The organism is Serratia sp. AS12 (assembly GCF_000214195.1).
Taxonomy (GTDB): Bacteria; Pseudomonadota; Gammaproteobacteria; order Enterobacterales; family Enterobacteriaceae; genus Serratia; species Serratia plymuthica.
In genome coordinates this window covers 1,437,734-1,663,431 of sequence record NC_015566.1, presented here as the reverse complement: position 1 = coordinate 1,663,431, position 225,698 = coordinate 1,437,734, and the positions used below count along the sequence as shown (strand labels likewise).

Genomic DNA, 225,698 nt, shown 5'->3' with positions numbered 1-225,698 from the left:
CCATCACCTTTAATGCCGCCACCCAGAATGTCAGCACCTTCCAGTCGATAATTGAACTGAGTGACCGTGGCCGCGATACGCCGCGGGTATTGCTGCAGATCGATATCTGCCGCCATGCTGAAGGTCAGATCGCGCTGATCGCGGTTCACCCGGCTGGAAAGCTCCATTTGCGCCTGACGTTTGGCATTTTGCTGCAGGGTGAGATTAATATCGCGAACGTTAATCTGCTCGTTATTGGCGCGCTGCCAAATCAGCAGGCTGTCCACAATCCGCAGATTATCGATATCAAATTTCCACGGAGTATCCAGGGTCTCTTCGGTATTGCCCGCAGGAGCGACAGGTGCGTTCGGTTGATTTTGCTCTTCACTCTCGGGTGTCAGGCGAATGACGGCATTTTTCAGCATCACCTGTTTCACAAACAGCTGATGCGACAGCAACGGCAACAGTTTGACATCAAGGCGCATGTTATCCGCACTCACCACCGGCGCTTTGGCTCCGGGTGCCGTCAACGTCATGCGCCCGGCCAGAATGCTGAGCTGCGGCCAGATATGCCAGCGCAACTCGCCGTCCAGCGTCAGATGATAACCGCTCTTTTGTTCGACCTTCGTGACCATATAGGCGCGAAAATCATTCGGATTAACCAACAGCACCAGCGCGGACATTCCCGCCACCAGCACAATCAGTAAAATCACCAAAGTCGTCAGTAATCTTCTCATGCCATCCTCTTGTCAACGCCCCACCGACAGTGCTTCCAGCGCTGTTAGTCCTTGTCGATTCGACTGGCCACTGCACCCTGCTGATCGCGGTATTTTGCATCCTGCCGGCTGTTGTAAGGACGCGCCGCCGGCCCGGAAAGCGGTTCAAAGCTTAGCGCGCCAATCAACATGCCCGGGCGCAACGCCAGCGGCAACTTACCTGAATTATAGAACTCCAGAACAATTCGGCCCTGCCAGCCGGGGTCGATACGGTGCGCGGTCACGTGAACCATCAGACCCAGACGCGCCAATGAGGAACGGCCGTCAAGCCAGCCCACCAGATCGCTGGGCAACGTGACCGACTCGAGCGTGACCGCCAGCGCCAGTTCGCCCGGGTGCAGGAAGAAGGCTTCCCCTTCCGGCAGCACAATCTCGTCACTCATCACGCGGTCCAGCGCCGCGCTGACTTCGTCTTTTGGCCCGCTGAGATCGATAAACGCGGCAGTATGGCCGCGAAACACGCGAAACTGATTGCCTAAACGGACATCCACTGTAGCCCCGTTAATACGCTCAATCGGCGGACGCGGCGAAATCACCAGTTTTTCACTATCCAGCCAGGCTTCTATATCACGGTCGCACAGTCTCATTTCTTTATCTCCATCAGGCGTGTCACTAAAACAAAAATTGCCACACAACGGACAAAAGGTCTACGCCACGGCGTAAATACTTGCCCGTCGGCCGGAAACACAGATTTCCCGGCCATTGAACGACATTATTCAAAGAATTGGCTGATTTTGGCTTTCAGAATATCGATCGCAATGCGGTTTTTGCCGCCGCGCGGAACGATAATGTCGGCATATTGCTTGGAAGGTTCAATAAACTGCAGGAACATCGGGCGGACAGTTTTCTGATATTGCGCCATGACCGAATCCATCGAGCGGCCACGCTCATTGACGTCACGCTTCATGCGGCGCATCAGGCAAATATCCAGCGGCGTATCGACAAAGATCGAAAAATTCATTTCCTGACGCAGGCGGATATCCGTCAGCAGCAGGATCCCCTCAAGAATAATCACCTTTTTCGGCTCGAGGTGGATAGTCTCTTTCTTGCGCGTATGTTCAGTGTAACTGTACAGCGGCAACTCTATCGCCTTACCTGATTTCAGCATTTGCAGATGCTGGAACAGCAGGTTGTGATCCATGGCGCTCGGGTGGTCATAGTTAGTCTTGACCCGTTCTTCCATGGTCAGATGCGTCTGGTCTTTGTAGTAACTGTCTTCAGGAATAACGCCGATGTGTTCATCGCCAACCTGATCGCGAAGTTCACGATATAACGTGCTGGCAATAAGGCTTTTTCCGGAGGCAGATGCGCCAGCTATACCAATAATGACGCACTGATGCGGCTTGTCAGTCATAAAATTTAAAGACCTGATTTCGAAGTGTGAGGGAGGGAACTAAAACGCGACAATTATAGGGAGTTAGCGGGCATTGCGCCACTCTATATTGCAGTCGCAGGGCCGCTATCTCCGGTTATTTCGCCAGAAACGGATCCAAGTTTTTAAGATTATTGCGTCTAGGGCAATCCGATGCGACAGGGTAAACTTCGTAGCTTGTTCATTATCCTGCTGATGGGATGAGGCATTTCACCGGAGACTGACGTGCTGGACTGGTATTTTCTGACTTTTTTTGGCGACAGCATGCTGCTGCTGCCCTGCGCGTTGATTCTTTTTGTCGCGTTAATCGCTCCGCGCGCCACCCGTACGGCGGGCTGGCAATGGGCACTGATCTTCGGCTGTGCCGGGGGTATGGTATGCATATCCAAACTGGCCTTTATGGGGTGGGGCATCGGCATAAAAAGTTACGACTTCACCGGTTTCAGCGGCCATTCGGCGCTAGCCGCCAGCATTTGGCCAGTACTTCTCTGGACGCTGACCGGGCGTTTCTCGCATGCGGTGCGCAGCGTCATGCTGGTCGTGGGTCTGATATTACCCCTCACCATTGGCCTCTCACGGTTAGCTATCCGTGTACATTCCCCGTCGGAAGTGGTTAGCGGTCTGGTGTTAGGTTATATGGCCAGTACGCTGTTCCTGCGGTTACAACGCGGTAAACCGCGCCCGCAGCTCTCCCTGCCACAGATCGCCGTTGCACTTGCTTTGCCATTGGTTCTTATGGGCGTGCGGCAGCCTGCCCCAACCCAGGGACTCTTGGAGCAAATCGCCACCGCGCTGGCACAGATTGAACACCCATACACCAGGGCGGATTTACACAAACTCCCCCTCACGCCATAAACAAAAACCCCGGACCTGCGCCGGGGTTTTGCTTTTTAATCTGCGAGGATTACAACGCGCGGAAAGAAATTTCCGTAGGAATGGCCTCACCCTGCCAGTACATCTGCGCCGCGACACGGCCGGCAAGCTGGCGATACAATTCCGCAAATTCGCTGTCCGGACGACTGATTACCGTCGGCGCGCCGCGATCCAAATCTTCGCGCAGTGAAATGTGCAACGGCAGTTGCCCCAACAAGCGGCTGTTGTACTTTTTCACCAACTTTTCTGCCCCGCCAGTGCCGAAAATCGGCTCATGATGACCGCAGTTGCTGCAGATATGCACGCTCATGTTTTCCACGATACCGAGCACAGGCACATGGACTTTTTCGAACATCACAATGCCTTTGGCTGCGTCCAGCAGGGCGATATCCTGCGGTGTAGTCACCACCAGCGCGCCGGTAACCGGAATGTTCTGCGACAGCGTCAGTTGGATATCCCCGGTGCCCGGCGGCATATCCAGCACCAGATAATCCAGATCCGGCCACAGCGTGTCCTGCAGCAGTTGCATCAACGCCTTGCTGGCCATCGGGCCGCGCCACACCATGGCGTTGTCGTCGGTCACCAGGTAACCAATGGAATTGGTCGCCAGACCGTGCGCCAGGATCGGCGCCATATGCTGGCCGTCCGGCGAGGTTGGCCGCTCATGCTCGGTGCCCAACATATTGGGGATCGACGGGCCGTAGATGTCGGCGTCCAGAATGCCGACCTTCGCGCCTTCGGCAGCCAGCGCCAGTGCCAGGTTGACGGCGGTAGTGGATTTCCCCACCCCGCCCTTGCCGGAACTGATGGCGATGATATTGCGCACGCCCTTGATGCCGGCCTGATCGTTGGCGCGTTTCAGCGTGGCGATGTCATGCTTCAACTTCCAGTCGATCGCCTCTGCGCCGGTGACGCGCAGCAGTTCTGCACTCACGCGGTCTTTCAGCGTTTCAAAGGCACTCTGCCAGGCGAACGGCATGATCAATTCAATATGCAGTACATGATCCAACAGCGTGCAGTGGTGAATAGCCTTCAGCGCGGTCAGATTGTTTTTTAACGTCGGGTGTTCAAAGGCGGCCAGTACACCGGTCACCAGGGCACGCAGAACTTCAGGGTTGGTCTGCTCGGGGGATTTTGCGCTCATCCCGGCTCCTTGATTTTGAATGGATAGCTTCCCGCTAAGCATATCAGAACTGCAGGTCCGCTGGCGTGTGTCTGTAGAAAGAAACCGCCCTAGCCGTAGAGGGCGCGATCGGGTAACATCGAAGACCCTTTTTATTCATTACAGAAAGCAAGTTCTCACTATGGCTCAAGTCGCGAAAAAATTATTGGTGACGTGCGCGCTACCGTACGCAAATGGTTCCATCCATCTCGGCCACATGCTCGAGCACATCCAGGCAGATATCTGGGTTCGTTACCAACGAATGCGCGGCCACGAGGTTCATTTCATCTGTGCGGACGACGCGCACGGCACGCCGATCATGCTGAAAGCTCAGCAGTTGGGTATCAAGCCGGAAGAAATGATTGCGGAAATGAGCCAGGAGCACCAACAGGATTTCGCCGGTTTTGGCATCAGCTATGATAACTATCACTCCACCCATAGCGATGAAAACCGTGAACTCTCGAGCCTGATATACGGCCGTCTGAAAGAAAACGGCTTTATCAAGAACCGGACTATTTCCCAGTTGTACGATCCGGAAAAAGGCATGTTCCTGCCTGACCGATTCGTGAAAGGCACCTGTCCGAAATGCAAATCGCCGGACCAATACGGCGACAACTGCGAAGTGTGCGGCGCGACCTATAGCCCAACCGAGCTTATCGAACCAAAATCCGTTGTTTCCGGCGCCACGCCGATCTTGCGTGATTCGGAGCACTTCTTCTTCGATCTGCCTTCGTTCAGCGAAATGCTGCAGGCCTGGACCCGTTCCGGCGCGCTGCAAGAGCAGGTAGCGAACAAGATGCAGGAGTGGTTTGAGTCGGGTCTGCAACAGTGGGATATTTCCCGCGACGCGCCTTACTTCGGCTTTGAGATCCCGGACGCACCGGGCAAATACTTCTACGTCTGGCTGGATGCGCCAATCGGCTATATGGGCTCATTCAAAAATCTGTGCGACAAACGCGGCGATCTGGACTTCGACGAGTTCTGGCGCAAAGACTCCAGCACCGAGCTGTATCACTTCATCGGCAAAGACATCGTTTATTTCCACAGCCTGTTCTGGCCGGCGATGCTGGAAGGCAGTAACTTCCGCAAACCGACCAACCTGTTCGTACACGGTTATGTGACGGTAAACGGCGCCAAGATGTCCAAGTCCCGCGGCACCTTCATCAAGGCCGGCACCTACCTGCAACATCTGGATGCCGACTGCCTGCGTTATTACTACGCCGCCAAGCTGTCCTCGCGCATTGACGACATCGACCTGAATCTGGAAGATTTCGTGCAACGCGTGAATGCCGATATCGTGAACAAGGTGGTTAACCTGGCTTCGCGCAACGCCGGCTTTATCAGCAAGCGTTTTGGCGGCCAACTGGCCGATAACCTGGCCGATCCGGCGCTGTACCAAACCTTCGTTGACGCGGCAGAAAGCATCGCCGACGCCTACGCCAGCCGTGAGTCCGGCCGAGCAATCCGCGAAATCATGGCGCTGGCCGATCTGGCCAACCGGTATGTGGATGAGCAAGCACCTTGGGTCGTCGCAAAGCAAGAAGGCCGCGATGCCGATTTGCAAGCCATCTGCTCGATGGGCATCAACCTGTTCCGCGTACTGATGACCTACCTCAAGCCGGTACTGCCATCGCTGACGGAACGTACCGAAGCCTTCCTCAACTGCGAACTGACCTGGGATGCAATCCAGCAACCGCTGCTGGGCCACCAGGTTAATGCGTTCAAAGCCCTGTTCAACCGTATCGATCTGGACAAGGTGAATGAAATGGTCAGCGCTTCAAAAGAAGACATGGCAGCAGCTAAAGTGGTCAGCGGCCCGCTGGCTGAAGATCCGATTCAGGAAACCATCACCTTTGACGATTTCGCCAAGGTTGATATGCGCATCGCCTTGATCAAGAGCGCCGACTTTGTCGAAGGCTCTGACAAACTGCTGAAACTGCAGTTGGATCTGGGCGGTGAGTCTCGTCAGATCTTCTCCGGCATCCGTTCCGCCTACCCGGATCCGAAAGCGCTCGAAGGCCGCCTGACCATCATGGTCGCCAACCTTGCGCCGCGCAAAATGCGTTTCGGCATCTCTGAAGGCATGGTGATGGCTGCCGGCCCAGGCGGCAAAGAGATCTTCCTGCTCAGCCCGGACAGCGGTGCTCAGCCAGGAATGCAGGTGAAGTAACCGCCGTTTCCGTTGCCTTAAGGGTCGAGCTGCTGCTCGGCCCTTTTTATTTGTGCCCCCCAAAAGACGCCAACGCAGGCAAATTTTATATGCCTCCCACAAGTGATATATTTCAGCATCATATATAGACGTCCAGACGTAAAGGCTGCTATAAATAATCCCTTACCGGGATAGCCATCACCTGCTTTTGGAGCCAATAATAATGAAAACGATAAAAACACCGCTACTGGCCATTGGCCTGCTGGCCGCCCTGCCACTGTTCGCCGCAGAATCGTCCACGCCGGCACCGGAGCCAACCGCCATTGCCCAGCATCAGGGGCCGATCCGCATTGCAGTGATCCGTAACCTGGGTTCCGACGACAACACCACTCAGTTTCTGGCCGGCGCCATTCAGGAAGGGCGTAAGCTGGGTTTCAAAGTGGATACCTTCCTCAGCAACGGTGACGACGCGCGTTTTCAAGATTTCGTGAACCAGGCCATCAGCCAAAAATATGACGGCATTATTCTCTCGCAGGGCCGCGCGCCCTATTCCACCGATTTGGTCAAACGCATTGCGGCGGCAGGCATTGCCGTCTCCGTGTTTGATACCGACGTCAGCGGCAGCATTCCCGGCGTAACGGTTTCGCAACAGGATGACGCTTCGCTGGCAAATGAGTCGTTCGGCCAACTGATTAAAGACTTCAACGGGAAAGCCAATATCATTAAGCTTTGGGTCGCCGGTTTCCCGCCGATGGAGCGCCGTCAGGCTGCCTACCAGCAGTTGCTGAGGCAAAATCCGGGCATTCACGAACTGGAATCGATCGGCGCAGTGTCATCGGACGTGCAGGGCGATACCGCCAACAAGGTTGGCGCGGTGCTGGCCAAGTATCCGAAAGGCAAGATTGACGCAATCTGGGGTACCTGGGACGCCTTTAGCCAGGGCGCCTACAAGGCACTGAAAGAAAATGGCCGTACCGAAATCAAACTGTACAGCATCGATATTTCCAATCAGGATCTGCAACTGATGCGCGAAGCCAATAGCCCGTGGAAAGTCAGCGTAGCGGTGGATACCAAGCTGATTGGTGCGGTAAACCTGCGTCTGGTAGCGAACAAGATTGCCGGCGAACCGACGCCTGCAACCTATGAGTTCAAGGCTGCGTCTATTCCGCAGGCGTTGTTGGCCAGCCAGCCGGGGCCGATCAACGTAGCCGGGCTGGCAAAAATCATTCCGGGCTGGGGCAGCAGCAGCGATTTTATCCAGCCGTGGTTCGCCACGCTACAGGCCAAATCGGGCAAATAATCTCTTTCGCTTATCCCCAGGTAGAGTATGGGCGCTGCATGCAGCGCCCATATTGATCGGGGCAACAGCAGCCTGAAAGCGGCGATATAACCTCTTTTTTTCACACAACATCTTCCCAGTCGGCCAAAATGAGCTATGTTATCAACATCGCTTAATAGCTGTATGCATAAACAGGTCCGACATGAAGGGATTCCCACCGCTGATCATCGCACTGCTGGCTAGTTCGCTGGTGTTGACCATTGGCCGCGGCGTCACGCTGCCGTTCATTACTATTTACCTCACCGGGCATTTCCACCTGTTGCCGAAAAGCGTCGGCATTATTCTGGGCATCAGCCTGGCGATCGGCATTTTCGCCAGCCTGTATGGCGGCTATCTGGTGGACAAGTTCAACAAAAACACACTGATCCTGCTTTCCATTTTACTGTTCGCCCTGAGCTTTTTCGCCATCCCGTGGATCCCGCGCCCAGGGGGTATCGTTCTGGTGCTGGCGATTCTGCATACTGCCTACTCGGTGCTGGGCATCACCATTAAGGCGTGCTTTGCCGACTGGCTGCCCGTCACTCAGCGTATAAAAGCCTTTTCGCTCAACTACACGCTGGTAAATGTCGGCTGGGCTGTGGGGTCATCTCTGGGCGTTATGGTGGCCGGGCTGAACCCGCTGCTGCCGTTCTACCTCTCCGGTGGGCTGGCCTTATTGACGGTGGCGACACTGAGCTTTCGTCTGCGTGGGCAGTTGCACGCAAGGCAACCCGCGGCCACCGAATCTGCGCCGACCACATTGCCTGATTTTCGTCAGACGCTGACCATCCTGCGCAGCGATCGTCGGCTAATCTACTTTACGCTCGGCAGTACGCTGGGGGCAGTCGTTTTCGGCCAGTTCACCGGCTATCTGTCGCAATACCTGATTATCGTCTCGAACGCCGAATTCGCGTACAAAATCATTGGCGTGGTGATGATCGTCAATGCCTGTATCGTCATCGCGTTGCAGTATCTGCTGAGCCGGGGCATGCGTCAGGAAAACATGCTGCGCTGGCTGGCGCTGGGCACACTCTTTTTCATTGTCGGGCTGGTCGGTTTCATGCTGGCGGGGCAATCCGTCTGGCTGTGGGCCGTGGCCATGGCGATATTCACGCTGGGGGAGATTATCGTTATCCCGGTGGAATATATGTTTATCGACTTTATCGCACCAGCACATCTGAAGGGCAGCTACTACGGCGTGCAAAACCTCAGTGCGTTGGGGGGCGCCATCAACCCGGTGCTCTGCGGTTTTATCCTCAGCTACGCCGCACCGCCATTGATGTTTCTGATGTTGATTGCCGCCGCGTTATTGAGCCTGCTATTCTTTTTCCTCGGCCATCGGCTGGCGCAAAAACAGCAACCGAATGCGATCGCCACCCACGTGGAATAAGGCCGCGCGCGACCTTTCGCCAGTGCTGTCAACCTGCCTAACTGGCATGGATGTCATAGAGAGAATTCATGGTGTGATTTGTGGCGCAGGTCACAGTTTAATTGTATGATGAATACATCAGTTAAACGGGAAAAGGTGATGGTCAACGTGCTTGCACTGTGCTGGAAATACCTGAGGGCAATCGTCCTTATCTACCTCTGCTTGTTTGCCGGCAATGCCATCGCAGCGCTACTGCCGATCGCCATTCCCGGTAGCATTATCGGCATGCTGATCCTGTTTGCCCTGCTCTCCAGCCAAATTTTGCCGGCGAAATGGGTCAAGCCCGGCTGTCATCTGCTGATCCGTTATATGGTGCTGCTGTTCGTGCCGATTGGCGTCGGCGTGATGAACTATTACGATGAAATCATCGAACATCTCAGCCCGCTGGTGGTTTCCTGCGTTATCAGCACCCTGATGGTGCTTATCGTCGTCGCCTGCACCTCTCATTATTTTCACCGTGAACGTAAAATCATCGGCAGTGACGATCCTGCGGAGGGTAAAAAATGATCCATGAAATCTGGTGGTCATTGCCGTTGACGCTGTTGGTCTACTTTGCGGCTCGCTGGCTGGCTCAGCGGCTGAAGATGCCGCTGCTGAACCCGTTGCTGGTTTCCATGGCGGTGATCATTCCCCTGCTGCTGCTGACCGGCGTTCCCTATGAACGCTATTTTCAGGGCAGCAAAATTCTCAACGATTTGCTGCAACCGGCGGTGGTGGCGCTAGCCTTCCCGCTGTATGAGCAGTTGCATCAGATCCGCGCCCGCTGGAAGTCGATTATCGCAGTGTGCTTTATCGGCAGCATGACGGCGATGATCAGCGGCGGCGCCATCGCGCTGTGGATGGGCGCAACGCCCGAGATTGCCGCGTCAATCATGCCGAAATCCGTCACTACGCCGATCGCCATGGCGGTAGCGGGATCCCTTGGCGGCATCCCCGCAATCAGTGCCGTCTGCGTTATTTTCGCCGGCATCTTCGGGTCGGTATTTGGTCATTCGTTGTTCAGAGGGCTGAAAATCACCACCCGTTCGGCACGCGGCCTGGCGATGGGCACCGCTTCGCATGCCATAGGCACGGCACGCTGTGCGGAAATGGACTATCAGGAAGGCGCTTTCAGTTCGCTGGCGCTGGTGATCTGCGGGATTATTACTTCGCTGCTGGCGCCCTTTGTCTTCCCGGTGCTACTGCATTTGTTCGGTTAACGGGTTATAAACTTGCGATACATCTCGCATTTATCGTTTTCATTGCATTGATTTCATCAATAAAGAGATATAAATCACACTTTATTGCTTCAAGGCTGCCTAAAATGTTATCCCGTTAACCTGTAGAGAGATTTTCTATGCATCCGCGTTTTCACACTGCTTTCGGCGAACTGTCCGCGACATTGCAATCCATCCTGCTGCCTTATTTTGATGCGCCCGATTTCCCGGCCATGTTCAGAGCGGAGCAGGTAGACGCGATCAAGCAGCGCTGCGGGCTGGATGATGATGCTCTGGCATTTGCCCTGCTGCCTTTGGCGGCCGCCTGCTCGTTAGCGCCGATCTCTCATTTCCACGTCGGTGCCATTGCCCGCGGCCAGAGCGGCAATCTCTATTTTGGCGCCAATATGGAGTTCAGCGGTGCGCCGATGCAACAAACCATTCATGCAGAACAGTGTGCCGTGACCCACGCCTGGTTACGCGGTGAACCTGGCCTGGTCTCGATCACCGTTAACTACACGCCTTGCGGCCACTGCCGTCAGTTTATGAACGAACTGAACAGCGGTGCCGGCCTGCAAATTCGCCTGCCCGGCCGTGAGCCTGCCACGCTTGGCGACTATCTGCCGGATTCGTTCGGCCCGAAAGATCTGGATATCGCCACGCTGCTGATGGACCGGGTCGATCAGGGCTACCAGTTGACGCTGTCTGACGAACTGGAGAAAGCCGCGCTGGCCGCCGCTAACCAGAGCCATGCGCCCTACAGCAACGCCCACAGCGGTGTCGCGCTGGAGGCCGAAGACGGCACGATTTACGCCGGGCGCTATGCGGAGAACGCTGCCTTTAACCCAAGCCTGCCGCCGCTGCAAGCTGCGTTGATTCTGCTGAACGTCTCCGGACGCGACTGCCGGAAAATCCGCCGCGCGGTACTGGCTGAGCCACAAACCGCTATCCTCACCCAGTGGGACGCGACCCGTGCCACCCTGGAAGCGCTGGGTTGCCAAAACGTCAGCCGCATCACTTTCTGATCCCGATCACGGCGGTGCCGCCCGGCACCGCTGTTAACAGCCCCGTAAGCCGATTACAATGGCATTCACGTCTTAAAACACTTTCTTTAGTTAAATTAGGGCGTGATCGTCGATAATTACGCCAATTTACCTCATGATCCGATAACAATTGCTGTACATATTTTCCCGATCTTTTAGGATCGGCATCATAAAAGTTATCCGATACGTTGAAGAGCAAAACAATGGAACTTGAATACGAAAGCAAACGCCCCCTCTACATCCCTTACGCCGGCCCGATTCTGCTGGAATTTCCGCTGCTGAACAAAGGCAGCGCCTTCACTGAAGATGAACGCAGCCATTTCAACCTGCACGGTTTACTGCCTGAAGCGGTGGAAACCATCGAAGAACAGGTTGAGCGCGCCTATCGTCAGTATCAGGATTTCAAGAACGATAACGACAAGCACATCTATCTGCGCAATATCCAGGATACCAACGAAACCCTGTTCTACCGCCTGCTGGACGCGCATCTGAGCGAGATGATGCCCATCATTTACACCCCGACGGTCGGTGAGGCCTGTGAGCATTTCTCCGATATCTACCGCCGCGCGCGCGGGCTGTTTATCTCCTACCCAAACCGCGATCGCATCGACGACATGCTGCAAAACGCCACCAAGCAAAACGTCAAAGTGATCGTGGTCACCGACGGTGAGCGTATTCTCGGCCTGGGCGATCAGGGCATCGGCGGCATGGGCATTCCTATCGGCAAGCTGTCGCTGTATACCGCCTGTGGCGGCATCAGCCCGGCCTATACCCTGCCGGTCGTACTGGACGTCGGCACCAACAACCCGCAGCGCCTGAACGATCCGCTGTACATGGGCTGGCGCCACCCGCGCATCTCCGGCGATGAATACCACGCCTTTGTCGAAGAGTTCATTCAGGCCGTAAAACGCCGCTGGCCAAATGTGCTGCTGCAGTTCGAAGACTTCGCGCAAAACAACGCCACTCCGCTGTTGAACCGCTATCGCGATGAGATTTGCTGCTTCAACGACGATATTCAGGGCACCGCAGCGGTCACCTTGGGCAGCCTGATCGCCGCCAGCCGCGCCGCCGGCAGCCAGTTGCGCGACCAAACCGTGACCTTCCTTGGCGCCGGTTCAGCCGGTTGCGGCATCGCCGAACAGATTATCGCGCAGATGAAATCCGAAGGGTTGAGCGAAGACGAAGCGCGCGCCCAGGTCTTCATGGTGGACCGTTTCGGCCTGCTGACCGACAAACTGCCCAACCTGCTCGATTTCCAGAGCAAACTGGTGCAAAAGAGCGAAAACCTGGCTTCGTGGCAGACGTCCAGCGACGCCATCTCTCTGCTGGACGTGGTGCGTAACGCCAAACCAAGCATTTTGATCGGCGTTTCCGGCCAGCCGGGCCTGTTTACCGAAGAGCTGATCCGCGAAATGCACAAGCATTGTCCGCGTCCGATCGTCATGCCGCTGTCCAACCCGACCTCGCGCGTGGAAGCCCGCCCGGAAGACATCATTAACTGGACCGACGGTGCCGCGCTGGTCGCGACCGGCAGCCCGTTCGCGCCAGTGAGCTATAAAGACCAGCTGTTCCCTATCGCCCAATGCAACAACTCCTATATCTTCCCGGGGATTGGTTTGGGCGTGTTGGCTTCCGGCGCCACTCGCGTGACCGATGCCATGCTGATGGCCGCCAGCCGTGCGCTGGCAGATTGTTCGCCGCTGGCGACCGACGGACATGGCGCGCTGTTGCCGGATATCGACGATATTCAGGGCGTATCCAAGTGCATCGCGATGGAAGTGGGTAAAGCGGCGCAGCTGCAGGGAATGGCGGTAGTCACCTCTGAAGAAGCGCTGTCGAAAGCCATTGAACACAACTTCTGGCGACCGCAGTACCGCAGCTACAAACGCACCTCGTTCTGATTTACGCAGGTGAAGCGCAAGGTCCGGCACGCCGGACCTTTTTTATTGTCAAAACCGCCTAAAAATGCGGCGCAATACGTGCTTCAGGCGGTGGACAGCTTGCGTCAGCCAGTCAGGTAAAGTAGCCTTGAGCCATCTTTTTTGGCCCCTGTGCGCGTAAGGCAATAACATGTGGAAACGCCTGATAATCAGCCTGTTCATCATCATTGCGGTGTTGATGCTCTCGGCGCTCGCGCTCGATCGCTGGATCAGTTGGAAAACCGCACCCTACGTCTACGACGAACTCCAGGGTCTGCCTCATCGCCAGGTTGGCGTGGTGCTCGGCACCGCCAAATATTACCGTACCGGCGTCATCAACCAGTATTACCGTTACCGTATTCAGGGCGCGATTAACGCCTATAACAGCGGCAAGGTGAAATACCTGCTGCTGAGCGGAGACAACGCCCAGCAAAGCTATAACGAGCCCATGACCATGCGCCGCGATCTGATCGCCGCAGGCGTGGCGCCCAGCGATATCGTGCTGGATTACGCCGGGTTCCGCACCCTGGACTCCATCGTGCGCACCCGCAAGGTGTTCGACACCAATGACTTCATCATTATCACCCAGCGTTTCCACTGCGAGCGCGCGCTGTTTATTGCCCTGCATATGGGGATACAGGCTCAATGCTACGCAGTGCCGTCGCCGAAAGACATGATGACGGTGCGCGCTCGCGAGATCTTCGCTCGCCTTGGCGCGCTGACCGACCTGTACATACTCAAACGCGAACCGCGCTTCCTCGGCCCGCTGATTCCCATCTCCTCCATGCATGCCGTGCCTGAGGATGCCCAGGGTTATCCGGCGGTGTCGCCAGAGCAACTGGTGGAGCTGGAGCACAAGCTGAAAGAAGAAAAGCAAAAGGCCAAGTAATCCCGCCATACAAATAACAACGGCCAGCATTTGCTGGCCGTTGTTATATCTGAAGAACGCTTATTTCTTCTTGGCGTATTTCAGTGAATCCAGCGCCACGGCGAAGATAATGATGCCGCCCTTGATGATGTACTGCCAGTAAGGGTTAACGCCAATGTAGGTCAGCCCGTAGTTGATGACGGTAAAGATGATCACCCCGGTCACTACGCCCAACACCGTCCCCACCCCACCGGCAAAGGACACGCCGCCCACCACGCAGGCGGCGATGGCATCCAGCTCATACATAAAGCCGAGGTTGTTGGTGGCGCTGCCGATACGACCGGCCTCCAACAGGCCGCCAAACGCATAGAACACACCGGACAGCGCATAGATCATGATCAGGTTCAACGGCACGTTCACGCCGGAAACCTTTGCCGCTTCCGGGTTACCGCCGATGGCGAAGATATTTTTGCCGAAGCGGGTTTTATTCCACAGGATCCAGACAAAAATAATCGCGATGATGGCGTAGAAGGTAATGTACGACAGCTTAAAGTCGCCAAAGCGCAGGAATCCCTGGGCAAAGGTAGAGAACTTCGGATCGAACCCCGCTACCGGCGAAGCGCCGACAGAATCGTAATACAGCGAGTTGATGCCGTAGACGATGATCATGGTACCCAGGGTGGTAATAAACGGCGTCACATTCAGGTAGGCGATGATCAGACCGTTCACCAGGCCGATCACCGCACCCACGGCGCACACCAGCAGGATCACCAGCGGAATCGACCAGGTTTCCATATGCGGAAACACTTTATTGACGTTGTCCATCGACTGCAGCAGCGTTGCCGCTACCACCGCCGCCAACCCAACCTGTCGCCCGGCGGACAGGTCTGTACCCTGAGTCACGATCAGCCCGGCCACGCCCAGCGCAATAATAATACGCACCGATGACTGGGTCAGGATGTTGCTCAGGTTCATTAAACTGAGGAAAGTCGGGTCCTGGATAATAATAATTGCCAGCAGCACCAGCAATACCACGTAAATGCCACCTTCTTTAAAATAGGTGAACAAAGTTTTTTTATTCAGCGCGTTCATAATTCTGATCCTTAAAGGTGCAGGGATGCGAGACGTAAAATTTCATTTTGCGAGGTCTGTTTGGTGTTAACGATGCCCGCAACCTGACCATTACTCATCACCAGTATTCTGTCGGTAATTCCCAAAAGCTCCGGCATTTCGGACGAGACAATAATGATCCCCTTGCCCTTCTTCGCCAATTCGGTCATCAGCTGATAAATTTCGAATTTGGCGCCGACGTCAATGCCGCGCGTCGGTTCATCCAGCATTAATATTTCCGGTTGGGTTAACAGCCAGCGGCCGATAATCACCTTCTGCTGGTTACCGCCGGACAGCGAACCGATATGGGTATGATGGCCCGGCGTTTTGACCCGCATGGCGTCGATTACCCATTGGGTGTCGCTTTTCATCCGGGCGTTGTCCAGCAGACCGATTTTATTTTTATAGTTGCGGATATTGGATATCAGCGAGTTGAAGCCCACGTCCAGATAGGCGTAAATCCCGGTAGAGCGTCGCTCTTCCGTTACCAGTGCAAAACCGTGGTTAATCGCTTCATTGGCGCTGTGATTGTTGATGGCCTTGCCGTGCAGCTTGATGGTACCTGCCACTTTTTCACGGATACCGAACAGGGTTTCCACAATGTCCGTGCGCTTGGCGCCCACCAACCCGGCAATGCCAAGAATTTCACCTTTGTGAAGATCGAAAGAAACATCGCGAATCGAAGGCTGGCGCAATGACGTCAGGTTCTTCACCTCCAGAATCACCTCTCCCGGCGTATTCTGCCTGTCGGGGAAACGCTGACTGAGCGAACGGCCCACCATCATCGAGATGATCTTGTCCATATCCAGCCCTTCCAGCGGCTGAGTGGCAATCCACTGGCCATCGCGCAGGATGGTGATTTCATCGCACAGCTGGAAGATCTCTTCCATTTTGTGCGAGATATAAACAATGCCGCAGCCGCGCTCTTTCAGCTTACGAATAATGGTGAACAGATGGTTCACCTCTTTTTCCGTCAGTGACGAGGTCGGCTCATCCATAATGACAATCTTGGCGTCATAGGAAAACGCCTTGGCGATTTCGATCATCTGCATTTGCGATACCGACAGCGTGCCCACTTTATCGCGTGGGTTGATATCAATATCCAGCTCGTCGAATATCGCCTGGGTGTCCTTCAACATCTTTTCCTGATCGACAAACATGCCTTTGGTCGGGTAACGCCCCAACCACATGTTGTCCATCACGGTACGCTGCAGGACCAGGTTTAACTCCTGATGCACCATTGAAACGCCATGTTCCAACGCCTCTTTTGAGCTTTTGAAATCAATTTCCCGGCCCTGAAAAACAATACTGCCGGCATCTTTTTTATAAATGCCAAACAGGCATTTTAATAATGTCGATTTCCCGGCGCCGTTCTCTCCCATTAACGCATGAATGGAGTGCGGACGAACGCGCAGGTTAACATTATCCAATGCCTTGACGCCGGGGAATGACTTACTGATATCGGTCATTTCCAGGAGGAATTCGCGTGGGCTGTCGGCCATAAATACACCTGGCTATTATTGTACCCATCGTCTTTCAAACCGCAGCGTGGTTAGCCGCAAAGTGAAATTCGTGGGTATAGGCTGTCATTTTAATAAAAAATTCCCCCGCCTGCGGCTTTCCTGGTGTTGGCGCTGAGCGCACCCCAGGCGGGGTCATTACGGGTTAGCTCAGAACTTACTTAACAAACTGAGACAAATTGTCTTTATCTACGCCAACGTAAGGAATGCGCACCACTTTATTTTCGATTTTATATTGGGTGCCGTCGGCGGCCGGTTTACCCGCAGCCAGGTTTTTCGCCAACTCGAAGGTGGCTTTAGCCTGGTTGTCGGCATCGTTCAACACCGTCCCCGCCATCGCGCCGGATTTGACCATCGCCAGAGCTTCCGGCAGCGCATCCACGCCGAATACCGGAATGCTGGATTTGTTGTGCGCCTTCAGCGCTTCTACCGCGCCCATTGCCATGGCATCGTTGTTGGCGATAACCACTTCAATTTTGTTGGCGTTCGGGCCGGACAACCAGGCGTCCATTTTGTCTTTCGCCTGAGCGGTATCCCACATGGCGGTGTCCATCTGCAGTTGCTGAGTTTTAAGACCGCCTTCGTTCAGCGTTTTCACCACATAGGTGGTACGCGCTTCGGCATCCGGATGGCCCGGTTCGCCTTTCAGCAACACATACTGAATCTGACCGTCTTTGTTCAGATCCCAGTTCGGGTTGGCTTTCCAGTGCTTGGCGATCAGTTGGCCCTGGATCACGCCGGACTCCTTGGAGTCGGTCCCGACATAAAACGCTTTGTCGTAGCTGTCCAGCGCTTTGCGGGAAGGTTCTTTGTTGTAGAACACGATAGGGATATCGTTTGCGCGTGCCTTATCAATAACCACCGGAGCGGCGGCAGGGTCAACCAGGTTAATCGCCAGCGCTTTCACGCCCTTGGCGATCAGCACGTCGATCTGGTCGTTTTGCTTGGACTGATCGTTCTGCGAGTCATTCATCAGCAGAGTGATATCCGGAGAGGCCTTGGCGTCTTTCTCGATCGCCTTGCGCACTACCGACATAAAGTTGTCGTCGTATTTATAAATGGTGACGCCAATACGGGTATCTGCATGAGCTGCAGCACCAAACATCATGGCTGCGGCCGTCGCGGCCAGGGTGAAAACCTTCTTATTCATTGTCTGTCTCCGGTTTATGTAGGTCGTACTCGGTATTGAGCCAAAGGTAACCGGCGGTGGGTGCACGACCGGGTCTGGCAGGTTCCCTGTCATCCGTGAATCATGTTATTCCTGAAAAGTGCTGTGTCAGCGCGAGATAAAAACGGCAGCGGCAAGTGCCTTTGCGCCGGAAAACGCCTAGAGCATAGACGGGGTGATGTTAATAATCTGTGAATTTTCTCACAGATTGAAAACGGTTACACAAGATTAAATCTTCAGAGAGTGACCGCCGCCTCACTTTGCCAGGGCGCATCGGAATGGCGACGTACCAGAGTGGGCATAAACAGGTGACGGGCCTGTGGCTCCAGCCCGCCAGCCGCGCCCCGCAGGGCCAATTCAGTGGCAAGAGTCGCCATGGTAACAATAGGATAGCGTACCGTGGTCAGTTTAGGGCTGGTATAGCGTGCAATGGGGATATCATCGAACCCCACTATCGAGAAATTTTGCGGCACAATGATACCGTTTTCTTTCAGCACCGCCATGGCACCGGCGGCCATCGCGTCGTTGTAAGCGAACACCGCGCTCAGGTGCAGATTGCGACCAAGCAGCTCGACCATAGCGGCCTCCCCGCCCTGCAGATCCGGCGAACCGTAAGCGCGCCAGGTGTCCGGCGTCGCCAGCCCCGCCACGCTCATCGCCTGTTCATAGCCCTGCTGACGCAGCGGCCCGTCTTCGATCGGGTGATTGGAGCCCAGGTAGCCAATACGCTGATGGCCCTGCGACAGCAGCAGGCGCATCGCCATCTCCGCACCGCTGACGTTATCCAGGCCAACGCAGCGGTGTTCGTAGCCGGTGATGATTCGGTTAATCAGCACCATGCCAGGCACCTGTTCGAGAAAGGAGATCAACTCGGCGTCACACAAGGCCTTTGCATGAACAATCAAGGCATTGCATCGCTGTCGAATCAATACTTCGATGGCATGACGCTCTTTTTCCGCCTGATGGTAACTGTTGCCTATCAGTAGGTATTTGTAGTTTTTCTGCGCCACAGTGTCTACCGCTTTCACCAACGCGCCAAAGAAGGGATCGGAAACGTCCATCACCACCACGCCGAGGGTATCGCTGCTCTGGGTGGCCAACGCCTGCGCATTGGCATTGGGCCTGTAGCCCAGTTCCGCTACCGCCTGCAGCACCCTTTCACGCGTCTGTTTGCTGGTCAGGGCGCTGTTGTTCAGCACGCGGGAGACGGTCGCCACGGACACGCCCGCGCGTTTCGCCACGTCGCGAATAGTGATTGGGTGAACAGAGGCCATGAAAGATCCTGAGGTCGGGGTAGTTGACAGTGGCGTTATCCTACCCCGTTTGTCATCCTCCTCTGCGTGAATTACGTCACAGGAAAGAAAACGTTTACATACATTTTTTTAACCTGTCTGCGCCAGATCTCAGTTCAGCGCCTTGGGTTCCGCCTGACCGGCGGCCAGATGAGTCAATTTACGCCACAGCCACTCTACCGGCCCCTGCGGGAAATACCTCAGCCACAGGTTGGAAAACAACAGGTTAGCCAGCCAGACCAGCGGCACAAACGCCAACAGTTGCAGGCGGTCAAACTGCTGATACAGGCCAAACCGATAGAACAGCGTGGTGCAGATCAGCGTTTGCAGCAAGTAATTGCTCAGCGCCATACGCCCGACCTGCGTCAACCAATGGCCGATGCGCAGGCGCGACAGCGTCGGCCAGAAACCGTAACACAGCGCCAAATAGCCCATCGCCTGCAGCGGCGAGCCCAGTTCACGCGGCACCTGCAATAAAAACCCGCTCCAGCGGTAGTCCCAGTGCAAATGCCACTGCAACGCCACCGCCGGCAATTGGATCAGCAATGAAAGCGGTATCAACCAAGCCGCCTGTCGACGATAGTAGCCCGGCGAATAAGTACCGCGTAGCCAACCGCTGCGCATCAGCCCCGCACCGAACAGCATCAGACCCGCCAGTTCCCAGCCGTATTGAGCGCCAATCGCCAGCAGGCTGGAAGACAGCAGATCAACACGGCTACGCCATGCCTCCATGCCCCCCTGCAATTTCCAGAACTTCTCATACTGCAGCTCAGCTACGCCTGGTTGCCAGAAACCGCCCGGCTCACCGTGCGAAACGAACCCCAGCAGCAGCAACACCCCAACGCCAATCAGGTACAGTACCACGCCGGTTTTCAGCAGTTGGTAAGTGTCCTTCGCGTCGCGGATCATCCGCCAGCACACCAGGCCGATTAAGCCGTAAGCCAGCAAAATATCACCGTCCCACAGGAAAATGGCATGCCCCAGGCCAAACAGCACCAACCATGACAATCGGGCACGTATCCAGCCTTTGCCGCGGCGCAGCAGCATCTGCAGGCCTGCGCCGAATAACAGGGCGAACATCGCCAGAAACTTGGCCTGCGCGAAAATATCCAGCAGCGCCCAAGTCCACACATCGCGAGACGTCGGCAGCCCCAAATAGGCAGGGTTAAGGTAGGCCGCCTTTGGCAGGCCAAAGGCGCTGATATTCAGCAGAAGAATGCCGAGAATGGCGATACCTCGCACGCAGTCCAGCGTGGCGATGCGTGGCAAGGGGGCCGGGGAGCTAGTGTTCATTATTTTACCGCTGTATGCCGGTCATTAAAAAGGCGCCCGCAGGCGCCTGTTCTTTTTTATGGCCCACCATCACCCCTGGTGATGACGTACCGCGCGCAAAAACTCCTGGCGCGTGTTCTGGCTGGACTTGAACAGCCCGCCCAGAGAGGTGGTGGTGGTGGCGCTGGTCGCGTCACGGATGCCGCGTGCCTTAACACAATAATGGACCGCATCAATCGATACCGCCACGTTATTGGTGCCGAGCAAGGTTTGCAATGCCACCAGGATCTGCTGAGTCAAACGCTCCTGCACCTGGGGGCGCTGGGAGAAGAACTGCACGATACGGTTGATTTTCGACAGACCAATCACCGCATCTTTCGGAATATAGGCCACGGTCGCTTTGCCGTCGATGGTCACGAAGTGATGCTCGCAGGTGCTGGTCAGTGTGATATCGCGCACCGTCACCATTTCATCTACCTTCATCTTGTTTTCGATAACGGTGATTTTTGGGAAGTTGGCGTAGTCCAGGCCGGAGAAAATCTCATCGACATACATTTTGGCAATGCGGTGCGGGGTTTCTGCCAGGCTGTCGTCGGACAGGTCGAGATTAAGCAGCTGCATGATTTCCGTCATGTGCTCTTTAATACGACGTTTGCGCGTTTCGCGATCCAGCACTTCACCGCGCAACGGGGTTTCCAGACCACGCTCTTCGAGCGCTGCGTGAACCAGGGCAGCTTCTTTACTTAATGATGTCATTTATTCTCTCCAACGGACTTGAACTCACCCATCCGACAGCTTTACCGGGCAGATAGGTGAATTGCATACTCTCCTGACGGCAGAAGTTTCCGTAGTTGATAACGTGAACTCGGTCAAGATTTTGCCCCCACTCTAGAGGAGAGTGAAGGGATTATCCAGTGATTGTGTTTCAACCGCAGGTGAAATATTCGCATTTAGCACAATCAGGCCTGCTGCGGGTATCCCGCGTTTTTTGTACGGAATTTAATCACGGCAGCGTCGGTTTTCGCGCCAATTCGCGCGCCGGCGTATTCACCACCAGCAGACCGGCCACGATAAGCCCCACGACCGCCACATACAGCGCCGGTTCCAGCCTGTGGGTCAATGCCGTCGACAGCGCCGACAACGTAGGGCCAACCAGTTGCCCCAGCGCATAACCGGTGGTCAACAATCCCGCCATATAACGTGCATGGTTGGGCGCCAACTCCCGGCCATGCTGGATGGAAAGCTGCACCACGCTGAGGAAACCGCCGCCGGTAAGTAGCGCTCCCAGCGCCAACCCGGCCACACCCGGCACCACTTCCGCGCACAATACCCCCAGCGCCTGCACCCACAGAGTAATAGCCAGACGTGACTGAGTGGTCAGCCGGTGGCGGGTCAGAATGCCGAGGACGATCCCCAGCACCGCCGCACCGCCGAAGATCGGCCAAACGAATTGAGCGAACAGGCTACCGGGAAAACGTGCCGCCGCCATCTGCGACAGAAAGGTCGCCGGCAGAATATAGCCAAAACCCGCCAGGCTGTAGCTCCATACCAGGCGTTTCAACGCCGGGGTCAGTTGCAGCGGCTCCGCCGCCACGTTGGGGCGATGCAACTCGCCGGCACGCGGCAGGTTGATGCTGATGGCGCCAATCAGCACCAGCGCCAATACGCCATACACCATCCAGGCCTGCGACGCCGTCAGCGCCAGGCTGTGAATACCCACGGCCATCATGCCGCTGATAAAAATCCCGGCACCTGGGCCGGCGAACACCGCAGCGCTCAGCGCCGGCCGGCCATAGTGCGCCAACCGCTCGTTGGTCCAGGCCGCTACCAAGACCATCGACCAGCCGCTGGCCCAGCCGATGACAAAACGCACCGCACCATGCCACCACTCGCCCTGCACCACGGCGGACAGCAGCGTCAAGGCCACCGCGCCCCACACGCCCAGCCACAGCCGGCGTTCAACGTGGCGGCTGGCGCGCATGGCGTCGTAAGCGCCGCACAGATATCCCAGGTAGTTGATCGCCGCCACCAGCCCGGCCCCGGTCAGAGTAAACTGGTGCTCGGCAATCATCAGCGGCACCTGCGGGGTAAAGGCGAAGCGCCCAATCCCCATGGCGACGATCAACGCAATAAAACCGCTCAGGGCAATTCTTAAGGCCATGTAGAGTTATCCAGACTGTTAAAAGAAAGTTGCCAGCATCATGCCGCAGTATTAAACTCACAAAAACTGAATAATACTCATCAAGTTCATCACGAAAAGAGAAGACCATGGATCTGACCCAGCTTCGCATGTTCTGCAGCGTCGCCGAAACCGGCTCCGTCGCCCGTGCCGCCGAGCAACTGCACCGCGTGCCGTCGAACCTGACCACGCGCCTGCGCCAGCTTGAGCAGGAACTGGGCACCGATCTTTTCATCCGCGAAAAGCAACGCCTGCGCCTTTCGCCGATGGGCCACAACTTCCTCTGCTACGCCAACCGCATTCTGGCGCTCAGTGAAGAAGCCATGAGCATCACCCATGCCGGTGAGCCCGCGGGGAACTTCGCTATAGGCTCGATGGAAAGCACGGCGGCCACCCGCCTGCCCAATCTGCTGGCGGCCTACCACCAGCGCTTTTCGCAAGTCTCACTGTCGTTGACCACCGGCACTTCGGGCGAAATCACCGAACGGGTGCGCGCCGGTACGTTGGCGGCGGCGCTGGTCGATGGGCCGGTTCAGTATGACGAACTCAACGGCTGTATCGCCTTCCCCGAACACATGGTGGTGATCTCCTGCCTCGACCATCTGCCGATTCATAACGCTAAAGACGCCAAAGGCGAAACGCTGTTTGCCTTCCGGGCAAGTTGCTCCTACCGCTTGCGGCTGGAGTCCTGGTTCAAACGCGAAGGCGCCTTGCCGGGCCAGATTATGGAAATTCAGTCCTACCACGCGATGTTGGCCTGCGTTGCCAGCGGCGCCGGGCTGGCGATGATCCCGCACTCGGTGTTAAGCCTGCTGCCGGGCCATGAACGGGTGAAAGTGCATGCTCTGCCGGATGACATCGCCCAAACCGCCACCTGGTTATTGTGGCGCCGCGATGCGTTCGGCCCGAACGTGCGCGCGCTGAAAGAACTGATTATTGAACAGGCGGAAACCGCCGCTGTTGACGACACAAACCTCGTTTCATCAGACGCTATCGACATAGCCTGATTTAAAAAATAGACCACTGGAGACTATGATGGAAATGATCAAAACCCGTGCCGCCGTTGCCTGGGGCCCGAACCAGCCGCTGAAAATCGAAGAAGTCGATCTGATGCCACCGCAAAAAGGCGAAGTGCTGGTGCGGATCGTCGCCACCGGCGTATGCCACACCGACGCTTACACCCTGTCAGGGGCCGATCCGGAAGGCGTGTTCCCGGCGATCCTCGGCCATGAAGGCGGCGGCGTGGTGGAAGCGGTAGGCGAAGGCGTCACCAGCGTGGCGGTCGGCGATCACGTGATCCCGCTGTACACCCCGGAATGCGGCGAGTGCAAATTCTGTAAATCCGGCAAAACCAACCTGTGTCAGGCGATCCGCGCCACACAGGGTAAAGGCCTGATGCCGGACGGCACGACCCGCTTCTATAAAGACGGCCAGCCAATCTTCCACTACATGGGCACCTCAACCTTCTCCGAATACACCGTGGTACCGGAAATCTCGCTGGCGAAAATCAGCAAAGAAGCGCCGTTGGAAGAGGTCTGCCTGCTGGGTTGTGGCGTCACCACCGGCATGGGCGCGGTGATCAACACCGCCAAAGTGCAAAAAGGCGACACCGTGGCCATCTTCGGCCTCGGCGGCATTGGCCTGTCGGCGATTATCGGCGCGCAGATGGCCGGCGCAGGCCGCATCATCGGCATCGATATCAACACCAGCAAGTTCGATCTGGCCCGTAAACTGGGCGCAACCGATCTGATCAACCCGAAAGACTACGACAAACCTATTCAGGACGTGATCGTTGAGCTGACCGACGGCGGCGTCGATTTCTCCTTCGAGTGCATCGGCAACGTCAACGTGATGCGCTCCGCGCTGGAATGTTGTCACAAAGGCTGGGGCGAATCGGTGATTATCGGCGTAGCCGGTGCCGGCCAAGAGATCTCTACCCGTCCGTTCCAGTTGGTCACCGGCCGCGTCTGGCGCGGTTCCGCCTTCGGTGGCGTCAAGGGCCGTTCGCAACTGCCGGGCATCGTCCAGCGTTATCTGGACGGCGAATTCGCACTGAATGACTTTATCACCCACACTATGGGGCTCGATCAGATTAATGAAGCGTTCGATTTGATGCACGAAGGCAAATCAATCCGCTCGGTTATTCACTTCGACAAAAAATAAGCCAGGAGGCAGAGATGAACTCGTCATTAGAACTTCTCGAAGAGCACCGCATGTTCGGTGGCTGGCAACAGCGTTACCGCCATGCAGCGCAGAGCCTGAATTGCAACATGACTTTCAGCATCTATCTGCCGCCGCCGCGTGATGATAACCCGCCGCCGGTGTTGTACTGGCTGTCGGGGCTGACCTGCAATGATGAAAACTTCACGTTGAAGGCCGGTGCGCAACGCATCGCCGCCGAGCTGGGCCTGGTACTGGTGATGGCCGATACCAGCCCGCGCGGCGACGATGTGCCGAACGATGAAGGGTACGATCTGGGCCAGGGCGCCGGGTTCTATTTGAACGCCACGCAGGCGCCGTGGGACAAGCATTTTCGCATGTACGATTACCTCAGCGATGAGCTGCCGGCGCTGATCAATCAGCATTTCAGCGTCAGCGATCGCCAGTCGATCTTTGGCCACTCCATGGGCGGCCATGGCGCGCTGATGCTGGCGTTTCGTAATCCGCAGCGCTTTCGTTCAGTGTCGGCGTTCGCGCCGATCGTCAACCCTTGTCAGGTGCCCTGGGGGCGTAAAGCCTTCACCGCCTATCTGGGGAACGACGAAAGCCAGTGGCTGCAATACGACAGTTGCCACCTGCTGGCTAACGGGGCGGAAAAAATGCCGGTCCTGGTGGATCAGGGCGACGGCGATCAGTTCCTGGCGGATCAACTGCAACCGGCGAAACTGGCCGAGCTGGCACGCCAGCGCGACTGGCCACTGACGTTGCGTATTCAGCCAGGCTACGATCACAGCTACTTCACCATCGCCACCTTTATCGAAGACCACCTGCGTTTCCACGCCGAACATCTGTTCCGCTGATAAAAAAATCCGGGCGGTTTAGCCGCCCGGATTTCATCTGATACCGTCGAAAAGAAAATCTATTGCGGCTTTCACCTTGGTTCGGTATTGGGAAGCATCGCAAAATTCAGCGCCCAGGATACGAACGGGAATACTTGCCATCTCATGAGTCATAACGGCGTACTCGTTGTCATCCACCAGCCTGACCAAAGGGTTCAAGCGTTCCGGGCGAGTACTGGCCGGATACTTTTCAATGGGTAATAACGGGATCATAACTCGGCGATTTAATTGCTCGATGATATCGTTCGTCACATCAAGCAGCAGAGGATAGACTGCGCTTTTCCCCGTATTCGCGTATACCGTAAATTGCATCGCTAAAACGTCCTGTATTCGTCACTGAAACAGCCATGTTCTTCATGAAAACGATTTAAAGCATCGATCGCTTCTCGGTTTTCTTCCTTCCATTTCCTCATCTCATGCTGACGCAATTCGGCATCCAAAGCAGTATTCAGCGTAGTACTGAGGTTAATGCCCGCCTCACGTGCACGGCTCAGTAAACTGCGTTCCATCGCCATGGTAACGCTTTGGGTCGTTCGTTGTTTTACTGGCATTAGCACCTCCCGCAATAATCTTCATGCAAACAACACGGCTTATTGAACGAAAAATAACACCCAGGAACGGTGTCAGCCCATTCAAATGTGCGCCACGCATCATGGCGAAACCGGCCTGAACGCGCAAAGGCAACAGACCCAAAGTCACCCCTTCAGTTTCGGATCCAGCGCATCGCGCAGCCCGTCGCCCAACAGGTTGAACGCCAGCACGGTGAGGAAAATCGCCAAACTGGGGAAAATCGCCACGTGCGGCGCAATCACCATATCGGCTCGCGCCTCGTTGAGCATCGCGCCCCACTCCGGCGTCGGCGGCTGCGCGCCCAGGCCGAGGAACGACAGGCTGGCGGCGGTAATGATGGACGTGCCGATACGCATGGTGAAATACACCACAATCGACGAAAGAGTGCCCGGCAAAATATGCCGCATGATGATGGTCCAGTCCGAAGCGCCGATGCTGCGTGCCGACTCGATATAGGTCAGGTGCTTCAGCACCAGGGTGTTGCCCCGCACCAACCGGGCAAACGCCGGAATGCTGAAAATGGCCACCGCGATAATCACATTGGCCATGCCGCTGCCCATGATCGCCACCACGCCAATCGCCAGCAGGATGCCGGGAAACGCGAACAACACGTCGCAAATGCGCATGGTGATCCGATCCCACCAGCCCTCATAATAGCCCGCCAACAGGCCCAGCAACGTGCCAATCAATCCGCCGGCCAGCACCGAGAACACCCCGGCGGCCAGCGAAATGCGCGTACCCATCAGAATACGGCTAAAAATATCCCGCCCCAGCGAATCCACGCCCAGCCAATGCACCAGCGAAGGGCCTTCGTTCAGGCGGTCATAATCAAAATAGTTTTCCGCATCAAAGGGGGCCAGGTACGGCGCAAACAGCGCTGCCGCCACCAACAGCAACACAAACAGTCCCGCGATCAACGCCACATGCTGCCGGCGGAAACGCCGCCAAAACTCATGCCACGGCGTGCGCACCGCGTTAGGGTTGATCGTCGGCATCGCCTTCAATGCAGCGTTACGTCGCCAATGCTTAATCATGCAGCGCCCTCATTTGTAGCGTATCGCCGGGTTGATTGCCGCATACAGCATGTCCACCAACAGGTTAATCAGAATGAACTCCAGAGAAAACAACAGCACCTCGGCCTGGATCACCGGGTAATCGCGCATCTCGACGGCATCGACCAGCAGCCTGCCCAGCCCCGGCCAGTTAAAGACTTTCTCCACCACGATAGAGCCGCCAAGCAGAAAGCCGAACTGCAACCCCATCATGGTCACCACCGGGATCATCGCGTTGCGCAGCCCGTGTTTCACCACCACCATGGTTTCTCGCACGCCCTTGGCACGCGCGGTGCGCATATAGTCCTCTTGCATAACCTCAACGAATGAAGCGCGGGTAAAGCGCGCCATCACCGCCGCCACCGCCGCGCCCAACGTAATCGAGGGTAAAATATAGTGCCGCCAGCTGTCGGCGCCCACCGTCGGCAACCAGCCGAGGTTGACGGAAAACACCTGCATCAGCAGCATACCCAGCGCAAAGGCGGGGAATGAAATGCCGGAGACCGCCAGCGTCATGCCCAGGCGATCCGGCCAACGGTTACGCCACACGGCGGACACCATGCCAATGGCCATGCCGAAGATCACCGCCCACAGCATGCTGGTGAGGGTCAGCCACAGCGTTGGCATAAAGCGCGAGCCGATCTCTTCGCTCACCGGGCGCTTGGATACCATCGAGGTGCCGAAATCGCCTTGTAGCGCATTGACAAAAAAATGGACGAACTGCTGAGGCAACGGCTTATCCAGCCCCAGATCCTTGCGCACCAGTTGCACCACCGCTTCGTCGGCATCCGGCCCCGCCGCCAACCGCGCCGGATCGCCGGGCAGCAGATGAACGAAAAGAAACACCAGCACCGCGACAATCAGCAGCGTCGGGATCAGACCCAGCAGTCGTTTCAGAAAATAATTAAGCATGTCGGGTTAATCCCCTCACCCCGCCCCCGGATAGAGGGCGGGGATTGGCGCCTTATTTGAGATCGGCATTATCAAAGTTGAACGAGGTATCCGGCATCACATAGAAACCGCTTAGCTGTTTGTTGTTGGCCGACAGCAGGCGCTCTGTGGCCAGGAAGATCCACGGCGCGTCGGCCCAGATCCGATCTTGCGCATCCTTGTAGAGTTTTTGCTTCTCGGCGCGATCGGTGGTCGCCAGCGCGCCGGTCAGATCCTTGTCCACCTGCGGATTGCTGTAAAACGCGGTGTTGAACTGCTTGGGCGGCGCAGCCTGGGTGGCGAACAGCGGCGACAGCGCCCAATCCGCCTCGCCGGTCGACGCCGACCAGCCGGTATAGAACATGCGCACGCCGGTATCTTTCACCCCGACGCTTTCCACCTGCGCGGCACGCTGGCCGGCATCCATCGCGGTCACCGTCACTTTCACCCCAACCTGCGCCAGCTGCTGCTGGGCAAACTGCAGCACTTTCTGCGCGGTGCTGTGGTTATGCGAAGACCACAACGTGGTGGTGAAACCGTTCGGATAGCCGGCCTCTTTCAGCAGTTCGCGCGCCTTGGCCGGATCGTACGGCCACGGCTTGTAGCGGGTAGCGAAGTCGATCGCCGGCGGTACCGGGCCTTCCGCCGGTACCGCGTAGCCGGAGAACGCCACTTTGATCAGCGCATCCTTGTTGATGGCATAGTTCAACGCCTGGCGCACTTTCGGATTATCAAACGGCTTCTGGGTGACGTTCAGACTGATATAACGTTGCAGGATCGACGGTGCAGCCACTACGTCGAGCTTGGCATTGCCTTCCAGCACCTTGGCCTGCTCGTAAGGGATCGGGAAGGCAAAGGTGGCTTCGCCGGTTTGCAGCATCGCCGCGCGGGTGTTGTTGTCCACCACCGGGCGCCAGGTGATGCTGTCGAGCTTCGGCAACCCTGGCTTCCAATAGCCGTCGAACTTCTTCACCTTGACGAAATCGGTCTGGTTCCAGGTCACGAACTGATACGGCCCGGTGCCCACCGGATGGAAGCCAATATCTTTGCCATACTGCTTCAGCGCCGCCGGGGAAATGATCGCCGCCGCCGGGTGCGCCAGATTGTTGATAAAGGCCGAGAACGGTGCCTTCAGCACGATTTTCACCGTATTGGCGTCCACCACTTCGGTTTTGTCGATCATCTTGAACAGGTTGTAACGCTTGAGATGGCTGTCCGGGTTGCTGGCGCGATCCAGGTTCACCTTCACCGCTTCGGCGTTGAACTCGGTGCCGTCGTGGAATTTCACCCCCGGATGCAGTTTGAGGGTATAAGTCAGGCCGTCTTTACTCACCTCGTAACCGTCCGCCAGCACGTTAACCAGCTTCATGTCCTTATCGAAGCCGAACAGCCCCTGATAGAAAGACTTGGCCACCGCCTGAGACAGCGTGTCGTTGGCGTCGTACGGATCCAACGTGGTGAAGTTGGAAGCCACGGCAATCACCGCATCCTTCGCCGCCCAGGCCGGGCCTGCGCCCACCGCCGCCAGCAGCACGGCGGCCACCAACGCATTACGTTTGAATGTGTGCTTCATGTCGCTTATCTCTCCTGAGGTCTTTAATAAGCACCGGCGATAGGGTGGCGGGCAACAAAGTGCCCCGGCCCAACCTGTACCAGCGGTGCGGTAACGGGTTCATCGCCCAACGCGCGGATCGGGCTGGGAATTTCATCCACCAACAACGGTTGGCGTTTATGGACATGTGCCGGATCGGCCACCGGCACCGCCGCCATCAGTTTGCGGGTGTAAGCGTGCTGCGGGTTGTCGAACACCGCCCGACGCGGGCCAATTTCGACGATCTGGCCGAGGTACATGACCGCCACGCGATGGCTAATGCGTTCCACCACCGCCATATCGTGCGAGATAAACAAGAATGCGATGCCGAGCTCACGCTGCAGATCGAGCAGCAAATTGACGATTTGCGCCTGAATCGACACGTCAAGCGCCGACACCGACTCGTCGGCAATCACCACCTTCGGGTTCAAGGCCAGCGCACGCGCAATACAGATACGCTGCCGCTGACCACCGGAAAACTCATGCGGGTAACGCCGCGCATGCTCAGGTTTCAGCCCTACGCGCTCCAGCAACCAGGCCACACGCTCCTCCGCCGTCTTGCCACGCGCCACGTTATGCACCAACAGCGGCTCCATAATCGAAAAACCGACGGTCAACCGCGGGTCCAGCGAAGCGTAAGGATCCTGGAAGATAAACTGGATATCGCGCCGCAGGTGCTGCAACGCCGAGCCTTTCAGTTGGTTAATCTGGCGGCCGTCAAAGGTGATGGTGCCATGTTGGCTGTCCACCAGCTTTAGCAGCGAACGGCCGGTAGTGGATTTGCCGCAGCCGGACTCCCCCACCAGCCCCAGCGTCTCGCCGGGATAGAGATCAAAACTGACGTTTTCCACCGCGTGTACCCGACGGGTGACCCGGTTGAAAATACCGCTGCGCAGGTCAAAGCGCGTGACCAGGTTTTCCACCCGCAGGATCGGTGCTGCGCCGGGCGGCACGGTGTCCTGCGGCAATCCATTGTCTTCGCCGTTGGGCTGCGGGAATTTGGCCGGGAAGTCTTTATCTGCCATCGAGCCCAGTCTGGGTACCGCCGCCAGCAACGCCTGGGTGTAGGGCTGCTGCGGCGCGGCGAACAACTCGCGCACCGGCCCTTGCTCCACTTGTTCGCCCTGATGCATCACCAGCACCCGATCGGCAATTTCCGCCACGACGCCCATATCGTGGGTGATGAAAATCACCCCCATCTGCATTTCCTGCTGCAATACGCGAATCAGTTGCAAGATCTGCGCCTGAATGGTGACGTCCAGCGCGGTGGTCGGCTCGTCGGCAATCAGCAGCGCGGGTTTGCAAGATAACGCCATGGCGATCATCACCCGCTGGCGCATGCCGCCGGAAAGCTGGTGCGGATAACGGTTAAGCACCTCTTTGGCTTCGGGAATGCGCACCAGATCGAGCATGCGCAAGGCTTCTTGTTTCGCGGCGCGGCCGCCCATCGCCTGATGCAGCCGCAGAGACTCGGCGATCTGCTCGCCTACCGGAAACACCGGATTCAGCGACGTCATCGGCTCCTGAAAAATCATCGCCATATCGGCGCCGCGCAGGGTTCGCAAGGTGCTCTGACGCGCTCGCGCCAGATCCAGCACCTCGCCGTTGCGCCGGCGAAACGGCATGACGCCGCTGACGATAGCGCCGCCGCCCTGCTCGACCAACCGCATCAACGCCAGAGAGGTCACCGATTTGCCCGAACCGGACTCGCCGACGATCGCCAGCGTTTCACCGCGATCGATGTCAAATGACAGGTGCCGCACCGCCTCGACGGTGTCGCCTTGCTGGTTAAAACTGATGCCAAGATCGCGTACCGACAGTACGCGCTGCGGCGGCAGAAATAGCCCGGAGTCCGCCGCCGGCGGCATTGAAGTATCGGTCATGCACCCTCCTGGTGATCGGTTAGCGATAAATCCCTATGGACGGCGCATCGCCGACATAACCGAAGCCGCGGTACATCCCTTCGCTGTTGAAAGGCAGGGCCACGTTGCCGTGGCGGTCGATGGCGATCAGCCCGCCACTGCCGCCCATTGCCGGCAGTTTTTCCATCACCACCCGGTCGCTGGCCTGCTGCAGGCTCAGACCGGCATACTCGATCAAGGCAGAAACGTCGTAAGCCGCGACGCTGCGCATAAAGATTTCGCCGGTGCCGGTGCTGGAGACCGCCACCGTGGCGTTGTTGGCATAGCAGCCAGCGCCGATGATCGGCGTGTCGCCTATCCGGCCGGCCTGTTTATTGGTCATACCGCCGGTTGAGGTGGCGGCCGCCAGATTGCCTAATTCGTCCAGCGCTACCGCACCGACGGTGCCGAATTTGCGATCGGGGTCTATCGGATCGCCGGTCTGCGCCGCGCCGTCGTGATCGAGCAGCACCCGGCCCTGCTCCGCCTGAGCGCGGTGCAGTTGATCAAAACGTTCCTGGGTAAAGAAGAAATCGGGGGTGACCATTTCCAGTCCGTGGGCCGCGGCGAATTTCTCTGCGCCTTCACCGGCGAACAGCACATGTTGGCTGTTTTCCAGCACCGCACGCGCGGCCAGCACCGGATTGCGTATCCGGTTAACGCCCGTCACGGCGCCGGCATCGCAGGTGCGGCCGTCCATCACGCAGGCATCCAGTTCGTGGGTGCCCTGATGGGTGAACACCGAGCCCAAGCCCGCGTTGAAGAGCGGGCACTCTTCCAGCAACCTCACCGCCTCGGTGACCGCATCCAGCGCGCTACCGCCCTGGGCCAAAATATTCTGGCCTGCGGCGACAATGCCGGACAGCACCTGAATATATTCTTGTTCCTTTTCTGCACTCAACGCCGCACGGGTAATTGCGCCCGCACCGCCATGAATGGCAATCACTGGTTTGCTCATTTGCCTGACACCCTGTGTTAATTCCAGCCCTTTTCCAAGACGCCTATCCCCTATGGATTTCAAGTTGCAGCCAGGCGGCCAGCTCGGGAGCCGCCAGGTATGCTTGAAATACGACGGGTGTAATTATTATTCAGACTTTTTTCGACTATATTTAGCCCGGCAATCGAAGTAAAGCATAAAGTCGCCGTTCAGCATTTAGCGTAGCCTTCTTAGACCATTTTGCACCTTGAAATAGCTTAGTGGAATAAAAACAGGGCGTTAGATCAAAGCATTCACGCAACAAGTCATTTCTGATATTTTTGGCAAGCGCCCTACTTGATGGACAGTAATTTTCCGAAAAAATAACCGATAGCTCTGGATAAATAGCCGTGAAGCGTTCAACCTGCGGTTTTTTCGCCGGTTGAAAGCAGATAATCAATATTCAGAAACCCGACCCTGGCAACAGCAGAAATGCCTCTTCTTCCGGCGTACTGATCCGGCCTAATATCGCATTGCGGTGCGGATAACGGCCAAAACGATCAATGATCGCCTTATGCCGTAATTCAAATTCCAACTGATCGCCATTATTCAGTTCGGTATACAACGCCAGTGCCTGCTGATGAATCACCGCCGATTCCGAATGCATAAAGGGTAAATAGAGAAAACCGCGCTGTTCGCGGCTGAGTTGTTCACATTGCCCGGAGCGGATCGCCTCTTGCGCCAGCACCAACGCCATGCAGTCGCTGGAAAATGCACGGGGCGTACCCCGATACAGATTACGGCTGAACTGATCGAGCACGATCACCTCCGCCAACCGCCCTTCGATAGTTTCGCGCCAGTGCGCCAATTCCCCCGCCGCCGCCGCGTGCCACAATTCGCCAAAACGCACCTGCAACCGGTTGTCGAAATCATCGTCTTTCTTGAACCACATCACCGGATCGATCTCCTCGAACCAGAAATCTATGACCTGTTTATGCATAACCTTTCTCCCTTGTTTTACTCAGTGTAACCCGTTCTCCCCTTCGGCGTTATCTGCCATAATACTCCCACTTTGCCGCTGTTTTTCGCGCACCCTGATTACGGAGTTCCCTTTATGGATCATTGCCATACTTCCGATCTCATTTCCCTTGAGCAGGCGCTGGAGAAGATGCTCGGCCAACTCTCTCCCCTGCAGCAGACCGAATCCATCCCCCTGAACGCCGCCGCCGGCCGCATTACCGCCGCGCCGGTGATTTCACCGATCGACGTGCCGCCATTCGCCAATTCGGCCATGGACGGTTATGCGGTGCGTATCGCAGACCTGCATGCCAACGCTCCGCTGCCGGTCGCAGGCAAAGCCTTTGCCGGTACGCCGTTCAACGGTGACTGGCCGGCCGGCACCTGCGTACGCATCATGACCGGCGCGCCGATCCCAACCGGCGCCGAGGCGGTGATCATGCAAGAGCAGGCCGAGGTGAACGATGCCGGCGTTCGCTTCAATGCCGCAGTACGCGCCGGGCAAAATATCCGTTTGGCGGGAGAAGATATCCAACAGGGCGCCGGCGTGTTGCCTGCCGGCGTCAAACTGGGCGCCGCGCAGTTGCCGTTGCTGGCCTCGCTCGGCGTCGCCGAGGTGCTGGTGATCCGCAAGTTGAAGGTCGCGGTGTTCTCCACCGGCGACGAGCTGCAGCCGGTAGGCCAGCCGCTAGAAGCCGGGCAAATTTATGACACCAACCGCTTTGCGGTGCGCCTGATGCTCGAACAATTGGGCTGCGAGACTCTCGATCTGGGCATTATCCGTGATGACCAGAACGCGCTGCGTAACGCTTTTGAGCAGGCGGACAGCCAGGCTGACGTAGTGATCAGCAGCGGCGGCGTGTCGGTGGGTGAAGCCGACTACACCAAACAAATGCTCGACGAGTTGGGCGAGGTCAGTTTCTGGAAACTGGCGATCAAACCCGGCAAACCCTTTGCGTTTGGCAAGCTGAAGCACGCCTGGTTCTGCGGCCTGCCGGGCAACCCGGTTTCCGCCGCCCTGACCTTCTACCAGTTGGTGCAGCCGTTGCTGGCAAAACTGGCCGGCCACAGCGAGTGGCACCTGCCACCGCGCCTGCACGCACGCGCATTGACGCCGCTGAAGAAGGCGCCGGGTCGTCTTGATTTCCAGCGCGGCGTGTTTGGCAGCAATGCCCAGGGCGAGTTGGAAGTGAGCACCACCGGCCATCAGGGCTCGCACGTATTCAGTTCATTCAGTCAGGGGAACTGTTTCATCGTGCTGGAGCGCGAACGCGGTTCCGTGGCGGTTGGCGAAACGGTGGAGATCGAGCCATTCAACACCTTGTTGAGGAACTGAACATGCTGCCGGAATTAACCGACGCCGAAACGCTGCGCTATAACCGCCAGATTATCCTGCGCGGCTTTGACTTCGACGGCCAGGAAAAGCTGAAGGCCGCTCGAGTGCTGATTATCGGCCTAGGCGGGCTGGGTTGCGCTGCTGCGCCATACCTGGCCGCGGCGGGCGTCGGCCACTTGACGCTGGTTGATTTCGACACCGTCGCCCTCTCCAACCTGCAACGCCAGATCCTGCATCGCGATACACGCCTTGGCATGACGAAGGTCGAATCGGCTCGCCTCGAGTTGAGCGCCATCAATCCGCATATCCGTATTGATGCCGTGGACGGGCAGTTGAACGACGAACAGATGGCGGCGCACATTGCCGCCTGCGATCTGGTGCTGGACTGCACCGACAACGTAGCGACACGCGATCTGCTCAACCGCCAGTGCCATGCGCAACGCAAACCGCTGGTTTCCGGCGCGGCGATCCGCATGGAGGGGCAACTCAGCGTATTCACCTACCAGCCGGACGAGCCTTGCTACCGCTGCCTGAGCCGGTTATTCGGCGAAAACGCCCTGACCTGCGTGGAGGCAGGAGTAATGGCACCGCTGGTGGGCACGATCGGCACGCTACAAGCGATAGAAGCGATTAAGCTGTTGACGCATTACGGCCAACCCCTCACCGGAAAACTGCTGATGTTCGACGCCATGACGATGCAGTTCCGCGAGATGAAGTTGCCGAAAAACCCGCAGTGCGAGGTGTGCGGCGGGGAATAGCAAGCATTGGCCAAATGGGTAACCATGCCGAACCGCAGAGCCCCCACGTAAGCCCCCATTCTGATGAATAACATATAGGGTGAACCCTCATAACTTTGGTGGGTCGCCCTATATTATGCCTGACCCAATCATCTTCTGAATCTGATCGATGCTATCCGCCCCAAACATCTTTTTGAAACCTTGCCCAGCCAATTGCCTGGATTTCCGCGAGAGAAAAACTATTCCCAGAAGGTTGCCATGGCCCGATCAAACCAGGATTATAATTAGGGTTGTAGGACCCTAATCCTTGTCCAATGCCGGGGGCGGTTTGGTGACCATGTTGTATCCCACTGTATAATTCACTAGCGACATAGCCCCCCAATGCTCCAGCGTAAGGATTACCACCAGAGGCCCAAGTCCCTACTAAAGTGCCGCCCAGTTGAGCCAGTTGTTCACCACCAGCACCCGATATCTGAGCAATTTCGCGCAAACCAAGCTCTTTCATTTTTCGTCATCCTTTACATTGATAATGTTGAAAAAAACAAAGACAAAGCCGCCCACAAGGCATAAAAAAACAATCAATAAAAAGAAATAAAAATTCCCACCATGAATACTGTCACCAATATAATTCACGGCAGTAAATATCATAAATATGTATGTAGAGCAGCGCATCCATTTTCGAAAAAATATGCCATTAGTTCTAACAGACTGCATTAATTACCCCTAAAATACTGAAAAAAGCCTCTCATCATGTGTGATAACGATTATTAATAACGTTTGCGCGAGGAAATATCAAGATATTTTCAGCCTTATTAAAAATAAGGTAAACAGACTAAAACTAGCAACTACTTAAATATATAATTCATTCGCGTAACCGATTTTTAGCGAATTTTATGGCAAGGTTAATTAATGGCATTAACGAATCAGGTAAATATGCGGGAAGCTTAAAATAATAAAACCAAGCTTCTATACTCACTTTACGATAAATAAAAGACATGCATTCCAGATTTTATACTTACGGGGGAAAATACAGATAGTGAACGATATTTGAGGAGTTTATGTCAGAATTTCAACAGAACATTTTACTCTGCACTATAACGGAGACAAAAAAGGCGGGAATGCTCCCGCCTTTTGACTGCCTAAGCAGAGTTAAACGATACCCTGGCTACGCAGGTAGTCTTCGTAGTTGCCGGTAAAGTCGACAACCTTGGTCGGCGTCATTTCCAGCACGCGCGTCGCCAGCGAGCTGACGAACTCACGGTCGTGGGAGACGAAGATCAACGTACCTTCGTACATTTCCAGCGCCATGTTCAGCGATTCGATGGATTCCATATCCAGGTGGTTGGTTGGTTCATCCATAACCAGGATATTAGGGCGCTGCATCATCAGCTTGCCGAACAGCATACGGCCCTTTTCACCACCGGACAGCACCTTAACTTTCTTCTTGATGTCGTCCTGGCTAAACAGCAAACGGCCCAGCACACTGCGCACCGCCTGCTCGTCGTCTTTTTCCTGCTTCCACTGGCTCATCCAGTCGAATACCGTCAGGGTATCATCGAACTCGTATTCGTGATCCTGAGCGTAGTAACCGATCTTGGCGTTTTCGGACCACTTCACGCTGCCGCTGTCCGGCAGAGCGTCACCCACCAGCGTTTTCAGCAGGGTGGATTTACCGATACCGTTCGGGCCCAGCACCGCCACTTTCTCACCCACTTCAACCATCAGGTTGAGCTTGCTGAACAGCGGGCCGTTATCGAAGCCTTTGGTCAGCGCTTCCACTTCCAGCGCGTTACGGAACAGTTTCTTGTCCTGATCAAAACGGATGAACGGGTTCTGACGGCTTGAGGCCTTCACTTCTTCCAGTTGGATCTTGTCGATCTGGCGGGCGCGAGAGGTCGCCTGCTTGGATTTGGAAGCGTTGGCGCTGAAGCGGCTCACGAACGATTGCAGTTCGTTAATCTGTGCCTTCTTCTTGGCGTTGTCCGCAACCAGACGCTCACGCGCCTGAGTGGCCGCGGTCATGTATTCGTCGTAGTTACCCGGGTAAACGCGCAGCTCGCCGTAGTCCAGATCCGCCATGTGAGTACAGACCATGTTCAGGAAGTGACGGTCGTGCGAAATGATGACCATGGTGCTGTTACGATCGTTCAGCACCTGCTCCAGCCAGCGAATGGTATCGATGTCCAGGTTGTTCGTCGGTTCGTCGAGCAACAGGATCTCCGGATCGGAGAACAGCGCCTGCGCCAGCAATACGCGCAGTTTGAAGCCCGGCGCGATCTCGCTCATTGGGCCGTAATGCTGTTCAACCGGGATGCCTACGCCAAGCAGCAGTTCGCCGGCGCGCGCTTCTGCGGTGTAACCGTCCATCTCGCCGTAAGCCACTTCCAGATCGGCCACTTTATAGCCGTCTTCTTCGCTCATTTCGGCCAGACCGTAAATGCGGTCACGCTCTTCCTTCACCGCCCACAGCTCGTGGTGGCCCATGATGACGGTGTCCAGCACGCTGTATTGTTCGAAAGCGAACTGATCCTGACGCAGTTTGCCCAGGCGTTCGTTCGGATCGAGGAACACGTTGCCGCCGCTCGGCACCAGATCGCCACCCAGGATTTTCATAAAGGTGGATTTGCCGCAGCCGTTGGCCCCGATCAAACCGTAGCGGTTACCGCCGCCAAACTTGACGGAGATGTTTTCAAACAACGGCTTACTGCCAAACTGCATAGTGATGTTGTTAGTGCTTAACACAGCGCTCGCTCTTCATATCATTGGGAATGTGATTTGGCGCGCATTATGCCATAACGAGGATAAGAGATCGCGGGAAGTTTCGGTGACAATTTGAGCAAAGGTGCGGCGGCAGAGGATCATGCGGTTAACCCGACATGCCGGGCCCATGGCTCGGCGCAATGCAAGCTGCTCGCTGACGGAGGGATCTCGGTGAAACTATTACCGCTTGAAGGTTGCCATGGGCACTTCCCCAAAAAATAGAGTAATTCAGTAAATACACTCACATGCATCCATGATTTAAAATGCCAAAATATAAATATTTAAATTTTTCTTTTCTTAAAATGTCTGCTTTCAATATCGAAACATCATCATCCCACTCTTTTTCAAAAATGGATTTGACGTCATTATTATTTAGTTTACCTAGTTGCTTCAATCCACAAGCTGCATAGAGTTTACTTTCTGGCGTTGCCTTGGGATTATTGGCTATTCTCAGGAAAATATCAGTTGCTCCTTTGCTTTTAAGAATATCTATTACAGCAACTTCTCCTTCACTAACCTTGCCAGCAAAGCTATTCATTCCTAAAGAAAAATAACCAATCTGGGATAAGTTGGTTTCTATAGTTTCATAATTTTTTTCATTTGCGTAGCCATAGAGAGAACATAACGAAGTGAAAAACAAAGTAGCAACGATAAAAATCATTTTCATAAATCCCACCTGCATTCACAAATCATTTACCTTATACCAACCTAACCACATAAATAAAATTATTGCAAATAGAAAACTTATAGCCGTATTAATAACATGACTCATTAAAATATATAAAATAGCTTGATTCATACACTCTTATACGTTAACTAGCCATGACCTTGCTTTTCTTCGGCCATTTTTGAAATATCCCCATTCCCCGAACATGCCGAATGCGATAATCCCCCATCCGGCATACTGACTCGTTAATCGGGAAAACAGCCGTTGATGTGCGAGTAAGGCGCTGCATCACCGAACAGCGGTTCGGAACTGCCATCGGTCAGAAAACCTGCCGCCAATCTGGCGGTGTGCGTCCAGAGGCTTTGCGGGATCCATGAGCCGACGCTCACCCGGCGTACGCCAAGCGCAGCGAGTTGCTCCGCCGGCAAAAGACCAGGCCAGGCGATCACATTAAGCAGCAGATCGGTTTGGCCGGCAATGTCACGGATCTCTTCCGGATCCGTCACACCCAAAACAAACAACCCATCAGCCCCGGCCTCGCGGTAACCCTGGGTGTGGCTGACGGTGCAGATTGGCAAAAACGGCGGCGTTATTGTGAGTGTCCATAAGGTTCTCCCGATAAAAAACGCATTCTAACCATCATCAATCTGGATGATAATAGCCGCAGATTTCAGATATTCATTCCCTGGGAGAACGAATGGAAGAACCTTCCCTGCAACTGGTAAAAGCCTTTGTCGCCGTGGCTGAGCATCAGAGCTTCGCCAGAGCGGCGCAATCCCTGAATATGACGCCTTCTGCCGTCAGTCGCCTGGTCAAAAAGCTTGAGCAGCAGGTTGATATGTTGCTTATCAACCGCACCACCCGGGCGATGTCGCTGACCGACGCCGGCCAGCGCTACTTCACAGACTGCAGCGCCGCCCTGGAACAATTGAGAATGGCCTATGAGCGAATGCGCGATGAGCAAAGCCAGCCGCAGGGAACCTTGCGTGTCAGCACTTCGCTGTCGTTTGGCCGTCTGCACGTCGCGCCGCATCTGGCGGCTTTTATGGCGCAGTATCCCCAACTGCGAATAGACCTGCTGATGACCGATCGTTATGTCGACATTGTTGCGGAACGCGTGGCGGTAGCTATCCGCATTGGCCGGCTACCGGATTCAAGCCTGGTGGCGCGCAAGCTACTCAACAACCGGCGGATCCTGGTCGCCTCACCGTGTTATCTGCAACAGCATGGCACACCGACAACGCTTGAGGAACTGCGGCAGCACCAGTGTCTGATCTCGACGGCGAGTCACGACGGCGAGAACTGGCGCCTGTTCGGGCCTCAGGGAGAAATAATGTTTCAGCCCAAGGGCCGAATGCGAGCGGATAATGGCGATGCGGTCAAACAATTTTGTATAGACGGCCAAGGCATCGCATTTCATTCCGCCGTGACGATGGCCGAATCGATACGTTTGGGGGAATTGGTGCAACTGCTGCCGCAATGGACAGGGAGGGAAACCGGGGTGTATTCCGTTTACCCGCCAGGGCCGGTGGGGCCGGCAGCGCGGGCGTTAGTCGAGTTCCTGACCCTAAGATGGCAACAGGAACCTTGTCTGAAAATGCAACAAACTGAAATTTAAGAAAAAATCAGCGGGGCTTGGCCACTACATTCAATAGTCCCGCATTTTGCACTACTGCCGCAAAGTCTATAACGGCATCAAGGCATAGGGGAGCCTTGTGCGAGACGTCTCAATATCCTGGATTACTCGTATTTCTGCCTGCGTTCGAGAAAACATATTTGTATTCACCACAACGATTATTTAAATAAATTAAATTCACACAAAATATTAATTACCCACAGGCAGGCCTAAAGAAACTATCAGGCTTATCATCTGAGTGATAGAGGTAGCCAATATTTACGTTAAACATCTCAACAAAAAAATAACGTTAACCTGCGGGTGATAAACCATTATTCCCTTGGATTAAGTAAATGCTTTGCCTTTACCCTCGCCCTCAGGCCGAGTAGCCATTTTTATTGCTACGACAGAACCTCACCACCACAGATTCCTCTCTACGATTAAAATTGTGATTCACCTCTTAAAACCCACAGGGAATCGGATCCTTTGTGTGTGGCAGGTCACTAAATCGTCAGTCTGGCTGGGTTAACCCCTTACCAGAATCCATACAAACCACTTAATAAACAATAAATTAAATTAATTAACTTCCATTTTCACACCACAAACAACCTGTATTGCATATAGTTGTACATACAAGTATATGTAAACAAGAGGTTGCAATGGTGTGATCGCAACAAACCGCATCCCTCAGGTATCACTGGTGAAACATTAACAATAAAAACATGCCGCCCATCGCGAGAGATAGAAATAATGACAAACACTGTTGAAAACGAGTTATCCGAGAATCGGACGATCGACAAGAAAACGATAAATTATAAGGTCATTTTTGGCGCCAGCCTCGGTAACGGACTGGAGATCTTCGATTTCACCGTTTACAGCTTCTTTGCAGCCATTATCGGTAAACTGTATTTCCCCAGCGACACGGCCTACGGATCTTTATTAATGTCGGTGGCCGTTTTTGGCGTCGGTTTTATTATGCGTCCGCTAGGCAGCATGGTGCTGGGCGCCTACGCCGATCGGGTCGGTCGTAAGGCTGCGATGTTAATGACCATTGTCCTGATGGGCATCGGCACGGCGCTGATTGCTTTTGCCCCCACCCATGCGCAAATAGGCCTCTTCGCGCCAATGCTGATCGTGGTCGGGCGATTGATTCAGGGTTTTGCCGCCGGCGGTGAAGTGGGGTCTGCGACCACCCTGCTTCTGGAGTCGGCCGGGGCCAACCAGCGGGGATTCTTTGTCAGCTGGCAGGCGATCAGCCAAGGCATCAGCGCCTTGCTCGGCGCCTCTTTCGGGCTGCTGTTGACCTATTTTCTGCCGGAAGAAGCCCTCTATTCCTGGGGCTGGCGCGTGCCTTTCATCATCGGCCTGCTGATTATTCCCGTCGGCGTGTATATCCGTAAACACCTGGAGGAAACCTATAGCGGCGAGGTGGTGGATCACGAACGCCCACAGGTTAACCCGGTCTGGGATGTGCTGCGCAATCACTTTAAAGACCTGCTGCTGGGGATGCTGATCATTATGTCCGGCACCGTGATGGTTTATATTGTGCTGCTGTATATGCCGACCTATATGATGCAGACCTATCATATTGCCGCCCCCACCGCCTATCTCTTCAGTTGCATTGCTTCCGTGGTGCAAATCGCCGCCGTTTATTTCGCCGGCCGTTATGTCGATCGGGTACAAAACTACAAAAAGCCGCTGCTTTTCTCTATCTTTGCCGCCCTGATACTGATTTATCCCACATTCTGGTTCCTGAGCTCCACACACTCTCTGTGGCTGGCAATCCTCTTTCGCATCTTGCTGATCGGTGCTTTAGGGGTCAATATGTTGTCGAGCACCATGCTGATCGTCTCTGCGCTACCGCGCCATGTACGCGCTACCGGCACCTCAATGATTTACGCCTTCGGCGTTACGCTGTTTGGCGGGTCGGCGCAGCTCGTCGTCACCTGGCTGCTGGATGTCAGCGGCAATCCTATGGCGCCGGCCTGGTATGTCACCGGCATGCTGACTCTCAGCCTGATTGCCGCTACGGTGTTCAAGGAGCGGCACAAAAACTGACGCAGTTCTATCCCAGGAGCGATAAAGAAGTATGGATACCCCTTATAATTTGGCATTACTGACGGGCGCAGGACTGAGCGCCATTGCGGCCCTGGTGCATGTTTGGGTGATCAAGGCGGGGGCGCGCGGATATCGTCTGTGTGGCGCCGGCGATCGCTTTATCCGCGCTGCCGAAGCCGGCAAGAAATTTCCGGACATCGCGACCGCAGGTATCGCCCTGGTGTTGTTTATCTGGGCGCTGTACGCTTTGGCCGGTGCCGGCATTATTGCGCCGCTGCCATTGCTGCGCCCCGTGCTGTGCCTCATCACGTTTATCTATCTGTTGCGCGGCATTGCCGGCCCCCTGGCGCTGCGCAATACCGGTCGCAGTGACAGATTCATCGTCATAAGTTCGTTGATTTGTCTCTGTCTGGGTCTGGTTCATCTGCTGGGGCTTGCACAGCGCTGGAACGCGCTGGCATAGCTTTCCGTTAACGCAAGAGATAACACCCGCTCTGCACCGCAGAGCGAGGTTGCTGTCGATACCGCGTTTGAAACCACGTCCCTCAAACGGGCTGACTCAGGCCTGATCGCCGTACCTGACCACAGTCAGCCGCTCTTCCTCTGAAGGGGAAACAAAGTAGTGGGTAAGCAGATCGAAGGTTTCTTCGCTTAGCACGAAAGGATGATCGCCCCGTTCATTTCTCAGTTTTATCCGGCTCTTGCATTGCACATCGCTGACGTCCAGAAAATGCAGACAATGACCAACACCGGCGGCATCCGCCAATTGCCTGGCCCAAAGACGACGATCCGGCGTGTTCATCGGAAAATCGAGCACTACCGACAGCCCATTACGCAGCAGCTGTACAATATGTTCACTCAATGCCTGCCGCAGCCGGGCCGAATAACGGGCGTAATCCTGCAATCCGGCCATCTGTTGTTCATACAGCGTCGCCAGCCAGCTGTCCTCAACAATCAGCAGCGTTTGTGGCTGCTGCGACAAAAGGTTTGCCAACGTCGACTTGCCTGAGCCGGCTTTGCCGCACATCAGATGTAAAACAGCGTGGGGGTGATTTTCCATGACGTCCTCTTGGGTGATAGCCAGCAGGAGGAGAGATTGCCCCGCCTTACTGGCGGGTTTTGGCTTGAAAGAGACGCGCTATCCCACCACTCTGAGAATGGTGATAATAATCTGCGCGAATACAAGTCGGTTTTTGTTCATCCACTATCAATAGAATAAAGCCGGGAGTGCTGTCAACAGCGAAACTAAGGCGGCCTAACAAAACCAGGCTTCACGGATAAAATCGGTAAACAGCCGCACCTTATGCTGAACATGACGGCGCGTTGGATACACCGCAAATACCTGATGCGCCTCACTGGAGAAATCCGGGAACAACCGCACCAGTCGGCCGGCGGCAATCTCCGGATCGGCGACAAACGACGGCAACGAACCAATACCTAACCCGGCGCCAATCATGTCGCGCAGCATCAGGCTGTTGTTCGCCGTCAACCTGGGATTGACCGCCACGCTCAGATTCTCTTCCCCCAACGTAAAGTGCCAATGGCCGGGCTTTTCCGCCAGCGAATAGGCCAGGCACTGATGATGCTGTAACTGCGCCACCGTTTTCGGCGTGCCATATTGCGCCAAATAAGCCGGTGCGGCGCAGATCCTCTGCTGCACCTCCCCCAGAGAACGGGCGCTCAGCGACGAATCCGGCAAATGACGGCGAATACGCAGCGAAATATCAAAACCGGCAGCCACTACGTCCAGTACCCGATCGTCCAGCGTCAGTTCCACCTGCAACTCTGGGTAACGTTGCATAAACTGCGGCAGCAGCGGCGACAACACCATCAGACCAAAAGAGAGCGGCGCATTGATCCGCAGCGTGCCGGACACCTGTTGCACGCTGGCGGCGACCGTCTGCTCCAGCGCATCAAATTCGCCCAGCAGCCGGCAAGCTTCCTGATAGTACAGTTGCCCCGCCTCGGTCAGGCTCATGGTTCGCGTCGTCCGTGCGATCAATACCGTGGCCAACCGGGCTTCCAATTGCTTGATCTGCTTGCTCAGGGCGGCGGGCGTCACCGCCAGATCCTCAGCGGCCTTGTAAAAACTGTTGCGTTCAACCACGCGGCGGAATGCCCGCATCGCCAGTAAAACGTCCATATAATTTCCTATAAGTTAATTATCAATTAAATAAACCATAGATTATTAACTTCATCAATATCAGTAGACTCCCGATCGCTCGCTTCATCTGTATGAAGTAAAAAACCGGCACTCATGGAGTTAACAATGAAAAAGACCCTCATCGCCCTACTGCTCAGCCTCAGCAGTGCAGCAACCCCCTTAGCCGCCCTGGCGCAACCGGTAACCGCCGATGCACGCCAGGCCGGTTACGTTCAACCGCTGACGGCGGACAATAGCCTGCTGCTGCTGGTCGATCTGCAGGACATGTTCGGCATGACCATCTCCTCTATCGATCAAACCAACCTGCTGAACAACGCCACCGGCATTGCCAAAGCGGCCAAGGTCTTCAACGTGCCGACGATTTTGGCTTCGGCCAATGCCAAAAGCTTTGCCGGCCCCTTTTTCCAGCAGGTGACCCTGGCTCGGCCGGATCTGAAAGTTTATGACCGCACCGCCATCAACGTCTGGCAGGATCCGCGCGTGGTTGAACAGATCAAAAAGTCCGGCCGCAAAAAAATCATCATCGGTGGCCTGTGGACCGCCAGTTGCGTGATGCTGCCGGCCCTTTCCGCCTTGGGCGAGGGGTACGAAGTGTACATTTTGTCTGACGTTACCGGTGATATCACCGCAGATACCCAACATAACGCCATGCAGCGCCTGATTCAGGCCGGCGCCACACCGGTCAACTGGGTAGCCTTGATGCTGGAATGGCAACAGGACTGGAGCCATAAGACCACCGCCGGCGGGGTATTGAAGATTGCCGGCGAACATGGCGCAAGCTGGGGCATGGGCGCCAACTACGCCGGCGCCATGAAAGTCGGCAGCGAAGCCAAATAATTCTCTCGTCGTCTTAGCCCGCGCCCTGCGGGCTTTGCACTAACCTGCGTGATAGCCGCAACTGTCCTGCGGCGCTTGATCGCGCTGATCCAAACCATAGTCGCGCACCACCTCAGCCACCCGCAGGCGGTACTGCGCCAGCACATCATGGCGGCCACGCGCCTGCGCAACCCGGTGCTGCTCGAGATTGCGCCACTGTTTTACCGCCTCTTCATCCCGCCAGAAGGACAGCGACAGTAAACGCTGCGGATCGGCCAGGCTTTGGAAGCGCTCGATGGAGATAAATCCGTCGATCTCCGCCAACAGCGGCTTTAGCTCTGCCGCCAGCTTAAGATAGGTTTCACGCTGCCCGTCGGCGGCCTGCAGTTCAAAAATAACGGCAATCATAGAGAGCTCCTGTCAGAGGTAAAATTCAGGTACGCGCGCGTTTTGCGAAACCCGCCAGTGGAAGCTGTTCAGCGCCTGCGGATCAACGCCCAGTGCGGATAAATGTTGAATGCCGTACCGCGCAATGATTTTCGCCCAGTTCGCCCCCGGACAACGGTGCGCGCCATCACCGAAAGCAAAACTTTCGTCACCCGCGCACAGCAATATCAGAATGTCTTGCCCAGCCAGTACCCTGTAGCCTGCTACCAGTGTATCCCGCAACGCGAAACGACGAGTATTTTGAATCGGAGGCGTATCAGAAAGGACTTTTTCAATCAGCGCCTGCGTATCTCCGTCGTGATTGCGCATCAACAACAGCGTCTGCCCGATCAAACCAGCGGTACCTTCGCAAGCCTGAAACATCAGCCCAATAGCATTGGACAGCACGGTATGATGCCCCATATCGCGTATAGCGCATGCCCGCTGCAGGCTAAGCCATAAAGGGCCACGACGGTTTTCAAACCGAGCCGAAAGACGCCCAGCGGCAAGTATTCCCTTCCCCCTCTGGCTTTCGCTCCCGCCAGGAGCAATGCACCGTGAAAAATCCAATACTTCATCCGCCAGTTCCGCCCACTCATCAGCACCTACGCCCAACAGTGAAGCCATAACGCACACCGGCAAGGCATAGTTAAAACGGGTGATCTGGTTAGCATCCGGCAAACAAGGTGCTATTTCTCGCGCCACGGTCAATGTCGTTTGCTGGATCAGGATTTCGTCGATGCCCGCTAATGCCTGCCGTATAGCCGCTTTAAGTTGAGGATGAACTTCACCATCCTGCATCCGCACCAACGCACCGAAAATGGATTGTGCGGGCGTGTTCAACAACAAAGTGGGGATCGGCTCGCCTGTCGGACGTACCCCCAGATCGCGGTTGTTCAAGGCCTCTCTCACAGCCAAAGGTGAAGCGGCAACCCAACTCTGCAATTGCGCTTGAAACTGCATGGGCGCCATCTGCAGATAGTCGGCGCGCGGGTTGTCAGAAGTGACGGCAGTCACTGCGCGGGTATACGGACAAAGGGTCATGATGATCTCCGTCGAACTGAACCAGGTAAGAACCGATCATAGCGATGGACGCGCAGCCATACTTCGCCTAATCTCGAACTATGAATGACATCGATATTGAAGATCGCCTGGCGGCACTGACCGCCGCTATCGCCGACCGCACCCGTGCGCGCATGTTGTGCCTGCTGATGGACGGGCGCGCCTATACCGCCACCGAGCTCAGCGCCGCGGTGGACGTCGCCGCCTCTACCGCCAGCGGGCATTTGGCGCGCTTGCAGGAGCAGCGGCTGATCGCCTGCGTCAAACAGGGGCGCTATCGCTATTTCCGCCTGGCGGGGCAGCCGGTGGCCGATGTGCTGGAAACGCTGATGGCGCTGGCCGGCGTCGAACGGCCGACGGTGAAAAGCACAACCCCCACCTCGCTGCAATTCGCCCGCACCTGCTACGATCATATGGCCGGTGAAGTGGCGGTAAAACTGCATGACCGCCTGCATCAGTTGGCCTGGCTGGTGGGAGAGGAAGACTACCGGCTGAGCGATGCGGGGCAGACCGCCCTGGCGCGATTGGGCGTCGACTGCGCGCCTGCGCCCTCACGGCGGCGCTTCGCCTGCGGCTGCCTGGACTGGAGCGAACGCAAGGCTCACCTTGGCGGCGCACTTGGCGCAGCGCTACTTAACGCCTTTATCGAGCGCGACTGGATAAGGCGCCGGCTCGATAGCCGCGAGTTGCAACTCACCGCCACCGGCAAGAATGCTCTGAAAGCACATTTTGACCTCACGGTTTAACCCCGCAACGCGTTAGCTTTGGTGCAATACTCAATAGGCAAACCGTCAACCCGAGGACTCTTCATGCTCGATCAAACCCAATTCCCGATTATCAAACGCTGGCCCGCGCAGCACCCGGAAAGGCTGCAACTTTATTCCTTGCCGACGCCAAACGGCGTAAAAGTGTCCATTATGCTCGAAGAGATCGGCCTGCCTTATGAAGCGCACCTGATCGATATCGGCAAGAATGAAACCTGGACACCGGAGTTTTTGTCGCTGAACCCTAACGGTAAAATCCCTTCGATTATCGATCCCGATGGCCCAGGCGGTAAGCCGCTGGCGCTGTTTGAATCCGGTGCCATCCTGCTGTATCTGGCAGAGAAAAGCGGTCAATTCCTGCCACAGGATCCCGCGCAGCGCTATGAAACCATCCAATGGGTATTTTTCCAGATGGCGGCGGTCGGCCCGATGTTCGGCCAACTCGGCTTCTTCCACCGCTTCGCCGGGCGTGAATACGAAGATAAACGCCCGCTGGAGCGTTATAAAAATGAATCCAAACGCCTGCTCGGCGTGCTGGAAAGCCGCCTCGAAGGTCGCGAGTGGATCATGGGCCAGGATTACACCATCGCCGACATTTCTCTGCTGGGCTGGGTGCGCAACCTGATCGGTTTCTACGAAGCGCGCGAACTGGTGGAATTCGACAGTTTCCCACGGGTGGGGCAATGGCTGGAGCGCGGGCTGGCACGCCCGGCAGTACAACGCGGCCTGAATATTCCCGCTCGTAACGAATAATTTATTGCCTGGGATAGCCGCTGGCTATCCCATTTTCGCTCCCCGCATCGTCATAAAAGTGTCACACCTCTGCACTACTCTCCCTGCGTAACAAACTGATGCTATTTATGTTTTATTATTACGACAAGGAGTTTTCCCATGCTGCAGCCCGTTTCTTTGATCGCTGGCGCCGTACTATCCGCCCTGCTTTGTTCCACCGCCTTCGCCGATGAAACACCGGCCAATACCGCGGGTCTTTCCGAGCGCGCGGCGCGCGGTAACATCGTGGAGCCGGGCGGCGCACGCCGTCTGAGCGGCGATCAAACCGCCGCGCTGAAAGCCTCGCTGTCTGACAAAACGGTCAAAAACGTGATTTTGCTGATTGGCGACGGCATGGGCGATTCTGAAATCACCTCGGCGCGCAACTACGCAGAAGGCGCGGGCGGCTATTTTAAAGGCATTGATGCCCTGCCGCTGACCGGTCAATACACCCATTACTCGCTGGATAAGAAAACCCACAAGCCAGATTACGTGACGGATTCCGCCGCCTCGGCGACCGCATGGTCAACCGGCGTAAAAACCTATAACGGCGCGCTGGGGGTTGACGTCAACGGCAAGGATCAGCCGACGCTGCTGGAAATCGCCAAGGCGGCAGGTAAAGCCACCGGCAACGTCTCCACCGCCGAGCTGCAGGACGCCACACCGGCAGCGCAGGTCTCGCATGTCACCTCTCGCAAATGTTACGGCCCGGAAGAAACCAGCGAAAAATGCGCCACCAACGCGCTGGAGAATGGCGGCCGTGGCTCGATCACCGAGCAATTGCTCAAAACCCGCGCCGACGTCTCGCTGGGCGGTGGGGCGAAATCCTTTAATCAGCTGGCGAAAAGCGGCGAATGGCAGGGAAAGTCATTGAAAGACCAGGCAACTGCGCTGGGTTATCAGTGGGTGGAAAACCTTGACGGCCTGAATGCCATCAGCGTAGCCAATCAGCAAAAACCGCTGCTGGGGTTGTTTGCCGCCGGCAATATGCCGGTGCGCTGGCAGGGCCCAAAAGCCTCGCATCACGGTAATATCGACCAACCGGCGGTCACCTGCGAGAACAACCCGGCACGTACTGCCGACATCCCAACGCTGGCGGCAATGACCGAAAAAGCGATAGATCTGCTGAAAAATCAGCAAAACGGTTTCTTCCTGCAGGTGGAAGGCGCATCGATCGACAAGCAGGACCATGAAGCCAACCCTTGCGGCCAGTTCGGCGAGACGGTCGATCTGGATGAAGCGGTACAGAAAGCGCTGGCCTTCGCCCGCGCCGACGGCAACACGCTGGTGATTGTCACCGCCGACCACGCCCATTCCAGCCAGATTATTGCCGTCGATGCCAAAGCGCCAGGCCTGACGCAAACGCTGACCACCAAAGATGGTGCGCCAATGACCATCAGCTACGGTAACTCGGAGGAAGGCTCTCAGGGACACACCGGCACCCAGTTGCGCGTTGCCGCCTACGGCCCGCGTGCCGCTAACGTCGTGGGACTGACCGATCAGACCGACCTGTTCTACACCATGCGTGACGCCATGGCGATTAAGTAAGTCGGTTGCCCGGTAGCTTGCTCTATCCCTTCTCCTCCTGAATATCAGGGGGAGAAGCGGCTTTAACAGGTTAAAAATGATCGATTAACGGCTATATTCACCCTTGCGTCTTCACTTCGCGCCAAAGCGCCCAGATGAAAAGGATGAGCCCTTGCAGTTGATTAACCTGCCATTTACCACCGAACGTCTGCGGCTACGCCGCTTTACCCCTGCCGATCTCAACGCCTACGCGGCTTATCACCGCCTTCCGGAGGTTTATCGGTATTTGTACGCCCCCACGCCGAGCGATGCGCAGTTGGAAGAACAGCTTTCCCAGGCAGTGGCTTCGCGTTTCAGTGAGGATGGCGATATCTTTTACTGTGCGGTCACTCTGCAAGACAGCGGGGAATTGATCGGTGAAGTGCTGCTGAAACTGGCCAACCGCGCGGCATTGCAAGGAGAGATCGGTTATATCTTCAACCCGGTCTACGCCGGTAAAGGCTATGCCGCAGAGGCGGTGCGTGCAGTGCTCGATCGCGGGTTCAGCGAGGTGGGTTGCCACCGCATCTTTGCCCGGCTCGATGCCGCCAATCAGGGCTCGATCGGCGTGGTCGAGCGGCTGGGCCTGCGTAAAGAGGCCCACCTGCGGCAAAACGACCGTTTCAACGGCGAGTGGGGCGACGAGTTTATTTACGCCTTGTTGAACGAAGAATGGCAGCGCAGACAACCGTAGCGCGTTCTAGGCATCTGCCAGCACCTTCGCCGCCATTTGCTTATAGCTCTCCACCAGTTCGCGGCCCTCATCGGGGCCGGTACTGACCGCCAGGCGCATCGTCGCTTCTCCCAGATGCATCAGCAGAAAAGCGGCATTTTCAACCGCAACCGGATCCGCCTGTGGCCGCAAACGCCGTATCGCCGCCGCCAGCAACGCACCGTTCAATCGGCTTTCCGCCACCTCTTCTTCGCGCAGCGTTTTGTTGGCCTGCGTTGCCGCCCAGATATCCCGCATGACGGGCTCAGCCATAAACAAGGCGTAATATTCGTCAATCAGGCAGCTAAAAGCCTCGATCAGTTGTGTAAAATTCTGTACTTCAGTTAAACACTGCTCAATGCATTCGCGCGCTTCCTGGTTATAACGCTGTGCCAACACGCGCACGATAGCGGTCTTATCCGGGAAGTACTGGTACAGCGCCCCAATGGAAATACCGGCATTGAGCGCCACTTCGCTCATTCGCATCGCATCGCTGCCCTGCTGGGCTATCAGCGCGGTGGCGCAATCCAGGATCAGCTCCACCTTCTCACGGCTCCGCGTCTGGCTGGGTTTACGCCGTAACGCGGGCGGATTTTTTTGCTTGTCATTCATCAGCATCGTCCTTTGAACCAAAAACTACCTTGACAATAATACGAGGGTTTATCATATTTACAAAACATGAGTAACACTCACATTTTGGAGATGAACGATGGATAACAGCGATATGACCTCACCGATACTGGTTTTAGGCGCCACCGGTAAAACCGGCAGCCGTGTAGCAGCGCGTTTGCAACAGCAAGGCGTGGCCGTGCGCCCCGGCCACCGTGGCGCCGCCATTCCTTTTGACTGGGAGGACAGCGGCAGTTGGCAACCGGCCTTACAGGATGTGAAAAAGGTGTATCTCAGCTTCCAGCCCGATCTGGCGGTGCCGGGCGCCATCGACACCATTGAACGTTTTTGCCGACAGGCGGTAACGGGGGGTGTGCAAAAGATCGTGTTGCTCAGCGGGCGCGGAGAAGACGAAGCTCGCCAGGCAGAAGAAATGGTAGAGCGCAGCGGCGCGGACTGGACGATATTGCGCGCCAGCTGGTTTATGCAAAACTTCAGCGAAAGCTTTATTTACGATGAGTTGCTGAACGGCACGGTTTATTTGCCGCCGGGCGAAATTCCAGAACCCTTTATTGATGCCGATGATATCGCCGACATCGCGGTCGCCGCTCTCACTCAGCCCGGCCACAGCAATAGGGTATATGAACTAACCGGCCCGCGACTGATGACATTTGAACAGGCCATTAGCGAGATTGCCGCCGCCAGCGGACGTGAGATTCTCTATCAGCAGGTGCCGATAGCCGATTATGTCGGTTATCTGCGCGAAGCGCAGTTGCCGGAGGAGATGGTCAGCTTGCTGGAGTATCTGTTCAGTACGGTACTGGATGGGCGCAATGCATCACTGACCGACGACGTTCAACGCAGCCTTGGGCGCCCGGCGCGTGATTTCAGCACCTATGCCGCCGACACCGCAACCCGCGGTATTTGGCAACCGCGCTAATCGGATGCTGGCCGCCACACGGCGGCCATTTTCGTTTTGTTACCGGCTACCCTTTGCAATTCATCGCTAAATATTGTGTGATAATGAAATATCGTTTAAATCAACGGCAATTAAACCCTGCTAATTTAGCGGTTATATTTAGCCCGCAATAATAAATGAATTATTCCTGCCTATATTTCTCTTTTTTTAGTTACAAAAGTAGTTTTTAACATTCTTGCAAACAATAATATCCCCTCAGTAACCTGAGTTGAACAATCCGCCTCCAGGTAGCCTGTAATAATCCACTTTTCGTTAAAGAAAACTATTAACAAAAAGACATTATCACTGTAATTCGGCTCATGCCGGGCGGTCTGTTTTGGCTTATTTCCAGGGTAACTCCCGATAAATTCTTTCACCTGCAATGAGTAGAATTTACACCTAAGAGATTTGATTTAATGAGAAAATTACTCGTCCTGATCTTCTGTCTGAATCTGTTCGGCATCACGCAACAGGCTGCAGCAGAAGAGAACAAGACCGTCGATGTGGTACTGATTGGCGGCGGCATCATGAGCGCCACCCTGGGGACTTACCTGCATGAACTGGAGCCGAATTGGTCCATCGACATGTATGAGCGCATGAACGGCGTTGCGGAAGAAAGTTCCAACGGCTGGAATAATGCCGGTACCGGCCACTCCGCTTTCGCCGAAATGAACTACACGCCAGAGAAAGAAGACGGCACCATTGATATCAGCAAAGCCGTGGTGGTTAACGAGTCTTTTGAAATCTCTCGTCAGTTCTGGTCTTATCAGGTAAAAAATAACGTCCTGAAAGATCCAAAATCCTTTATTAACAGCGTACCGCACATGAGCTTTGTCTGGGGTGACGATAACGTCAACTTCCTGCGCAAACGCTATGAGGCGCTGCAGCACAGCACCCTGTTCCGTGGGATGGAATACTCCGAAGACGCCAACCAGATTAAACAGTGGGCGCCGCTGGTAATGAACGGCCGCGATCCGGCGCAGAAAATTGCCGCGACCCGCATGCCGCTGGGTACCGACGTCAACTTTGGCGTGATCACCCATCAACTGGTGGATACGCTGACCAAAAATCCTAACTTCAAGCTGAACCTGAGCCATGAAGTGCGCGATATCAAACGCAACGCCGACAACACCTGGCGCGTCACCGTGGCCGATCTGAACCGTGACGGTAAAGAAACCACCGTTAACGCCAAATTCGTGTTTATCGGGGCAGGCGGTGCCTCTCTGACACTGTTGCAGAAATCCGGCATTCCTGAAGCTGACGGCTACGGCGGTTTCCCGGTCGGCGGCCAGTTCCTGGTGACCACCAATCCGGAAGTGGCGAATCAGCATCTGGCCAAGGTTTACGGTCTGGCCAGCGTAGGTTCGCCGCCAATGTCGGTTCCGCACCTGGACACCCGCATGCTGGATGGCAAGCGCGTCGTTCTGTTCGGGCCATTCGCCACCTTCTCCAGCAAGTTCCTGAAAAACGGTTCGCTGTTCGATCTGCTGCACTCTCTGAGCACGTCTAACCTGATGCCGATGACCCATGTCGGGCTGGATAACTTCGACCTGGTGAAATACCTGGTTGGCCAGTTGATGATGAACGACGATGACCGTTTCGCTGCGCTGAAAGAGTACTTCCCTGAAGCCAAACAGGCCGACTGGAAGTTGTGGACCGCCGGCCAACGCGTGCAGATCATCAAGAAAGATGATGAGAAAGGCGGCGTGTTGCAGTTCGGCACCGAAGTGGTCAGCTCCGAGGACGGCAGCATCGCCGCCCTGCTCGGCGCATCACCGGGCGCCTCTACCGCTGCGCCAATCATGCTGCACCTGATGGAAAAAGTGTTCAAAGATAAAGTGGCGACGCCGGAATGGCAGAGCAAGCTGAAAGATATCATTCCATCCTATGGTCACAAGCTGAACGGCGACATTGAAATGACCAACAAGATCCGCGGCTACACCAGCAGCGTCTTGCAGTTGGACTATATCGAAGTGAAGCCGGAAACTCACTGATCCGACGTTTGTTCCCCCTTCCCTCAAGGCCGCCTCGCGCGGCCTTTTCTGTTTCTCCGCGGCTGGAAGAGCACGTTTAGCCACCTTTAGTCCTCCAGTTAACACTTGCGTAACCCGGTTCAGCGGCCTATTATCAAAGAACTAGCTTGGATAATTACTCTTACCCACTATGACCTGAATGCCGTACCGCGGGAGAACTTAAACAATGGATCGCGTCAATATCATTCACGATTTGCTGAACTGGATTGAAACTCATCTGGATCAACCGCTGCTGTTAGATAACGTTGCGGCGAAATCGGGCTACTCCAAGTGGCACCTGCAAAGGATGTTCCGCAGCACCACCGGCCATGCGCTGGGCAGCTATATCCGCGAGCGCCGCCTGTCACAGGCCGCGCAGGCGCTGCGTTCGACCCCACGCCCTATTCTCGACATCGCCTTGCAGTTCCATTTTGATTCCCAGCCGTCTTTTTCACGGGCGTTTAAAAAACAGTTCGGCAAAACGCCGGCGGTGTATCGCCGCACCACGCGTTGGGACGTGGTAGAGATGCGTCCGCAACCGATCGCGCCGCAGAACGGGCATCGGCACGAGTCGCCAGGCGCGCACTTGTGGTATGCGGGGAAATGCGTGGATGGCGCCTGCACTCATTGGATGGGCCAGCGCTGAGGCGGATAAAAAGCAAAAAGCCAATGGGCAATCCCATTGGCTTTTTTAATGCCCGCAATACTCAGTTGTATTCGATGGTAAAGGTTGCGGTCGACTGGATATTGCCGCCTTTGATCGTAGTGCCGGTACGGTAGTAACGGGCTTTCAGCGGCAGGGTCAGGGTGTTGGCCTGGTTCGGTACGGTGCGGCCTGCGTTGACCGCATCACCGTTCTTGATAGGCTGCGTGGTGCTGCCCGTCAACAACTGTACGGCAACGCCGGAAGCCGTATTGGCGCCAGATTGCGATTTGATCACGCCAGGCGCATTAGAACTGTCCGGAGTGTAGTCAAAACGCACATTCACAATCCCCTGCCCGGCATTGCCTGGCAACAGATTTTCACCGACGCCGCCAACGCAGTTAATGTTGATATCAAACGCCTTCTCACCCTGGGTTGAGCCGACACCGCCAAAAGAGGCTGCCGTGACGGTATCCAGATTAACCACCTTGTTTTTGGAACCGCTGTCCACATTGCAGGTTGAAGTGACAATCGTCAGGCTGTTGGCATCGACAATCGATTGCAGCAGTGGCAACCCAGGACCGGTACCGTCCATGTAATAGTTGGTATATAGCCCGGTAGTCAGCTGGCCGGTGCCTGTTTGGGCCGCGGTTTTAACGACGTCAATCTTGAAGTAACCGCCGTTAAGGGTAACGTTGGAATTACCAGAAAAGTTCAAGGTATGAGGGTAGAAGTTACTCACCGAGCCGGCCTCACGGTATAAACGAATACCGATACCCGGAATATTGGTACTCCACACATTGGTGAAGCTGGTGGCGCGGCCCTGCATGATCGAACCAATCGCGCTGCCGCCTCTTGAGCAACTGGCGATATTACTGACTTCATTGATTGGAAACTGGCCGGTAACCAAAGTGTCGCCCACCTGGCTGCCTGGGGTCACCAGCACACGCCCAAGCTTCATATTGATCACCTGCGCCTTGTAACCACTTCTGACAGAACAGGCGGCATAAGCACTTTGACCGCCCACCATCATCAAGCCGAGCAGCATCAAGCATTTCGCTGACGTTTTATTCAGTGACAGAACACGCGTTAATTTTATCATTTGCAACTCGCTTCAATAATTTCGTAGTCAGTATTGCCCTGCGCTTTCGCCTTGTAGCTATAGCTGACAGAACACTGCTGCGTAGGCTGCGTGCCCCATTTCACCTGTAACAGCCCTTTTTGCGCTTCCGTACGCAAGTAGATGCGGCTGCCCTGGCCGACGATGCCCACCACCTGATTGCGGGTGTCCAGCACTTCAGAACCAAATGGCAACGCGTTGCCGTCCGGGCCGAGAGCATGAATGATCAACGCCTGGCCTTTGGTGGTTTTGAACTCCAGCCGTGCGATGGCACCGGCGTAAGGCGCAATCTGCTGACTGCTGCTTTCCAACTCCACATCGCGCGACATGCCGCTCGGATCGAGCGTTACGTTGGTCATGCGGTATGGCGCCACGTAAGGCACTACCGCATAGCCGTTATCATCGATACGCACGCCCGGCGAGTTGGTCACGATAGCCCCGGCAGCGTCCGGCGCCTCTACCAGCACCATGGTCTGGCCGCGCTGCGGCGTCATGGTCACCCCACCGCTGTGAGCCACTACGCTGCCCGACGCCCCGATCGACGACTGACGATAATCCTTGCCGTAGCTGTAAGAACCGTTCAGCGTCGAGAACCGGCTACGGTATTCGCCGCTTACGCTGCTGTTGGTGCCGCCGGATTGATCGTTAGCCAGCGCCGCGCTGTAGCTGAGGTTGTTGTCTTCACCGGTAGAACCGTTAATGCCCACGCGGCTGCTGTCGTAGCCGTTATCGGTATAGCCCAATGAACTGTTCAGGCTCAGCGTCTGCGAACCGACGCTGAACGGAATCGACAGCGTCAGGTAATAACGGGTTTCATCACGGTTATACATGTCCGAGGTGCGCATGGCGGACAGGCCATAGGTGACGCGACCATAATAGTTGTTATAACCCACCTGATACTGCTTGGTGCTGCCGCCCCGGTTCCAGTAATCGCGAACCGAACCGGTGATATACAACGCGCCAAAGTCATCGCCCAGCCCCTGGTTGAGGGTCAGTTGGTATTCGCTGCGCTGGCGGTTAACGGCGTCGGCACTCAGGTTCTTGCGTTCGTTGTCTCGCGAGTAAACGGCGTCACGCAACGAAAGGTAACCGGAGGTGGAGTAGCGATAAGCGGCGATGGTGAAGTTGGTGTTGGTTTCAGTCATCAACTTGCTATAGCTGAGCTTATAGCTCTGACCGGATTGGTCGCCCTGCTTCAGGCGGGTATTGGCCTGAGTCACGTCCAGAGCAAAGGCACCGATCGGCGTCGCTACCGCACTGCCCAACAACACGGCACCATAGCCGTCACTGGCGATAGCGCCGGTGTAGCCGGTGATGATATTGGTAAACCCGCGCTGATAAGTCGCCTGGAACATATCGGGTTCCTTGCTCAAATTATCATCGCGCACTCGGCCTGCGGTCAGGGCATAACGCTGGATCCCCGGGCGCAACATCTGCGCTACCGAAGCGTAAGGCACGCTGAACTGGCGCTTGCTGCCGTCGGCCTCGTTGATGGTGACGTTCAAGTCGCCGCCGTAACCGGTTGGATAAAGATCGTTAATCACGAATTCGCCGGGCGCAACGGTGGTCTGGTAGATCAACTGGTTATTCTGACGGATCTCCACCAGCGCGTTACTTTGCGCCACGCCACGCACCACAGGCGCATAGCCGTTCAGAGAGTCAGGCAACATGCGGTCATCCGTCGCGACCTGTACGCCGCGAAAACCGATAGAATCAAAGAAGTCGCCGCTGGTATAGGTATCACCCAACGTCAGCATGCCGCGTACGGCCGGGATGGCACGCTGCGCGTAAGTGGCGGTGTTTTGCCAATGGGTGCTTTCGTTGGAGCGCCAGTTGACGTTAGAGTCATGGCGCAACTGCCAACCGGCCACGTTTAACCCGGCGTTCAGGGTCAAATAAGCGTTGGTTGAATCCGCGTTGCTGCCGTTGGCGGAACTGTGGGTATTAAAGGCATTAAAATTATACGAAAGGCTGCCGGCGGTAATGCCACGATCCCAGAATTTCGGATCGACATAGCCACGCGCACTCCGGCGCAGCGACGACTGCGGGATACTGATATCCATTCGCAGCGAACTGGTATCAAGGCGATAATAGGCTTCCGGCACCCACTGCGGCAGGCTTTTACAGGTATCGGTAGTGACCGAAGGATCGCTGCTCAATGCCGCAGTATCCACACCGAATTCATCCAGCGACAGCAGAGAGAAACAGGTGTCGGCGCTGTTTTTACCCGGCACGTTTTTGAAATCGATACTCTTCTTGCCTTTCCACTCGCCGTTAACATAGACGTCGAGTGAGTATTTGCCGGCAAGAATAGGGTTGCCGTCGCGGAAACGCGAAAGATCGACGCCTTGCGCCTCCCCAATCAGGAAGCTGCTGTTGAAGGAAGCTTCAACCGGTGCGGTGGGCTTTTTGTTGTCGGTAACGATTTCCGCCAGGGCAAATCCAGGCGCCGCCAGGCAAAGTGCGCCGCCGGTCAACAACAGAATCGACTTATAGTTAAATAGCGCCCGTTTAATGGCCGCAGAGATAGGCAACTCTTTCATATAAAAGCATTCCTTTACCAAATTAAGCTCACCCCACCGACAGCTTGCGCTCTGGGGTATGAGTCTCTCTTCCAAGAGTTACTTTTGCTTATTCTTAGTGCGGGACACGCGTCCGCCAAAATCGTTAATGGTGGTAAATGCAACGTCGGCGATGCGCGAGCTGTCACCGGAAAACGACAGCGTTTTTTCCTGGCCTGGGGCCAGCATGTCGCCGTGGGGTGCCAGCGGCACGTTCTTCTGGTTGACGACGGCATTGATTTCGGTAAACGACACGTAATACGGCGTTGGGTTTTTCACGCTGACGCCGGCGCCGCTAAAGCGCCACTGCAGTTTTTCAGGTGCATCGTTCGCTTCGCCAGTCAGGCCGGCCGGACGATACAGCAGTTTGACGCGGGTGCGGAAAGCCACCTGTAAAAAGTTCTCAGGCGTACTGCTGCTTGCCCCGGTCGGCGCAGGAGGGATCTCCAGTACGTTCAACCAGAACAGGGATTCTTTGTCTTGTGCCAATGCCGACGTGGTCAGTGAAACACGCAGCGCCTGGCCGGTAGCCGGTTCAACGCGGCTGATTGGCGGGGAAACGATAAACGGTGCCTTGCTGTTTTCAGGCGTGGTTTTCGCATCGCCTTCGTCAATCCAGGATTGGATCAATGCCGGTGAAGTTCCATTATTTGATAATTGGACGGTAACTTCCCGTTGTTTTCCCGGATAAATAATACGAGTACCGTTAATGATGACACTGGAAAAAACGCTGCTGCTGAATAGCGTGGCAATCAGCAATACACTGTATTTTTTAAATGAATTTTTCATTATTTTATCACTACGGTAGGGAAAAACGGCGGAGGTATTCCCCCCGCCAGAATAAAAATATTACTTATTGATAAATGATGGTGTACTGAACGCTTGAAGTCACATCACCAGCGCCGGCAGCGTTGGTCGCGTAATATTCAGCGTAGTAGTTCAGGTCAGCAGAATCGCCTTCGTTAGCAACGGTAACCCACTGAGAGTTGTTCTGCGCGCCGTTGGTGCCGGCGGCCAGAATTGGCAGGAACTGGTTGTTGCTGCCCAGCAGCTGAATTTGCACGTTGGTCGCTGCATCAGTCTGCGCCTGGTTGTTCAGACGGCCAGTATTGAAATCAACAGTTGCGCCTGGCTCGAAATAAGTGGCTACCTGGCCTTTAGAACATTTGGTCAGGTTGATTGCGAATGGAGTACGGCCGGCAGTTGCGCTCTGAGTTGCCAAAGTTGAAGCAGAAACAGTTGGCAGAGTAACGGTGAAGTCTTTACCGCCTGGGGTGCTGATAGTACAAGTCTGGTCAGTCACTTTACCGTTGAAAGTAATAGTACCGTCAGTCGCTTGTGCAGAAAAAGAAGAAATAGTAGCGGCGCTTACAGCCAATGCCAATACGGCAGACAGTTTAGAAATTTTCATATTTAGACTCTCGATGAATTAATACAACTATTAAGTACATTCAGCGATGCTACTCCTTGTCAGGAATGAAGCCCCGATGAATCCATTGCCCGGCGAAATATAGACCAGGCTTATTCTTATTGTTAAATCGTTTATAACATTCATATCACCCCTCTTGATAGGAAAAAACTATCAACAAATACCTATCGATCGATGTTGACGATTCAACTGAATAGGAATAATCTGTGTTTTGAAAAGCCAGGCAGTTCAATACATTGCTTTAAGTCATAATTATCAGGATATTATCCTGTAAATTTACATTTTGTTACCCTTGAAATCATTTGGACTTCACGACAAATTGCGCGTTTAATGGTCTGGGGGCGACATGACACGTCTTGGTTGAATTAAATAAGATAATTACCAATAAAAATCACTTATTAACTTTTATTACCGTTAAAAAACAAGAAGTTACATATCAGTCAAAGGATTGAGGAATGAGCGGTTCTTTTAGAGCGAAAAATAACGGGATTAATTATGTTTTCCAGCCAATGTTCGGAAAATCCGGACAATTGCTGGCCGTTGAATGCTTGTCCCGATTCCCTTTCAATAGCGAATATGCTCATTTTTCCCCTGAGCAGTTTTTTCGATCTGCCGATAGTGCAACCCGAATTGAGATTCTGTTAGAACAGGTCAGCCTGATAGAAAAATATAATCACTGGTTTCGTGATAATCAGGTTATAGCCACATTGAATGTGGACGACCATTCGTTGCGATGGCTGGCCAGTGACCATTTTGCAGAAAGAATTCGCGCCACTCGGTGTATTCATTTTGAAATCAGCGAAAACTCAACCCGACTGGTAAAAGATCGCGTTCATGGCGATCCCTCGCTGAAAAGTTATTCATTTTGGCTCGATGATTTTGGTTCTGGCTACGCCGGTTTTTCCGCGTTGTATAACAGCCAGTTCCGCTTCGTTAAGCTAGACCGGTTTTTGTTATGGAATTTTATGGAAAAATCTGGCGGTGACGGCTTAATGCGCGCTTTATTGCGATTTTTTTACCTTAACCATTACAAGGTAATTATCGAAGGGGTTGAAACTCCCGACCATAAAAAATGGCTGGACGAAATGCCATATTACGCACTGCAGGGAAAGCTGTGGAAGGAATCCGACATCAAGGATTTGAACTCGCTTCTTACAGCTGAATACTTTTAACTCATTATTGGTGTCTGCCATTATGTCTAAAAACAATGTCCTTGTTATTAGTGAGTGTAAGTACAGCTATGTCGGCCTTTCGGTGTTAGTGAAAAAACATTACGGCAAGTACGATATCAGACTGTTTTCGGATTTTATGCAGGGGGGATCCAAGGCGGAAAAGATAATTAAGCACGATATCGCGCTGATATTTACCTCGCAAAATCTGGAGCAAAGTGTCAACGTCATTGAAAGTCTGGTGTCAATGCATCAGCAATACAACACCAAAACGCGGATCCTGGTATTTTATGATGACGAACGCGTAGTGAAACTGCTGTCGATACTGGGTATTTCCGTTGAATTAGTCTCTACCCGTATCCCACTTTATTCGCTGCAGGAAAAAATACAAAATCTGTTGGAAAGCAAAGAGTCAGGCGGGATAAAAATGCAGAAAACCCGCGAACTCAGCCCTGCGGAAAGCGATGTCATCTTCAACCTGCTGCGTGGCGATAGCCTGCTGCATATTGCCCAGAAGCGCGGCACGCATCCCAAAACCATTTTCTCGCAAAAATACAGCGCGATGAAAAAGCTGCGTTTGCGCAGCATGAGCACCATCTTCGTCGCCAGTAAATAACCCTTCAGGCTGCTACCCGGCGGCCTGCTTTCGTCGCGCCAGGTTAAATTAATGTAACAATGAGCGACATAGCAGCAACAGTCACATAACACTCCTGTCTATTGGTTACGATTTGGCCGTGGGGCTTTCCCACAAGTCGTGTCGTATGGATTAAATAAAAACATCAGGAGATGTTATGAAATCATCCTTGTTCAGCCGTTATACCTGCTTTGTTTTGAGCATCTTGCTTGCGCTGGCGTCATTGGCACTGTTGCCGCAACGACCCTGGTTTTGGTTGCCGACAATCCTTTTCGGGTGTCTGAGCGCACTGGGTATTTACGATCTGACTCAGCAACGCCACGCCATCTGCCGCAACTATCCGATCATCGGCCGCCTGCGCTTTTTCTTCGAATTTATCCGCCCGGAAATACGCCAATATTTACTGGAAGAAGATAACGCCCAGATCCCGTTCTCACGTACTCAGCGCACGCTGGTCTACCGCCGCGCCAAAAATGAGATGGGCGACAAGCCATTCGGTACCCAACTGGACGTTTATCAAACGGGTTATGAATGCATCGGCCATTCCATGCGCCCGGTAGCGGCATCCGATCCCACCAGTTTTCGCGTGGCGATCGGCGGCCCGGACTGTAGCCAACCCTATTCCGCCTCAATCTTTAATATCTCCGCCATGAGCTTCGGCGCGTTGTCGGCCAACGCCATTCGCGCCCTCAATCTTGGTGCAGCGAAAGGTAATTTCTATCATGACACCGGCGAAGGCAGCATCAGCCGCTATCACCGTGAACACGGCGGCGATCTGGTGTGGGAACTGGGCAGCGGCTATTTCGGCTGCCGCGCCGCCGACGGCCATTTCGATCCGCAGCGCTTTGCCGAGCAGGCAAAAAACCCGCAGGTAAAAATGATTGAAATCAAACTCAGCCAGGGCGCAAAACCGGGCCATGGCGGCATTCTGCCGGCAAAAAAAGTGGATGCGGAAATTGCCGCCACGCGCGGCGTGCCCGAGGGGGAAGACTGCATTTCTCCGGCCTCGCACAGCGCCTTCACCACCCCGGTGGAAATGATGCATTTTATCCAGCAACTGCGCGAACTGTCCGGCGGTAAACCTGTGGGTTTTAAGCTGTGCATCGGCCACCCGTGGGAATTTGTCGCTATCGCCAAGGCGATGCTGCATACCCATATTTTGCCGGACTTTATCGTAGTAGACGGTAAGGAAGGCGGCACCGGTGCCGCACCGCTTGAGTTATCCAACTATATGGGTATGCCGTTGCGCGAAGGGCTTTTGTTCGTCCACAACACTCTGGTGGGCTGCGGGCTGCGCGACAAGATCAAAGTCGGTGCCAGCGGCAAAATCATCAGTGCCTTCGACATCGCCAGCGTGCTGGTGCTGGGCGCCGACTGGGTGAACTCGGCGCGCGGCTTTATGTTCGCCGTCGGCTGCATCCAGTCGCAAAGCTGCCACACCAACCACTGCCCGACCGGCGTCGCCACGCAGGACCCGCTGCGCCAGAAGGCACTGGTGGTGCCGAACAAAGCCGAACGCGTTTACCACTTTCACCAAAATACGGTCAAAGCGCTGGCGGAAATGCTGGCAGCGGCCGGCATCAGCCGCCCGGAGCAACTGACGTCTCACCATATGCTACGCCGCATCACCTCAACCGAAATCAAGGTCTATGCGGATATCTATTACTACCTGGAGCCGGGCGCATTGCTGGAAAAAGAGATCCAAAGTGATTTTTATGCGCGTATGTGGCGCATGGCGACGCCCAACAGTTTCGATCAGGCGATCTCGCTGCCGGTTTAACAGAAGAGGGAAAGTATTGCCCCCTCGCCTCGGGGAAGAGCATTGGAGAGGGGGTGCTTGCTACAGCAGCCCTCCCCCTCAGCGGCGAGAGGGCATGTAGGTTACGGCTTGCGCGCCGGGGCGTCGCCGGCCACGTAATACTCTGCAGTACTGCGTGGCAACGGCGCACGCTGGCGAATGTTGTCGGCAATCTTCTCGGCAATCATGATCGTGGTGGCGTTCAGGTTACCGGTAATGATCAGCGGCATGATGGAGGCATCCACCACCCGCAGCCCTTCCATGCCGTGAACCCGGCCCTGGCCGTCGACCACGGCCATCTCGTCTTCGCCCATTTTGCATGAGCAGGAAGGGTGAAAGGCGGTTTCAGCATGCTCACGCACAAAGGCGTCCAGCTGCTCGTCGGTCTGCACCTCCGGCCCCGGGCTGATTTCGCGACCGCGGTATTCGTCCAGCGCCGGCTGCGCCATGATTTCACGCGTAATTCGGATCGCGTCGCGGAACTCCTGCCAGTCTTGCTCTGTCGCCATATAGTTGAACAGGATGCTCGGATGCTGACGCGGATCTTTCGATTTCACCTGCACCCGGCCACGGCTCGGGGAACGCATCGACCCGACATGAGCCTGGAACCCGTGTTCTTTGAGCGCGTTGCTGCCGTTGTAATTAATCGCCACCGGCAGGAAGTGATATTGGATATTCGGCCAGGCGAACTCCTCGCGGCTCCGGATAAAACCGCCGGCTTCAAACTGGTTACTGGCGCCAATACCGGTGCCGTTGAACAGCCACTCTGCGCCAATCTTCGGCTGGTTGAACCATTGCAGCGCCGGATACAGCGACACCGGTTTTTTACAGGCGTACTGCAGATACATTTCCAGATGATCCTGCAAGTTCTCACCGACGCCCGGCAGATCGTGCACCACCTTGATATCCAGGCTTTTCAGCAACGACGCAGGGCCGACTCCGCTGCGTTGCAGGATCTGCGGCGAGGCAATCGCCCCGGCGCACAACAGCACTTCGCGCCGCGCGCTTGCGCTGGCGATCTGATTGCCGTCGCCCTGCAAGTAATCAACGCCCACCGCACGTTTGCCATCGAAGCGAATACGATCGGTGAGTGCATGGGTGACAATCTTCAGATTAGGGCGTGAACGCGCCTGATCCAGATAACCGCGAGCGGTGCTGGCACGGCGGCCTTTCGGCGTCACGGTACGATCCATCGGGCCGAACCCTTCCTGCTGATAGCCGTTCAGATCTTCGGTACGCGGATAGCCCGCCTGCACGCCGGCTTCCACCATCGCGTGGAACAGTTCGTTGTTGCCGGTTTTCGGGGTAGTGACGCTGACCGGGCCGTCGCCGCCGTGATAATCGTTCGATCCGATGTCGCGGGTTTCCGCCTTGCGGAAATACGGTAGGCAGTCCAGATAGCTCCAGTTTTCCAGCCCCGGCGCTTTTGCCCAGTTGTCGAAATCCATCGCGTTGCCGCGGATGTAGCACATGCCGTTGATCAGCGAAGAACCGCCCAGACCTTTGCCACGGCCGCATTCCATACGGCGATTGTTCATGTGCGGCTCAGGATCGGTTTCGTAGGCCCAGTTGTAGCGGCGCCCCTGCAACGGGAAGGCCAGCGCGGCCGGCATCTGCGTACGGAAATCCATCCGGTAATCCGGGCCGCCGGCTTCCAGCAGCAACACGCTGACATCGGCGTCTTCGGTTAAACGGGTGGCTAATACGTTACCGGCAGAGCCGGCACCGATAATAATATAATCAAATTCCATTAATGATCTCCTCATCCCCTTCGTCTTTCAAGCCGCAGCGTTGTTGGCTGCGTACGTACCCCCCCAGTCACTTACTTAAGTAAGCTCCTGGGGATGCCCGCACTTGCCGCCTAGCTGCAACTTGAAATCCATTGGGTATAAATGTGTAGGGTCAAGAACTTGGGGGCCCCAGCATGCGGAAGCCCCGACAAGCGCAGACGCGAAAGGCGACGGGAATATCAGAACACCGAGGCGTATTCGCCCAGCTCTACCTGCACCGATTTGATCTGGGTGTAGTGCTCCAGCGTGCTCAGGCCATTCTCGCGGCCGACGCCGGATTGCTTATAGCCGCCAACCGGCATTTCTGCCGCCGACTCGCCCCAGGTGTTGATCCAGCAAATGCCGGCTTCAAGCTGGTGAATCACTCGGTGAGCTCGGGTCAGATCGTTAGTCACCAGTCCGGCGGCCAGGCCGAAAGTGGTGTCGTTGGCACGGCGCACCACTTCTTCTTCGCTGTGATAAGTGAGGATGCTCATTACCGGCCCGAAGATTTCTTCACGCACAATTTCCATGTCGTCACGGCAATCGGTAAACACCGTCGGTGCCACATAAGCCCCTTTGGCGTATTCGCCTTCGGTCACGCGCTCACCGCCGCACAGCAAACGTGCGCCGCTGTTCTTGCCGCTCTCGATAAAGCGCAGCACGGACTCCATATGCGCAAAGCTGACCAGCGGCCCAAAGTTGGTTTGCGGATCTGCAGGATCACCCAGACGAATGCGCTTCACGCGTTCGAGAATTTTCGCTTCAAACTGCGCCTGCAACGCCGCCGGGACAAACACGCGCGTACCGTTGGTACACACCTGGCCGGAGCTGTAGAAATTGGCCATCATCGCGATGTCGGCAGCGCGATCCAGATCGGCGTCGTCAAAGATAATCAGCGGCGACTTGCCGCCCAGTTCCATGGTGACTTCTTTCAGCGTGGAACCTGAGGCGTTGGCCATCACTTTCTTGCCGGTTTTTACCCCGCCGGTGAAGGATACCTTGGCGATGCCTGGGTGATCGGTCAGATATTGGCCGACCTCTGCGCCGCTGCCGGTGACCACGTTGAACACACCGTCCGGCACGCCGGCTTCGGTGTAGATCTCGGCCAGTTTCAACGCCGTCAGAGAGGTCACTTCGCTCGGTTTAAAGATCATCGCGTTGCCCGCAGCCAGAGCCGGCGCGGACTTCCACAAGGCAATCTGAATCGGGTAGTTCCAGGCGCCGATACCGGCCACCACACCCAGCGGTTCACGGCGGGTATAAACGAAAGAGGTGTCGCGCAGCGGGATCTGCTGGCCTTCGATAGCCGGGATCAGCCCTGCGTAGTATTCCAGTACGTCGGCGCCGGTGACGATATCGACCGCGGTGGTTTCCGACATCGCCTTGCCGGTATCCAGCGTTTCCAGTGCCGCCAGTTCGTCATTACGCTCGCGCAGAATATCCACCGCACGGCGCAGAATGCGCGAACGCGCCATCGCCGTCATCGCCGCCCACACCTTCTGCCCGCTGGCTGCGCTGGCAACCGCACGGTTGACGTCTTCAGCGCTGGCGGACTGGATCTCGGCAAGCACTTCGCCATTCGCCGGGTTCACTGCGTTGAAGGTTTTCCCCTCGGTACTGTCTACATAGGCACCATGAATATAGAGCTTCTGCAAGCCAAAACGGGACATAGGTTCTCCTTGGATTGTCCTCAGGGTGGCGTTTGCCCCCGGAGTTGAAACGTAATGTAATCGGTAGTGAGCGCGATCGCCTGCACCTGATTAAACGCCGCGCCGCGCAGTGCGCTGCGCAACCACAAACCGTCGATCAACGCCGCCAGCCCTTTGGCCGCCAAACGTGCCTGCGCCTGCGGCAATGCGCGGCTGAACTCGGCGCACAGGTTGGAATACAGACGACGGCCGTTCACCTGTTGCAACCGGTTAAGCTGCGGCTGATGCAGGCTGCTGGCCCAAAAGGCCAACCAGGTTTTCATCGCTGCGCTGTTGATCTGGCTGTCGTCGAAGTTGCCGGCAACGATCGCCTGCAGCCTTGCGGCCGGGCTCTGGTCGTCCAGCGCCCGTAGCCGCAGCTTCACCGCTTCCCCCAAATGGCTGATCAAATAGCGCATCGTGGCTTCCAGCAACCCGTTCTTATCCTTGAAATAGTGGCTGATGATGCCGTTGGAAACACCCGCCCTGCGCGCTATCTGCGCAATGGTGGCGTCATGCATTCCGACTTCGTTTACCGCGGCCAGCGTGGCATCAATCAACTGCTGCCTTCTAATTGGCTGCATTCCTACCTTTGGCATAATTCGACTCTCGCAAAACCGACTTCGGCCTCATCTCAGCGGCGAATTTCATCGACTTTCCGCCTGCTGAACTTGGTCTTCATGCGGACTATTAAACTTTTTTTTGATTGAACGTTCAATAAAAATTGCATATATTTTATTGCTGCCTGGTTACAAAAATGTACTTTTCGGTTGTGGAACTGGCTGATTTTTGTGAGGTATTTAACGAATCTGACCAAAATCAGTGTCTGTAAGCGGTTCCCACCACGAAACGATTTCCCGTTTCGTTAACAGGCTAAACGGCAAGCAGTGCCGCTTTTTATCCGCACTTTCCGGACGACGCCTGCGCGTCGTTCAGAGCAGAAATGTGGGCACGATTTTACTCAGTTGTTAAAAACAGAGGACGACGATGACAACCAGCGAAACCTCCTCAAAACCGCAAAAGGATCGCCTTAATCCTGTGGTTTTCTTTACCTCGGCAGGGCTGATTCTGGCCTTCTCGCTGATGACCATTTTTTTTACCGATTTCTCCGGGCGATGGATCACCCGCACCCTGAATTGGGTTTCAACCACCTTCGGCTGGTATTACCTGCTGGCCGCCACCCTGTACATCGTATTCGTGGTGTTTATCGCCGCCTCGCGCTTCGGTTCGATCAAGCTCGGGCCGGAACAGTCCAAGCCCGAGTTCAGCCTGATGAGCTGGGCGGCGATGCTGTTCGCCGCCGGCATCGGCATCGATTTGATGTTCTTCTCGGTCGCTGAACCCGTAACGCAATATATGATGCCGCCGGAAGGCGATGCCCAAACGCTGGAAGCGGCGCGCCAGGCCATGGTGTGGACACTGTTCCACTACGGACTGACCGGCTGGTCAATGTATGCGCTGATGGGCATTGCCCTCGGTTATTTCAGCTACCGCTATAACCTGCCGCTGACCATCCGTTCGGCGCTGTACCCGATCTTCGGTAAACGCATCAACGGCCCGATCGGCCACAGCGTGGATATCGCGGCGGTGCTGGGCACCATTTTCGGCATCGCCACCACGCTCGGCATTGGCGTGGTGCAGCTCAACTATGGATTGAAGGTGCTGTTCCAGGTACCGGAAAACCTGACGGTTCAAAGCGCACTGATCCTGCTTTCGGTGATTATGGCCACCATTTCGGTAACCTCCGGCGTCAACAAGGGCATTCGTATTTTGTCCGAGCTCAACGTGTTGCTGGCGCTGGGGTTGATCCTGTTCGTGCTGTTCTGCGGCGATACCGAGTTCCTGCTCAATGCGCTGGTGCTCAACGTCGGCGATTACGTCAATCGCTTTATGGGCATGACGCTCAACAGCTTCGCCTTCGATCGTCCGGTGGAATGGATGAACAACTGGACCCTGTTCTTCTGGGCCTGGTGGGTGGCGTGGTCGCCGTTTGTCGGCCTGTTCCTGGCGCGTATTTCGCGCGGGCGTACCATCCGTCAGTTTGTGGTCGGCACGCTGATCATTCCTTTCGTGTTCACCCTGCTGTGGCTGTCGATCTTCGGTAACAGCGCGCTGTACCAGATTATCCACGGCAATGCCGCCTTTGCGCAGGAAGTGATGCAATACCCGGAACGTGGCTTCTACAGCCTGCTGGCGCAATACCCGGGCTTCACCTTCAGCGCCTCGGTGGCCACCATCACCGGCCTGCTGTTCTACGTGACCTCGGCGGATTCAGGTTCACTGGTGCTGGGCAACTTTACCTCGCGCCTGGCCGACATCAATAACGATGCGCCCAACTGGCTGCGGATTTTCTGGTCGGTGGCCATCGGCCTGCTGACCATCGGCATGCTGATGACCGACGGCGTGCCTGCGTTGCAGAAAACGACGGTGATCATGGGCCTGCCGTTCAGCTTCGTGATCTTCTTCGTAATGGCCGGGTTGTATAAATCGCTGCGGGTGGAGGACTATCGCAAGGCCAGCGCGCTGAATACCAACGCCCCCATGCCGATTTCGAGCAATGACGTGCTGAACTGGAAACAGCGCCTGTCGCGGGTGATGAACTACCCTGGCACCCAGTACACGCAAAAAATGCTGGATACCCGTTGCAGACCGGCAATGCAGGAAGTGGCGCGCGAGCTGGAACTGCGCGGCGCCAAAGTGGAATTTACCGAAGTGCCGCCGACGGAAGATGAGCGTTTGAACCACCTGGAACTGCTGGTTCATTTGGGTGAGGAGCAAAACTTTATCTATCAGATTTGGCCACAGCGTTATTCGGTGCCGGGCTTCACCTACCGCGCCCGCTCAGGCAAATCGCACTATTACCGGCTGGAAACCTTCCTGATGGAAGGCACCCAGGGCAATGATCTGATGGATTACAGCAAGGAGCAGGTGATCGGCGATATCCTCGATCAGTACGAGAAGCATCTGAACTTCCTGCACATTCACCGCGAAGCGCCGGGCAATACCCTGACCTTCCCGGATATGTAACCCGGCTCAAGCACGGCAAAAAGGCGCAGCGGGTGTCACTGCGCCTTTTTTATTACTGCCCCATCGCATCCTTTTTCATGGCGTCTTTCTTCATACCGTCTTTCGCCATGTGGTCCTTTTTCATCGCGTCATGCTTCATGGCGTCTTTCTTCATGCAATCCTTGCCCATGCAATCTTTCTTCATGCCGTCTTTAGCCATGCCGTCATGCGACATCTGGCTCATGGCGTCCTTCTTCATCGCATCCTTACTCATACTGTCTGCGGCATTGGCACCAGCCACACCCAACATCAACGCGCTGCACATCATCATTGCGAATAACTTTTTCATGGTATTTCCTTCTTTCATGTCAAAGACACCTGAGGTGTCAGGGGATATTTGCGGCCGCCGTCAGCTGCCGCCAAACCAGTTATAACCTTGGTCTTCCCAGTAACCGCCCGGGAAGCGATTGGTGATTTCAATCACCTGAATGTGTTTTGGATTCTTGTAGCCGAGTTTGGTCGGCATGCGCAGCTTCATCGGATAACCGTATTTGCGCGGCAGAATCTGGCCGTCATAGGTCAGTGCCATAATGGTCTGCGGATGCAGTGCGGTGGCCATATCGATGCTGGTGTAGTAATCGTCGGCGCATTTAAAGCTGACATAGCGCGCGTTCAAATCCGCGCCAATCGCCTTGAGAAAGGTCGCAAAGGGCACGCCTCCCCATTTGCCGATGGCGCTCCAGCCTTCGACGCAGATGTGGCGCGTCACCTGGCTGATTTGCACCATTCGGTGCAACTGCGGCAATGTCCAGGCGCTTTTGTCCAGCACCAGTCCGGTGACGTCCAACCGATAGTCGTCGCCGTTGATGTCCGGCGCGTCTTCTTCGCCGTAAAAGGCGTTGAACGGAAACGGCCGGGTCATCATGGATTCGGGATAGACCGGTGCCAGATGGTCAGCGCTGAACAACCAGCCCTGCACCCGATCGTTAAAACGCGAAATGCGACTCAGTGCCTGCTCGACGTTGGCGTTGCTGCTGAGATCGCAACCGGTGAGCATCGCTATGCCGCCCAGCGTCAGACCGTTGCGCAAAAAACGGCGGCGTGACGAAGACGCCAGCAACCGCTGCGCCTCTTTGATAATCTCCTGCCCTTCACTCACCGTAATAGAGGGCTTATCCGTTTTCATTGCGATCCCCTTAACGTCCGCGCAGCATGGCCAACAAAGTGCGGGGCACCAGCGCCACCATCACCAGATGAATCACGACAAACCCCACAAGCGCCGACATGGCGAAAAAGTGGATGTAACGCGCCGCGTCATAACCGCCAAGCAGCTCGCGCAACAGCGGAAACTGCACCGATTTCCACAGCACCAGCCCGGAGAGCGCCATCAGGATACTGTCGGCCATCACGAACAGATAAGCCGCGCGCTGCACCATGTTGTAGTGGCGCAAATCGGCATGCTGCAGCCGGCCACGCAACGCGGCGCTCAGATCGGTGAAAAACTGTCTGGGGCTGAGCGGCCAAAACTTGCGTTTGAAACGGCCGCTGACCAGGTTGATCAGCAGGTAACACAGCCCGTTAAGCCCAAACAGCCACATGCCGGCAAAGTGCCACTGCAGTGCGCCGCCTAACCAACCGCCGAGCGTCAGCTCATTGACAAAGCTGAAGTTGAACAGCGGCGAAGCGTTATAAATGCGCCAGCCGCTGGTCACCATGATCAGCATCGCCAGCGCATTCAGCCAATGCGTCAACCGCAACCACAGCGGATGCACAAGCGGTGGCTTTTCCGGTGCGCGAGTCATGCTCATGATTTTCTCCTGGCGGCCAAGGTGGCGATGAGCCAAGTATTTCGCGAATTTGTTCCCCAAGACCTCACGCAAAGTTAAATAAAATGTGATAACTCCATGCACGGCGCTTGTGTAGACTTCAGAGAGAAGCGGGTCATCGGTGGCGGAAAAAGATGGAAAAACCAAAGAGAATTTTAATCGTTGAGGATGACGGCGATATCGCCGAACTGCTGCAGTTGCACCTGCGCGATGAGGGTTACAACATCAGCCACGCCGCCGACGGCAATCTGGGCATGGCGATGCTGGAACAGGGCGGCTGGGACGCCCTGATCCTCGATCTGATGCTGCCGGGCGTCGATGGGCTGGAGATCTGTCGCCGGGCACGCAATATGACACGCTACACGCCGATCATCATCACCAGCGCGCGTTCCAGCGAGGTGCACCGCGTGCTGGGGCTGGAGCTTGGCGCTGACGATTACCTGGCCAAGCCCTTCTCGATGCTGGAGTTGGTGGCGCGAGTCAAGGCGCTGTTCCGCCGCCAAGAGGCGATGAGCCGTAACCTGCGCCTGGACGCCGGCACGCTGAGCTTTGACGGCCTGACCATCGATCCCATCGCCCGCGAGGTGCAGTTGAATCAGCAGCCGATCGATCTGACGCCGCGCGAGTTCGACCTGCTGTATTTCTTCGCCCGCCATCCGGGCAAGGTATTCTCACGCTTAAGCCTGCTCAATCAGGTGTGGGGCTATCAGCATGAAGGGTATGAACACACGGTGAATACCCATATCAACCGGCTGCGCATCAAGATAGAAAGCAACCCGGCGGAACCCCAGCGCATCCTCACCGTGTGGGGCATGGGCTATAAATTCGCGGCGTCGCCGCAAGAGTAAAACATGAAAAATCTCACGCTGACACAGCGCCTGACGCTGATCTTCGCCCTGCTGCTGCTGCTCTGCTGCGCCTTCTCCGGCTGGCTGCAGGTGCGCAGCAACACCCAGTTCAGCCAGGCGACCATTCAACGGCTGTCCGGCAACCTGGCGCAGCATATCGCCGCCAGCAACCCGCTGCTGGGCCAGGACGGTTTGAACCCGCAGTCGGTGCATACTCTGTTCGATCAGCTGATGGCGGTGAATCCCAGCGTAGAGGTCTATCTGCTCGACAAAGGGGGCAATATCATCGGCAACGCCGCGCCGGCCGGCCACCTGAAACGGCAAAAGGTCGACTTGTTGCCGTTGCAGGCGCTGCTCGACGGCGCACAAATGCCGGTGTACGGCGACGATCCGCGCAGCGCCGACGGAGAAAAAGTGTTCAGTGTCGCCCCGCTGAAGGTTGACGGCCGGGTCGAAGGTTACCTGTATGTAGTGCTGCTGGGCGAGAACTACAGCGCACTGGCCAGCAACGCCCAGCTCAGCTCGGCGATCCGGCTGGCACTGTGGTCGATGGGGCTGGTGGTGCTGTTCGGCCTGCTGGCCGGCGGTTTCGCCTTCCGCTGGGTCACGCGGCCAATTCGCCAACTCACTCGCCAGGTCAGTGCGCTGGACAACGGCGGCATCGCCGCGGTGCAAGCCTATGCGGCGCAACCGCTTCCCAACGCCGGGCGAGATGAAGTCAGCCAGTTGCACCAGGCGTTTCGCGGCATGGCACAGCGTCTTGCCGAACAGTGGCAGTCGCTCTCTCAGCAGGATCAGCAGCGGCGCGAATTTATCGCCAACATCTCTCACGACCTGCGCACCCCGCTCACCTCGCTGCACGGCTATCTGGAAACGCTGTCGGTAAAATCCGCCACGCTGAGCGAAAACGATCGCCGGCGCTATCTGGAGATCGCGCTGGCGCAGAGCCGCAAGGTGGGCAAGCTGGCGCAAGAGCTGTTCGAGCTGGCGCGGCTGGAGTACGGCGTGGTGAAACCGCAAAAAGAGCCGTTCTCTCTCAGTGAACTGGTGCAGGACGTATTCCAGAAATTCGAGCTGGCGACCGAAGCGCGCCACCAGCGTTTGCACGCTGACATCGCCCCCGGCATTCCGCTGGTGTTCGCCGATCTGAGCATGATCGAGCGGGTGCTGACCAACCTGCTGGACAACGCCATTCGCCATACGCCGCAGGGCGGTGAAATCGGCGTGCGGCTGTGGCAACAGGAAGACAAAGTGCTGGTACAGGTCAACGACAACGGCCCCGGCATTCCGCAGGAGCTACGCGCCGATCTGTTCGTGCGGCCGTCTATCCTGAGTGGGACACGGCGCCACACCGGCGGGCTGGGGTTGATGATCGTCAGGCGTATTCTGCAGTTGCACGGCAGCGATATTCAGTTGGTGGATCAAGCGCAAAGCGGTGCCTGCTTCCGCTTTGCCATACCACCGCGCTAGTCGATGCCGCTGCTACCGAAAAATACCCTCAGCTCCGGCTGACAAATTTGATGACATTAATCCGCCAAATCAACATGGTGCTATCCCGTTTGTTAAACCATGCTTAACCGTCACCCCATACAAAGGAGAAGATTATGATTACCCGTCATCGTTTTGCCGGTTTACTGCTGTCCACCCTGCTGCTGTGCAGCGGCATTGCCGCCGCCGCCCCGGCTCCGGGGAAAGTCATTGCCCCACTGCGTGGCACTATCGATCAAGTCACCGACAGCAGCCTGCAGCTCACCGACCGTAAAGGGGAAAAGGTCAGCGTCAAGCTTAACGATCAAACCAAGGTGTTGAGCGTATCCAAGGGCACGCTGGACGATATCAAGCCCGACAGCTTTATCGGCACCGCCGCCGTACCGCAAGCGGATGGCACCCTGAAAGCGCTGGAAGTGCACGTGTTCGCCGCCAGCCTGCGCGGCACCGGCGAGGGCCACTCGGCCTGGGAGTCCGCCGACGGCAAGGTGGATACCATGACCAACGGCACCGTCGGCAAGCTGGTGAAATCCAATGGCCGCACTCTGACCGTGACCTACGGTAACCAGCAAAAAACCGTCACCGTGCCGGAAGACGTGCCAATCGTCACCCTGGATCCCGGCGACCGCAGCCTGTTGAAACAGGGCGCGCACATTGTGCTGTTCTCCGCCACTGACGAGAAAGGCGAACGCGTCGCCACTCGCATATCCGCCGGCAAAGACGGTACCGTTCCGCCAATGTGATTCAGGAAAAACGATGAAAACCAACGCGCCGCGGCCGGTGCATCGCTGGCCGGTCCGGATCACCCATTGGGTTAACCTGTTCGCTATGGTTTGCATGTTCATGAGCGGCTGGGAAATCTACAACGCCTCACCGCTGTTCGGCTTCAGTTTTCCGCCACAGATGACGCTCGGCGGCTGGCTGGGCGGCGCGATTGGCTGGCATCTGGCGGTAATGTGGCTGCTGGCCTTTAACGCGTTGTGCTACCTGTTGTGGAGCCTGTTCAGCGGCCATTTCCGGCGCGATCTGCTGCCGCTCAGCGTCAAGGTGCTGCGGCACGAAATCGGGCAGGCGCTAACGCTGCGGCTGAAACATCAACATGGCCGCTATAACGCCATTCAGAAACTGATGTACCTGGGCGTACTGGCGCTGGGGCTGATGCTGGTGCTCTCCGGACTGGCCATCTGGAAACCCGTGCAGTTACCAGGCCTGGTGAGTCTGTTCGGCGGGTTTGACAGCGCGCGCTACGTGCACTTTTTCGCCATGTCCGCCATTGGGTTATTCGTAGTGATTCACCTGCTCATGGTGATTATCGTGCCGCGCACGCTATGGGCAATGATTACGGGCGGCAAACATGAATGATAAACAACAGCGCCCTTCGACACCGGCGTTGGAACCGGACCAGAAGAAACAGCTGGTCAATCTGCAACGTCGCCTGATGCTGCGTTCCGGCCTGACGCTGGGCGGCATCGCCATGCTGACCGGCTGCAACATGCAGGACGGCGATCAGGTGGATAAAGTGCTGTGGGCCATGTCGCGCTGGAACGATCGGGTGCAGGCCTGGCTGTTCAGCGGCCAGCGGCTGGCGCAAACCTATCGGCCGGATCAGATTACCCATCCCTTCCCGTTCAACGCGTTTTACCCCGAGTACAACGTCCCGGAGGTGGATCTCGCCGGCTATCAGCTGGAAATTTCCGGCAAGGTGCAGAAAACCGCCCCCTGGACGCTGGAGCAGCTGCAACGCCTGCCGCAGCAGAGCCAGATAACCCGATTGATCTGCATCGAGGGCTGGAGCGCCATCGGGCAATGGGGCGGCGTACCGCTGCGCAGTTTCCTGCAGCATGTCGGGGCGGATATGAATGCCCGCTACGTCGGTTTTAAATGCGCGGATCGTTATTACTCCAGCATCGATATGGCCACCGCACTGCACCCGCAGACCCTCCTGGCGCTGGATTTCGGCGGCAAGGCGCTGCCGGCGGACTATGGCTATCCGCTGCGGCTGCGGGTGCCCACCAAGCTGGGCTTCAAGAACGCCAAGCATATCGTCGCCATTTTTGTCAGCGATACCAATCCCGGCGGCTACTGGGAAGATCAGGGCTACAACTGGTTTAGCGGGATCTAGTTCTCTGCGCAGAACAGGAAAAGAGCGTTACCCCCATCAGGGGTTTTTTCTATTTAAACCTCATTTTCTGATATCCGCCTGTAAAATCATTTCTGCACCCCGATGCTGCCCCTGTACCATGAAGAAATTGCCGGATTACGGAGCTGGAACATGCCTAAATTTGCTGCCAATTTATCGATGATGTTTAACGAGCTGCCGTTTCTGGAGCGGTTCGAGGCCGCCGCCGCCGCTGGGTTCAAGGCGGTGGAGTTTCTGTTTCCCTATGAATATCCAGCCGAACTGCTGGCGGAACAGCTGCGGCATCATGATCTGCAACAGGTGCTGTTCAATACCCCTCCGGGCAATGTTGTAGCCGGTGAATGGGGTTTGGCCGCCGTCCCCGGCCGCGAACAGGATGCGCGCGCCGATATCGAATGCGCGTTGGCCTACGCCATCGCCCTGAATTGCCCCTGCGTGCACGTGATGGCCGGTTTGGTCCCGCCGGGAGCCGACTGGCAGCGCTATCGCGAGACCTTTATCGGCAATATCCGCTATGCCGCCGAGACCTTCGCCGCACACGGCATCAAGGTTTTGATCGAAGCCCTCAGCCCACAGGTGAAACCCCACTATCTGTTCTCCAGCCAACACCAGGCCGCGCAGTTGGTCGAGGCTATCGATCGTCCGAACGTTTTCATTCAGTTTGATTTTTTCCATGCTCAGTTGGTAGATGGCAATATCAGCGGCCTGATGACCTCACTGGCCGGGCGCTACGCCCATATTCAGATCGCATCAGTGCCAGATCGCCATGAACCGGACGACGGCGAACTTAATTATCCGTGGCTGTTCGCACAGTTGGACAACATGGGTTATCAGGGTTGGATCGGCTGCGAATACAAACCTCGCGGCGAAACCGGTGCCGGGCTTGGCTGGATAAAGCCTTACCTCGAATAGCTGGCGATATCACTTCTCTGGCATACTCCAACACCGCCTTTGACTCTGTGCAGGAAAAATAATGCCGCTTATCACCACCGCGCCGCCGTTGCTGACCGAACGTTTACGCCTGGATGCGCATACACTTGACGACTTTGAATCGCTGGCCGCCATGTGGGCCGATCCCGACGTTGTCCGCTATATCGGCGGTACCCCGAGGGATCGTGAAGATTCCTGGGGCCGACTGATGCGATACGTTGGCCACTGGACGTTATTAGGGTACGGCTACTGGGCGGTACGCGATAAAATCAGCGGCGCTTACCTCGGCGGCATCGGTTTTTCCGATTTCCAGCGCGCTATTATCCCGGCACTCGACGCCCCCGAGATGGGCTGGACGCTGATAACGGCGGCGCAGGGCAAAGGGTATGCCACCGAAGCGTTGCAGGCAGCGCTGGCCTGGGGGAAGGAATATTTACCCGGCGATAAGGTGGTGTGTATTATCTCGCCGGAGAATCAGCCTTCGCTGGCATTGGCGAAAAAAGTCGGCTTTAGCGAAAGCCACCGCAGCGAATACCACCAGAATCCGATTGTAGTGATGCACTGCCCCTTATGAACGCAGGCTTTAAGGCGCCTGCACCGTCGCCAGCGCAACCTGAATAAAATTATCCCGCAACGCGTCGGGCTGCTGCGGATTCCAGGCAATTCCGACCTGCCATTCGGTCGCGTCACCGCTTAATGGCAAGATATCGATGCCCGTAGGCACAATATGGGTGACGCTGTGCGGCAACAGAGCCACGCCAATGCCTGCGGCGACCAGCGCCAGCAGCGTCTGGATGTCGCCGGCCTGCTGCACGACATTCGGCGTCAATTGATGCGCGGCAATAAAGCGCAGCGATTGATCGCTCAGACCGCGCCCGCGTTTGGGCGTCAGTTGCAACAGCGGCAAGGTGTTAAATCGCGCCATCAGGGTTTCCGCCCGCAGCGCCAGCGCCGATGGCGCCGCCAACACCAGCCGATCGCTCAGCAACGCCGTGGCCCGCAGCGGCGCACTGACCGGCAACCGCACAAATCCCACCTGCAATTCTCCCTGCAATAACAACTGATATTGCCGCTCCGAAGGCAGATCCTCCAATCCCACGGCTACCGCTGGAAAACGTTGGCGGAAGGCGGCGACCAACTGCGGCGCCAAATGGAAACTGGACAGGCCAAACCCGAGTGCCAGCCGCCCCGCAGCCCCTTGCACCACCCGCAGAGCGTGCTGCTGAAACTGCAAATGCCGGTCAACCAACGTCTGGGCTTCGGGATACAACCGCTGCCCGCTGGCGGTAAGCTGAGCGCCCTGACGGCCACGGTTAAACAGCCGGGTCCCCAGCAGTGTTTCCAGCGCCTGTATCTGTTTGCTCAACGCCGGTTGAGTGATGCACAGCCGCTCCGCGGCCAGACGATAATTGCCCTGCTCGGCCAGCACCACGAAGGCGCGCAGTTGTTTTATATCCATTCCGCCAGGTTATCGATATAGGAATTTAATTGATTATACAGTAATCAATACGCCTGCTGTAATCAACGCCAGATAACAGCCAAAGGTAACCTTATGACAACCTCTCTGCGCGCCGCGACGGTGCAATTTCAGCATCGCGCCAATGATAAAAACTACAACCTGTCGGTAATGGAGGGCTTTATCGCCCGCGCTGCCGCCGAACAGATCCAGGTATTAACCTTTCCGGAGATGTGCATTACCGGCTATTGGCACGTGCGGCACCTCAGTGCCGGCGAGATTGGCGCCCTGGCGGAACCGATCGCCGGCAGCCCTTCTCTGGCGCGCATTCGTCCACTGGCGGAACGCTATAACATGGCAATCGGTGTCGGGCTGATTGAGCTGGGCGAGGATGGCAACTATTACAACGCCTACGCCGTATGCCTGCCCGACGGCAATCTTCACGTTCACCGTAAACTGCACGCCTTCGAACATGAGGCGATAGCCAGTGGCGACAGCTTTACCGTGTTCGATACTCCCTGGGGAGTGCGGATGGGCGTTCTGATTTGCTGGGACAATAATCTGGTGGAAAACGTGCGCGCGACCGCACTGCTGGGAGCGGACGTGCTGTTGGCACCGCACCAGACCGGTGGCACCCACTCGCGCAGCCCGCACGGCATGAAACCAATCCCGCTGGCGCTGTGGCAGCAGCGTGCGGAAAATCCGCAGGCGATAGAGGCGGCATTCCGCGGCGAGCACGGGCGCGGCTGGCTGATGCGCTGGCTACCGGCACGTGCCCATGACAATGGCCTGTTTATTCTGTTCAGCAACGGCGTGGGGCGCGATGACGACGAAGTGCGTACCGGCAACGCGATGATCCTCGATCCCTATGGGCGTATCCTGGCGGAGACCTGGGCGGCAGAAGATCAAATGGTGATCGCCGACCTCGATCTGTCGCTGATCCCGCTCAGCACCGGCCGTCGCTGGATCCACGGTCGTCGGCCGGCGTTATATGGCATTCTCACGGAACCTCAGGGTTACGAACGTGATGCTCGCAGCGCCCGCTTCTCATCGCAGCCAGCGCAAAAACTGGGTAAATAACGCTGAATTTCAGGCAAAAAAAATCCGCCCGAAGGCGGATTTTTATCCGGTACGGCCAACTGCACCGCACGCTCACGCCCGTAGGCATGGAGAAATCTTAGAAACGGTAGCCTACGCCAACCATCCAGGTGCCAACGTCAACACTGCGGATGCGGCTCTGCTCGTAACCTACGTCCAGAGCAACTTCCTGGATTGGGTTGAACTGCAGACCAGCGCCGTAAGTGAAGCCGTAGTCGCTGCTGCCGTTACGATCGGTGCCGTTCTGTGCATTATCAATGTTTTTGCCGTAGCCAACACCGATCACACCGTAGATGCTTGCCCAGTCATTGAAGCGGTAAGCTGGACCGGCAGTGATAGAGTTGTACTGCGCTTTGTTGTAGTAACCGCCCTGAGAGCCGTCCTTTTCCAGATGGGTAAAGGAACCGATCACGCCCAGTGGGTTGTTGTCGAACTCGTAACGGTACTTCAGGTTGAAACCGTCGGCTTTGTTAGCAACGCCTTGGAAATCACCCTGCGCATAGCCAGCGGATACGGTGCTCTGACCAGCGAATGCGGTACCTGCGGTTACTGCTAATACACAGGCTGCTACTGCGGAAAGACATGCAATTTTTTTCATAACCACCTCAAACGCGTTATATTTTTAAGTAAATCCATTTGTTCATGCATTGAAAATATAGCAAAAATTAGCGTGAAACTCTGCCTTAAAATGAGTGTCTAACGCTTTATATCGTGTAACATAAGATTTCAAGAACAGTGTATCTACTTCTTTTCGCTCTATTTTCGAGCCGCATTCTACTCGTTTGTGTGACAAGAATCACCTATTTAATATCCAGACAATTCCGAAATAAATGCGTACTTTTTAACCACACGCGCTTGTTTTGCGTCAGAAGGCGGTAGCTTTTACCGTTTCGTACGCTTTTCGCAGACACATTTACCCCATTTCATTTACACTGCCCTCATCCAAATTTCGACTGTCTTCCCAAGGCTGTGGAAGGCGAACAAAAGGCTCATAAGGATGTCTGCGTCTACACCCGCTAAAGCGCCTTCCGCGCTGCTGCCCATCTGTTTGTTAATCATCGCCATGGTATCGATCCAGGGCGGTGCCTCGCTGGCCAAAAGCTTGTTTCCGCTGGTCGGCGCGGAAGGAATCACCACGCTGCGTCTGAGCATCGGCACGCTGATTCTGTTTATTATCTTCCGTCCGTGGCGCATGCGTTTCGCCGCCGGCAGCCGCCTGCCGCTGCTGGTCTACGGCCTGGCGTTGGGCGCCATGAATTACCTGTTCTACCTTTCGCTGCGTACCCTGCCGCTCGGCATCGCCGTGGCGCTGGAGTTCACCGGCCCGCTGGCGGTCGCCATGTTTTCCTCACGCCGTGCGATAGACTTTTTATGGGTAACGCTGGCACTGGTCGGATTGTGGTTCCTGTTGCCACTGGGCCATGACATGGGCAGTATCGATCCGTTTGGTGCAGCCTGTGCGCTGGGCGCGGGTGCCTGCTGGGCGGTCTATATTATTTTTGGCCAGAAGGCAGGCGGCGATCACGGGCCGGGAACGGTGGCAGTCGGTTCACTGATAGCCGCTTTGGTGTTCTGCCCGATTGGCGCCTGGCAAGCCGGCAGCGTATTGCTTAATGTCGATATTCTGCCCACCGCGTTGGCGGTAGCGATCCTGTCGACCGCGCTCCCTTATTCACTGGAGATCATCGCGCTGCCCAAAATCCCGGCGCGTACCTTCGGCACTCTGATGAGCCTGGAACCGGCAATGGCGGCGCTTTCGGGCATGCTGTTCCTTAATGAGCACCTGACCCTGGTGCAATGGCTGGCTCTGGCAGCGATCATCGCGGCATCGATGGGCTCGACTCTGACCATCAAATCCAAACCGCAAATCGAAAAACTGTCTTGATAATCTGATACGCCCGCATGGCTAAAGCGGAATGCTGGCGGGTTAACTGTTTTCGTACCGACAAACGGGCATACTTTTCCCGAAACAACCAACGCTTTTATGGAACCCAACCCGGCAGGGTTGATCACATGGAGAACCAAAGTGATTTATAACACTCTCTTTAACCCACGCTACGGCCGTGGAATGTCGTCAGTACTGATTAAGGCCCTTACTGCTCTGCGTCAATACGATCTGCCCGAGCTGGCGCTGGGGCGGCATGAAATCGACGGCGAGAAGCTCTTTATGGAGGTAATGACGCTGACAACCGGGCCGGCGCAGGCCAATCGCGCCGAACTGCATCAGGAATATGCCGCTATTCATCTGTTAATCAGCGGCGAGGAACGCATTGATTACGGGTTGCCGGGCGATTGGCAAAGCGAACACCCCTACGACGAAACGCGGGATCTGCAACTGTTGGATATCATCCGCCATCGCCAGACGCTGCAGATGTTTCCCGGCATGTACGCCATCTTCTTGCCCTATGAACCGCATCAACCCGGATGCCAGTTGAATGCCCCAACGGTTATCAAGAAAGCCGTGGTGAGGGTGCATTACAGCCTGCTGCTGTCGCCGATTATCCCTGAGGTAAAGAACGGATAAACGTCAGGGTCTGCCCGGGTGAACGCAGCCGAATAAAGCGGATATGTCCATACCGGGCGTTATTCATATCATCAAGGTAGCTGGCCCGGTTTTTACGGTAGGTTTTGAGGGTCCACAGAATTATCGAATCGCGGCTGAAAAAAGAGCGGCGAAAGCTCTCGCGGTTGCCGGTACCGGGCCACAATTCAGTTCGGGCCCAGGCTCGCGTAGCTGCACGACGCACAGCCTGAAACAGCGTGCGGAAGAACCCGTAGTCCACCCATACGACCCAATCTACCTCACGCCACTTGATCGACTTGGTTCGTGTATAATTGCCGTCCAGCACCCAGCCGCTGTCCGCATCGCCCAACACCTGCGCGAGACGGGCCAAAAACTCATCATCCGGCGTGCCTTGCCAGTCCTGCCGCCAAAACAACTTATCCAGCTCAATATAAGGCACAGCAAATTTTCCCGCCAACTGGCGCGCCACCGTACTTTTACCACTGCCGCTGGTTCCAACCACGTTAATTTTCATAGGTTCGCAGGCGATAAAAATGAGGAGTAGATATTCTATACGTTCCATTATCAGGCTATCAACCTGAATTAACAGCCAATTAACACAACGACACGGTAATCGCCCCCTTAAAATATATCCTGCTGGACAATTAAATTATTATGAGAAGTGTCTCCGCGTTTTTATTATTATCTGCAATCGTTAACCCCCCTGAACATTAAACAATAAAACCATTAAAATTCATACAATTAATAGAAAAAACCAAATTTATTTCGCTGCATTTTTTAATTAAAAATTCCCATTCGTTATTGCCTATTTATCCAATAGCCATTTTCACGCTGCAAGAATGAATATGGCTGCTATAATTATCCCCGTGACAAAAATAGGACAACGACCCACAAAGAGGATATCTGATATGAGTACCGCTAAACTGGTGAAAACGAAATCTTCTGATCTGCTTTACACACGAAATGACATGGACGAAAAAACGAAGCTGGCCGCGATCAAAGCCCTGAACCATCAGGTAGTGCAGTTTATTGACCTGTCGTTGATCACCAAACAGGCGCACTGGAACATGCGTGGCGCCAACTTTATTGCCGTTCATGAAATGCTGGACGGGTTCCGCACCGCGATCACCGATCATCAGGATACTTTTGCCGAGCGCGTCGTGCAGCTGGGCGGCGTGGCGCTGGGTACCGTGCAGGTGGTGAACGATAAAACGCCGCTGAAAAGCTATCCAACCAACATCCACAGCGTGCAGGAACATCTGAAAGCGCTGGCGGATCGTTATGGCGCAGTGGCGAACGATATTCGCCAGGCCATCTCCGAAGTGGAAGATGAAGATACTGCCGATATGTTCACTGCGGCATCACGCGATCTGGACAAATTCCTGTGGTTTATCGAATCCAATATTGAATAAACCCAGGTAAGGGCTATCCCCCACCCCGCATCGCGGGGTTTAAACAGGCTGCGGGCTTTATCCCGGCCTGTTTTTCTTTTTACGCCGCTTGAATTGCTCAAAAAAACGCCCATAGTAGATTTAATCAGACAGCGATTGGCCGCGTTACGTACAGAGGAATACGGCGAAGACACCGAAGTGAGGTCACCATGGCAAACGGATGGGCGGCGGATGGCGCCGTGCAGGATCAGATCGACTCCACCGTTGATGACGCTGTACAGCGTGCACGGCAAGCGCTGGGTCAAGGTGAAAGCGAGCATTATTGTCAGGAGTGCGGAGAAGAAATTCCGCTGGCGCGCCGGCAAGCGTTAAAAGGCGTGCGTTATTGTTTGGCCTGCCAAACCGAACTGGACAAAAAACAGACCGACAGCGGCTTATATAACCGACGCGGGAGCAAAGACAGCCAGTTGCGTTAAGAACGTTACTGGTTAAGGGCGCCGGGTTCTGCGACCATTTCCCGTACTTATCGAACATTCCTGCACCATATGCAACAACGATGCATCATAAAAGTTAGAGTTAGTTATCAATATTGAAGCGAAACTGTTAACTATCGGTTGTTTCCCCCCCATTATTTGGTTAATGATAGGCCAATGCACCAACACGAGACCCAAAGCACCATTTTGGGGCCTCAATTTGGTGCACAACAATAATAATACGCCTTCAAAGCACAACATTGCATCACAACTCTTTGTTTTTATAGTAGTTGCAAACATGGCACGATTTTTTCATGGTACCAACTGCAATATAAAAAATGGGTAATCCGCAACCTGTACAGGAAATTCCTCACATGAAGTCAATTTTCAAAGTCTCCCTGGCCGCACTTTCGCTGGCTTTTGCCGTAAGCTCCCACGCAGCAGACAAACTGGTCGTCGCAACCGATACCGCATTCGTTCCCTTTGAATTCAAGCAAGGCGACAAATACGTTGGCTTCGATATCGACCTGTGGGCCGCTATCGCTAAAGAGCTGAAACTGGATTACACCCTGAAACCTATGGATTTCAGCGGCATCATCCCGGCGTTGCAAACTAAAAACATCGATTTGGCGCTGGCGGGTATCACCATCACCGAAGAACGTAAAAAAGCCATCGAGTTTTCCGACGGTTACTACAAAAGCGGTCTGTTGGTGATGGTGAATGCCAACGACGATAGCGTAAAAAGCGTGAAGGATCTGGACGGTAAAGTGGTGGCGGTGAAGAGCGGCACCGGCTCGGTGGATTACGCCAAGCAGAACATCAAAACCAAAGATCTGCGTCAGTTCCCGAACATCGATAACGCCTATATGGAACTGGGCACCAAGCGCGCTGACGCGGTACTGCACGACACGCCAAATATCCTGTACTTCATTAAAACCGCAGGCGCAGGCAAGTTCAAAACCGTCGGTGAATCACTGGAAGCCCAGCAATACGGCATCGCCTTCCCGAAAGGCAGTGACGAGCTGCGCGTGAAGGTGAACGGCGCGCTGAAAACGCTGCGCGACAACGGCACCTACAACGAAATCTACAAAAAATGGTTCGGTACTGAGCCTAAATAACGGGTGAAGTCAGCCACTGTTTAACTTGAGCACGGGGGTTGTGCCTTAGCCCCTGCGCTTTGTTGTATCTGATTCCCAGCGTTGGGATCATCGGGAGAAAACACCATGCAGTTCGACTGGAGCGCCATCTGGCCCGCCATCCCCATTCTGTTAGAAGGTGCCAAAATGACCCTGTGGATTTCGGTCCTCGGTCTGATTGGCGGCCTGATCATCGGCCTTGTCGCCGGCTTTGCCCGTACCTACGGCGGTTGGCTTGCCAACCACGCCGCTCTGGTGTTCATTGAAGTGATCCGCGGTACGCCGATCGTGGTGCAGGTGATGTTTATCTACTTCGCCCTGCCGATGGCGTTCAGCGATTTGCGCATAGATCCGTTTAGCGCGGCGGTGGTCACCATCATGATCAACTCCGGCGCCTACATTGCGGAAATTACTCGTGGTGCGGTGTTGTCGATCCACAACGGATTCCGCGAGGCGGGCCTGGCGTTGGGTCTGTCGCGCCGTGAAACCATCCGCTACGTCATTATGCCGCTGGCGCTGCGCCGCATGCTGCCGCCGCTGGGTAACCAGTGGATCATCAGCATTAAAGACACCTCGCTGTTCATCGTGATCGGCGTGGCGGAACTGACCCGTCAGGGCCAGGAAATTATTGCCGGTAACTTCCGTGCGCTGGAAATCTGGAGCGCCGTAGCAGTTATCTATCTGATCATCACCCTGGTGCTGAGCTTCGTTCTGCGTCGTCTGGAAAGAAGGATGAAAATCCTGTGATTGAATTTAAAAACGTCTCCAAGCATTTTGGCCAAACCCAAGTGCTGCACAATATCGACCTGAAAATTAACCAGGGTGAAGTGGTGGTGATTATCGGGCCTTCCGGCTCCGGCAAGTCCACGCTGCTGCGTTGCATCAACAAACTGGAAGAGATCACCAGCGGCGATCTGTTCGTCGATGGTCTGAAAGCCAACGATCCCAAGGTCGACGATCGCCTGATCCGTCAGGAAGCCGGCATGGTGTTCCAACAGTTTTACCTGTTCCCGCACCTGACGGCGCTGGAAAACGTCGCCTTTGGCCCGATCCGCGTACGCGGTCTGAAAAAGTCGGAAGCGGAAAAGCTGGCGCGTGAGCTATTGGCCAAAGTGGGCCTGGCGGAACGTGCGCATCACTACCCTTCCGAACTGTCCGGCGGCCAGCAGCAGCGTGTGGCTATCGCCCGTGCGCTGGCGGTAAAACCGAAAATGATGCTGTTCGATGAGCCCACCTCGGCGCTTGACCCGGAACTTCGTCACGAAGTGCTGAAGGTTATGCAAGATCTGGCTGAAGAAGGCATGACCATGGTGATCGTGACCCACGAAGTCGGCTTTGCCGAAAAAGTGGCGTCGCGTCTGATCTTCATCGATAAGGGCCGTATAGCCGAAGACGGCAACCCGCACGATCTGATCAACTCGCCGCCAAGCCCGCGTCTGCAAGAGTTCCTGCAACACGTCTCCTGATTATCCTGCTCAGCGGCGGGCGCGTTCTGCGCCCGCCGTTTTTTAACAGGCGATACCGCTTTCTTGTGCCGCATAACCTGCACCGTCGTGATAAATACCACAACCCAAAACTCAGGCAACCAACAGATCTTCCGTTGCCACTGCACCGGTTAGCTCCACCTGTTGCGGCACATAGCGCAGTTCGCTCAGCAGCGTTTGGTGATCCTGCCCCAATAACAGAATCACGCTGTCAGCGGCATCCAGCCGATGATCGTCATTGTTGTCGATAATAATGTAGCTGCTGTTTTTATCGGCCAGTACGCTGCCCACCCCTACCTTAGCGCTGAGAGCATCAATGCTGCCCAAATCCAACAACGCCGCCAGCAGCTGGCTTGCGCTCCCGGTCTGATCGGCCGTCAACGCGCCTATCCGGGTTTCGATATCTTCACCATTGCTGGTGCCGTAATCCGCCAATGCGCTCCCACCTGCATCATTGGATAAACGTAACCCGGACATAACGTCAGTAAAGCTGTCTCGTTCCAGCGAAAAATCCCTGAGCGTCACGCCAGAAGCCGCCGTGCTTGATTGCAGGGTTAGGTTATTTTGCCCCGCTCCGGCAACGATGGTGGTATCTCCCATGATGCTGAAATGGTCATTACCGCCCCCGCCCTTCACCAGCAGTTGCTCGCCCAACAGGCCAAGCTCTCCCAATAACGGTTCCAATTTCGCCTGGCTCCCGCCGCTCAGCGGCAACAAATCCAGCATTTGAATCAAGGTACCGTTGCCGCTGCCGCCATGGGCTGAATTCAGGGTGAATGCATTGCCGGCAAACGCCGAAGCATCAATCAGGCCTACATTGGCGTATCCCTCCCCGAGCGTCAGGTCAAAACTCGCCTTGCCGGACAGCACAATGTCATGCACCTGTTCATTGCTGCCGGTCAACGTCAGGGCGTTACGGCCCCAAGCCGCCGCGGTGATGGCGAGCAGCTCCAGCGGGTTTTCACTGCCGTGGGATCCCAGCGCCAACGACCCGGCGTCCCCACGGCCGGAAAACAGCAGATCGAACCTATGGGTGGCATTTTCCACAAAGTCGATCTCAAGCCGGCTATTAGCCTGATCGCCCACGCTGCTGATTTCAAGCCGGGCAGCATCCGCATTGGCGTTGATCACTTTTACATTATCCGCCCGAGCGGAAAGCAACAGTCCGCCGCTACCCAGATCGTCCGCAGCCCGATCCTGAATAACATACCCCCCTCGGGTTCCCTCGACTGTCGCATGGCCGCTTAGCACGCCGTAGTCAAAAACATGGGCATTGGTCGCCAATTTCTCTGTCTTGATCCCACTCCAACTGACCTTATTCAGCGTAGCTTCAGCCTGGCCGATATAACCGGCCAGATCGAGCTGTTCAAAATGGCTAAAATTGGCGGCGTTGCTGGTGACCGTACTGACACGCACGCCCCAAAGATCCAGCGTGGAAGTGAGTTTGACGATCAGATTAGCGGACAGGATATCCAGACCGGCTCCGCCGTCCGCCCCCAACAGTGCACCAACATGATTGGCGCCACCGGTGGAATTTCCGGCCCACAGCAGGCTGTCGTTGCCCTCACTCAGATTAAAATGCCCTGTTGCAGCCGCGACGTCGGCCAATGCCGTTAACTGTACCCGATCGCCACCGTAAGTGCCGTCGAGGGTAACGTTAGCGTTATTGACCGTCACCTCCACGCCATATCTGACGTTCGGGTTGTTGTGCAGTTGAATGGCCGCTGCGCTGTCCCCGTCGATAATCAAATAGGAAAGTTGGGCGGCATAGCTCAGATCTACAGTGACATCCGCATCCGCATTAAGGAAAACCCGGAACAGCACGGCGGTTTCCGCGTTGCTCAGCGAATGCCCGGTGTGGGTGTTTACCGTCCCGTAAGCGTTTCCGCCCTCTTCGCTGGTACTGAGCGAAGCCGTGGTTTTATAGGCCAGACTCTGCCCTATATCGCGTGCAAACGCCCATTGTTCGCTCTGCGTTATGCCGCCGTTCGCAGAGGCAGTCACCAAATCGTCAACCACCGCCTGGGTTATCAGTCCCTTGTCGTCGCCGAATGCCCGATAGTGCGCCAGTTGTTGCTCATCCGCCGCCCTACCGTGAACGGCGTGGTACACATGCTGAATAAAGGCATCGCCCTGCAAAGAGCCAACCTGCCCCTGAAACTCAGGGGTTGCCAGCAGGGCGGTGACTAACTCAGGGTAATTGAGGGTGCCAGAGGCCAGAATTTTGCTCCAGGTATCCAACGAGGTGGCGTCAATACTCCGTTCAGGAATGGCACGAAATAGCGCGGCTACCTGTTCCAAATACACCGTCGCGGGCAGCTCTCCCGGCTGATACTCATAGCCGGCATCATTAAAATGCTGCTGCGCAGTTTGGTCCTCCGGTGCCACTACGCCGCGCAGTTGCTCAATCATGACAACCAACAGATCGCCACGCGTCGCCCCTTCAGCCAGACGATGCTGATAATCTGCCAGTTCTGCCGCCGTTGGCGAGCGTTCAAAACCCTGATCGAACAGCCGCAGAATAAAATCGCTGTCAGACAGGTTATTGATCGGCAGAGTCTCTATTTTGTCCTGCGCCAACCCGGCCAGATCTGCACCCTCGTTAAGCTGGCGCCCATACTGATTGAGTTCATCGGCCAGCCACGGCGCCTTTAGCAGATAGAACATGGCCAGGGCATCCCCCGCGCCGCCAGCAGCATCTGCGGCAACCGAGGGAAATAGCCCCTCGGCAACTCGCTGATCCAGGGCATCGCGCTGCGCTAAAATCACGGGGTCAGTGCCTAGATAATAGAGAACGTCTACCGACATAGCGGCAGCAGCACTATAGAAATGACCGGTTCCGATATACGAGTTAATATAATCAGGATCGGGTTGCGTATGATGCGCAGCAACATACATCGCTGAAAGAGCATCGAAATCACTAAGCCCCGAGATCCAGCCAGCATCCGGCTGCTCAAGCATAATACGTGCAATTTCGGCTGGGGGGTAACCAGAGAGTTCAAACTGCTTATAGTAGTAATCTATTTCCGAAGTGGAAGCCGGATGTCTATATATACTGAGAATCAAGGCTCCCATTTCTCGCTGCTGAGATAAAAAAACCATAATAACTCCTGCTAATGTATCGAGTCATGGATGCGGCACATCGGTGCCGTAAACCTCTCCCCTGTTCAAGAAAAGAGACGATGCACACTGCTGGAATGGTTATTATTGGTGTCCCTACAGTTAAGGAACTTTAATGGAATATGTCAAGAAAGGAAGCCAAGCTTCCGGCCAGTATGGGCGCTGCCTCCCATACTGGTAAATATTCGTGCAGACTCGGCGATTAACGCCAGCGTTCTGCCGCCCAGGCAGCTTGCTGCTCGGCGTCATGGAAGGTCCAGGCCACGAAACGGCTGATCTTTTGCCCCTGCGCCATCTCGATGGTGCGCACTTCCACCGCACCCGCCAGCTTCAGCGCGTGGTAAATGCTTGGCAGAGTCGTATTTTTGGAGATAAGCGAGGTAAACCACAGGCAGTTCTGTGCCTTGCCGACGCTCTCCTCAACCATCTTGCGTACGAAGGCTTCTTCGCCGCCTTCACACCACAGTTCGTTATTCTTGCCGCCGAAGTTCTGTATCGGCTTGTCGGCCACTTCGCCTTTGCCCAGCTTGTGCAGTTTAAGGCGGGTACTGGCGCGCGCTTCCTGTTCTGAACCGTGGAACGGCGGGTTACACAGCGTGGCGTCAAACTTCTCCGCCACGCCGATAATGCCGTTAAGGATAAATTCCGGCTGTTTTTGCAAACGTAGACGCACGCTGTTTCTCAGCGTCGGGTTCATCTCTACGATCATCTTGGCCGAATTGAGCGAGACCGGGTCGATCTCCGAACCGGTAAACCGCCAACCGTACTCGCGCAGGCCGACGATCGGATAAATGCAGTTGGCTCCAATGCCCACGTCGAGAATAGCCACGCCTTTACCGCGCGGGATCTCACCGCCGTTGCTGGTAGCCAGCAAGTCCGCCAGATGGTGCAGATAATCAGCTCGGCCAGGGATCGGCGGGCAAAGGTAGTCGGCGGGAATATCCCAATGTTCGATACCATAAAAATGTTGCAGCAAGGCACGGTTGAGCATTTTAACCGCCGCCGGATCGGCGAAGTCTACCGAGATATCGCCCCAGGCATTCGGTTTGACGAACGGCTCCAACGCCGGGCAACTGGCGATCAGCGCCGGAAAATCATAGCGTGAGCGATGACGGTTACGCGGGTGCAGGCCGCTTTTCTGCTGCGGGAAGGTTTTCTTTTTTTCCACCGTGACGGGCTCTCTTTAAAGGTATTTCTGGCGCGTAAGATACCATAAAGCGACGTCAAACTTGCAGCCGACGAGAAACCCGTCAAAATAAAAGCTCGGTTTATCCACACCAGGTCGTTTATGAGCAGTGAGTCCCGTTATTACTATGAACCCGCCGCAGGCCACGGTCTGCCGCACGATCCGCTGAACGCCATCGTCGGCCCCCGCCCTATCGGTTGGATCTCCTCGGTCGGCGCCAACGGCCAACGCAATTTGGCACCTTACAGCTTCTTTAACTGTTTCAACTACCGCCCACCCATCATCGGCTTTGCCAGCACCGGCTGGAAAGACAGCGTGGCGAATATCGTGGAAACCGGAGAGTTTGTCTGGAACCTGGCGACACGCCCGCTCGCCGAGGCCATGAACAACAGTTCCGCCAGCCTGGCGCGCGGCGAAGATGAATTTGCCTTTGCCGGCGTGACGCCGCTGCCCGGCCGACGAGTGAAGGCCGATCGCGTAGCGGAAAGCCCGGTTAACTTCGAATGCCGCCTGACGCAGTGCATTCAGTTGCAAAGCGCTGCCGGCGAGAAGGTGGAAACCTGGCTGGTGCTGGGCGAAGTGGTCGCGGTGCATATCGACCCCGCGTTGCTGGACGAGCATGGCGTTTATCAAACTGCCGCAGCCGAACCTATCCTGCGCGCCGGCGGGCCGAGCGCCTACTATGGCATTTCGGAACAACACCGTTTCGATCTGCAGCGCCCGGATGCCCTAAAGCGCTGAACGAGCCCCCCTTTCTCCCTCAGGAGAACGGGGGAATTAATGATCAAAAAATCTGAAAGAGATTGTCAATACTCTCCGATTTCATCCTGCCTGTCACTGCGCAATAATCACTCTATCGAAAGGAAGCCCCTTTCTCCCTTACAAACTTGACAGGAATGACCCTCATGAAAAACATCAAAACTTTTGCTGCTGCTATCGTTCTGGCTAGCGTATCTTTCACTTCTTTTGCCGCTGAACACGTCAGCGCACAAGACGCCGCCCAGTTCGAAAAAGCCGGCGTGATCACCGCCAGCGGCGCTACCGACCTGAGCACCCTGAAAGCTCAGTTGGCGACCAAAGCCGACGCGGCCGGTGCCAAAGCCTTTACCATTACCTCTACCAGCGGTAATAACCTGATGCATGCCACTGCGGTCATCTACAACTAAGCATTTTTTTCAGATAAAAAAAGCCCGCCGATACGCGCTATCGGCGGGCTTTTTGCTATGCGTTTTCAGGCCAGGCGGGCGTTAATCGCCGCAGCGAAATCACGACACATCTGCTCGTCGCCCCCGGCGTTATCCGCCAGCACCTTATCGCCATCCACCACCCGGATATGCGCCGCCAGGTCGAAATCCGCCGCCGGCTGCGGCCGGGCGGCGGCATCGGCAATGGTCTGCCGCGCCTCCTGCCATGCCTGCGCTACCGTCTGGTTACAGGCCTGCGCCAGGTAGTCCGGGTTAAAGCCTTCGCCGGTCAGGCTGCGCAGCGTATCGTCGTGGCTGACGCCGTTGCCCGGTAGCCAATAGTGGCGTGCCAGATCCGGGCCAATCGCCGGATTGTCGGTCAGATAACCGTCGCGCTGCTGGAAGAATTGTCGCGTCTGCTCAACCGCCATCAACGCCAACAGATAGCCCTGATAAGAGCAGGCTGACTCCAGCGACAACAGATGCGGGATCGCCAGCGTCGGGCGCGGGCTGCCGCTGATACCCAGTATTTTGCTTTCTACCTCGCGCGCCAGCGCGGTAATCGCCTCCGGCGTGCGTTGTTCATCCTCCCACTGGTACAGCGCCCATTCAAAGTAAGGCACCAGCAAGATATGACGTTCGTTGAACGCACGCATCGGTTGGCGCGCAGCGATACTGGCCTCAATCAGCGCATCCGGCACCGGTTCGCCGGCGGCGTTCTTCGCATAACGTTTCAGCCAATCGGCATCGTCCAGCAGGCTGTCGCAGAACATCGACTGGGTTTCGGCATAGGCCATTGACGTCGGCGGAAACTCCTGCGAGAAACAGGGCGCGTTCTGACAAATATTGGCAAAGTGCGCGGCGTGCCCGCCCTCGTGGAACAGGGTGTTCAGACCATGAGCGCCGCTGCCTACCTGATCCGGCTGCGCCAGACTGGTAAAGTTAATCCGTGCCGGCAGCCATTTACCCTGCTGGATAAACGGCGGCACCGGCCCGTGCATAAAGCCGTTTTCATACTTGCCTGGACGCACCAGCAGATCGAGATCCATCTGCGCGCCGCGAAAACCGATGTGCAGCCGTTTGAAACTGTTGATCCAACGTTCCAGCGACTGAGCAAACGGGAAATAGGGATCCAGTTGGCGAGTCACGTCACCCGCGCTGGCAAAACGCAGGTTCCAGGGTTCCAGCGCCTGTGCGCCTTTCTCCGCCGCCAGCTGTTGCAAGCTGCGTGAATTGGCCTCCCGGGTCTGCAACTCGAAACGATCGAGGATGGCGAACAGCTGTTCCGGCGTCATGCGCTCGGTTTTGTTCACCTTATAGTCAAAATAGTTGCGAAAACCCATCTGGCGCGCAAAGCGGTTACGCAGGCTAATCAGCTCCGGCAGGCCGTTGTGCAGCAACCACTGTTCCAGCTCGCGCAGCGCGTCTTGCGAGCTGCGGCGGTAGTCTTCGTTTTCATTGGTGGCCTGATTGGTCAACAGTTCGCCAAGCGAAGCATTCACCCTTTGCCCTGCGGCATTCAGGTGGCTGACCGGGTTGGCCTTGCGCCGGGTATAAAGGTCCGCTTCGGCGCTGATGATCTGATCCAACAGCGTCTGCGCCTGCGCATCTTCAATCGCGTTGCAGTCAAAGAAACGCAGCCAGCCGTTCAACCCATGTTGCAGCGCATCACGCTGCGCATCCTGCGGCAGGATCTCCAGCCCGGCCAGCAGCCGGCGAATTTCAGCCAGCCGACGCGGTTCGCCGATAAAGCGCTTGTAGGCGCTTTCCGCCGTCGAGAAGCGCGTCGAAACCTCATCACCGCCCGTGCCCATATAGTTCTGCCAGAACAGATCTTCTTTGGTGCGGTGAACGTCGAGGTAGTCCTGATTCAATTGATTGAAGTAATCGAGAGCCTGTTGCATAACCATCCTTTCGGCCAATATGCGTGATGTTCCAGTATAGCCAAGGGATTTACGCGCTGCGTAAACGCGCCAATCCTTGCTCCAGGCTGTCAACTTCACCGGCGGCCAGCAGACAGCAGGCAATCTGGCGCTGGATCGCCAGCGGAATAGCCACGTCCCCCGCCAGGCAACGTTCGGTCCAGCGCGCGGTGGTTTCGGCATCCTTCGCTGCCGGCAGCTCCGGCGTCTCGTCCTGTGCCGGCCGCTCCAGCAACACCTGCTGCTCACCGTTAACGATGTAATGGATCTGCGGGCAGCGCTGCGGGTTGGCGTAGGCTTCCCCTTCGGTACCGTGCATCAGCAGCCCGCGGGCGCCAATCTGGCGAAAGAACGATGCCACGCGGCCGACATATTCCGGGTGCGACACGCTGGCGATGCGCAGCACATCCTGTTCGGCAAAGGGCGTCGCCAGTTTGGCCAGCGTATGGGCGCTGTTACGCACCCCCATGCGCCAGCGCAGGCCAAGCTGCCTGTCCAGCGGGGGGGATAAGGCGTTGACCGGGATAAATACCGTTTCGCCGTTATCCAGACGTTGCTGGGCATGGTCGGCATCTTGCGACCAGGGCAGGCCCAGCGCACGGAAGGTCTCCGCACTGGTGACGCGGGTGCTGTCATCCAGCACGCCATGTACCACCACCGGCAGGCCGACGCGCGTCAGCAACAACGCCAGCAGCGGCGTCAGGTTAGCCTGTTTGCGCGCGCCGTTGTAACTGGGCAACACCACCGGCATCGGTCGCCCCTGCGGCGCCTGCAGGCGCATCACCTGCTGTTGCATCGCCTGGTAAAAGCCCAGCATTTCCTCTTCGGCTTCCCCTTTAATGCGCATGGCGATCAGAATGCCGCCCAACTCCAGTTCACCCACCTCGTCGGCCAGCATCTTTTGATAAAGCTGGAAGGCGGTTTCCCGGTCCAGATCGCGCGCGTGGTTCTTTCCACGGCCTATTTCTTTGATAATTTTGGTGTAATCCATCGCCTGTACGTCCCCTGATTCAGTCTGGGATTAGCATACCCTATCCACGCCGCCGCTCAACCTCATCCGCCAACCGCTGCTGGTCGGCATTACCCGCGCGCAGTCCGGCGATCACGCCGTCGACATCATCAGGGCTACGGTTCTGGTTCATCTTCCATTTGCCCTCGCGCCGGGTCACGGCGATTTCGATACCGACAATGCCCTTGATCTGCGCGGCGATATAATTCGCCGGGGCATCGTCAATCCGCCACGGTTCAGGCTGCCGCCCTTCCTGCAACGCCGTTAACCCTTCCAGTTGCCGGCGCAACCAGCCCGCATCCTCGGTTACCGCCGGTACGCCGTATAGCTGCACCAGGCTGTAATTCCAGGTCGGCACCGCCTTGCCGGTCTGGCGTTTGGTTTCGTACCAGCCCGGCGAGATATAGCCATCAACGCCCTGAAACACCACCAGGCATTCCTGCACCGCCTGTAACCCTTGCCAGTGGCGATTGGCGCGTGACAGGTGCGCCCGCAAGCAGATGTTTCCCTGCTCGTCGGCATCAATCAAAAACGGCAGCGGATCCGCCACCAGCCCTTGCTCACCCTGGCTGATCAACATGCCCAGCGGGTTGGCGCGCACCAGCGCAATTTGGGCTTCCAGGTCATCTTCACGGAATGAGGCAGGTTGATACATGCGTTTGGCTCCTTTGACGTCGGGTAGAAGCCACCAGCAATAACACCTGCCGGCGGTTTGCTAAAGAGCCAGTTTACGCTGTTGTTGGATGATCCACTTCAGCAGCACAAAGGCCACCCCCATCGCCGACAGGTTGTAGATCATGGCGCCGGCAAATGCCTGCCCATAGCGATCCGCTCCGCCGCCCGCAGCCAACAGCGGGACAAAAAACGCGCCGCTGGCGGCGATGCCCAGTGCGCCGCCCACCTGCTGCACGGTGGAAATCACCCCGGCGGCCATGCCCGCCTGCTGCTCCTTTGCCAGCCCGAGCACCAGATTAAGCAGCGGCGTCATGCTCAATGCCTGTCCAAATCCCAGGATCACCAACCCCGGCAGCAGCCAGAGTGGATCCGCCAGCGCCGTGCCCCACAGCACCTGCGCCACCAGCCACGCCATCCCGGCGGCGTAGACCGCCACGCCACCGGCTAAAACGCCGTTGCCCCAACGTTGCGCCAACCCTGGCGCCAGAAACGAGGCCAGCATAAAGGCCGCACTGGCGGGCGCGAACAGGCTGCCCGCCTGAAACGGCGTCAGGCCAATCCCCGCCTGCAACAGCAGCGCAAAGCACAAGAAGAACGAGGAGGCGGTAGAGTAAATCGCCAGCACCACCGCGACCCCAGGGCCAAAGCTTCCCTGCCGGAACAGCGCAGGATCGAGCACCGCATCTCCGGTATGCAGCGCCAACCGACGCTCCCAGCGCACAAAAACCCAGAGTACCAGCACCGCCATTGCCAGCGCGGGCCACACCCACCAGGGCCAGCCGCGCGATGGCCCTTCCAGCAACGGCACTAACAGCAACAACAACCCCGCAGCGGCCAGCAGCAGGCCAACGCCATCCAGTCGCTGCGCCTGCTCGAGACGCGATTCGGGGATACGCCGCGCCGCCAGCAAAGCCAGCGCGCCAATCGGCAGGTTGATCAGAAAAATCATGCGCCAACCGCTGCCGAAAATATCGGCCTCAATAATGAACCCGCCGAGGATCTGGCCGAAAATCGCCGCCAGCCCCAGCGTCATGCCCAGCCAGGCAAAGGCGCGCTGCCGCTGTTGCGGGCCGTACAATACGCGCAGCAGCGCATAAATCTGCGGGAACAACAGCGCCGCCGCCGCCCCTTGCAGGAAACGCGCCGCGATCAGCATGCCAAGCGACGTAGCCATGCCGCACAGCGCCGAAGTCAGGGTAAAGCCCAGCATGCCCAGGCTGAACATCCGGCGACGGCCAAAGCGATCGCCCAAACGCCCGCCGGCTATCAACAACACGCCGAAAGCCAGCTCATAGCCGGCGATAATCAGCCCCACACCGGCAAAATCGGCGGCGAACTGCTGCTGGACAACCGGCGCCGCCACGTTCACGACAAACAGGTCAAACACCGTCACGAATCCGCCCAACAGCAACACCGGCAACCCAGGCAAGCCCCGATCGCCGCGAGATAATGTCTGTTCCATAACACCTCCGAGATTACGATGGCGGCAGTATGGAACATGTCTTAAACTGTTACTATATAGCCATTTATACTATTACTGAAAACAACAGGACAGCCGTATGCCGCCACGTACCCTCAATCGAACCCGTCAGGATCTGGCGGACTTTCTGCGTCAGAAGCGCGAGAAACTGTCGCCGCAGGCTGTCGGCTTGCCGAGCGGTAACCGACGCCGTACGCCGGGGCTGCGGCGCGAAGAAGTTGCGGCGTTGGCGGGCGTGGGCCTCACCTGGTACACCTGGTTGGAACAAGGGCGGGAAATCAACGCTTCGGTGGATTTTCTGGAGAATCTGGCGCGGGTGTTAAAGTTGGATGCGACCGCACGATACCATCTGTTTTTGCTGGCGCATCAGCGCCCGCCGGTACCGGTCGGCCATCAGTGGTGCCAGGTTTCACCGCTGGTGCGCCGCCTGCTGGACGACCTGCAGTTGCGCCCGGCTTACGTAATGAACCTGAGCTGGGACATCATCGCCTGGAATCCGGCGGCGGAAAGGCTGTTCGCCATCGGCGATCGCCCGGCGGAGCAGCGCAACATGCTGTGGATGCTGTTCGCCGATCCGCAACTCAACCAACGGCTGGTGGAGTGGCAGGCACAGGCGCCGCAAATCCTCGCCAGCTTTCGCCGCGACTATGCCCGCGCGCCAGATGACGCCACCATGCAGCAACGGATACAGGCGCTGGAGCAGGTATCGCCGCAGTTCCGCCAGCTGTGGCAACAGCATGACATTCACGGTCGTTGCCAGGGGCAACGCACCTTCAACGTGCCGGGGGCCGGTCAGGTGACCTTTGAGCACGCGTCGTTTATTGTCGATGAGGAAAATCATTTGCGGCTGGTGATGTACAGCGCGCTGGCGCAATGCCCGGCCAGCGCGGCGTTTGAGGCGTTGTTGCAGGCATGAAGCTATTTGCGGCCGTCAAAAATCAGCTTGCAGGCCAACCCGGCGAACACGCCACTCAGCAGGTAGTTCGGCCAGCGTGCGCTGAAGCGACGGCCGACAAAACGGCTTTTCATGCCGCTGACCGCCAGGATCACCCCGCCGTTAATCAGCAGGCCCACCAGATTCAGTACCGTCGCCAGCAGCAGCATCTGCACCACCACTGAACCGGCATGCGGATCGAGAAACTGCGGGAACAGTGCCAGAACGAACAGCGCCATTTTCGGATTGAGCAGGTTGGTGAACAGCCCCTGGCGGAAAATTCGCGCTGTCGGCACAGCGGCTAATCCGGAAGATGCCTGTAAACTGCTGCCTGATCGCAGCGTTTTCCACGCCAGGTACAGCAAATAAGCTGCACCCAACATTCTCACCGCATCATAGGCCAGCGGCACCGCGACAAACAGCTGCGACAGGCCCAACGCCGCCGCCAACGCGTGGCAGTAAGTGCCGAGCTGGATCCCCGCCAGTGACGCGAAACCGGCGCGACGCCCCTGGCTGACGCTGCGCGAAGCGATTAGCAGCATATCCGGGCCTGGAGTTAGCGTTAACGCCAGACAGGCACCGGAAAACAATAAAAGCGTGGAAGCATCAACCATAAATCACCTGAGCTGAACGTGGCGGGAGCGAAGCTTTATCATAGCCACGCCATCGGCGTTTACCAGCGCCAAATCATTGCCACGGAGCTTTGGGCAGGAAAGCCGCCAACAGAGCGTCGATCGCCACCCGCACCCGTAGCGGCATCGCGGTCCCCTTCAGCCAGACGACGTTAATCGCCAGCCCCGGCCCACAGCTGTCTGGCAGGATTTCCCGCAGCGTTCCCGCCGTCAGCGCGTCGTGCGCCAGCCAGCGCGGCAACATGGCAATGCCGTGCCCGGCGCAGGCGGCACTCAGCACCGCCTCCATATTCCCCAACCGCAGGCGGGCCGGCGGTTGCAGCCGCTGAGTTTTCCCCTGTGGGTCCAGCAGTTGCCAGGGCTGGCTACGCCCGTCACGCAGCATGCCGATCGCCTGATGCTGCAACAGCTCAGCCACGGCACCAGGCTCCCCCTGCCGCGCCAGATAGGCCGGTGCGGCGCAAAGTATCTGCTTCTGCTCGCCCAACTGGCGCGCAGTGATGGCCGCCGCATCGCCGGGGGAGCCAATGCGCACGGCCAGATCGATGCCCTCTTCCGCCAGATCTGACGCACGGTTGGAAAACAGCGCTTCGAGATGCAACTGCGGGTAGCGGTCCGTCAGCACCAACAGCGGCGGCAACACCCATTTTTGGCCGAACAGCACCGGCAGCGATACCCGCAACCGTCCTTCCGGCGTGCGGGCGCGGGCTGCCAGTTGGCTTTCCGCCGCTTCCAGCGCCGCCAGCGCTTTAAGACAGTCGTCATAAAACAGCTGCCCTTCATCAGTCAGCGACAAACTGCGCGTGGTGCGCTGAAACAATCGCACCTGCAACCGCTGCTCCAATCGCGCCACCGCTTTACCCACGGTTGAACGGGAAAGTCCGAGCTGTTCCGCCGCGCGGCTAAAACCGCCGGCCTGAACGGCCTGCACAAAGGCGCGGATCGCATGTAATCGTTCGCTGGAGATCATGATGGCTGCCCTATTGGCGACATTAATTCGCTTATTAAACGATGAAACGCCGCCACTGGCTACTCTCTGCACTGAGTAAACTGAACGCATTATTTTCAGCCGAGGAAAACCCATGAGCGAACACAGCGAAGTCCTGACCGAAACCGGCACACCCCGCCTGTGGCGATTGCTGATCGGCATCAGCATCGCCAGCTTTTTGGGCTGTATCGATTTCACCATCGTCAATACCACAATACCGGCCATCCAGCGCGAGCTGGCGGCCAGCCTGAGCCGCGTACAGTGGGTAATGGCGCTGTTCGTGATGGCGCTGTGCGCCTTTATGGTCAGCGCAGGGCGGCTGGCAGATTTGTACGGGCGCCGTCGAGTGCTGTACAGCGGGATGCTGGTGTTCGCCGGCGCGTCGCTGGGCGCCGGGCTGGCGGGCAGCATTGAGCTGCTCAATGTCTGGCGCTTCGTACAGGGTGCGGCCTGCGCCGTGTTGTACACCGCCACCACCTCGATTGTCGCCGATGCCTGGCCGCCGCAGCAGCGCGGTCGCGCCATCGGTATTTTACTGGCGGTGAACGGACTGGGCCTGGCGATCGGCCCGGTTGCCGGTGGCCTGTTGGTCGGCTCGCTGGGCTGGCGCTGGGTGTTTCTGTTGAACGTGCCGTTGATCGCGCTGAGTTTCGCGTTCTGTCTGGGAACGGTGCGGGAATCACGCGCACAGCAAGGCGCGCGGCTGGATATTCCCGGTCTGTTGCTGTTGATTGTCGGCATCGCCGGGTTGTTGCTGGCCATCAGCCAGGGCGGCCAGTGGGGCTGGCTGAATGCCAAGACCCTGCTGACAGCCGCGTTGGCGGTAGCCGCGCTGGGCCTGTTGTTGCCGGTCGAGCGTCGGGCGCATTCACCGCTGGTGCCGCTGGAATTGCTGCGAAGCCCAGCCTTACTGCGCGTCTGCCTGCTGAGCGCGCTGCTGGCCTTCTTCTACTGCGCCGCCTTTTTCCTGATGCCAATCTATCTGGAAAGCACCCGCCACTACGGGGGCGCAATACTGGGTTTGTTGCTGTTGCCCACCACGGCAGTGATGGCATTCATCTCGCCCTGGGTGGGTCGATGGGTGGATAAATCCGGCCCACGACCGGCGTTGATCCTCGGTTTTGCGGCGCTGGCCGCCTCCGCCGCGCTGCAAAGTCTGTTTACCGCCACCAGCCCGTTGCCTCTGATCCTCAGCGCCTTCGCTCTGATGGGGCTGGGTTGGGGTTGCATCCTCGGCCCGCTGGTGATGGCGACGCTCGGCACCGTCAGCGAAGCGCAAAGCGGCGGCGCGCTGGGCATCACCTGGACGCTGCACAACCTGGGCGGCGCGGTGGGTCTGGCACTGGCTGCGTTGATTTACCCGGCCTACGGCTACCGGGCGGTGATGCTGTTATTACTGACGTTGTCACTGTTCGGATGCCTGCTTGCCGCCTGGCGTAACCGCTAATTTCACCTTGCGCTCTCCCAGCAGGTTCATGCCCGCTGCCGCCAACAAGATAATGGCGGCGCCGGCAAACTGCAGCGCGACCAGCCGATGACCGAACGCCAGCCGGTCCACCAGCATGGCGGCGATCGGATAAATAAACGACAGCGATCCGATCAGGTTAGTCGGCAGTTTTTGGATCGCGCCGTACAGCAGCACGTACATCAACCCGGTATGCAGCACGCCAAGCGTGGCCAGCATGCCCCATTGCCCGGCAGTCGCCGGCGCGTGGAAATCCACCAGCGGCAACAGCATCACCACGCCGACCGTCACCTGAATCAGTGCAATCAGATGCGGCGGCGTGCCTTTCAGCCGTTTGGCCGCTAACGCCATCAGCGCATAGAAAAATGCCGCACCGAGCGACAGCAAAATACCCATCAGGTAGTTGCTCTGATCGCCCGCCTGTTTGGGCTGAGCCAGCACCACCAGCATCATGCCGACAAACGCCAACGCCAGCCACAGCAGCTTGCGGGCGGTGAGTTTCTCGCCGAGAAACAGCGCTCCCAACGCGACCAACATAAACGGCTGGGTGTTGTACACCGCGGTGGCAATGGATATGGACGCATAAGAGTAGGCGGCAAACAGCAGCAGCCAGTTGATCACCAGCGCCACACCGCCGGCAATCGCCAGCAACAAAGTGGCGCGCGTCAGGCAATCGCGCCGCAGTTGTCCCAGCGCTCCGCAGATAGCCAGCAACACCAGCGCGCCCACCGCACAGCGCCAGAACACCACATTGATCACCGGCTGGCCGGACATCAGTACAAACCAGCCAATGGTGCCGGAAATCAGCATCGCGGCTATCATCTCCAGCGAACCGCGCTTTATCTCTGCGTTCATGGTTATTTCCTCAAGGTTAAGCCTATGCCCTTAGCTTGAGGTTTTTCCGCACAGGTTTCCATCGCATAAAAAAGGCCAATATGCTTAACTGCCTTTTTATCGCAGGTGTAATAAACAAAATACCTAATGGAGAGCTTATGGATGATATCGATCGCCAGATCCTGACCATTCTGGCGGAGGACGCGCGAGCGTCGCTGAAAACCCTGAGCGCCAGGGCCGGGCTGTCGTCGCCCAGCACCTCAGAGCGGCTGCGGCGGCTGGAGGAAAGCGGCGTGATCCAGGGCTACACCCTGAACGTCAATCTGCAGGCGCTGGGTTACGCTTTTCAGTCGCTGGTGCGCATCAAGCCGCTGCCGGGCATGCTGAAAAAGGTCGAGCAGATGATTCAGGAGATCCCCGAAGTGATCGAGTGCGACAAGGTGACGGGCGAGGACTGCTTTATCGTGCGCCTGGTGGCGCATTCGATGGAGCAGCTCGACCATATCCTCGACAAGCTGGCCGAGCGGGCGCAGAGCAACACCTCGATCGTCAAAACCACGCCGGTGAAGCGCCGCCTGCCGCCGCTGCTTTGATTAACGCGTGCGTCGGCGGGTAAACGGGTTCTTGCGCTTTTTGTCTTTTTTCTCCGCTTCAGCGGCAGACTTGAGCGCAGCCTTGTGGGCCTTGTCCGCTTCCGGCACCTCGCGCTGCTCAATCGGAAACACCGGCAACGCCGCCAGCAGCCGCGCCCCGTAGCTTTTGGTCAGCAGACGGCGATCGTAGATCACGATCTCGCCGTGGCACTCATTGCTGCGAATCAACCGGCCAACCTGTTGGATCAGGTTGAACGAAGCGCTGGGCAGGCTCTGCACTTCAAACGGATAACGTTTTAGCGATTTTAGCCACTCGCCCTCGGTGAGGATCACCGGGCTGTCGATCGGCGGGAACGCGATTTTGTGGATATGTACCTGGGTCAGCAGTTCACCTTTCAGATCCAGCCCTTCGGCAAACGACTGCAGGCCAATCAACACGCTGGCCGTGCCCTTTTCAACCCGTTTACGGTGTTCTTCAACCAGCCGGTAGCGCGGCTGATCCCCCTGCACCAGCAACATCAGGCGCAGATCGGTAACGTAGCTGAGGAAGGTTTGCATCGCCCGGTGGCTGCTGAACAGGATCAGCATACCCTTGTGTTTGCCGCTGGCCTGCTCGGCGCGGAAGAAACGCGCCATTTCTTCCAGGTGTTCCGCTTCGTTGGCTATCGCCGGTTCAAAGCGCATGTTCGGAATGACAATTTTGCCCTGTTCAACGTGATTGAACGGCGAGGACAGGGTTTCGAAGCGGTCACCGGCCTTTTCGCTCAGCCCGCTCATTTCTTGCAGGCGCGCAAAGCTGTTTAGCGAACGCAGCGTCGCCGAGGTGATCACCACGTGCGGCACTTTGCGCCACAGCAACTTTTCCAACTGATCGCTGACGCGAATGCCAACGCAGTGCAGATACAAGTGCGTCACGTTATCGCGCAGGTCGCGCGTGACCCATTTGGAGATCGGCGCGTTGGAGGATTTATCCAGCGCCGCCAGCCGCCACAGTTTGCTCATCGCCTCAAGATAGCCCAGCGTGCGGCTCATCTGAATGATCGAACGGTGCAGGCGCACGATATCGTGCTTGCCGGTCTGTTCGGTGAGATCGTTCAATATGAACTCCGCCACCCCGCGCAAGGCGTCGGTCAGCTTAAACAACCTTGCACTGGTTTCCACCATCTCCGCCGGCAGCTCGCCCATTTCAAACCGGTGTTCGGCGGGAGCGCTGTCGGTGGGCAGATAGGCGCTGACCTGATGCTCGAAGATCTGGATCAGCTCACGCAACTCTTCGCAGTGATTTTTCAATCGTTCGTCATTTGCCAGCCCCGGCGGGTTTTTCGGCCGGTATTGCGTCATGCACTGTTCGACGTGGCGCACGATCATATCCAATTGCAGGTTGGTCGACAGCGCGGTGATTTCGCCGTCAATCTCCAGCGCATCGCGCGCCACCTCCGGCAAATGATGGCCTTCGTCCAGCACCAGCAGCAGCTCTTTCGGGTTCGGCAGCACCGATTCGGTTTCCAGCGCCGCCATCACCAACGCATGGTTGGCCACCACCACGTCGGCGGTTTCAATCTCTTTGCGGGCGATATAAAACGGGCATTCGCGGATGTAATGGCAGTTGCGCCCCAGGCAGTTGGCTTTGTCGGTGCTCAGTTTGCCCCACAGCGGATCGTCGATCGACAGCTGATAATGGTCGCGCAGCCCGTCCCACTCATGGCGGTTGAGCGCCTTGGTCAACTTTTGGCACAGCGCCTGCTCTTCGCCGCTGGACGGCGCCAGTTCGTCATCGAGGAACAGCGTAAGGTCACCCTGCTCGCTGACGTCGGTGCTCAGCGCCGCCAGATTGCGCGGGCACACGTAGCGCCCACGGCCAAAGGCACCGGTGAATTTCAGATCGGGGATGATCTTTTTCAGCAGCGGCAAGTCTTTGCTGTAGATCTGATCCTGCAACGCCACGTTGGCGGTGCTGACCACCAGCGGTTTGCTCTCCGCGCGGCCAACGGCGATCCCCGGGATCAAATACGACAGCGTTTTACCGACGCCGGTCGGCGCCTCAATCGCCAGATGGCGCGGGTAATCGCCGGCCAGCGTCTTGGCGACTTCGGCGATCATCTGCCGTTGCGGCGCACGGGAAATAAAATCCGGTATTTGTTGCTGCAGGGCTTTGTACCACTGGCCAATCTGATCTTTTACTGCGGGGGAGAGCGCCATTCAACTCTATATCTAAACGAAATGATGGCGCTATTGTCCCACAGACCGCCGGCCGAGTCAGCCCGAGTTATGGCTGGCTTTCAATCATTGAGGCACGGCCAGCACTGAACGACCACTCATCCAGTTGAGTGGTGGTGATGACGATCATCACATCTTCCGGACGCAGTTGCAGGTTCTCCCCCAGCAGCGCCGCCAGCCGTTGATAAAAACGCTGTTTGGTGGCGGTATCGCGCGGGCGCCCGATGGTGATGTAAAACAGCACATAATCCGCCGAACGCGGCCCGCCAAGGTAATCGCGGTCGTAAATCAACTCTCCGGGGCGGTATTGATCGATGGCCTGAAATTTGTCGGCCGGCGGCACGTTGAAGGTGTCGACCAACGCCTGATGCAGGCTGTCGGACAGGGTTTGCAGATATTGCGCTGATTTTCCCTGATGCAAGGCAATGCGGCTGAAAGGCATAACGTTACTCCTGTTCCAATTCACGCAGGCGCGCCACGGCGCTAGCCGCCGCCGGCCAGCCGGCATAGAACGCCAGATGGGTGATCAATTCGGCAAGTTGCTCGCGGTTCACGCCGTTGCGTTGCGCCAGTTGCAAGTGAAACGGCAACTGCTCTACGCGATTCAGCGCCACCAGCGCGGCGACGGTAATCAGGCTGCGTTCGCGCGGGCCAAGCTCCGGCCGCTGCCACACATCGTCGAATAATACGCTGTCGCTGAGCTGCGCCAGCTTGGGGGCAATATCGCCGAACGCCTGTTGGCCGGCCTGTTGGGAAGGTTGCATCATTTTCTCCTGCTGTTTAACGGATAGCCTTAAGCTACTCGCCGTCATGGCCGGTGAAAATCGGGATTTTTGACAGTCTTAATCCACAAAATCAGAACAGTTGGATCATTGAACGGCGCCCGGGACTGCCCGGTGCATAAATCTCGCGCATGATTCTTCCAGAAACCTGGAGAGATATTGTTAGCGGTAAATTGGCCGCAGACACCTGTCCGTTGAAGAAATTCACTCTTTATGCAACTTTTTTAATCGTTCGATATGGAAATGAATATTTTGTCATAAATAGATCACATAACTGAGGTAAAAAATCCTCGCCGCAAACAAACAGGCGGCACAGTGAAACAGCAGTACAACTGATGATAAGCGTCTTTCAATCGAATAAAGCAGGGTAAATCATGAAACGTAATCTTCTGGCCGTTATTATTCCGGCACTTTTAATTGCGCAGACAGCACAGGCAGCAGAAATCTACAATAAAGACGGCAACAAGCTCGATTTTTACGGCCGCGTAAAAGCACTGCACTATTTCTCTGACGATACCGGTAATGATGGCGATAAAACCTACGTGCGTATCGGTTTTAAAGGCGCGACTCAAATTAACGATATGCTGACCGGCTACGGCCAGTGGGAATATCAGATTTCGGCTAACCATGCCGAATCCGACAGTGCGAAAGACACCAAGACCCGTTTGGGCTTCGCCGGTCTGAAATACAAAGATCTCGGCTCATTCGACTACGGCCGCAACTACGGCATTATTTATGACGTGGGCGCCTGGACCGATATGCTGCCTGAGTTCGGCGATGACGCTTACGTCAAAACCGACAACTTCATGAATGGCCGCGCCAACGGCCTGGCAACCTACCGTAACAACGATTTCTTCGGCCTGGTCGACGGCCTGAAGTTCGCGGTACAGTACCAGGGCAAAAACGAAAACGATGGCCGCGCCGGCAGCAAGGCGAACGGCGACGGTTGGGGTCTGTCTTCCAGCTACGAAATCATCGACGGTCTGAGCCTGGGCGGTGCCTATGCCTCTTCCAACCGTACTGCAGGCCAAAAAGCAGGCACCTTCGGTAAAGGCGATAAAGCCGATATCTGGGCCGGCGGTCTGAAATACGACAACAACAGTGTTTACCTGGCCGCGACCTATTCGCAGAGCCATAACATCGTGCCTATTTCCGGCACCGCGACCATCAATAACAACTCCACCTCCGTTAGCGGCTTTGCCAACAAGGCGGAAGGCGTGGAATTGGTTGCGCAATATCTGTTCGACTTCGGCCTGCGCCCATCGCTGGGTTATGTTCAGTCGAAAGGGAAAAATATTGAAGGCGTCGGCGATGCCGACCTGGTGAAATATTTTGACGTTGGCGCTTACTACTATTTCAACAAGAACATGTCGACCTATATCGATTATAAAATCAACCAACTCGACGACAACAATAAGCTGGGCCTGAAAACCGACGACGTTGTAGCCGTCGCCCTGACTTACCAGTTCTGATGTGACGAATAACCACCACTGCAATCTTTAGCTTCGGCTACTTGAAAAGATTTATTTCACCGGGCGGCTGCGCCCGGTTTTTTTCATTTGCGCTTTCTGCCCCCAGGCCCCTGCCCGATTCCCGCTCTGCATCCCGTAACCGCACGCAGAAACTTGCCTTGTAAAACAATCGGGTATAGATGTAATACCCTACGGCTTTCACGTTGCCGACCACAAGGTTGCAGCCTGAAAGATGACGGGTATCGCCTCCCTTTCCCACAGGAATAAGCCATGCACAACGATGGACGGTTTGAGTATCAAAGTGCCCTGCGCTACAGCAGCGACCAATTGGCGCAGATCCTCTGCCACTGTTTTGAAAACTACATTGTGCGTTTTTTCATTGACGGCGCCACCTTTGCCAGCCGCTTTGGCGCCGAAGACCTCAGCCTGAACGACAGCCTTATCGTCACCCATCAACAACAGCCGGTGGCGCTGGCGCTGATAAGCCGCCGTGGCCTGCACAGCCGGGTAGCGGCGCTGTCCATCCGCCCGGAAATGCGTGGCAAAGGGCTGGGGAAAGCACTGATGCAGCGCATCGTCGCCGACGCGCGTAAGCGTGGCGATCGTCGGCTGTCGCTGGAAGTGATCGAAGGCAATGACGCCGCACTGGCGCTCTACCACCAGTCTGGCCTGCGTATCGTCCGCACCCTGACTGGCCACCAGGCCGATGAACCGACAACCGCCGACGTGGCGGTGCTGCAAGAGATTGATCCGTTGACCGTCTCGCACCGCCTGACGGCCGAAGGCGCCACCGACCAGCCCTGGCTGATCGCACCGGAATCGCTCTACAAACTGCCCGGCAAACCGCACGCCTTCACCCTTGACCGCCAGGCCTATGCGGTGGTGCAGACCGGGGCAGAGAAGTGTTTCTTACGTATGATCTACGTGCCGCCGCAGCACCGCGGCAAAGGACATGCCCGGGCGCTGCTGGCTGCGTTGCAAGCACACTTTTCGCCGCTGCCGCTGGCGGCCAACGTTTACGTTCCCGAGGTAGCAGCGCCCTTCTTTGACCGGCTCGGCTGGCGGCAAGACGCGCTACGCCAGTTTGAGATGGCGATGACATTGAATACCGCACAATAACAACCCGAAAGTTATCCCTTTATTCAGGGCAGGAGAAAACATGCAGAAAATGACCCTTGGCGCGGCGATCGGCATCGCGCTACTGACGCTGACCGGCTGCGCGCAGCCGCCGAAAACCGATCTGCAAGCCCAACAGCGGCTGGCAGACCAATCGGTGTTGGCGCTGAACTGGTTCCAACAGTCCGGTGAATACCAGGCGTTGGCGCACCAGGCATTCAACAGCGGCAAACGCGCCTTCGATCAGGCCAGGGCCGCGCCGGGCAAGAAGAAGGCCGTGGTGGTCGATCTGGACGAAACCCTGCTGGACAATAGCCCGTATTCCGGCTGGCAGGCACAGCAAGGCAAGCCGTTCGCCGCCGCCACCTGGGCGAAATGGTCGCAGGCCGAACAGGCGGGGGCCGTGCCGGGCGCGGTGCAGTTTGCCCGTTACGTCAACAGCCACCAGGGCACGATGTTCTACGTCTCCAATCGCAAAGTGTCCGAATACGCCGCTACGGTCGCCAATATGCAGAAACTGGGCTTTACCGGCATGTCGGAAAAAACCGTGCTGCTCAGCAGCGACACGTCCAATAAGCAGGCGCGTTTTGACGCTATCAAACAGGCAGGCTATGACATCGTGGTGTACGCCGGCGACAACCTGAACGACTTCGGCGCGGCAACCTATCACAAGGATAATGCGCAACGTCGGGCATTCGTCAGCGATAATCAAAGCAAGTTCGGTACCGAGTTTATCGTGTTGCCTAACCCGCTGTACGGCGACTGGGAAAGCGGTATGGCCCGCGATTACAACAAGCTGACGCCGGAGCAGAAGCTGCAAATCCGCCAACGGGCCATCAAGGCCTGGAACGGGCAGTAATCGCGTACAAACAGCGTAGTTTCCAGTACAGTCGCGCTCTGCGTATACCCTATGGATTTCAAGTTACAGCCAGGCGGCAAGCTCGTTCATCCCCAGGAGCTTACTCAAGTAAGTGACTGGGGTGACAAATCTGTCGGGAGCAGATTTGAACGCTGCTTGCAGCGGCCCCTTAAGGGGCGTGGCCCATGGACGGGCCACGTTACTGAGCGCGGCCAACAACGCTGTAGCTTGAAAGACGACGGGTATACTTACAATAATTTGTACATATAACTGGTGGCATCCAGCGCGCTGCCGTTGCTGGCGCGGGCGTACTGCGGAATGCTTCCCGCCAGCTGAAACCCCAGTTGACGGTACATGCCCTCGGCCGTATCGCCGGTCAGGGTATCCAGCACCAATAAATGCCGCTGATGCTGAATCGCCCTTTGCTGAATTTGCAGCATCAGCTCACGGGCGATGCCCTGGCGGCGAGCCTGCGGATGCACCATCAATTTCACTACCTCGGCGCGGTGACGGCCGTTGTCAGGCATGTCCAGCAGCAGTTGCACCGTACCGACCACTCGCCCCGCTTGCCGGGCAACCAGCAGGATCCTTTCTTCACGCTCAATCGCCGGCAGCAGACGGCGCCAGAACGCCTGCGCCTGTTCCAGGGTGAAAGGCATTACAAAACCAATACTCGCACCTTGCGATACGCTGGCTTGCAGCATCTCGGCCAGCTCGGGAAGAGCGTTTTGTACCTCGTCGGCGTTCAGTTGCTGTATCTCAATCATGATCAGGGCCTGCAGATAACAAGGGTGTAATGGGCCGGCGTGGTGCCGGGCACAGCAAACTTGGAAGCGCCGAACAGCCGGTAACGCAGACAGTCGCCCGGCTCAAGCTGGAAGGTGCGGTCATCAAGCGTCAGCTCAAGCCTGCCCTCCAACAGCCAAAGATGGTGCTCAAGCGCATGTACCGAAGGCGCGTCATAGGCAATTTCCGCCCCGGCTTCAAGCCGGCCTTCGATAAACTCCGCCTTGAACAGCGCGGCGGGCGGCGATACCGAGCGGCGATGAAAACCGCTGGCGCTGTCGACCCACACCGGTTGCTGCTCACGGCGCAGCAGCTCCGGCGGTTCATCCTCGACCTCGCTCAGCAGGCGTGACATGGTCAGCCCATACGCCGAGCACAGCTTGTTCAGCAGCGAAGCGGTCGGGCTGGTTTCCGCGCGCTCCACCCGCGACAACGTCGCCCGGCTGATGCCGGTTTGCTGCGCCAACTCCTCCAGCGACCAATTCTGCCGCTGACGCAAGTCAGACAGCCGCTGTGCCAAACGGAGATCGGCGCTTTCCAATCCATTATCCATTCTCATGCTCCTGATGATAAATCCCATATAAGAGAAATAATCTCAAATAAGGGATTCGTCAACCGGATTTTAAAACAGGCCGCACAGGGCGATAAAAATCAGCATGCTCAGCAGTACCACCGCCAACATATTGCGCAAGAAAAACGCCAGTATCACCGCAAACAGCGCGCCCCACAGATAAGGGTTATCCGGTACCGCGCGCAAGGTATCGCCGCTGAAAGCCAGGATCGGCCCACAGATCGCCGTCAGCACCGCCGGCACGGAAAAACTCAGCAGGCGCCTGAAGCGTGGCGACAGCCGCACCGGCAGGCCTGGTGCCAGAAAACAGTAACGGTTGAAAAACACCACCAGGCCCATCAGCACTATCGTCAACCAAATCATGGGCGCCCCTTGCTGCACAGCATGCCGGCGCCCATCGCCGCGACGGTGGTGATAATCAACGCGCCCGGCACCTGAAAATAATGCAGCGCCACCGACAGCGGCAACGCAGTCAGTACGCACGCCAGCACCGGCAGGCTACGGATCATCGGTACCACGATGGCGATAAAAGTGGCGGCAATGGAGAAATCCAGGCCATAACGGTCCAGATCCTCGGCGCTGCCGGCGGCCAGCACGCCCAACAGAGTGAAAAAAATCCAGCTCAGGTAAAAGGTCAGCCCGGCACCCAGCGCGTACCAGCGGTTAAAGCGCGCCGGGGCCTGGTTGCCGGTGAGGGCAAACAGCTCATCGGTCAACAGGAACCCCAACAGCAAACGCCAACGTAAAGGGAGCGGCGCTACGCTTTCCCGCAGCCGCAGGCCATACAGAAAATGTTGGGCGGTGACAAAAAAGGTCGAGACCAAAATGGCCAGCAACCCCGCCCCGCCTTTGATCATGCCCATCGCCACCAGTTGCGAGGCTCCGGCAAAGACAATGGCCGACATGCCCAGCCCCTGCGCCGCGGTCAAACCACTCTGAATGGCCATCGACCCCGCCAGAATGCCCCAGGGCAACACCGCCAGACACAGCGGCAGAATCGCCGCCGCCCCTTGCAGCGCCGGGCGCAGTCGGGAAACCGGCGGCTCGGTGAGGATTGATAAATGCGTCATGCTGTTCTCCTTCGTTTGAAGGCACAGCCTACGGCAGGAGGCTTCCGGGGTATTGCACAGGATTGCGCGGCTATTTCAGCGATTTAACATAGTCGCCCGGCGTGATGCCCATCGATTTGCGGAAATGGCGGTGGAAATGGCTTTGATCGTGAAAACCGCTGCTCAGCGCACTGTCCAGCACGCCGTGGCCGGCCTTCAGCATTTGGCGCGCCTTGCGCAGCCGGGCCTGGATTTGGTAAGCATGCGGCGGCAAACCGGTGGCCAATTGAAACTGACGCAGCAGATAGTAAGGGCTGAGCGCCACCCGTTCCGCCAACTCCAGCAACGAAACGTCTGCCTCGGGGAAATCATCCAGAAAAGCCTTTACCTGCGTGACCTGGCGCTGCGCCTTACTCTGCGGCGCGGGGTCGATGCGGCTTTTACCGTGCCGCAGCATCAGCCAGGTGAGCGCAGAAAACACCATGGTTTCTTTCAGCAGACGGTTTTCATCGCTGCGCAGCAGGCTGAACGCCAGCCGCAGCTGCCCGGCAAGACCGACATCGTGAATCACCGGATGGGGGAAATAAGGCGTTGCCCCGGCGCCGGTTTTCAAATCTCGCGAGAGAAACGCCAGCAACTCCGGGGTGGGATACATTGCCTGATAGGACCAGCCGTCTTCGCTGGCGGCGCTGCCGGTATGGATATCGTCGGCGTTGACCAGAATGATGCTGCCCAGCGGCGCCACGTGCTCGCCGCCGGTCCGGTAAAAACGCTGGGCGCCGTCGTCGATCACCCCCACGCAGAAGCCTTCGTGGCTGTGGCGCGAGAAAGTCTGACGGCGATAGGTAGCCTGCAGCACCCCCAACCCGCCGAGTTCGTCGACGTGCATGAAGCTGGCCTGCTCCCGACGAGCGTTACGCCCTGCGCTTTCCACCATAGTATCCGCCTCCGCTGAATGAAGTTTATTCTATCATTCAGTGGACGGATGGTTTTGTACAAAATTGCCCGTCTCGTTGGCCGGCGGCGCGATGGCCGCACAGCGCCAGGCGCTAAACACCGCCAGCAACGGCGCCAGGGCAAACAGCAGGAACAGCCAGCGTGCGGCATTGGCCGCCCCCACTGCCCCGCCCGGCTCGTTCAGCCCGGCCAGATTCGCGATCATCCCGGCCAGCGCCGCGCCAAAGGCGGTGGCAAACAGCTGCACCGTGGTGATGGATGCGCCGGCGATATCCTTATCCGCTTCAGGGGCGACCTGCAGGATACGCGTCAGCAGATGCGGCCAGCCGAAACCTATGCCGAATCCCACCAGCGTCAGCGCGATAACGATCGGCGTCAGCGCCAGCCAGTGGCCGCCGGAAGGTGTCGGCATCAGGATAGCCAGCGCCAACAACCCCACCAGCACGAACAGCGGCCCGCTGATGATCGCCCGGCGGATGCCCGCACTGCGCCAGCCGGAACTGAGGATCTCCGACAGCGTCCACCCCGCCGCCATGGTGGCCGCAATGTAACCGGAGATCAGCGGCGATTGACCATGCAGGGTTTGCAGGAAGTAAGGCACGAAGATTTCGCTGGTCATGCCTACCACCAGCAGGGAGACGGTGATATACAGCGAGGCCAGCTGGGAGCCGCGACGCAGAGCGCCATGCGGCAACAGCCGTGCGCGAGAGTGCGCTTCGCGCTGTATCAGCCAGGCCATCAACAGCAGCGCCAGAGCAATGCCGCCCATGTTGACCCACGCGCTGTCCGCCAGGCTACCGGCAGATACCACCAGCACCGCCGTCGCCAACAGCAGCAACTGAGCCACCGGCAACGGCGCCGCCTGTTGCTGAGGTTTCCCCTTGGGCAGGATCAGGAAAGTGAAACCGGCGTACAGCACCATGATCGGCAACAGGATGCCGAATGCCCAGCGCCAGGCGTTCAGTTCGGCAAAAATCCCGCCCACCGCCGGCCCCACCAGCGTCGCAATGCCCCACATCGCCGACACCAGCGCCATCGCACGCGGCCACAGCTTTTGCTCAAAGACCAGATTGATCATGGCGTAGGACAACGCAAAGATCAGACCGCCGCCAAACCCCTGCACCGTTCGGCCGATCAGCATCACCGGCATCGACGGCGCCAGCGCGCACAACATGGCTCCGGCGATAAAAAACAGCGACGCCACCAGATAGGCGCTGCGTGCGCCATAGCCGCTGAGCAACCGCGCGGATAACGCAGAGCCGAGAATGGACGCCACCACAAACAGCGTGGTGTTCCAGGCATAGAGATTCAGGCCGCCGATATCCTGCACCACCGAGGGCAAAATAGTGGTGGCGACCAGAATATTGATGGCGTGCAGCGCTACGCCGAGTGAGAGCGCAATCGCGCTGGCGCCATTTTTGCCGGAGAAAAGATCGCCCCAGCGACTATCATCGTTAGTTATCACAGTTGTCGTCCTGTTTTCAGAGTAATGGCATTGAGTTGCGGGTGATATTGCGTTAAATTTAACAAGTGTTAACTTGGAATAATGGTAGGGCGAGGCGGAGAAATATGTCAAGAATAAACTTGGAAAATAGCGATAGCACCGCACAGTCGGTCAGTGACCGTTTGTTGACACTATTGAAAACCCGCGGCCCACAACAAGCGTCTGATGCAGGGAAAGTCCTTGGCACCACCGGTGAAGCTGCGCGCCAGCAGTTCGTCAAGCTGGCGAAAGAGGGCTTGGTTGAAGCGGTGGCGGAAACGCGCGGCGTCGGCCGCCCGGTGCAGCTGTGGCATCTGACCGTTGCCGGTAATGCACGTTTTCCGGATACCCATTCCGAATTAACGGTGCAACTGCTGCGCACCGTGCGCGACAAACTGGGCGAACAGGCGATTGACTTGCTGATCGACACCCGCGAACAGGAAACGCGCATTAACTACAAACAGGCGATGATCGGCGCGACCGATTTGCAAGAGCGCGTCGCGCGCCTGACGGCCATCCGCACCCGCGAAGGCTACATGGCCGAATGGCGCGCCCAGGAAGACGGCTCGTTTCTGTTGGTGGAAAATCACTGCCCGATCTGCGCCGCCGCCACCGTCTGCCAGGGATTCTGCCGCGCTGAACTGAGCATTTTCACCGAGGTGTTGCAGGCGCAGGTTGAGCGTTCCGAACATATCCTGGCCGGCGCGCGACGTTGCGCTTATCGCATCTCGCTGCTGTAAGCAGGCCCTCCCCATGTACTGGGCAAAACCGCAATGAAACCGCACGCCGGATTCTGGCTGGCGACGCTGGGGATCAACACCGCTTGGCTGCTGGCGGTCCTGGGCCGCGATCGGGTCAATGCCGTACTGCTGGCCGGCGCGGTGCTGGCACTCATCTTTACCCCGGCGCACCGGCGGCGATGGGCGCTGTTGGCCGCCCTGACAGGTATCCTGATGGACAGCCTGTGGAACTACACCGGCGTGCTGCATTTCAGCGGCCACAGCCTGTTGCCGTTATGGATGGTTGCCCTGTGGCTGGCCTTTGGCTGCTGGTGGTTTTGGCTGCTGGATCTGATCAAATCCGCCCCTTTGCCGCTGGCGGTCCTGGGTTCCATCGCCGGGCCGCTGGCGGGCATTATCGGCTGGAAGTTGGGTGCAATACAGCCAGGTACCGCGCCGGAAATCATGCTGTTGCTGCTTTCTGTCGGTTGGGCCATCTTTCTGCCCGCCGTAAGTTGGCCTCGTCTGAACAAACCGGCCCCGTAACCGCGCGGGTTACCTGCCATTCGGCGGAATATCGCTTTTTCACTGGCCCTTTCTCCATTAAAAAACTGCTGAAAAGCGTTGCTTATCCTCCACCCGATCGGGTTTACTGAGTCCTCTAATAATAACCTTCCCTGCAGAATAAAAACCCATGCTTAGCCAAAATAGCCGTAACGTCCTGCCGTTAATCGGGGCACTGTTCACGTTATATATTGTTTGGGGGTCGACCTACTTCGTTATTCGTCTGGGCGTAGAGAGCTGGCCGCCGTTGATGATGGCCGGCATTCGCTTTCTGGTCGCCGGGATCGTGCTGTTCAGTTTCCTGGCGCTGCGCGGCCATGCCCTGCCAACGCCAAAACAGTGGCTGGCCGCCGGCACCATCGGCATTTTGCTGTTGGCTGTGGGCAACGGCCTGGTGACCGTGGCGGAGCATCAGAACGTGCCTTCCGGCATTGCCGCGGTAATGGTGGCGACGGTACCGCTGTTTACCCTGTGTTTCAGCCTGCTGTGGGGCATGCGCAATACCAAACTGGAATGGGCGGGCATTGCGCTGGGCCTGGTGGGGATCGTGCTGCTGAATACCGGCAATAACCTGGTCGGCAACCCGACCGGCGCGCTGCTCATCTTGCTGGCCTCCGCCAGTTGGGCGTTTGGATCGGTGCTGGGGTCACGCATCTCACTCCCCGCAGGGCCCATGGCCGGTGCGGCGGAAATGCTGGTCGCCGGCGTGGTGTTGCTGGCGGTCAGCCAACTGAGCGGCGAACGCCTCACCCAGATGCCCAGCGCCAAAGGCTTCTTCGCGCTGGGTTATCTGATCGTCTTCGGCTCCATGTTGGCGATCAGCGCCTACATGTTTTTGCTGAAAAACGTGCGCCCGGCGGTAGCGACCAGCTATGCCTACGTCAACCCGGTGGTGGCGGTGCTGCTCGGCATCGGCTTTGCCGGCGAGTCGTTGGCGCCGCGTGAATGGGCCGCGCTGGTGATTATCGTCGCTGCGGTGGTGCTGGTGACGCTGGGCAAATACCTGTTCACCCGCCCGGCAAGCCGTATAAACAGCAAATAGTATGACCAGGGGCGAAGATATTCGCCCCTATGCCGCCGCCAACAAAGCTGCGGCAGGAAAGACCACGGGTATAAAAACGAGTCTTGTTTCACCCGACAAAGGGTCTATAATTCCCGCTGTTCCGAACAACCTGCGAAATTATTCCTATGCTGAAAAAAGCCTTTATCATCGTTATCGCCCTGGCCGCCTTTGGTTCACTGGGTGGCGTATTCCTGGCCGGGCTGAATATGTACACCCGTTCCACCACGCCGCTCGAAGAAAGCACCACCACCAGCGATGCCGCCGTAAGCACGGCTCCGGCGGACAGCATTCAAGCCAAGTGATGCTCCATCCAGCCCTGGCAACGTTGCTGTAAAAAACGTTGCAACAGCCTGACGCGCTCCGATACCTGCGAACGGTGCGGGCACACCAGGCTGATGGGCACCGCGTCGCTCTGCCATTCCGGCAATAGCTGCACCAAACGCCCCGCGTGAATATCCGCCACCACATCGATGGCCGATTTACGGACAATACCGTGCCCGGCCAGCGCCCAGCGCCGCGCCACCTCGCCGTCGTCGGTAAAATAATGGCCGTTCAACGGCACTTCAATGCACTCATCCCCACGCCACAAGCGCCATTCGGCCTGCCTGCGCCCGCTGGGCTGATAAATCAGAATGCCGTGTTGCGCCAGTTCTGCCGGCGTCTGCGGCACCCCATACCGTTGCAGATAAGCCGGGCTGGCGCAGATTAAGCGCCGGTGCTGCGGCAAAATGGGCAGCGCCACCAGCGAAGAATCCGCCAGTTGGCCAAAGCGCAGCGCAATGTCTACCGGCTCGCGGAACAGATCGGCCTGGCGGTCGTTAATCAGCAATTGCAGCTGAATATGCGGGTGCTGTAGCTTGAATTCGTCCAGCCAACCCAACAGCAGGTTGCGGCCAAAATCCGACGGCGCAGAAATTTGCAGCATGCCGGATAGCCCCTGGTGTTTCTCGCGTATCGCCTGTTCCCCTTCCGCCAACGCGCCTAACGCCAGCCGGGCGCTATCAAGATAACGCCGCCCTTCCTCCGTCAACCGCAGGCTGCGGGTGGAGCGCACCAACAACCGTACCCCCAGCCGCTGCTCCAGCCTTTTAACCGCAATGCTGGCCGCCGCCGGGGTGATATCCAACGCACGTGCCGCCTCTGAAAAGCTGCCGCCGTCAACCGTACGAACGAACACGTCGAGATCGATAAAGGATGTCATGGAGATCCTGGCGTTACGCCTATTATTAAAAATAATTTATAAGTGTTTACCATTTAGGCTGATTTTTCGCGGATTTTCAATGATTGATGATAGATAGCATCGACATTCATGGCAATCGAGGCGCTATCATGACCCTCTCTTCTTCTTCCCTGAACCGGCAAAAGCTGGTGATCCTTGGCGGTAACAGCGGTATCGGCGCGGCAGTGGCTTACGCCGCCGTGGCAAACGGCGCCAGCGTAGTGCTGGCCTCACGCCGCACCGGGTGCATGCAACACTATCAGCCCGCCGACGGCGGCCACCTGCGGGTAATGCAGGCGGACGTCACCGACGAAAGTTCGCTGCGTGCGCTGTTCGCCGAGGTCGGCGAGTTCGATCATCTGGTGTTCACCGCCGGGCCGGTCGTCCAGGCCAAACTGCTGGCGGATACGGATTTTGACGAGGCGCAGGCCAATTTCGACGTCAAACTGTGGGGCGCATTGCGTGCCATACAGGCTGCGCTGCCTACCTTGTCGCCACAGGGCTCCATCACCCTGACCTCCGGCCAGCTGTCGCGCAAATACCTCAGCGGGCAGTTGATTAAAACCGGCATCAATGCGGCGCTGGAGGCGATTGGCAAACAGTTGGCGAAAGAGCTGGCGCCGCGACGGGTCAACGTGGTCAGCCCCGGCGTTACCGCCACCGAAGCTTACGATGCCCTTGGCGCCGAACGGCGTCAGGCGATGTTCGCCAACATCGGCGCCGGGCTGCCGGTCGGGCGCGTCGGCCAGGCGGCGGACGTGGCGGCAGGGTATCTGCTGGCAATGGAAAACGGCTTTATCACCGGCAGCGTGATTGATATCGACGGCGGCGGCCTGCTGTAAATTTGGCAAGCGCCGCCTGGGGAACGCCTACAACGCCGTCACCCCCAGCGCGGCGGCCTGTTGTTCCAGTGCGGTGATTTTTTGGTACGCCGAACGGGGGACCAGCGTGAAATCGCCAATCAGCAGGCTATCGCTCACCGCTTCCCCCACCATCGCCTTCGCTCCGGCGCGCAATATTTCCAGCTGTTCCGGCGGCGTATGCGCAGGAGTAATCAGCGGCAGCCCCGGAACGACGGCCGTCCGGCCAATAATTTTCACCCCCGCCAACGCCTGCGGTTGCGCCCGTTTGAGCAATTCCAGGCTGACGCAGTCAATGGCCGCAATGTCCGCTTCGCGGCTTTGGATTAGCCTGAGCGATTGATAATGCGCGCCGGAGGCAATGGCGGCGCGGAAGAATTTTCCGTCTTGCGCCAAAGGCGCGATCAGTGCGCGCAGGCTGTTATGGCCAGACTGCGAATCGGTGCTGTTATAGGCCGCTACCCGACCACGAAAATCCGCCAGGCTTTCGCCCGGCTCATCATCGCGTACCACCAACCAGCTGCTGTATTCCGGCCCCTCGCAACCCTCGACGCGATAGTGATAAGTACCGACCAGTTGTACCTGCGGCAGGCTACTGACCAGCGGATAGCCGCAGGTCTGGCTGAGCAAGACATCGTCCTGCTGCCAGTGCCGCGCCAAATCCTGCGGCCAACTCAGTTGCGGCGGCAAATCCGCCAGCCCCAAGTCTTGAAGTTTTTCGCGCAGCACCTGCCAAAAGGCCTCGGCCGGTTGATGCGTAACGCCGTACATCGGCAAAGATACCTGCTTCATGTCCCTTACCCCACAGAAGGATCCGCCAGCGTCTGCTGACGCCAGGCGGTGAGATAGCGCACCCAGCGCTCAAACAGCATATCGGTGATGATCGCCAGCAAGGCCACCACCGCTGCGCCCTGGATCACATAGGCGGTATTGAAACCGCTCAGGCCGATGATGATCGGCGAACCCAGCGTTTTGGTGCCGACGGTGGAGGCGATCGCCGCCGTGCCGATGTTAATGATGACCGACGTGCGGATACCGGCGACAATCACCGGCGCCGCCAGCGGCAGCTCGACCCGCCACAGGATCTGCCTGGCGTTCATCCCCACTCCCTGCGCAATCTCACGCGTGGCGCTGGGCACCGATTCAATCCCCGCCAGCGTCCCCTGCAAGATGGGCAGCAGGCCGTACAGTACCAGGGCAATAATCGCCGGCTGCTCGCTAAAGCCCATCACCGGCACGGCAACCGCCAGCACCGCCACCGGCGGGAAGGTCTGACCGACCGCCACCAGGGTTTCCACCAGCGAGCGGAACTCCTTGCCGGCCCGGCGGGTCACGCCAATCCCGGCCGCCACGCCAATCACCACGGCGATCAGGCTGGAAATCGCCACCAGCAACAGATGCGCCCACACCAGCGAGATAAAGCTGTCTTGCTGATAGACCGGCCGGTCCAGATCGGGGAACCAGGCAGCGAACAGCCCGTGCAAATGATTCATGCCAAACACCAGCGCCAGCAGCAATGCAAAGGTCCAGGGCAGCGGATCGCGCAGCCAGCGCGTGGGACGCTGCGCACTCATGACAGCGCCTTTTGGTTAATCAGATCGTTGAAATGCAGCACGCCGAGCGCTTCGCCCTGTTCGCCCACCACCGGTAAACGTTCACTGCCGCGCGCCACAAACACCGACAGGGCTTCGCGCAGGCTCATGGCGGCAGCGATCGGCTCGCCGTCGGCACTGCCGGGACGCACGCGCTCCGCCACCGTTCCCAGCGACAGCAGCTTGATGCCGCGATCGCTGCGGCCGAAGAAATCGCGGACAAAATCGTTGGCCGGCGCGGTCAGCATCTCCAGCGGCGTACCCTGCTGCACAATACGCCCCTGATCGAGCAATACGATGCGGTCCGCCAGCGCCAGCGCTTCGTCGATGTCGTGCGTCACCAGCACGATGGTGCGCCCGGAAAGATGATGAATGCGCGCAATCTCCGTTTGCAGCGCCGCCCGCGTCACCGGATCCAGCGCACCGAAAGGCTCATCCATCAGCAGCACCTCGGGATCGGCGGCCAGCGCGCGCGCCACCCCAACCCGCTGCTGCTGCCCGCCAGAAAGCTGGTGCGGGTAGCGGCGGCGGAACAGATCCGGCTCCAGGTGCAGCAGCTCCAGCAGTTCGGTCACCCGGTCACGGATGCGCGCTCGCGGCCATTTCAGCAGCTGCGGCACGGTGGCGATGTTCTCCTCCACCGTCCAGTGCGGAAACAGGCCAATCGACTGGATGGCATAGCCCATCCGGCGGCGCAGATCCTGCGGTTTGAATTTCTGGATCTCCTCGCCGGCAAAATAAATCTTGCCCTGATCGTGCTCGATCAGCCGGTTGATCATTTTTAACGTCGTGGATTTACCGGAACCCGAGGTGCCGATCAGTACGGCAAATTCGCCCTCGGCAATCTGCAGCGTAAGGTCGTCCACCGCCGGCTTGCCCTGAAAAATCTTGCTGACCTGGTTAAAGTGAATCATCGGCGTGACACTTCCAATAATGAAACCATAAATTTAAACAGCGAATCGACGATTACCGCCATCACAATCACCGGGATCACCCCCAGCAACACCAAATCCAGCGCGCTGCTGAGCAGGCCCTGGAAGACGATGGCGCCAAACCCCCCGGCACCGATCAGCGCCGCCACCACCGCCATGCCGACGGTTTGCACCGCCAGAATGCGCACGCCGGTCAGAAACAGCGGTAACGCCAGCGGCAACTGCACGCGCAAGAAAATCTGCCCGCGCGTCAGGCCCATGCCACGCGCAGACTCGATCACGCTGGCCGGCACGCTTTGCAGCCCGGCCACCACGCTGCGCACCAGCGGCAACAGGGCGTACAGCACCAGCGCAACGATCGCCGGCGCCATGCCGATGCCGCTCACGCCGTGCTCCGCCAGCCAGGGTACCGCCGTCGCCAATCCGGCCAATGGTGCTATCAGCAGACCAAACAGCGCAATCGAGGGCACGGTCTGGATAATGTTCAGGGTGGAGAAGATCGGCGTTTGCCAGCGACGGGAACGGAAACACAGTACCCCGAGCGGCACGCCAATCAGCAGCGCCGGTACCAGCGTCGCCAGCAGAATGGTCAGGTGCTGTAACAGCGCGGCGTCAAACACCTCCTGCCGGTTGTAGTACTCTTTCAGCAACGAAAGCTGATCCAACTGATGCCCAAACAGCAGCGCTAACGCAGGCAGCACCACCAGCAGATTGCCGAGGATACGCCACAGGTGCGAGGCAGCGAGGCGGGTCAACGCGTCGGCGGCCATCAGCAAGCTCAACGCCACTATCAGCCAGCAGCCGCTGCCCCAGGAGGTGCGCGCCAGTTTGGCCCCTTCCTGCGCCAGTTGTTGTGCGGCATGGCCGCTCAGCCAGAAGGCCAGCGTCAGCAATGCCGAAGCGGCCAGCGCGGTGAGCAACGCATTGCGCCTGCTCGGCGCCAGCAGGCTAAGCACCGCCAGCACCAGCATCGGCGCCAACAGCCACAACGCCGGGCCATGCAGCAGGGAGATCAGGGAAATGGGCTTGCCCGACAGCAGGCGATTGGGGGCATAGCTGAGAAATGGCAGGCCAAATGCGGCCAGCAGCAACAGGATGAGCAATGTCAGTAAAACGCGGTTTTTTACGGCAATAATCAAAGAAACTCTCCGGCTCCATGTCTGGTGGGCCGTATCCCGCCCCTCTCCCAAGGGGAGAGGGGGAAGATCGGCGTTATCCCTTAACAAATCCTTTCTCTTTCAGATAAGCGGCCGCAACCTGTTTGGCATCCTGGCCTTCCACCGCGATCTGCGCGTTGAGTTTCTGCAGCGTCGGGCCATCCAGTGAGGCAAATACCGGCTTCAGCAGCTCGGCGATATTGGCGTGCTGTTTCAACGCCGCCTCGCGGATAATCGGCGCCGGTGCGTAAATCGGCTGCACGCCTTTTGGATCTTCCAGCGTTTGCAGCCCCAGCGCCGCCACCGGGCCGTCGGTGCCGTAGGCCATCGCCGCATTCACGCCGGAGGTTTGCTCCGCCGCCGCCTTGATGGTCACGGCGGTATCGCCGCCGGCCAGCGACAGCAGTTGATCCTGATTCAGTTTAAAGCCGTAAGCATTTTGGAACGCTGGCAGCGCATCCGGGCGTTCGATAAACTCCGCCGAAGCCGCCAGCTTGAACTTGCCGCCGCCGTTGATCCACTTGCCCAGGTCGGCCAGGGTTTTCAGGTGGTTGGCGTCCGCCACGTCCTGACGGATGGCGATAGTCCAGGTATTGTTGGCCGGCGAGGCAGCCAGCCAGACTATTTTGTTCTTGTCATAATCGAGCTTCTTCACCTTCTCGAAACCGGCCTGAGCGTTTTTCCACGCCGGATCTTTCTCATCGGAGAAGAAAAATGCGCCGTTGCCGGTGTATTCCGGGTAGACGTCAATCTCGCCGGAGGTGATCGCCCCGCGCAGCACCTTGGTGGTGCCGAGCTGCAATTTGTTGGTGGTTTTGATGCCGTTGGATTCCAGCACCTGCACGATGATGTTGCCGAGCAGCGAACCTTCGGTGTCGATTTTAGACCCGACGCGCACCGTATCGGCCGCCTGCGCCACGCCGACGCTCGCAGCGAGCAAGGTCAACGCCAGAGCAAAGAAACGTCCGCGTGATGGGGTGATAGCCATACTTTTTCCTCTTGTTGTGTGTTTTCCGGCTATTTGGCCAGATCGATTGGAAAATCCTGAGAAACGCGCTTCCATCGCGCAATCAATGTCTCTGCCGGCCAGGCGTCATATTCGCCCTGGTGCGCCGCCGATGTTTCACCGCCACTGAAAGGGTGAACCTCAACGGCAACCGGGGTAAATGCGTAGTCACTCACCCATTGGCCATAGCCCTGCACCACAAATCCCTGGCTGCGCTGCCGGTACGCGCCGCGCTCCGCCAGATACACTTCCCGTAAACCGTACCACGGCAAGCCGGGCAGATCATGGTGAACTAAATGATAGTTCAGATTGAGAAACAGCAGCCGCCACGGCCACGCCGCCTCATTAATAATAGAACGTGCCTGCGGAGCTTCAACGGCGCGATGCTCAAAAAACGATCTCACCTTGGTCAGCGCCAGCGCCGGGTAACTGACGGCCAACAGGTAAAACGCCGCGCCAATGCCCTGCTGTTGCAACCACCCCAGCAGCACCACCAACAGCAGCAGGTGCACCAGCCACATCGCCAGCGTACGTACTTCGCCGGCGGCGATAGCCTTCAGTGCGTTGACCAACGTAGCGGCAATATCCAGCGCCGGGCCAAACGCAATGCGCCCGACCAGCGTATTGCGCACCTTCGCCAACAGCGGAAACAGCCGTGGGAAACGCCGCCATTGGGCCTGGCTGAAATAATAGCTTTCGGGATCTTCATGCGGATCGGTCAGATGTTCATTGCGGTGGTGCTGAATATGCGAATCGCGATACAGACCATAGGGATACCAAACCGCCAGCGGCAACAGGCCAAACAGCTGATTGACTCGCGGCCAGCGCGTTGGGTGGCCATGGATAAGTTCATGTTGCAACGACATATACCAGGTGGTCAACAGGATCAGCAGCGGCGTGCCAAGCCACGGCCCCATCGTCTGCCAGTACTGTGCCACGCCAAACCAGCCGCCGTAAACCGCCGCCATAATGCCCCAGGTCGGCAGTTCCAGCCGCCAGTACCAGCGCCGGTTCAATTGCCGGATCCAGTTACGCTGGGCAGAATGCAGATAGTGGCTGTGGCGTTGGGTTGAGGACATGCTGCGGCTCGCTGTAGGAAATTTTCCTCAGTATCTGCGAGCCGCAGTGGCGCTCAAAATAACGAAAGCGGTAAAGCAAAGTTAAAAATCAGCTATTTGCGTAAACGGCCTGTGGCTGACAGTCGATAGGGAAATTGACCGAGTTGGCGATAAAGCACAGGTGGTGCGCTTTTTCATGCAGTTGTTGCGCCAGTTGCAGATCGTCGCCGTCCCGCACCGTTACCCGCGGGCGTAGCGTCACCGAAGTAAAGAACCCGCCGCGCTGGGCATCTTCGCGCATGATGCCGACGGCGTTGTCCTGATAGGCCAGCACCGAAATCCCCGACGTGGCGCACAGGTGTAGATACCAAAGTTTGTGACAGGCGCTGACTGACGCCACCAGCAGATCCTCCGGATTCCAGCGGGCGGCGTCGCCGCGAAAGGCCGGATCGGCGGAACCGGCAATATCCGCCTTGCCTGCGGCGCTGATGCGATGATCGCGGCCGTAAGATTTGTAATCCGGCGTACCGGCGCCCAGGTTACCTTCCCAGTTCACTTCCACGTCGTACCGATGTTCACCTTTCATTACCCGATTTTCCTTTTGCCATGCATCAAAAAACGCTAATCAGAGATGACCGGGGTAGACATCCCCGGCATCGGCATACTGCTGTAACCGTTCGCGCCACCATTTCGCCGCCAGACCGGTGGCGCTTTCACGCCAGCCAAAATAGGCGACATCGCTGCAACGTTCCGCTTCGACGATCTTCGCCACCAGTTCGCCGCTTTTAAGGTAAGGTTCGGCCAGGTAGCGCGGCAGATAACCGCAGCCAAGGCCGCTGAGCTGCGCCCGCAGTTTGGCGTCAAAGCCAAAGACCGTCAGTTGATCTTGCTCCTCGAGGATATTGAGGTTCTGCGGGGCATTCACCCGCGAGGTATCCCGTACTACTACTGCCCGGTGCTGCCGGATATCGGCCTTCAGCAAGGGCTCTGCCAGCGCCGCCAGCGGGTGCTGCGGGGCCACGGCAAACACGTAATCCAGCCGGCCCAATTGACTGAAAGCATAGCCAACGCGCGACGGCGGTTCACAAATAGCGCCGATAATAATGTCCGCGCAGCCATAAACCAGCGACTCCCAGGAGCCGGCCAGCACCTCATGACTAAAGGCCAGGCGGGTATGATGATGGTGCTGATAAAACTCTTCAATCAGCGGCAACAGCCGTTCGAACGGGAAGGATGCGTCAATGCCCAGCGTGATCTCGCTTTCCCAGCCGTTTTCCACATAGCGCGCCTGCTGTTCCAGATCCTGCGCCGCCCGCAGCAGCACCCGACCCTTTTCCAACATCAGTTTGCCGGTATCGGTAAATTTCGCCCGGTGGCCGGAACGGTCAAGCAGGGTAACCTCGAGATCGCTCTCCAGTTTCTGCACCATATAGCTCAGCGCCGAGGGCGTTTTGAACAGCGCCGAAGCCGCAGCGGCGAACGAGCCGTGCCGATCCAGCGCATCCAAAATCAGTAACGCTTCCAGGTTTAATCTCACCGTATTCCCCCGTGTATAAAAAAACTCAACAAGATGGCAAAAATTCTGCGCTATCTTTGAAATCAGCCCCTGTCTACCCTGCATTTTATCGGCTTTGCATTACGGCGGTTAATTCGCAGTAGGATTGGGAAAGTAAATCATGTCTGAATTTCAATTACTTGATAAAGATAACTCCGCGCTGATTTTTATCGACCACCAGCCGCAGATGACCTTTGGCGAGGCTAATATTGATCGTCGGCTACTGAAAAACAACGTTGTCGGTTTGGCCAAAGCCGGCAAGATCTTTAACGTTCCGACGCTGTTCAGCGCGGTCGAAACCGAGCGTTTCAGCGGCGCTATTTGGCCGGAACTGCTGGCGGTTCGCCCTGAGATCGCCCCCGTTAAGCGCACCACGATGAATGTCTGGGAAGATGCCGCTTTTGTCAGGGCCGTCGAGGCCATCGGCCGCAAGAAGCTGGTGATTTCCGCGCTGTGGAACGAGGTCTCTCTGACCTGTCCGGCATTGATGGCACTGGAAGCCGGTTACGACGTTTATGTGGTTACCGACACTTCCGGCGGCAGTTCGGTCAATGTGCATGATCGCACTATCGATCCCATGGTCCAGGCCGGTGCCACCCCGGTGACCTGGCAGCAGGTGCTGTTGGAATATCAACGTAACTGGGCGCACAAAGAAACCTACGACGCGGTGATGGCGCTGGTGCGTGAGCACGGCGGCACTTACGACATGGGCGTTGACGACGCAGCCTCTCTGACGCCCCTTGCACCGCTGCGAGTGATGAAATAATTGCCCGCCCCGGCCGCGCCGGGGTCTTTTTTGGAGTCGACTTAATGGTTCATCAGCAGCACGTCACGTTAGTGATCACTCATCGTCTGGCACCGGGTCAGGAACAGGCCTACGAGGCCTGGCTGAAACGCATTATGCCGGAAGCCGCCGGCTTCGCCGGCCACCTGGGTGTTAACGTGATCCGCCCTACCGGCAGCGAGCAGGCTTATACGATATTGGTGCGTTTTGACAGCATCGACAATTTGAACCTGTGGAACAACTCGCCGCTGCGCAAGAAATACATCGAAGAAGTGGCGCCGCTGTTGCTGGAAGACGACCACGTGGATATTCGCCCCGGCGCGGAATTCTGGTTCACGCCACCGAGCGCCACTACCCGGCCACCCGCCAAGTGGAAACAGTTTTTGATCACCCTGCTGGTGATCTTCCCCTCCACCAATCTGGTGCCCTGGTTCTGGGGCAAACTGCTGCCGCAATTGGGGGGGACGCTGCCCGGCCATTTTCTCAATGACGCTACCGTGGTCGCGCTGGTGGTTTTCCTCTGGATGCCGATCGTGACCCGCGTCTTTCATCAATGGCTCATCCGCCACTAGGCGGTCTGCCAGGAGAACGGATCACAGGGATTGAACGGATGTTAGCCTGGGTTGGCAGGGAAAGGGTTTACGCCGCCGACGGTTTGGGCACGTTCGGTTGTTCATGCTTTGCATTTTTAATCACATCAAGCTACCAGCTTAACAACTTATTAAGCTGGTAGCTGATTAACATCCTAAGCTATGGCGTTTTCAGCCTGGGCGCGCCATAGCCGGCCGCCTAATCGCGATTGATATCGAGCCAGCGACGCTGCTCGGCGGAAGCGGCTATCGCATCCAGCACGCAGGACACTTTCCAACCTTCTTCGAAATCCGGCCACATGCGGTCGCCGGCGGCAATGCCGTTAACCAGATCGCGGATCTCCACCGTTTTCTGATCGTTAAAACCGATACCGTGCCCGGCGCTGATGCAAAACGCCGCGTAGTCCGGGTGCTTCGGCCCCACCAGCAGCGTTTTGAAGCCCTGCCGCTCTGCCGGCTCGTCATGGCGATACAGCTTCAGTTCCGCCATCCGTTCCTGGGTATAGCTGAGCGTGCCTTTGGTGCCGGTCACCACGTAGGTCAGCCCCATCTTGCGCCCGCAGGCAATGCGCGAGGTTTCGATAGTGCCCATGGCGCCGCCGGCAAAACGCACCAGCGCACTGGCCTGATCTTCGTTTTCCACGTCATGCATCACCGTCGGGTCTTTGGCATCCGGCCGCTGTTTGATAATGGTCTGCATGTCGCCGGAGACCGCCACGATATCGCCCACCAGGTAATGCGCCATGTTGACGATGTGCGCTGCCAGATCCCCCAGCGCGCCCAATCCGGCGCTGGCCTTGCGGCAGTGCCAGTCTATCGGGGTGCGCGGATCGGCGAGATAGTCCTCATTGTGGGTGCCGTAGAAATGCACCACCTCGCCAATCTCGCCGTTGGCGATAATTTCGCGTGCCAGCTGGCTGGTCGGGTTCTTCATATAGTTGAAACCCACCAGCGTTTTAACCCCTTTGGCGCGGGCGGCCTGCACCATTTCGGCGGCATCACTGGCGTCCAGCGCCAGCGGTTTTTCGGAATAAACATGTTTACCGTGGCGGATCGCCTCCAGCGCCATCTCCTTGTGCAGGAAGTTTGGAGCGCAGATATCCACCACATCAATAGCCGGATCCGCCACCAACTGCCGCCAGTCGCCGGTAGAGCGTGAGAAACCAAACTCGGCGGCGCGCTGTTGCGCCAACTCCGGCGTCACTTCCGCCAGCATTTCCAACACCAGTTCGCCTTTCAGTGGAAATACCGTGGCCGCCTGCGCATAAGCAATAGCGTGGCAACGCCCAATGTAGCCGGTGCCAATTAACCCAACGCGTACCTGTTTCATCACCTTCTCCCCTGCCGATATCCGTAATGTGGCCGGCGCGCCGCTTAATGAAACGCGCCATCTGAGACAAGGTTATATGGAATATAAATTTCAATGACAAGCCAAAGGAAAAATAAAACTCATATCCGTGATGCCGTTCATGAAACCCTGCAGGCCATGATGCAACGGCGTGACGATCGCGATACGCGGCACCCAGCGGTGAAGAACGCACGGATAAAATGGATATTTTATTCAGACTGCTGACAAAGTCCGTTATTAGGGAAAGCGTGCCGAAGGGGTCGTAACGGCCTTGGCCGTCGACCAATTTGCCGGGAGCAAATTGGAACGACTTCAAGTCGGCCCGTAGGGTGGGACACAGGGACGTGTCCCATAATGGCCCCTCAGTGCGCTAGGCCCGGGTATCTCAGGCTCACAGACCACTTTGTCATCGACCTCAATAAAATGGATATTTTATTTCATATCACGGCAAACCGTTGGCACCATACAGCAAGAACCCCGACCGCTGCTTAAGCCGTTGCAGATACGCATTCAGCCTCGGGTAATCCGGGCGCGAGAACGGCGTCATCAACCAGCGGTTCAACGACAGCCCGATCACCACGTCCGCCAGGCTAAAAGCCGCACCGGCCATATAAGCCTGGCCCTGCGCCAGGTGCTGTTCCAGTATGCCCATCAGCCGGTTCCACTCCCTTTCGGCATCCGCCAACCGGGCCTGATCCTGATAAGCGGCATCCTGACGCACCCGCGACATGAAAACATAGCGCCAGGCGTTGTTCAGGTCGGTAGCCTGCCAGTCCATCCACATCTCGACCCCGGCCCGCGCGCCCGGCTCCAACGGCAGCAGATCCTGGCGCCCTTCACGGCCCACCAGGTAGCGGCAAATCGTATTGGATTCCCACAGCACCCGCTCGCCGTCGATCAGTACCGGCACCAGCCCGTTGGGGTTAAGCGCCAAAAACGCCGGTTCCTGGGTGGAGCGAAAACCGCTGCCCCAATCCTCCCGCTGTAATGCCACCTCAAGTTCATGGCAGGTCCACAGTACCTTGCGCACGTTAATCGATGATGCTTTACCCAATAACTTCAGCATGCCGTTTCCTTATTATTCCAGCCAAAAAGGTTTGCGCCCTTCCCGCCGCGCATCGGCGCGCGTCAGACCGACATCCGCCAACTGCGCGTCGTCCAGCAGCAACAGCGATTTACGCGTGCGGTAGCGTTGCAGGTACAAACGCCAACGGAAAAAGAATAACCGGCTCCGCGCCGGCGCACCATCTGCAAACAGGGTCATCATTGCGTTCTCCTTCGATTTAGCCTCGGCGTTCATGATGCGGCGCGAGTGAAAAACGGTACAGATTCAAGTCAGGGGTATTTTCTCCATACAAAAGCTGTCTCTGCGTATCTGAATGGTCTAATTTAATCCCATCTGTGCCGGTTATTTTCCCATTCACTCTTATTTTGGGTATCTGTATGACACGCTATGCCACGCTGGCCGCCATCCTCAGCCAACGCATCGAACAGGGGCTTTATCCCGCCGGCGATCGCCTGCCGTCGGTACGCATGCTGAGCCAGGAACACGGCGTCAGCATCAGCACGGTGCAACAGGCTTACCGCCTGCTGGAAGAGAGCCAACTGGTGGAGGCGCGGCCGAAATCGGGCTATTTCGTGCGGGGGCTGCGCACCTTAGCCGAGCTGCCTGCCGTCACCCGCCCGGTGCAGCGGCCGGTAGACATTTCGCAATGGGAGCAGGTGCTGGAACTGATCCGCACCAAACCGCGTGAAGATTTGGTACAGCTGGGGCGTGGCATGCCGGATATCAGCGAGCCGACGCTGAAACCGCTGGTGAAGGCGCTGGGGCATGTGGGCCGCCATGGCGATCTGCGCAGCCTGTATTACGACAATATTCAGGGCGTGATGGGATTGCGTGAGCAAATCGCCCGCCTGCTGCTGGATTCCGGCTGCCAGATAAGCGCCGACCAGTTGGTGATCACCACAGGTTGCCATGAGGCGCTGTCCGCCGGGCTGCGCGCCGTGTGCCAGCCGGGGGACATTGTGGCGGTGGACTCCCCCTGTTTTCACGGCACCATGCAAACGCTGAAAGGGTTGGGCATGAAAGCGCTGGAGGTCCCGACCGACCCGCTGACCGGCATCAGCCTGGAGGCGTTGGAAATGGCGCTGGACCAGTGGCCGATCAAGGCAATTCTGTTGACGCCCAACTGCAACAACCCGCTGGGCTACATCATGCCCGAAGCGCGCAAGCAGCGGTTGCTGACGCTGGCGCAGCGCCATGATGTGGCGATCATCGAAGATGACGTCTACGGTGACATCGCTTACCAGTATCCTCGGCCGCGCACCATCAAGTCCTTCGACGACGATGGCCGCGTGCTGTTGTGCAGTTCCTTTTCCAAAACGCTGGCGCCCGGCCTGCGTATCGGCTGGATTGCCCCCGGCCGCTATCTGGAGCGCGTGCTGCACATGAAATATATCGGCACCGGCTCCACCGCCACCCAACCGCAGTTGGCGATTGCCGACTTTATCCGTCACGGCCATTACCTGCAGCATCTGCGGCGCATGCGGACCCGCTATCAGCAAAACCGCGATCGGATGACCGGTTGGATCATGAAATATTTCCCGCCCGGCACCCGCGTCAGCCAGCCGCGCGGCGGTTTTATGCTGTGGATTGAGCTGGACGACGAATTTGATACCCTGCGACTGAACCGCTATCTGGAGCAACAGGGCGTGCAGATCGCCGTCGGCAGCATTTTTTCCGCCTCCGGCAAATACCGTAACTGCCTGCGCATCAACTACGCCCCGAAACTGACGCCAGAGATTGAACAGGCGGTTAGCCGAGTCGGCAAGACCATCCAAAGGCTACTGTTGGCGCCGGTAGCCGACATCGAAAGCGCCCAGGCGCTGCGGGAGTAAAGCTTGTCGCAATCGGATTATCCGCGCCTGCCCTAACCTTTTACACTGGAGCCTTTCTCAACAGGCAGCCAAAGGAATCATCATGAGCAGCGATCAAATTCCGGTATCCGGTGCGCTGGCGGTTCGCTTCGCGGCGCTGGGGGTGGATATTGAACAGGTTAGCCAATTGGCCGGCCTTCCCAGCGGGTTGCTCAGCGACGGACGCGAAAAAGCCAGGCTTTCCACCCACCAGTATTTTGAAATCTGGCGCGCGCTCGCCAGACTGACCAATGATGCCGCATTCGGTTTACGCCTCGGCGGCGACGTGGCCCCGGAGCACTACGATATCGCCTCGGTCGCGGCGCTGCATTCCGCCACGTTAGGGGAAGCCTTGCAGAAGGTGGCCCGCTATAAGCGGCTGGTGTGCCCGGAGGAGCTGATGCTGACGGAAGACGGCCACGGCGTGCGGCTGCATACCCGCTGGCTTATGGCCGAAGGCCACGCCCCCGATCTGCTGATTGACACCATGTTTGCCTACATCACTACCTTGTGCCGCCGTGGTACCGGCATGGCGATCCAACCCCGGGCGATCGAGCTGACGCGCCGCCAGGACCCCGCTTCCCCGCTGCTGCGCTATTTTTCCTGCCCGATCCATTTCAACGCGCCGCTCGATGTGCTGGTGTTCGACCGCACGCTGATGAAGCAACCGTTTATTACCTATAACCAGGACAGTCTGGCCGTTTTGCTGCCCGGCCTGGAAGCCGAACTTGCCAGGGCGCAGCAGGATGACAACCTGCCCGCACAGGTCATGGCGATCCTCGCCCGCAGCATGCGCGGGCAACGGCCCAGCGTGAACAGCGTGGCCGCCGAACTGTACGTCAGCCCGCGTACCCTGCAACGACGGCTGCAACAACAGGGCTACAGCTATCAGCAATTGCTGGACAAAACCCGCCACCGCACCGCCTGCCACCTGCTGTCAGACACCGATCTGGAGCCGGGTGAAATTGCCTTCGTGCTGGGATTTGAAGAGTTGAATTCGTTCAGCCGCGCCTTTATGCAGTGGGAATCGCAAACGCCGAACCGTTGGCGCAGCCGGCGCGTGACCGCCCGCCAGGAGAACAGATGATGAGAGTGATAATCTTCGGGGTCAGCGGTATGGTCGGCCAGGGTGCGTTGCGCGAATGCCTGCTCGACCCGCAGGTCACAGAAGTGCTCAGCGTCGGCCGCAGCCCGCTGGCGCAAAGCCACGCCAAACTCAGGCAGTTGACGACGCCCGCCCTCAACGACCTGTCGGCGCTGGAGCCACAGTTCGCCGGCTATGACGCCTGTTTGTTTTGCCTCGGCGTCTCGTCCTTTGGCATGAGCGAAGCCGACTATCGCGCGGTGACCTACGATCTGACGCTGGCCGCCGCCCGTCCACTGGCGCGGCTGAATCCGGCCATGACTTTTATCTACGTTTCCGGCGCCGGTACCGACAGCAGCGAACAGGGCCGCAGCATGTGGGCCAGGGTCAAGGGGGCGACCGAAAACGCCCTGCTGGCGCTGCCGTTCCATGCGGTGATGTTCCGCCCCGGCGCTATTCTTCCGCTACACGGCATCCGTTCCAAAACCCGTGCTTATCATTTGCTGTATACGCTGTTTAAACCGCTGTGGCTGGGTGCCTTGCGGCTGTTCCCCAATCAGGTCACCACGACCGAAAGGATCGGGCTGGCGATGCTGGCGGTTGCGAGACGCACGACGCCGCTGCTGATCATCGAACCGGCAGAAATTAACCGGTTGGCGCTGCCATCGGCAGTATGATTCTGCTATGTTAAAGCCGCGCGTGCGGGCTGTTTGCCCGCGCTTTCGCCCCTGAGACAAAAGACAGAGATCATGCCGTCAAAGATTTTATTCAGCGCCTGCCTGGCCGGTTTTAAAGTTCGCTATAACGGCTCCGACAAACCGCTGGTCAACGCGACCCTGCAACGCTGGCAGCGCGAAGGCCGCCTGGTGGTTTGCTGCCCGGAGTTGGCCGCCGGTTTTTCCACCCCGCGCCCCAGCGCAGAAATTACCCCGGCCGCCAATGGCGCCACCGTGCTCGCCCAGCAGGCGCGGGTGATGGAGGCCGGTGGCGGCGACGTCACCGACAGCTATCTGCTTGGCGCCCATCTGGCGCTGGAAACCGCACGGCGGCACGGCTGTCGCTTTGCGCTGCTCACCGACGGCAGCCCGTCCTGCGGCAGCCAGTTTATCTACGACGGTTCTTTCAGCGGCCAGACCAAACCCGGCAGCGGCGTTACCGCCGAGTTGCTGCGCCAGCATGGCATTGAGGTGTTTTCCGATCGCCAACTGGTTGCGCTGATCGCCCGGGTTGAGGCGGTGGAACGGATCTAGCGGCGCAGATACGCCGCCAGCCGCTGCTGCAGATGCGAAATGCCCTGCGGATGGGTGATAAAGCGGTCGATAGCCATCATCTGCCAGCATTGCCCCTCATCGCCAAAGCGGATGGCGGCAATTTGAGCCTGGGTGATTTCGCCCACCATAAACCAGGTGGGCGGATAGCCGGCCAGAATACCATCATAGCGCTGTTGCCAGTTCACCTGCCGAGCGGTAATGTGCAGGCCAAATTCCTCGAAGGTTTCGCGTTGCACGCATTGCAACGGCGTTTCATCGCCTTCACGCCCGCCGCCGGGCAGATCCCAGCAGCCGGGCCAGGGGATGCCGATTTTGTCATCACGCCGATAGGTCAGCAGGCTATCGCCGCACAGCAGCGCGATTTTGGCGCCGCCGAAGCTGTTGTTGTCCATTACGCCTCATGATTATCCGCCCCGTTTGCCAATCATCTTACCTCATCCGCCCACCCGCTGGTGTATAGTGAAAATCCGTTTTCACAACAGGCGAACAATAGCGATGAACTCTCCGTTTCTGGTTACCCCACAATGGCTTGCGCAGCATATCAACGATGAAGATCTGGTGGTGGTTGATGTCAGGATGTCCCCGGTCGGCCTGGTGCCGAAAAAGGATATGCTCGCCGAGTTCGAACGCGGCCATATACCGGGCGCGGTGTACTTTGATATCGACGACGTAGCCGACAAAAGCACCGCCCTGCCGCACATGTTGCCGACGGCGGCGGAATTCAGCGCGGCAGCGGGCAAGCTGGGCATCAACGATAAGCACACCATCGTGTTTTATGACGAGGGCAATCAGTTTTCCGCACCGCGTGGCTGGTGGACCTTCCGCAACTTTGGCGCGCAGCGGGTTTATGTGCTGGACGAAGGCCTGAACGGCTGGACCGCGCTGGGCCAGACGCTGGAAACCGGCCCGGCACAGCCTGAACCCCAAACCTTTGACGCCCGTTTCAACGCCGACGCCGTCGTGAATATGCAACAGGTGGAGCAGGCGCTGAACACGGAAGTGCAGATTTTGGACGCCCGCGCCGCGCCGCGTTTTTACGCCGAAGCGCCGGAGCCGCGCCCAGGGCTGCATCGCGGCCATATCCCCGGCAGCATCAATATTCCTTACGGCGAACTGCTGGAAAACGGCCACTTCAAATCGCTGGAAGCGCTGAAGAAAACCTTCAGCGATAAAGGGGTGAACATCAACGGACCGATCGTCACCAGCTGCGGCTCCGGCGTCACCGCCGCGGTACTGGCGTTTGGCCTGCTGTCGCTTGATGCACCGCAGGTGAAGCTGTATGACGGCGCCTGGACCGAATGGGGTGCGCTGAGCGGCAATCAACCGATCGAACAGGACTAGCCGTCGATCCGTTCGGCCACGATCTGCGCCAGCCGTCCAATGGCCGCAGAGGGGTTTTCTTCGGCGCGGTGCAGTACCACGCCGATGTGACTGAGCGCCGGCAAAGCGCCGGGGGCGAGGCAGAGTAATCCCGAAGGCAGCCCGGCATCGGTGCGCACCGTGACCCCCAACCCGGCGTTGACCGCCGCCCACACGCCGTTCAGGCTGCGGCTGGTGAAGGCGATGCGCCACGCGATACCGGCGCGATCCAGCGCGTTGGTGGCCGCACTGCGCATCAGGCAGGGGGCGTCGAACATCACCAGCGGCAAGGGTTCATCACCGCCCTGCCACTGGCTCAGATCGAAGTTCGGCGAGGCGATCCAATGCATCATGCGGCGGCCCAAATCCTGCTGAAACGGCGTGCTGATGCCGCCATCCCACGCCAGTGACAAATCCAGCTGCCCTTTCAGCACCCAGTCGATCAGCTCTGCGTTGCGGGCGATGCGCGCCTCTATGCGCACCTTCGGATGGGCGCGGGTAAAACTACCCAGCACCTGGGGCAAAAAGGTTTCACCGAAATCTTCCTGCAGCCCAAGCCGCACGGTTCCTTGCAAATCCAGCCCGCGCACCGCAGCGGCAGCCTCGTCGTTCAGTTCCAGCAGCCGGCGGGCGTAGCCCAGCAGCGTTTCACCGGCCTCGGTCATCACCATACCCCGCCCGGATTTTCGCAAGATCGGCGCGCCGATCTGCTGCTCCAGTTTTTTCAGATGCGCGCTAACCGCCGAGGTTGATCGCCCCAACCGTTCCGCCGCCCTGGCGAAACTGCCCAATTCAATGCCGGTAACGTAACTGCGCAGATCGTCGAGATCGAAAGTGACTCGCCCCATGCTGACCATCCCGTTTTCAAGAACCATTAGTCAAAATAATGCCGATTTTACTGATAAAGATGGCGTGTCATGCTCGCCGGGTCAATGCCTTTCAGGAGAATCATCATGCTTGCCATGCAATACAACTTCGCTCTGCCCGCCGATTACGATATGGCGATTATCCGCGACCGCATCAGCCGTTTTGGTCACCTGCTGGATAACTGTCCACAGTTATTGATTAAAGCCTATCTCTATGCACAGAAAGGTGAGCACAGCGGCGAAAATCTCTATGCGCCGTTTTATCTGTGGAACAGCAGTACCGGCATGAGCGATTTTCTGACCGGCGACGGCTTCAAGGGTGTAAGCCAGGCCTTTGGCTGGCCGCAGGTGACCCATTGGCTGCCGTGGTTGACGCATTTTGACCGCCAAAGACTCACCGAAGCCACCTGCGCCACGCGCCAAACGCTGCCGATTGCGCCTTACAGCGATCTGGCCGCGTTGCGCCGGCAGCAGCAGGCCAACCCCGCCGCCCTGGACAGCAATGCCGTGGCCAGCATAGTGGCCTTTGATCCCGCCGCTTGGCAGCTGGTGCGGCTGCATCTGTGGCGGGAACTGCCGCCGGCGCCGGAACCCGGCACCCAATGCTACCGGATTGGCCACCTTTCCGCCCCCTTTGACCACACAGCACCGCGGGTTGACAGCCAGACTTGATATTGATAATCATTATCAAATAAAGTCATTCAATTACGATCCGCAATATGCCGATCGTCAGGGCCAACCGCTATGTCACAGTCGCCTATCACACCTTACGCCACCTCTTGCTGCATCGTCGGCGGTGGCCCCGCCGGGCTGATGCTCGGCTACCTGCTGGCACGGGCGGGGATTAACGTCACTGTGCTGGAAAAACACGCCGATTTCCTGCGCGATTTTCGCGGCGATACCCTTCACCCTTCCACGCTGGAAATCATGCATCAGCTTGGCCTGCTCGATGAGCTGCTGGCGTTGCCGCACCAGCGCGCAGAGACGCTGCAGGCCGAGATCGCCGGGCGCGATATCACGCTGGCCGACTTCACCCGGCTGCCGACGCGCTGCAAATTTATCGCGTTCATGCCGCAGTGGGAGTTTCTCAATTTTCTGGCAGAAAAGGCAGCGGCCTTTCCTGAATTCACGCTGATCAAATCGGCGCAGGCACACCAGCTGCTGTACGATCGCGGCCAGGCGTGCGGCGTACTGGCGGATACGCCCGAAGGCCCGATCCGCGTGCGCTGCCAGTTGGTGGTCGGTACCGACGGGCGCAACTCGGTGGTGCGCGAACAAGCAGCATTCAGCAGCCGCGCGTTTGGCTCGCCGCGAGATGTGCTGTGGCTGAAGCTCGATAAAAAACCCGGCGATCCGGCCTGGTCGATGGGCCACACCGGCCCGAAGCAGAACTTCATCATGATCGACCGGGGCGAATATTGGCAGTGCGGATACTCTATCGATAAGGGCAGTTTCGAGGCGATTCAGCAAGACGGCCTGGAGACGTTTTTACTGCACATCGCCGAAGTGGCGCCGTTTCAGGACGATCGCCTGCTGGACATCCAAAGCTGGCAACAGGTGAAGCTGTTGAGCATTCGCATCGACAGGCTCGACTGTTGGGCCAAACCCGGCGTGCTGTGCATCGGTGACGCTGCACACGCCATGTCGCCGATTGGCGGTGTCGGGGTGAATCTGGCGATTCAGGATGCGGTCGCCACCGCCAACAGCATCATTCCTCCGCTGCGCAGCCACAGCCTGCAACTGAAACACCTGCAGCAGGTACAGCGCCGGCGCAATTTCCCCACCAAAGCCACCCAATTTCTGCAGATCAAGATGAGCCAACGCAGGCCGAAAAAACGCCGTGCCGGCGGTGGTTCCAGCCTGATGACCCGCGTCGGCAACAGCCGCTGGCTGCCGCACCTGTTCGGCCGCATTATCGGGCTGGGGTTTCGTCGGGAAACACCTAAACATCTTGAAAACTAACGCGCTATACTTATCGCTCTCCACTTCGCATGAGGCTAACGCATGTTCACTGTCCGTCAGGCCACCCTCGCCGATGCCGCCATGGTACACGACATCGGCACCCGTACCTATCAGGCGCATTTCGGCGAACTTTGGCACTATAAAGAGGAGCTGGACGCTTTTTTGGCGCAAGACTTTGCGGTTGAGGCGTTAGAAAAAACGCTACAGGATCCGGAAGTTTGCTGGCTGCTGGGTTATGAAGGCGAGGATCTGGTGGGCTATGCGCGGCTGAATTTCAACAGCCTGCTGGCGCCGACGCAAACCACCGGTGCAGAGCTGCAGAAAATCTATTTCCTGCCGGAATACGCCGGCCGGGGTTACGGCCAACTTTTCTTTGAGCAGGTACAGCAACGGGCTGTAGAAAGGCAACAACCCATGCTGTGGCTGGAGGTGCTGCAACGCAATACCAGCGCCCAGCGCTTTTATCAGCGCCAGGGGCTGAGCCTGTGCGGCGAGACCTGCTACACCAGCGCACAGGGTTCCATCGGCATCTGGTATATGAACAAAGCGCTGTAAACACAGCGCTTGCCCCGCCCTGTCAGGCCGGAAACTCCAGCGCGTCGGTCAAATCCCCCAGCGGTTTTTGACCGCGTTCCGCCATCGCTTTATCGCGCTCGGCCACCCCTTCCAGCGTCGGCAGATCGAATACCCGGCTGATCAAGCGCAGGATCGAGCCGGTATCGTATACCCTGTGATCGACATAGCCTTTACGGGCAAACGGCGAGACGACCAACGCCGGAATGCGTGATCCCGGCCCCCAACGATCGCCCTGCGGCGGCGCAACCGGATCCCACCAGCCGCCATTCTCGTCGAAGGTGATCACCACCACGCTGTTGCTCCACTGCGGGCCGTTACGCAGGCTGTTGATGATGTGGGCGATATGACGATCGCCGGCCTCCACATCGGAATAGCCCGCATGCATATTAAGGTTGCCCTGCGGCTTGTAGAAAGTCACCGGCGGCAGTGTGCCTGCCTCTACCGCCGCCAAAAAGGCGTTGGTGGCCGGTGAGTCGCCAATGCCGCCGTCGCGCAAATGGGCTTCGCGTGCCTGTGGGTTGCCCGGCCCCAGATTTTCGAAGTAATTGAATGGCTGATGGTGATACTGGAAGTCCGGTGCGCCGGGAAAATCGCCCTGATCCTTGCGGTTGTCCAGCGCATACTGCCAGCCGCCGGCGTACCACGCCCAGTCGACGCCCTTCTGATTGAGCAAGTCGCCGATGTGCGTGTGCTTTTGCGGCAGCAACACATTGGGCTGAGTGGCATCCGCCAGCGTGGGGTCTTTTTCATCTCGGGTCCACGACGGCCAGTACGGCGGCGCCATGGTGTTTACCGCATAACCGTCCGGCGTCAGCAGGCTCTTGCCAAACAGCGGGATGCCGAATGATGCGCTGACCGGCGAATCGCCCAGCGGCTTCAGACGCGGGTCGGCCGCGTCATCGCTTTCAAGCTGGGCAATGCCCTCTTTGGCGATGGAGTTTTGTACGTCGGGGTAAAACGGCGGGCGGGCGCAGACCAGATACTGATGATTGAGGAAGGAGCCGCCAAAGGCGCCCTGGAAAAAGTTGTCGCACAGGGTAAATTCCTGGGCCAGCGTCCACAGCCGCAGGTTATAGGCGCCGTCACCGTAGTAGCCCATGGTCAGCGCGCCGGAATCCGCCCAGGCGACAAACTTGTCGTTTTTACCGCCGTTGATCTGCATCTGGTTTTGATAGAACACGTGCCACAGATCACGCGTCACCACGCCGTGCGGCAGGTTCTCCCCTTGCGGCCCGGTCAAGACAAACGGCTGATTCGGCAGTTGATTGGTGAATACCGCATCCTCGCCAATGCTGTAATTAACGTGCCCGACTTCCTGCGCCTTCGGCACCAACCCCTTCCAGATTGGCGGCAGCGTCTCCAGCAGCCGATCGTCGCGGTCACGCTGCTGGTACTCTTCGGGCTTGAGCGCCGACAGCGGTTTTTCCACGCCGGGGAAATTGGCGAACAGGTTATTAAAGCTGCGGTTCTCGGCATAGATCACCACCACGTTTTTCACATGGCGGCGCAGCAGCGGGTTTTGCGCACCTTCCGGCAGGCCACTCAACAACAGTTTCTTATTGCCTTCACCGGCTGCATTGGCCAGCGGCGCAAGGGTGGCGCCGACGCTCAGCGCCGTCGCCCCCGCCAGAAAACGGCGGCGCGCCGGGTTAGCGGGTTGTTGCTCGTTGTCGCCCGCGGACGACGGCAGATCGTTATGCGGTTTATCGCTCATGTGCCTTCCCTCTAAAATTTTTAACTTGTTGATTTGTTATCAATTTATTTAAGAGACATTATGCTAGGGCACAGTTATGAACGAAATGTGACAGTGGGCGGCAGGTTAGCATTTGGCAACACTTTCGCGAGGATTGCCGCAGTTTAATCACTCTCCCGCCTGGCTGCCGGCTAGCGGGCGTCCCGTTGCAGCATCAGAAACATCAACGCCAGCGCGTTAGGCAGCATATACAGCAGTGCGCCCAACTGCACCGCCAGCGGGTTGTCCCTGGCCTGCCAGGCCATAAACCAGTCGCCAGCCACCACCATAAAACCGAGGCCCCACACCGCGATCGCGCAAAGCGCGCCCAGCATAGCCCAGGCTTTGCCTTTGGCAAACGCCGCATAAGGGTGGCCCAGATGTTTCACCATCAACACAATGCCAAAGGTTGCCGTTATGCCGGCCAGGGATTCCAGCAGGGTAATAAGCGCCAACCCGACTATTCCGGCCCAGGGTACGGTAACGGCGCGCCACATCAGCCCAGGCACCTGATAGGTATCCTGCATACTGAGCAGCGGCGCTACGGCATGCCGGGCGGTACTGGCAAAATCCGCCGTATTGTTCAACAGGCTGAAGATGCCCCACAGGGCCGGGAACAGCGACAGGACGATGCAAGACAGGCGTGACACCGTGATTTCGTTCATAATTATCCTTAATTATTCTATGCGTATACCCGATTCCCCGAGATGACTGCGGTTTACAGTCGGTAACGTCCTGGAGTATCTTGACGAATATATTGTAAGAACTAATCTTACAACAGTAGACACCCTTGACGGAGGCTCACAATGGGCAGAACACTAACGGTAGATCTGGGTGAAGAGCTGCGTAGTTTTGTCGAAGACCTGGTAGCCAGCGGCGACTACCGCACCCCCAGCGAAGTCATCCGCGAATCGGTACGTACCCTGCGTGAACGTACGGCAGCATCGAAGCTGGAAGAGCTACGCCGCTTGATCGCCGAAGGTGAAAATAGCGGTGATGCCGTAGAATGGGATCGTGATGTGTTCATGGAAAGAATACGGAGCAAAGTAAAAGGATGCACAGAAAAATAACCGTCCACCCAAAAGCGCTGGATGATATGGAAGGTATTTATTTCTATGGTTTGGAACGGTATGGATTACAGGCCGCCGAAGACTATCTGAGCCATATTCATAAGATGTTTGATAATCTTGGCCATTTTCAGCTTGGCAGACACATGGCCTCGATTGCACAAGACCTATGCGCTCTGCCAGTCGCTGAACACATCATTTATTTTCGTCAAGACATCCATTGGGTAAGAATCATCAGGATATTGCATCACTCCCGAGACCCAACCAGTACGCAATTTATTGAATAGCCCATTATTTATATCGCCACCAGCCCGCGCACCCCGTCCTGCTCCATCGCGCTGCCAGCACCGCGCTGTATGATGCTGCCGCGCGACATCACCAGATAGCTGTCCGCCAGCTCGGCGGCGAAGTCATAGAATTGCTCCACCAGCAGGATCGCCATGTCGCCACGCGCCGCCAGCTGTTTGATCACTGCACCGATCTCTTTGATCACCGAAGGCTGGATCCCCTCCGTCGGCTCATCGAGGATCAACAACTGCGGCCGGCAGGCCAATGCGCGGCCAATCGCCAATTGCTGTTGCTGCCCGCCGGAGAGATCGCCGCCGCGCCGATCCTTCATCTGCCGCAGTACCGGGAACAGCTCATAGATATTCTCCGGCACGCTGCGTGCTTCGGCGCCGGAAAAGCGCGCCAATCCCATCCGCAGATTTTCCTCTACGGTCAGGCGTGGAAAGATCTCCCGCCCCTGCGGCACATAGGCCATGCCCGCCTGCACCCGCTGATGCGGTTTTCTGCCGTTGATCACGCTGCCCTGCCAATGAATGGTCCCGCTCTTGGCCGGGATCAGCCCCATCAGGCATTTCAGCAGCGTGGTCTTGCCCACGCCGTTGCGCCCCAGCAGGCAGGTCACCTCGCCGATATTGGCCTCAAACGACAGGCCGCGCAGAATGTGGCTGCCACCGTAGTACTGATTCAGTTCGTTGACTTGCAACATAGCGACTCCTCAGCGTCCCAGATACACGTCGATCACCTGCTCATTGGCCTGCACCTGCGCCAGTGAACCTTCCGCCAGCACCTGGCCCTGATGCAGCACGGTGACGTGGTCGGCGATGGTTTCGACAAACCCCATGTCGTGCTCCACCACCATCAGCGAATGCTTGCCCGCCAGCGAGCGAAACAGCTCGGCGGTGTACTCGGTTTCTGCATCGGTCATGCCGGCCGCCGGCTCGTCGAGCAGCAGCAGATGCGGCTCCTGTACCAGCAGCATGCCGATCTCGAGAAACTGCTTCTGCCCATGGGACAGCAGCCCGGCAGGCCGGTACCGTTCGTGGCTCAGCCGCAGGGTTTGCAGCATTTCATCGATGCGATCGCGCTGTTCGCTGCTCAGCCTGGCGCGCAGGCAGGCCCACACCGACTTCTGGGTTTTCTGCGCGATCTCCAGGTTCTCGAACACCGTCAACGCTTCGAACACCGTCGGTTTCTGGAACTTGCGGCCAATGCCGGCCTGGGCTATCTGCATCGGATCCAGCACGGTCAGATCAACGGTTTGATCGTAAAACACGCTGCCGCTGTCCGGCCGGGTTTTGCCGGTGATCACATCCATCAAAGTGGTTTTGCCCGCGCCATTGGGCCCGATCACGCAGCGCAGCTCACCCACGCCGATCTGCAGTGAAAGATCGCTCAGCGCACGAAAGCCGTCGAAGCTGACGTTGATGTTATCGAGCACCAGCACCGGGTCGGTTTGTTGGCGGTGCTTGTCGGCAGGCAGCGGCTGGGTAAACAGATCGTCGGTCATTTGCAGCGAATTCATTGCGGTTTCCCCTTGCGCAGCAGGCCGATAACCCCTTTCGGCAGGAACAGCGTGACGATGATAAACATCAGGCCAAGGAAGAATTGCCAGTATTCCGGGATCGCCACGGTGAACCAGCTCTTGGCGCCGTTGACGATACCGGCCCCGAGCAGCGGGCCCACCAGCGTGCCCCGGCCGCCCAGCGCCACCCAGATAGCGGCCTCGATCGAGTTGGTCGGCGACATCTCGCCCGGGTTGATAATGCCCACCTGCGGCACATACAGCGCCCCGGCCAGCCCGCACAACACCGCCGACAGTGTCCAGACAAACAGCTTAAAGCCTTTGGGATCGTAACCGCAGAACGTCAGGCGGTTTTCCGCATCGCGCACGGCGGTCAGCACCCGACCGAACTTGCTGCGCGCCAGGGCGAAGCCGATAGCCAGGCTGGCGGCCAGCAGCAGCACCGTCGCCAGAAACAGCGCCACCCGCGTGCCGGTGGCGGTAATCGGGAACCCCAAGAGCGTGGTGAAACCGGTGAAGCCGTTGTTGCCGCCAAAGCCGGTTTCGTTGCGGAAGAACAGCAGCATTCCGGCGTAGGTCAGCGCCTGGGTCATGATCGAGAAATAGACGCCCTTGATTTTTGAACGGAAGGCGAAGTAGCCAAAGACAAAGGCCAGCACGCCGGGCACCAATATCATCAGACACAGCGCCCAGGCGAAATGCTGGGTGCCGCTCCAGAACCAGGGCAGCTCGCTCCACGACAGAAATGACATAAACGCCGGCAGGCCATCTCCTGCCGCCTGACGCATCAGATACATGCCCATCGCATAGCCGCCGAGAGCGAAAAACAGCCCATGCCCCAGCGACAACAACCCGGCATAGCCCCACACCAAATCAAGCGCTACCGCCACCACGGCATAGCACAGGATTTTTCCCGCCAGCGTCAGGGTATAGGTGGAGATCGCCAACGGATGGTCCGCCGGCAACAGTGCGAGAAACGGCATGATTAGCAGCGCCAGCAACGCCAGCCCGCCGATGCCCAGCGCCAGCCGGGGTGCCTTCTGCACGCCGGTGAGAGTTAATGGTTGGCTCATCAGTCGATCACCCTGCCCTTGAAGGCGAACAGCCCCTGAGGACGTTTTTGAATAAACAGAACAATCAGCGCCAGGATCAGGATTTTACCCAGTACGGCGCCAATCTGCGGTTCAAGAATTTTGTTGACGATGCCGAGGCCAAAGGCCGCCACCACGGTGCCGGCCAGTTGCCCCACGCCGCCGAGCACCACCACCAGGAACGAGTCGATGATATAGCCCTGGCCCAGCTCCGGCCCCACATTGCCCAGTTGCGACAGCGCCACGCCGCCCAGCCCGGCGATGCCGGATCCCAGGCCGAACGCCAGCATGTCGACACGCCCGGTGGGCACGCCGCAGCAGGCGGCCATCGCACGGTTCTGCGTCACGGCGCGCACGTTCATGCCAAGCCGGGTTTTGTTCAGCAGCAACCAGGTGAGCGCCAGCACCAGCACCACAAACACGATCACCGCGATGCGGTTCCACGGCAGCACCAGGTTAGGCAGCAGTTGAATGCCGCCCGACAGCCAGGCCGGGTTGGCGACCTCCAGGTTTTGCGCGCCGAACAGCACCCTCACCCCCTGGATCAGCACCAGGCTGATGCCCCAGGTCGCCAGCAGGGTTTCCAGCGGCCGGCCGTACAGGTGACGGATCACCGTACGCTCCAGCGTCATGCCGATGCAGGCGGTAATGGCGAACGCCACCGGCAGCGCCACCAGCGGATACAACGCCAACCACTGCGGCGCAAACTGTTGAAACAGCCCCTGAACCAGGTAGGCCGAGTAGGCGCCCAGCATCAGCATTTCGCCGTGCGCCATGTTAATCACCCCCAGCAGCCCATAAGTAATCGCCAACCCGAGCGCCGCCAGCAGCAGGATCGAGCCGAGCGAAAGCCCGGTAAACGCCTGGCCGATCAGATCGCCAATCATCAGCCGGTGTTTCACGCTGGTCAGGCTTTTCAAGGCTTCGGCACGCACTGCGGCGTCCGGTTCGTGGGCGGCGTCGGTCAATGCCTGTAATCTTGGCTGCGTCTCCGGCGCACCCGAACTGCCCAGCAGCCGCACGGCGTTGAGTCGCACCTGCGGATTGGCGTCGGTTAATTGCAGATTCGCCAGCGCGATGCCCAGCGCATCATGCACCCGGACGTTTTTTTCCTGCGCCAGCCGCTGGGTCAGCAGCGGCAACTGATCGCTTTGCGCCTCGCGTTGCAGGGCCTGCGCCGCCTGTAAACGCACCTCAGGATCGTCGCTGACCAGCCGATGCGCCGACAGTGCGTTGGCGATCAGAATGCGCAGCCGGTTGTTCAACCACACTTTTTTCGGCGTGCCGACCGGCGGGGCAACGCCATTCAGCGGGCGATAAGCTTCTCCCTGCTGGATAAAGGCATGTTTGGCCTCGTCGATCACCACGTTTTCCTGCTTCAGCCCCTGCAATAACGGCAGGCGCGCAGCGTCCGGCGCGGTCGCCCACGCCTGCAACAACTTGGCCTGCTGCGTGCGGTTGGCCGCAGCAAAGTCATCGGCCGGCCCCGCCTGCGCAAACATCGGCAGGCAGCACAGCAACCAAAACCAGGAGCGGAAATGGAACAAGAATGGGGATTGCATCAGCTGCCTCCTCTGTAGGGGCCGGGTATGCCCGGCCCCTACCGTTACGACGGGCGCAGCCTGCGGCGCCCCTACGGGAATGACGACGGTTATTTGCCGCCTTTTACCGGGTGATCCGGCTTTTTGTCGTTGCCGGCGATGAACGGGCTCCACGGCTGTGCGCGCACCGGGGCGTCGGTCTGCCACACCACGTTGAACTGGCCGTTGCCTTCAATCTCACCGATCATCACCGGTTTGTGCAGGTGGTGGTTGGTGGCGTCCATGGTCAGGGTGAAGCCTGACGGCGCGACAAAGGTCTGCCCTGCCATCGCCGCACGTACCTTGTCGACGTCGGTGGTGCCGGCTTTCTCAACCGCCTGTGCCCACATATGGATGCCGACATAGGTGGCTTCCATCGGGTCGTTGGTTACGGCAGTGGCGTAGTTCGGCAGGTTGTGTGCCTTGGCGTAGGTTTTCCATTCGCTGACGAACTGCTTGTTGGTCGGGTTATCCACCGACTCGAAGTAGTTCCAGGCCGCCAGGTTGCCCACCAGCGGTTTGGTGTCGATGCCGCGCAGTTCTTCTTCACCCACCGAGAAGGCGATCACCGGCACGTCGGTCGCCTTGATGCCCTGATTGGCCAGCTCTTTGTAGAAGGGTACGTTGGAGTCGCCGTTGATGGTGGAGATCACCGCAGTTTTGCCGCCGGCGGAGAATTTCTTGATGTTGGCGACGATGGTCTGATAATCGCTGTAGCCGAACGGCGTATAGACCTCTTCGATGTCCTTGTCCTGGATCCCTTTGGTGTGCAGGAAGGCGCGCAGGATCTTGTTGGTGGTGCGCGGATACACATAGTCGGTACCCAGCAGGAAGAAGCGCTTGGCCGAGCCGCCGTCTTCGCTCAGCAGGTATTCCACCGCCGGGATCGCCTGCTGGTTAGGAGCCGCCCCCGTGTAGAACACGTTTGGCGACATCTCTTCCCCTTCGTATTGCACCGGGTAGAACAGCAACCCGTTCAGCTCTTCAAACACCGGCAACACCGATTTGCGCGAGACCGACGTCCAGCAACCGAACACTGCCGCCACTTTGTCCTGGGTCAGCAACTGGCGCGCCTTTTCGGCGAACAGCGGCCAGTTGGAGGCGGGATCCACCACCACCGGCTCGAGTTTTTTACCCAGCACGCCGCCCTTGGCGTTGATGTCATCGATGGTCATCAGCGCCACGTCCTTCAGCGGCGTTTCAGAGATCGCCATGGTGCCTGACAGCGAGCTCAGGATGCCGATTTTAATGGTATCGGCCGCCTGCGCGCTCCAGGTCATGCCCATGCCGATCACGGTGGCGGACAACGCAAAAGCTTTTATAAAGTGACGACGTTGCATAATTAAAACTCCTGATGTGTGTTGGAAAACAGGTTCAGAAAAATTCACGCAGGGCTGTCCGGGGTATGAAGACGGGCCTGGTGCAACATATGCAGGGTTATTTTCCGTACTTCCGCCTTACTGACGGCAATGTGGTTGCTGAGCAGCGTTTGCGCCTCCTCGGTCTGGTGTTGCAAGATCGCCCGCAGAATGGCGGCGTGTTCGTTGTAGGTGGCCTCGACCCGGGTTCCCTGGGTGAAGTCCAGCCGGCGAATGATGCGGATCTTCTCGGTCAGGTCGCGATGAATTCGCGCCATTTCCCCGTTGCCCGCCGCCTCCACCAGCGTCATATGGAACTGCTCGTCGTGCAGCGAGACGGTTTTGCCGTCCTCCAGCCGCGGTTCGTCGATCCAGAAGCCGTTGAGCGCCGCCAGTGGCGGCGGCACCTCTCCCGCCGGGCGCGCGCACAGCCGTTTGACCGCTTCGCACTCCAGCACGATGCGCAGATCGTAGAGTTGCTCGAAGTAGTCGAAATCGAAGGGGCGCACTTGCCAGCCGCTGCGAAAATGCACTTCGACGTAGCCCTCGCGCTCCAGCCAGAACAGCGCCTGACGTACCGGCGTACGGCTGACGTCCATGCGCAACGCCACTTCGTTTTCGCTGAAGCGATCGCCCGGCAGCAGATGAAAATCAAAGATGTCATCCTTGAGCTGGAGGTAGATACGCTCCGCCAGCCCCTCGGGCCGCGCCTTGCTGCGGTTATTGGTGATTTGCATAGTGTTCCTCTTGCCGGGCGCAGCATGCGGCGCCCCTGCGTTAAATGCTGAAACAGGCAGAACCCACGATGCTCAGCTGGCGTGTTCCAGCCACAGCAAAGCGTCGCCTGGCCCCACCGGCCGCCCTTGCTGGCAACCGATGCGTTTGATGATCCCGGCGCGCGGCGCGGTGACCGCCAGTTCCATTTTCATCGCCTCGACCACAATCAGCGGTTGGCCGGCTTCCACCGCCTGCCCCGGTTCCACCAGGATCTTCCACACGTTGCCGTTCAGATCGGCGCTGACCAGATAGCCGTCGACCTCTTCCTCATCATTCTGCGGCGGCAGCAATTGCGCCTCGGCCTCGCTCTCTTGCGCCTGCCAGAGCGTCACTTCATGGCTGAATGCCTGCTGCTGGCGCTGCTGGAATGCGGCAATGTCTTCGGCGTTGTCCGCCAGGAAACGGGTGTACTCGGCAAAGTCGAATTCGCTGTTTTCGATGCGGACCTGTGCGCGCCCTTCACGGAATGCCTCGCGCTGCTCATCCAGTTCCTGCTCGCTGACCGGGTAAAAACGCACCTGATCGAAGAAGTGCAGCAACCAGGGTTCTCCGGCGTTGAACTGCGGGTTTTTGAGGAATTTGTTCCAGATCGGCAGCGTGCGCCCGACCAACTGATAGCCGCCCGGCGAGTCCATGCCATAAATGCACATGTACATGCCGCCGATACCGACCGTGCCTTCGGCGGTGTGGGTGCGCGCCGGGTTGTATTTGGAGCTGAGCAGCCGGTGGCGCGGATCAATCGGCACCGCGCACGGCGCGCCGAGATAGACATCGCCCAACCCGAGGATCAAATAGCTGGCGTCGAAGATAATGTCGCGCACCTGTTCGCGGTGGCTGAGGCCATTGATGCGCTGGATAAAATCGACGTTGTTCGGCAGCCAGGGCGCAGAGCTGCGTACCGTTTGGCTATAGCGTTCCACGGCGCCCAGGGTGGCGGAGTCTTCAAACGCCATCGGCAGATAAACCGTGCGCGTCGGCACCTTCAGGCGGCTGACGTCGCCCAGTGCCTGTTCACGCGCCAGCAGGCGCTGGAGCAAATCGGCCTGGCCGATAGTGCGGCTGTCGTAACGGATCTGCAGCGAACGCACGCCCGGAGCCAGTTCCTCAACGCCGGGGATCGCGCCCTGTTTGAGCGATTGCATCAGCAGATGAATACGCAGACGCAACGCCAGATCGAGCAGGTTGTCGCCGTACTCCATCAAAATGTAGCCGTCCCCGGCCTGGCGATAGACCACCGAGGGGCGGCCGTCTCCGGCCGGCAACGCGGCGACGATAGCCGCAGAAGCCGTGGCGCCCGGCGTCAGATCCGGCGTCGGCAGGGTTATCGCCTTCACCGCCGCCAACGCTTCGATACTGCCAAGCTGCGCCTGCTCCAGCGATTGCGCCTGTTTGAAACCGATAGGATGGAAGCGAATGCGGTCGCCCGGCTTCACCTGGCCCACCTTCCACAGTTCGGCTTTGGCGATGGTCACCGGGCAGACAAAACCGCCGAGGCTCGGCCCGTCACGGGTGAGGATCACCGGGAAATCGCCGGTGAAATTAATCGAGCCGATGGCGTACTCGCAGTCATGTACGTTAGAAGGATGCAGCCCGGCTTCACCGCCGTCCTGCCGCGCCCAGCCGGGTTTCGGCCCCGACAGGCGCACGCCCAGCCGATTGGAGTTGTAGTGCACCTGCCATTCGGCGGCAAAGAAGGTGTCGATCGACTCCGGGGTAAAGAAGTCCGGCGCGCCGTGCGGGCCATAAAGCACGCCGATGTTCCACAGGCTGCCGTATTGCGGGATCAGGCTGTCGTCCATCGCCTGCGGCGCCGCGATGGGCGCCGGGGTGGTGCTGGTAGCCAGCGCAGGCTGGGATACCGCCAGCATATCGGCAACCCGCAGGGTGCGCCCGGCGTGGCCGCCAAACTGCCCAAGGGCGAAGGTCGAGCGGCTGCCCAAATACACCGGCACGTCGAACCCATTACGCACCGCCAGATAAGTGCGGCAACCGTGCACGGCGCGGCCTAAGGTCAGTACCTGCCCGGCCCGAACCGCAACCGGCTGCCAGTAGGCTACCGCTTCCCCATCCAGGTTCGCCGGGCAGTCGGCGCCGGTCAGGGCGATGGTCGCGTCGCAGTGGAAGCGCAAGGTCGGCCCCTGCAAAGTAAACTCCAGCCCGGCGGCGCTCGGGTGATTGCCGACAATGCGGTTGGCCAGCCGGAAAGCGAAATCGTCCATCGGCCCGGAAGGCGGCACGCCGATATCCCAATAGCCAAGACGGCCCGGATAATCCTGCACGCTGCTGTAGGTGCCCGGTTGCAGCACTTCAATGCTGCTGGGCTGGAAACGGAAGCTGTCCAGCATGCGGGTCCAGACTTCGCCGCTCTGGAATTGCGCCGTGGCGATCACCTGGCGCAGGTAATCGAGGTTGGTGGCGATGCCGTGCAAACGGGTAGCGCCGAGCACCGCGCGCATTTTCTCCAGCGCCTGTTGGCGATCTTCGCCGTGGACGATCAGTTTGGCGATCATCGGGTCGTAAAATGCCGACACTTCACTGCCGGTCGCCACCCAGCCGTCGACGCGCACGTTATCCGGGAAATGTACCTCGGTCAGCACGCCGGGGCTGGGCTGGAAGTTTTTCAGCGGATCTTCGGCATAGATGCGCACCTCGATCGAGGCCCCCTGCGGTGCGCGTTGCAGCGCCGCCCAGTCCAACGCATCGCCCGCCGCCACCTGCAACATGCACTCGATCAGATCCAGCCCGGTCACCATTTCGGTCACCGGATGTTCCACCTGCAAGCGAGTGTTTACCTCGAGGAAATAGAACTCGTCGCGCGCGCCGTCGTAGATAAACTCCACGGTGCCGGCGCTGCGGTAATTCACCGATTCACCCAGCGCTACCGCCGCCTGATGCAGCGCCTGACGGGTCGCCGCCGGCAGGTTCGGTGCCGGGGTTTCTTCCACCACCTTCTGGTTACGGCGCTGCAACGAGCAATCGCGTTCGCCAAGCGCCACCACCCGGCCCTGACCATCGCCAAAGATTTGTACTTCCACATGGCGCGCCTGATCGACAAAACGCTCGATAAAAGCCCCGGAGTCGCGGAAGAACTGCTCACCCAGCCGCTTTACGCTGTCGTAAGCTTCGCGCAGCGCCGTTTCGTCGTCACAGCGCGTCAGACCAATGCCGCCACCGCCGGCGGTGCTTTTCAACATGACCGGGTAGCCAATCCGCGCGGCGGCAGTGACCGCTTCCTCAATGCTGTCCAGCAGGCCGGTGCCCGGCGTCATCGGCACCTGCGCTACCGCCGCCAGTTCACGTGCCCGGTGCTTCAGGCCGAACTCACGGATCTGCGCCGCCGTCGGCCCGATAAAGGCGATGCCCGTCGCTTCGCACGCATCGGCGAATTCGGCGCTCTCGGAGAGAAAACCGTAGCCGGGATAGATCGCCTGCGCGCCGGTTTCCACTGCGGCGGCGAGGATTTTATCAATGCACAGGTAGCTGTCGGCGGCCTTTTCGCCGCCGAGCGCCACCGCCAGATCAGCCTCGGTGACATGTGGCGCATTGCGGTCGGCATCGGAATAGACCGCCACGCTGGTCACCCCCAGACGTTTCAGAGTACGGATCGCGCGGCAGGCAATTTCGCCGCGGTTGGCTATCAATACAGTGGTAAACATTATGCAATCCTCATTGAACGATACCCAATAGCTTTCAGGCTGTGGCCAGGCGGCAAGCAGATACATCCCCAGGAGCTTATGACTGGGGTGAGTCAACGCTGCCAACAACGCCAGGGTCGGAAAGATGACGGGTATAGTTGCGCCAGCCGCCAAATTCAGTGATATCCAATGCGCCTTCCAGCGCCCAGGGTTCGCAGATAAAACCTTTTACCCGGCGGCCATCCGCCAGCAGCAGCGTGCCGATGCCCAGCGGCGCCGGGATCTCCGCGACAAATTCGCCGAAACGCGCCAGCGGGATATCCCACAGCTCAACGCTGATGGCGGCCCCCTGCCCGGTTTTGACCAGCCCAGGTTTGGGCGGCTGAGTATTGGCCAGGGCATATAGCCGGTAGCACGGCGCGGTGGCGGTTTGCTCCACCCATATCGCATCGCGCTGGGTAAGCTGGGCGTTCAGCGGCATACCGCTGAGGTGAGCGCCCACCACCGCCACCCGCACATGTTCCACCGATGGCGTCAGCGGCGCCGGCGGCGGCAGCGCGCGACCGGTGGCGCCAAGCGGCAGGTTCTGAGCCTTTTGCCAGCGCAGGCCGAAGGCCGCCAACGCACGATCGTGCCAGGCAGGCGCGATCAGCGTGATGCCGGCAGGCAGGCCGTCGTCGCGCATCGGTGCAGGCAAGGCCAGCGCGCTCAGATCGGCCAGGTTGGTAAAGTTGGTGTAGGTACCGAATTGCGAATTGAACAACACCGGCTCCTGCTCCATTTCCGTCAACGTACGCAGCGTCGGCGAAGTCGGCACCACCAGCGCGTCGTACTGCGCCAGTTGTTGGCCAATTTCCCGCGCCAGCTCGGCACGCAGGTATTCCGCCTTATAGGCGTCGCAGGCGCTGTATTTAAGGCCGTTATTGAGGATGCCGCGCACCACCGGGTTGATGGCCTGAGGATCGCTGTTCAGCATCGCCTCGACCGCTACGGTGCGCTCCGCGACCCAGGGGCCGTAATAGAGCTGCTCGGCCAGTTGGTGAAAGGGGGTGAAATCGATGGGTTCAAGCGCTACGCCGCAGCGTTGCAACTGCGCCAGCGCCCGTTGAAACGCCTGCTCGGCCTGCGTGTCGCCGAAAAACTCGGGCTGCGCGGGGACCGCAAAACGCGGCGCTGCGGGCAAATCCGCCGGGGCGGTGCGGGGGTTGATGCGCGAATAGGCGTCGGCCGCGTCATAACCGCCGGCCATCTCGGCCACCAGGGCGGCATCCGCCACCGTCAGGGCAAATACCGAGACGGTGTCATTCAGGCGGCACGCGGGCACCACGCCACGGTTCGACAGCCAGCCTTTGGTCGGTTTCAGACCGACGATATTGTTGAACCCCGCCGGAACGCGCCCGGAACCTGCGGTATCCGTACCCAGCGAGAACGGCGTCAGGCCGCGCGCCACCACCGAGGCCGAACCGGAACTGGAGCCGCCGCTGACGTAGCGGCTGTCAAAGCTGTTGACCACCGCACCGTGCGGTGAGCGGGTGCCGACCAGGCCGGTGGCGAACTGATCGAGGTTGGTTTTACCGATAACGATGGCGCCGGCGATGCGCAGATTGGCGACGACCCTGGCATCCTCTGCGGCCCGATAGGTGAATTCCGGACAAGCGGCGCTGGTCGGCCAGCCACCGACGTCGATATTGTCTTTAACCGCAAAGGGCACGCCGAACAGCGGCAGGCGGCTGATATCCCCGGCAACCGCGTCCAGTTGCCGCGCCAGCTGTTGGTATTGCGCTTCAAGCTGCGCGGCAGTGGCAAGGTAAAGCCAGGCGTTGTCGTCCAGGCTCAGGCCCGACGTCAGCGCCTCCAGCGTGGCGCGCACGCAGGCCATGCGCTCACCGGCCGGCCAGGTGTGATAATGGTGCTGCCATTCACTGAGGGTGAAACCGCGTTGTTTAACTGGCTGGGTCATCGTCTGAATTCCATCTGGTACACAAGATGGGATTCAATAGAGCAACCGGCGTGCCAATTTTTAATCCACTGATTTCAATAAATTATAATTAAAACTTATGACGGGAGAGTAAAAAACCTGCACCAGCGGCGCGCAATCATCGGACAAAAAAGGTGCAAAAAAAAGCGCCGTCTTGCGACGGCGCCTGATGATTTTTCCTGCGGTTTACTCGCCGCGAATGCGTTGCGCCAACCCTTTGAGGAAATAACGCAGCATCTGATCGCCGCACGGGCGGAAGTTTTTAGTGCCTTCTTTACGGAACAGCGCGCTCAGCTCCGGCTTGGAGATGCGGAACTCCACGGCGGTGAAGATCTGGTGCATGTCGGTGTCTTTCAGTTCGAACGCCACGCGCAGCTTTTTCAACACCAGATTATTGGTGATCGGCAACTCCACTTCCGGTGCCGGGAACTTGTCGTCCTTGCCGCGCTTGAGGAACACCAGGCCGTTCAGGAAGTGCGCCATCACTTCGTCCGGGCAGTTTTCGAAACCCGGCTCGCCTTCTTTGATGACGTAAGCGCGCATCGCAGAGACCTCAACGTCGAAATTATCCAGCTTGATAATCTCGGTCATTTTGGCGTCGTTAAGACTCAGCATGTAGCGCACGCTGCGCAGCACATCGTTGTTGATCATGGAGTTAAATTGCCTTTAGCTTGTAAACCGGGGAGGTGCGCATTTGATATATACCCTATGGCTTTCAAGTTGCAGCTAGGCGCCCAGCTCGCTCATCCCAGACGCTTACTCAGGTAAGTCACTGGGGTGAGCGAGTGCAGGTAACAACGCTGCGGCTTGAAAGACGACGGGTATGGCCGCACACCTTGAATATGTGCGGCAGTATAGGGATCGCCAAGGGGTTTCTCAATCGATTTGGCTTTTTTGCTGATACAGCGGGATGTCTTCGCCAATAATGTATTTGTTGCGCAGGAGCGACGACACCTTATCCATCACCATCACTACCACCACCAGGATCAGGGTGATGAACATCACCACGTCCCAGTTCCACAGCCGCATGTTCTCCGCATAGACCAGGCCGATGCCACCGGCGCCGACGAAGCCCAGCACCGCCGCAGAGCGGGTGTTGGATTCAATCTGGTACAGGCTTAGCGCCAGGAAGGTGGGAAACGACTGGGTGAAAATACCGTAACGGTGCTTCTGCAAACCGTTGGCACCCACTGCCGTCAAGCCGCGGCTGGGGGATTTATCCACCGCTTCGTGCCCTTCGGCATACAGCTTGCCGAGCAGCCCGACGTCCTGCATCACAATCGCCAGTACCCCAGCCAACGGCCCCATGCCGACGGCGCGCACGAAGATCAGCCCCCAGATCGCCATATCGATGCCGCGTAAGATATCCAGCAACCGCCGCACCGCCACCGAGATCGGCCGCAGCAGCGGCGTCGACATCACGTTGCGCGCGGCAAAGAACGACAGCGGCAAGGCGATAAGCGAAGCGGTGATGGTGCCGGCAAACACGATGCCGATGGTGATGAAGATCTGCTGGAAGTAATACATAAACGGCCAGTTGACGAAATCGTGCCAGACGAACATGCGCACAAAGTAACGGCCCAGTTGCTGGCAGCCGTTAACGAACTGCGGCCAGGAGATGCCGAAGAACTGGAAGAAGAACAGATAATACAGCGCGATCGCCACGGCGATAATACCGAGGGTACGCAGATAGCGGCGCTGCTGCGAGAATATTTCCGGGTGCTGCTGTTTGAGCATTTGCAGCTCTTGTGCCGAGAGCGTTGGTGCGGTGATCATTTTTTCCCCTCCACGACCCGTTTGCGCAGTTCGCCGGAGGTGTAATCCAGCAGCGAGACCACCAGGATAATCAGCAACAGCGTCATGCTGACCTGATCGTAGCGATCGAGCTTGATATTGGTCATCAGCTCCTGGCCGATGCCGCCCGCCCCCACCAGCCCAAGAATGGTCGACTGACGGAAGTTGATTTCCAGCCGCATAAAGCTGTACGACAGAAACACTGGCTTCACCTGGGGCCACAGACCGAAACGCATGCGTTGCAACGGCGTCGCGCCGCAGGCTGCCAGCCCGCGCACCGGCTTGTTGGACGCGGTTTCGATCGACTCATAAAACAATTTTGTCAGGCTGCCGATGGTGTGCAGCGCCAGCGCCAAAAAGCCGGGGATGGCGCCAATGCCGAATGCCATCACGAACATCACCGCCCACGCCAGCTCGGGCATAGTGCGCAAAAATGCCACCAACGTGCGGATCGCCAGGCGCAGCGACGCCGGGCTGTGGGTGTTGTTAGCCGCCAAAAACGCCAGCCCCCCCGCCACCAGCACCGAAAGAAGGGTCGCCGCCAGCGCCAGTTGCAGCGTTTCCCAGATCAGCGGCAGCTGAATGTTGAGCCGATAACCCCAGTAGGCCAATGAGCCTTCGGTATGGCCATCGGCGAACAGCAGCTTCCAGTGCAGCGTCGGGACGGTTTCCGCCAGGTAATCGAAGAAGTGGGGAATGGACACCCACACGGTATGCAGGTTGAACTCGGCGATGTTGCCGGCGCCCAGGTAGAGCACCACCAGACCGAGCGACCAGAACAGCGTCTCGCGCTTTTGCTTGCTGCGGATCTGTTGGTAGTAGTGCGCAAAATCTGTATTCAAAATAGGTTTCCGACGTGTGGAAATCAGCGGGGCTCAGCCTGGCCAAGCCCCGGCAGTATTAACGGTCGCCTTTGGTCAGCTCACGCTTCATATCGATGATGTTCTGGTATTCCGCCAGAGTGGTGTCGCCGATGTGCTGTTTGCCGCCCATTGCCTTGATAAAGCACTGGTGATCGTCCTTATCCAGCTTTTTGATGGCGGTCACGACTTTGGCTTTGAAATCGGCCGGCAGCGAGTTGCTCACCAGGATTGGGCCATTCGGGATCAGCGGCGACTGCCAGATAATGCGGATCTGTTTCATCAGGTCCGGGTGATCCATGCGGATCATGCGGGTGAAAGCGCCGCTGGTGTAGCCGGTGTTGTAGTCGCCGATCATCGAAGCCCAGGTCACCGCACCTTCGAACTGGCCGTTCAGCACGCCGAGAATGTCCTGCTCATGACCACCGGAGAAGGTGACGCTGGAGAAGGCGTTGTTGTATTTGTTGTCCACCGTGCCGCCGAACAGTTTTTTGAACGCCTGATTCGGGATCAGGAAGCCGGAGGTGGAATCAGGATCGGCGAAACCGATAGCTTTGCCCTTAAGATCTTCCAGCTTTTTATACGGGCTACCGGCTTTGACCACCACCACAGAGTGGTAGCCGCGGGATTGGTCAACGTCATCGACTGCGATACCGACGATGTCCACCGCTTTCGGATCCTTGATGTACACCGAGGCGAACGACGATGGCGACATGCTCAGCACCAGATCGATCTTGCCGCCCAGCAGGCCCTGGATCACCCCCGAATAGTCGGAAGAGTTGCGCATCTTGGTGTCCACGTTCAGCTCTTTGTCCAGGAACTGCTTCACGCACTGATTATCGCCGATCTGCTGGGTGGCGTTTTGGCCACCGAGAATGCCCAGGTTCAGTTCTTTAGGTGCGTCTGCTGCGGCAGCATTAAATACCATCATCGCGCCGGCCATCAGGGTGGTCAGACTCAATACTTTTTTCATTACGGGTGCCTTGTGTGTGTAAAGGTAAAAGTGAATCAATGGATTTGATTGGCTTCTTCGCCATACAGCTGGTGCAGTATCCGTTCGTTCAGTTGCGACGGGTGCCCGTCAAACACGATTTTGCCCTGGGCGATGCCGATGACCCGGGTGCAATATTCTTTCACCAGTTCAACCGAGTGCAGGTTCACCATCACCGCGATGTCGTTTTCGCTGACTTTTTGCAGCGCATCCATAATGCGGCGGGTGTTTTTCGGATCGAGGGACGCTACCGGCTCGTCGGCCAGCAGAATTTTAGGGTTTTGCATCAGCGCACGGCAGATAGCCACCCGCTGCATTTGGCCACCCGACAGGTTTTCGGCGCGCTGCAGGGCGTGCGGCAGCATATTGAGCCATTGCAGCAGCTCGATGGCGCGCCCGCGATCGGCGTCGTCAAACAGTTTGAAGAAGGATTTCAGGGTAGAGGTGTGGCTCAGGCGGCCCAACAGTACGTTGGTCATCACGTCCAGCCGCGGCACCAGGCAGAAGTCCTGGAAGATCATGCCGCAGCGGGAACGCCACTGGCGCATCTGACGGGCGGAAAGTTGGGCGATATCCTGCGCCACGCCGTCATCTTCAAAATGCAGCATCTCGCCGCAGCTCGAAGGAATAGTGCCGTTCAGGGTATGCAGCAAGGTGGATTTGCCTGCGCCCGAGCGCCCAATCACCGCCACGAACTCGCCTGCGTGCAGATCGAAGTTGATGTCGTCCAGCACGCGCTGCTGGGATTTATAGGCTTTGCCCAAGCCTTTCACCGACAGCACCTTACGTGAGGAGATCGGTTGCTGCCCTGGAAAATCGGTTGGTGCAAGTTTTAACAGTGCCTGAGCCATATGATTTCTCTGGTTTCAGTGGCTAATCATTATGGGCACCTATTAACGAATAAATTTATGACAGCGGGATGATGGTTTTATGGCTGGGAAGTGACGTATGCCGCCCGCTCGCTATAAAGCATTGAGGGGCGACGTCGGGATTAATTGAAATGGATAACGCCTTTGATCAGCTGCTTATTATTAATCACCTGCTGTTCGTAATGTTCTGCCAGGGTGTCGAAATCAAAATGGTGGGAGAGCATCATCTGCGCGGTAATTTTCCCTGCCGCCATCAAACGCCCCACCTTGGCGAAATCCTCATGGGTCGCATTGCGGCTGCCCATCAGAGTGGTTTCTTTTTTATGGAACTCCGGATCGGAGAACTGAATATCGCCCTTGAACAGCCCGACGAAAACGATGCTGCCACCGTGACGGATCAGGTTCAGGCTATTATTCATCGCGTGCGGGTTGCCGGTGGCGTCAATCACCTTGGCCGCCAGCATGCCGCTGAACCGATCGCGCAGCGCCGCGTCAAATTGCTCATCCGCCGGGTCGAGCGTCGGTAGCCCCAGGGCCTTTTCAATATGCGCCCGCCGCTCGGCGCTGGTATCGGCGACCACCACCTGGGCGCCGTCGGCGCAGGCTATCGCCGCCACGCCCAGCCCGATCGGCCCGGCCCCCACCACCAGCAGGTGATCGTCCGGTGCTATTGCCGCCCGGCGCACCGCGTGGGCGCTGATGGCGAAGGGTTCAATCAGCGCCGCCGTTTCCGGCGGCAGGCCGTCCACCGCCAGCAGATTGCCGGCCGGCACGCTCAGGAACTCGCAGAAACCGCCATCCTGATGAACGCCAATCACCGAAATATTCTCGCAGCAGTTGGTTTTGCCGCTCTGGCAGGCCCCGCAGCGCCGGCAAGAAATATACGGCATTACCGTCACGCGCTGGCCCACCCGCCAGCCGCTGACATTATTGCCGATGCTGACAATCTCGCCGCATATTTCATGGCCCAATACGCGGGGATAACTAAAGAAAGGCTGATGACCGGACCAGGCGTGAATATCCGTTCCGCAAATGCCGACGGTCATTATTTTGATCACCGCCTCCTGGTCTGCGGGCAAAGGCACCGGGCGCTGTTGATAAACCAATTTCGTCGGCTGCTCACACACTAATGTTTTCATTGTCGTCATCATCTTTCCTCCAGTCAGGTGAGAAGGTTATTCAATAAAAACGCGGCGACCGGTTATGCCAGTGGACAGAACTGTGAGGCAGCACTAAATAAACCGATTTAAATTGGTTTTAAATGCATAAAAAACACCAGAGACAGCACATGAGCAGAACCCAGGCCCTGCGGCACAACGTGGTTAACCAGATGATCGACGGCATTAACGGCCGCCATCTTCGCTCGCCACTGCCTTCACAGGCGGCATTGGCCGAAATGTATAACATCAGCCGCACCACGGTACGCCACACGCTGGCCCACCTCGACCGGCGCGGGGTGTTGGAAAAGGTCGGTGATGACTATGTGATTGTACGGCCGCCGCAGGCAGAGGACGGCTTCGAGTGCGTGAACCCTTCGCTGGAAGACCAGGACAAGCAGTTCAAGAAAAGCTTCTATCAGATGATTAACCAAAAGCAGCTGCGCGCCGGCGACAGTTTCAGCGAGCTGCAACTGTCGCGCATCGCCAATGTCAGCCCGCTGGTGGTGCGGGAATTCCTGTTGCACTTCAGCCGTTATAACCTGATCGAAACCGTCAAGCGCGGTCAGTGGCGCATGAAAAAGTTTGATCAAAACTATGCCGAGCAGCTGTTTGAACTGCGCCAGATGCTGGAAACTCACGCCCTGTCGCGCTTTATCAACTTGCCCGCCGACGACGAACGCTGGTTGCAGGCCAAGGAACTGTTGAGCCGCCACCGCCAGCTGCGGGAAAGCATCAGCGACAGCTATCGCCTGTTCTCCCAGTTGGATCGCGACTTCCACGGGCTTATCCTTTCCGCCGCCAACAACCCGTTTTTCAACCAGTCGCTGGAGATCATTTCGGTGATTTTCCACTTCCATTACCAGTGGGATGAAACCGACCTGAAACAGCGCAATATCATTGCCATTGAAGAACATATGATCATCCTCAGTGCGTTGATCTGCCGCAATGACCAGGAAGCGATCAACGCGCTGCATCGCCACCTGGACACCGCCAAGCAATCGATGATCCGTTCCATCAATCAGGACGTCGCCTGATCGTTTTTTATCGATAAAAAACACCGAAGGCGGCATTTAAAACCGATAAAGAGCAGCAAAATAGTAACTGCCGCACGGAACCGCGACAAAAACGCATCGCTAAAATATCCCTCCATCTAGGCTTACTGCCGACCGCCTGCTAATGCACCACCCAGGGGAATACCCGGAATAATAAATATTATTAATGCGAAATTCTGGAGGCAAAGATGGAAAGAACCACCACCGTTGACAGCGGAAAAGAACAGATTGACCCTTATTCAGACCACATCATTCCGATGCCGCCAAACGGTCTGCTGGTACGTTCGGCGAGAATTAAAAAAATCCAGACCACCGCCATGCTGTTGCTGTTTTTCGCCGCCATCATCAACTTCCTTGACCGCAGTTCGCTGTCGGTCGCGAACTCCACCATCCGGGAGGAAATGGGCCTGAGCGGTACCGAAATCGGCCTGCTGCTTTCGGCGTTTTCATTGGCTTACGGCATCGCCCAACTGCCCTGCGGACTGCTGCTGGATCGCAAGGGCCCGCGCATTATGCTGGGGGTGGGAATGTTCGTCTGGTCGGTGTTCCAGACGCTGTCCGGTATGATCCACAATTTCACCCAGTTTATCTGGGTACGCATCGGGCTGGGGATCGGCGAAGCGCCGATGAACCCATGCGGCGTGAAGGTGATCAACGACTGGTTTAACATCAAACATCGCGGTATGCCGATGGGGATTTTCAACTCGGCGTCCACCATTGGCCTGGCGATCAGCCCGCCGATCCTCACCGCCATGATGCTGGCCTTCGGCTGGCGCGGGATGTTCATCACCATCGGCGTGCTGGGGATCGCGCTGTCGCTCGGGTGGTATATGCTGTATCGCAACCGCCAGGACATCGACCTGAGCGCCCAGGAACAGGCCTATCTAAATGCCGGCAGCGTCAGCGCGCGGCGCGAACCGATGAACTTCCGCGAGTGGCGCTCGTTATTCAGGAACCGCACCATGTGGGGCATGATGATCGGCTTTAGCGGCATCAACTACACCGCGTGGCTGTATCTGGCCTGGCTGCCGGGCTACCTGCAAACCACCTACCATCTGGATCTGAAAAGCACCGGGCTGATGAGCGCCATTCCGTTCCTGTTCGGCGCTGCCGGCATGCTGTCGAACGGCTTTGTCACCGATTTCCTGGTTCGCCGTGGCATGGCCCCGCTGAAAAGCCGCAAAATCTGCATCGTGGCCGGCATGTTGCTGTCCGCGTCCTTCACCGCCATTGTGCCGCAGGCCACCACCACCTACAGCGCCGTAGTCCTGATCGGCATGGCGCTGTTTTGCATCCACTTTGCCGGCACCTCCTGCTGGGGCTTGATCCACGTGGCGGTGACCTCGCGCATGACCGCCTCGGTCGGCAGCATTCAGAACTTCGCCAGCTTTATTTTCGCCTCGTTCGCCCCGGTGATCACCGGCTTTATCCTGGATACCACCCACTCCTTTAAACTGGCGCTTATCCTTTGCGCCTGCTTCACCGTCATCGGCGCGCTATCGTATCTGTTCGTGGTGAAACACCCGATTGTCGACAGCGCGGCCTGACCTGCGTCCTTGCAATGCCGCCGGTGCTGGCGGCATTGCAAGGCGCCTTCTAACAGGCTTTTTCTCCCGTCTAAAGTGTTTTGAGGTAGTCCTCAAATAGCTTCCCGCTCTCAGGCCTGAAATGTTGGCCTGTTCCCACCGCCAAAGTGATGTTATCTACCCGCAGATTACGAAAATCGGAGCGCTTTTCGCACCAGACCGTCAATAACCACACAGAGTCGAATACCGTCAAACCCAGCGGGCGGACTATCCGATCGCTCTCTCTTCCTTGCAGATCGACATAATTGATGTTCAGTTGAAGCTTCTTACGAATCGCCTGGCGGAGAAACGCGAGGTGTTTCATCGCTTTCTCACTTTCCTCCGTAGGCCGAGAGACGGCTCTGAGAGGGAGTCGTTTATAAATGTCTATTTTTTTGACATCGATGACTGAACCGATCTTTGCTGAAACCCGGGTTGCAGCTGCGGAAAGTACATCATCGCCCCGCGCCCCTATCAGCCGCATTCCGAGCATAATCGCGTCCAATTCGTCGGGGTCAAAATTAAGCGGCGGGAGGAAATACTCTTTTTCAAGCAAATAACCCAAACCCGATTCGCCACGCACGGGAGCCCCGATCGCCTGCAGCGTTGCCATGTCCCTGTAGATGGTTCTTACAGACACATCTAAAGCCTGAGCCAATACTTCAGCCGATACCGGGTGTACGCGACAGCGAAGATGCTCAAGTAAAGTGAAGAGCCGAATAGTTTTCATCACAAGAGCTTACATCACCCTGACAAAAACTGTCAGGGTGATGTCATAGGATCAAGACTTCATATCATCCTGATAACGGAGTTAATAATGACGACCCCTTGTTACGAAATAGTCACCTATAAGGTGAAAAACCCACAAGCTGCGGATTCGGCCAGAGCGCTTGCGCAGAGCCTGCTGAAACATTTTCCTGGATTTGTCGACTGGATTGCATTTTCAGGGAGGGATATGGCTGACGAACGCGTTGACCTCGTTGTCTGGAACAGCGCTGAAGAAGCCCTGGCGGCAGCAAAAGCCGTTGGCAATCAACCTGAATTCTCCAGTTTCAGATCTTCTGTCAGCAATTTGCACAGCATGGGGCACTATGCCGGACAGAGGGAGCAAACGCCGTCGTTGAAAACAGGTCATGGCATCGAAATAGGGAGATTTCGCTTGAAACCGGGTATTCACGAGAGCGACATGCGTAACGTTTATAATCGAATGGTAGAAAATCACCTTGCGCTACAGCCTGGATGGAAGAGCCAGCATCTGGTCAGTCTGGGCGATGGGGTATTTGTCGATCTCGCCTTTGCCGACGACCGGCAGCATGCAGAAGCGATTTGCGCATCCTGGCAGGGGCAGGCTGTCTGCGATGCCTTTTTGGACATGATTGAACCGGAGAGCATGGAGTTTGGTTCGTTATGCTAACCCCTGAAGAGGGGCAAACCGGTCTATCAAGATAAAGTAACGGACCTCTTGCAGCCGCATACCTAAACATATACGGCGGCAAGAGGCGGACAATCCTGGCCGGCAGCCATGAGAGCTTGAGTGAAATGCCATAAGCATTGGCAATCGCCCCTCTCTCACCACCGTACATATTTATGATTTCCCGGCAATCGTGCCCACAACCTCACGCCGATAGGCCGCCGCCTGTTCCGCGGCGATACGGCAAAACGCCTCGGTCAGTGGCGAGGGCGTTTGCCATGCCAGCGCCAGCGTATAAGGCACCGGGCTGCCCACACCGCTCAATTCACGGAATACCACGCCGGGGGATTTGAGCACAGCAAACAACGCAGGCATCAGCGCAATCCCTACTCCACCGGCCACCAACCCACCAATAGTCTGCATCTGCCGCGCCTCTTGCACGATGCGCGGGCTGAATCCCGCCACCGCACAGGCTTGCAGGATTGCCGCGTGCATGCCCGGCCCGTAATGCGCCGGAAACAGCAGCCACGGCTGATCGGCCAGATCGCGCAGCGTCACTTGCTGTTGTGACGCCAACGGGTGGTGATCCGGCAGCGCCAGCACCATACGATCAAACAAGAAAGGCTGGATCTGCAAACCTTCCTGCGGGGCCACCGGCAGCACCACCATGCCGATATCGGCGCGATCGTCGCGCAGGGCGATCAGTTGCTCGGCGGTCGTCGCTTCCTGCAGGTGAAACTCCGCCAGCGGATGCTCGAGGCGAAACTGCCGCAGGATCCCCGGCAACAGGGCGTTCACCGTGCTGTCGACAAAGGTCAGCCGCAGTGATTCAGTCAGGCCACGCGCCGCACGTCGGGTATTGCCCAGAGTGCGTTCGAACTGGGCCAGGGTACGCCGCGCCTCGATCAAAAACACCTGCCCGGCTTCGGTAATGCGCGTGATGCGGTTGCCACGCTCCAGCAACGACACCCCCAGCTCCTGCTCAATTTTTCTGATGGCGGCAGTGAGCGGCGGCTGCGCCATATGCAGGCGCTCGGCGGCGCGGTGAAAGCTCATCTCTTCGGCCACGGCAATAAACTGCCTAAGTTGGCGTAGCTCAATCACGTGATACCTTTTTCATATTTTAAAAGTATAAATAGAGTATTGGATGTATCGATACCAAAAGCCAATACTTTTCCTGACCGCCGGGCCCACGTCATTCCGGGGTGGCCGGCGCTGAATGAGGATCGGTTATGACGCAACGTACAGCAATTATCACCGGCGGCTCCAGCGGCATTGGGCTGGCCATCGCCCAGCAATTGGCGCAACAGGATTACCGCATCGCCATCGTGGCGCGTGACCCCCAGCGTCTGCAGCAGGCCGCCCGGCTAATTGGCCCAGGCACCCGGCACTATGCGGCGGACCTGAGCCGCCGAGGTGAGGTGGAAGACGTGGTCGCACGGCTGGCAGAAGAGCTCGGTACGGTAGAGGTACTGGTCAACAACGCCGGTTTTACCCGAGTGATTGCGGCCGACACGCCGCTGGCACAGGCCGAACGCGAATGGGATACGGTGATCGACGGTAACCTGAAAAGTACCTTCTTGTTCACCCTGGCGATGCTGCCGCACCTGCGTAAACCGGGCGGACGCATCATTAACCTGAGTTCGATTGCTGCCCAATGCGGCAGCGGCAGCCCAGGTGCGCTGGGCTATTCCGCCGCCAAAGCTGGCGTGCAGGGCTTTACCCTCAACCTGGCGCGCGAGCTGGGTCCGCAGGGGATCACCGTTAACGCCATTGCACCGGGTTTTATCGCGGATACGCGCTTCTTCGGCGCCGGGCTGCCGCAGCATCGCATTGATGCCATTGCGGCAGAAACGCCGCTGGCGCGCACAGGTCGGGTAGAAGATATTGCCGCCGCCGCATTGTGGCTCGCCTCGGAACAGGCTTCATTTATTACCGGCACCATCACCTCGATTAACGGCGGCACACGGGTCGGCTGAAAAAGCCTGGTGCGGTGATGTATAAAGCGGAAGTAAAAGAAAATGCACGGCCCGGAACGCAGATTCCGGGCCTGTTTTTATCTGGCAATCAGAAGAGGATCTCTGCCGCCGGCAGCGCGTCGATCAGTACGCCGAAGCTCCCGATATTCGACAGCGTGGCGTTGTGATGGGCACGAATTTGCAGACCCGTCGCGTGCGGTTTGTCGTGGCTGGTGTGGGCATCCGCCGCCAGCGTGACCGGGTAGCCAAGCCCGGCGGCGCGGCGGGTGGTGGTGTCCACGCAGAACTCGGTGGAATAGCCGCAAATCACCAGGTGCGTTACGCCGTTGGCGATCAGCAGCGGCCCCAGCCCGGTGCGCAGGAACGAATCCGGCGTGGTTTTTTCCACCCGGTGATCGCCGGCTTTCACCTGCAATGCGGGGTCAATCTGCCAGGCATCGCTGCCGTGCGCCAACGCTTCGTCAGCCGTGAGATGCTGGATAAAAATCACCGGTACACCGGCCAGGCGGGCGCGGTCGCTCAGTGCGTTAATCCGGCCAAGCGTCGCTTCGGCATCCGCCGGCGGTGGCGTAAACAACCCTTTTTGCACATCGATAATCAACAACGCTGACTTCATGATTGATCCCCTGAGAAAAATTCCCTCTCAGCATACCGGTTGGCGTGGGCGGAAGATATGGTCAACGCCCTGCTCGCGCAGCTTGTTCACCAGATCGTGGCCGCCGTTCGGCGTGGCGTGCGCCAGCAGACGCTCGGCTTCAAATACCGGGCTGGCCCAGAAAATGTTCACCGGATCGCCATACTGCTCCGGCAGCGTCAGATGGTCGTTGTAGGGATAAAACGCCGAGGACAGTACGTAGCCTTCATAACCCAGCGGCGCCACCTCCGACTCCAGCGTATGCCCTTCGCCAAACCAGGTGATTTTCGCCCAAGGGACGTGCGCGAACCCGGCCAGCGCGCTGGCCATCTGCACCGCGTTCTCTTCGGTCATGTACTGGCCGTCGATGGCGATGCCCATTTCCATGCGGCGATAACGGCTGGCATCGTCGTTAAACAGAATTTCTACCCACGGCATCGGCCGAATGCTGACCCCCATGGTGAGAAAATAATAAATGCCGTCGCGTTCGTGCTGGGTAATCGCCATCGGCGGCCATTTGCCTTGATCGATGGCGTAGTATTTTACCGAAGGGCCAAAATGCTGCTCATAACGCGCCTGATAATCGCTCTGCATTTTGGGCCACGGGTTGCCCTCCTCGCGCTGCCAACTGCGCCAGAACTGGCGGGTGTTTTCCGCCAACGCATACTGGGTATTGGTGGAGGCCGAACCGAGCGGATAAACCAGCGGGCTCTCTTTGATGCAACTGGCGGAATAACACACCGAATGGTCGATATACAGGCTCCAGCCGGGGATCACCGCCAGCAGTTGGCCGTAGTACCACAGCGCCGCGCCGTCGTCGCTTTCGCTCCAGACCACCGTCAACCCATCCGGATTCAGCGGTGCTTCCCCTTCCAGATTGCGGCAAAACTCGGCCGCCAGCATGGGAGGTTGGCCCCGTTCAAGCGCGGCGCGATCTTCCTGCAAGGGCGCAGCCGCCAGATTACGCAACCAGCAGGCGCGCACCTGAAAACGCTCGCCGTTTTCTTCCGCAGGGTAAATGTAAAAATAGGCTGCCCGGTGATCTTGCTGAACCACCGCCACCAGCGTCTGATTCTCATTACTGACTTCAGCAAGTACGTATGACTCGTTCATATCACCTCAACAATGGGTCACGGCGCAGAATAATGCTGCGCACTAATAAATTGGAATTCGGCTTTTCCCAAGTGTAAAGCGCATCCGTGGCCGGATCACCCGTAAAAGTCTCAAAAATGACCATAAACAGGGATAAAACATTGGGTTATTGGTAATAACTATAGTGCTTATGGCGGCAGGGGCTTACGCCGGTTTGTTAATTCGCCGTACGGCGCGCTGATAGGACCCGTTGCGCATCGAGGCGCGCAGCACCTTACCGACGCCGCCTACGCCCGCTCTCACCAGGCGCCGCCGCAGCGCGCCGGGATAAAAATCAAACTGCTGCTGCGCCCAGGTGGGCAGCAGATCAATACCCGCCTGCATCACCAGCCAACCAAAGGGCCGTGCCAATGCGCTCGGCGCCGGGGCGGCCAGCAGAATGCGCGCCACTTCACGCGTGCGTTCATCGCACACCAGTTGCGGCCGCATCCGTTGCAGATAGTCGGCCACCGCCGCGCAGGAAGTGGGAATATCGCGCGCACCCAGAGCGGCGGCAACGCGGGCCGTCTCCTGGTAATAGCGATCTTGCAGTTCGGGGGAAAGATGCGGGTTGCGGTAGCGCAGGTGGCTCGCCAGGAAACAACTGCTTTCCACCACGTGCACCCAAGTGAGCAGATCGGGATCGCTGGCGGCATAGGGCCTGCCGTCGTTGCTGACACCGGTGACCTGCAAATGAATAGCCCGCACCTTGGCGATCAGCCGTTCGGCTTCTGCGGTGGGGCCAAAGGTAGTGACGGAGACAAACTGGCTGGTGCGACGCAGGCGGCCAAGCATGTCTTCGCGAAAATTGGAGTGATCCCACACCCCGGCCAACGCCAGCGGGTGCAGCATTTGCAGCAGCAAGGCGCTGACGCCGCCACACAGCATTGAGGTGAAATCGCAGTGTACCCGCCAGATGACCGACTGCGGACCAAACAGGCCAGGGTCACCCGCCGGGTTTTCGAAATCTATGCCGCCGAGCGCCAGCCCGGTCAGGCCGATCACCTGTTTTTCTATCGCTGCGCGTAGTGCTTCCATCCTGCCTGGCCCCTTTATTATCCGGTGACCAGTGTATCACGCGGCGGTTTTAGTCCTGCTCGTTGAGCAAAACAATCTTGCCGGCAAAGCTGCGATCCTCAAGCCGGCGATGGGCAGCCGCGCCTTCACTCAGCGGGAAAGTCTCGATATGCGGCAGAGTAAATTCACCGTTCTGCCAACTGGCGAACAGCCGTTCTGCCCGCTCGCGGCGCGCCTCGCCGCTATTGAGGTAGGTCCAGAGATCGCCACCCACGACACCTTTGGAATCCATCATCAGGTGATAAGCCGAGATCGCCGGTGCCTCACCCCCCGCCATGCCGAAAGTCACCACCCGGCCGCCGGGGCGCAACGCGTCAATGCTTTGCTGCAGCGTGATGCCAACCGAATCAAAACCGTACTCGACACCGCCGTCGGTCAACGCGGCGATTTGCGCCACCCAGTCCTGCTGGTAGGTAAAGGCCGCCGTCGCGCCATTCTTAAGTGCAATCTGCTGCTTGTGCGCCGAAGACACCAACGCATAAACCTGCGCGCCACGCGCCACCAGCATCCGGGTCAATATTTGCCCGACGCCGCCGGCCGCCGCATGCACCAACGCACGATCGCCCGCCCGCACCTGCACGCTATCGTTAATCAAGTACTGCGCCGTCAGCCCCTGCAACAAAATCGAGGCGGCCTCGACGTCACTCAGCGCCTGCGGCAGACGCAGCGCATGGTCCACCGGCACGTTGATGCGTGTAGCATGGCAGAAAGGCACGTCGGCAAAGCCAACCCGCTCTCCCATCTGCCAACCGTCAACGCCCTCGCCCACGGCGATAATGGTGCCAACGCCTTCGTAACCGCCGATATGCGGCGGCTTGCCGTGCAGCACATAATTGCCCTTGCGGCGGTAGATATCGGCGAAGTTAAGCCCGGCGGCTCCCATCCGTACCTGCACCGCGCCTGCCGGTACCGGTGGTGTCGGCAGCTCAAGGTATTCGAGCACATCTGGCCCGCCAAATCGTTCAAACGTTAATGCCTGCATGGTGTTACTCCGGGAATTTTTCGCCAATAACGCACTGACGGTCGTTAGCATCCAGTATCCCAGAGCGCTATACTGCCGAAAAGTGGCCCACAGGGCATTCAGAAAACACCAAAGGTTTATAATGGATCGTTTAACCAGTATGGCGGTGTTTGTGCGGGTGGTGGAAAAAGGCAGCTTTGTCGCCGCCGCCGACGAAATGGCGATTTCCCCCACGATGGTCGGCAAGCATATTCGCTATCTGGAGCAGCGGCTGAACGCGCCGTTGCTGAACCGTACCACCCGCAGGCAAGGGTTGACCGAGGCCGGTCGGGTCTTCTATGAACGCTGCCGCCGCCTGCTGGCCGATGCCGACGCCGCCGAAGCCAGCGCAAGGGCGCTGTTAAGCTCGCCCAGCGGGCTGTTGCGCATCAGCGCGCCGGTCACCTTCGGTAACCGCGTTTTGACGCCGATCCTTACCGAATTCCTGCAACAACACCCGGACGTAGAAGCGGAGGTGGTGCTGTCGGACCGCAAGGTGGATTTGATTGAAGAAAGATACGAAGCCGCGTTTCGCATCGGGCCGGTCGCGGATGACGGCCTGGTGGCGCGCACCCTGCCCGATTACCGCATGACGCTGGCGGCCTCTCCCGGCTATCTGGCGCAGCATGGCGCCCCAACGCGGCCGGAACAGCTCAGCGAGCACAGTTGCTTTGGCTTTAGTCAGTGGGACGGCAATCATTTTTGGCGGCTGCAAGGCGCTCAGGGGGAAATCAGCGTGCCGGTCAGGCCACGGCTGCGGATGGACTCCGGCGAAGGGGTGCGCCGTGCGGCGCTGGCCGGTTTCGGCATTGCGCTGCATGCCGCTATGCTGCTGGATGAGGATATCGCCGCCGGCCGACTGGTGCGCGTGCTAACGGACTATTCGCCGCTGTCGCGGCCGATGCATCTGGTCTATCTGCCCGAACGGCGGCAATCGCCCAAGCTGGAAGCCTTTATCGCCCTGACCGTCGCCAGATTGTGGGGGCGCGCATAAATGCGCAATCTGGCGGTTGAAACGGACACCGCACTGAATTACATTTTCTGTCCGACTCACTGCAGAGGCGTTTTTGCAGGGCGTTAACCCACGTTAATTCGGCATTAACCCCACAAAACCTCTATCTAATTTTTGTTTTTCTTCAACTTAGATAGCAGAGACTTCGATGATTACCATCAGATCACGCGCGGCGGAAGACAACGCGCAACTGGCAGATATTTGGCAGCGTTCGGTGCGCGCCACCCACCACTTTCTGACCGAAGATAACATTACCCAACTGTTCCCGCTGGTGCTGAACGATTACCTGCCGACGGTCAACGTTTGGGTGGAGGAAGATCGCCCCGGTAACCCTTGCGGCTTTATCGGGCTGAGCGGCAACAAGGTGGAAATGCTGTTTATCGACGCGGAACAGCGCGGCAAAGGGGTCGGCAGAGCGCTGCTGGCGCATGCTGAAACGCTGCACGATGAGCTATTGCTGGACGTTAATGAGCAAAATCCGCAGGCCAGCGGATTTTACCGGCACTACGGTTTTGAAATCACCGGCCGTTCCGCGCTCGACGGCCAAGGCAATCCCTTCCCGCTGCTTCATATGAAGCTCGACAAGCGTTAAATAAAACAAATCGACCGAGGTTTACCTTGGTCGATTTTTTTGTCATCACTTCCTCTCATGATTTGATATACCGAATCAGAATAACTAATAGATTTTACATTCTTCCTGTCACTATAAACCCCCGGTAGGATTGGCCCGTATTCACCAGAAACAGACGTTCCGCCTGTCTTTACCCCCAGAAGCCGACCCCTGTCCGGCGTTATACGCTCCGGGCGGAATGCTGTGATGTATTGATAAGGATTGGCTGCTCTATGATCGTTCTTTCGAACGTTTGCAAAACTTTTGACAGCGCGCAGGGCCGCGTTGTCGCGGTTGATGATGTCAACCTGACCGTGGAGGCCGGGCAAATCTACGGCATCATCGGCTACAGCGGTGCCGGTAAAAGCACCCTGATCCGCCTGCTTAACGGGTTGGAAACCCCCACCAGCGGCAGTATTGAAGTCGATGGTTTCGATATCGCCCGCGCCAAAGGCCAGCAACTGCGCCAGGCGCGGCTGAAAATCAGCATGGTGTTTCAGCACTTCAACCTGCTGTGGTCACGCACCGTCAGCCAAAATATCGCCTTCTCCATGCAAATCGCCGGCGTGCCCAAGGCGCAAATTAAACAACGGGTGGCGGAGCTGGTCGCGCTGGTTGGCCTGCAGGGCCGCGAGGATGCCTATCCTTCGCAGCTCAGCGGCGGGCAGAAACAGCGCGTCGGCATTGCCCGCGCGTTGGCCAACAACCCTGGCGTGCTGTTGTGCGATGAAGCCACCTCGGCGCTCGATCCTCAGACCACCGATTCGATTCTCGAGCTGCTGCTGGATATCAACCGTAAGCTGAACCTGACCATTGTGCTGATCACCCATGAAATGCACGTGGTACGCAAAATCTGCCACCGCGTAGCGGTGATGGAAAACGGCCGCATCGTCGAGGAAGGCCCGGTGATCGATGTCTTTACCCAGCCGCAGCAGCCGATTACCCGGCAGTTCGTTAAACAGGTTTCGCAGTATCAGGAAACCGAAGAGAGCTTCAATCCGTTGCTGGCTCAACATCTGCCTGGGGCCATTTTCAAGCTGACCTTTGTCGGCATGCAAACCCATCAGGCGGTGATTTCCGATGTGATCCAGCGCTACCGGGTGACCATCAACATCCTGCACGGCAAAATCAGCCACACCCTTAACGGGTCGTTCGGCGAACTGTATATCCATGCAGAAGGCAACGACCTGCAAATCGACAACATGCTGAAATTATTGAAAGAACGAGATATCGCCGTTGAGGTCATCAAACATGATTGAGTCACTGTTCCCTCACCTGCGTATTGATCAGTTACTGAGCGCCACCTGGGAAACCCTGTATATGACCGGCATCGCCGGGCTGGCAACGCTGGTGCTGGGCATTTTGTTGGGAGTGATTCTGTTTCTGACCTCCCGGGGTCAGCTGTTGCAAAACCGCACGGTCTATTCGCTGATTTCGGTGCTGGTCAACGTGTTCCGCTCCATACCCTTCATCATTCTGATCGTGCTGCTGATCCCGTTCACCAAGGCGCTGATCGGCACTATTTTGGGGGCCGATGCCGCCCTGCCGGCGCTGATTGTCGGTGCTGCGCCTTTCTATGCCCGGTTGGTGGAGATTGGTCTGCGCGAGGTGGACAAAGGCGTGATTGAAGCGGCGCGCTCGATGGGCGCCAAAACCGGCACCATTATCTTCCGCGTGCTGCTGCCGGAGTCTTCTCCGGCGCTGGTTTCCGGCATTACCGTTACCCTGATCGCACTGGTGAGCTACACCGCGATGGCCGGGGTGATCGGTGCCGGCGGGCTGGGTAACCTGGCCTATCTGGAAGGGTTTCAACGCAACCACGGTGACGTGACACTGGTGGCGACGCTGACGATTTTATTGATCGTTTTCGTTATCCAGTTCATTGGCGACACCATTACAACAACGCTCGATAAACGATAAATAACTCAGGAATAATGATGATGAAAAAGCAAATGATGATGCTGGCCTTCGCCTCTCTGACCGCGTTGGCGTCCTTTGGTGCGGCGGCGGAAACCAAGCTGGTGGTCGGCGCGTCCAACGTGCCGCATGCCGAGATCCTCGAGCAGGCAAAACCGATTCTGGCAAAGGAAGGCATCGATCTGGTGATCAAGCCTTTCCAGGATTACATTCTGCCGAACACGGCGCTGGCCAGCCACGATATTGACGCCAACTATTTCCAGCACGTGCCGTATCTGAATTCAGTATTGAAGGACCATGCCGGCGATAAGACCTATGACTTCGTCAGCGCCGGCGCCATCCATATCGAGCCGATCGGTATTTATTCCAAGAAGTATAAAAGCCTGAAAGACCTGCCGGACAACGGCAAAATCATCATGCGTGACGCGGTGGCGGAAGAAGGCCGCATTCTGTCCATCTTTGAGAAAGAAGGCGTGATTAAGCTGAAGCCGGGCGTGAGCAAGGTGGATGCGCGCATCACCGACGTGGTGGAAAACCCGAAACACCTGAAATTCCTGGCTAACGTTGAAGGCGCGCTGCTGCCGCAGATGTACAACAATGATGAGGGTGACGCGGTAGTGATTAACGCCAACTACGCCATTGACGCCGGACTGAACCCGACGAAGGATCCGATCGCTATCGAAAGCGGTGAAAATAACCCGTATGCCAACATCATCACCGTGCATAAGGCCGACGTGAACAAGCCGGAGATTGTGGCGCTGGTAAAAGTGTTGCACTCCAAGGCAATTCAGGACTTTATCCGCGAAAAATACAAAGGCGCGGTGATCCCGGTTAACCAGTAATTCAGATCAAGGCCGCAGCGATGCGGCCTTATCCTGACGCCTTCCCTAGACCTTATTCCCCACCTGGCTGAGACGCGGCCAAACCAGCATCAGCGCATCCAGCAGACGCAATAAATCCTCACGGCTTGCCCCTTCGCGCGCCTGCACCGACATGCCTTCAATGGTGCAAATAATGTACTTCGCCAGTAACCCGGTGTCGGTTTTTGCCAGCAACTCGCCCTGCTGCACTTTACGGTCGAAGCAGGCCTTCAGGCTGGTTTCCTGCGAATGGTGTTTTTTACGCAGCATCATGGCAACTTCGTCAGAAGAAGATGACAGCGCAGCGGACGCACACACCATAAAGCAACCGGATGGCGTGTCCGGATCGGTAAACACCTGCGCTGAAGAGCGGACGTAAGCTTCTACGATTTCCGCAATCGGCAGGTCCTGCTCCAACAGTTGATTGGTGCAGGTGGTGTATTTTTGCAGGTAACGTTCCACCGCAGCGCGGAACAGCCCTTCCTTGTTGCCGAACTCGGCGTACAGCGTTGGCGCCTTGGCACCGGTCACCTCAACCAGATCGGCCAGCGACGTGGACTCATAACCGTGCCGCCAGAACAGATCGAGTGCGCTTTCCAACGCACGGTCGCGATCAAACTGCTTCGGTCTGCCACGCGTTTTTTTGGCGCAGACTTCTTCATTGATACTCATAGACCCTCTCTTATCCCACCCCGCAGCAGGGCTTCACAATTAAATTAACGATCATTATAAAAAAATATTGCGCTCCCGTCGAGAAGGGATTAACATTTAGTTATCGATCGTTAAGTAATCTTGACGACAGACATTGAAAACCCAATTTATGCTTCTCGGATAGGAACTAATATCATGAAAAATTTAAAAATTACTCTTGCTGCTCTCACTCTGGCCTCTGCTTCCTTCGGGAGCTTCGCTGCCGATCTGGTTAACAGCCAACCGACCGATCAGCAAAAATCCGGTGTGATCACCGTCAGTGGCGCTTCCGATATTACCTCACTGGAAGCCAGTTTGGCGGAAAAAGCGGACGCAGCCGGTGCGAAATCATTCCGCATCATCGGCGCCGGTGGTGACAACCAGCTGCATGGAACCGCAGTAATCTATCAATAACAATAAGTTAATCGTTATCCGCGGGACCAGTAACGACCATTGCTTCCCCCGCGGACGACGATGAAAAAACAAATTAATTAACGAACGTTAAAAAATACTTGCAATACGCCGAACCGGCGTCTAACATTAAATTATCGATCGTTAATTAATTTAACGACCTTACCAAACAAACATCGTACAGAATAGAGATAGGAAATAAGACCATGAAAAACCTGAAAATGACCCTCGCCGCCATCGCACTGGCTTCTGTTTCTTTCGGCAGCTTCGCCGCCGAACTGGTTAATAGTCAACCGGCAGAACTGCAAAAAACCGGCGTGATCACCGTCAGCGGGGCTTCCGACCTGACCAGCCTGGAAAACAAACTGGCTGCCAAAGCGGATGAAGCCGGCGCCAAATCCTTCCAGATCATCTCAACCGCCGGTGACAACAAACTGCACGGTACTGCGATCATCTACAATTAATGGCTGAATCAGCCGTTGAGCAAAGAGGCGGCTTATGCCGCCTTTTGTTTTATTCCTGACCCGTCCTGAATAGCGTTGACACGTTTTCGACTTAAATCCGGAGAACGTGATAATGGCTGAGTTTAAACGCACACAACGTGACTATCCTTTGTCTTTTAAAATTGCTGTTGTTGAGCAAGTTGAAAAAGGCGAAATGACCTACAAACAGGCTCAACTGCGCTATGGTATTCAGGGACGTTCGACCGTTCTGACCTGGTTGCGCAAGCATGGCCACCTTAACTGGGCCCCAGGTCTTCCCTCTCTCTCCAGCCGGGAGTTGCCCATGAGCCAACCGCCTGCCCCTTTAACTCCTGAGCAAAGGATCAGGGAACTTGAAGAACAGCTTGAGCTGGTCACCCAGAAAGCGGAGTTCCTTGATGCTGTCGTTAACGTGCTGAAAAATGACTATGGGATCAGTGTTATAAAAAAGCGGCCAGGCAAGTCCTCACGCAAAAACAGACCCAAAAAATAACCATTACCCGGGTCTGCCAGTTCCTGGGACACAGCCGACAGGCCTGGTATCAGCACAATACACGGCTTAGTAAGCAGCGGGCTCGTGATGTCCGGATCGTCGATTTCGTTAAAACGATAAGAGTACGTCAGGCGCGTATCGGGACCCGCAAGTTGCATTATCTGCTGAATAAACAATTAGATGATGGATTGCATTTCGGACGTGACCGGTTGTTCTCCCTGCTGAAGGAGCGCAGACTGCTGGTGCCAGTCAGACGGGCGTACCATAAAACAACGGACAGCCATCACCGTTTTCGGCGACATCCCAATTTATTAAAAACGGGGCCGGAACAGGTGGTGGTAAGGCGACCAGAACAGGTATGGGTAGCGGATATTACCTACCTTCCAACCCGGAATGGCATGGTCTATCTGAGCCTGATAACGGATGCCTGTTCAAGGAAAATAATGGGCCATCATGTGCACAGCGATCTGCGTACTGACAATGTCGTGCAGGCCCTAAAACAGGCTTTAAAGCAGAGAAAAACGACTCAGCCGCTGATCCATCACTCGGACCGAGGAATACAATATTGTTCAGCAAGTTACCAGGCAGTCCATGAAAGATACGGGCTAATCTGCTCAATGACAGATGGCTATGACTGCTATCAGAATGCATTGGCGGAAAGGGTGAACGGGATACTGAAGACGGAGTTTTTGCTATCACGCCCGGCAGATCTGGAGCAGGCAAGAAAGATGGTGAGGGAATCGATAGAAATTTACAACAGAGAGCGGCCTCACCAGTCGCTAAAATACAAAACGCCCGATGCAGTGCATCAGGCGTTTTACAGGCATAAAAGTGTCAACCTATGCCAGGACTAGTCATCCCCGCCAAAAATCTGTTGTAAGCTGTGGTTTCCTCCTACCGCTAACCTGACAAACGCCATGACTCCTCTGCTGTTCCATAAATATCACGGGCTGGGTAATGATTACCTGGTGTGCCACCATTCGGTCGCTGCGCGGCTGAGCAACGAGCAAATCCGCATACTGTGTCATCCCCATTACGGCATAGGTTCAGACGGCTTGCTGATCGACAGCGGCGACAGCATCAATCCCAGGCTACGCATCATTAACCCGGACGGCTCGGAAGCCGAGAAAAGCGGTAACGGCCTGCGCATTTATGCCCGTTACCTGTTTGATCTCGGCCGCGTCGGTCACCTGCCGTTTCTGGTACACACCGCCGGTGGCGACGTGCAGTGCCAGGTCGATGAAGATAAACACCAGGTCCGCGTGGATATGGGGCGTGCCAATTTCAATCCGGCAGCGCTGCCGGCGCTGATCGACTTGCCCGAAGTGCTCAACTATCCGCTGGCGCTGGCGGAGGAAACCCTCAGCGTATCGCTGGTATCGATGGGTAACCCGCACTGCGTGGTGCCGGTGACTCGGCTTGATCTGGCGCAAGTCCACCGGTTGGGGCCACAGATAGAAAATCACCCGCTGTTTCCCAAACGAACCAACGTGCAACTGGTGGAAGTGATAGATCGCCAGACGCTGCGTATCGGTATTTGGGAGCGTGGCGCCGGTTTTACCCTGGCCTCCGGCAGCAGCAGCTGCGCGGCCGCCAGCGTCATGCGCAAGCTGAATCGGGTCGATGACAACGTCAGCGTTCAGATGCCGGGCGGCCAGTTGCAGATTAGCTTCAGCGGGGATTTTCACGTCCGCATGCGCGGGTCGGTGCATAAAATCGCCAGTCTGACGTTGGACGAAGACTGCTTTATTGGCGGTGAAGGCGCCCTGCGTCAGGGTGAGAAACGCTAATATTCAAAAAGGTAGTCAGCGAATAAAAATGAGTTAATCGGACAATGTGCGCAGCCGGTACCTACGCATCAAATGCCGCCGCGCACAGAGTTAAAATCTCACTTATAAAAAATCATAAAAATAAAAAACCAGCAAATTAAAGTCATACAAATAATCATTCGGCATGAAAGCACTCAATACCATCCGAAAAACGTGAAATAACCTATAACCACGATCAATCCATTGTATTTAAATGATTTACTATCCATCAAATACGCCCCATTGTGACGCTAACAGGTTGTATTTTGTCGCTTATTCATGGCAGGATTACGCCGTTCAAGGGTTGCAGCCTGTATTCGCGCCTATTTGAACGGTTGGCGCAGGGTGCATCAACCTGTCGCCGTTTTATAATCATGGAGAGATTATTTCCAATGAAAACAACCTTCACTCTTTGTTCCGTAGCGCTTGCCGCCAGCTTGCTGGCAGGGTGCGCGACGGAATCCTCCCGTTCTTTGGAAGTGCCAAAAGTGGCTTCCTACAACACCACCTATCAAGGCCAGCGCAGCCCCATCGCCGTCGGCAAATTTGATAACCGCTCCAGCTACATGAACGGCATTTTCTCTGACGGTGTCGATCGCTTGGGCAACCAGTCCAAAACCATCCTGATCACCCATTTGCAGCAAACTGGCCGCTTCAACGTGCTGGACCGCGCCAATATGGATGAGCTGAAAACCGAGGCCGGCATTAAGGGCAAAGCGCAAACGCTCAAAGGCGCCAACTACGTAATTACCGGTGATGTGACTGAATTTGGCCGCAAGGAAGTCGGCGATCACCAACTGTGGGGTATTCTGGGTCGAGGTAAGTCGCAGGTGGCTTACGCCAAGGTGAACCTGAATGTGGTTAACGTCCAAACCTCAGAAGTGGTGTATTCCAGCCAGGGCGCAGGCGAATACGAATTGTCCAACCGTGAAATCATCGGCTTTGGCGGCACCGCCAGCTACGATTCTACCCTGAACGGCAAAGTGTTGGATCTCGCGGTACGCGAGGCGGTAAACAATCTGGTTGCCGGGATCGAAAGTGGCGCATGGCGCCCTGCTAACTAACGGAATAGAAGCAGCATTATGATAACTAAAAAAATGGGCGGGGTGCTGTTCGCAGCCACCCTGCTGGCCGGCTGTGCCGCGCCGAAAACGATCTACAATTGGGATGGGTATCAAACTTCTCTTTATCAATATTATCAGCAAGATGGGGAAAGCCCTGAGCAGCAGATCGCCACGCTGAAAACGCTCATCGAAAAATCCCGCGCCAAGGATAAAGCCGTACCGCCGGGCCTGCATGCGCAGCTCGGTCTGCTCTACAGCAAAACCGGCAATACCGGCCAGGCATTGGCTGAGTTCAACACGGAAAAATCGCTGTTCCCTGAGTCAGCACCGTTTATGAATTTCTTGCTGAGCAAAGATAAGGGGAGTTTTAAATGAAGCGTGCATTAGGCTTATTCAGCGTGATTGCCACGCTGCTGCTAACCGGCTGCGCCAAACAGGTGCCTTACGATTACGCCGCATTCCATGAAAGCAAACCCAAATCGATTCTGGTGCTGCCGCCGGTTAACCATTCGCCGGATGTCAAAGCCAGCCATAGCGTGCTTTCCACCACCACGCTGCCTTTGGCCGAGGCAGGCTACTACGTGTTCCCGGTCGCGGTGGTTGAAGAAACCTTCCAGCAAAATGGCCTGACTAACGCCAACGATATCCGCGCGGTCAGTATCCAAAAACTGCATAGCATTTTTGGCGCCGACGCGGTGCTTTATCTCGATGTCACGCAATATGGTACCAGCTATATGGTGCTCAACAGCGAGACGCGCGTGACCGTCAATGCGAAGCTGGTTGATCTGCGCAGTGGCAAGCAGTTGTGGGCCGGCGTCGCCAGCGCATCCAGCAATGAAAACAACAATAATTCCAGCGGCGGTTTGCTGGGTATGGTCATTAGCGCTGCCGTGGCGCAAATCGTCGATACCATCAGCGACAAAGGCTTCGATATTGGTGCCATCGCCAATACCCGCCTGCTGTCGGCCACCGGCAGCAACGGCGCCATTCTCTATGGCCCACGCTCACCGCATTACGCCGGCCAACGTTAACCCGCACTCCAGGCGGCCGCTCGCGGCTGCCTGCATTGAATTTTCCCTTTTGCCAAAAATAGCCCATGCTAAAAGAGGATATGGCGGGAACAAGGCCAATCCCTCACCTCTTTCTGGCTAACCGGGATGCTGGTTCATGACGAAAAAAACCACGCTGCTGCAATTTTTTCATTGGTATTACCCCGATGGGGGTAAGCTATGGCAGGAAGCCGCCGAACGTGCACCGCACATTGCCGGACTGGGCATCACCGATCTGTGGTTGCCCCCCGCCTATAAGGGTGCTTCCGGCGGTTATTCGGTGGGTTACGACAGTTATGATCTGTTCGATCTGGGCGAGTTCGATCAAAAAGGCAGCCGCGCCACCAAATACGGTGATAAAGAGGCGCTGACCCATGCCGCCGCCACGTTGCGCAACAACGGCGTGCGGGTGATTTACGACGTGGTGTTCAACCACAAACTCGGCGCCGACGAGAAAGAACAGGTCCACGTGTACCGGGCGGACGTCAACAACCGCAACAATATCCACGATCAGGGCTTCGACGCGCTGGCTTATACGCGTTTTACTTTCCCCGGCCGCCAGGGTGCCTACTCCCAATTTATTTGGGACTATAAATGTTTTGGCGGGGTCGATTACATTGAACAGCCGGATGAAAAAGGCGTGTTCAAAATCGACAATGACTACGGCGACGACGGCTGGAACGATCAGGTCGGCGGCGAGAAAGGCAATTACGATTACCTGATGGGCGCCGACGTGGAGTTTCGTAACTCGGCGGTGGCGGAAGAGCTGAAGTTCTGGGCGCGCTGGCTGATGGAAACCCTGCCGTGCGACGGGTTCCGGCTGGACGCAGCCAAACACATTCCAGCCTGGTTCTTTAAGGAATGGGCGGACCATGTGCGCGACGCCGCACAGCGCGACCTGTTTATCGTCGCGGAATACTGGTCGCACGATCTGGCAGCGTTACGGCAGTATATTGACCTGGTGGACGGCAAAGTGATGCTGTTCGACGTGGCGTTGCACCTGAAGTTTCATCAGGCCTCGAAGCAGGGCGACGGATTCGACATGGCGCAGATTTTTACCGACACCCTGACTGCCGCCGATCCGGCGCACTCGGTCACGCTGGTCGCCAACCACGATACTCAGCCGCTGCAGTCGCTGGAAGCTCCGGTCGAACCTTGGTTTAAACCCTTGGCCTACGCCCTGATCCTGCTGCGCGAACAGGGTGTGCCCTGCGTGTTTTATCCTGACCTGTATGGCGCCAGTTATAAAGACAAAGGCGGCGACGGCAATGAATACCAGATTGATATGCCGGTGATCCCCGAGCTGGAAAAATTGATCCAGGCGCGTCAACACTTTGCCAACGGCGTGCAAACCGATTATTTTAACGATAGAAACTGTGTGGCCTTCAGCCGCAGCGGCACCGCCGATACCCCCGGCTGCGTAGTGGTGCTCACCAATGGTGCCGAAAACGGCAAAGCGGTTTCTCTGGGCGCGGAGTTGGCGCATAAAACCTGGCGCGATCTGCTCGGCAACCGTCAGGATGAAGTCACCACCGACGATCAGGGGAACGCCACTTTCCCGGTAAACGGCGGCAGCGTCAGCGTCTGGGTGCTGGCCGAAAACCTGTAGCAAGACCGCCGTCGCGGCGATGAGTCACCCCGGCGGCAAAACTAATTTTTGCCTTTCAGGTCTAAATTGCGGTATCACCTAAGCAAACCATTCACACAGGAGCCTAAATAGGGTACAAGGCTGCATGAAAATTCCAAAACGACTCCAGCCATTGGTAGATGATGGTTTAATCGACGACGTCATCCGCCGTTTAAAGAGTGGCAAAGAAGCCGACGTCTTTATCGTGCGCTGCGGCGAAGAGATCCGCTGCGCCAAAGTCTACAAAGAAGCAGACAAACGTAACTTCAAGCAGGCCGTCAATTACCAGGAAGGCCGTAAAGTGCGTAACAGCCGCGATGCCCGCGCCATGAGCAAAGGCTCCAAATTCGGCCGCCAGCAGCAGGAAGAAGCCTGGCAGAACACCGAGGTCGATGCGCTGTACCTGCTCGCCAAAGCGGGCGTACGCGTGCCTCAGCCGGATATTTGCCTGGATGGCGTGCTGTTGATGGAACTGATTACCGACGAAGAAGGCCTGGTTGCGCCACGCCTGAGCGATGTGAGCCTGACGCAGGAACAGGCGTTGGCCGATCACGCGGTGATGATGAACTACGCGGTGCGTATGCTGTGCGCCGGGTTGGTGCATGGCGATCTGTCGGAGTTCAACGTGCTGATGGACAAAAATGGGCCGGTGATTATCGATCTGCCGCAGGTGGTGGACGCCGCCGCCAATAATCACGCCAAGAGCATGTTCGAGCGCGATATCAACAATATGTCGAATTTTTACGGTCAATACGCGCCGGAACTGCTCAACAGTAAATACGCCAAAGAGATCTGGGCGCTGTATCAGGAAGGCAATCTGACACCGGAAAGCGTGCTGACCGGGAAGTTCGTGGAAAGCAGCAAGCGCGCCGATGTCGGTTCAGTACTGGAGGAAATCCAGGCAGCCAGCGAAGAACATCAGCGCCAGTTGATGGCCCGCAACGAAGAAGATTAATCTGCGTCCCGGTCATTCGGCCGGGGGCTTATTCAATCCTGACAACGTCAGGGTACCTTTCGGTCGCCGCTTCATGATAAATATCCCCCAGATAGCCGGCAATATCGGCCTCGCTCAACGCCTCAGGCAGCACGATGTCGTAACTGCGCGCGTATTTGCGCTCCGGCAACGTCACGCGGAACAATTGCCACTCTTCCCCCACCCGCTTGACGCCCATCAGGCGGCCGAACACATTAAAAATCATCATCCGCATTCCCTCCCTCACGCGTTTTACGCTATAACAAACTAGCCCCGCCGTATTGAAAAGGAAAGATCATGAGCGTTAATGCACCGCAGTTCTGGCGCGACCCGCAGTTGCCCTTTGTGGAGGCCCGCGCCATCGCGGATGGCCGCAAGGTCTGTTATGCCCTGCACAGCCATGAAATCTTTTCCATCGGCACCATCACCGACGGCACCAGCATTTATATTAACGGTCGCCGGCAGTTGCAGGTCAACACCGGCGACGTGGTGATTATCAACCCGCAGCAGGTCCACGCCTGCAACCCTATCGGCGATCAGCGTTGGTCATACGTCATGTTTTATATCGATGCCGCCTGGCTGGGCGAGCTGCAACGGGAGATAGCCGGCGGCGACGGCGATTTTATCCCATTCAAAGAAGTGCTCAGCCGCGATCCGCAGCTGTTCAGCGGCCTGAACCGGCTTTATGGACTTTTGATTGACCCGCAATGCGATCACCTGGAAAAACACATTGCCCTGGTGGAGTATTTCACCGATCTGCAAATCCGGTTGGGCGAAGCGCAACCACCCGCCATTGTCGCCCACCCCAGACTGGAAGCCGCGGCAGCCTTTATCAGCCAACATTGCACCCAACCGCTGACGCTGGAGGCGATCTGCCAGGCGGCGGCGTTGTCGCCTTCCTATCTGATCCGCGCCTTCAAGCAGCATTACGGCATAACGCCGCACGCCTATCTGGTGAATCGCCGTATCCAGTTCGGTCACCGATTGCTAAAACGCGGTTACCCTATCGCCGCAGCCGCCAGCGAAAGCGGCTTTGCCGATCAGGCGCACTTCCAGCGTACGTTCAAACAGTTGCTGGCCGCTACCCCCGGCCAGTATCAAAACCCGCGTTAAACGCCGTCGGCCAACAGATAACAGGCGCTGGCCGCCAGCAGCAGCGCCATCAGCCGATTAAAACGCTGCACATTGCGGGCTCGCTGCAACAAACCGGTCAGCATCGTGCCGGCGTAGGCCCAGCAGGCCACAGAGGCGTAACAGATAACGCCATAAATCACCGCGAACTGCCACAGCAGCAGCCTGTCACCGTCGGCGACAAACGCCCCCAGGCTGGCCACCGACGCCAGCCAGGCTTTGGGATTCAACCACTGCATTAGCGCGCCGTACCAGAATGACGGCGCCTGCCGCTGCTGGCCGTTGCCCAGCCGCCCGTCATCAAAGGCCAGTTGATAGGCCATAAACAGCAAGAATGCGACGCCCGCCCACTGGATGACCTTCGTCAGCACCGGCCACAGGGTCAGCAGTTGGTGCAATCCCAGACCAATCAGGATCAACAGCAGGGTAAACCCCAGCGTGGCGCCAAGCACATGGCGCAAAGTCGCGTTAAAACCGAACTGCGCCCCGGCGCTCAGGGCAAGGATATTGACCGGGCCGGGGGTGATGGAAGCGGCCAGCGCAAATGCGGCCATGGAAAAGTAAATATTCATGATTACAAGCACCTGAGAAAAAGTTCGCAGATGCCAGATTGCCGCTCAGGGGCGGCAAAGTATTGAACAGAATTACCCTGATGCAGCCGACTAAGCCGGCATCAGGCCGATAAAGGTGGTTTTCTTGCGTGGCCCGGTCATCAACGCCTCCAGTTTTTCCACGCATTGCAGATAGTGCGGGGTCTTTTTATGGGCGGCAACCGCCTGCTCATCCTTATAAGCTTCATAGATGTAAAACCGCGTCGGGACGTTTTCATCCTGCAGCACGTCAAAGCGCAGGTTACCCGGCTCTTCGATCGCCCCCAGATGGTTGGCGCGGAAAACCTCAATAAACTCGTCGATTTTGTCCTGCTTAACGTTAATTTCTACCAAAGTGACGTGCATGGTGGCTCCTTGTTTAACCTTGAAATCACTGTTCTTTCAAACCATAGGTTTATTCCCCCCGATTTACCCTGCGCGGCGGCAATTTTGCAGCACAGCTCACAAATCCCGCCGCCCCCACGTGTTGCTCACGCGAAGGCGCGAACCCGGCATCTATAGTTAAGATCCAAACCCCAGAGAGTGTGAACTATGGATAACTATTTGATGGCGCTGGATGCAGGCACCGGCAGCGTTCGCGCGGTAATCTTCGATCTGGCGGGCAATCAGATCGCACAGGGCCAGGCTGAGTGGAGGCATCTGGCGGTGTCTGGGGTACCCGGCTCAATGGAGTTTGATTTAACCCACAACTGGCAATTGACCTGCCAGTGCATCCGGCAGGCGTTGCAAAACGCAGGCCTGACTGGCCAGGCTATCCGTTCTGTAGCCTGCTGCTCAATGCGCGAAGGCATAGTGCTGTACGATCGTAACGGCGTACCCATTTGGGCCTGCGCCAATGTGGATGCGCGTGCCAGCCATGAAGTCAGCGAGCTCAAAGAACTGCATAACCATCATTTCGAAAGCGAGGTGTACCAATATTCCGGCCAAACGCTGGCGTTGAGCGCCATGCCGCGCCTGCTGTGGCTGGCCCACCACCGGCCGGACATCTATCGGCAGGCGGCGACGCTGACCATGATCAGCGACTGGCTGGCGAATATGCTGAGCGGCGAACTGGCGGTTGATCCTTCCAACGCCGGCACTACCGGCATGCTGGATTTGGTCAGCCGCGACTGGCGACCGGCGCTGCTCGATATGGCCGGGTTGCGCGCCGATATTCTGTCACCGGTGAAAGAGACCGGCAGCCCGCTGGGGCAGGTTACCGCAGCGGCGGCAGAGCAAAGCGGCCTGCTGCGCGGCACGCCGGTGGTGATGGGCGGCGGCGACGTTCAACTGGGCAGCCTGGGGCTGGGGGTGGTGCATGCCGGGCAAACGGCGGTATTGGGCGGCACCTTCTGGCAGCAAATCGTCAATCTGCCGGAGCCGGCCACCGATCCGGACATGAACATCCGCATCAACCCGCACGTGATCCCCGGCATGGCACAGGCGGAATCCATCAGCTTCTTCACTGGATTGACCATGCGCTGGTTCCGCGACGCCTTCTGCGCCGAGGAAAAACTGATGGCGGAACGGCTGGGCATAGATGCTTACAGCCTGTTGGAAGAGATGGCGGCGCGGGTGCCGCCGGGTGCCTACGGGGTGATGCCGATATTTTCCGACGCCATGCACTTCAAAACCTGGTATCACGCCGCGCCGTCGTTTATCAATATGTCGCTCGACCCGGAACGCTGCAATAAGCAAACCCTGTTCCGTGCGCTGGAAGAGAACGCCGCCATTGTCTCCGCCTGCAATCTGGAGCAGATCGCCAGCTTCTCGGGCGTACAGGCGCACTCACTGGTGTTCGCCGGCGGCGGTTCGAAGGGCAAATTGTGGAGCCAGATCCTGAGCGATGTCACCGGTCTGACGGTTCGCGTGCCGGTGGTGAAAGAAGCCACCGCGCTGGGCTGCGCGATTGCCGCCGGCGTCGGCGCCGGGTTGTATGAATCGCTGGCGGCCACCGGTGAAAAACTGGTGCGCTGGGAGCGTGAATATCAGCCGGATAGCGCCAATCATGAACTCTATCGACAGCAGAAACACACCTGGCAGCAGATCTACGCCGATCAGCTCACGCTGGTGGACCACGGCCTGACCACCTCAATGTGGAAAGCGCCGGGGTTGTGATGCCTCTGGGCGCAGTCTGATGCGCCCGCCGCATAAGCTTATGCCCATTGAGCATTTAACCTGCCGTTCTGCCGCAACCCACCGTTTTGCTTGCCCCGCATGATTATTCCCCCTCAGAAACAGTGTAACTACGGTAAACGGATTTATCCGCCGTCAATGCCTGCGTAAATTGTGATCTCTGTCACCCTGCGCCTTACCGCGCGGTGTACGCACTCACCTGAGACGAGCGGTACTATGCTGAATAATAAAGATAAACCTGCATCATCACCCTGGCTGGCGATTTTCTCGCTGACGGTCGCCTGCTTTGTGATGGTCACCACCGAGTTCCTGCCGATCGGCCTCCTGACCAATATCGCACCGTCGCTGGACGTCAGCACCGGCAAGGCGGGCCTGATGGTTACCGTGCCCGGCATCGTGGCGGCGATAGCCGCGCCCGCGCTGAGTCTGGCGGCCGGCCGGCTCGATCGTCGCCTGCTGATGCTGGCGTTGAGTTTGTTGCTGGTGGTGTCCAATCTGGTTTCGGCGCTGGCGGTTAACTTCCCGATGATGCTGCTCGGTCGCGTGCTGCTGGGGGTCTGCGTCGGCGGTTTCTGGGCCTTCGCCGCCAACTACGGCCGTCATCTGGTGCCGGAAGCCAGCCAGGGCCGCGCCACCGCGCTGATCCTGAGCGGTATTTCGGTCGGTGCGGTATGTGGCGTGCCCGCGGGCGCGCTGATTGGCGACCTGTTCGGCTGGCGCGCCGCTTTCTTTGGCAGCGCGGTGCTGGCGGTGGGTGTGCTGTTGGCGCAGTTGCGCCTGCTGACATCGGTGCCGCCCACCCGGCCGGTCACCCCGCGTGATCTGCTGCTGCCGCTGCGTTTGCCGATGGCGCGCACCGGGTTGATTGCCATCGTCCTGCTGTTTATCGGCCATTTTGCCGCCTACACCTACCTGAAACCGCTGCTGCAACAGGTGTTTGTCCTCAGCCCGTCGGCAATTTCATTGCAACTTCTGGCCTACGGCGCCATCGGCCTGCTCGGCACCTTCCTCGGTGAACGGCTGGCGGAGCGCAGCCTGCGCGCCACCTTTATCCTGATCGCCGCCATGCTGGCCGCTATCCTGATCGTTTCGCCGTTCCTCAGCGGCATTGCCGGCGCCACGCTGATGGTGATGGTTTGGGGGTTGGCATTCGGCGCCGTGCCGGTTTGCGCCACTAACTGGATGTTTGCGGCAGTACCACAGGCACCGGAGGCCGGCCAGGCGCTGCTGGTCTGCGTGATCCAGATTGCACTGGCCTCCGGTGCGCTGCTGGGTGGGGAAGTGGTCGACTGGCAGGGCGTCAGCAGCGCCATGCTGTTCGGCGGCGCCCTCACCCTTTCCGCCGCGCTGGTGTTCGGCTTGACCTTGCGTTCCGGCATGATTGGCGCTAAACAGTCATAATCATTGTCTATCCACAGAAACACCCCGGTCCTCCGACCGGGGTTTTGCACTGAGAGCGTTATGGATCATCATTTACTCGCCATCCGGGTGTTTAACCGCGTGGTGGAAACCGGCGGATTCACCCGCGCGGCAGACTCGCTGCGGATGCCCAAGGCCACCGTCACCAAGCTGATCCAGAACCTGGAAGATCACCTGCAGACCAAGCTGTTCCAACGCACCACCCGCAGCGTGTCTGTCACTCCTGAGGGCGAGTGTTATTACCAGCGCACGGTAAAGTGGCTGGCGGAACTGGAGCAGATGGAAGGCTGCATGACCGAATCCCAGAGCGCGCCGCAGGGCGTGTTGCGCGTTGATGCCGGCGGTTCTACAGCGCGCCAGCTGCTGGTGCCGGTGCTGCCGGATTTCATCGCGCGTTATCCGCAGATTCAGATTGATTTGGGCGTCGGCGACCGCTTGATCGATCTTATCAACGACAGCGCCGACTGCGTGATCCGCAGCGGCCCGCTGGCCGATTCCAGCCTGATTGCCCGCCGCCTGTTCGAGCTGGAATGGGTGACCTGCGCCACGCCGGCCTATCTGGCGCGTTACGGCACGCCGAAGCACCCCTGCGATCTTGAGCTGGGCTACCCGTTGGCGCACTATCGCCATGCGCTGAACGATCGCATACAGCCGCTGCACTTTGTTGACCAGGGCAAAGAGATCGACATCCAGCACCGCTATCATGTCAGCGTCAACGAAAGCAACGCGCTGCTGGCCGCCGCGCTGGCCGGCCTGGGCATCATCCAGACCTTCCGCTTTATGGCGCAACCGCACCTGGACAACGGCGAACTGGTCAGCCTGCTGCACGACTGGCAACCGCCATCCGAGCAAATGTACGTGGTGTATCCCTCCAACCGCCATCTTAGCGCCAAGCTGCGGGTGTTTATCGACTGGGCGGTGGAGGTCTTTGCTTAATCCGATGGATAGACAGAGGGTTAAGTTGTGCTAGATTTAAAACCTCGCACTATTTCAGGATTCAGGAGCCCGCTCGCCAATGTAGCCCTTCTTTAATCAGTCACTGTTGTCGTCAACCCGGCCTCGTCCCGCACGCAGCCGGACTGTGATTATTGAAGAGGAACATCGACATGTTTCAGGCATTACTGTGCGCATTGCGGCGCCATCCTTGGCTCAGGGCGCTGGGCTGCGGCTTTATCCTTTCTTCCGTGGGTAACGGGCTTACCTTTGTTATCGTTTTCGGTGAGCTGTTGCGTTCGCAGGCTCCGCCTTCCTCCCTGGCCTTGGCGTACCTGCTGGCCTTTTCTCCGGGTTTTATCGGCAGCTTGCTCAGTGAAAAGCTCTCACTGTGCTGTTCACCCTTTGCCCTGCTGTTACTCAGTGAATCGCTCGGGCTCTGCGGGTTGGCACTGCCGTTTTGGGCACTAAGCCATCATCAGACGACATTGCTGCTATTGACCCAGGGAGTAGCCGCATTTTGTCAGGGAATGATCATTCCGCCGCTGAGCCTGCTCTTCAAAGGCGGGTTCAAACGAGAAGAACTGCCGCTGGCCGCGGGGCTGGAAACCCTGTTTTTTGCCGCCAACGTGCTGTTTGGCATTGGCCTTGGCGTGTTGCTGTATGGCCAGGTGGCTACAAAAACATTACTGTTGCTGGATGCAATGAGCTTTGTCTCCAGCCTGCTGCTATTGGTCGTGGCCAGAAAGGCTTTCACCCGCAACCTGAGGCCAGCCCCTCCTCACCCATCGGCGCCATTTCATTGGCGTACGCTGCAACCCCGGCAACAGCGGGCCATGCTGATGATGCCAATGCTGGCACTGGTTGGCTCACCGGCGATGGCGTTACTGCCCGCTCTGGCACCGCAATTGCCGCAGGCAGGTGAAAACATCGGCCTGTCTCTGCTGTTCGCCCGCAGTCTGGGTCAACTGTTCGGCCCTTTTCTGCTGCCGGTAACCCGCTTTAACGCCATGAGTAACAGCAATAGCCTGCAATTGGGCTGCCTGTGCGGCTTTATCGTCTGCTATCTGAGCGTGCCGCTGGTGCCCTCGGAAAGCATTGCGTTGTTGCTGATTTTTTCCGCGCATGTATGCTCTAACGTGGTATTTGCACTCGCCAGCTATGGATTGATGGCCAATTTCTCCCAAGCGCAGGTTGGTATCGCAATGGCCCGCACCTATCGCTGGCAGATCCTGATAAGCGCCGCCAGTACCCTAAGCTGCGGACTGTTGGCCGACCGTCTCGGCGCATCTACCGCCATAATCCTGCTTTCGTTACTCGGGCTGTTTCTGGCCGCTGGGGTGATGGCAAACTATCGCCGTGACGCAGGTTTGATTGAATGATAATTCCGGGGCCGGCACAGACCGGCCCTGCCTAAAAGGACCTTAAGAGAGTTCAGGAAAATGAGTATGCGTATCGAACGACTTTCCGCACACCGCCAGCGCATTGGCGAACTGGCTACCCTGCTGCATCAGGAGTGGCGTGATTTCTCGCCGTGGAGCAGCCACGAGAAAATCAGCCAACGCTTTGAACAACGCTGTGAACCGCAGCATTCCGGCATGACGTTGCTGGCGTTGTCACCGCAACAACACATCCTCGGCACGGCCAGCCTGGTCATTTACGATCTGGCAGATAAACCGGAGCGCAAATTCTGGCTGGGCGAAGTGTTCACCCATCCGCAACACCGCGGTTTGGGCATCGCACGCCGTCTGATCGACCAGTGCATTACCCACTGCAAACAGAAAAATATCGCCGAACTGTATCTCTACACGCCGGACCAACAGTCGCTGTATCAAAAATTGGGTTGGCAATCGGTGGAGCAACGCCAGGTTTCCGGCGAAGAAGTGACGGTGATGTGTCGCACGCTGTAACCCGGCGCATTGTGATAGTATTGAACGTAATATTGTTATCATTCTACAGGCACTCACCATGGCATATATTCCCAAAAACTACGCAAGGCTGGAGACCGGCTACCGCGAAAAAGCGCTGAAAATTTTCCCGTGGGTCTGTGGGCGCTGCTCGCGCGAATTCGTTTACTCCAACCTGCGCGAGCTGACGGTTCACCATATCGATCACGACCACAGCAACAACCCGGAAGATGGCAGCAACTGGGAAATGTTGTGCCTGTACTGCCACGACCACGAACACTCCAAGTACACCGAAGCAGACCAATATGGCTCAACGGTGATCGCCGGTGAAGACGCGCAAAAAGACGTCGGCGTAGCGACCCATAATCCGTTCGCCAACCTGAAATCGATGCTGAAAAAGTAATGCCGCCGCTGCGGATGCGCACTGTCGCATCCGCAAAAAACAATTAAGCTAGCAACTTATTAAGCTAATAAAAAACCAAAAAACCTTCCCTTCTTCCATTTCCCAGAGCATTCCTACTTACCCACTTGATAAGTTACCAGCAAAATAAGCTGCAAAGTTAACAGCATACTGGCTTGGCAAGCAGCCACCGTTGGTGCATATTGTCCACAAGTTGTTCTTGTTAACCTGTTTAATTATCAACCTAATAAGCACACTAACTTAATAAGCTATTAGCTTAATTAGTTGGCAGCTTGATAACTTGAGAGATGGCAGCATGATTGTTTTGATTGGCTCGCAAAAAGGTGGCGTAGGAAAATCGACCAAGGCGGTCAATATCGCCGGATATCTGATCCTCAAACAGGGGAAAACCGCCATCATCGTCGATGCTGACGATCAGAAATCAATCATGACCTGGTATAACGATCGCCAGAATGTGGAGGGCCTGCCGCATATCCCGGTGGTCGCCGCCTCGGGTAAAATCAAAGAGACCCTGCTGGAATTGGATCGTCATTACGACTATGTGATTGTCGACACCGCCGGCCGCGACAGCGCCGAACTGCGCTCCGGCCTGCTGGCGGCCGATCTGTTCCTCTCGCCGTTGCGCCCGTCGCAGATGGATCTCGACACCATCGGTTATCTGTCGGAAATGTTTTCTACCGCGCAGGAATATAACGAGAAGGTGAAAGGCTACATCGTGCTGAACATGTGCCCGACCAATATCTTTATTAACGAAGCCAACGAAGCGGCGCAGGTGCTGAGCGAATACCCGGAATTTACCCTGGTCAGCAACCGCTTGTGCGATCGCAAGATTTATCGCGATGCCTGGGGTGAGGCGATCACCGTGCACGAGGCGCACAACGCCAAGGCGCAGGCGGAAATCGAAAACCTGGTGAAAGAGGTGATCCTGTGAAAAAGCGCACTCCAACCCACCGCATGTCGGAAGACGAGTTTATCAATAGCGCCACCTCCCATACCCTGATTGCTCCCATTGCCGAAGCCAAACCCCAGGGCCGTAAACGCACCTACAAGGCGATTTCGGTCAGCCTGACCGACAACCACGTCGACGCCATCGATGAAATCATTGTGCAGGCGGCACGCAATGGCGTGGTACGCATTACCCGTTCCGACATCATCAAGCTGGCCATTGACGGGCTGGCCGAAAAGAGCGAAGAACATCTGCTGCAACTGCTGAAAAAACTGTAATTAGCCTCACAGCCTGCCAGCTTAATAAGTTGGCAGGCTGATAATGGGGTTTTACAGCCCGTTACCGGCAGCCGCGCACTGATACAAGCTCCTGCTGCGCCTCAGCCCTGTCGCACGGCAAGAAACCCCTGCTCCCGCAGTATCGCCTGCCCCTGCTCCACCAGAATAAACTCAGCCAAGGGTTGCGCCTGCGAGGCCAACAGGCACAGGCCGTAATCGGCTTCAATCACCAGAGGCGTCGGCAACTGCCGCACCGCTAACTCGGGATAGCGCGCCAATGCGCCGCCATAGCTGGCGTAACCGAGAAAGATATCGGCCTGCCCGCTGTTAATCAGATACTCCGCCGCTAACCGATCCTGTGGAACAGGCGTCGAATCTGCACCGCCCACCAGCGCCAACGCTCTGCTTCGCAGTGCTTCTCCTTGTCCCGGTATTACCCCTTCAAGACGATCAAACAACTGCTGCGCATAGTCGCCGGAAGGATCGGCCCCCGGCGTCGAAGTGGCCACTCGCCAACGCGAGTCCAGCAGTACGTCGAGTAACGGCGGTTCGGTTAGTCCGGCTACGTTGCGCACCGTGGCGCACAGCCGATTACGGGCGAAAGGCTCTACCCGCTGCGTCAGCCGCAAGTCCACCAGGCGCTGCGGATGCGCCAGATTGGCGGAGGCAAAAATATGCGGCGACTCTCCCTTCTCGATACGCTGGCGTAGCAGCCCCGCCGGGCCGAATACCGTTTCCACTGTGCAATCGCTCTGCGCCTGAAACGCCGTCAGCAAAGGGCCAAATGCCCCCTTCAGACTGCCGGCGGCAAACAGCAAAATGTTATTCATTCCGATGCTCCCCTTGGCTGCGAAAGAGCGGTACCAGCGTTTCAAACCGCCGGCCGTTGACCTGCAACGTCACCCGCTCAATGGCGACATCAAACAGGGGCGACAGGCTCTCCGCCGTCAATACCCCGGCACAGGCGCCGATTCGCTGCTGCCCCGCAATCCCCAACAGCAAGGCGCGATCGGCCACCGCATGGGCATGGTTGGGTTGATGGGTAGAAAATATCACCGCCATCTGTCTCTCACGCGCCAGGCATGAGATCAGGCTCAGCACCCGGTCCTGATGGTGGAGATCCAACGCGGACGTCGGTTCATCCAGCATCAGCACCTCGCTGCACATCGCCAATGCGCGGGCAATCAGCACCAATTGTCGCTGACCGCCGGACAAACTGCCGAATTCACGATCGGCAAAGCTCAGCATATCCAGCGACTGCAATGCCTCTTTTGCCAGCCGGTGATCCTGCGCCGAAGGTGAGCGAAACAGGCCCACGTAGCGTGCTCGCCCCATCAACACGATATCCAGTACCCGGTAAGCAAAGGGAGCAGTGAAATGCTGCGGCACAAAACCGATGCCGCCGCGGCATTCAACGGTGCCCTGCTGCAACGGCAAGGTACCGAGCAGCAGTTGCATCAAGGTACTTTTTCCACATCCGTTAGGGCCCAATACCGCCAACACCTCGCCGCGCTGCAACTGTAAATTCAGTTGGTCAAACAAAGGCGGTTGGCCAGGCCAGCTAAAGCTCAGGTCATTAACCCTCAGTAAGGACTCAGCCATGCCAGCCCCTCAATTGCGCGCGACGCAACATCAAAGCAAACAGCGGCGCGCCGATCAGCGCGGTCAGTATGCCCAACGGAATTTCGCTGCTGCTCAGGGTGCGTGCCAGATCGTCGATCAACACCATATACAGAGCGCCCAGGCACATCGAGGCGGGTAATAAGCGACGATGATCCGGGCCGACCAGCAGCCGGGCGACATGCGGGATCACCAAACCCACCCAGCCGATGCTGCCGCTGACGGCGACCTGCGCGGCGACAATCGCGGCACATAACGTCAGAATCAGCCAGCGAGTATGCTCGACGTTGATGCCCAGCGCGGCGGCATCTTCATCTCCCAGCGATAACAGATTGATACGCCAGCGCAATGCCAACAACAGACCGCCGGCCAACAGCAACGGCAGGAACAGCATCCGCAGTTTCTGATCGTCGGCAGTGGCGAAGCTGCCCAGCAGCCAGAACACGATGCTCGGCAGTTTCTCTTCGGTATCGGCCAGATATTGCAGCAAGCTGACGCAGGCGGAGAAAAAACCGCTGAGGATCACCCCGGCCAGCACCAGGGACAAAATATTACGCCGGGCGATAGCGCTGGTAATGGCGAAGATCAGCAGCAACGCCGCCATGCCGAACACAAAAGCGGATAACAGCAGCGCCGCCAACGGCAGGCTGAGCAAAATAGCCAAGGTGCCGCCAAACGCCGCACCGGAAGAGACGCCAATGATATGCGGGTCCACCAGCGGGTTGCGGAACACTCCCTGCAACGCGGCCCCGCACAGGGCTAATGACGCCCCGGCGCCCATCGCCAGCAGCACCCTGGGCAAGCGCACCCCAAGAATGACCTGCCGCTGCACCGCATCCGTTCCCACATGCGGACCGGTGAATGGCTCAAGCAGGATCATCAGGCTGTGAGCCACCGGCACCTGATAGCGGCCGATGCCCAGCGACAGCAGTGCGCAAAGCAGTGTCAGCAAGATCAGCCAGCTCAGCCTCATTGCCCACTCTGGCAGCAGCTGCTGCGGTAATACTGTCGGTAGTAGGCATCTACCCGCTGTTGCAGATTAACGTCGCTGAAACGCTGCGGATAAAGCTTTTTCGCCATCCATAACTCGCCCAACGCCAGGGCTTCCGGCATCGGATAACCCCAGGCTTTGGCGTATTCCGGCATCAGGTAGACACGCTGATGCTTCACCGCGTCGATCGCCTGCCACTGCGGCGAGCGGAGGATCTGTTGCACCACCTCAGGATAACGTTCCTGAACGAAAATCACCGCTGGGTTCCACTTCAGCACGTCCTCGATCGACACCTGTTTGAACCCCTGAATATCCTTCGCTGCGACGTTCAGGGCGCCGGCATGCTGCATCATCAGCCCGGTATATTTCCCCGAACCGTAGGTGGTCAAGTCCGGATTGGCCATATAAACCCGCACCCGTTGGTCTTCCGGCAGGCCGCGCAACCGGTCGGCCACCAGCGCCCGCTGCTGAAACACGTCCTGGATCAGCGCCTCGGCCTGTGGCTGGCGGCCTATCACCGCGCCAATCAGGCGAATGCCGTCCTGCAGGCCAAGGGTATAAGCCCGATCTTCATCATTCAGCACCGGGTTCATTTTGCCGGCCTGACTGGCCGCTTCACGACGCAGAGATACCGCCACCACCGGAATGCCGGCCCGTTCGATTTGCGCGATCATCTCCGGTGGAGCGTAATTGGCGACAAACACCACCTGCGGATGCAGGCCGAGCAGGCTTTCAATATTTACCGAAGTGAGATCGCCCGGCATCGGCATTTTCACCAAGTTGGGCGCCAGCCGCTGATAGTTCGGCCCCAGCTGTTTTTTCCAACTGCCGAGTACCCCCACCACCTGCGGCATAGCGTCGAGCTGTACCAGCAAATTTAGCGTTTGGTGTTGCAGCACCACCGCACGGGTGATGGTATCGGGCAAAGTCACCTTTCTGTTGAGTTGGTCGGTAACCTGGCGATCCGCCAGCGCGACGGACGAGAACAGGATGAAAACAAGCAGCACGCGCGGGAAACGTTTGAGCATGAGGGGTTCCGGTTAACTATCGTTATATACAAAATGATATAGCGATAGTCGTAGCGAAACAATCGGCGGGATCAAACACGCGCGTAATCTTGTCCCGCAACTGAAGTGGAATATTTCGGCCCTTAGCCCCCCAGGGACCTCACCCACGGCTTTCCACGCACTGTCATCCGGCTGAAACAATATGACGTTAGGCAAAGCAAACTGTCCGTTGCCGATGAAAAGTCGGCAACTTAGTGAGTTATTAACTTCACAAGTTGATGAGCGAAGCGCGGCTCTGCACAGAGCCGACGCGTTTTACCGGCTAGCGGTTAACCGAGCGAGCCATGCGGGTATAGGTGTGACGCACGCCGCGAATCGCCACGCTGTAGGCGAAGATATTTTCCGGCAGCGCCAGCCCCAGATAACCGGTATCGCCAATGTGGTGCAGATCGGCCCCGGCCATTTTGCTCATCAGGGCAATCTGGCGGAGGGTTTGTACGTCGGCGCCTTCCTGAGATGTCCCGATAGCCGTCATGGCCAACGCGCCCTGCCGTTGGGTAAACGCAATCAACGCCGCCACCTTTTCCTGCGACATGCCGGGAACGGTGCCCGGCGCCGGCAGCAGGACGATGTCCGCGCCGTTTTCGACAAACAGAGCGATGTCCCGCTCATTGATCAATTGGCTACCGCTTTCACGTACAATGCCGGCGCCGTGCATTTTACCGGTCACCAGCACCAGCTTGTCCCCCACGTCATCGCGAATCTGCTTTAACGCCGCGGCGATAGCCTGGTTGCTGACGCCATTATTGGGATTGCCGGTCAGCACCACCATGCGGGCACCGAGCTCATAAAGCTTGCGCGCGTTCTCTGCGGTCGCGGCACGGCCCGCCGTCATCTGCCAAAACTCATTGTGCGTAGAGATGAACGCCGGATCCACCGCTTCCAGATTGACCCCGATAACCCGCCCGGTCAGCCGCTGCAACTCGCGCAATACCTCTTGCGGCGGCACTCCGTCGGGCAAGCCTTCGATGCGCGGCTGGTTTACGTCAAACAGGTTCAGCAACAGCATATCGGCGCCCTGGCTGGCCGCCAACTCCGCATTGGTGACGTTATTGAGCAGCGGCTGCGTCACGGCAATGCATTCACTGACCAGGATCCGCCCTTCACTGGCGCGAATGGCGTAAAGCAAATTGTCTTTGGTGATGTTGGCAAGATCGGTGGCGCTACAGTCGAGGTATCTTTTCATCATGCAAGCTTCCGGTTATGAACACTATACCAATTATGTACCACTTAGTTTTCATCGGCACAAGTGGTATACTTTATGGTCATTTCGTGGGGAAGATACGTATGGATGAAAAACTGGCCTTGCTTCAACCAGACTCGGCAGACAGCACGCCGATTTATCTGCAACTGGCAAAAAAAATAAGGGCCGCCGTGGAATCCGGGCAGTGGCATTCCGGCGATGCGTTGCCTTCAGAAAGAGCGCTGATGGAAGCCTTCGGCATTGCGCGGGGGACGGCTCGCCGTGCATTTCAACACCTCGAACAGGATGGCACCATCAACCGCAATCGGGGTTCCGGCACCTTTATCGCGCCGCGCTTCGCACCCGCTTTGCCGCTGTTGGAAAGTTTTACCGAGATGGTGGAGCCGCAAGGTTTCAGGGCGCAAAGCGAACTGATTGGTTTTCTGCGGCGCGGACCAACGGCAGAAGAAATGCAGGCGTTACAGCTGAGTGATGAACAGGATGTGGTCGAACTGGTGCGCTTGCGTAAAGCCGGCGAAATCGCCATTGCCTTACAGTATTCGGTGCTTCCCGCCACTATTTTGCCAGCGAGCGGCCTGCCTGAAGAGTCGTTGTACCACTATCTGCATTCCATCGGTCAACCCATTGTGCGGGCGACTCAGCGTTTTCGCGGCGAGATAGCCGATAAATCCGTCGCCCGCTATCTGGCGCTGGAGGTGGGGGAACCGCTGCTGCTGGTGACCCGTACCGGGTTCACCCGCGAGGAAATGCCCATCGAGTATACCCGCAGTTGGTGTTTGAATGAGTACTATGATTTTGCGCTGGAATTGAAACATTAAAAAACCCTCTCCCACCCAGGTGAGAGAGGGCAATGCGATTTACTGCAGCGTAAAGCTTTGCGCCTGTACGTTGTCGGAATCCAGGCCGACAAACACGTTGAACTTGCCCGGCTCCGCGCCCCATTTCAGGCTGGCGTTGTAAAACTTGAGATCTTCTTCGGTGATCGGCAGCTCCACTTGTTGTGATTGACCGGCTCGCAGAATCACCTTTTTGAAGTTGCGCAGTTCTTTCACCGGGCGGCTGACCGACGCCGTCACGTCCTGCACGTACAGCTGCACCACGGTGGCGCCGTCATATTTGCCGGTATTCTTCAGCGTGACGCTGGCGGTCAGTTTGCCGTTGCGCGCCATCGTCGGGCTGGAAAGCTTGAGATCCGACAGGCTGAAGGTGGTGTAACTCAGACCATAACCAAAGGGATACAACGGACCGTTAGGCGAGTCGAAGTAACGTGACGTGTACTTGCCCGGGTTTTCCTTGCCGAACGGCCGGCCGGTATTCAGATGGTTGTAGTACATCGGGATCTGGCCGACAGAACGCGGGAAGGTCATCGGCAGCTTGCCCGACGGGTTGTAGTCGCCAAACAGCACGTCGGCTACCGCATTGCCGCCCTCGGTGCCGCTATACCAGGTTTCCAGCATCGCATCCGCCTGCTGGCTTTCCCAGCTCAGCGCCAACGGCCGGCCATTCATCAGCACCAGCACCAGCGGTTTGCCGGTCGCCTTCAGCGCGGCGATCAGATCCCGCTGGCTTTGCGGAATAGTGATATCGGCGCGGCTGGAAGCCTCGTGCGCCATGCCCTGCGCCTCACCCACGACCGCTACCACGACATCGGCCTGCCTGGCCGCCTGTACCGCTTCATCAATCATCTGCTGCGGCGGACGGGTATCAAACACCACCGCCGGCTCATACTCATTCAGATAGTCGATAATGCTTTTGTCCTGGGTAATGTTGGCGCCCTTGGCGTAGAGGATCTTCGCCTTGTCACCCACCGCATGCTCCAACCCCTGGCGAAGGGTCACCGACTGCTTGACCACGCCGGCCGCCGACCAACTGCCCATCACGTCACGCTGGCTGTCGGCCATCGGCCCGACCAGCGCAATGGTGCCTTGCTTGCTCAACGGCAGAGTCTGCTTGTCATTCTTCAGCAGCACCAGAGTCTTGCGCGCCACTACGCGCGCTTCGGCGCGGTGCAGACGGCTTTCGGCATTGGTGTCCTGCGGATCGGAACCTACCGGGCCAAGATGGTTATAAGGGTCTTTGAACAGGCCCATATCATATTTGGTGTTCAACACATCGCGGCAGGCGCGATCGATATCGCTTTCCGCTACCAGCCCGTCCTTCACCAGCCCCGGCAGGTATTGATCGTAGTATTCGTCGCTCATGCTCATGTCGACGCCGGAAGTGATCGCCAGCCGCACCGCATCGCGCGCATCTTCGGCCACACCGTGCTTGATCAGCTCTTTAATCGCACCGTGATCGCTGATGGTAATGCCGCCAAAGCCCCACTGGCTGCGCAACAGATCTTTCAGCAGCCACGGGTTGGCGGTGGCCGGAATACCGTTGATCGCGTTGAGCGATACCATCACCCCACCGCTGCCGGCGTCTACCGCTGCCTTATACGGCGGCAAATAGTCCTGATACATTTTCAGCGGGCTCATATCGACGGTGTTGTAATCGCGGCCGCCTTCGGTGGCGCCGTACAACGCGAAGTGTTTAACGCTGGCCATCACTGAACCGGGTTGAGACGGATCGCCGTTCTGGTAAGCATCGACCATCACTTTGGCAATTTTGGACACCAGCCAGGTGTCTTCGCCGAAGCCTTCCGATACCCGGCCCCAGCGCGGATCGCGGGTGATGTCGACCATCGGCGAGAAGGTCATGTTCAGGCCGTCATCGCTGGCTTCCTGCGCCGATACCCGGCCGCTGAGCGCAATGGCTTCGAGATCAAAACTGGCCGCCAGCCCCAGGCTGATCGGGAAGACGGTGCGTTGACCGTGCACCACGTCGTAGGCGAAGAACAACGGGATTTTCAGGCGGCTGAGCTGCATGGCCTGATCCTGCATCGCGCGGATATCCGGCCGGGTGACGGTGTTGAAGATAGCGCCAATCTGGCCCTTGCTGATGCCGTCGCGGATCGCTTCTTTCGGGTTATCCGGCCCGACGCTGATTAAGCGCAACTGGCCGATTTTTTCTTCCAGCGTCATCTGTTTCATCAGATTGGAAACGAAAGCATCACGCTGCTGGGCATTAACTCCTTGCGCCGCCCCGCTCTCCTGTGCAAAAACCGGGCTGATGGCCAGGCCGGACAGCAAACTCACCACACAAAGCCATTTCATATTTTTTGTCTCAGGCATGTTCCCGCCGCAGCCTGCGACGGAGAGGATTAATCAAAGTGAAAAAACAGTGTGACATACTCTTTTTCACCGCAGAAATAATTTGTAATGTTAAAGGTTACAAGCTGTTAGCGGAGGCGGATAAGCCATTCTTCAGCCGTGCGCGGCTTTGCTCCGCCTCTTCCCTCAGGAAATTAACCAGCGTGGCTAATGTCGCGGGCGTCACCGCCCGTTCAGGGTAGACCAAATAATAGGCCGCGCCGCTGACCACGCTGAGCGGGAACGGCGTAACAACGCGCTGCGCCTGGATATCCTCCTCCAACAGGCACAAGTCGCCGATAGCGATGCCAAAACCTTGCAACGCGGCACTCATCGCCAGATCCAGAGTATCAAAATGCTGCGCCTTGCCGGAAGGCAACGTCTCCAGCCCCGCCGCCTTCAACCACAGCAGCCAATCGCGGCGATCGCGCGTGGGGTGCAGCAGGGTTTTCTCCGCCAGATCGGCCGGGGTTGGCGGGCGGGCTAAATCGGGAAGGTAAGACGGCGTGCAGACCGGCGTGAGGATTTCATCGAACAGGTGATGCACCGCCAGCTTTTTACCCTGCGGCTGGCCGAACACCACCGCAGCATCGAAGTGCTCTGCGCTGAAATCCAACCCGTGCGATACCGAGGCGGTCAGCTCGATATGCATTTCCGGGCGCTCGTTTTGCAACCGGATAATGCGCGGCAACACCCAGCGCATGGCGCAGGTCGGGCACTTGATGCGTAACGTGCCCGGCTGCGCTCCAATCCGCGCCAGCGCCTCGCCCAGTTGCCCCAGCGCCTGCTGCACCGGCGCCAACAACATGGCGCCCTGCGGGGTCAACGTCAGCCCGCGCGCCCGGCGGCTGAATAGCGGATAGCCCAGATGCTGTTCCAGCCCGAGGATCTGACGGCTGACCGCGCCTTGCGTCAGGTGCAGTGTTTGGGCGGCATGCGTGAAATTAAGGCGCTGAGCCACCACCACAAAAGTTTTCAAAACGTCGAGCGACGGCAGAGATGTCTGCATAGCGGGCCTCGGTTAGCCATGACTTTAACTCATGGCTAGTATGACAAACATTCCCTTGTCCGCCTACCGTCACTGATGCTTAATCAATCAATACTTCCCCCTATCCAGGAGCCAATCATGCAGAGCGCCTGCTCACAACGCTCGAAGTTGCCGGATGTCGGCACCACCATTTTCACCGTAATCGGCCAGCTCAGCGCTGAACATCAGGCACTGAACCTGTCGCAGGGCGCACCGAACTTCGCCTGCCAACCGCAACTGGTTGAAGCGGTGGCGCAAGCCATGCGCGCAGGTCATAACCAGTACGCGCCGATGAGTGGCGTGGCCGCATTACGCGCTGCGCTGGCAGATAAAGTTGAACGATTGTATGGCGCACGTTATGACGCCGACGAAGAAATCACGGTCATTGCCAGTGCCAGCGAAGGATTGTATTCCGCCATCAGCGCGCTGGTGCACCCGGGCGACGAGGTGATTTATTTCGAACCGGCGTTCGACAGCTACGCGCCGATTGTCCGCCTGCAAGGCGCCACGCCGGTAGCCATCAAGCTGTCGTTGCAGGACTTGCACATTGACTGGGACGAGGTCGCCGCCGCCATCACCGGCAAAACGCGGATGATCATCGTCAACAGCCCGCATAACCCGACCGGCAGCGTGTTCGGCGAGCATGACATTGAGCGCCTGACCGCTCTGACGCGCAATACCGACATCGTTATCCTGTCCGATGAGGTTTACGAACACGTGGTATTCGACGGCGATATTCACCACAGTATGGCGCGTCACCCGCAATTGGCCGAACGCAGCGTGATTGTGTCGTCGTTTGGCAAAACCTATCACGTTACCGGCTGGCGCGTCGGTTACTGCATGGCGCCGGCGGCGTTGATGGATGAGATCCGCAAGGTGCACCAGTTTATGGTGTTCTCCGCCGATACGCCGATGCAATATGCCTTCGCCGAAGCGCTGGGCAATCCGCAAAGCTACCTGGGGCTGGCGGATTTCTATCAGCAGAAACGCGATTTGCTGGCCAGCGCTTTGCAAGATTCGCGCTTTGAATTATTACCCAGCCGTGGCAGTTTCTTTATGCTGGCTCGCTTTAGCGGTTTCAGCAGCGAAAGCGACAACGATTTTGCGGTGCGTTTAATCCGTGAAGCGAAAGTCGCGACTATCCCGCTGTCGGCGTTTTACAGCGACGGCACCAACACCGGCATCATCCGGCTGAGTTTTTCAAAAGATAACGAAACCCTGCTGGAAGGCGCGCGCCGTCTGTGTCAGGTGTAATGCATTCACTTTTGGTTTGACCATGGGAAAAAGGCACTGACTATGAAATCACTGAAAACGCTGATCGCTGTGGGCTGCCTGCTGGCCGCCGGTTCCTCTCTGGCGGCGGAAAATACGCTGCGCTTCGGCCTGGAAGCGCTGTATCCGCCGTTCGAATCCAAATCCGCCAGCGGCAAGCTGGAAGGCTTCGATATCGATCTGGGCAACGCGGTCTGCGCCGCCGCCCAATTGAAATGCAGCTGGGTCGAGACTTCGTTCGACAGCCTGATACCGGCGCTGAAAGCACGCAAGTTTGACGCCATCAACTCGGCGATGAACGTCACCGACCAGCGCCGCCAGGCGATTGGCTTCACCGACTCCATCTATCAGGTGCCCAACCGCCTGATCGCCAAAGCCGACAGCGGCCTGCTGCCGGACGCCAAGTCGCTGGCGGGCAAACACGTCGGCGTACTGCAGGGGTCGATTCAGGAAACCTACGCCAAGGCCCACTGGGCACCGCAGGGCGTAGACGTGGTGTCCTATCAGGATCAGAACCAGGCGTACCTTGACCTGACCGCCGGCCGCCTCGACGCCACGCTGGTGATGGCACCGTCAGGGCAAAGCGGCTTCCTGGCGCATCCGGACGGCAAGGGCTTCGCCTTCGTCGGCGATGCGGTCAGCGATGACAAGATCCTCGGTGAAGGCATCGCCTTCGGCCTGCGCAAAGGGGATGACGCGTTGAAGAAAAAGCTGAACGACGCGATCGTGAAAGTGAAGCAGCAAGGTACCGTGACCGCGCTGGCGAAGAAGTATTTTGGCGATATAGACGTGACGGTGAAATAAGCTGCCCGCCCCCGGCCATTGACAATAATGACCGGATGCCGGGGATTGCACTGCCGGCTATAAAATGGCTCCTTCGCAAGCGGGAGCCATTTTTAGTTTGCAAAGCCGATGCTTTCAGCCTACCACACGGCTTGCTCATTCAAGTCCACGGAACTGATTTATTATTAGCTGCGCTGAAGTTGACTTGAAAGTTTTTATTGCAGACGATAAGTGCCAATGAAGTTATCGATCCAAGATACCCCCGCCCAAGTAACAGAGTTATTTATAAGAAGAAATTTCAATAACGTCTATATGTTTTTAATCTGCGAAAGATTTCGTCATTCTTTCATTGAAGGACGTAAATTAACCATCTGTAAAATGAATAATTGACAATTAAGTGATTATTTTAGGAAATGATAATAATTAATTATCACGAGAATATAAAGACTTTGATACTTACAGATGACGTAGAACGGCATCAACATCATGCCCAGACCGGGCGATTAACGACAGCAAGTAACCTGGCGGAGGCGTTCAAACACCGGAATGAATGGCACAGGTTCAGGGTACTGCGTTATCGCTCGCTACAGTAATGCCTGTGGTATCGAAGCAGTAATGGGTTAAATGATGAAAAAGCACATTGAAATACAGGGGAAAATCCAGACACTCAGTAACAGGTTATTTAATACAAAACTATAAGTCTTACCTGTAATAAATTACCCCCTCCCTGGTTTTAATTTTTTTTATTTGGAATGGCAATTTATATTTATTTTTGTGACTATTATCGCATTTCAATTAAATTCACCATTGCCTGCATCTTGTACACGGGTAGTATTGGATCTAAACGATTGCAATCATGCATAATATTATAAGTTCAAGGAGAACCTCCATGAAAGAAATTTTAAGCAGTCAATATGATAGAATATCTGGCGGATGGCAGGACAGAGATGGCAGTGGGAAAAGGCCATCGGATAACGGAGGTTTTGGCTCTTCAAATAGAGGCGGCAATAACGGCGCCCATCGCGGAAGTCAGTCATTTTTATCACAAAACAGTCCGTATGGCAGTGGTGCTGGCGCAAATGGGATCTGGAGGAATGGCAATTCTATGGCTTCTGGAAATGGCTATGGTGGAAATGGTACTGGGCCGAGATAATCTGATACCAAACGTTAATTAACTGATAAAATCACAGATGTAAAACCCTGTGATTTTATGGGAAAGACCATGCGTAAATATGTTGTCTTTATAAAAAGTGATGAGTCAAAGGTAATCCCAAAAGAATCAATAACACATTCACTCATTAAGGATATGAAAAAAAAAGGTTTCAGAAAGCACCATGTCGAAGTAGATGCTGAAAATGAAAGAGAAGCCATTGATAAATTAAATAAAAATAGCGAAGATTATTTAAATTCATTACGTGAATTTTCTGGGGATATATTTATCTGTTCAGTTTGCGTTATTATTGTATCTTTAGTCTGTATTTTTAGCCAATAACAAGTGATTGATACCCGACAAATAACATTAATCTACAATGTTTTAATTTCAAATGATTTTGCAATGTGTATCATATTGTTTTTATAAAATATCAAAACACCATACTTCAAATTTACATTGATAAAATAATTTATTATCAATACAACTCATTAAAAAATTAAATTTAAACTACACAATTCAAAATTAACAGGAGGATATTTAAATGAAGTACAAATTATCGGAAATAAATACATCCCAGGATAATGAAATACCGGTTCCAGATATCATTCACTTTGTATGGATTGGTGATACAAATCAGGCCAACATAGAATATGTAGATATATGGAAAAGAACAAACAAAGACAAGAAAATATATTTCTGGTGTGACAAAAACTCTTCTCTAAGCAATTCACTTCACGACTCCATACGAGAGTATATCCTTTGCAACGAATTTGAAAATAAAAAAACGCTGAAGTCTGCATAAAAAATCACGCTTTTAACTATATATTTCCAAAATTAAAATCAGTTTTTTTTGATGAATTAGTTGTGGGGTTTTTATCTGAAAACAATATCCATTGTCATAGGTTAACTACATCAACCTTGACCCCACGACTTAAAGATTATGTCTCTTTTTTATTACACCCTTCCCGACCTTTGTCATTTCCGCCACCCTATACTAGCGGGCTGGAACTCCCTAGAACCAGCCCTATCTTCTGCCTGATGCAGTAACCCTACTCGATATTACCGCTCGAACACCGAGCTGTTCAGCGCGCGATCTTGCTGATGGCGCTCCAGCGCCAGCTCGATCAACCGGGTAATCAGCTCACTGTAGCTGACGCCGCTGGCGGCCCACAGTTTGGGGTACATGCTGATATTGGTGAAGCCCGGCAGCGTGTTGATTTCGTTAATCACCACGTTGTTGTCCGGCGTCAGGAACACGTCAACGCGCGCCAGGCCAAAGCATTCCAGCGCCCGGAACGCTTTTAGCGCCACGTCGCGGATTTTGTCGCTGACTTCCGGTGCGATCTCCGCCGGCACCACTACCTTCGCGCCCTGCTCATTGATGTATTTGGTGTCGTAGGAGTAGAAAGCATCGCTCAGCACGATTTCACCGCACAGGCTGGCCTGCGGCTCGTCATTGCCCAACACCGCGCACTCAATCTCACGGCCGACAATCGCCGACTCCACCAGCACCTTGTGATCGAAGCTGAACGCCAGCGCCAGAGCTGCGTCAAAGCCGGCCCGATCCTGCACCTTGCTGACGCCCACCGAAGAGCCCTGGTTAGCCGGTTTGATAAACAACGGCAGGCCCAAACGCTCGCTAAGCTGCTCGAAACCGTATTTGCTGCGATTGGTGCGCGTCAGGGTGACAAAGGGGGCAACCGCCAGCCCGGCATCGCGCAGCAGGCGTTTGGTGACGTCTTTGTCCATGCTCACCGCCGAGCCCAACACACCGGCGCCGACGAACGGCATATTGGCCATCCGCAGCAGCCCTTGCAATGAACCGTCCTCGCCCAGCGTGCCATGCACGATCGGGAATACCACGTCGAGCTGGCCCAGTGCGCCGGCGCTGCTCGCCTCAATCAGTTGCTGTTTCTCCTGACCGGGGATCAGCGCCACATTTTTATTTGAGCGGTTCAGCGCGATCAGCGCCGGGTTTTCCGCATTCAACAGGTAATTGGAGGCATCGTTAATGTGCCATTGCCCCTGCTTGTCGATCCCCAGCAGCGTGACGTCAAACTTCTCTTTGTCGATAGCGTCCACAATGTTTTTTGCCGACTGCAGCGACACTTCATGCTCAGCCGATTTACCGCCAAAGATCACCCCAACCCGTAATTTAGTCACGCCCTGAATCCTTCTGAAAAATCATGCAAAAAAGTCGTTTATCACAATAAACGCATTGCCCGACGGCGGCAATCGTTGTCGCCAGGAAACTTTTTATGCCACGGAATGTACAATCCCCACCATCCAAACCATATACACTTCGTATATTATTCCTTTAAGGAGCAGCCTATGGGCATTGTGAAAATTTCAGACGCGCTGCATGACGATCTGCGCCTCGCCAGCCTGACGATGACGCGTTCGATCAACGCGCAGGCGGAATACTGGATCAAGATCGGCATGCTGGCGGAGTTCCATCCAGAACTGACCTACCCCCAACTGGTAAAAAAAATGATGAAAGATAACGCGCTGACGCTGAAGGAGATTGTCGGGTGAAACAGATTGTGATCAAAACGCCGGAAGAAATCGCCAAAATGCGTCACTCTGGCGCACTGCTGGCCAAGGTGTTTGCTATGCTCGATGGGGTGATTGGCGAAGGCATGTCGACCATGGAAATTAACGACCGCGCCGAAGCCTTTATCGTCGATGAGCTGAAATCGCGCCCGGCCAGCAAAGGCCAGTACGATTTCCCTTACGTGCTCAATACCTCGATCGACGACGTGATCTGCCACGGCATTCCTTCGGCCAGCAAAATCCTGCGTTCCGGCATGATCGTTAACGTCGACATTACGCTGGAAAGCGGCGGTTACATTGCCGACTCCAGCAAAATGTACTGCATCGGCCAGACAACGCCATTGGCCAAACGGCTGGTGAACAACGTGTATGAGTCCCTGTGGCAAGGCATCCGCGCGGTGAAGCCGGGCGCGACGCTGGGGGATATCGGCCATGCCATTCAACAGCATGCGGAACAGGCCGGTTACAGCATCGTGCGTGAATACTGCGGCCACGGCATCGGCCGCGATATGCACGAGGAACCGGCGGTGATGCACTTCGGCCTGCCGGGCACCGGCATGGCGTTGCAGGAAGGCATGGTATTTACCATCGAACCCATGATTAACCAGGGCGACCACCGCATTAAGCAGAAGAAAGACGGCTGGACGGTGGTGACCCGCGACAAAAAGCTGTCTGCTCAATGGGAGCACACTGTGGCGGTCACCGCCGACGGCGTGGAAATTCTGACGCTGCGTGACGAAGAGCGTCAGGCCGGGTACGCAGAACGTTATTAAGCCACCAAGCTAACAAGTTACTAAGCCACTAAATTAATTTACCCTCTGGCTTTCAAACGGCGATAACGGCAAGAACCGCAGGTCATGTAGGGGCGCTGCATGCGGCGCCCACGTGAATCGGGACACCTCTCTTCGTCCCCCAGGGTAACCGCACCGCCGTTTGAAAGACGACCGGTATGACAGGGAGATCGGCATGACGCAGTCAGGTAATCAGGCATTTCTCGCTCAGCTCAAAGACATCGTCGGCGGCCCGCAGCTGTTGACCGGCGAACGCAGCACCGAACGTTATCGCAAGGGGTTCCGCTCCGGCGAAGGCAAAGCGCTGGCGGTGGTGTTCCCTACCCGCCTGCTGCAGCTGTGGCGGATACTGGAGGCCTGCGTGGCCACCGACAAAATCGTCATTATGCAGGCGGCGAACACCGGGCTGACCGAAGGCTCGACACCCAGCGGCAACGATTATGACCGCGATATCGTCATCGTCAGCACCCTGCGGATCGATCACGTGCAGGTGCTGGACAACGGCAAACAGGTAGTCGGCTTCCCCGGCAGCACCCTCAATCAGTTGGAAAAATTGCTGAAACCCTACGGCCGCGAACCGCATTCGGTGATCGGCTCCTCCTGCATCGGCGCTTCGGTGATTGGCGGCGTGTGCAATAACTCCGGCGGTTCGCTGGTGAAACGCGGCCCGGCCTATACCGAAATGGCGCTGTACGCCCAGTTGGGTGAAGACGGCCAACTGCGGCTGGTGAACCATCTGGGGATTAAACTCGGCGACACGCCGGAAGAGATCCTCACCCGGCTGGAGAAAGGCGACTACCGGCCGGAGGACGTCGAGCACGGCGAACTACGCGCCTCCGACAATGAATACGCCAGCCGGGTGCGCGACGTCGATGCCGATACCCCGTCCCGCTTCAACGCGGATAAACGCCGCCTGTACGAGGCCTCCGGTTGTGCCGGCAAGCTGGCGGTGTTTGCCGTGCGCCTGGACACCTTCGAGAAAGAAGGCAAAGAGCAGGTGTTTTATATCGGCACCAACGACACCGCCGTGTTGACCGAGCTGCGTCGCTATATGCTCGGCAAATTCGACAACCTGCCGGTGGCCGGCGAATACATGCACCGCGATATTTTTGATATTGCCGAAGTGTACGGCAAAGACACCTTTATGATGATCGACAAACTCGGCACCGATCAAATGCCGCGTTTCTTCACCCTGAAAGGCCGCGTGGACGCCAGCTTCAACAAGCTGCCGCTGCTGCCGCACAACCTGACCGACCGGCTGATGCAGGGCCTGAGCCACCTGGCCCCCAGCCACCTGCCGAAGCGGATGAAAGAGTACCGCGAACGCTTTGAACATCACCTGCTGCTGAAAATGGCCGGCCCTGGCGTCGACGAAGCGCAGCGGTATCTGAGCCAGTATTTTACCCAGGCCAAGGGCGCATTTTTCGCCTGCACCGCAGACGAAGGCAAAAAGGCCTTTCTGCACCGTTTCGCCGCCGCCGGCGCGGCGGTGCGCTACCATGCGGTGCATGCCGACAAAGTAGAGGATATTCTGGCGCTGGATATTGCGCTGCGCCGCAACGATACCGAGTGGTTTGAAACTCTGCCGCCGGAAATCGACAGCCAACTGGTGCATAAACTCTATTACGGCCACTTTATGTGTCACGTATTCCACCAGGATTACGTGGTGAAAAAAGGCGTCGACAGCCATGCGCTGAAAGAGCAAATGCTGGCGATCCTCGACCGGCGCGGCGCGGAGTACCCGGCCGAGCATAACGTCGGCCATCTGTATCACGCCAAGCCCGATCTGCAGGCCTTCTACCAATCCGCCGATCCGACCAACAGCTTTAACCCCGGTCTCGGCAAGACCAGCAAGCGGAAACACTGGGCCGGCAATACCCGGTAACATTTCCGCTTTCAGCCCGCGCCCCCGGCATACGGGGGCAAAACCGAAGATCCCTCTGCACCTTCGGCCAGCATCCCCTCTATCGTCTAGACTTAAAGACCGGTGCAGCCGTTTTTGCTGCGCCGTTCAAGGCGTATGTCATGCGTCACCATCCGCGACGAGAGGAACTCTTCATGCCATACCAAACGGTAAACCCTTTTAACAACCAACTGATCAAAGAGTACCAACCGCACACCGACCAGCAGGTAGAGCAGGCATTGGCAAAAGCTGATGCGCTGTATCACTCCGACTGGGCCAAGGGCGATATCGACCAGCGGCTGCCGGTGCTGCACAAACTGGCGGACCTGATGGAGAGCCGGGTTGAGGAACTGGCGAAAATCGCCAGCCAGGAGATGGGCAAGCTGATCGCGCAAAGCCGCGGCGAAGTGAAACTCTGTGCCCAGATCGCCCGCTACTATGCCGATAACGCCAAAAAATTTCTCGCGCCAGTGCGCTATGAATCCAGCCTGGGCGAAGCCTGGGTAGAGCATCATCCGATCGGCGTACTGATGGCGGTGGAGCCGTGGAACTTCCCGTTCTACCAGTTGATGCGCGTGCTGGCGCCCAATCTGGCTGCCGGCAACCCGGTGCTGGTGAAACATGCCAGTATCGTGCCGCACTGCGCGCAGGTCTTTGAACAATGGGTCGCCGAGGCCGGTGCGCCGCAAGGCGCCTACACCAACCTGTTTATTTCGCAGCAACAGGTGGCGAACATCATCGCCGACGACCGGGTGCAGGGCGTGGCGCTGACCGGCTCGGAAAAGGCCGGTAGCATAGTGGCCGCACAGGCTGCGAAGGCACTGAAAAAATCTACGCTGGAGCTGGGCGGCAATGACGTATTCGTGGTGCTGGACGACAGCGATATCGCCAAAGCCGCCAAGATCGGCGCGCAGGCGCGGCTGAACAATGCCGGCCAGGTGTGCACCGCAGCCAAACGTTTTATCGTGCAAGAAAAAGTGGCGGAGCCCTTCCTGCAAGCCTTTACCGAGCATTTCCGCGCGGTGAAAATCGGCGATCCGCTGGATGAAACCACCACGCTGGGGCCGCTGTCTTCCCGCGAAGCGCTGGAGGGGCTGGCCAAACAGGTCGACGCCGCGGTGCAAAACGGCGCCAAACTGCATTACGGCGGCAAGCCGATACCGCATGACGGCAACTTTTTCGAGCCGACGATCCTGACCCACATCAGCCGTGACAACCCGGCGTATTTCGAAGAGTTCTTCGGCCCGGTGGCGCAGATCTATGTGGTGAAGGATGACGACGAGATCGTCAAACTGGCCAATGACTCTCACTACGGCCTCGGTGGCGCTATTTTCAGCACGGATATCGAGCGCGCCAAAAAGCTGGCTTCGCGCATCGAGACCGGCATGGTGTATATCAACTCGTTGACCGATACCGCACCCGAGCTGCCTTTTGGCGGCGTGAAGCGCTCCGGCTTCGGCCGTGAACTGTCGGATCTGGGGATCAAAGAGTTTGTGAACCAGAAACTGGTGGTGGTCAGCAAAAGCTAAACCGCCCCCCTCAGCGGGGGGCGTTAAGTTTATGTTGCGCCTCCCGCCAAACTTCATTATCTTTGATGCCGTAATCACTCCCTGCTTTCAGGAATATCAATGGCTCAGTTTGCGCACATCACAGACCCAACGAACACGCCGCTTCCGGCCGTCGTTCAGCTGTGCGCATCTTCCGCCCCTCCAGCCGTTTTCTCTGTCGTCACTGCGGTTGCCGCTTACCCGCCACGCTCTGTGGTTGTGCGCTAAGCCAAACCGAATTTTACCTCCAGCTTTCTTTATTTGCGCTCAGGCGTAGACCGCCGCGCGCGCTGGAACTTGCCATTTTCACGACAGGTGAAACCGAATGCGATTTATCACTCAATGGGCCAATGCCGGCCTGGCTACGCTGTTCGTCCTGCTTTGGAGCAGCGGCGCAATTTTCTCCCGCTTGGGGCTGGAGCATGCCTCCGCCTTCGCCTTCCTTTTCTTCCGCTGCGCCATCGCTCTGGCGTTGCTGCTGGCGATCGGCCTGTGGCAACGGCAATGCCTGCCCGCCCGCGGCACCCGCTGGCGCGTAGCGTTGATCGGGCTGCTGATGATCGGCAGTTACCAGATTAGCTATCTGCTGGCGCTGGAACAGGGCATCACGCCCGGCGTGCTGGCGACGCTGCTCGGCGTACAGCCGATACTGACCCAGTTCATTACCGAACGCCGCAGTTCCGGGCTGCGCAGCCTCGGCCTGTTGCTGGCGATGACCGGGCTGACGCTGGTGGTGTATCAAAGCCTGGCGATCGCCCACTTCTCCCTGCCCGGCATGCTGTGCGCCTTTATCGCGCTGGGCTGCATGACCGCCGGCACGCTGTTGCAAAAAGGCATGAGTCAGCCACCGCTGGCGGTGTTGCCGCTGCAGTACGCCGTCGGGTTGCTGATGTGCGCACTGGTGTTACCGTTCGAGCCGCTGCGGGTCGAGTGGAGCATGGCGCTTATCGTGCCTCTGCTGTGGATGGCGGTGGTGATTTCAGTGCTGGCCACCTTCTTGCTGTACCGGTTGATCCAACGCGGCAATCTGGTGCAGGTCACCAGCCTGTTTTACCTGATCCCGGCGGTCACCGCTCTGCTGGACTTCCTGCTGCTCGGCCATGCGCTGGCGGCAATGAGCATGTTGGGCATGGCGGCCATCGTACTTGGCGTAATGCTGGTGTTCCGTAAGCCGTAAAAAGCAAAAGCCCCTCATGCCGGGTGGCATGAGGGGCAATATCAAAATATCTTTTTCAGAATAACCAGGAACCATACCCCCACAGCAGTACCGTTACCCCGAGCAGAAACTCGAGCAGCAAGATGCCGATGGCAAAGGTAGAGCTGGAGAAGATAAAGCCTTCTTTACTGTCGATATTCAAGAAGTGGGGAATGCCCAGATTCAGCAGATAGCCCGAATAGCACAGGCCAATCACGCCGACAAACAGACAGAGCCACACGACGGGATACAGCGCCACTATACCGCTCAGGAACATCGGGGTGGCGACATAGCCGGCAAACACCATGCAACGGTGCAAACTCGGGCGTGCTTCATAACGCCGCGCCATCCAGTGGATCACTTTACCCATGATAGCCACACCCGCCAGCATCAGCAGATAGAAAGCCATTGCGGTATAAAGTGCGGTAAACATATCGAGCCGGATCGCATGGCCTTCGCCGGAGAGCCAGCCCAACTGGGTAGTGCCGATAAAGGCGCAGACCACAGGGATCGCCGCCAGCAGCAGCACATGGTGGGTGTAAAGGTGCGAGACGCTTTCGTTCTCGCTTTTAATGTGTTCGAACTCGGTGCTTGGATGCGCCAGAAGTCCCCAAACATGATTAACCATGAGACACCTCCTCCATCGCCGTAGGTCGCGATCGGCGAACGAATTTACCCCTCTGACGGATTGTTGACCGTGCGAGGATTGCGGCCACGGGGCTCTCTCCCCTGTACTTATTATAGTCTTTCGCTGAAAAAACGTTCGGAAAACGCAGACGCAGCGGCAGTTTGTTTTATAATCCTCCGATTGAGCAAAGCCGTGAGGACTGCCATGTCATCTGCCATCACTCTTCGCCAGGTCGGCATTGTCGAGGTCGACGCCGGGCAAAATGTCACTGTGGTACAACCCAGCAACTTGTACGGTTGCCGGCTAGGTAACGACGTGTTTGTCGGACCCTTTGTCGAGATCCAAAAAAACGTCAGTATCGGCGCTCGCAGCAAAATCCAGTCGCACAGTTTTATCTGCGAATATGTCACGCTCGGCGAAGACTGTTTTGTCGGCCATAACGTGACCTTCGCCAACGATCTGTTTAAAGGGGGCGATCCGAACACCGATGCCGCCAGTTGGGGCCGTACGCAGATTGGCGATCGGGTTGCCATCGGCTCCGGCGCCACCGTGTTGGCGGTGAACATCTGCAGCGGCGCGGTGATCGGCGCCGGATCCGTGGTCACCAAGGACATCACCCGTAAAGGGATCTACGCAGGCAATCCGGCACGCCTGCTGAGAGAGCTGGACCCATGAGCCAGGTTATCCATATCGCCCCCGTCGCCCAGTTGCCCGACGGCTATCTGGAAAGCTGCGATTTCAGCTTCCCGGTCGCCCACTATGCCCAACCGGTTTTCGATGCCCCGGTCGACAGTTGGCCGCTGCGGCCAGTCACACCGTTTCGCAAGAACTATCCGCTGGCCCCCTTCATCAATGAGGAAAGCGAAACCTTTCTGGCACGCCACCGAGGGGAAGCCGTCGGCCACATCACGCTGAGCAAAAACTGGAACGGCTATGCGCTGATTGAAGAAATTGTCGTCAGCGCCCATGTGCGCCGCCTGGGCGTTGCCACCGCGCTGCTGGATGCCGCACGCCACTGGGCGCAGCAGCAGGAAACCCCGGGGTTGATGCTGGAAACGCAAAACAATAATCTGATCGCCTGCCGCTGTTATCAGCGCTTTGGTTTTATTCTCGGCGGTATCGATCACCTGTTGTATCGCGCTCAACCGGATATTGCCGACCATGAAATCGCGTTATTTTGGTATCTGCCGTTTAATAACGAGATCGGTTACTGATTATTGGCCAGCGTTTAGGCTATGTTTATTTATTAACCACCCGCCTCATGGTGAGAACTGTTATCATTTACATGATCACGGACTGAAACCATTGGAGGGTTACATGTACAAGGTTGTTCCATTGATGTTAGTTATAGCGATGAGTGGATGCGCAGATAAAAGTCCTCAGCGGCCAATTGATGAACCCGGTGCCGCAGTCACGCCCCCTGCGGTAGCGCCCATAAACCTGGACAGCGAGACGTTAAGCAAGCTCAACGACATTCTCGCCCAGCACGCTACCTGGCCGGCCGGGCAGGCCAACGGCCAAACTATCAATCTGATCTCTCAGCAATTTCTGGGTACGCCTTACGTTGCCAACATGCTGATAGGCTCTCAGGATACGCCGGAAAAGCTGGTGATCGACTTCCGCGGCCTGGATTGCTTTACCTATATCGACTACGTCGATGCACTGAGCAAATCGCACAATCAGGCTGAATTCGTTCAACGCCTGATCCAGACCCGCTACGCCCATAGCGACATCAGCTTCCCGCAGCGCAAACATTTCTTCACCGACTGGGCGCTGGTCGCCAAAACAAACGTGACCGACATTACCGCTCAACTCAGCCCGCACGCGGTGACGCAGGTGAAAAATCTGAACCAAAAGGCCGACGGCGGCAACTATCTGCCCGGCCTGAAAAATGTTCGGCGCAGCATCACTTATGTGCCCAGCGATGTTATTGACGATAAGGTGCTGGCCCAGTTGCGCACCGGCGATTACATCGGTATCTACACCAATCTTGCCGGGCTGGACGTCACTCACACCGGCATCTTTATCATGACCGAAAACGGCCCGATGTTGCGCAATGCCTCTTCGCGCAAGGAAAACATGAAGGTAGTGGACTCGCCCTTTATGGACTATGTGATCAACACGCCAGGCATCGTCGTGCTGCGCGCCAAATAACCGCTCTTCCAGACCCTATGGCTTTCAGGGTGCAATCTGAAAGCCAGGGTCTCTATACAACTCCCTGTTATTACCTATAACCCTTTGTGCTGAGCAAGCGTTTGACTTCCCCGCAGGTTCAGGCTTAGCTAACAGCACAAAACCAACTGATTTTACTGTTTTTTTCAGGGAGAACACGATGTTAAAGACCTGGCGTTTTACCGCCGTGATGGCGGCGTTTGCCGCCACGCTGGCACTGCAAGGTTGCGATAAGCCGGTAGACCAGAACCTTATCAAGGTCGGGGTTATCAACGGCGCAGAGCAGGACGTGGCGGAAGTCGCCAAACAGGTAGCGAAAGAGAAATACGGCCTTGAGGTTGAACTGGTCGGTTTCAGCGGCTCTCTGCTGCCGAACGACGCCACCGATAAAGGTGAGCTGGATGCCAACGTGTTCCAGCACCGGCCGTTCCTCGAGCAGCAAAATAAAGATCACGGCTACAAGCTGGTGGCGGTGGGCAATACCTTCGTGTTCCCGATGGCCGGCTATTCGAAAAAAATCAAATCACTGAAAGAGCTGCAGGACGGCGCCGTTATCGCCATTCCGTTGGATCCGACCAACCTCGGCCGCGCGCTGCTGCTGCTGGAGAAAACCGGCCTGATTACCCTGAAACCGGGCAAAGGGCTACTGCCAACCTCGCTGGATATCAGCGCCAACCCGCATAACTACAAGATTATGGAGCTGGAGGGCGCTCAATTGCCGCAAGTGCTGGATGACCCTAAAGTCACAGTAGCTATCATCAGCACCACCTACATCAACCAGACCGGGCTGACGCCAACCAAAGACGGCATCTTTATCGAAGACAAAGATTCGCCGTACACCAACATCATCGTGACGCGTGAAGACAATAAAGACGCGCTGAACGTGCAAAACTTCATCAAGGCCTACGAGTCGGATGAAGTGGCTAAAGCCGCAGAGAAAATTTTTAACGGCGGTGCGGTAAAAGGCTGGTAAGCAAGCGGTTCCCTTCCTTGCGGGTGCCATTTTCGGCGCCCGCCACTTTCCTCAAAATATCCCCTTCCGCGCTATTGACCCTCACGTCGCGTCAGGCTTTAGTATCCCTGCACGCACTAGGGAGGAGCACGTCATGTTATTAAAAGTGGGCGAACTGGCCCGCCGTTCCGGCATCACCGTCAGGACACTGCATTATTACGACAGCATTGGTTTGCTGATCCCTTCTGCGCGTTCCGACGCCGGCTACCGCTTATACAACCGGGCTGACATCACCCGCTTGCACCATATTCAGGCATTGCGCCGAATGGGGGTCCAGCTTGCGGAGGTCGGGGCACTTCTGACACGTTCCGGGGTAACGTTAACCACGGTGATTGAACAGCAGATAACCATGCTGGATCGGCAGTTGGCGCAGACCGTAGCGCTACGCGATCATTTGCAGCATATGCATGCCCAGCTTACCGCCGGGGACGAACCGGAACTGAACGACTGGCTGACTACGTTGGAGTTAATGACCATGTACGACAAATATTTTACCGCCGACGAACTGGCGCAACTGCCCTTCTATCAGGCCGATCAGGCGCGCAATCATGAATGGGCCGAGCTGGTGAGCAGCATGCGCCAGTTGATCGACAGTGGCGTCGAAGCGCAAGCGCCGCAGGCGCAGGCCCTGGCGCGGCGTTGGATGCAGATGCTGGAACGCGATACCGCGCTTAATCCGGCGTTTCTTACCCGGCTTAACGCCATGCATGCCGACGAACCCTCAATGCGTGAACAGACCGGCATCACCCCGGCTGTGACCGATTATGTCACCCGGGCCTTTGCCGAAACCAAGCTGTCGATCTACCAAAAATACCTGTCGGCGGAAGAATACGCCTACGTGCGCCAACACTACTTTACCCGCCTGCACGAATGGCCGGCGCTGATCGCCCAGTTCCATCAGGCGCTAAGAGACGGCGTGCCGCCGGAGTCCGTCCAGGCGAAACAACTGGCGGCTAAATGGCTAGAGCTGTTCCAATCCTATGCCGGCACTGACCCGGCCACCCAGATGAAAATTCGCCAGGCGATGGAACAAGAGCCGACGCTGACGGAAGGCACCTGGTTGACCCCGGCGCTGCTGAGCTATTTGCAACAGGCAGTGGCGCACCTGATGCGCGGCTAGGTAAGGTTATCCACCAGCCGGGTGATCCCCGCTACACCCGCGTAGCATTCCAGTAAAAACGCCGTCACGGCGGCGATGCCCGGTGCATGACGAATGTCGTCATGCACCGTTAGCCAGATTTCGCGCCGCAGCCCAAGCGGCGGCGCCAGGCGTTCAAGCCCCAGCTCCTGCGCGACAAAATGCGGCAGCAGCGCAATGCCCGCGCCGGCCGCAGCGGCGGCAGCCTGAATCATCAGGTCGTTGCTGCGTATCACCAGCGGCCGGGGCCCGGCCTGCTCCAGCAACCATTTTTGCTGCGCCAAAGCGGCCCGTTCATCGTGATAGCCGATAAACCCCCGCGCCGTCTCCGGCGTGGCCCGCAGATAGTCGGCGTTGGCGTACAGCCCGAACTCGACGGTGCCAATTTTTCTCGCCACCAGCTCGCTTTCAGTGACGCGGCTGAGCCGAATGGCAATATCCGCCTCACCGCGCAGCAGCGATACGTTGGTAGTATCGGCCAGCAAAACCAGTCGCAAATCCGGATAACGGCGCTGCAACTCGGCAATACGCGGGGCAATCAGCTTCAGCCCCATCACCGGCGGCACGCTCAACGTAACCTCACCCGCGATGCCCTGTCGCCCACTGAGGGCGGCGCGGCTAACGGCGAAGGCGTTGAGCGTCATGCTGTCCCCTTGCGCCGCGATGCGCTGCCCGTCGGCGGTGAGCAGGTAGCTGCGCGGGCGGCGATCCACCAGTTTTAACGCCAGCGATGCTTCCAGGCTGGCAATACGCCGGGCAACAGTGGCGTGGTCTACCTGCAAACTGCGGGCTGCCCCTGACAGCGACTTCTCGCGTGCAAACACCATGAAGTAATGCAAATCTTCCCAATTGAACATGGGTATTTTCTCACATCCCAAGTGAATATATAGGGGATTTTACCGCAACAATCCGTGGCGCAAACTGTTTTTGTTTATTCCACACCACAGGAAATCACCATGAAAACTTCGCTGCCGCTGGCCTATCTGGGGGTGATTATCGCCACCTTCTTCTGGGGCACCAACTTCAATGCCGGCGCCTATATCATCGCCCATCAGCCACCGATCACCGCATCGATTGAGCGCTTCAGCCTGGCGACGCTGGCGCTGTTGCTGCTCTTCGGTCTGCGCGGACAGTTACGCTTCAGTACGCTGAGGAACAACTGGCTGGCCTACCTTGGGCTGGGCGTGCTCGGCTTTACGCTGTTTAACCTGTGCACCTTTTTCGGCCTGCAGTCCACCACGCCGATCAACGGTGCGCTGATCCTCGCCACCACGCCGCTGTGGACGCTGCTGTTCGGGGTATTTTGGGAGCATGAAAAACTGAGTGGGTCACGCGCCGCCGGCCTGTTGGCGGGTTTTATCGGCGTAACGCTGGTGATCACCAAAGGCAGCCTGCAAACGCTGTTGCGGTTGGAAATCAACCCCGGCGACGGCATTATCCTGCTCGGCAGTCTGGCCTGGGCGCTGAATATGGTTGGTACCCGGCGACTGGTGCATAACGCCACCGCCATCGAAACCACCAGCTATTCGATGCTGTTCGGCACGCTGGCACTGCTGCCGCTGGGGTTTATCTTCGAAAACCCGCTCCAAAATCTGGCGTCGACCAGCCTCAGCGTGCATGCGGCGGTGGTTTATCTGGCGCTGTGCGGATCGCTGCTGGCCTATCTGCTGTGGTTCAACGGGCTGGAAAAAATCGGCTCGATGCGCACCGCCATTTTCTTCAATCTGGCACCGGTGTTTACCATGCTGGTGGCCACCCTCACCGGTACCGCACCCAACGTTTGGCAATTAGTCGGGGCGGTCTGGGTTATCCTCGGCGTGCTGCTGGCCTCCGGCGCAGTAAAACGCCTGCTGCCACGGCACCGGGCCGCCAGGCAGCTATAGGTTTTTTTTATCACCGGCATAAAAAAGCCCAATTTACCTTGGCGGCGAACGGGGAGCATAATGTGCTTATCTTCTGATTTCTCAAGGTAAAAAAAGAACTCTTATGTCCCTTTCCGCCCCGTTGATCATCGCCGACGCCACGCCGGATGACCTGGCCGCCGTACAACAGATCTACGCCTACCACGTGCTTTACGGCGCGGCATCCTTTGAAGAAACGCCGCCCACATGTGAAGAAATGCAGCAGCGGTGCAGCAAGGTACAGGCAGCCAGGCTCCCCTGGCTGGTCGCCAAACGGGAAGATCGCGTGGTGGGCTACTGCTACGCCACGCCCTATCGGCCACGCCCGGCCTACCGGTTTACCGTAGAAGACTCGGTGTATATCGCCGAAGGCATGCAGGGTAACGGCATCGGCAAAGCGCTGCTGGCCGAACTGATCGCCCGTTGCGAGCGCGGTCCCTGGCGGCAGATGCTGGCGATCGTCGGGAATGCAGAAAACAATCAAGGCTCGCTGGCTTTGCATCAGAAACTGGGCTTTACCAGCGTGGGCACGCTGAAGGCGGTGGGATTCAAACTGGGTGAATGGCGCGACACGCATATCATGCAACGCGCACTGGGTGAAGGCGACGGCAGCCGACCGTAACGGCAGCTACGGGGGCGTAAAACGCCCCCGGGGTTATCAGGCGGTAAAGCGGCCGCGAATGGCGCTCAGAGCCGACACCACCAACAGCACCACGCCGCCGGCAATCAGGCCGAACACCACGTTGAGCAACGCGGGGATCGCCCCCTGCAGAATATGGCCGAAGGTCGGTACTACGGTAGCGTACGACGCCCAGTCTTCGAACAAATGATGCACCGGAGGCAGACCGTGGGTCAGAATGCCGCCGCCGACCATAAACATGGCGACAGTACCGACGATCGACAGGGTTTTCATCAGGTAAGGCGCGGCACTGACAATGCCATTGCCAATCGAGCGCGCCAGCGCGCTGGTTTTTCGGCTCAGGTACAACCCCAGATCGTCGAGCTTGACGATGCCGGCCACGATACCGTAAACGCCGATCGTCATCACAATAGCGATGCCGCTCAACACAATCACTTGCTGGCTAAAGCTCGCGCCGGCCACCGTGCCGAGGGTGATGGCGATAATCTCGGCGGACAGCACGAAATCGGTGCGGATCGCCCCTTTCACTTTGCGCTGCTCATAAGCCGCCACGTCTTCATTGGCGTCCAGTTCTTCTTTTTTCTCCTCCCCTTGCTTGCCGTGAGTCAGGCTGTGGAACACTTTTTCAAAGCCTTCGTAACACAGGTAAGCGCCGCCCACCATCAGCAGCGGCGTGATCGCCCAGGGTGCGAATGCGCTGATCAGCAACGCCAGCGGCACCAGAATCAGTTTGTTGATAAACGAACCTTTGGCCACGCCCCACACCACCGGCAGTTCGCGAGCGGCCTTTACCCCGCTAACCTGTTGCGCATTCAGCGCCAGATCGTCACCCAGCACCCCGGCGGTCTTCTTCGCCGCCATTTTTGTCATCAGCGAGACGTCGTCCAGCAGCGAAGCGATGTCGTCGAGTAAAGTCAGTAAGCTACTTCCGGCCAAAATGGTCATCCTTATCAAATTTCATTGAACCCTTGCCGTTTAGCATAGCGGTAAACGGCCCTGAATGGGTATAGGAGGATACCGCAGTTAGCCCGCTGGCACGTTCAACTGCCAGGAGAGGCCAAAGCGATCGTTCAGCCAGCCGAAACGCGCGCTGAAGCCGTAGTCGTCGAGCGGCATCAGCACTTCACCGCCATCCGCCAGGCAGGCGAATACCCGTTCCAACTCGGCTTCGGTCGCCAAATTAACGTGGAGAGATACCGCCGGGGTAAAGCTGAAATCATGGCTGACCGGACTGTCGCTAAACACCAGATGCTGTCGGTCAAAGTCTATCGAAGCCTGTTTGATTCGCCGTTGCCCGTCGGACGTCTCGTCGTAATGCAGCAACTGCTGAACCTTAAAACTGCCGAACAGCCCGCTGTAAAGATCGATAGCCTGCTGGGCGTTGCCCTGAAACATGATAAAGGTTGCAACCTGGCTCATAGGAATCCTCTCTCGCATACGATAGGGTATTTAGTGATCATAGCGGATGGAGCAACCGACGCTGCCAAAAGGAGGAAAGATGGCAATCACCTATCGCCTGGCACAGTTGAACGATCTGGCCGGCCTTCAGGCGCTGTATCAGGAATTGCGCCCACAGGATCCCCCGCTGCGCCCGGATGCCGCCCAGCGCACTTTACAGCGTTTGCTGGACAACCCGGCAATTCGCCTGGTGGTTACCGTCGACGGTGAACAGCCGATCGCGACCTGCATGCTGGCGATGGTGCCGGGGTTGGTTCATCAGGCTCAGCCGTTCGGTATCATTGAACACGTGGTCACGGCACCGCCGTACCGCGGGCAAGGTATTGCCCTGGCGATGCTGGAATACACCTTGCAACTGGCGTGGCGTAAAGGGTGCTACAAAGTGATGCTGCTTTCCGGTCAGCAGCGCACCGGGGCACACCAATTGTATCTGCGCGCCGGGTTCGACGGCGATCGGGAAAGGGGTTTTGTCATCAGGCGCCCTGAGGGCCGATAGCGGCCTGCGGTGGAAACCGCAGGCCAGACCGGGATTATTCGGTTTCGTTATTCGCCAGACGGGCGTCTTTTTGGCGGCGATAGTCGCGGGCAGCGGCCGGGATCGGCGTTACCTTGCCGGTTTCGATCCAGGTGCGCAGGCGGTTGGCGTCAGCAAAATGCGTGTACTTGCCGAACGCGTCCAGCACCACCAGCGATACCGAGCGGCTGCCGATCATGGTGCGCATCGCCAGGCAATGCCCCGCTTCGTTAGTGAAGCCGGTTTTGGTCAGCTGAATGTTCCATTTCGGGTTGTACACCAAATGGTTGGTGTTGCGGAACGGCAGCGTGTAGTTAGGATCCTTGAAGCTCGCCATGCGCTCGGTGGTGGTGCTGAGCTGGCCAATCAGCGGATATTGCTTGGTGGCGATCAGCAGCTTGGTCAGGTCACGCGCGGTCGAAACGTTATGAATCGACAGCCCTGTCGGCTCCACATAACGGGTATTGGTCATACCCAGCGATCTCGCCTTGGCGTTCATCGCCTTGATAAAGGCACCGTAACCGCCCGGATAGTGGTGCGCCAGGCTGGCGGCGGCGCGGTTTTCCGACGACATCAGCGCCAGCAGCAGCATGTCTTTACGCGTAATTTCACTGTTCAGGCGTACGCGGGAATAAACGCCTTTCATTTCTGGCGTCTGATGAATGTCTACCGACAGCATTTCATCCAGCGGCAGATGGGCATCCAGCGTCACCATGGCGGTCATCAGCTTGGTGATGGAGGCGATCGGCACCACTTCATCCGGATTGCGCGCATACATCACTTTGTGGGTCTGCATATCCACCACCATCGCACTGCCGGAAGCCAGTTCAGGCTGGGCGGCATGGGCGGCGGCGTTATTTTCGCTGGCCAGCGCGCGCGGCGCGATGCCTGCTCCCGCCTGCAAAGCGAGCAGGGTTAGTACCAAAACACGTATTTTCACATGCATTACTCTGTCACTGGAGAAGAGGAAGGTCTTATTTGGCAGAATTATATGTGAGGGATCTCAAGTTGGCACTGGGATTATGCGCCCCCATTTGTGACAAATTCTGTCGGACAGAATATTGCGCAAACCGCGAGCGCTCTGGGGTGAGCGCCCGCGATGGGAAAGTTACAGTGCCGGTTGCCACGCAGACTGCGGCAACAGATACAAACCGGGAGCCTGGCGGGCGCCTTCGCCGACGATATGGCCGATGCCCGCAGCCATCACCGCCAGCGTCACATCGAAGGCGTTCAGGCTGTCGCCGTAGCCCGCCGTCAGGTTGAACATCGACCCGTTGGCCAACAAATAGATCTTTTTATCACCCAGTTGGTAGGCGTTCACAAACGACATAGGCTCGCTGTGCGGCAGGTTCTTCAGGAAATCGACGTCAATTTCGGCCGCCACGTGGCCGACGTTGAGAATAAACACCCCGTCCTTCACCTGTTGCAAATGCTGCGCCGACAGCACATTTTTCGCCCCGGTCGCCGTGGCGATCACGTCCGCCTGGGTAACCGCAGTGGCCAGATCGACCACCGCCCAGCCGTCGTACCGTGCCTGCAATGCCCGCGCCGGATCGATTTCCGCCACGATAACCTGCCCGCCGTAGGCTTTCGCCGCTGCCGCAACGCCCTGCCCAACCAGGCCATAGCCAATCACCAGCACGCATTTTTCATGCAGCGTCAGATGCGTGGTCTGGAAGAAGGTATGCCAGGCGGTCAAGCCAACCATATGGCGGTTATGCAGCCCTTCTTTCACCGGCAGGTCGTCCCAATTGAAGATCGGGTAGCGCGGCGCCATGCCGTTCAGCCGGCTGATGCCGGAACCGGTCGCTTCCAGGCCGGCGACAATCTGCGGGCCTGCGGCCGACTGGTGCAGGCGAGCCGTCAGATCCGCGCCCATTTCGCACAGGTGGGTCGGTTGCCAGGCCAACGCGCGATCGAAGGATGCCGACCAGTCCGCATCGCTCATGTCACGCCAGGCGTGAGCCTGTGCGCCGCGCCGCTCCAGCCAGGCGACCACGTCATCCTGCACCGTGGTCGGGTTGCAGGTGGTCAGATAAACCGCAGCGCCCTTGCCCAACAGGCCCGCCACCAGCGGCGCCATTTTCAGATCCAGGTGCATGTTGCACGCCAACCGCACGCCGTTCAAATCCGGCAGCGCCGCAACCGCCGCGCGGGTGCGCGGCATATGGCGCATCGCCCAATCCAGTTCGCTCTCAAAATCCTGATACATCTGTCGCTCCTTTTACTGCGCCACGCCCCTGGGGCACAGCTGAATGAATTAACCGGCGCGGCTCAGGCGCCGCATCGCCTGCGGAGACAAACCGAAGACGCGAATAAATGCCCGCCGCATACGCTCCGGATCGCTAAAACCGACGGCACGAGCAATAACCTCCAGCGCTTCGCCGCTCTCTTCAATCCGCACCCGCGCCGCTTCCACCCGCAGTTGCTCAATCACCTTGGCCGGCGTCTGCCCGGTTTCCGCGCGAAACAACCTGCCGAACTGGCGTTCGCTCAGGCAAGCGGCATCGGCCAGATCCGCTACCGTGAGCGGCTGATGCAGATGCTCACGGGCGTAAGAAAGTGCGCTGCGGATACGGTCTGAAGAAGGATTAAGCGCCAGCAACAGTGAATACTGCGACTGCCCGCCAGGACGGCGGTGATACACCACCAGTTGCCGCGCCACGTTGGCCGCCACCTCTGCGCCGAGGTCCTCTTCAATCATCGCCAGCGCCAGATCGATGCCGGCGCTGATGCCGGCAGAGGTCCAGAGGGCACCGTCGCGAATAAAAATGCGGTTGCTGTCAACGCGAATACGCGGATAGCGCTGCTGTAACCGTGCGGCATGGAACCAATGGGTGGTGGCGCGCTTGCCTTCCAGCAGCCCGGCGGCCGCCAGGATAAATGCCCCGGTACACACGCTGGCCATGCGCCGCACCTGCCGGCTCTGCTGCTGCAACATCGCGATCAACGCCGGGGACTCCGCCGCCGCCACGTTGCCGCGGCCACCGGCAATCAGCAGCGTATCAAAACGGCTATCCTCCAATGGCTGGGTCATCACGGCCACGCCGGACGAACCGATCACCATTCCGCCCGCCTGCGATACCGGCAAACAACGGTATGCCGGGGCATCGGTAAACTGATCGGCCTGATCGAAAGCCGCCAGCGGCCCCGCAAAATCCAGCAGGTTAAAATCGGGAAAGATAACAAAGCCGATGTTTTTCATTATGGCGTTTTTTGAGGGTTATATGGCATACCAGCCAAAAACAGGGCAGCTATTATTACCCAGTTCAAAGGACAAAACTGAGGCGAATATCATGTCTGCACCATTAGTGATAGTTTTTCCGATCTATCAGGGCGTTACCCAGTTGGATTTCACCGGCCCGCTGCAATTTCTGCGGCATATGCCTGATGCTGAAATTATCGTCGCCTCGGCCGGCGGTGCGAACGTCAGTTCTGAGGGGCTGCATTTCTCCCGGCTGCAAAGGCTGGAGGATGTCACGCACTGCGATGTCCTGTGCGTGCCGGGCGGCAGTGGCTGCACCCAG

General features: G+C 57.3%; 230 protein-coding genes (2 of these 230 running past the window's edge). 116 read left to right on the top strand and 114 right to left on the bottom strand.

Translation table 11 applies throughout. The features are described from left to right. From asmA to udk, 3 genes are all read right to left on the bottom strand, one after another. Positions 1–716, bottom strand: partial view of an outer membrane assembly protein AsmA gene (gene asmA / locus SERAS12_RS07825; RefSeq protein WP_013812189.1) — the start only. Its footprint begins 1,117 nt before the window's first position; only the first 716 of its 1,833 coding nucleotides appear in the window; the start codon lies at positions 714–716; the stop codon falls past the left edge of the window. A 44-nt stretch (positions 717–760) separates the two neighbouring features. Next, entirely contained in the window at positions 761–1,342 is a 582-nt protein-coding gene (dcd, locus tag SERAS12_RS07820) for a dCTP deaminase (RefSeq protein WP_004942378.1), read from the bottom strand. A gap of 125 nt (positions 1,343–1,467) precedes the next feature. Then, entirely contained in the window at positions 1,468–2,109 is a 642-nt protein-coding gene (gene udk, locus SERAS12_RS07815) for a uridine kinase (protein WP_004942376.1), read from the bottom strand. A gap of 243 nt (positions 2,110–2,352) precedes the next feature. Between udk and SERAS12_RS07810 the strand changes: the two genes are divergently transcribed. Then, entirely contained in the window at positions 2,353–2,982 is a 630-nt protein-coding gene (locus SERAS12_RS07810; RefSeq protein WP_013812188.1) for a phosphatase PAP2 family protein, read from the top strand. A 49-nt stretch (positions 2,983–3,031) separates the two neighbouring features. On the opposite strand, the gene apbC is transcribed toward SERAS12_RS07810, so the two are convergent. Next, complete coding sequence (apbC, locus tag SERAS12_RS07805; protein ID WP_004942372.1) at positions 3,032–4,144, bottom strand: iron-sulfur cluster carrier protein ApbC; 1,113 nt, start codon at positions 4,142–4,144, stop codon at positions 3,032–3,034. A gap of 160 nt (positions 4,145–4,304) precedes the next feature. Between apbC and metG the strand changes: the two genes are divergently transcribed. The 8 genes from metG to sanA all read left to right on the top strand — a co-directional run bounded on the left by metG (position 4,305) and on the right by sanA (position 14,105). Next, on the top strand, positions 4,305–6,332 hold the full coding sequence (gene metG, locus SERAS12_RS07800; RefSeq protein ID WP_013812187.1) for a methionine--tRNA ligase: 2,028 nt from the start codon (positions 4,305–4,307) through the stop codon (positions 6,330–6,332). 202 nt (positions 6,333–6,534) lie between these two features. Next, entirely contained in the window at positions 6,535–7,611 is a 1,077-nt protein-coding gene (locus SERAS12_RS07795) for a sugar ABC transporter substrate-binding protein (RefSeq protein WP_013812186.1), read from the top strand. Between the two features lie 181 nt (positions 7,612–7,792). Then, the gene (locus SERAS12_RS07790) at positions 7,793–9,019 is read left to right on the top strand and encodes an MFS transporter (RefSeq protein ID WP_013812185.1); all 1,227 of its coding nucleotides are present in this window, start codon (positions 7,793–7,795) and stop codon (positions 9,017–9,019) included. Positions 9,020–9,157: 138 nt separating this feature from the next. Continuing rightward, positions 9,158–9,565 carry a CidA/LrgA family protein gene (locus SERAS12_RS07785; RefSeq protein WP_013812184.1) on the top strand — a complete coding sequence of 136 codons (408 nt, stop codon included), beginning with the start codon at positions 9,158–9,160 and terminating at the stop codon, positions 9,563–9,565. Next, positions 9,562–10,257, top strand: a complete 696-nt coding sequence (locus tag SERAS12_RS07780; RefSeq protein ID WP_013812183.1) for a CidB/LrgB family autolysis modulator — start codon at positions 9,562–9,564, stop codon at positions 10,255–10,257. Before SERAS12_RS07785 ends, SERAS12_RS07780 begins: the two co-directional genes overlap by 4 nt. A gap of 137 nt (positions 10,258–10,394) precedes the next feature. After that, the gene (gene cdd / locus SERAS12_RS07775; protein WP_013812182.1) at positions 10,395–11,279 is read left to right on the top strand and encodes a cytidine deaminase; all 885 of its coding nucleotides are present in this window, start codon (positions 10,395–10,397) and stop codon (positions 11,277–11,279) included. Positions 11,280–11,500: 221 nt separating this feature from the next. Next, complete coding sequence (locus SERAS12_RS07770) at positions 11,501–13,198, top strand: NAD-dependent malic enzyme (RefSeq protein ID WP_013812181.1); 1,698 nt, start codon at positions 11,501–11,503, stop codon at positions 13,196–13,198. 169 nt (positions 13,199–13,367) lie between these two features. Beyond that, a complete protein-coding gene (gene sanA / locus SERAS12_RS07765) occupies positions 13,368–14,105 on the top strand; it encodes an outer membrane permeability protein SanA (protein ID WP_013812180.1) in 738 nt (245 codons plus the stop codon). Positions 14,106–14,165: 60 nt separating this feature from the next. On the opposite strand, the gene mglC is transcribed toward sanA, so the two are convergent. The 7 genes from mglC to SERAS12_RS07730 form a co-directional block, all read right to left on the bottom strand. Then, complete coding sequence (gene mglC, locus SERAS12_RS07760) at positions 14,166–15,176, bottom strand: galactose/methyl galactoside ABC transporter permease MglC (protein WP_006322189.1); 1,011 nt, start codon at positions 15,174–15,176, stop codon at positions 14,166–14,168. Between the two features lie 11 nt (positions 15,177–15,187). Then, positions 15,188–16,696: a galactose/methyl galactoside ABC transporter ATP-binding protein MglA gene (mglA, locus tag SERAS12_RS07755; RefSeq protein WP_013812179.1), complete on the bottom strand. Its 1,509-nt coding sequence runs from the start codon at positions 16,694–16,696 to the stop codon at positions 15,188–15,190. Between the two features lie 175 nt (positions 16,697–16,871). Next, positions 16,872–17,864, bottom strand: a complete 993-nt coding sequence (gene mglB / locus SERAS12_RS07750; RefSeq protein ID WP_013812178.1) for a galactose/glucose ABC transporter substrate-binding protein MglB — start codon at positions 17,862–17,864, stop codon at positions 16,872–16,874. Positions 17,865–18,118: 254 nt separating this feature from the next. Continuing rightward, a complete protein-coding gene (galS, locus tag SERAS12_RS07745; protein WP_013812177.1) occupies positions 18,119–19,156 on the bottom strand; it encodes an HTH-type transcriptional regulator GalS in 1,038 nt (345 codons plus the stop codon). Between the two features lie 129 nt (positions 19,157–19,285). After that, complete coding sequence (yeiB, locus tag SERAS12_RS07740) at positions 19,286–20,467, bottom strand: DUF418 domain-containing protein YeiB (RefSeq protein ID WP_013812176.1); 1,182 nt, start codon at positions 20,465–20,467, stop codon at positions 19,286–19,288. A gap of 69 nt (positions 20,468–20,536) precedes the next feature. Continuing rightward, complete coding sequence (gene folE / locus SERAS12_RS07735) at positions 20,537–21,202, bottom strand: GTP cyclohydrolase I FolE (protein ID WP_004942347.1); 666 nt, start codon at positions 21,200–21,202, stop codon at positions 20,537–20,539. A gap of 247 nt (positions 21,203–21,449) precedes the next feature. Further along, positions 21,450–22,607 carry a YbfB/YjiJ family MFS transporter gene (locus SERAS12_RS07730; RefSeq protein WP_013812175.1) on the bottom strand — a complete coding sequence of 386 codons (1,158 nt, stop codon included), beginning with the start codon at positions 22,605–22,607 and terminating at the stop codon, positions 21,450–21,452. A 107-nt stretch (positions 22,608–22,714) separates the two neighbouring features. Here SERAS12_RS07730 and SERAS12_RS07725 point away from each other — a divergent pair, with 107 nt between their 5' ends. Genes SERAS12_RS07725 through fghA form a run of 3 tightly spaced genes read left to right on the top strand, consistent with a single transcriptional unit; the run spans position 22,715 to position 25,645 of the window. Continuing rightward, the gene (locus tag SERAS12_RS07725; protein ID WP_013812174.1) at positions 22,715–23,632 is read left to right on the top strand and encodes a LysR family transcriptional regulator; all 918 of its coding nucleotides are present in this window, start codon (positions 22,715–22,717) and stop codon (positions 23,630–23,632) included. 28 nt (positions 23,633–23,660) lie between these two features. Beyond that, complete coding sequence (locus tag SERAS12_RS07720; RefSeq protein WP_004942340.1) at positions 23,661–24,788, top strand: S-(hydroxymethyl)glutathione dehydrogenase/class III alcohol dehydrogenase; 1,128 nt, start codon at positions 23,661–23,663, stop codon at positions 24,786–24,788. A 14-nt stretch (positions 24,789–24,802) separates the two neighbouring features. After that, positions 24,803–25,645 (top strand): S-formylglutathione hydrolase, encoded by an 843-nt coding sequence (gene fghA / locus SERAS12_RS07715; protein WP_004942338.1) that lies wholly within the window; start codon positions 24,803–24,805, stop codon positions 25,643–25,645. Between the two features lie 33 nt (positions 25,646–25,678). Here fghA and SERAS12_RS07710 read toward each other — a convergent pair whose 3' ends face one another. From SERAS12_RS07710 to SERAS12_RS07675, 8 genes are all read right to left on the bottom strand, one after another. Continuing rightward, positions 25,679–25,996, bottom strand: coding sequence for a CcdB family protein (locus tag SERAS12_RS07710; protein ID WP_013812173.1), 318 nt, complete (start codon positions 25,994–25,996; stop codon positions 25,679–25,681). Between the two features lie 2 nt (positions 25,997–25,998). Next, positions 25,999–26,235 carry a type II toxin-antitoxin system CcdA family antitoxin gene (locus SERAS12_RS07705; protein WP_013812172.1) on the bottom strand — a complete coding sequence of 79 codons (237 nt, stop codon included), beginning with the start codon at positions 26,233–26,235 and terminating at the stop codon, positions 25,999–26,001. 144 nt (positions 26,236–26,379) lie between these two features. Further along, the gene (gene gsiD, locus SERAS12_RS07700; protein WP_013812171.1) at positions 26,380–27,288 is read right to left on the bottom strand and encodes a glutathione ABC transporter permease GsiD; all 909 of its coding nucleotides are present in this window, start codon (positions 27,286–27,288) and stop codon (positions 26,380–26,382) included. A gap of 9 nt (positions 27,289–27,297) precedes the next feature. Further along, a complete protein-coding gene (gene gsiC, locus SERAS12_RS07695; RefSeq protein WP_013812170.1) occupies positions 27,298–28,218 on the bottom strand; it encodes a glutathione ABC transporter permease GsiC in 921 nt (306 codons plus the stop codon). A gap of 52 nt (positions 28,219–28,270) precedes the next feature. Beyond that, positions 28,271–29,809 carry a glutathione ABC transporter substrate-binding protein GsiB gene (gsiB, locus tag SERAS12_RS07690; RefSeq protein ID WP_013812169.1) on the bottom strand — a complete coding sequence of 513 codons (1,539 nt, stop codon included), beginning with the start codon at positions 29,807–29,809 and terminating at the stop codon, positions 28,271–28,273. Between the two features lie 23 nt (positions 29,810–29,832). Beyond that, the gene (locus SERAS12_RS07685) at positions 29,833–31,710 is read right to left on the bottom strand and encodes a dipeptide ABC transporter ATP-binding protein (RefSeq protein ID WP_013812168.1); all 1,878 of its coding nucleotides are present in this window, start codon (positions 31,708–31,710) and stop codon (positions 29,833–29,835) included. Positions 31,711–31,729: 19 nt separating this feature from the next. Then, the gene (locus SERAS12_RS07680; protein WP_013812167.1) at positions 31,730–32,686 is read right to left on the bottom strand and encodes an isoaspartyl peptidase/L-asparaginase family protein; all 957 of its coding nucleotides are present in this window, start codon (positions 32,684–32,686) and stop codon (positions 31,730–31,732) included. Between the two features lie 421 nt (positions 32,687–33,107). Next, on the bottom strand, positions 33,108–33,644 hold the full coding sequence (locus SERAS12_RS07675; RefSeq protein WP_013812166.1) for a DUF924 family protein: 537 nt from the start codon (positions 33,642–33,644) through the stop codon (positions 33,108–33,110). Positions 33,645–33,758: 114 nt separating this feature from the next. Between SERAS12_RS07675 and moeA the strand changes: the two genes are divergently transcribed. Beyond that, the gene (gene moeA / locus SERAS12_RS07670) at positions 33,759–34,997 is read left to right on the top strand and encodes a molybdopterin molybdotransferase MoeA (RefSeq protein ID WP_013812165.1); all 1,239 of its coding nucleotides are present in this window, start codon (positions 33,759–33,761) and stop codon (positions 34,995–34,997) included. A gap of 2 nt (positions 34,998–34,999) precedes the next feature. Further along, a complete protein-coding gene (gene moeB / locus SERAS12_RS07665) occupies positions 35,000–35,755 on the top strand; it encodes a molybdopterin-synthase adenylyltransferase MoeB (protein WP_013812164.1) in 756 nt (251 codons plus the stop codon). 151 nt (positions 35,756–35,906) lie between these two features. On the opposite strand, the gene SERAS12_RS07660 is transcribed toward moeB, so the two are convergent. From SERAS12_RS07660 to SERAS12_RS07640, 4 genes are all read right to left on the bottom strand, one after another. Next, entirely contained in the window at positions 35,907–36,239 is a 333-nt protein-coding gene (locus SERAS12_RS07660) for a hypothetical protein (protein WP_013812163.1), read from the bottom strand. A gap of 644 nt (positions 36,240–36,883) precedes the next feature. Continuing rightward, the gene (locus tag SERAS12_RS07650) at positions 36,884–38,476 is read right to left on the bottom strand and encodes an ABC-F family ATPase (RefSeq protein ID WP_013812161.1); all 1,593 of its coding nucleotides are present in this window, start codon (positions 38,474–38,476) and stop codon (positions 36,884–36,886) included. A gap of 259 nt (positions 38,477–38,735) precedes the next feature. Continuing rightward, positions 38,736–39,161, bottom strand: coding sequence for an MchS3 family protein (gene mchS3 / locus SERAS12_RS07645; protein WP_013812160.1), 426 nt, complete (start codon positions 39,159–39,161; stop codon positions 38,736–38,738). A 245-nt stretch (positions 39,162–39,406) separates the two neighbouring features. Continuing rightward, positions 39,407–39,739 carry an isocitrate lyase/phosphoenolpyruvate mutase family protein gene (locus SERAS12_RS07640; RefSeq protein ID WP_239440985.1) on the bottom strand — a complete coding sequence of 111 codons (333 nt, stop codon included), beginning with the start codon at positions 39,737–39,739 and terminating at the stop codon, positions 39,407–39,409. Between the two features lie 119 nt (positions 39,740–39,858). Here SERAS12_RS07640 and SERAS12_RS07635 point away from each other — a divergent pair, with 119 nt between their 5' ends. From SERAS12_RS07635 to SERAS12_RS07625, 3 genes are all read left to right on the top strand, one after another. Then, positions 39,859–40,779: a LysR family transcriptional regulator gene (locus tag SERAS12_RS07635; protein WP_013812159.1), complete on the top strand. Its 921-nt coding sequence runs from the start codon at positions 39,859–39,861 to the stop codon at positions 40,777–40,779. A gap of 747 nt (positions 40,780–41,526) precedes the next feature. Beyond that, a complete protein-coding gene (locus SERAS12_RS07630; protein ID WP_013812158.1) occupies positions 41,527–42,834 on the top strand; it encodes an MFS transporter in 1,308 nt (435 codons plus the stop codon). Between the two features lie 31 nt (positions 42,835–42,865). After that, a complete protein-coding gene (locus SERAS12_RS07625; RefSeq protein ID WP_013812157.1) occupies positions 42,866–43,297 on the top strand; it encodes a hypothetical protein in 432 nt (143 codons plus the stop codon). Positions 43,298–43,393: 96 nt separating this feature from the next. On the opposite strand, the gene SERAS12_RS07620 is transcribed toward SERAS12_RS07625, so the two are convergent. Further along, positions 43,394–43,894 (bottom strand): ATP-binding protein, encoded by a 501-nt coding sequence (locus SERAS12_RS07620; protein WP_013812156.1) that lies wholly within the window; start codon positions 43,892–43,894, stop codon positions 43,394–43,396. Positions 43,895–44,089: 195 nt separating this feature from the next. After that, positions 44,090–44,977, bottom strand: a complete 888-nt coding sequence (locus SERAS12_RS07615; RefSeq protein WP_013812155.1) for a LysR family transcriptional regulator — start codon at positions 44,975–44,977, stop codon at positions 44,090–44,092. Positions 44,978–45,103: 126 nt separating this feature from the next. On the opposite strand from SERAS12_RS07615, the gene SERAS12_RS07610 reads away from it, so the two are divergent. After that, on the top strand, positions 45,104–45,835 hold the full coding sequence (locus SERAS12_RS07610; protein WP_013812154.1) for an isochorismatase family protein: 732 nt from the start codon (positions 45,104–45,106) through the stop codon (positions 45,833–45,835). Positions 45,836–45,874: 39 nt separating this feature from the next. Here the strand turns inward: SERAS12_RS07610 and SERAS12_RS07605 are convergent, their stop codons facing one another. Then, the gene (locus SERAS12_RS07605; protein ID WP_013812153.1) at positions 45,875–46,222 is read right to left on the bottom strand and encodes an antibiotic biosynthesis monooxygenase; all 348 of its coding nucleotides are present in this window, start codon (positions 46,220–46,222) and stop codon (positions 45,875–45,877) included. Between the two features lie 12 nt (positions 46,223–46,234). Beyond that, the gene (locus SERAS12_RS07600) at positions 46,235–47,284 is read right to left on the bottom strand and encodes a cytochrome P450 (protein WP_013812152.1); all 1,050 of its coding nucleotides are present in this window, start codon (positions 47,282–47,284) and stop codon (positions 46,235–46,237) included. An 80-nt stretch (positions 47,285–47,364) separates the two neighbouring features. Between SERAS12_RS07600 and SERAS12_RS07595 the strand changes: the two genes are divergently transcribed. From SERAS12_RS07595 to SERAS12_RS07580, 4 genes are all read left to right on the top strand, one after another. Then, positions 47,365–48,048, top strand: a complete 684-nt coding sequence (locus tag SERAS12_RS07595; protein ID WP_013812151.1) for a helix-turn-helix transcriptional regulator — start codon at positions 47,365–47,367, stop codon at positions 48,046–48,048. A 63-nt stretch (positions 48,049–48,111) separates the two neighbouring features. Then, positions 48,112–48,819, top strand: coding sequence for a glutathione S-transferase N-terminal domain-containing protein (locus tag SERAS12_RS07590; RefSeq protein ID WP_013812150.1), 708 nt, complete (start codon positions 48,112–48,114; stop codon positions 48,817–48,819). Positions 48,820–48,957: 138 nt separating this feature from the next. Beyond that, entirely contained in the window at positions 48,958–50,385 is a 1,428-nt protein-coding gene (gene phoA, locus SERAS12_RS07585; RefSeq protein ID WP_013812149.1) for an alkaline phosphatase, read from the top strand. A gap of 151 nt (positions 50,386–50,536) precedes the next feature. Continuing rightward, positions 50,537–51,097: a GNAT family N-acetyltransferase gene (locus tag SERAS12_RS07580; protein ID WP_013812148.1), complete on the top strand. Its 561-nt coding sequence runs from the start codon at positions 50,537–50,539 to the stop codon at positions 51,095–51,097. A gap of 6 nt (positions 51,098–51,103) precedes the next feature. On the opposite strand, the gene SERAS12_RS07575 is transcribed toward SERAS12_RS07580, so the two are convergent. Next, positions 51,104–51,727 carry a TetR/AcrR family transcriptional regulator gene (locus tag SERAS12_RS07575; protein WP_013812147.1) on the bottom strand — a complete coding sequence of 208 codons (624 nt, stop codon included), beginning with the start codon at positions 51,725–51,727 and terminating at the stop codon, positions 51,104–51,106. 97 nt (positions 51,728–51,824) lie between these two features. On the opposite strand from SERAS12_RS07575, the gene SERAS12_RS07570 reads away from it, so the two are divergent. The 3 genes from SERAS12_RS07570 to SERAS12_RS07560 all read left to right on the top strand — a co-directional run bounded on the left by SERAS12_RS07570 (position 51,825) and on the right by SERAS12_RS07560 (position 55,340). Then, complete coding sequence (locus SERAS12_RS07570) at positions 51,825–52,664, top strand: NAD(P)H-binding protein (RefSeq protein WP_013812146.1); 840 nt, start codon at positions 51,825–51,827, stop codon at positions 52,662–52,664. Positions 52,665–53,098: 434 nt separating this feature from the next. Further along, positions 53,099–54,676 carry a malate:quinone oxidoreductase gene (locus tag SERAS12_RS07565; RefSeq protein WP_013812145.1) on the top strand — a complete coding sequence of 526 codons (1,578 nt, stop codon included), beginning with the start codon at positions 53,099–53,101 and terminating at the stop codon, positions 54,674–54,676. Positions 54,677–54,881: 205 nt separating this feature from the next. Beyond that, positions 54,882–55,340, top strand: coding sequence for a helix-turn-helix domain-containing protein (locus tag SERAS12_RS07560; protein WP_013812144.1), 459 nt, complete (start codon positions 54,882–54,884; stop codon positions 55,338–55,340). 61 nt (positions 55,341–55,401) lie between these two features. Here the strand turns inward: SERAS12_RS07560 and SERAS12_RS07555 are convergent, their stop codons facing one another. The 4 genes from SERAS12_RS07555 to SERAS12_RS07540 all read right to left on the bottom strand — a co-directional run bounded on the left by SERAS12_RS07555 (position 55,402) and on the right by SERAS12_RS07540 (position 60,429). After that, complete coding sequence (locus tag SERAS12_RS07555) at positions 55,402–56,298, bottom strand: fimbrial protein (protein ID WP_239440984.1); 897 nt, start codon at positions 56,296–56,298, stop codon at positions 55,402–55,404. Between the two features lie 137 nt (positions 56,299–56,435). After that, positions 56,436–59,000, bottom strand: a complete 2,565-nt coding sequence (locus SERAS12_RS07550) for a fimbria/pilus outer membrane usher protein (RefSeq protein ID WP_013812142.1) — start codon at positions 58,998–59,000, stop codon at positions 56,436–56,438. 78 nt (positions 59,001–59,078) lie between these two features. Then, entirely contained in the window at positions 59,079–59,807 is a 729-nt protein-coding gene (locus SERAS12_RS07545; protein WP_013812141.1) for a molecular chaperone, read from the bottom strand. 64 nt (positions 59,808–59,871) lie between these two features. Further along, positions 59,872–60,429: a fimbrial protein gene (locus tag SERAS12_RS07540; RefSeq protein WP_004942285.1), complete on the bottom strand. Its 558-nt coding sequence runs from the start codon at positions 60,427–60,429 to the stop codon at positions 59,872–59,874. A 473-nt stretch (positions 60,430–60,902) separates the two neighbouring features. Here SERAS12_RS07540 and SERAS12_RS07535 point away from each other — a divergent pair, with 473 nt between their 5' ends. The 3 genes from SERAS12_RS07535 to SERAS12_RS07525 all read left to right on the top strand — a co-directional run bounded on the left by SERAS12_RS07535 (position 60,903) and on the right by SERAS12_RS07525 (position 64,030). After that, the gene (locus SERAS12_RS07535) at positions 60,903–61,619 is read left to right on the top strand and encodes an EAL domain-containing protein (protein WP_013812140.1); all 717 of its coding nucleotides are present in this window, start codon (positions 60,903–60,905) and stop codon (positions 61,617–61,619) included. A gap of 22 nt (positions 61,620–61,641) precedes the next feature. Then, positions 61,642–62,232 (top strand): hypothetical protein, encoded by a 591-nt coding sequence (locus tag SERAS12_RS07530; RefSeq protein ID WP_004942281.1) that lies wholly within the window; start codon positions 61,642–61,644, stop codon positions 62,230–62,232. Between the two features lie 175 nt (positions 62,233–62,407). After that, positions 62,408–64,030 carry an FMN-binding glutamate synthase family protein gene (locus tag SERAS12_RS07525; protein WP_013812139.1) on the top strand — a complete coding sequence of 541 codons (1,623 nt, stop codon included), beginning with the start codon at positions 62,408–62,410 and terminating at the stop codon, positions 64,028–64,030. A 101-nt stretch (positions 64,031–64,131) separates the two neighbouring features. Here SERAS12_RS07525 and betA read toward each other — a convergent pair whose 3' ends face one another. From betA to betI, 3 genes are all read right to left on the bottom strand, one after another. Then, positions 64,132–65,799 carry a choline dehydrogenase gene (betA, locus tag SERAS12_RS07520; protein WP_013812138.1) on the bottom strand — a complete coding sequence of 556 codons (1,668 nt, stop codon included), beginning with the start codon at positions 65,797–65,799 and terminating at the stop codon, positions 64,132–64,134. Positions 65,800–66,017: 218 nt separating this feature from the next. Next, a complete protein-coding gene (gene betB, locus SERAS12_RS07515) occupies positions 66,018–67,490 on the bottom strand; it encodes a betaine-aldehyde dehydrogenase (RefSeq protein ID WP_013812137.1) in 1,473 nt (490 codons plus the stop codon). 20 nt (positions 67,491–67,510) lie between these two features. After that, entirely contained in the window at positions 67,511–68,107 is a 597-nt protein-coding gene (gene betI, locus SERAS12_RS07510) for a transcriptional regulator BetI (protein WP_041416003.1), read from the bottom strand. Positions 68,108–68,495: 388 nt separating this feature from the next. Here betI and SERAS12_RS07505 point away from each other — a divergent pair, with 388 nt between their 5' ends. Further along, positions 68,496–70,535, top strand: a complete 2,040-nt coding sequence (locus SERAS12_RS07505) for a choline transporter (RefSeq protein WP_004942272.1) — start codon at positions 68,496–68,498, stop codon at positions 70,533–70,535. A gap of 52 nt (positions 70,536–70,587) precedes the next feature. On the opposite strand, the gene SERAS12_RS07500 is transcribed toward SERAS12_RS07505, so the two are convergent. Genes SERAS12_RS07500 through SERAS12_RS07490 form a run of 3 tightly spaced genes read right to left on the bottom strand, consistent with a single transcriptional unit; the run spans position 70,588 to position 72,322 of the window. Next, positions 70,588–70,863 carry a pentapeptide MXKDX repeat protein gene (locus SERAS12_RS07500; RefSeq protein WP_004942270.1) on the bottom strand — a complete coding sequence of 92 codons (276 nt, stop codon included), beginning with the start codon at positions 70,861–70,863 and terminating at the stop codon, positions 70,588–70,590. 60 nt (positions 70,864–70,923) lie between these two features. Continuing rightward, on the bottom strand, positions 70,924–71,700 hold the full coding sequence (locus SERAS12_RS07495; RefSeq protein ID WP_013812135.1) for a molybdopterin-dependent oxidoreductase: 777 nt from the start codon (positions 71,698–71,700) through the stop codon (positions 70,924–70,926). Between the two features lie 10 nt (positions 71,701–71,710). Further along, positions 71,711–72,322 carry a cytochrome b/b6 domain-containing protein gene (locus SERAS12_RS07490; protein WP_013812134.1) on the bottom strand — a complete coding sequence of 204 codons (612 nt, stop codon included), beginning with the start codon at positions 72,320–72,322 and terminating at the stop codon, positions 71,711–71,713. A 152-nt stretch (positions 72,323–72,474) separates the two neighbouring features. Here SERAS12_RS07490 and SERAS12_RS07485 point away from each other — a divergent pair, with 152 nt between their 5' ends. From SERAS12_RS07485 to SERAS12_RS07455, 7 genes are all read left to right on the top strand, one after another. Further along, positions 72,475–73,188 (top strand): response regulator transcription factor, encoded by a 714-nt coding sequence (locus SERAS12_RS07485; protein ID WP_013812133.1) that lies wholly within the window; start codon positions 72,475–72,477, stop codon positions 73,186–73,188. Between the two features lie 3 nt (positions 73,189–73,191). Continuing rightward, a complete protein-coding gene (locus SERAS12_RS07480; protein WP_013812132.1) occupies positions 73,192–74,658 on the top strand; it encodes a HAMP domain-containing sensor histidine kinase in 1,467 nt (488 codons plus the stop codon). Between the two features lie 134 nt (positions 74,659–74,792). Continuing rightward, a complete protein-coding gene (locus SERAS12_RS07475) occupies positions 74,793–75,419 on the top strand; it encodes a hypothetical protein (RefSeq protein ID WP_013812131.1) in 627 nt (208 codons plus the stop codon). 13 nt (positions 75,420–75,432) lie between these two features. Continuing rightward, complete coding sequence (locus SERAS12_RS07470) at positions 75,433–76,038, top strand: cytochrome b/b6 domain-containing protein (RefSeq protein ID WP_013812130.1); 606 nt, start codon at positions 75,433–75,435, stop codon at positions 76,036–76,038. Then, positions 76,031–76,798, top strand: a complete 768-nt coding sequence (locus tag SERAS12_RS07465) for a molybdopterin-dependent oxidoreductase (RefSeq protein WP_013812129.1) — start codon at positions 76,031–76,033, stop codon at positions 76,796–76,798. Before SERAS12_RS07470 ends, SERAS12_RS07465 begins: the two co-directional genes overlap by 8 nt. 150 nt (positions 76,799–76,948) lie before the next feature. Next, the gene (locus tag SERAS12_RS07460) at positions 76,949–77,728 is read left to right on the top strand and encodes an HPr family phosphocarrier protein (RefSeq protein WP_013812128.1); all 780 of its coding nucleotides are present in this window, start codon (positions 76,949–76,951) and stop codon (positions 77,726–77,728) included. Between the two features lie 61 nt (positions 77,729–77,789). After that, on the top strand, positions 77,790–78,320 hold the full coding sequence (locus SERAS12_RS07455) for a GNAT family N-acetyltransferase (protein WP_013812127.1): 531 nt from the start codon (positions 77,790–77,792) through the stop codon (positions 78,318–78,320). 9 nt (positions 78,321–78,329) lie between these two features. On the opposite strand, the gene SERAS12_RS07450 is transcribed toward SERAS12_RS07455, so the two are convergent. Next, positions 78,330–79,205, bottom strand: coding sequence for a LysR family transcriptional regulator (locus tag SERAS12_RS07450; RefSeq protein ID WP_006324343.1), 876 nt, complete (start codon positions 79,203–79,205; stop codon positions 78,330–78,332). 93 nt (positions 79,206–79,298) lie between these two features. Here SERAS12_RS07450 and SERAS12_RS07445 point away from each other — a divergent pair, with 93 nt between their 5' ends. Next, on the top strand, positions 79,299–80,282 hold the full coding sequence (locus SERAS12_RS07445; protein WP_013812126.1) for a nitrilase family protein: 984 nt from the start codon (positions 79,299–79,301) through the stop codon (positions 80,280–80,282). Positions 80,283–80,379: 97 nt separating this feature from the next. On the opposite strand, the gene ompX is transcribed toward SERAS12_RS07445, so the two are convergent. Then, positions 80,380–80,898 (bottom strand): outer membrane protein OmpX, encoded by a 519-nt coding sequence (ompX, locus tag SERAS12_RS07440; RefSeq protein WP_013812125.1) that lies wholly within the window; start codon positions 80,896–80,898, stop codon positions 80,380–80,382. Positions 80,899–81,297: 399 nt separating this feature from the next. On the opposite strand from ompX, the gene rhtA reads away from it, so the two are divergent. Both rhtA and nanQ read left to right on the top strand, forming a co-directional pair. Next, entirely contained in the window at positions 81,298–82,185 is an 888-nt protein-coding gene (gene rhtA, locus SERAS12_RS07435; RefSeq protein ID WP_013812124.1) for a threonine/homoserine exporter RhtA, read from the top strand. A gap of 141 nt (positions 82,186–82,326) precedes the next feature. Continuing rightward, complete coding sequence (nanQ, locus tag SERAS12_RS07430; RefSeq protein WP_013812123.1) at positions 82,327–82,824, top strand: N-acetylneuraminate anomerase; 498 nt, start codon at positions 82,327–82,329, stop codon at positions 82,822–82,824. Here nanQ and SERAS12_RS07425 read toward each other — a convergent pair. After that, complete coding sequence (locus SERAS12_RS07425) at positions 82,799–83,338, bottom strand: adenylate kinase (RefSeq protein WP_041416001.1); 540 nt, start codon at positions 83,336–83,338, stop codon at positions 82,799–82,801. The two genes, nanQ and SERAS12_RS07425, sit on opposite strands and share 26 nt — an antisense overlap. A 394-nt stretch (positions 83,339–83,732) precedes the next feature. Here SERAS12_RS07425 and dps point away from each other — a divergent pair, with 394 nt between their 5' ends. The 5 genes from dps (at position 83,733) to glnQ (ending at position 87,290) form a co-directional block, all read left to right on the top strand. Next, entirely contained in the window at positions 83,733–84,236 is a 504-nt protein-coding gene (dps, locus tag SERAS12_RS07420) for a DNA starvation/stationary phase protection protein Dps (protein ID WP_013812121.1), read from the top strand. A gap of 188 nt (positions 84,237–84,424) precedes the next feature. Further along, complete coding sequence (locus tag SERAS12_RS07415) at positions 84,425–84,691, top strand: DksA/TraR family C4-type zinc finger protein (protein WP_013812120.1); 267 nt, start codon at positions 84,425–84,427, stop codon at positions 84,689–84,691. A gap of 371 nt (positions 84,692–85,062) precedes the next feature. Beyond that, positions 85,063–85,806, top strand: coding sequence for a glutamine ABC transporter substrate-binding protein GlnH (gene glnH, locus SERAS12_RS07410; protein ID WP_006324335.1), 744 nt, complete (start codon positions 85,063–85,065; stop codon positions 85,804–85,806). A 105-nt stretch (positions 85,807–85,911) separates the two neighbouring features. Further along, positions 85,912–86,571 carry a glutamine ABC transporter permease GlnP gene (glnP, locus tag SERAS12_RS07405; RefSeq protein WP_004942232.1) on the top strand — a complete coding sequence of 220 codons (660 nt, stop codon included), beginning with the start codon at positions 85,912–85,914 and terminating at the stop codon, positions 86,569–86,571. After that, positions 86,568–87,290 carry a glutamine ABC transporter ATP-binding protein GlnQ gene (gene glnQ / locus SERAS12_RS07400; protein WP_006322077.1) on the top strand — a complete coding sequence of 241 codons (723 nt, stop codon included), beginning with the start codon at positions 86,568–86,570 and terminating at the stop codon, positions 87,288–87,290. The genes glnP and glnQ overlap by 4 nt, the downstream gene beginning before the upstream one ends. A 111-nt stretch (positions 87,291–87,401) precedes the next feature. Here the strand turns inward: glnQ and SERAS12_RS07395 are convergent, their stop codons facing one another. Both SERAS12_RS07395 and rlmF read right to left on the bottom strand, forming a co-directional pair. Beyond that, the gene (locus SERAS12_RS07395) at positions 87,402–90,410 is read right to left on the bottom strand and encodes a DUF4214 domain-containing protein (RefSeq protein WP_013812118.1); all 3,009 of its coding nucleotides are present in this window, start codon (positions 90,408–90,410) and stop codon (positions 87,402–87,404) included. 220 nt (positions 90,411–90,630) lie between these two features. Then, positions 90,631–91,596, bottom strand: a complete 966-nt coding sequence (gene rlmF / locus SERAS12_RS07390; protein WP_013812117.1) for a 23S rRNA (adenine(1618)-N(6))-methyltransferase RlmF — start codon at positions 91,594–91,596, stop codon at positions 90,631–90,633. A 120-nt stretch (positions 91,597–91,716) separates the two neighbouring features. On the opposite strand from rlmF, the gene SERAS12_RS07385 reads away from it, so the two are divergent. After that, positions 91,717–92,355: a flavin reductase family protein gene (locus SERAS12_RS07385; protein WP_013812116.1), complete on the top strand. Its 639-nt coding sequence runs from the start codon at positions 91,717–91,719 to the stop codon at positions 92,353–92,355. 164 nt (positions 92,356–92,519) lie between these two features. Beyond that, positions 92,520–92,780 carry a YdgH/BhsA/McbA-like domain containing protein gene (locus SERAS12_RS07380; protein WP_013812115.1) on the top strand — a complete coding sequence of 87 codons (261 nt, stop codon included), beginning with the start codon at positions 92,520–92,522 and terminating at the stop codon, positions 92,778–92,780. Between the two features lie 65 nt (positions 92,781–92,845). Here SERAS12_RS07380 and SERAS12_RS07375 read toward each other — a convergent pair whose 3' ends face one another. From SERAS12_RS07375 to SERAS12_RS07360, 4 genes are read right to left on the bottom strand one after another with little or no spacing between them, the layout of a single operon-like run. Beyond that, entirely contained in the window at positions 92,846–94,702 is a 1,857-nt protein-coding gene (locus SERAS12_RS07375; RefSeq protein WP_013812114.1) for a M3 family metallopeptidase, read from the bottom strand. A 49-nt stretch (positions 94,703–94,751) separates the two neighbouring features. Then, the gene (gene ybiB / locus SERAS12_RS07370) at positions 94,752–95,711 is read right to left on the bottom strand and encodes a DNA-binding protein YbiB (protein WP_013812113.1); all 960 of its coding nucleotides are present in this window, start codon (positions 95,709–95,711) and stop codon (positions 94,752–94,754) included. A 40-nt stretch (positions 95,712–95,751) separates the two neighbouring features. After that, positions 95,752–96,384 carry an FMN-binding negative transcriptional regulator gene (locus SERAS12_RS07365; protein ID WP_013812112.1) on the bottom strand — a complete coding sequence of 211 codons (633 nt, stop codon included), beginning with the start codon at positions 96,382–96,384 and terminating at the stop codon, positions 95,752–95,754. A gap of 60 nt (positions 96,385–96,444) precedes the next feature. Continuing rightward, the gene (locus tag SERAS12_RS07360; protein ID WP_013812111.1) at positions 96,445–97,866 is read right to left on the bottom strand and encodes an MFS transporter; all 1,422 of its coding nucleotides are present in this window, start codon (positions 97,864–97,866) and stop codon (positions 96,445–96,447) included. Between the two features lie 97 nt (positions 97,867–97,963). Here SERAS12_RS07360 and SERAS12_RS07355 point away from each other — a divergent pair, with 97 nt between their 5' ends. Then, positions 97,964–98,800 carry a helix-turn-helix transcriptional regulator gene (locus SERAS12_RS07355; RefSeq protein ID WP_004942209.1) on the top strand — a complete coding sequence of 279 codons (837 nt, stop codon included), beginning with the start codon at positions 97,964–97,966 and terminating at the stop codon, positions 98,798–98,800. Between the two features lie 2 nt (positions 98,801–98,802). On the opposite strand, the gene SERAS12_RS07350 is transcribed toward SERAS12_RS07355, so the two are convergent. Then, positions 98,803–99,432, bottom strand: coding sequence for a LysE family translocator (locus tag SERAS12_RS07350; protein ID WP_013812110.1), 630 nt, complete (start codon positions 99,430–99,432; stop codon positions 98,803–98,805). A gap of 73 nt (positions 99,433–99,505) precedes the next feature. Then, on the bottom strand, positions 99,506–100,420 hold the full coding sequence (locus tag SERAS12_RS07345) for a LysR family transcriptional regulator (RefSeq protein ID WP_013812109.1): 915 nt from the start codon (positions 100,418–100,420) through the stop codon (positions 99,506–99,508). Positions 100,421–100,532: 112 nt separating this feature from the next. Here SERAS12_RS07345 and SERAS12_RS07340 point away from each other — a divergent pair, with 112 nt between their 5' ends. Further along, a complete protein-coding gene (locus SERAS12_RS07340; protein ID WP_013812108.1) occupies positions 100,533–101,885 on the top strand; it encodes a DHA2 family efflux MFS transporter permease subunit in 1,353 nt (450 codons plus the stop codon). On the opposite strand, the gene SERAS12_RS07335 is transcribed toward SERAS12_RS07340, so the two are convergent. Beyond that, positions 101,844–102,758, bottom strand: coding sequence for a DMT family transporter (locus SERAS12_RS07335; RefSeq protein WP_013812107.1), 915 nt, complete (start codon positions 102,756–102,758; stop codon positions 101,844–101,846). The two genes, SERAS12_RS07340 and SERAS12_RS07335, sit on opposite strands and share 42 nt — an antisense overlap. Before the next feature lie 137 nt (positions 102,759–102,895). Here SERAS12_RS07335 and SERAS12_RS07330 point away from each other — a divergent pair, with 137 nt between their 5' ends. Continuing rightward, positions 102,896–103,330 (top strand): Lrp/AsnC family transcriptional regulator, encoded by a 435-nt coding sequence (locus SERAS12_RS07330; protein ID WP_013812106.1) that lies wholly within the window; start codon positions 102,896–102,898, stop codon positions 103,328–103,330. Here the strand turns inward: SERAS12_RS07330 and dinG are convergent, their stop codons facing one another. The 3 genes from dinG to SERAS12_RS07315 form a co-directional block, all read right to left on the bottom strand. Then, positions 103,331–105,529, bottom strand: coding sequence for an ATP-dependent DNA helicase DinG (dinG, locus tag SERAS12_RS07325; protein ID WP_013812105.1), 2,199 nt, complete (start codon positions 105,527–105,529; stop codon positions 103,331–103,333). A 67-nt stretch (positions 105,530–105,596) separates the two neighbouring features. Further along, positions 105,597–105,989, bottom strand: a complete 393-nt coding sequence (locus SERAS12_RS07320) for a tautomerase family protein (RefSeq protein WP_013812104.1) — start codon at positions 105,987–105,989, stop codon at positions 105,597–105,599. Positions 105,990–105,993: 4 nt separating this feature from the next. Beyond that, positions 105,994–106,311 carry a carboxymuconolactone decarboxylase family protein gene (locus tag SERAS12_RS07315; RefSeq protein ID WP_006324318.1) on the bottom strand — a complete coding sequence of 106 codons (318 nt, stop codon included), beginning with the start codon at positions 106,309–106,311 and terminating at the stop codon, positions 105,994–105,996. A gap of 392 nt (positions 106,312–106,703) precedes the next feature. On the opposite strand from SERAS12_RS07315, the gene ompC reads away from it, so the two are divergent. The 3 genes from ompC (at position 106,704) to SERAS12_RS07300 (ending at position 109,776) form a co-directional block, all read left to right on the top strand. Beyond that, the gene (gene ompC / locus SERAS12_RS07310; RefSeq protein ID WP_013812103.1) at positions 106,704–107,801 is read left to right on the top strand and encodes a porin OmpC; all 1,098 of its coding nucleotides are present in this window, start codon (positions 106,704–106,706) and stop codon (positions 107,799–107,801) included. A gap of 270 nt (positions 107,802–108,071) precedes the next feature. Then, positions 108,072–108,920 carry a GNAT family N-acetyltransferase gene (locus SERAS12_RS07305; protein WP_013812102.1) on the top strand — a complete coding sequence of 283 codons (849 nt, stop codon included), beginning with the start codon at positions 108,072–108,074 and terminating at the stop codon, positions 108,918–108,920. Between the two features lie 40 nt (positions 108,921–108,960). Then, positions 108,961–109,776, top strand: coding sequence for a 5'-nucleotidase, lipoprotein e(P4) family (locus SERAS12_RS07300; protein WP_013812101.1), 816 nt, complete (start codon positions 108,961–108,963; stop codon positions 109,774–109,776). 248 nt (positions 109,777–110,024) lie between these two features. Here SERAS12_RS07300 and SERAS12_RS07295 read toward each other — a convergent pair whose 3' ends face one another. The 6 genes from SERAS12_RS07295 to SERAS12_RS07270 all read right to left on the bottom strand — a co-directional run bounded on the left by SERAS12_RS07295 (position 110,025) and on the right by SERAS12_RS07270 (position 114,604). Further along, complete coding sequence (locus SERAS12_RS07295; protein WP_013812100.1) at positions 110,025–110,543, bottom strand: GNAT family N-acetyltransferase; 519 nt, start codon at positions 110,541–110,543, stop codon at positions 110,025–110,027. 2 nt (positions 110,544–110,545) lie between these two features. Next, entirely contained in the window at positions 110,546–111,115 is a 570-nt protein-coding gene (locus SERAS12_RS07290) for a helix-turn-helix domain-containing protein (RefSeq protein ID WP_013812099.1), read from the bottom strand. A gap of 69 nt (positions 111,116–111,184) precedes the next feature. After that, on the bottom strand, positions 111,185–111,496 hold the full coding sequence (locus SERAS12_RS07285) for an AzlD domain-containing protein (protein ID WP_013812098.1): 312 nt from the start codon (positions 111,494–111,496) through the stop codon (positions 111,185–111,187). After that, complete coding sequence (locus SERAS12_RS07280) at positions 111,493–112,203, bottom strand: AzlC family ABC transporter permease (protein ID WP_013812097.1); 711 nt, start codon at positions 112,201–112,203, stop codon at positions 111,493–111,495. The genes SERAS12_RS07285 and SERAS12_RS07280 overlap by 4 nt, the downstream gene beginning before the upstream one ends. 70 nt (positions 112,204–112,273) lie before the next feature. Further along, a complete protein-coding gene (locus tag SERAS12_RS07275) occupies positions 112,274–113,119 on the bottom strand; it encodes an AraC family transcriptional regulator (protein WP_013812096.1) in 846 nt (281 codons plus the stop codon). Between the two features lie 33 nt (positions 113,120–113,152). After that, a complete protein-coding gene (locus tag SERAS12_RS07270) occupies positions 113,153–114,604 on the bottom strand; it encodes an MFS transporter (RefSeq protein WP_013812095.1) in 1,452 nt (483 codons plus the stop codon). Positions 114,605–114,708: 104 nt separating this feature from the next. Between SERAS12_RS07270 and SERAS12_RS07265 the strand changes: the two genes are divergently transcribed. From SERAS12_RS07265 to SERAS12_RS26420, 4 genes are all read left to right on the top strand, one after another. Then, the gene (locus SERAS12_RS07265) at positions 114,709–115,362 is read left to right on the top strand and encodes a metalloregulator ArsR/SmtB family transcription factor (protein ID WP_013812094.1); all 654 of its coding nucleotides are present in this window, start codon (positions 114,709–114,711) and stop codon (positions 115,360–115,362) included. 33 nt (positions 115,363–115,395) lie between these two features. After that, positions 115,396–115,887, top strand: a complete 492-nt coding sequence (locus tag SERAS12_RS07260) for a DUF2878 domain-containing protein (protein WP_013812093.1) — start codon at positions 115,396–115,398, stop codon at positions 115,885–115,887. Positions 115,888–116,035: 148 nt separating this feature from the next. Continuing rightward, positions 116,036–116,947 (top strand): drug/metabolite exporter YedA, encoded by a 912-nt coding sequence (gene yedA / locus SERAS12_RS07255; protein WP_013812092.1) that lies wholly within the window; start codon positions 116,036–116,038, stop codon positions 116,945–116,947. A gap of 146 nt (positions 116,948–117,093) precedes the next feature. After that, positions 117,094–117,270, top strand: coding sequence for a hypothetical protein (locus SERAS12_RS26420; protein ID WP_006324305.1), 177 nt, complete (start codon positions 117,094–117,096; stop codon positions 117,268–117,270). On the opposite strand, the gene SERAS12_RS07250 is transcribed toward SERAS12_RS26420, so the two are convergent. Then, complete coding sequence (locus tag SERAS12_RS07250) at positions 117,258–118,169, bottom strand: LysR family transcriptional regulator (RefSeq protein ID WP_013812091.1); 912 nt, start codon at positions 118,167–118,169, stop codon at positions 117,258–117,260. The two genes, SERAS12_RS26420 and SERAS12_RS07250, sit on opposite strands and share 13 nt — an antisense overlap. 128 nt (positions 118,170–118,297) lie before the next feature. Here SERAS12_RS07250 and SERAS12_RS07245 point away from each other — a divergent pair, with 128 nt between their 5' ends. Continuing rightward, entirely contained in the window at positions 118,298–119,029 is a 732-nt protein-coding gene (locus SERAS12_RS07245) for an SDR family oxidoreductase (protein WP_013812090.1), read from the top strand. 27 nt (positions 119,030–119,056) lie between these two features. Here the strand turns inward: SERAS12_RS07245 and SERAS12_RS07240 are convergent, their stop codons facing one another. The 8 genes from SERAS12_RS07240 to SERAS12_RS07205 form a co-directional block, all read right to left on the bottom strand. Further along, a complete protein-coding gene (locus SERAS12_RS07240; RefSeq protein WP_013812089.1) occupies positions 119,057–119,839 on the bottom strand; it encodes a phosphate/phosphite/phosphonate ABC transporter substrate-binding protein in 783 nt (260 codons plus the stop codon). A 5-nt stretch (positions 119,840–119,844) separates the two neighbouring features. Beyond that, positions 119,845–120,621, bottom strand: a complete 777-nt coding sequence (locus SERAS12_RS07235) for an ABC transporter permease (RefSeq protein WP_013812088.1) — start codon at positions 120,619–120,621, stop codon at positions 119,845–119,847. After that, a complete protein-coding gene (locus tag SERAS12_RS07230) occupies positions 120,618–121,553 on the bottom strand; it encodes an ABC transporter ATP-binding protein (protein ID WP_013812087.1) in 936 nt (311 codons plus the stop codon). The genes SERAS12_RS07235 and SERAS12_RS07230 overlap by 4 nt, the downstream gene beginning before the upstream one ends. Further along, positions 121,550–122,710, bottom strand: coding sequence for an ABC transporter permease (locus tag SERAS12_RS07225; protein WP_013812086.1), 1,161 nt, complete (start codon positions 122,708–122,710; stop codon positions 121,550–121,552). The genes SERAS12_RS07230 and SERAS12_RS07225 overlap by 4 nt, the downstream gene beginning before the upstream one ends. 73 nt (positions 122,711–122,783) lie before the next feature. After that, entirely contained in the window at positions 122,784–123,716 is a 933-nt protein-coding gene (locus SERAS12_RS07220) for an ABC transporter substrate-binding protein (RefSeq protein ID WP_013812085.1), read from the bottom strand. Between the two features lie 29 nt (positions 123,717–123,745). Further along, complete coding sequence (locus tag SERAS12_RS07215; RefSeq protein ID WP_013812084.1) at positions 123,746–124,813, bottom strand: fatty acid desaturase; 1,068 nt, start codon at positions 124,811–124,813, stop codon at positions 123,746–123,748. Positions 124,814–124,901: 88 nt separating this feature from the next. After that, a complete protein-coding gene (locus tag SERAS12_RS07210) occupies positions 124,902–125,378 on the bottom strand; it encodes an OsmC family protein (RefSeq protein WP_013812083.1) in 477 nt (158 codons plus the stop codon). A 39-nt stretch (positions 125,379–125,417) separates the two neighbouring features. Beyond that, positions 125,418–126,329 (bottom strand): LysR family transcriptional regulator, encoded by a 912-nt coding sequence (locus SERAS12_RS07205; RefSeq protein WP_013812082.1) that lies wholly within the window; start codon positions 126,327–126,329, stop codon positions 125,418–125,420. Between the two features lie 139 nt (positions 126,330–126,468). Here SERAS12_RS07205 and SERAS12_RS07200 point away from each other — a divergent pair, with 139 nt between their 5' ends. After that, complete coding sequence (locus tag SERAS12_RS07200; RefSeq protein ID WP_013812081.1) at positions 126,469–127,113, top strand: isochorismatase family protein; 645 nt, start codon at positions 126,469–126,471, stop codon at positions 127,111–127,113. A 44-nt stretch (positions 127,114–127,157) separates the two neighbouring features. Beyond that, complete coding sequence (locus SERAS12_RS07195) at positions 127,158–127,703, top strand: antibiotic biosynthesis monooxygenase (RefSeq protein WP_013812080.1); 546 nt, start codon at positions 127,158–127,160, stop codon at positions 127,701–127,703. Positions 127,704–127,920: 217 nt separating this feature from the next. Here SERAS12_RS07195 and SERAS12_RS07190 read toward each other — a convergent pair whose 3' ends face one another. From SERAS12_RS07190 to SERAS12_RS07180, 3 genes are all read right to left on the bottom strand, one after another. Continuing rightward, on the bottom strand, positions 127,921–129,051 hold the full coding sequence (locus SERAS12_RS07190) for a Gfo/Idh/MocA family protein (protein ID WP_013812079.1): 1,131 nt from the start codon (positions 129,049–129,051) through the stop codon (positions 127,921–127,923). A 460-nt stretch (positions 129,052–129,511) separates the two neighbouring features. Beyond that, complete coding sequence (locus SERAS12_RS07185) at positions 129,512–130,135, bottom strand: glutathione S-transferase family protein (protein WP_013812078.1); 624 nt, start codon at positions 130,133–130,135, stop codon at positions 129,512–129,514. Positions 130,136–130,147: 12 nt separating this feature from the next. Then, complete coding sequence (locus tag SERAS12_RS07180) at positions 130,148–130,336, bottom strand: DUF1127 domain-containing protein (RefSeq protein ID WP_013812077.1); 189 nt, start codon at positions 130,334–130,336, stop codon at positions 130,148–130,150. Between the two features lie 176 nt (positions 130,337–130,512). Between SERAS12_RS07180 and SERAS12_RS07175 the strand changes: the two genes are divergently transcribed. From SERAS12_RS07175 to SERAS12_RS07160, 4 genes are all read left to right on the top strand, one after another. Beyond that, on the top strand, positions 130,513–131,967 hold the full coding sequence (locus tag SERAS12_RS07175; RefSeq protein WP_013812076.1) for a PLP-dependent aminotransferase family protein: 1,455 nt from the start codon (positions 130,513–130,515) through the stop codon (positions 131,965–131,967). 82 nt (positions 131,968–132,049) lie between these two features. Continuing rightward, positions 132,050–133,072 (top strand): AraC family transcriptional regulator, encoded by a 1,023-nt coding sequence (locus SERAS12_RS07170; RefSeq protein ID WP_013812075.1) that lies wholly within the window; start codon positions 132,050–132,052, stop codon positions 133,070–133,072. Further along, complete coding sequence (locus SERAS12_RS07165) at positions 133,072–133,746, top strand: epimerase (protein ID WP_041415993.1); 675 nt, start codon at positions 133,072–133,074, stop codon at positions 133,744–133,746. The genes SERAS12_RS07170 and SERAS12_RS07165 overlap by 1 nt, the downstream gene beginning before the upstream one ends. 72 nt (positions 133,747–133,818) lie before the next feature. Next, positions 133,819–134,319, top strand: coding sequence for a DUF523 domain-containing protein (locus SERAS12_RS07160; RefSeq protein ID WP_013812073.1), 501 nt, complete (start codon positions 133,819–133,821; stop codon positions 134,317–134,319). Here SERAS12_RS07160 and SERAS12_RS07155 read toward each other — a convergent pair. After that, a complete protein-coding gene (locus SERAS12_RS07155; RefSeq protein ID WP_013812072.1) occupies positions 134,316–134,732 on the bottom strand; it encodes an NUDIX hydrolase in 417 nt (138 codons plus the stop codon). The genes SERAS12_RS07160 and SERAS12_RS07155 overlap by 4 nt on opposite strands. Before the next feature lie 103 nt (positions 134,733–134,835). Here SERAS12_RS07155 and sseA point away from each other — a divergent pair, with 103 nt between their 5' ends. Then, on the top strand, positions 134,836–135,681 hold the full coding sequence (sseA, locus tag SERAS12_RS07150; RefSeq protein ID WP_013812071.1) for a 3-mercaptopyruvate sulfurtransferase: 846 nt from the start codon (positions 134,836–134,838) through the stop codon (positions 135,679–135,681). Here sseA and SERAS12_RS07145 read toward each other — a convergent pair. Next, positions 135,678–136,547, bottom strand: coding sequence for a LysR substrate-binding domain-containing protein (locus SERAS12_RS07145; RefSeq protein ID WP_013812070.1), 870 nt, complete (start codon positions 136,545–136,547; stop codon positions 135,678–135,680). The two genes, sseA and SERAS12_RS07145, sit on opposite strands and share 4 nt — an antisense overlap. A 105-nt stretch (positions 136,548–136,652) precedes the next feature. On the opposite strand from SERAS12_RS07145, the gene SERAS12_RS07140 reads away from it, so the two are divergent. From SERAS12_RS07140 to SERAS12_RS07130, 3 genes are all read left to right on the top strand, one after another. After that, positions 136,653–137,237: a DUF4865 family protein gene (locus SERAS12_RS07140; RefSeq protein ID WP_013812069.1), complete on the top strand. Its 585-nt coding sequence runs from the start codon at positions 136,653–136,655 to the stop codon at positions 137,235–137,237. Between the two features lie 72 nt (positions 137,238–137,309). Continuing rightward, on the top strand, positions 137,310–138,527 hold the full coding sequence (locus SERAS12_RS07135; protein WP_013812068.1) for an FAD-dependent oxidoreductase: 1,218 nt from the start codon (positions 137,310–137,312) through the stop codon (positions 138,525–138,527). A 42-nt stretch (positions 138,528–138,569) separates the two neighbouring features. Further along, complete coding sequence (locus SERAS12_RS07130; RefSeq protein ID WP_013812067.1) at positions 138,570–139,082, top strand: GNAT family N-acetyltransferase; 513 nt, start codon at positions 138,570–138,572, stop codon at positions 139,080–139,082. A gap of 22 nt (positions 139,083–139,104) precedes the next feature. Here the strand turns inward: SERAS12_RS07130 and acpA are convergent, their stop codons facing one another. Continuing rightward, entirely contained in the window at positions 139,105–140,817 is a 1,713-nt protein-coding gene (acpA, locus tag SERAS12_RS07125; RefSeq protein ID WP_013812066.1) for an acid phosphatase, read from the bottom strand. A 170-nt stretch (positions 140,818–140,987) separates the two neighbouring features. Further along, positions 140,988–141,500, bottom strand: a complete 513-nt coding sequence (locus SERAS12_RS07120) for a DUF2165 family protein (RefSeq protein ID WP_013812065.1) — start codon at positions 141,498–141,500, stop codon at positions 140,988–140,990. Positions 141,501–141,641: 141 nt separating this feature from the next. Here SERAS12_RS07120 and SERAS12_RS07115 point away from each other — a divergent pair, with 141 nt between their 5' ends. Together SERAS12_RS07115 and SERAS12_RS07110 are read left to right on the top strand one after the other, a co-directional pair. Further along, a complete protein-coding gene (locus tag SERAS12_RS07115) occupies positions 141,642–141,905 on the top strand; it encodes a type II toxin-antitoxin system ParD family antitoxin (RefSeq protein ID WP_013812064.1) in 264 nt (87 codons plus the stop codon). Beyond that, entirely contained in the window at positions 141,890–142,189 is a 300-nt protein-coding gene (locus tag SERAS12_RS07110) for a type II toxin-antitoxin system RelE/ParE family toxin (protein ID WP_013812063.1), read from the top strand. The genes SERAS12_RS07115 and SERAS12_RS07110 overlap by 16 nt, the downstream gene beginning before the upstream one ends. 8 nt (positions 142,190–142,197) lie before the next feature. Here SERAS12_RS07110 and urtE read toward each other — a convergent pair whose 3' ends face one another. From urtE to SERAS12_RS07040, 14 genes are all read right to left on the bottom strand, one after another. Further along, the gene (gene urtE / locus SERAS12_RS07105; protein WP_013812062.1) at positions 142,198–142,896 is read right to left on the bottom strand and encodes an urea ABC transporter ATP-binding subunit UrtE; all 699 of its coding nucleotides are present in this window, start codon (positions 142,894–142,896) and stop codon (positions 142,198–142,200) included. A gap of 9 nt (positions 142,897–142,905) precedes the next feature. Then, complete coding sequence (urtD, locus tag SERAS12_RS07100; RefSeq protein ID WP_013812061.1) at positions 142,906–143,712, bottom strand: urea ABC transporter ATP-binding protein UrtD; 807 nt, start codon at positions 143,710–143,712, stop codon at positions 142,906–142,908. Further along, the gene (gene urtC, locus SERAS12_RS07095) at positions 143,709–144,785 is read right to left on the bottom strand and encodes an urea ABC transporter permease subunit UrtC (RefSeq protein ID WP_013812060.1); all 1,077 of its coding nucleotides are present in this window, start codon (positions 144,783–144,785) and stop codon (positions 143,709–143,711) included. The genes urtD and urtC overlap by 4 nt, the downstream gene beginning before the upstream one ends. After that, positions 144,785–146,365: an urea ABC transporter permease subunit UrtB gene (gene urtB / locus SERAS12_RS07090; RefSeq protein WP_013812059.1), complete on the bottom strand. Its 1,581-nt coding sequence runs from the start codon at positions 146,363–146,365 to the stop codon at positions 144,785–144,787. The genes urtC and urtB overlap by 1 nt, the downstream gene beginning before the upstream one ends. Positions 146,366–146,454: 89 nt before the next feature. Beyond that, complete coding sequence (gene urtA / locus SERAS12_RS07085) at positions 146,455–147,723, bottom strand: urea ABC transporter substrate-binding protein (RefSeq protein ID WP_013812058.1); 1,269 nt, start codon at positions 147,721–147,723, stop codon at positions 146,455–146,457. A gap of 44 nt (positions 147,724–147,767) precedes the next feature. After that, a complete protein-coding gene (locus tag SERAS12_RS07080; protein ID WP_013812057.1) occupies positions 147,768–148,478 on the bottom strand; it encodes a GntR family transcriptional regulator in 711 nt (236 codons plus the stop codon). Positions 148,479–148,550: 72 nt separating this feature from the next. Next, positions 148,551–152,174, bottom strand: coding sequence for an urea carboxylase (uca, locus tag SERAS12_RS07075; RefSeq protein ID WP_013812056.1), 3,624 nt, complete (start codon positions 152,172–152,174; stop codon positions 148,551–148,553). A 76-nt stretch (positions 152,175–152,250) separates the two neighbouring features. Further along, positions 152,251–154,113, bottom strand: a complete 1,863-nt coding sequence (atzF, locus tag SERAS12_RS07070; RefSeq protein ID WP_013812055.1) for an allophanate hydrolase — start codon at positions 154,111–154,113, stop codon at positions 152,251–152,253. A 204-nt stretch (positions 154,114–154,317) separates the two neighbouring features. Beyond that, on the bottom strand, positions 154,318–154,782 hold the full coding sequence (locus SERAS12_RS07065) for a DUF1456 family protein (protein ID WP_006324267.1): 465 nt from the start codon (positions 154,780–154,782) through the stop codon (positions 154,318–154,320). Between the two features lie 225 nt (positions 154,783–155,007). Further along, positions 155,008–155,907 (bottom strand): phosphonate ABC transporter, permease protein PhnE, encoded by a 900-nt coding sequence (phnE, locus tag SERAS12_RS07060; protein WP_013812054.1) that lies wholly within the window; start codon positions 155,905–155,907, stop codon positions 155,008–155,010. Continuing rightward, positions 155,904–156,767, bottom strand: a complete 864-nt coding sequence (phnE, locus tag SERAS12_RS07055; RefSeq protein ID WP_006324265.1) for a phosphonate ABC transporter, permease protein PhnE — start codon at positions 156,765–156,767, stop codon at positions 155,904–155,906. The genes phnE (SERAS12_RS07060) and phnE (SERAS12_RS07055) overlap by 4 nt, the downstream gene beginning before the upstream one ends. A 58-nt stretch (positions 156,768–156,825) precedes the next feature. Beyond that, positions 156,826–157,758, bottom strand: a complete 933-nt coding sequence (gene phnD / locus SERAS12_RS07050; protein ID WP_006324262.1) for a phosphonate ABC transporter substrate-binding protein — start codon at positions 157,756–157,758, stop codon at positions 156,826–156,828. Between the two features lie 35 nt (positions 157,759–157,793). Further along, a complete protein-coding gene (gene phnC, locus SERAS12_RS07045) occupies positions 157,794–158,627 on the bottom strand; it encodes a phosphonate ABC transporter ATP-binding protein (RefSeq protein WP_004942097.1) in 834 nt (277 codons plus the stop codon). A gap of 140 nt (positions 158,628–158,767) precedes the next feature. Beyond that, on the bottom strand, positions 158,768–159,793 hold the full coding sequence (locus SERAS12_RS07040) for a zinc-binding alcohol dehydrogenase family protein (RefSeq protein WP_041416548.1): 1,026 nt from the start codon (positions 159,791–159,793) through the stop codon (positions 158,768–158,770). A gap of 140 nt (positions 159,794–159,933) precedes the next feature. Between SERAS12_RS07040 and SERAS12_RS07035 the strand changes: the two genes are divergently transcribed. Together SERAS12_RS07035 and SERAS12_RS07030 are read left to right on the top strand one after the other, a co-directional pair. Next, a complete protein-coding gene (locus tag SERAS12_RS07035; RefSeq protein ID WP_013812052.1) occupies positions 159,934–160,839 on the top strand; it encodes a GntR family transcriptional regulator in 906 nt (301 codons plus the stop codon). A gap of 206 nt (positions 160,840–161,045) precedes the next feature. Further along, the gene (locus tag SERAS12_RS07030; RefSeq protein WP_013812051.1) at positions 161,046–162,404 is read left to right on the top strand and encodes an MFS transporter; all 1,359 of its coding nucleotides are present in this window, start codon (positions 161,046–161,048) and stop codon (positions 162,402–162,404) included. A gap of 70 nt (positions 162,405–162,474) precedes the next feature. Here SERAS12_RS07030 and SERAS12_RS07025 read toward each other — a convergent pair whose 3' ends face one another. Continuing rightward, a complete protein-coding gene (locus tag SERAS12_RS07025) occupies positions 162,475–163,152 on the bottom strand; it encodes a YafY family protein (RefSeq protein WP_174270203.1) in 678 nt (225 codons plus the stop codon). An 87-nt stretch (positions 163,153–163,239) separates the two neighbouring features. Between SERAS12_RS07025 and SERAS12_RS07020 the strand changes: the two genes are divergently transcribed. Further along, the gene (locus SERAS12_RS07020) at positions 163,240–163,836 is read left to right on the top strand and encodes a hypothetical protein (RefSeq protein ID WP_013812049.1); all 597 of its coding nucleotides are present in this window, start codon (positions 163,240–163,242) and stop codon (positions 163,834–163,836) included. Between the two features lie 171 nt (positions 163,837–164,007). Here the strand turns inward: SERAS12_RS07020 and SERAS12_RS07015 are convergent, their stop codons facing one another. After that, positions 164,008–164,937 (bottom strand): LysR family transcriptional regulator, encoded by a 930-nt coding sequence (locus SERAS12_RS07015; RefSeq protein ID WP_013812048.1) that lies wholly within the window; start codon positions 164,935–164,937, stop codon positions 164,008–164,010. 128 nt (positions 164,938–165,065) lie between these two features. On the opposite strand from SERAS12_RS07015, the gene SERAS12_RS07010 reads away from it, so the two are divergent. After that, positions 165,066–165,812: an SDR family NAD(P)-dependent oxidoreductase gene (locus SERAS12_RS07010; RefSeq protein ID WP_013812047.1), complete on the top strand. Its 747-nt coding sequence runs from the start codon at positions 165,066–165,068 to the stop codon at positions 165,810–165,812. 88 nt (positions 165,813–165,900) lie between these two features. Here the strand turns inward: SERAS12_RS07010 and SERAS12_RS07005 are convergent, their stop codons facing one another. The 4 genes from SERAS12_RS07005 to SERAS12_RS06990 form a co-directional block, all read right to left on the bottom strand. Next, positions 165,901–166,428 (bottom strand): cysteine hydrolase family protein, encoded by a 528-nt coding sequence (locus tag SERAS12_RS07005; RefSeq protein WP_013812046.1) that lies wholly within the window; start codon positions 166,426–166,428, stop codon positions 165,901–165,903. A gap of 27 nt (positions 166,429–166,455) precedes the next feature. Further along, entirely contained in the window at positions 166,456–167,559 is a 1,104-nt protein-coding gene (locus SERAS12_RS07000) for a suppressor of fused domain protein (protein ID WP_013812045.1), read from the bottom strand. A gap of 183 nt (positions 167,560–167,742) precedes the next feature. Then, complete coding sequence (locus SERAS12_RS06995) at positions 167,743–168,615, bottom strand: oxygenase MpaB family protein (RefSeq protein ID WP_013812044.1); 873 nt, start codon at positions 168,613–168,615, stop codon at positions 167,743–167,745. 49 nt (positions 168,616–168,664) lie between these two features. Continuing rightward, positions 168,665–169,636 (bottom strand): quinone oxidoreductase, encoded by a 972-nt coding sequence (locus SERAS12_RS06990; protein ID WP_013812043.1) that lies wholly within the window; start codon positions 169,634–169,636, stop codon positions 168,665–168,667. Positions 169,637–169,757: 121 nt separating this feature from the next. Between SERAS12_RS06990 and SERAS12_RS06985 the strand changes: the two genes are divergently transcribed. The 5 genes from SERAS12_RS06985 to SERAS12_RS06965 all read left to right on the top strand — a co-directional run bounded on the left by SERAS12_RS06985 (position 169,758) and on the right by SERAS12_RS06965 (position 174,035). Further along, on the top strand, positions 169,758–170,648 hold the full coding sequence (locus SERAS12_RS06985; protein ID WP_013812042.1) for a LysR family transcriptional regulator: 891 nt from the start codon (positions 169,758–169,760) through the stop codon (positions 170,646–170,648). 166 nt (positions 170,649–170,814) lie between these two features. Continuing rightward, complete coding sequence (locus tag SERAS12_RS06980) at positions 170,815–171,258, top strand: acetyltransferase (RefSeq protein ID WP_013812041.1); 444 nt, start codon at positions 170,815–170,817, stop codon at positions 171,256–171,258. A 251-nt stretch (positions 171,259–171,509) separates the two neighbouring features. Then, positions 171,510–172,535: a methionine ABC transporter ATP-binding protein gene (locus SERAS12_RS06975; RefSeq protein ID WP_013812040.1), complete on the top strand. Its 1,026-nt coding sequence runs from the start codon at positions 171,510–171,512 to the stop codon at positions 172,533–172,535. Next, a complete protein-coding gene (locus SERAS12_RS06970; RefSeq protein ID WP_013812039.1) occupies positions 172,528–173,196 on the top strand; it encodes a methionine ABC transporter permease in 669 nt (222 codons plus the stop codon). The genes SERAS12_RS06975 and SERAS12_RS06970 overlap by 8 nt, the downstream gene beginning before the upstream one ends. 17 nt (positions 173,197–173,213) lie before the next feature. Next, positions 173,214–174,035 carry a MetQ/NlpA family ABC transporter substrate-binding protein gene (locus SERAS12_RS06965; RefSeq protein ID WP_013812038.1) on the top strand — a complete coding sequence of 274 codons (822 nt, stop codon included), beginning with the start codon at positions 173,214–173,216 and terminating at the stop codon, positions 174,033–174,035. Positions 174,036–174,080: 45 nt separating this feature from the next. Here the strand turns inward: SERAS12_RS06965 and SERAS12_RS06960 are convergent, their stop codons facing one another. Then, entirely contained in the window at positions 174,081–174,725 is a 645-nt protein-coding gene (locus tag SERAS12_RS06960; RefSeq protein ID WP_013812037.1) for a TetR/AcrR family transcriptional regulator, read from the bottom strand. 174 nt (positions 174,726–174,899) lie between these two features. On the opposite strand from SERAS12_RS06960, the gene SERAS12_RS06955 reads away from it, so the two are divergent. From SERAS12_RS06955 to SERAS12_RS06910, 9 genes are all read left to right on the top strand, one after another. Further along, positions 174,900–175,157 (top strand): YdgH/BhsA/McbA-like domain containing protein, encoded by a 258-nt coding sequence (locus tag SERAS12_RS06955; RefSeq protein ID WP_013812036.1) that lies wholly within the window; start codon positions 174,900–174,902, stop codon positions 175,155–175,157. A gap of 203 nt (positions 175,158–175,360) precedes the next feature. Then, a complete protein-coding gene (locus tag SERAS12_RS06950) occupies positions 175,361–175,618 on the top strand; it encodes a YdgH/BhsA/McbA-like domain containing protein (RefSeq protein WP_013812035.1) in 258 nt (85 codons plus the stop codon). A gap of 109 nt (positions 175,619–175,727) precedes the next feature. Further along, positions 175,728–176,983, top strand: a protein-coding gene (locus SERAS12_RS06940) for an IS3 family transposase (protein ID WP_148259212.1) whose coding sequence is annotated in 2 segments (ribosomal slippage) — positions 175,728–176,079 and positions 176,079–176,983 — 1,257 coding nt in all. Because the reading frame shifts where the segments join, the coding sequence is not laid out codon by codon here. A gap of 63 nt (positions 176,984–177,046) precedes the next feature. Next, on the top strand, positions 177,047–177,919 hold the full coding sequence (gene dapF / locus SERAS12_RS06935) for a diaminopimelate epimerase (protein WP_013812033.1): 873 nt from the start codon (positions 177,047–177,049) through the stop codon (positions 177,917–177,919). Positions 177,920–178,329: 410 nt separating this feature from the next. Beyond that, positions 178,330–179,001, top strand: coding sequence for a CsgG/HfaB family protein (locus SERAS12_RS06930; protein ID WP_013812032.1), 672 nt, complete (start codon positions 178,330–178,332; stop codon positions 178,999–179,001). An 18-nt stretch (positions 179,002–179,019) separates the two neighbouring features. Beyond that, positions 179,020–179,376 (top strand): DUF4810 domain-containing protein, encoded by a 357-nt coding sequence (locus SERAS12_RS06925; protein WP_006324245.1) that lies wholly within the window; start codon positions 179,020–179,022, stop codon positions 179,374–179,376. Next, a complete protein-coding gene (locus SERAS12_RS06920; protein ID WP_013812031.1) occupies positions 179,373–180,032 on the top strand; it encodes a DUF799 domain-containing protein in 660 nt (219 codons plus the stop codon). Before SERAS12_RS06925 ends, SERAS12_RS06920 begins: the two co-directional genes overlap by 4 nt. 136 nt (positions 180,033–180,168) lie before the next feature. Continuing rightward, positions 180,169–181,659, top strand: a complete 1,491-nt coding sequence (gene amyA / locus SERAS12_RS06915; RefSeq protein WP_013812030.1) for an alpha-amylase — start codon at positions 180,169–180,171, stop codon at positions 181,657–181,659. Between the two features lie 124 nt (positions 181,660–181,783). Then, positions 181,784–182,632 carry a PA4780 family RIO1-like protein kinase gene (locus tag SERAS12_RS06910; RefSeq protein WP_004942055.1) on the top strand — a complete coding sequence of 283 codons (849 nt, stop codon included), beginning with the start codon at positions 181,784–181,786 and terminating at the stop codon, positions 182,630–182,632. Positions 182,633–182,660: 28 nt separating this feature from the next. Here the strand turns inward: SERAS12_RS06910 and SERAS12_RS06905 are convergent, their stop codons facing one another. Beyond that, positions 182,661–182,879, bottom strand: coding sequence for a hypothetical protein (locus SERAS12_RS06905; protein WP_041415988.1), 219 nt, complete (start codon positions 182,877–182,879; stop codon positions 182,661–182,663). Between the two features lie 68 nt (positions 182,880–182,947). Here SERAS12_RS06905 and SERAS12_RS06900 point away from each other — a divergent pair, with 68 nt between their 5' ends. Next, complete coding sequence (locus SERAS12_RS06900) at positions 182,948–183,763, top strand: helix-turn-helix domain-containing protein (RefSeq protein WP_013812028.1); 816 nt, start codon at positions 182,948–182,950, stop codon at positions 183,761–183,763. Here the strand turns inward: SERAS12_RS06900 and SERAS12_RS06895 are convergent. Both SERAS12_RS06895 and lsrG read right to left on the bottom strand, forming a co-directional pair. Further along, positions 183,760–184,353 (bottom strand): LysE family translocator, encoded by a 594-nt coding sequence (locus SERAS12_RS06895; protein WP_013812027.1) that lies wholly within the window; start codon positions 184,351–184,353, stop codon positions 183,760–183,762. The two genes, SERAS12_RS06900 and SERAS12_RS06895, sit on opposite strands and share 4 nt — an antisense overlap. A gap of 90 nt (positions 184,354–184,443) precedes the next feature. Beyond that, complete coding sequence (gene lsrG, locus SERAS12_RS06890; protein ID WP_013812026.1) at positions 184,444–184,737, bottom strand: (4S)-4-hydroxy-5-phosphonooxypentane-2,3-dione isomerase; 294 nt, start codon at positions 184,735–184,737, stop codon at positions 184,444–184,446. Between the two features lie 186 nt (positions 184,738–184,923). Between lsrG and lsrK the strand changes: the two genes are divergently transcribed. The 8 genes from lsrK (at position 184,924) to SERAS12_RS06850 (ending at position 192,411) form a co-directional block, all read left to right on the top strand. Then, positions 184,924–186,489 (top strand): autoinducer-2 kinase, encoded by a 1,566-nt coding sequence (gene lsrK, locus SERAS12_RS06885; RefSeq protein ID WP_013812025.1) that lies wholly within the window; start codon positions 184,924–184,926, stop codon positions 186,487–186,489. Positions 186,490–186,723: 234 nt separating this feature from the next. Further along, a complete protein-coding gene (locus SERAS12_RS06880) occupies positions 186,724–187,908 on the top strand; it encodes an MFS transporter (RefSeq protein WP_013812024.1) in 1,185 nt (394 codons plus the stop codon). Between the two features lie 60 nt (positions 187,909–187,968). After that, positions 187,969–188,862 (top strand): LysR family transcriptional regulator, encoded by an 894-nt coding sequence (locus SERAS12_RS06875; protein ID WP_013812023.1) that lies wholly within the window; start codon positions 187,969–187,971, stop codon positions 188,860–188,862. A 170-nt stretch (positions 188,863–189,032) separates the two neighbouring features. Next, positions 189,033–190,241 carry a hypothetical protein gene (locus SERAS12_RS06870; protein ID WP_013812022.1) on the top strand — a complete coding sequence of 403 codons (1,209 nt, stop codon included), beginning with the start codon at positions 189,033–189,035 and terminating at the stop codon, positions 190,239–190,241. A 66-nt stretch (positions 190,242–190,307) separates the two neighbouring features. After that, positions 190,308–190,769, top strand: a complete 462-nt coding sequence (locus SERAS12_RS06865) for a GNAT family N-acetyltransferase (protein ID WP_013812021.1) — start codon at positions 190,308–190,310, stop codon at positions 190,767–190,769. Between the two features lie 58 nt (positions 190,770–190,827). Further along, positions 190,828–191,169, top strand: coding sequence for an HNH nuclease YajD (gene yajD / locus SERAS12_RS06860; protein WP_004942039.1), 342 nt, complete (start codon positions 190,828–190,830; stop codon positions 191,167–191,169). A 313-nt stretch (positions 191,170–191,482) separates the two neighbouring features. Further along, a complete protein-coding gene (locus SERAS12_RS06855; RefSeq protein WP_004942035.1) occupies positions 191,483–192,118 on the top strand; it encodes a division plane positioning ATPase MipZ in 636 nt (211 codons plus the stop codon). Continuing rightward, entirely contained in the window at positions 192,115–192,411 is a 297-nt protein-coding gene (locus SERAS12_RS06850) for a hypothetical protein (protein ID WP_013812020.1), read from the top strand. Before SERAS12_RS06855 ends, SERAS12_RS06850 begins: the two co-directional genes overlap by 4 nt. Positions 192,412–192,512: 101 nt before the next feature. Here the strand turns inward: SERAS12_RS06850 and SERAS12_RS06845 are convergent, their stop codons facing one another. The 5 genes from SERAS12_RS06845 to SERAS12_RS06825 form a co-directional block, all read right to left on the bottom strand. Continuing rightward, complete coding sequence (locus tag SERAS12_RS06845; RefSeq protein WP_013812019.1) at positions 192,513–193,241, bottom strand: substrate-binding domain-containing protein; 729 nt, start codon at positions 193,239–193,241, stop codon at positions 192,513–192,515. Further along, positions 193,234–194,013, bottom strand: coding sequence for an ABC transporter ATP-binding protein (locus SERAS12_RS06840; RefSeq protein WP_013812018.1), 780 nt, complete (start codon positions 194,011–194,013; stop codon positions 193,234–193,236). Before SERAS12_RS06840 ends, SERAS12_RS06845 begins: the two co-directional genes overlap by 8 nt. Continuing rightward, positions 194,006–195,004, bottom strand: a complete 999-nt coding sequence (locus SERAS12_RS06835; RefSeq protein ID WP_013812017.1) for an iron ABC transporter permease — start codon at positions 195,002–195,004, stop codon at positions 194,006–194,008. The genes SERAS12_RS06840 and SERAS12_RS06835 overlap by 8 nt, the downstream gene beginning before the upstream one ends. Next, positions 195,001–196,050 (bottom strand): ABC transporter substrate-binding protein, encoded by a 1,050-nt coding sequence (locus SERAS12_RS06830; RefSeq protein ID WP_013812016.1) that lies wholly within the window; start codon positions 196,048–196,050, stop codon positions 195,001–195,003. The genes SERAS12_RS06835 and SERAS12_RS06830 overlap by 4 nt, the downstream gene beginning before the upstream one ends. Before the next feature lie 301 nt (positions 196,051–196,351). Beyond that, on the bottom strand, positions 196,352–197,275 hold the full coding sequence (locus tag SERAS12_RS06825) for a PEP phosphonomutase (RefSeq protein WP_013812015.1): 924 nt from the start codon (positions 197,273–197,275) through the stop codon (positions 196,352–196,354). 101 nt (positions 197,276–197,376) lie between these two features. Between SERAS12_RS06825 and SERAS12_RS06820 the strand changes: the two genes are divergently transcribed. After that, on the top strand, positions 197,377–198,111 hold the full coding sequence (locus tag SERAS12_RS06820) for a GntR family transcriptional regulator (protein ID WP_013812014.1): 735 nt from the start codon (positions 197,377–197,379) through the stop codon (positions 198,109–198,111). A 39-nt stretch (positions 198,112–198,150) separates the two neighbouring features. Here SERAS12_RS06820 and bglX read toward each other — a convergent pair whose 3' ends face one another. After that, entirely contained in the window at positions 198,151–200,448 is a 2,298-nt protein-coding gene (gene bglX, locus SERAS12_RS06815; protein WP_041415983.1) for a beta-glucosidase BglX, read from the bottom strand. A 115-nt stretch (positions 200,449–200,563) separates the two neighbouring features. Then, positions 200,564–201,493, bottom strand: coding sequence for a LysR substrate-binding domain-containing protein (locus SERAS12_RS06810; RefSeq protein WP_013812012.1), 930 nt, complete (start codon positions 201,491–201,493; stop codon positions 200,564–200,566). Positions 201,494–201,610: 117 nt separating this feature from the next. Between SERAS12_RS06810 and SERAS12_RS06805 the strand changes: the two genes are divergently transcribed. The 5 genes from SERAS12_RS06805 to SERAS12_RS06790 all read left to right on the top strand — a co-directional run bounded on the left by SERAS12_RS06805 (position 201,611) and on the right by SERAS12_RS06790 (position 205,521). Further along, on the top strand, positions 201,611–202,765 hold the full coding sequence (locus SERAS12_RS06805; RefSeq protein ID WP_013812011.1) for a pyridoxal phosphate-dependent aminotransferase: 1,155 nt from the start codon (positions 201,611–201,613) through the stop codon (positions 202,763–202,765). Positions 202,766–202,807: 42 nt separating this feature from the next. Beyond that, on the top strand, positions 202,808–203,587 hold the full coding sequence (locus SERAS12_RS06800) for an ABC transporter substrate-binding protein (protein WP_013812010.1): 780 nt from the start codon (positions 202,808–202,810) through the stop codon (positions 203,585–203,587). A gap of 893 nt (positions 203,588–204,480) precedes the next feature. Then, positions 204,481–204,741, top strand: a complete 261-nt coding sequence (locus tag SERAS12_RS06795) for a hypothetical protein (RefSeq protein WP_239440982.1) — start codon at positions 204,481–204,483, stop codon at positions 204,739–204,741. 47 nt (positions 204,742–204,788) lie between these two features. Further along, positions 204,789–205,058 carry a hypothetical protein gene (locus tag SERAS12_RS25415; protein WP_014615482.1) on the top strand — a complete coding sequence of 90 codons (270 nt, stop codon included), beginning with the start codon at positions 204,789–204,791 and terminating at the stop codon, positions 205,056–205,058. 202 nt (positions 205,059–205,260) lie between these two features. Further along, complete coding sequence (locus SERAS12_RS06790) at positions 205,261–205,521, top strand: TcdA/TcdB catalytic glycosyltransferase domain-containing protein (protein WP_041415981.1); 261 nt, start codon at positions 205,261–205,263, stop codon at positions 205,519–205,521. A gap of 257 nt (positions 205,522–205,778) precedes the next feature. Here the strand turns inward: SERAS12_RS06790 and ddlA are convergent, their stop codons facing one another. Continuing rightward, a complete protein-coding gene (gene ddlA, locus SERAS12_RS06785) occupies positions 205,779–206,882 on the bottom strand; it encodes a D-alanine--D-alanine ligase (RefSeq protein ID WP_013812008.1) in 1,104 nt (367 codons plus the stop codon). A gap of 168 nt (positions 206,883–207,050) precedes the next feature. Between ddlA and SERAS12_RS06780 the strand changes: the two genes are divergently transcribed. From SERAS12_RS06780 to SERAS12_RS06760, 5 genes are all read left to right on the top strand, one after another. Beyond that, positions 207,051–207,254 carry a ParD-like family protein gene (locus SERAS12_RS06780; RefSeq protein WP_006324220.1) on the top strand — a complete coding sequence of 68 codons (204 nt, stop codon included), beginning with the start codon at positions 207,051–207,053 and terminating at the stop codon, positions 207,252–207,254. Continuing rightward, on the top strand, positions 207,251–208,045 hold the full coding sequence (gene map, locus SERAS12_RS06775; protein ID WP_013812007.1) for a type I methionyl aminopeptidase: 795 nt from the start codon (positions 207,251–207,253) through the stop codon (positions 208,043–208,045). Before SERAS12_RS06780 ends, map begins: the two co-directional genes overlap by 4 nt. Positions 208,046–208,238: 193 nt before the next feature. After that, positions 208,239–209,948 (top strand): D-lactate dehydrogenase, encoded by a 1,710-nt coding sequence (gene dld, locus SERAS12_RS06770; RefSeq protein ID WP_013812006.1) that lies wholly within the window; start codon positions 208,239–208,241, stop codon positions 209,946–209,948. Positions 209,949–210,121: 173 nt separating this feature from the next. Continuing rightward, the gene (locus SERAS12_RS06765; protein WP_013812005.1) at positions 210,122–211,495 is read left to right on the top strand and encodes an NAD-dependent succinate-semialdehyde dehydrogenase; all 1,374 of its coding nucleotides are present in this window, start codon (positions 210,122–210,124) and stop codon (positions 211,493–211,495) included. 343 nt (positions 211,496–211,838) lie between these two features. Continuing rightward, positions 211,839–212,690: a DMT family transporter gene (locus SERAS12_RS06760; protein WP_013812004.1), complete on the top strand. Its 852-nt coding sequence runs from the start codon at positions 211,839–211,841 to the stop codon at positions 212,688–212,690. A 55-nt stretch (positions 212,691–212,745) separates the two neighbouring features. On the opposite strand, the gene SERAS12_RS06755 is transcribed toward SERAS12_RS06760, so the two are convergent. Continuing rightward, positions 212,746–213,336 (bottom strand): Yip1 family protein, encoded by a 591-nt coding sequence (locus SERAS12_RS06755; RefSeq protein ID WP_013812003.1) that lies wholly within the window; start codon positions 213,334–213,336, stop codon positions 212,746–212,748. A gap of 204 nt (positions 213,337–213,540) precedes the next feature. Between SERAS12_RS06755 and SERAS12_RS06750 the strand changes: the two genes are divergently transcribed. The 5 genes from SERAS12_RS06750 to SERAS12_RS06730 all read left to right on the top strand — a co-directional run bounded on the left by SERAS12_RS06750 (position 213,541) and on the right by SERAS12_RS06730 (position 217,640). Then, positions 213,541–214,011, top strand: a complete 471-nt coding sequence (locus SERAS12_RS06750; RefSeq protein ID WP_013812002.1) for an acyltransferase — start codon at positions 213,541–213,543, stop codon at positions 214,009–214,011. Beyond that, the gene (locus tag SERAS12_RS06745) at positions 214,008–214,550 is read left to right on the top strand and encodes a GNAT family N-acetyltransferase (protein ID WP_013812001.1); all 543 of its coding nucleotides are present in this window, start codon (positions 214,008–214,010) and stop codon (positions 214,548–214,550) included. Before SERAS12_RS06750 ends, SERAS12_RS06745 begins: the two co-directional genes overlap by 4 nt. A 103-nt stretch (positions 214,551–214,653) precedes the next feature. After that, positions 214,654–215,490 carry a DUF1460 domain-containing protein gene (locus SERAS12_RS06740; RefSeq protein ID WP_013812000.1) on the top strand — a complete coding sequence of 279 codons (837 nt, stop codon included), beginning with the start codon at positions 214,654–214,656 and terminating at the stop codon, positions 215,488–215,490. Between the two features lie 178 nt (positions 215,491–215,668). After that, on the top strand, positions 215,669–216,481 hold the full coding sequence (locus tag SERAS12_RS06735; protein WP_013811999.1) for a MetQ/NlpA family lipoprotein: 813 nt from the start codon (positions 215,669–215,671) through the stop codon (positions 216,479–216,481). Positions 216,482–216,614: 133 nt separating this feature from the next. Beyond that, on the top strand, positions 216,615–217,640 hold the full coding sequence (locus SERAS12_RS06730; protein ID WP_013811998.1) for a MerR family transcriptional regulator: 1,026 nt from the start codon (positions 216,615–216,617) through the stop codon (positions 217,638–217,640). Here the strand turns inward: SERAS12_RS06730 and SERAS12_RS06725 are convergent. Continuing rightward, positions 217,637–218,515, bottom strand: a complete 879-nt coding sequence (locus SERAS12_RS06725; protein ID WP_013811997.1) for a LysR family transcriptional regulator — start codon at positions 218,513–218,515, stop codon at positions 217,637–217,639. The genes SERAS12_RS06730 and SERAS12_RS06725 overlap by 4 nt on opposite strands. A gap of 99 nt (positions 218,516–218,614) precedes the next feature. On the opposite strand from SERAS12_RS06725, the gene SERAS12_RS06720 reads away from it, so the two are divergent. Together SERAS12_RS06720 and SERAS12_RS06715 are read left to right on the top strand one after the other, a co-directional pair. Beyond that, positions 218,615–219,541 carry a DMT family transporter gene (locus tag SERAS12_RS06720; protein ID WP_013811996.1) on the top strand — a complete coding sequence of 309 codons (927 nt, stop codon included), beginning with the start codon at positions 218,615–218,617 and terminating at the stop codon, positions 219,539–219,541. A gap of 103 nt (positions 219,542–219,644) precedes the next feature. Then, positions 219,645–220,181 (top strand): GNAT family N-acetyltransferase, encoded by a 537-nt coding sequence (locus tag SERAS12_RS06715; protein WP_013811995.1) that lies wholly within the window; start codon positions 219,645–219,647, stop codon positions 220,179–220,181. Between the two features lie 36 nt (positions 220,182–220,217). On the opposite strand, the gene SERAS12_RS06710 is transcribed toward SERAS12_RS06715, so the two are convergent. Both SERAS12_RS06710 and SERAS12_RS06705 read right to left on the bottom strand, forming a co-directional pair. Continuing rightward, on the bottom strand, positions 220,218–221,135 hold the full coding sequence (locus tag SERAS12_RS06710; RefSeq protein WP_013811994.1) for a DUF808 domain-containing protein: 918 nt from the start codon (positions 221,133–221,135) through the stop codon (positions 220,218–220,220). 87 nt (positions 221,136–221,222) lie between these two features. Continuing rightward, positions 221,223–221,618 carry a VOC family protein gene (locus tag SERAS12_RS06705; protein WP_013811993.1) on the bottom strand — a complete coding sequence of 132 codons (396 nt, stop codon included), beginning with the start codon at positions 221,616–221,618 and terminating at the stop codon, positions 221,223–221,225. Positions 221,619–221,697: 79 nt separating this feature from the next. On the opposite strand from SERAS12_RS06705, the gene SERAS12_RS06700 reads away from it, so the two are divergent. Beyond that, positions 221,698–222,153, top strand: coding sequence for a GNAT family N-acetyltransferase (locus SERAS12_RS06700; RefSeq protein WP_013811992.1), 456 nt, complete (start codon positions 221,698–221,700; stop codon positions 222,151–222,153). Between the two features lie 34 nt (positions 222,154–222,187). On the opposite strand, the gene pbpG is transcribed toward SERAS12_RS06700, so the two are convergent. The 3 genes from pbpG to SERAS12_RS06685 form a co-directional block, all read right to left on the bottom strand. Next, a complete protein-coding gene (pbpG, locus tag SERAS12_RS06695; RefSeq protein ID WP_013811991.1) occupies positions 222,188–223,117 on the bottom strand; it encodes a D-alanyl-D-alanine endopeptidase in 930 nt (309 codons plus the stop codon). Between the two features lie 162 nt (positions 223,118–223,279). Then, positions 223,280–224,383: an adenosylhomocysteinase gene (locus tag SERAS12_RS06690; RefSeq protein WP_013811990.1), complete on the bottom strand. Its 1,104-nt coding sequence runs from the start codon at positions 224,381–224,383 to the stop codon at positions 223,280–223,282. A 48-nt stretch (positions 224,384–224,431) separates the two neighbouring features. Next, entirely contained in the window at positions 224,432–225,376 is a 945-nt protein-coding gene (locus SERAS12_RS06685) for a GlxA family transcriptional regulator (protein WP_013811989.1), read from the bottom strand. A 91-nt stretch (positions 225,377–225,467) separates the two neighbouring features. Between SERAS12_RS06685 and SERAS12_RS06680 the strand changes: the two genes are divergently transcribed. Then, positions 225,468–225,698, top strand: partial view of a DJ-1/PfpI family protein gene (locus SERAS12_RS06680; RefSeq protein WP_013811988.1) — the beginning only. 450 nt of this gene lie beyond the right edge of the window; the window shows 231 of its 681 coding nt (coding positions 1–231); the start codon lies at positions 225,468–225,470; the stop codon falls past the right edge of the window.

Bases quoted from the DNA above. Each gene is read 5' to 3' on its own strand.
- SERAS12_RS07720 (WP_004942340.1), top strand. From the start codon at position 23,661: ATGGAAATGATCAAAACCCGTGCCGCCGTTGCCTGGGGCCCGAACCAG.
- SERAS12_RS06875 (WP_013812023.1), top strand. From the start codon at position 187,969: ATGGATCATCATTTACTCGCCATCCGGGTGTTTAACCGCGTGGTGGAA.
- SERAS12_RS06755 (WP_013812003.1), bottom strand. From the start codon at position 213,336: ATGGTTAATCATGTTTGGGGACTTCTGGCGCATCCAAGCACCGAGTTC.
- SERAS12_RS25415 (WP_014615482.1), top strand. From the start codon at position 204,789: ATGCGTAAATATGTTGTCTTTATAAAAAGTGATGAGTCAAAGGTAATC.
- SERAS12_RS07155 (WP_013812072.1), bottom strand. From the start codon at position 134,732: ATGGACAACAACAGCTTCGGCGGCGCCAAAATCGCGCTGCTGTGCGGC.
- SERAS12_RS07725 (WP_013812174.1), top strand. From the start codon at position 22,715: ATGGATCTGACCCAGCTTCGCATGTTCTGCAGCGTCGCCGAAACCGGC.
- SERAS12_RS07375 (WP_013812114.1), bottom strand. From the start codon at position 94,702: ATGCAACAGGCTCTCGATTACTTCAATCAATTGAATCAGGACTACCTC.
- pbpG (WP_013811991.1), bottom strand. From the start codon at position 223,117: ATGCATGTGAAAATACGTGTTTTGGTACTAACCCTGCTCGCTTTGCAG.
- ybiB (WP_013812113.1), bottom strand. From the start codon at position 95,711: ATGGATTACACCAAAATTATCAAAGAAATAGGCCGTGGAAAGAACCAC.
- SERAS12_RS06990 (WP_013812043.1), bottom strand. From the start codon at position 169,636: ATGCAGGCATTAACGTTTGAACGATTTGGCGGGCCAGATGTGCTCGAA.
- SERAS12_RS07565 (WP_013812145.1), top strand. From the start codon at position 53,099: ATGAGAAAATTACTCGTCCTGATCTTCTGTCTGAATCTGTTCGGCATC.
- SERAS12_RS07130 (WP_013812067.1), top strand. From the start codon at position 138,570: ATGTTCACTGTCCGTCAGGCCACCCTCGCCGATGCCGCCATGGTACAC.
- SERAS12_RS06840 (WP_013812018.1), bottom strand. From the start codon at position 194,013: ATGGCTGAGTCCTTACTGAGGGTTAATGACCTGAGCTTTAGCTGGCCT.
- SERAS12_RS06970 (WP_013812039.1), top strand. From the start codon at position 172,528: ATGATTGAGTCACTGTTCCCTCACCTGCGTATTGATCAGTTACTGAGC.
- SERAS12_RS07285 (WP_013812098.1), bottom strand. From the start codon at position 111,496: ATGATTTGGTTGACGATAGTGCTGATGGGCCTGGTGGTGTTTTTCAAC.
- SERAS12_RS06830 (WP_013812016.1), bottom strand. From the start codon at position 196,050: ATGCTCAAACGTTTCCCGCGCGTGCTGCTTGTTTTCATCCTGTTCTCG.
- SERAS12_RS06705 (WP_013811993.1), bottom strand. From the start codon at position 221,618: ATGAGCCAGGTTGCAACCTTTATCATGTTTCAGGGCAACGCCCAGCAG.
- SERAS12_RS06905 (WP_041415988.1), bottom strand. From the start codon at position 182,879: ATGATGATTTTTAATGTGTTCGGCCGCCTGATGGGCGTCAAGCGGGTG.
- SERAS12_RS07785 (WP_013812184.1), top strand. From the start codon at position 9,158: ATGGTCAACGTGCTTGCACTGTGCTGGAAATACCTGAGGGCAATCGTC.
- SERAS12_RS07460 (WP_013812128.1), top strand. From the start codon at position 76,949: ATGCCTAAATTTGCTGCCAATTTATCGATGATGTTTAACGAGCTGCCG.
- SERAS12_RS06780 (WP_006324220.1), top strand. From the start codon at position 207,051: ATGGGCATTGTGAAAATTTCAGACGCGCTGCATGACGATCTGCGCCTC.
- urtD (WP_013812061.1), bottom strand. From the start codon at position 143,712: ATGAATTCGCTGCAAATGACCGACGATCTGTTTACCCAGCCGCTGCCT.
- SERAS12_RS07790 (WP_013812185.1), top strand. From the start codon at position 7,793: ATGAAGGGATTCCCACCGCTGATCATCGCACTGCTGGCTAGTTCGCTG.
- SERAS12_RS07730 (WP_013812175.1), bottom strand. From the start codon at position 22,607: ATGGCCTTAAGAATTGCCCTGAGCGGTTTTATTGCGTTGATCGTCGCC.
- gsiC (WP_013812170.1), bottom strand. From the start codon at position 28,218: ATGCTTAATTATTTTCTGAAACGACTGCTGGGTCTGATCCCGACGCTG.
- urtB (WP_013812059.1), bottom strand. From the start codon at position 146,365: ATGCAATCCCCATTCTTGTTCCATTTCCGCTCCTGGTTTTGGTTGCTG.
- SERAS12_RS06810 (WP_013812012.1), bottom strand. From the start codon at position 201,493: ATGCAGACATCTCTGCCGTCGCTCGACGTTTTGAAAACTTTTGTGGTG.
- SERAS12_RS07220 (WP_013812085.1), bottom strand. From the start codon at position 123,716: ATGGCTATCACCCCATCACGCGGACGTTTCTTTGCTCTGGCGTTGACC.
- lsrK (WP_013812025.1), top strand. From the start codon at position 184,924: ATGGATAACTATTTGATGGCGCTGGATGCAGGCACCGGCAGCGTTCGC.
- SERAS12_RS06855 (WP_004942035.1), top strand. From the start codon at position 191,483: ATGATTGTTTTGATTGGCTCGCAAAAAGGTGGCGTAGGAAAATCGACC.
- SERAS12_RS06910 (WP_004942055.1), top strand. From the start codon at position 181,784: ATGAAAATTCCAAAACGACTCCAGCCATTGGTAGATGATGGTTTAATC.
- SERAS12_RS07290 (WP_013812099.1), bottom strand. From the start codon at position 111,115: ATGGATAATGGATTGGAAAGCGCCGATCTCCGTTTGGCACAGCGGCTG.
- urtC (WP_013812060.1), bottom strand. From the start codon at position 144,785: ATGAGCCAACCATTAACTCTCACCGGCGTGCAGAAGGCACCCCGGCTG.
- SERAS12_RS06745 (WP_013812001.1), top strand. From the start codon at position 214,008: ATGAGCCAGGTTATCCATATCGCCCCCGTCGCCCAGTTGCCCGACGGC.
- SERAS12_RS06900 (WP_013812028.1), top strand. From the start codon at position 182,948: ATGAGCGTTAATGCACCGCAGTTCTGGCGCGACCCGCAGTTGCCCTTT.
- SERAS12_RS07200 (WP_013812081.1), top strand. From the start codon at position 126,469: ATGTCTGAATTTCAATTACTTGATAAAGATAACTCCGCGCTGATTTTT.
- SERAS12_RS07455 (WP_013812127.1), top strand. From the start codon at position 77,790: ATGCCGCTTATCACCACCGCGCCGCCGTTGCTGACCGAACGTTTACGC.
- SERAS12_RS07235 (WP_013812088.1), bottom strand. From the start codon at position 120,621: ATGAGTGCGCAGCGTCCCACGCGCTGGCTGCGCGATCCGCTGCCCTGG.
- SERAS12_RS06805 (WP_013812011.1), top strand. From the start codon at position 201,611: ATGCAGAGCGCCTGCTCACAACGCTCGAAGTTGCCGGATGTCGGCACC.
- SERAS12_RS07265 (WP_013812094.1), top strand. From the start codon at position 114,709: ATGTCAAGAATAAACTTGGAAAATAGCGATAGCACCGCACAGTCGGTC.
- SERAS12_RS07000 (WP_013812045.1), bottom strand. From the start codon at position 167,559: ATGAACGAGTCATACGTACTTGCTGAAGTCAGTAATGAGAATCAGACG.
- SERAS12_RS07620 (WP_013812156.1), bottom strand. From the start codon at position 43,894: ATGGAAAATCACCCCCACGCTGTTTTACATCTGATGTGCGGCAAAGCC.
- dps (WP_013812121.1), top strand. From the start codon at position 83,733: ATGAGTACCGCTAAACTGGTGAAAACGAAATCTTCTGATCTGCTTTAC.
- SERAS12_RS07675 (WP_013812166.1), bottom strand. From the start codon at position 33,644: ATGCATAAACAGGTCATAGATTTCTGGTTCGAGGAGATCGATCCGGTG.
- mglB (WP_013812178.1), bottom strand. From the start codon at position 17,864: ATGAATAAGAAGGTTTTCACCCTGGCCGCGACGGCCGCAGCCATGATG.
- SERAS12_RS07365 (WP_013812112.1), bottom strand. From the start codon at position 96,384: ATGTATCAACCTGCCTCATTCCGTGAAGATGACCTGGAAGCCCAAATT.
- SERAS12_RS07475 (WP_013812131.1), top strand. From the start codon at position 74,793: ATGATTACCCGTCATCGTTTTGCCGGTTTACTGCTGTCCACCCTGCTG.
- SERAS12_RS06735 (WP_013811999.1), top strand. From the start codon at position 215,669: ATGTTAAAGACCTGGCGTTTTACCGCCGTGATGGCGGCGTTTGCCGCC.
- bglX (WP_041415983.1), bottom strand. From the start codon at position 200,448: ATGAAATGGCTTTGTGTGGTGAGTTTGCTGTCCGGCCTGGCCATCAGC.
- SERAS12_RS07485 (WP_013812133.1), top strand. From the start codon at position 72,475: ATGGAAAAACCAAAGAGAATTTTAATCGTTGAGGATGACGGCGATATC.
- phoA (WP_013812149.1), top strand. From the start codon at position 48,958: ATGCTGCAGCCCGTTTCTTTGATCGCTGGCGCCGTACTATCCGCCCTG.
- SERAS12_RS07160 (WP_013812073.1), top strand. From the start codon at position 133,819: ATGCCGTCAAAGATTTTATTCAGCGCCTGCCTGGCCGGTTTTAAAGTT.
- SERAS12_RS07185 (WP_013812078.1), bottom strand. From the start codon at position 130,135: ATGCTGAAGTTATTGGGTAAAGCATCATCGATTAACGTGCGCAAGGTA.
- SERAS12_RS06950 (WP_013812035.1), top strand. From the start codon at position 175,361: ATGAAAAACCTGAAAATGACCCTCGCCGCCATCGCACTGGCTTCTGTT.
- SERAS12_RS06930 (WP_013812032.1), top strand. From the start codon at position 178,330: ATGAAAACAACCTTCACTCTTTGTTCCGTAGCGCTTGCCGCCAGCTTG.
- mglA (WP_013812179.1), bottom strand. From the start codon at position 16,696: ATGGCCGACAGCCCACGCGAATTCCTCCTGGAAATGACCGATATCAGT.
- SERAS12_RS06685 (WP_013811989.1), bottom strand. From the start codon at position 225,376: ATGAAAAACATCGGCTTTGTTATCTTTCCCGATTTTAACCTGCTGGAT.
- sanA (WP_013812180.1), top strand. From the start codon at position 13,368: ATGTGGAAACGCCTGATAATCAGCCTGTTCATCATCATTGCGGTGTTG.
- SERAS12_RS06765 (WP_013812005.1), top strand. From the start codon at position 210,122: ATGCCATACCAAACGGTAAACCCTTTTAACAACCAACTGATCAAAGAG.
- SERAS12_RS07600 (WP_013812152.1), bottom strand. From the start codon at position 47,284: ATGACCCTTTGTCCGTATACCCGCGCAGTGACTGCCGTCACTTCTGAC.
- SERAS12_RS07005 (WP_013812046.1), bottom strand. From the start codon at position 166,428: ATGAAGTCAGCGTTGTTGATTATCGATGTGCAAAAAGGGTTGTTTACG.
- SERAS12_RS07035 (WP_013812052.1), top strand. From the start codon at position 159,934: ATGAGCAGAACCCAGGCCCTGCGGCACAACGTGGTTAACCAGATGATC.
- SERAS12_RS07030 (WP_013812051.1), top strand. From the start codon at position 161,046: ATGGAAAGAACCACCACCGTTGACAGCGGAAAAGAACAGATTGACCCT.
- SERAS12_RS07025 (WP_174270203.1), bottom strand. From the start codon at position 163,152: ATGAAAACTATTCGGCTCTTCACTTTACTTGAGCATCTTCGCTGTCGC.
- SERAS12_RS07395 (WP_013812118.1), bottom strand. From the start codon at position 90,410: ATGGTTTTTTTATCTCAGCAGCGAGAAATGGGAGCCTTGATTCTCAGT.
- fghA (WP_004942338.1), top strand. From the start codon at position 24,803: ATGAACTCGTCATTAGAACTTCTCGAAGAGCACCGCATGTTCGGTGGC.
- SERAS12_RS07610 (WP_013812154.1), top strand. From the start codon at position 45,104: ATGAAAAAGACCCTCATCGCCCTACTGCTCAGCCTCAGCAGTGCAGCA.
- SERAS12_RS07560 (WP_013812144.1), top strand. From the start codon at position 54,882: ATGGATCGCGTCAATATCATTCACGATTTGCTGAACTGGATTGAAACT.
- SERAS12_RS07240 (WP_013812089.1), bottom strand. From the start codon at position 119,839: ATGAAGCAGGTATCTTTGCCGATGTACGGCGTTACGCATCAACCGGCC.
- SERAS12_RS07425 (WP_041416001.1), bottom strand. From the start codon at position 83,338: ATGAAAATTAACGTGGTTGGAACCAGCGGCAGTGGTAAAAGTACGGTG.
- gsiB (WP_013812169.1), bottom strand. From the start codon at position 29,809: ATGAAGCACACATTCAAACGTAATGCGTTGGTGGCCGCCGTGCTGCTG.
- SERAS12_RS06985 (WP_013812042.1), top strand. From the start codon at position 169,758: ATGGATCGTTTAACCAGTATGGCGGTGTTTGTGCGGGTGGTGGAAAAA.
- SERAS12_RS06925 (WP_006324245.1), top strand. From the start codon at position 179,020: ATGATAACTAAAAAAATGGGCGGGGTGCTGTTCGCAGCCACCCTGCTG.
- SERAS12_RS26420 (WP_006324305.1), top strand. From the start codon at position 117,094: ATGCTGAAAAAAGCCTTTATCATCGTTATCGCCCTGGCCGCCTTTGGT.
- SERAS12_RS07545 (WP_013812141.1), bottom strand. From the start codon at position 59,807: ATGAAAAATTCATTTAAAAAATACAGTGTATTGCTGATTGCCACGCTA.
- SERAS12_RS07210 (WP_013812083.1), bottom strand. From the start codon at position 125,378: ATGAAAGGTGAACATCGGTACGACGTGGAAGTGAACTGGGAAGGTAAC.
- ompX (WP_013812125.1), bottom strand. From the start codon at position 80,898: ATGAAAAAAATTGCATGTCTTTCCGCAGTAGCAGCCTGTGTATTAGCA.
- SERAS12_RS07660 (WP_013812163.1), bottom strand. From the start codon at position 36,239: ATGAAAGAGCTTGGTTTGCGCGAAATTGCTCAGATATCGGGTGCTGGT.
- SERAS12_RS07710 (WP_013812173.1), bottom strand. From the start codon at position 25,996: ATGCAATTTACGGTATACGCGAATACGGGGAAAAGCGCAGTCTATCCT.
- SERAS12_RS07605 (WP_013812153.1), bottom strand. From the start codon at position 46,222: ATGATTGCCGTTATTTTTGAACTGCAGGCCGCCGACGGGCAGCGTGAA.
- SERAS12_RS07320 (WP_013812104.1), bottom strand. From the start codon at position 105,989: ATGCCTTTCAGCCGCATTGCCTTGCATCAGGGAAAATCAGCGCAATAT.
- glnH (WP_006324335.1), top strand. From the start codon at position 85,063: ATGAAGTCAATTTTCAAAGTCTCCCTGGCCGCACTTTCGCTGGCTTTT.
- SERAS12_RS07490 (WP_013812134.1), bottom strand. From the start codon at position 72,322: ATGAGCATGACTCGCGCACCGGAAAAGCCACCGCTTGTGCATCCGCTG.
- SERAS12_RS06835 (WP_013812017.1), bottom strand. From the start codon at position 195,004: ATGAGGCTGAGCTGGCTGATCTTGCTGACACTGCTTTGCGCACTGCTG.
- SERAS12_RS07230 (WP_013812087.1), bottom strand. From the start codon at position 121,553: ATGATTCACTTTAACCAGGTCAGCAAGATTTTTCAGGGCAAGCCGGCG.
- SERAS12_RS07380 (WP_013812115.1), top strand. From the start codon at position 92,520: ATGAAAAACATCAAAACTTTTGCTGCTGCTATCGTTCTGGCTAGCGTA.
- moeA (WP_013812165.1), top strand. From the start codon at position 33,759: ATGGATCATTGCCATACTTCCGATCTCATTTCCCTTGAGCAGGCGCTG.
- SERAS12_RS07330 (WP_013812106.1), top strand. From the start codon at position 102,896: ATGGATGATATCGATCGCCAGATCCTGACCATTCTGGCGGAGGACGCG.
- atzF (WP_013812055.1), bottom strand. From the start codon at position 154,113: ATGACCCAGCCAGTTAAACAACGCGGTTTCACCCTCAGTGAATGGCAG.
- phnD (WP_006324262.1), bottom strand. From the start codon at position 157,758: ATGAAAAAAGTATTGAGTCTGACCACCCTGATGGCCGGCGCGATGATG.
- cdd (WP_013812182.1), top strand. From the start codon at position 10,395: ATGCATCCGCGTTTTCACACTGCTTTCGGCGAACTGTCCGCGACATTG.
- SERAS12_RS07770 (WP_013812181.1), top strand. From the start codon at position 11,501: ATGGAACTTGAATACGAAAGCAAACGCCCCCTCTACATCCCTTACGCC.
- SERAS12_RS07080 (WP_013812057.1), bottom strand. From the start codon at position 148,478: ATGCAAATCACCAATAACCGCAGCAAGGCGCGGCCCGAGGGGCTGGCG.
- SERAS12_RS06960 (WP_013812037.1), bottom strand. From the start codon at position 174,725: ATGAGTATCAATGAAGAAGTCTGCGCCAAAAAAACGCGTGGCAGACCG.
- SERAS12_RS06725 (WP_013811997.1), bottom strand. From the start codon at position 218,515: ATGTTCAATTGGGAAGATTTGCATTACTTCATGGTGTTTGCACGCGAG.
- yedA (WP_013812092.1), top strand. From the start codon at position 116,036: ATGCTTAGCCAAAATAGCCGTAACGTCCTGCCGTTAATCGGGGCACTG.
- SERAS12_RS06880 (WP_013812024.1), top strand. From the start codon at position 186,724: ATGCTGAATAATAAAGATAAACCTGCATCATCACCCTGGCTGGCGATT.
- SERAS12_RS07495 (WP_013812135.1), bottom strand. From the start codon at position 71,700: ATGAAAACGGATAAGCCCTCTATTACGGTGAGTGAAGGGCAGGAGATT.
- SERAS12_RS07040 (WP_041416548.1), bottom strand. From the start codon at position 159,793: ATGACGACAATGAAAACATTAGTGTGTGAGCAGCCGACGAAATTGGTT.
- SERAS12_RS06800 (WP_013812010.1), top strand. From the start codon at position 202,808: ATGAAATCACTGAAAACGCTGATCGCTGTGGGCTGCCTGCTGGCCGCC.
- betA (WP_013812138.1), bottom strand. From the start codon at position 65,799: ATGGAATTTGATTATATTATTATCGGTGCCGGCTCTGCCGGTAACGTA.
- SERAS12_RS07555 (WP_239440984.1), bottom strand. From the start codon at position 56,298: ATGAAGCTTGGGCGTGTGCTGGTGACCCCAGGCAGCCAGGTGGGCGAC.
- urtE (WP_013812062.1), bottom strand. From the start codon at position 142,896: ATGTTGCAAGTCAACGAACTGAATCAGTACTACGGTGGCAGCCACATT.
- SERAS12_RS06820 (WP_013812014.1), top strand. From the start codon at position 197,377: ATGGATGAAAAACTGGCCTTGCTTCAACCAGACTCGGCAGACAGCACG.
- SERAS12_RS07550 (WP_013812142.1), bottom strand. From the start codon at position 59,000: ATGAAAGAGTTGCCTATCTCTGCGGCCATTAAACGGGCGCTATTTAAC.
- gsiD (WP_013812171.1), bottom strand. From the start codon at position 27,288: ATGATTAAGCATTGGCGACGTAACGCTGCATTGAAGGCGATGCCGACG.
- folE (WP_004942347.1), bottom strand. From the start codon at position 21,202: ATGACATCATTAAGTAAAGAAGCTGCCCTGGTTCACGCAGCGCTCGAA.
- SERAS12_RS07250 (WP_013812091.1), bottom strand. From the start codon at position 118,169: ATGACATCCTTTATCGATCTCGACGTGTTCGTTCGTACGGTTGACGGC.
- dapF (WP_013812033.1), top strand. From the start codon at position 177,047: ATGACTCCTCTGCTGTTCCATAAATATCACGGGCTGGGTAATGATTAC.
- SERAS12_RS07575 (WP_013812147.1), bottom strand. From the start codon at position 51,727: ATGAATGACAAGCAAAAAAATCCGCCCGCGTTACGGCGTAAACCCAGC.
- SERAS12_RS07020 (WP_013812049.1), top strand. From the start codon at position 163,240: ATGACGACCCCTTGTTACGAAATAGTCACCTATAAGGTGAAAAACCCA.
- SERAS12_RS06690 (WP_013811990.1), bottom strand. From the start codon at position 224,383: ATGTATCAGGATTTTGAGAGCGAACTGGATTGGGCGATGCGCCATATG.
- ompC (WP_013812103.1), top strand. From the start codon at position 106,704: ATGAAACGTAATCTTCTGGCCGTTATTATTCCGGCACTTTTAATTGCG.
- SERAS12_RS07385 (WP_013812116.1), top strand. From the start codon at position 91,717: ATGAGCAGTGAGTCCCGTTATTACTATGAACCCGCCGCAGGCCACGGT.
- SERAS12_RS07295 (WP_013812100.1), bottom strand. From the start codon at position 110,543: ATGATTGAGATACAGCAACTGAACGCCGACGAGGTACAAAACGCTCTT.
- SERAS12_RS06920 (WP_013812031.1), top strand. From the start codon at position 179,373: ATGAAGCGTGCATTAGGCTTATTCAGCGTGATTGCCACGCTGCTGCTA.
- mglC (WP_006322189.1), bottom strand. From the start codon at position 15,176: ATGAACGCGCTGAATAAAAAAACTTTGTTCACCTATTTTAAAGAAGGT.
- SERAS12_RS07010 (WP_013812047.1), top strand. From the start codon at position 165,066: ATGACGCAACGTACAGCAATTATCACCGGCGGCTCCAGCGGCATTGGG.
- SERAS12_RS07590 (WP_013812150.1), top strand. From the start codon at position 48,112: ATGCTCGATCAAACCCAATTCCCGATTATCAAACGCTGGCCCGCGCAG.
- SERAS12_RS07195 (WP_013812080.1), top strand. From the start codon at position 127,158: ATGGTTCATCAGCAGCACGTCACGTTAGTGATCACTCATCGTCTGGCA.
- SERAS12_RS07705 (WP_013812172.1), bottom strand. From the start codon at position 26,235: ATGCCAGTAAAACAACGAACGACCCAAAGCGTTACCATGGCGATGGAA.
- SERAS12_RS07190 (WP_013812079.1), bottom strand. From the start codon at position 129,051: ATGAAACAGGTACGCGTTGGGTTAATTGGCACCGGCTACATTGGGCGT.
- SERAS12_RS07305 (WP_013812102.1), top strand. From the start codon at position 108,072: ATGCACAACGATGGACGGTTTGAGTATCAAAGTGCCCTGCGCTACAGC.
- SERAS12_RS07110 (WP_013812063.1), top strand. From the start codon at position 141,890: ATGCACAGAAAAATAACCGTCCACCCAAAAGCGCTGGATGATATGGAA.
- sseA (WP_013812071.1), top strand. From the start codon at position 134,836: ATGAACTCTCCGTTTCTGGTTACCCCACAATGGCTTGCGCAGCATATC.
- SERAS12_RS06975 (WP_013812040.1), top strand. From the start codon at position 171,510: ATGATCGTTCTTTCGAACGTTTGCAAAACTTTTGACAGCGCGCAGGGC.
- SERAS12_RS07165 (WP_041415993.1), top strand. From the start codon at position 133,072: ATGAGAGTGATAATCTTCGGGGTCAGCGGTATGGTCGGCCAGGGTGCG.
- SERAS12_RS06995 (WP_013812044.1), bottom strand. From the start codon at position 168,615: ATGGAAGCACTACGCGCAGCGATAGAAAAACAGGTGATCGGCCTGACC.
- SERAS12_RS07170 (WP_013812075.1), top strand. From the start codon at position 132,050: ATGAGCAGCGATCAAATTCCGGTATCCGGTGCGCTGGCGGTTCGCTTC.
- SERAS12_RS07630 (WP_013812158.1), top strand. From the start codon at position 41,527: ATGACAAACACTGTTGAAAACGAGTTATCCGAGAATCGGACGATCGAC.
- SERAS12_RS06760 (WP_013812004.1), top strand. From the start codon at position 211,839: ATGCGATTTATCACTCAATGGGCCAATGCCGGCCTGGCTACGCTGTTC.
- SERAS12_RS06870 (WP_013812022.1), top strand. From the start codon at position 189,033: ATGTTTCAGGCATTACTGTGCGCATTGCGGCGCCATCCTTGGCTCAGG.
- SERAS12_RS06980 (WP_013812041.1), top strand. From the start codon at position 170,815: ATGATTACCATCAGATCACGCGCGGCGGAAGACAACGCGCAACTGGCA.
- SERAS12_RS06895 (WP_013812027.1), bottom strand. From the start codon at position 184,353: ATGAATATTTACTTTTCCATGGCCGCATTTGCGCTGGCCGCTTCCATC.
- SERAS12_RS07340 (WP_013812108.1), top strand. From the start codon at position 100,533: ATGAGCGAACACAGCGAAGTCCTGACCGAAACCGGCACACCCCGCCTG.
- mchS3 (WP_013812160.1), bottom strand. From the start codon at position 39,161: ATGAAAATGATTTTTATCGTTGCTACTTTGTTTTTCACTTCGTTATGT.
- betB (WP_013812137.1), bottom strand. From the start codon at position 67,490: ATGTCCCGTTTTGGCTTGCAGAAGCTCTATATTCATGGTGCCTATGTA.
- SERAS12_RS06845 (WP_013812019.1), bottom strand. From the start codon at position 193,241: ATGAATAACATTTTGCTGTTTGCCGCCGGCAGTCTGAAGGGGGCATTT.
- SERAS12_RS06730 (WP_013811998.1), top strand. From the start codon at position 216,615: ATGTTATTAAAAGTGGGCGAACTGGCCCGCCGTTCCGGCATCACCGTC.
- SERAS12_RS07530 (WP_004942281.1), top strand. From the start codon at position 61,642: ATGTCTAAAAACAATGTCCTTGTTATTAGTGAGTGTAAGTACAGCTAT.
- SERAS12_RS07350 (WP_013812110.1), bottom strand. From the start codon at position 99,432: ATGGTTGATGCTTCCACGCTTTTATTGTTTTCCGGTGCCTGTCTGGCG.
- SERAS12_RS06795 (WP_239440982.1), top strand. From the start codon at position 204,481: ATGATAGAATATCTGGCGGATGGCAGGACAGAGATGGCAGTGGGAAAA.
- SERAS12_RS07120 (WP_013812065.1), bottom strand. From the start codon at position 141,500: ATGAACGAAATCACGGTGTCACGCCTGTCTTGCATCGTCCTGTCGCTG.
- SERAS12_RS07300 (WP_013812101.1), top strand. From the start codon at position 108,961: ATGCAGAAAATGACCCTTGGCGCGGCGATCGGCATCGCGCTACTGACG.
- udk (WP_004942376.1), bottom strand. From the start codon at position 2,109: ATGACTGACAAGCCGCATCAGTGCGTCATTATTGGTATAGCTGGCGCA.
- SERAS12_RS07415 (WP_013812120.1), top strand. From the start codon at position 84,425: ATGGCAAACGGATGGGCGGCGGATGGCGCCGTGCAGGATCAGATCGAC.
- SERAS12_RS07470 (WP_013812130.1), top strand. From the start codon at position 75,433: ATGAAAACCAACGCGCCGCGGCCGGTGCATCGCTGGCCGGTCCGGATC.
- SERAS12_RS06865 (WP_013812021.1), top strand. From the start codon at position 190,308: ATGCGTATCGAACGACTTTCCGCACACCGCCAGCGCATTGGCGAACTG.
- SERAS12_RS06740 (WP_013812000.1), top strand. From the start codon at position 214,654: ATGTACAAGGTTGTTCCATTGATGTTAGTTATAGCGATGAGTGGATGC.
- SERAS12_RS07685 (WP_013812168.1), bottom strand. From the start codon at position 31,710: ATGACCGATACTTCAATGCCGCCGGCGGCGGACTCCGGGCTATTTCTG.
- SERAS12_RS07795 (WP_013812186.1), top strand. From the start codon at position 6,535: ATGAAAACGATAAAAACACCGCTACTGGCCATTGGCCTGCTGGCCGCC.
- yajD (WP_004942039.1), top strand. From the start codon at position 190,828: ATGGCATATATTCCCAAAAACTACGCAAGGCTGGAGACCGGCTACCGC.
- SERAS12_RS06715 (WP_013811995.1), top strand. From the start codon at position 219,645: ATGTCCCTTTCCGCCCCGTTGATCATCGCCGACGCCACGCCGGATGAC.
- SERAS12_RS07525 (WP_013812139.1), top strand. From the start codon at position 62,408: ATGAAATCATCCTTGTTCAGCCGTTATACCTGCTTTGTTTTGAGCATC.
- SERAS12_RS07260 (WP_013812093.1), top strand. From the start codon at position 115,396: ATGAAACCGCACGCCGGATTCTGGCTGGCGACGCTGGGGATCAACACC.
- SERAS12_RS07315 (WP_006324318.1), bottom strand. From the start codon at position 106,311: ATGCAACCTTCCCAACAGGCCGGCCAACAGGCGTTCGGCGATATTGCC.
- SERAS12_RS07215 (WP_013812084.1), bottom strand. From the start codon at position 124,813: ATGTCCTCAACCCAACGCCACAGCCACTATCTGCATTCTGCCCAGCGT.
- SERAS12_RS07595 (WP_013812151.1), top strand. From the start codon at position 47,365: ATGAATGACATCGATATTGAAGATCGCCTGGCGGCACTGACCGCCGCT.
- dld (WP_013812006.1), top strand. From the start codon at position 208,239: ATGACGCAGTCAGGTAATCAGGCATTTCTCGCTCAGCTCAAAGACATC.
- SERAS12_RS07335 (WP_013812107.1), bottom strand. From the start codon at position 102,758: ATGAACGCAGAGATAAAGCGCGGTTCGCTGGAGATGATAGCCGCGATG.
- SERAS12_RS07480 (WP_013812132.1), top strand. From the start codon at position 73,192: ATGAAAAATCTCACGCTGACACAGCGCCTGACGCTGATCTTCGCCCTG.
- SERAS12_RS07345 (WP_013812109.1), bottom strand. From the start codon at position 100,420: ATGATCTCCAGCGAACGATTACATGCGATCCGCGCCTTTGTGCAGGCC.
- apbC (WP_004942372.1), bottom strand. From the start codon at position 4,144: ATGAGCGCAAAATCCCCCGAGCAGACCAACCCTGAAGTTCTGCGTGCC.
- uca (WP_013812056.1), bottom strand. From the start codon at position 152,174: ATGTTTACCACTGTATTGATAGCCAACCGCGGCGAAATTGCCTGCCGC.
- SERAS12_RS07180 (WP_013812077.1), bottom strand. From the start codon at position 130,336: ATGATGACCCTGTTTGCAGATGGTGCGCCGGCGCGGAGCCGGTTATTC.
- SERAS12_RS07140 (WP_013812069.1), top strand. From the start codon at position 136,653: ATGCTTGCCATGCAATACAACTTCGCTCTGCCCGCCGATTACGATATG.
- galS (WP_013812177.1), bottom strand. From the start codon at position 19,156: ATGGCCTCTGTTCACCCAATCACTATTCGCGACGTGGCGAAACGCGCG.
- SERAS12_RS07115 (WP_013812064.1), top strand. From the start codon at position 141,642: ATGGGCAGAACACTAACGGTAGATCTGGGTGAAGAGCTGCGTAGTTTT.
- SERAS12_RS07680 (WP_013812167.1), bottom strand. From the start codon at position 32,686: ATGAGCAAACCAGTGATTGCCATTCATGGCGGTGCGGGCGCAATTACC.
- metG (WP_013812187.1), top strand. From the start codon at position 4,305: ATGGCTCAAGTCGCGAAAAAATTATTGGTGACGTGCGCGCTACCGTAC.
- SERAS12_RS06965 (WP_013812038.1), top strand. From the start codon at position 173,214: ATGATGAAAAAGCAAATGATGATGCTGGCCTTCGCCTCTCTGACCGCG.
- SERAS12_RS07445 (WP_013812126.1), top strand. From the start codon at position 79,299: ATGACAACCTCTCTGCGCGCCGCGACGGTGCAATTTCAGCATCGCGCC.
- SERAS12_RS07500 (WP_004942270.1), bottom strand. From the start codon at position 70,863: ATGAAAAAGTTATTCGCAATGATGATGTGCAGCGCGTTGATGTTGGGT.
- SERAS12_RS07135 (WP_013812068.1), top strand. From the start codon at position 137,310: ATGTCACAGTCGCCTATCACACCTTACGCCACCTCTTGCTGCATCGTC.
- SERAS12_RS06720 (WP_013811996.1), top strand. From the start codon at position 218,615: ATGAAAACTTCGCTGCCGCTGGCCTATCTGGGGGTGATTATCGCCACC.
- SERAS12_RS07570 (WP_013812146.1), top strand. From the start codon at position 51,825: ATGGATAACAGCGATATGACCTCACCGATACTGGTTTTAGGCGCCACC.
- betI (WP_041416003.1), bottom strand. From the start codon at position 68,107: ATGCCAAAGGTAGGAATGCAGCCAATTAGAAGGCAGCAGTTGATTGAT.
- SERAS12_RS07505 (WP_004942272.1), top strand. From the start codon at position 68,496: ATGACAACCAGCGAAACCTCCTCAAAACCGCAAAAGGATCGCCTTAAT.
- SERAS12_RS07780 (WP_013812183.1), top strand. From the start codon at position 9,562: ATGATCCATGAAATCTGGTGGTCATTGCCGTTGACGCTGTTGGTCTAC.
- acpA (WP_013812066.1), bottom strand. From the start codon at position 140,817: ATGAGCGATAAACCGCATAACGATCTGCCGTCGTCCGCGGGCGACAAC.
- SERAS12_RS07535 (WP_013812140.1), top strand. From the start codon at position 60,903: ATGAGCGGTTCTTTTAGAGCGAAAAATAACGGGATTAATTATGTTTTC.
- SERAS12_RS07635 (WP_013812159.1), top strand. From the start codon at position 39,859: ATGGAAGAACCTTCCCTGCAACTGGTAAAAGCCTTTGTCGCCGTGGCT.
- SERAS12_RS07615 (WP_013812155.1), bottom strand. From the start codon at position 44,977: ATGGACGTTTTACTGGCGATGCGGGCATTCCGCCGCGTGGTTGAACGC.
- SERAS12_RS07540 (WP_004942285.1), bottom strand. From the start codon at position 60,429: ATGAAAATTTCTAAACTGTCTGCCGTATTGGCATTGGCTGTAAGCGCC.
- SERAS12_RS07450 (WP_006324343.1), bottom strand. From the start codon at position 79,205: ATGGATATAAAACAACTGCGCGCCTTCGTGGTGCTGGCCGAGCAGGGC.
- SERAS12_RS07625 (WP_013812157.1), top strand. From the start codon at position 42,866: ATGGATACCCCTTATAATTTGGCATTACTGACGGGCGCAGGACTGAGC.
- urtA (WP_013812058.1), bottom strand. From the start codon at position 147,723: ATGCAACGTCGTCACTTTATAAAAGCTTTTGCGTTGTCCGCCACCGTG.
- SERAS12_RS07355 (WP_004942209.1), top strand. From the start codon at position 97,964: ATGCCGCCACGTACCCTCAATCGAACCCGTCAGGATCTGGCGGACTTT.
- moeB (WP_013812164.1), top strand. From the start codon at position 35,000: ATGCTGCCGGAATTAACCGACGCCGAAACGCTGCGCTATAACCGCCAG.
- glnP (WP_004942232.1), top strand. From the start codon at position 85,912: ATGCAGTTCGACTGGAGCGCCATCTGGCCCGCCATCCCCATTCTGTTA.
- SERAS12_RS06790 (WP_041415981.1), top strand. From the start codon at position 205,261: ATGAAGTACAAATTATCGGAAATAAATACATCCCAGGATAATGAAATA.
- SERAS12_RS06700 (WP_013811992.1), top strand. From the start codon at position 221,698: ATGGCAATCACCTATCGCCTGGCACAGTTGAACGATCTGGCCGGCCTT.
- SERAS12_RS07245 (WP_013812090.1), top strand. From the start codon at position 118,298: ATGACCCTCTCTTCTTCTTCCCTGAACCGGCAAAAGCTGGTGATCCTT.
- SERAS12_RS07465 (WP_013812129.1), top strand. From the start codon at position 76,031: ATGAATGATAAACAACAGCGCCCTTCGACACCGGCGTTGGAACCGGAC.
- lsrG (WP_013812026.1), bottom strand. From the start codon at position 184,737: ATGCACGTCACTTTGGTAGAAATTAACGTTAAGCAGGACAAAATCGAC.
- SERAS12_RS07360 (WP_013812111.1), bottom strand. From the start codon at position 97,866: ATGGAACAGACATTATCTCGCGGCGATCGGGGCTTGCCTGGGTTGCCG.
- SERAS12_RS06825 (WP_013812015.1), bottom strand. From the start codon at position 197,275: ATGAAAAGATACCTCGACTGTAGCGCCACCGATCTTGCCAACATCACC.
- dinG (WP_013812105.1), bottom strand. From the start codon at position 105,529: ATGGCGCTCTCCCCCGCAGTAAAAGATCAGATTGGCCAGTGGTACAAA.
- SERAS12_RS06750 (WP_013812002.1), top strand. From the start codon at position 213,541: ATGTCATCTGCCATCACTCTTCGCCAGGTCGGCATTGTCGAGGTCGAC.
- amyA (WP_013812030.1), top strand. From the start codon at position 180,169: ATGACGAAAAAAACCACGCTGCTGCAATTTTTTCATTGGTATTACCCC.
- phnC (WP_004942097.1), bottom strand. From the start codon at position 158,627: ATGGCTCAGGCACTGTTAAAACTTGCACCAACCGATTTTCCAGGGCAG.
- yeiB (WP_013812176.1), bottom strand. From the start codon at position 20,467: ATGAACACTAGCTCCCCGGCCCCCTTGCCACGCATCGCCACGCTGGAC.
- SERAS12_RS07175 (WP_013812076.1), top strand. From the start codon at position 130,513: ATGACACGCTATGCCACGCTGGCCGCCATCCTCAGCCAACGCATCGAA.
- rhtA (WP_013812124.1), top strand. From the start codon at position 81,298: ATGTCTGCGTCTACACCCGCTAAAGCGCCTTCCGCGCTGCTGCCCATC.
- SERAS12_RS07145 (WP_013812070.1), bottom strand. From the start codon at position 136,547: ATGGGGCGAGTCACTTTCGATCTCGACGATCTGCGCAGTTACGTTACC.
- SERAS12_RS07065 (WP_006324267.1), bottom strand. From the start codon at position 154,782: ATGATCAACAACGATGTGCTGCGCAGCGTGCGCTACATGCTGAGTCTT.
- SERAS12_RS06955 (WP_013812036.1), top strand. From the start codon at position 174,900: ATGAAAAATTTAAAAATTACTCTTGCTGCTCTCACTCTGGCCTCTGCT.
- phnE (WP_013812054.1), bottom strand. From the start codon at position 155,907: ATGATCACCGCACCAACGCTCTCGGCACAAGAGCTGCAAATGCTCAAA.
- SERAS12_RS07275 (WP_013812096.1), bottom strand. From the start codon at position 113,119: ATGGTGGAAAGCGCAGGGCGTAACGCTCGTCGGGAGCAGGCCAGCTTC.
- SERAS12_RS07280 (WP_013812097.1), bottom strand. From the start codon at position 112,203: ATGACGCATTTATCAATCCTCACCGAGCCGCCGGTTTCCCGACTGCGC.
- dcd (WP_004942378.1), bottom strand. From the start codon at position 1,342: ATGAGACTGTGCGACCGTGATATAGAAGCCTGGCTGGATAGTGAAAAA.